Origin of the sequence: Mucilaginibacter kameinonensis (genome assembly GCF_003675385.1) — a bacterium.
In the GTDB taxonomy this organism is placed as follows: Bacteria; Bacteroidota; Bacteroidia; order Sphingobacteriales; family Sphingobacteriaceae; genus Mucilaginibacter; species Mucilaginibacter kameinonensis.
The window spans coordinates 115,343-346,028 of record NZ_RCWZ01000004.1; the positions used below are offsets into that span (position 1 = coordinate 115,343).

At 42.7% G+C, this 230,686-nt stretch carries 180 protein-coding genes, 2 tRNA genes and 1 riboswitch (2 of these 183 cut by a window edge); of the genes, 70 read left to right on the forward strand and 112 right to left on the reverse strand.

The window, feature by feature from the left end; genetic code table 11:
• Positions 1–1,089: the 5' portion of a hypothetical protein gene (locus EAH55_RS18880; RefSeq protein ID WP_162996955.1), read on the reverse strand. The gene continues 159 nt to the left of window position 1, outside the view; the window shows 1,089 of its 1,248 coding nt (coding positions 1–1,089); its start codon is at positions 1,087–1,089; its stop codon lies off the left edge, out of view.
• A 47-nt stretch (positions 1,090–1,136) separates the two neighbouring features.
• Between EAH55_RS18880 and EAH55_RS18885 the strand changes: the two genes are divergently transcribed.
• The gene (locus tag EAH55_RS18885) at positions 1,137–1,481 is read left to right on the forward strand and encodes a hypothetical protein (RefSeq protein WP_121811020.1); all 345 of its coding nucleotides are present in this window, start codon (positions 1,137–1,139) and stop codon (positions 1,479–1,481) included.
• Here the strand turns inward: EAH55_RS18885 and EAH55_RS18890 are convergent.
• The 4 genes from EAH55_RS18890 to EAH55_RS18905 form a co-directional block, all read right to left on the reverse strand.
• Positions 1,468–2,121: a hypothetical protein gene (locus tag EAH55_RS18890; RefSeq protein WP_162996956.1), complete on the reverse strand. Its 654-nt coding sequence runs from the start codon at positions 2,119–2,121 to the stop codon at positions 1,468–1,470. The genes EAH55_RS18885 and EAH55_RS18890 overlap by 14 nt on opposite strands.
• A gap of 213 nt (positions 2,122–2,334) precedes the next feature.
• Complete coding sequence (locus tag EAH55_RS18895) at positions 2,335–2,907, reverse strand: hypothetical protein (protein WP_121811022.1); 573 nt, start codon at positions 2,905–2,907, stop codon at positions 2,335–2,337.
• 79 nt (positions 2,908–2,986) lie between these two features.
• The gene (locus EAH55_RS18900; protein ID WP_262707306.1) at positions 2,987–4,219 is read right to left on the reverse strand and encodes a terminase large subunit domain-containing protein; all 1,233 of its coding nucleotides are present in this window, start codon (positions 4,217–4,219) and stop codon (positions 2,987–2,989) included.
• A 22-nt stretch (positions 4,220–4,241) separates the two neighbouring features.
• Positions 4,242–4,583, reverse strand: a complete 342-nt coding sequence (locus EAH55_RS18905) for a DUF5681 domain-containing protein (RefSeq protein ID WP_121811024.1) — start codon at positions 4,581–4,583, stop codon at positions 4,242–4,244.
• 252 nt (positions 4,584–4,835) lie between these two features.
• Here EAH55_RS18905 and EAH55_RS18910 point away from each other — a divergent pair, with 252 nt between their 5' ends.
• Both EAH55_RS18910 and EAH55_RS18925 read left to right on the forward strand, forming a co-directional pair.
• Positions 4,836–6,164: a hypothetical protein gene (locus EAH55_RS18910; RefSeq protein ID WP_121811025.1), complete on the forward strand. Its 1,329-nt coding sequence runs from the start codon at positions 4,836–4,838 to the stop codon at positions 6,162–6,164.
• Between the two features lie 1,411 nt (positions 6,165–7,575).
• Complete coding sequence (locus EAH55_RS18925) at positions 7,576–7,812, forward strand: hypothetical protein (RefSeq protein ID WP_121811028.1); 237 nt, start codon at positions 7,576–7,578, stop codon at positions 7,810–7,812.
• Between the two features lie 246 nt (positions 7,813–8,058).
• On the opposite strand, the gene EAH55_RS18935 is transcribed toward EAH55_RS18925, so the two are convergent.
• The 3 genes from EAH55_RS18935 to EAH55_RS18950 all read right to left on the reverse strand — a co-directional run bounded on the left by EAH55_RS18935 (position 8,059) and on the right by EAH55_RS18950 (position 9,770).
• A complete protein-coding gene (locus EAH55_RS18935; protein WP_121811030.1) occupies positions 8,059–8,292 on the reverse strand; it encodes a hypothetical protein in 234 nt (77 codons plus the stop codon).
• Positions 8,285–8,959 carry a hypothetical protein gene (locus EAH55_RS18940; RefSeq protein WP_121811031.1) on the reverse strand — a complete coding sequence of 225 codons (675 nt, stop codon included), beginning with the start codon at positions 8,957–8,959 and terminating at the stop codon, positions 8,285–8,287. The genes EAH55_RS18935 and EAH55_RS18940 overlap by 8 nt, the downstream gene beginning before the upstream one ends.
• A gap of 343 nt (positions 8,960–9,302) precedes the next feature.
• A complete protein-coding gene (locus EAH55_RS18950; RefSeq protein ID WP_121811033.1) occupies positions 9,303–9,770 on the reverse strand; it encodes a hypothetical protein in 468 nt (155 codons plus the stop codon).
• A 374-nt stretch (positions 9,771–10,144) separates the two neighbouring features.
• Between EAH55_RS18950 and EAH55_RS18955 the strand changes: the two genes are divergently transcribed.
• Positions 10,145–10,606 carry a hypothetical protein gene (locus EAH55_RS18955; protein WP_121811034.1) on the forward strand — a complete coding sequence of 154 codons (462 nt, stop codon included), beginning with the start codon at positions 10,145–10,147 and terminating at the stop codon, positions 10,604–10,606.
• Positions 10,607–10,714: 108 nt separating this feature from the next.
• Here EAH55_RS18955 and EAH55_RS31005 read toward each other — a convergent pair whose 3' ends face one another.
• The gene (locus tag EAH55_RS31005; RefSeq protein ID WP_162996957.1) at positions 10,715–10,885 is read right to left on the reverse strand and encodes a hypothetical protein; all 171 of its coding nucleotides are present in this window, start codon (positions 10,883–10,885) and stop codon (positions 10,715–10,717) included.
• A gap of 226 nt (positions 10,886–11,111) precedes the next feature.
• Between EAH55_RS31005 and EAH55_RS18960 the strand changes: the two genes are divergently transcribed.
• On the forward strand, positions 11,112–11,375 hold the full coding sequence (locus tag EAH55_RS18960; protein ID WP_121811035.1) for a helix-turn-helix domain-containing protein: 264 nt from the start codon (positions 11,112–11,114) through the stop codon (positions 11,373–11,375).
• On the opposite strand, the gene EAH55_RS18965 is transcribed toward EAH55_RS18960, so the two are convergent.
• A complete protein-coding gene (locus EAH55_RS18965) occupies positions 11,372–12,937 on the reverse strand; it encodes a BT4734/BF3469 family protein (protein ID WP_121811036.1) in 1,566 nt (521 codons plus the stop codon). The genes EAH55_RS18960 and EAH55_RS18965 overlap by 4 nt on opposite strands.
• A gap of 824 nt (positions 12,938–13,761) precedes the next feature.
• Here EAH55_RS18965 and EAH55_RS18970 point away from each other — a divergent pair.
• The 4 genes from EAH55_RS18970 (at position 13,762) to EAH55_RS18985 (ending at position 15,171) form a co-directional block, all read left to right on the forward strand.
• Positions 13,762–14,112, forward strand: coding sequence for a hypothetical protein (locus EAH55_RS18970; RefSeq protein ID WP_121811037.1), 351 nt, complete (start codon positions 13,762–13,764; stop codon positions 14,110–14,112).
• A gap of 43 nt (positions 14,113–14,155) precedes the next feature.
• Complete coding sequence (locus tag EAH55_RS18975) at positions 14,156–14,374, forward strand: hypothetical protein (protein WP_121811038.1); 219 nt, start codon at positions 14,156–14,158, stop codon at positions 14,372–14,374.
• An 85-nt stretch (positions 14,375–14,459) separates the two neighbouring features.
• Entirely contained in the window at positions 14,460–14,804 is a 345-nt protein-coding gene (locus tag EAH55_RS18980) for a hypothetical protein (protein ID WP_121811039.1), read from the forward strand.
• Positions 14,791–15,171 (forward strand): hypothetical protein, encoded by a 381-nt coding sequence (locus EAH55_RS18985; protein WP_121811040.1) that lies wholly within the window; start codon positions 14,791–14,793, stop codon positions 15,169–15,171. Before EAH55_RS18980 ends, EAH55_RS18985 begins: the two co-directional genes overlap by 14 nt.
• Here the strand turns inward: EAH55_RS18985 and EAH55_RS18990 are convergent.
• Positions 15,166–16,443, reverse strand: coding sequence for a tyrosine-type recombinase/integrase (locus EAH55_RS18990; RefSeq protein WP_121811041.1), 1,278 nt, complete (start codon positions 16,441–16,443; stop codon positions 15,166–15,168). The genes EAH55_RS18985 and EAH55_RS18990 overlap by 6 nt on opposite strands.
• Positions 16,444–16,527: 84 nt before the next feature.
• Positions 16,528–18,990, reverse strand: a complete 2,463-nt coding sequence (locus tag EAH55_RS18995) for a bifunctional UDP-N-acetylmuramoyl-tripeptide:D-alanyl-D-alanine ligase/alanine racemase (protein ID WP_121811042.1) — start codon at positions 18,988–18,990, stop codon at positions 16,528–16,530.
• Between the two features lie 60 nt (positions 18,991–19,050).
• Here EAH55_RS18995 and EAH55_RS19000 point away from each other — a divergent pair, with 60 nt between their 5' ends.
• The 6 genes from EAH55_RS19000 (at position 19,051) to EAH55_RS19025 (ending at position 21,183) form a co-directional block, all read left to right on the forward strand.
• Entirely contained in the window at positions 19,051–19,533 is a 483-nt protein-coding gene (locus tag EAH55_RS19000) for a regulatory protein RecX (RefSeq protein ID WP_121811043.1), read from the forward strand.
• A gap of 123 nt (positions 19,534–19,656) precedes the next feature.
• Positions 19,657–19,729 (forward strand) — tRNA-Gly (locus tag EAH55_RS19005).
• Positions 19,730–19,781: 52 nt separating this feature from the next.
• Positions 19,782–19,866: transfer RNA gene (locus EAH55_RS19010), tRNA-Leu, on the forward strand.
• 283 nt (positions 19,867–20,149) lie between these two features.
• Complete coding sequence (locus EAH55_RS31540) at positions 20,150–20,422, forward strand: Arm DNA-binding domain-containing protein (protein ID WP_394339790.1); 273 nt, start codon at positions 20,150–20,152, stop codon at positions 20,420–20,422.
• Positions 20,423–20,497: 75 nt separating this feature from the next.
• Positions 20,498–20,920 carry a helix-turn-helix domain-containing protein gene (locus EAH55_RS19020; protein WP_121811045.1) on the forward strand — a complete coding sequence of 141 codons (423 nt, stop codon included), beginning with the start codon at positions 20,498–20,500 and terminating at the stop codon, positions 20,918–20,920.
• Complete coding sequence (locus EAH55_RS19025; protein ID WP_121811046.1) at positions 20,920–21,183, forward strand: hypothetical protein; 264 nt, start codon at positions 20,920–20,922, stop codon at positions 21,181–21,183. Before EAH55_RS19020 ends, EAH55_RS19025 begins: the two co-directional genes overlap by 1 nt.
• 366 nt (positions 21,184–21,549) lie before the next feature.
• Here EAH55_RS19025 and EAH55_RS19030 read toward each other — a convergent pair whose 3' ends face one another.
• The 21 genes from EAH55_RS19030 to EAH55_RS19130 all read right to left on the reverse strand — a co-directional run bounded on the left by EAH55_RS19030 (position 21,550) and on the right by EAH55_RS19130 (position 49,513).
• A complete protein-coding gene (locus EAH55_RS19030; RefSeq protein WP_121811047.1) occupies positions 21,550–22,524 on the reverse strand; it encodes a DUF5712 family protein in 975 nt (324 codons plus the stop codon).
• A gap of 39 nt (positions 22,525–22,563) precedes the next feature.
• Complete coding sequence (locus EAH55_RS19035) at positions 22,564–23,115, reverse strand: BfmA/BtgA family mobilization protein (RefSeq protein WP_121811048.1); 552 nt, start codon at positions 23,113–23,115, stop codon at positions 22,564–22,566.
• 395 nt (positions 23,116–23,510) lie between these two features.
• Positions 23,511–23,828: a hypothetical protein gene (locus EAH55_RS19040; RefSeq protein WP_121811049.1), complete on the reverse strand. Its 318-nt coding sequence runs from the start codon at positions 23,826–23,828 to the stop codon at positions 23,511–23,513.
• Positions 23,825–24,094, reverse strand: a complete 270-nt coding sequence (locus EAH55_RS19045; RefSeq protein ID WP_121811050.1) for a helix-turn-helix domain-containing protein — start codon at positions 24,092–24,094, stop codon at positions 23,825–23,827. The genes EAH55_RS19040 and EAH55_RS19045 overlap by 4 nt, the downstream gene beginning before the upstream one ends.
• Before the next feature lie 211 nt (positions 24,095–24,305).
• Positions 24,306–25,067 carry a hypothetical protein gene (locus tag EAH55_RS19050; RefSeq protein ID WP_162996958.1) on the reverse strand — a complete coding sequence of 254 codons (762 nt, stop codon included), beginning with the start codon at positions 25,065–25,067 and terminating at the stop codon, positions 24,306–24,308.
• A gap of 559 nt (positions 25,068–25,626) precedes the next feature.
• Complete coding sequence (locus EAH55_RS19055; RefSeq protein ID WP_121811052.1) at positions 25,627–26,070, reverse strand: hypothetical protein; 444 nt, start codon at positions 26,068–26,070, stop codon at positions 25,627–25,629.
• Complete coding sequence (locus EAH55_RS19060) at positions 26,067–29,771, reverse strand: DUF6443 domain-containing protein (RefSeq protein WP_121811053.1); 3,705 nt, start codon at positions 29,769–29,771, stop codon at positions 26,067–26,069. The genes EAH55_RS19055 and EAH55_RS19060 overlap by 4 nt, the downstream gene beginning before the upstream one ends.
• Positions 29,772–29,794: 23 nt before the next feature.
• Complete coding sequence (locus EAH55_RS19065; protein ID WP_121811054.1) at positions 29,795–30,601, reverse strand: hypothetical protein; 807 nt, start codon at positions 30,599–30,601, stop codon at positions 29,795–29,797.
• Between the two features lie 15 nt (positions 30,602–30,616).
• Positions 30,617–34,366, reverse strand: a complete 3,750-nt coding sequence (locus tag EAH55_RS19070) for an RHS repeat domain-containing protein (protein ID WP_121811055.1) — start codon at positions 34,364–34,366, stop codon at positions 30,617–30,619.
• Between the two features lie 1,253 nt (positions 34,367–35,619).
• A complete protein-coding gene (locus tag EAH55_RS19075; protein ID WP_121811717.1) occupies positions 35,620–36,471 on the reverse strand; it encodes an SDR family oxidoreductase in 852 nt (283 codons plus the stop codon).
• A 66-nt stretch (positions 36,472–36,537) separates the two neighbouring features.
• The gene (locus EAH55_RS19080) at positions 36,538–37,314 is read right to left on the reverse strand and encodes an enoyl-CoA hydratase/isomerase family protein (RefSeq protein ID WP_121811056.1); all 777 of its coding nucleotides are present in this window, start codon (positions 37,312–37,314) and stop codon (positions 36,538–36,540) included.
• An 8-nt stretch (positions 37,315–37,322) separates the two neighbouring features.
• Positions 37,323–39,137: an AMP-dependent synthetase/ligase gene (locus EAH55_RS19085; protein WP_121811057.1), complete on the reverse strand. Its 1,815-nt coding sequence runs from the start codon at positions 39,135–39,137 to the stop codon at positions 37,323–37,325.
• Between the two features lie 33 nt (positions 39,138–39,170).
• Positions 39,171–40,346, reverse strand: a complete 1,176-nt coding sequence (locus EAH55_RS19090) for an acetyl-CoA C-acyltransferase (RefSeq protein WP_121811058.1) — start codon at positions 40,344–40,346, stop codon at positions 39,171–39,173.
• A 28-nt stretch (positions 40,347–40,374) separates the two neighbouring features.
• Entirely contained in the window at positions 40,375–42,756 is a 2,382-nt protein-coding gene (locus EAH55_RS19095; RefSeq protein WP_121811059.1) for a 3-hydroxyacyl-CoA dehydrogenase/enoyl-CoA hydratase family protein, read from the reverse strand.
• A 31-nt stretch (positions 42,757–42,787) separates the two neighbouring features.
• Positions 42,788–43,240, reverse strand: coding sequence for a DUF2147 domain-containing protein (locus EAH55_RS19100; RefSeq protein ID WP_121811060.1), 453 nt, complete (start codon positions 43,238–43,240; stop codon positions 42,788–42,790).
• Positions 43,241–43,489: 249 nt separating this feature from the next.
• Positions 43,490–43,759, reverse strand: a complete 270-nt coding sequence (locus EAH55_RS19105; protein WP_121811061.1) for an acyl-CoA-binding protein — start codon at positions 43,757–43,759, stop codon at positions 43,490–43,492.
• 93 nt (positions 43,760–43,852) lie between these two features.
• Complete coding sequence (locus EAH55_RS19110; RefSeq protein ID WP_121811062.1) at positions 43,853–44,296, reverse strand: acyl-CoA thioesterase; 444 nt, start codon at positions 44,294–44,296, stop codon at positions 43,853–43,855.
• Between the two features lie 13 nt (positions 44,297–44,309).
• On the reverse strand, positions 44,310–45,287 hold the full coding sequence (locus EAH55_RS19115) for an electron transfer flavoprotein subunit alpha/FixB family protein (RefSeq protein WP_121811063.1): 978 nt from the start codon (positions 45,285–45,287) through the stop codon (positions 44,310–44,312).
• A gap of 247 nt (positions 45,288–45,534) precedes the next feature.
• The gene (locus EAH55_RS19120) at positions 45,535–46,278 is read right to left on the reverse strand and encodes an electron transfer flavoprotein subunit beta/FixA family protein (RefSeq protein WP_121811718.1); all 744 of its coding nucleotides are present in this window, start codon (positions 46,276–46,278) and stop codon (positions 45,535–45,537) included.
• Between the two features lie 216 nt (positions 46,279–46,494).
• Positions 46,495–48,291: an acyl-CoA dehydrogenase family protein gene (locus EAH55_RS19125; protein ID WP_121811064.1), complete on the reverse strand. Its 1,797-nt coding sequence runs from the start codon at positions 48,289–48,291 to the stop codon at positions 46,495–46,497.
• 334 nt (positions 48,292–48,625) lie between these two features.
• Complete coding sequence (locus tag EAH55_RS19130) at positions 48,626–49,513, reverse strand: helix-turn-helix domain-containing protein (RefSeq protein WP_121811065.1); 888 nt, start codon at positions 49,511–49,513, stop codon at positions 48,626–48,628.
• A gap of 219 nt (positions 49,514–49,732) precedes the next feature.
• Here EAH55_RS19130 and EAH55_RS19135 point away from each other — a divergent pair, with 219 nt between their 5' ends.
• On the forward strand, positions 49,733–50,956 hold the full coding sequence (locus tag EAH55_RS19135) for an OmpP1/FadL family transporter (RefSeq protein ID WP_121811066.1): 1,224 nt from the start codon (positions 49,733–49,735) through the stop codon (positions 50,954–50,956).
• A 20-nt stretch (positions 50,957–50,976) separates the two neighbouring features.
• Positions 50,977–52,296 (forward strand): SGNH/GDSL hydrolase family protein, encoded by a 1,320-nt coding sequence (locus EAH55_RS19140; RefSeq protein ID WP_121811067.1) that lies wholly within the window; start codon positions 50,977–50,979, stop codon positions 52,294–52,296.
• Positions 52,297–52,409: 113 nt separating this feature from the next.
• Here EAH55_RS19140 and EAH55_RS19145 read toward each other — a convergent pair whose 3' ends face one another.
• Complete coding sequence (locus tag EAH55_RS19145) at positions 52,410–53,249, reverse strand: patatin-like phospholipase family protein (RefSeq protein WP_121811068.1); 840 nt, start codon at positions 53,247–53,249, stop codon at positions 52,410–52,412.
• Positions 53,250–53,605: 356 nt separating this feature from the next.
• Between EAH55_RS19145 and EAH55_RS19155 the strand changes: the two genes are divergently transcribed.
• The 3 genes from EAH55_RS19155 (at position 53,606) to EAH55_RS19165 (ending at position 57,242) form a co-directional block, all read left to right on the forward strand.
• Positions 53,606–54,721: a WD40/YVTN/BNR-like repeat-containing protein gene (locus EAH55_RS19155; protein ID WP_121811070.1), complete on the forward strand. Its 1,116-nt coding sequence runs from the start codon at positions 53,606–53,608 to the stop codon at positions 54,719–54,721.
• Between the two features lie 406 nt (positions 54,722–55,127).
• Positions 55,128–56,174, forward strand: coding sequence for a DUF7638 domain-containing protein (locus tag EAH55_RS19160; protein WP_121811071.1), 1,047 nt, complete (start codon positions 55,128–55,130; stop codon positions 56,172–56,174).
• 171 nt (positions 56,175–56,345) lie between these two features.
• Entirely contained in the window at positions 56,346–57,242 is an 897-nt protein-coding gene (locus EAH55_RS19165) for an alpha/beta hydrolase (RefSeq protein ID WP_121811072.1), read from the forward strand.
• 109 nt (positions 57,243–57,351) lie between these two features.
• Here the strand turns inward: EAH55_RS19165 and EAH55_RS19170 are convergent, their stop codons facing one another.
• Positions 57,352–58,233 (reverse strand): inositol oxygenase family protein, encoded by an 882-nt coding sequence (locus tag EAH55_RS19170; protein ID WP_121811073.1) that lies wholly within the window; start codon positions 58,231–58,233, stop codon positions 57,352–57,354.
• Positions 58,234–58,439: 206 nt separating this feature from the next.
• Between EAH55_RS19170 and EAH55_RS19175 the strand changes: the two genes are divergently transcribed.
• On the forward strand, positions 58,440–59,471 hold the full coding sequence (locus EAH55_RS19175) for a LacI family DNA-binding transcriptional regulator (RefSeq protein ID WP_121811074.1): 1,032 nt from the start codon (positions 58,440–58,442) through the stop codon (positions 59,469–59,471).
• Here the strand turns inward: EAH55_RS19175 and EAH55_RS19180 are convergent.
• The 8 genes from EAH55_RS19180 to EAH55_RS19215 form a co-directional block, all read right to left on the reverse strand.
• Positions 59,468–61,762 carry a GH92 family glycosyl hydrolase gene (locus tag EAH55_RS19180; protein WP_208644888.1) on the reverse strand — a complete coding sequence of 765 codons (2,295 nt, stop codon included), beginning with the start codon at positions 61,760–61,762 and terminating at the stop codon, positions 59,468–59,470. The genes EAH55_RS19175 and EAH55_RS19180 overlap by 4 nt on opposite strands.
• Before the next feature lie 97 nt (positions 61,763–61,859).
• Positions 61,860–65,114, reverse strand: coding sequence for a GH92 family glycosyl hydrolase (locus tag EAH55_RS19185; protein WP_162996960.1), 3,255 nt, complete (start codon positions 65,112–65,114; stop codon positions 61,860–61,862).
• Positions 65,115–65,243: 129 nt separating this feature from the next.
• The gene (locus EAH55_RS19190) at positions 65,244–66,371 is read right to left on the reverse strand and encodes an acyltransferase family protein (RefSeq protein WP_121811077.1); all 1,128 of its coding nucleotides are present in this window, start codon (positions 66,369–66,371) and stop codon (positions 65,244–65,246) included.
• A gap of 9 nt (positions 66,372–66,380) precedes the next feature.
• Positions 66,381–69,338 (reverse strand): beta-galactosidase, encoded by a 2,958-nt coding sequence (locus tag EAH55_RS19195; protein ID WP_121811078.1) that lies wholly within the window; start codon positions 69,336–69,338, stop codon positions 66,381–66,383.
• 161 nt (positions 69,339–69,499) lie between these two features.
• On the reverse strand, positions 69,500–71,698 hold the full coding sequence (locus EAH55_RS19200; protein ID WP_121811079.1) for an alpha-N-acetylglucosaminidase: 2,199 nt from the start codon (positions 71,696–71,698) through the stop codon (positions 69,500–69,502).
• Positions 71,699–71,782: 84 nt separating this feature from the next.
• Positions 71,783–73,261 carry a RagB/SusD family nutrient uptake outer membrane protein gene (locus EAH55_RS19205; RefSeq protein ID WP_121811080.1) on the reverse strand — a complete coding sequence of 493 codons (1,479 nt, stop codon included), beginning with the start codon at positions 73,259–73,261 and terminating at the stop codon, positions 71,783–71,785.
• A gap of 7 nt (positions 73,262–73,268) precedes the next feature.
• A complete protein-coding gene (locus tag EAH55_RS19210) occupies positions 73,269–76,640 on the reverse strand; it encodes a SusC/RagA family TonB-linked outer membrane protein (protein WP_121811081.1) in 3,372 nt (1,123 codons plus the stop codon).
• A 193-nt stretch (positions 76,641–76,833) separates the two neighbouring features.
• Complete coding sequence (locus tag EAH55_RS19215; RefSeq protein ID WP_121811082.1) at positions 76,834–77,901, reverse strand: FecR family protein; 1,068 nt, start codon at positions 77,899–77,901, stop codon at positions 76,834–76,836.
• A gap of 212 nt (positions 77,902–78,113) precedes the next feature.
• On the opposite strand from EAH55_RS19215, the gene EAH55_RS19220 reads away from it, so the two are divergent.
• Entirely contained in the window at positions 78,114–79,403 is a 1,290-nt protein-coding gene (locus tag EAH55_RS19220) for a serine hydrolase domain-containing protein (protein ID WP_121811083.1), read from the forward strand.
• A gap of 32 nt (positions 79,404–79,435) precedes the next feature.
• Here EAH55_RS19220 and EAH55_RS19225 read toward each other — a convergent pair whose 3' ends face one another.
• The gene (locus tag EAH55_RS19225) at positions 79,436–79,975 is read right to left on the reverse strand and encodes an RNA polymerase sigma-70 factor (protein ID WP_121811084.1); all 540 of its coding nucleotides are present in this window, start codon (positions 79,973–79,975) and stop codon (positions 79,436–79,438) included.
• Between the two features lie 401 nt (positions 79,976–80,376).
• On the opposite strand from EAH55_RS19225, the gene EAH55_RS19230 reads away from it, so the two are divergent.
• From EAH55_RS19230 to EAH55_RS19250, 6 genes are all read left to right on the forward strand, one after another.
• Complete coding sequence (locus EAH55_RS19230) at positions 80,377–81,399, forward strand: sensor histidine kinase (RefSeq protein WP_121811085.1); 1,023 nt, start codon at positions 80,377–80,379, stop codon at positions 81,397–81,399.
• Complete coding sequence (locus EAH55_RS19235) at positions 81,380–82,141, forward strand: LytR/AlgR family response regulator transcription factor (RefSeq protein WP_121811086.1); 762 nt, start codon at positions 81,380–81,382, stop codon at positions 82,139–82,141. The genes EAH55_RS19230 and EAH55_RS19235 overlap by 20 nt, the downstream gene beginning before the upstream one ends.
• Before the next feature lie 329 nt (positions 82,142–82,470).
• Positions 82,471–83,271: a DUF1223 domain-containing protein gene (locus tag EAH55_RS19240; protein WP_121811087.1), complete on the forward strand. Its 801-nt coding sequence runs from the start codon at positions 82,471–82,473 to the stop codon at positions 83,269–83,271.
• Positions 83,272–83,290: 19 nt separating this feature from the next.
• Complete coding sequence (locus tag EAH55_RS31010) at positions 83,291–83,443, forward strand: hypothetical protein (protein ID WP_162996961.1); 153 nt, start codon at positions 83,291–83,293, stop codon at positions 83,441–83,443.
• A 61-nt stretch (positions 83,444–83,504) separates the two neighbouring features.
• Positions 83,505–83,927: a hypothetical protein gene (locus EAH55_RS19245; protein ID WP_121811088.1), complete on the forward strand. Its 423-nt coding sequence runs from the start codon at positions 83,505–83,507 to the stop codon at positions 83,925–83,927.
• Between the two features lie 27 nt (positions 83,928–83,954).
• Positions 83,955–84,635, forward strand: a complete 681-nt coding sequence (locus EAH55_RS19250) for a metal-dependent hydrolase (RefSeq protein ID WP_121811089.1) — start codon at positions 83,955–83,957, stop codon at positions 84,633–84,635.
• A 92-nt stretch (positions 84,636–84,727) separates the two neighbouring features.
• Here the strand turns inward: EAH55_RS19250 and EAH55_RS19255 are convergent, their stop codons facing one another.
• Positions 84,728–85,204 carry an organic hydroperoxide resistance protein gene (locus EAH55_RS19255; protein WP_121811090.1) on the reverse strand — a complete coding sequence of 159 codons (477 nt, stop codon included), beginning with the start codon at positions 85,202–85,204 and terminating at the stop codon, positions 84,728–84,730.
• A gap of 281 nt (positions 85,205–85,485) precedes the next feature.
• On the opposite strand from EAH55_RS19255, the gene EAH55_RS19260 reads away from it, so the two are divergent.
• The 7 genes from EAH55_RS19260 (at position 85,486) to EAH55_RS19290 (ending at position 93,585) form a co-directional block, all read left to right on the forward strand.
• Positions 85,486–86,034 carry a hypothetical protein gene (locus tag EAH55_RS19260; protein ID WP_121811091.1) on the forward strand — a complete coding sequence of 183 codons (549 nt, stop codon included), beginning with the start codon at positions 85,486–85,488 and terminating at the stop codon, positions 86,032–86,034.
• Between the two features lie 185 nt (positions 86,035–86,219).
• Positions 86,220–86,780 carry a carboxymuconolactone decarboxylase family protein gene (locus EAH55_RS19265; RefSeq protein WP_121811092.1) on the forward strand — a complete coding sequence of 187 codons (561 nt, stop codon included), beginning with the start codon at positions 86,220–86,222 and terminating at the stop codon, positions 86,778–86,780.
• Positions 86,781–86,811: 31 nt separating this feature from the next.
• Positions 86,812–89,580, forward strand: coding sequence for a TonB-dependent receptor (locus tag EAH55_RS19270; RefSeq protein WP_121811093.1), 2,769 nt, complete (start codon positions 86,812–86,814; stop codon positions 89,578–89,580).
• A 6-nt stretch (positions 89,581–89,586) separates the two neighbouring features.
• Positions 89,587–90,855 (forward strand): MFS transporter, encoded by a 1,269-nt coding sequence (locus EAH55_RS19275; protein WP_121811094.1) that lies wholly within the window; start codon positions 89,587–89,589, stop codon positions 90,853–90,855.
• Between the two features lie 53 nt (positions 90,856–90,908).
• Positions 90,909–91,454, forward strand: a complete 546-nt coding sequence (locus EAH55_RS19280) for a carboxymuconolactone decarboxylase family protein (protein ID WP_121811095.1) — start codon at positions 90,909–90,911, stop codon at positions 91,452–91,454.
• A gap of 17 nt (positions 91,455–91,471) precedes the next feature.
• A complete protein-coding gene (locus EAH55_RS19285; protein ID WP_121811096.1) occupies positions 91,472–92,026 on the forward strand; it encodes a carboxymuconolactone decarboxylase family protein in 555 nt (184 codons plus the stop codon).
• Positions 92,027–92,244: 218 nt separating this feature from the next.
• Entirely contained in the window at positions 92,245–93,585 is a 1,341-nt protein-coding gene (locus EAH55_RS19290) for a polysaccharide deacetylase family protein (RefSeq protein ID WP_121811097.1), read from the forward strand.
• Positions 93,586–93,662: 77 nt separating this feature from the next.
• On the opposite strand, the gene hmpA is transcribed toward EAH55_RS19290, so the two are convergent.
• From hmpA to EAH55_RS19360, 14 genes are all read right to left on the reverse strand, one after another.
• The gene (hmpA, locus tag EAH55_RS19295; RefSeq protein WP_244228254.1) at positions 93,663–94,874 is read right to left on the reverse strand and encodes an NO-inducible flavohemoprotein; all 1,212 of its coding nucleotides are present in this window, start codon (positions 94,872–94,874) and stop codon (positions 93,663–93,665) included.
• Between the two features lie 40 nt (positions 94,875–94,914).
• Positions 94,915–95,211 (reverse strand): cupin domain-containing protein, encoded by a 297-nt coding sequence (locus EAH55_RS19300; RefSeq protein WP_121811098.1) that lies wholly within the window; start codon positions 95,209–95,211, stop codon positions 94,915–94,917.
• Between the two features lies 1 nt (position 95,212).
• Positions 95,213–95,506, reverse strand: a complete 294-nt coding sequence (locus EAH55_RS19305; protein ID WP_162996962.1) for a cupin domain-containing protein — start codon at positions 95,504–95,506, stop codon at positions 95,213–95,215.
• A 30-nt stretch (positions 95,507–95,536) separates the two neighbouring features.
• Positions 95,537–95,923, reverse strand: coding sequence for a group III truncated hemoglobin (locus EAH55_RS19310; protein ID WP_121811100.1), 387 nt, complete (start codon positions 95,921–95,923; stop codon positions 95,537–95,539).
• A gap of 375 nt (positions 95,924–96,298) precedes the next feature.
• Positions 96,299–96,706, reverse strand: a complete 408-nt coding sequence (locus EAH55_RS19315) for a cytochrome C (RefSeq protein ID WP_121811101.1) — start codon at positions 96,704–96,706, stop codon at positions 96,299–96,301.
• On the reverse strand, positions 96,703–96,969 hold the full coding sequence (locus EAH55_RS19320; RefSeq protein WP_121811102.1) for a hypothetical protein: 267 nt from the start codon (positions 96,967–96,969) through the stop codon (positions 96,703–96,705). Before EAH55_RS19320 ends, EAH55_RS19315 begins: the two co-directional genes overlap by 4 nt.
• An 18-nt stretch (positions 96,970–96,987) precedes the next feature.
• A complete protein-coding gene (locus EAH55_RS31590; RefSeq protein ID WP_121811103.1) occupies positions 96,988–98,028 on the reverse strand; it encodes a cbb3-type cytochrome c oxidase subunit II in 1,041 nt (346 codons plus the stop codon).
• A gap of 5 nt (positions 98,029–98,033) precedes the next feature.
• Positions 98,034–100,184 carry a cbb3-type cytochrome c oxidase subunit I gene (locus tag EAH55_RS19330; protein ID WP_244228256.1) on the reverse strand — a complete coding sequence of 717 codons (2,151 nt, stop codon included), beginning with the start codon at positions 100,182–100,184 and terminating at the stop codon, positions 98,034–98,036.
• A 120-nt stretch (positions 100,185–100,304) separates the two neighbouring features.
• Positions 100,305–100,742, reverse strand: coding sequence for an RrF2 family transcriptional regulator (locus tag EAH55_RS19335; RefSeq protein ID WP_190295304.1), 438 nt, complete (start codon positions 100,740–100,742; stop codon positions 100,305–100,307).
• 85 nt (positions 100,743–100,827) lie between these two features.
• Complete coding sequence (locus EAH55_RS19340) at positions 100,828–101,946, reverse strand: PAS domain-containing sensor histidine kinase (RefSeq protein WP_114938724.1); 1,119 nt, start codon at positions 101,944–101,946, stop codon at positions 100,828–100,830.
• A gap of 22 nt (positions 101,947–101,968) precedes the next feature.
• Positions 101,969–102,301, reverse strand: a complete 333-nt coding sequence (locus tag EAH55_RS19345) for a hypothetical protein (protein ID WP_121811104.1) — start codon at positions 102,299–102,301, stop codon at positions 101,969–101,971.
• 8 nt (positions 102,302–102,309) lie between these two features.
• Positions 102,310–102,723 (reverse strand): hypothetical protein, encoded by a 414-nt coding sequence (locus EAH55_RS19350; protein ID WP_121811105.1) that lies wholly within the window; start codon positions 102,721–102,723, stop codon positions 102,310–102,312.
• Between the two features lie 177 nt (positions 102,724–102,900).
• Positions 102,901–103,845, reverse strand: a complete 945-nt coding sequence (locus tag EAH55_RS19355) for a sensor histidine kinase (RefSeq protein ID WP_162996963.1) — start codon at positions 103,843–103,845, stop codon at positions 102,901–102,903.
• A gap of 219 nt (positions 103,846–104,064) precedes the next feature.
• Positions 104,065–106,176 (reverse strand): sigma 54-interacting transcriptional regulator, encoded by a 2,112-nt coding sequence (locus EAH55_RS19360; protein ID WP_162996964.1) that lies wholly within the window; start codon positions 106,174–106,176, stop codon positions 104,065–104,067.
• Between the two features lie 233 nt (positions 106,177–106,409).
• Between EAH55_RS19360 and EAH55_RS19365 the strand changes: the two genes are divergently transcribed.
• From EAH55_RS19365 to EAH55_RS19375, 3 genes are read left to right on the forward strand one after another with little or no spacing between them, the layout of a single operon-like run.
• Positions 106,410–107,282, forward strand: a complete 873-nt coding sequence (locus tag EAH55_RS19365) for an AraC family transcriptional regulator (RefSeq protein ID WP_121811108.1) — start codon at positions 106,410–106,412, stop codon at positions 107,280–107,282.
• Positions 107,283–107,321: 39 nt separating this feature from the next.
• A complete protein-coding gene (locus EAH55_RS19370; protein ID WP_121811109.1) occupies positions 107,322–107,561 on the forward strand; it encodes a hexameric tyrosine-coordinated heme protein in 240 nt (79 codons plus the stop codon).
• Positions 107,562–107,621: 60 nt separating this feature from the next.
• Positions 107,622–109,169 carry an FAD-dependent monooxygenase gene (locus EAH55_RS19375; protein ID WP_121811110.1) on the forward strand — a complete coding sequence of 516 codons (1,548 nt, stop codon included), beginning with the start codon at positions 107,622–107,624 and terminating at the stop codon, positions 109,167–109,169.
• Between the two features lie 24 nt (positions 109,170–109,193).
• Here the strand turns inward: EAH55_RS19375 and EAH55_RS19380 are convergent, their stop codons facing one another.
• Complete coding sequence (locus EAH55_RS19380) at positions 109,194–109,634, reverse strand: DoxX family protein (protein ID WP_114938731.1); 441 nt, start codon at positions 109,632–109,634, stop codon at positions 109,194–109,196.
• Between the two features lie 167 nt (positions 109,635–109,801).
• Between EAH55_RS19380 and EAH55_RS19385 the strand changes: the two genes are divergently transcribed.
• Positions 109,802–110,392: an HD domain-containing protein gene (locus EAH55_RS19385; RefSeq protein WP_121811111.1), complete on the forward strand. Its 591-nt coding sequence runs from the start codon at positions 109,802–109,804 to the stop codon at positions 110,390–110,392.
• 222 nt (positions 110,393–110,614) lie between these two features.
• Here EAH55_RS19385 and EAH55_RS19390 read toward each other — a convergent pair whose 3' ends face one another.
• The 5 genes from EAH55_RS19390 to EAH55_RS19410 all read right to left on the reverse strand — a co-directional run bounded on the left by EAH55_RS19390 (position 110,615) and on the right by EAH55_RS19410 (position 115,913).
• Positions 110,615–111,664: a glycoside hydrolase family 43 protein gene (locus EAH55_RS19390; protein ID WP_121811112.1), complete on the reverse strand. Its 1,050-nt coding sequence runs from the start codon at positions 111,662–111,664 to the stop codon at positions 110,615–110,617.
• Between the two features lie 111 nt (positions 111,665–111,775).
• Positions 111,776–112,810, reverse strand: a complete 1,035-nt coding sequence (locus tag EAH55_RS19395) for a LacI family DNA-binding transcriptional regulator (RefSeq protein WP_121811113.1) — start codon at positions 112,808–112,810, stop codon at positions 111,776–111,778.
• 318 nt (positions 112,811–113,128) lie between these two features.
• Positions 113,129–113,794, reverse strand: coding sequence for an O-methyltransferase (locus EAH55_RS19400; RefSeq protein WP_121811114.1), 666 nt, complete (start codon positions 113,792–113,794; stop codon positions 113,129–113,131).
• A 31-nt stretch (positions 113,795–113,825) separates the two neighbouring features.
• Positions 113,826–115,499 (reverse strand): amidohydrolase, encoded by a 1,674-nt coding sequence (locus EAH55_RS19405; RefSeq protein WP_121811115.1) that lies wholly within the window; start codon positions 115,497–115,499, stop codon positions 113,826–113,828.
• 18 nt (positions 115,500–115,517) lie between these two features.
• Complete coding sequence (locus tag EAH55_RS19410) at positions 115,518–115,913, reverse strand: hypothetical protein (RefSeq protein ID WP_121811116.1); 396 nt, start codon at positions 115,911–115,913, stop codon at positions 115,518–115,520.
• Positions 115,914–116,187: 274 nt separating this feature from the next.
• Between EAH55_RS19410 and EAH55_RS19415 the strand changes: the two genes are divergently transcribed.
• Positions 116,188–116,985 carry an endonuclease/exonuclease/phosphatase family protein gene (locus EAH55_RS19415; RefSeq protein ID WP_121811117.1) on the forward strand — a complete coding sequence of 266 codons (798 nt, stop codon included), beginning with the start codon at positions 116,188–116,190 and terminating at the stop codon, positions 116,983–116,985.
• Positions 116,986–117,138: 153 nt separating this feature from the next.
• A complete protein-coding gene (phnN, locus tag EAH55_RS19420; protein WP_121811118.1) occupies positions 117,139–117,696 on the forward strand; it encodes a phosphonate metabolism protein/1,5-bisphosphokinase (PRPP-forming) PhnN in 558 nt (185 codons plus the stop codon).
• A 290-nt stretch (positions 117,697–117,986) separates the two neighbouring features.
• Here phnN and EAH55_RS19425 read toward each other — a convergent pair whose 3' ends face one another.
• From EAH55_RS19425 to EAH55_RS19435, 3 genes are all read right to left on the reverse strand, one after another.
• The gene (locus tag EAH55_RS19425) at positions 117,987–119,411 is read right to left on the reverse strand and encodes a COG3014 family protein (RefSeq protein ID WP_121811119.1); all 1,425 of its coding nucleotides are present in this window, start codon (positions 119,409–119,411) and stop codon (positions 117,987–117,989) included.
• 63 nt (positions 119,412–119,474) lie between these two features.
• Positions 119,475–120,068, reverse strand: a complete 594-nt coding sequence (locus tag EAH55_RS19430; RefSeq protein WP_121811120.1) for a penicillin-binding protein activator LpoB — start codon at positions 120,066–120,068, stop codon at positions 119,475–119,477.
• A 53-nt stretch (positions 120,069–120,121) separates the two neighbouring features.
• Positions 120,122–120,538, reverse strand: a complete 417-nt coding sequence (locus EAH55_RS19435; RefSeq protein ID WP_121811121.1) for a hypothetical protein — start codon at positions 120,536–120,538, stop codon at positions 120,122–120,124.
• 219 nt (positions 120,539–120,757) lie between these two features.
• Between EAH55_RS19435 and EAH55_RS19440 the strand changes: the two genes are divergently transcribed.
• The gene (locus tag EAH55_RS19440; RefSeq protein ID WP_162996965.1) at positions 120,758–121,243 is read left to right on the forward strand and encodes a nuclear transport factor 2 family protein; all 486 of its coding nucleotides are present in this window, start codon (positions 120,758–120,760) and stop codon (positions 121,241–121,243) included.
• Positions 121,244–121,387: 144 nt separating this feature from the next.
• Here the strand turns inward: EAH55_RS19440 and EAH55_RS19445 are convergent, their stop codons facing one another.
• Entirely contained in the window at positions 121,388–122,239 is an 852-nt protein-coding gene (locus EAH55_RS19445; RefSeq protein WP_121811123.1) for a methylated-DNA--[protein]-cysteine S-methyltransferase, read from the reverse strand.
• Between the two features lie 98 nt (positions 122,240–122,337).
• Positions 122,338–122,691: a DUF488 domain-containing protein gene (locus tag EAH55_RS19450; protein WP_121811124.1), complete on the reverse strand. Its 354-nt coding sequence runs from the start codon at positions 122,689–122,691 to the stop codon at positions 122,338–122,340.
• Between the two features lie 113 nt (positions 122,692–122,804).
• Between EAH55_RS19450 and EAH55_RS19455 the strand changes: the two genes are divergently transcribed.
• Together EAH55_RS19455 and EAH55_RS19460 are read left to right on the forward strand one after the other, a co-directional pair.
• Positions 122,805–123,524, forward strand: coding sequence for a 2OG-Fe(II) oxygenase (locus tag EAH55_RS19455; protein WP_121811125.1), 720 nt, complete (start codon positions 122,805–122,807; stop codon positions 123,522–123,524).
• A gap of 44 nt (positions 123,525–123,568) precedes the next feature.
• Entirely contained in the window at positions 123,569–124,180 is a 612-nt protein-coding gene (locus EAH55_RS19460; protein ID WP_121811126.1) for a hypothetical protein, read from the forward strand.
• 24 nt (positions 124,181–124,204) lie between these two features.
• Here EAH55_RS19460 and EAH55_RS19465 read toward each other — a convergent pair whose 3' ends face one another.
• Entirely contained in the window at positions 124,205–124,870 is a 666-nt protein-coding gene (locus EAH55_RS19465; RefSeq protein ID WP_121811127.1) for a Type 1 glutamine amidotransferase-like domain-containing protein, read from the reverse strand.
• A gap of 104 nt (positions 124,871–124,974) precedes the next feature.
• Between EAH55_RS19465 and EAH55_RS19470 the strand changes: the two genes are divergently transcribed.
• The 11 genes from EAH55_RS19470 (at position 124,975) to EAH55_RS19520 (ending at position 136,147) form a co-directional block, all read left to right on the forward strand.
• On the forward strand, positions 124,975–125,499 hold the full coding sequence (locus tag EAH55_RS19470; RefSeq protein ID WP_121811128.1) for a hypothetical protein: 525 nt from the start codon (positions 124,975–124,977) through the stop codon (positions 125,497–125,499).
• Positions 125,500–126,027: 528 nt separating this feature from the next.
• On the forward strand, positions 126,028–127,221 hold the full coding sequence (locus EAH55_RS19475) for a sensor histidine kinase (protein WP_121811129.1): 1,194 nt from the start codon (positions 126,028–126,030) through the stop codon (positions 127,219–127,221).
• 11 nt (positions 127,222–127,232) lie between these two features.
• Positions 127,233–127,928: a LytR/AlgR family response regulator transcription factor gene (locus EAH55_RS19480; protein ID WP_114938771.1), complete on the forward strand. Its 696-nt coding sequence runs from the start codon at positions 127,233–127,235 to the stop codon at positions 127,926–127,928.
• 102 nt (positions 127,929–128,030) lie between these two features.
• Complete coding sequence (locus EAH55_RS19485) at positions 128,031–128,408, forward strand: response regulator (RefSeq protein ID WP_112569450.1); 378 nt, start codon at positions 128,031–128,033, stop codon at positions 128,406–128,408.
• Positions 128,409–128,479: 71 nt separating this feature from the next.
• Entirely contained in the window at positions 128,480–128,722 is a 243-nt protein-coding gene (locus EAH55_RS19490) for a PqqD family protein (RefSeq protein ID WP_121811130.1), read from the forward strand.
• Positions 128,723–128,727: 5 nt separating this feature from the next.
• The gene (locus tag EAH55_RS19495) at positions 128,728–129,780 is read left to right on the forward strand and encodes an ATP-grasp domain-containing protein (protein ID WP_121811131.1); all 1,053 of its coding nucleotides are present in this window, start codon (positions 128,728–128,730) and stop codon (positions 129,778–129,780) included.
• Between the two features lie 9 nt (positions 129,781–129,789).
• The gene (locus EAH55_RS19500; RefSeq protein ID WP_121811132.1) at positions 129,790–131,145 is read left to right on the forward strand and encodes an alanine racemase; all 1,356 of its coding nucleotides are present in this window, start codon (positions 129,790–129,792) and stop codon (positions 131,143–131,145) included.
• Complete coding sequence (locus tag EAH55_RS19505; RefSeq protein ID WP_121811133.1) at positions 131,142–133,298, forward strand: urea transporter; 2,157 nt, start codon at positions 131,142–131,144, stop codon at positions 133,296–133,298. Before EAH55_RS19500 ends, EAH55_RS19505 begins: the two co-directional genes overlap by 4 nt.
• The gene (locus EAH55_RS19510) at positions 133,280–134,458 is read left to right on the forward strand and encodes a tetratricopeptide repeat protein (protein ID WP_121811134.1); all 1,179 of its coding nucleotides are present in this window, start codon (positions 133,280–133,282) and stop codon (positions 134,456–134,458) included. Before EAH55_RS19505 ends, EAH55_RS19510 begins: the two co-directional genes overlap by 19 nt.
• Positions 134,446–135,066 carry a tetratricopeptide repeat protein gene (locus tag EAH55_RS19515; RefSeq protein WP_121811135.1) on the forward strand — a complete coding sequence of 207 codons (621 nt, stop codon included), beginning with the start codon at positions 134,446–134,448 and terminating at the stop codon, positions 135,064–135,066. Before EAH55_RS19510 ends, EAH55_RS19515 begins: the two co-directional genes overlap by 13 nt.
• 187 nt (positions 135,067–135,253) lie before the next feature.
• Entirely contained in the window at positions 135,254–136,147 is an 894-nt protein-coding gene (locus EAH55_RS19520; RefSeq protein WP_121811136.1) for a PepSY-like domain-containing protein, read from the forward strand.
• Between the two features lie 190 nt (positions 136,148–136,337).
• Here EAH55_RS19520 and porM read toward each other — a convergent pair whose 3' ends face one another.
• From porM to EAH55_RS19610, 18 genes are all read right to left on the reverse strand, one after another.
• Entirely contained in the window at positions 136,338–137,873 is a 1,536-nt protein-coding gene (porM, locus tag EAH55_RS19525) for a type IX secretion system motor protein PorM/GldM (RefSeq protein ID WP_208644889.1), read from the reverse strand.
• A gap of 49 nt (positions 137,874–137,922) precedes the next feature.
• On the reverse strand, positions 137,923–138,720 hold the full coding sequence (gene porL / locus EAH55_RS19530) for a type IX secretion system motor protein PorL/GldL (protein WP_121811137.1): 798 nt from the start codon (positions 138,718–138,720) through the stop codon (positions 137,923–137,925).
• Positions 138,721–138,746: 26 nt separating this feature from the next.
• Positions 138,747–139,373 carry a hypothetical protein gene (locus EAH55_RS19535; RefSeq protein WP_162996966.1) on the reverse strand — a complete coding sequence of 209 codons (627 nt, stop codon included), beginning with the start codon at positions 139,371–139,373 and terminating at the stop codon, positions 138,747–138,749.
• Entirely contained in the window at positions 139,370–140,278 is a 909-nt protein-coding gene (gene porN, locus EAH55_RS19540; protein WP_112569427.1) for a type IX secretion system ring subunit PorN/GldN, read from the reverse strand. Before porN ends, EAH55_RS19535 begins: the two co-directional genes overlap by 4 nt.
• Positions 140,279–140,283: 5 nt before the next feature.
• A complete protein-coding gene (gene porK / locus EAH55_RS19545) occupies positions 140,284–141,573 on the reverse strand; it encodes a T9SS ring complex lipoprotein PorK/GldK (protein ID WP_121811139.1) in 1,290 nt (429 codons plus the stop codon).
• 159 nt (positions 141,574–141,732) lie between these two features.
• Entirely contained in the window at positions 141,733–145,293 is a 3,561-nt protein-coding gene (locus EAH55_RS19550) for a family 43 glycosylhydrolase (RefSeq protein WP_121811140.1), read from the reverse strand.
• Between the two features lie 21 nt (positions 145,294–145,314).
• Positions 145,315–147,615 (reverse strand): S9 family peptidase, encoded by a 2,301-nt coding sequence (locus EAH55_RS19555; RefSeq protein WP_121811141.1) that lies wholly within the window; start codon positions 147,613–147,615, stop codon positions 145,315–145,317.
• A 279-nt stretch (positions 147,616–147,894) separates the two neighbouring features.
• Complete coding sequence (locus EAH55_RS19560) at positions 147,895–149,295, reverse strand: aminopeptidase P family protein (RefSeq protein WP_121811142.1); 1,401 nt, start codon at positions 149,293–149,295, stop codon at positions 147,895–147,897.
• 90 nt (positions 149,296–149,385) lie between these two features.
• Positions 149,386–150,870, reverse strand: a complete 1,485-nt coding sequence (locus tag EAH55_RS19565; RefSeq protein ID WP_121811143.1) for an aldehyde dehydrogenase (NADP(+)) — start codon at positions 150,868–150,870, stop codon at positions 149,386–149,388.
• Positions 150,871–151,065: 195 nt separating this feature from the next.
• Positions 151,066–153,288, reverse strand: a complete 2,223-nt coding sequence (locus tag EAH55_RS19570) for a putative Ig domain-containing protein (RefSeq protein WP_121811144.1) — start codon at positions 153,286–153,288, stop codon at positions 151,066–151,068.
• Between the two features lie 28 nt (positions 153,289–153,316).
• The gene (locus tag EAH55_RS19575; RefSeq protein ID WP_121811145.1) at positions 153,317–154,750 is read right to left on the reverse strand and encodes an APC family permease; all 1,434 of its coding nucleotides are present in this window, start codon (positions 154,748–154,750) and stop codon (positions 153,317–153,319) included.
• Positions 154,751–154,822: 72 nt separating this feature from the next.
• On the reverse strand, positions 154,823–156,622 hold the full coding sequence (locus tag EAH55_RS19580) for a DUF885 family protein (protein WP_208644890.1): 1,800 nt from the start codon (positions 156,620–156,622) through the stop codon (positions 154,823–154,825).
• Positions 156,623–156,660: 38 nt separating this feature from the next.
• On the reverse strand, positions 156,661–157,563 hold the full coding sequence (locus EAH55_RS19585; RefSeq protein ID WP_112569410.1) for an AraC family transcriptional regulator: 903 nt from the start codon (positions 157,561–157,563) through the stop codon (positions 156,661–156,663).
• Between the two features lie 426 nt (positions 157,564–157,989).
• Positions 157,990–159,234 carry an NAD(P)/FAD-dependent oxidoreductase gene (locus EAH55_RS19590; protein WP_121811146.1) on the reverse strand — a complete coding sequence of 415 codons (1,245 nt, stop codon included), beginning with the start codon at positions 159,232–159,234 and terminating at the stop codon, positions 157,990–157,992.
• A gap of 169 nt (positions 159,235–159,403) precedes the next feature.
• Positions 159,404–160,405 carry a 4-hydroxyproline epimerase gene (locus EAH55_RS19595; protein ID WP_112569406.1) on the reverse strand — a complete coding sequence of 334 codons (1,002 nt, stop codon included), beginning with the start codon at positions 160,403–160,405 and terminating at the stop codon, positions 159,404–159,406.
• A gap of 6 nt (positions 160,406–160,411) precedes the next feature.
• Positions 160,412–161,350, reverse strand: a complete 939-nt coding sequence (locus EAH55_RS19600) for a dihydrodipicolinate synthase family protein (protein ID WP_121811147.1) — start codon at positions 161,348–161,350, stop codon at positions 160,412–160,414.
• A 121-nt stretch (positions 161,351–161,471) separates the two neighbouring features.
• Positions 161,472–162,869: a SusD/RagB family nutrient-binding outer membrane lipoprotein gene (locus tag EAH55_RS19605; protein WP_121811148.1), complete on the reverse strand. Its 1,398-nt coding sequence runs from the start codon at positions 162,867–162,869 to the stop codon at positions 161,472–161,474.
• 27 nt (positions 162,870–162,896) lie between these two features.
• The gene (locus tag EAH55_RS19610; protein ID WP_121811149.1) at positions 162,897–165,923 is read right to left on the reverse strand and encodes a SusC/RagA family TonB-linked outer membrane protein; all 3,027 of its coding nucleotides are present in this window, start codon (positions 165,921–165,923) and stop codon (positions 162,897–162,899) included.
• 346 nt (positions 165,924–166,269) lie between these two features.
• Between EAH55_RS19610 and EAH55_RS19615 the strand changes: the two genes are divergently transcribed.
• From EAH55_RS19615 to EAH55_RS19645, 7 genes are all read left to right on the forward strand, one after another.
• Positions 166,270–168,639, forward strand: coding sequence for a glycoside hydrolase family 127 protein (locus EAH55_RS19615; RefSeq protein ID WP_162996967.1), 2,370 nt, complete (start codon positions 166,270–166,272; stop codon positions 168,637–168,639).
• A 26-nt stretch (positions 168,640–168,665) separates the two neighbouring features.
• The gene (locus tag EAH55_RS19620; RefSeq protein WP_162996968.1) at positions 168,666–171,068 is read left to right on the forward strand and encodes a glycoside hydrolase family 127 protein; all 2,403 of its coding nucleotides are present in this window, start codon (positions 168,666–168,668) and stop codon (positions 171,066–171,068) included.
• Positions 171,069–171,229: 161 nt separating this feature from the next.
• Positions 171,230–171,409 (forward strand): histone H1, encoded by a 180-nt coding sequence (locus EAH55_RS19625; protein WP_112569396.1) that lies wholly within the window; start codon positions 171,230–171,232, stop codon positions 171,407–171,409.
• A 224-nt stretch (positions 171,410–171,633) separates the two neighbouring features.
• Positions 171,634–174,579 carry a response regulator gene (locus EAH55_RS19630; protein WP_121811150.1) on the forward strand — a complete coding sequence of 982 codons (2,946 nt, stop codon included), beginning with the start codon at positions 171,634–171,636 and terminating at the stop codon, positions 174,577–174,579.
• A gap of 217 nt (positions 174,580–174,796) precedes the next feature.
• The gene (locus EAH55_RS19635; protein WP_162996969.1) at positions 174,797–175,702 is read left to right on the forward strand and encodes a hypothetical protein; all 906 of its coding nucleotides are present in this window, start codon (positions 174,797–174,799) and stop codon (positions 175,700–175,702) included.
• Between the two features lie 72 nt (positions 175,703–175,774).
• Positions 175,775–176,614, forward strand: a complete 840-nt coding sequence (locus EAH55_RS19640; protein ID WP_121811152.1) for a hypothetical protein — start codon at positions 175,775–175,777, stop codon at positions 176,612–176,614.
• Between the two features lie 125 nt (positions 176,615–176,739).
• On the forward strand, positions 176,740–178,230 hold the full coding sequence (locus tag EAH55_RS19645; protein WP_121811153.1) for a glycoside hydrolase family 30 protein: 1,491 nt from the start codon (positions 176,740–176,742) through the stop codon (positions 178,228–178,230).
• Positions 178,231–178,374: 144 nt separating this feature from the next.
• Here EAH55_RS19645 and EAH55_RS19650 read toward each other — a convergent pair whose 3' ends face one another.
• The 17 genes from EAH55_RS19650 to EAH55_RS19730 form a co-directional block, all read right to left on the reverse strand.
• Positions 178,375–180,213 (reverse strand): glycoside hydrolase family 35 protein, encoded by a 1,839-nt coding sequence (locus EAH55_RS19650; RefSeq protein ID WP_121811154.1) that lies wholly within the window; start codon positions 180,211–180,213, stop codon positions 178,375–178,377.
• Between the two features lie 48 nt (positions 180,214–180,261).
• A complete protein-coding gene (locus EAH55_RS19655; RefSeq protein WP_121811155.1) occupies positions 180,262–182,694 on the reverse strand; it encodes a sugar-binding domain-containing protein in 2,433 nt (810 codons plus the stop codon).
• 20 nt (positions 182,695–182,714) lie between these two features.
• Positions 182,715–184,250: a glycoside hydrolase gene (locus EAH55_RS19660; protein WP_121811156.1), complete on the reverse strand. Its 1,536-nt coding sequence runs from the start codon at positions 184,248–184,250 to the stop codon at positions 182,715–182,717.
• Between the two features lie 54 nt (positions 184,251–184,304).
• Positions 184,305–185,807, reverse strand: coding sequence for an RICIN domain-containing protein (locus EAH55_RS19665; RefSeq protein WP_121811157.1), 1,503 nt, complete (start codon positions 185,805–185,807; stop codon positions 184,305–184,307).
• Positions 185,808–185,880: 73 nt separating this feature from the next.
• Positions 185,881–187,581: a RagB/SusD family nutrient uptake outer membrane protein gene (locus EAH55_RS19670; protein ID WP_121811158.1), complete on the reverse strand. Its 1,701-nt coding sequence runs from the start codon at positions 187,579–187,581 to the stop codon at positions 185,881–185,883.
• 10 nt (positions 187,582–187,591) lie between these two features.
• Entirely contained in the window at positions 187,592–190,774 is a 3,183-nt protein-coding gene (locus EAH55_RS19675) for a SusC/RagA family TonB-linked outer membrane protein (RefSeq protein ID WP_208644891.1), read from the reverse strand.
• A gap of 481 nt (positions 190,775–191,255) precedes the next feature.
• Positions 191,256–195,446 (reverse strand): hybrid sensor histidine kinase/response regulator transcription factor, encoded by a 4,191-nt coding sequence (locus tag EAH55_RS19680; protein ID WP_121811159.1) that lies wholly within the window; start codon positions 195,444–195,446, stop codon positions 191,256–191,258.
• A 271-nt stretch (positions 195,447–195,717) separates the two neighbouring features.
• Complete coding sequence (idi, locus tag EAH55_RS19685) at positions 195,718–196,260, reverse strand: isopentenyl-diphosphate Delta-isomerase (RefSeq protein ID WP_244228259.1); 543 nt, start codon at positions 196,258–196,260, stop codon at positions 195,718–195,720.
• 79 nt (positions 196,261–196,339) lie between these two features.
• Positions 196,340–197,284 (reverse strand): bestrophin family protein, encoded by a 945-nt coding sequence (locus EAH55_RS19690; RefSeq protein ID WP_208644892.1) that lies wholly within the window; start codon positions 197,282–197,284, stop codon positions 196,340–196,342.
• 64 nt (positions 197,285–197,348) lie between these two features.
• A complete protein-coding gene (locus tag EAH55_RS19695) occupies positions 197,349–198,785 on the reverse strand; it encodes a SusD/RagB family nutrient-binding outer membrane lipoprotein (RefSeq protein ID WP_121811160.1) in 1,437 nt (478 codons plus the stop codon).
• Positions 198,786–198,791: 6 nt separating this feature from the next.
• Entirely contained in the window at positions 198,792–201,974 is a 3,183-nt protein-coding gene (locus tag EAH55_RS19700; protein WP_121811161.1) for a SusC/RagA family TonB-linked outer membrane protein, read from the reverse strand.
• A gap of 370 nt (positions 201,975–202,344) precedes the next feature.
• Positions 202,345–202,911 (reverse strand): TlpA family protein disulfide reductase, encoded by a 567-nt coding sequence (locus EAH55_RS19705; protein ID WP_121811162.1) that lies wholly within the window; start codon positions 202,909–202,911, stop codon positions 202,345–202,347.
• A 111-nt stretch (positions 202,912–203,022) separates the two neighbouring features.
• A riboswitch (SAM riboswitch) is annotated at positions 203,023–203,136 on the reverse strand.
• 339 nt (positions 203,137–203,475) lie between these two features.
• Positions 203,476–204,252, reverse strand: coding sequence for an isocitrate lyase/PEP mutase family protein (locus tag EAH55_RS19710; protein WP_121811163.1), 777 nt, complete (start codon positions 204,250–204,252; stop codon positions 203,476–203,478).
• Between the two features lie 203 nt (positions 204,253–204,455).
• Positions 204,456–204,836 (reverse strand): YybH family protein, encoded by a 381-nt coding sequence (locus EAH55_RS19715; protein ID WP_121811164.1) that lies wholly within the window; start codon positions 204,834–204,836, stop codon positions 204,456–204,458.
• 71 nt (positions 204,837–204,907) lie between these two features.
• Positions 204,908–205,723, reverse strand: a complete 816-nt coding sequence (locus EAH55_RS19720) for a helix-turn-helix domain-containing protein (protein WP_121811165.1) — start codon at positions 205,721–205,723, stop codon at positions 204,908–204,910.
• A gap of 137 nt (positions 205,724–205,860) precedes the next feature.
• A complete protein-coding gene (locus EAH55_RS19725) occupies positions 205,861–207,408 on the reverse strand; it encodes a RagB/SusD family nutrient uptake outer membrane protein (RefSeq protein WP_121811166.1) in 1,548 nt (515 codons plus the stop codon).
• 24 nt (positions 207,409–207,432) lie between these two features.
• Positions 207,433–210,516 (reverse strand): SusC/RagA family TonB-linked outer membrane protein, encoded by a 3,084-nt coding sequence (locus EAH55_RS19730; protein WP_208644893.1) that lies wholly within the window; start codon positions 210,514–210,516, stop codon positions 207,433–207,435.
• Positions 210,517–211,065: 549 nt separating this feature from the next.
• On the opposite strand from EAH55_RS19730, the gene EAH55_RS19735 reads away from it, so the two are divergent.
• Genes EAH55_RS19735 through EAH55_RS19745 form a run of 3 tightly spaced genes read left to right on the forward strand, consistent with a single transcriptional unit; the run spans position 211,066 to position 215,249 of the window.
• Positions 211,066–211,881: a phytanoyl-CoA dioxygenase family protein gene (locus tag EAH55_RS19735; protein WP_121811168.1), complete on the forward strand. Its 816-nt coding sequence runs from the start codon at positions 211,066–211,068 to the stop codon at positions 211,879–211,881.
• 49 nt (positions 211,882–211,930) lie between these two features.
• Positions 211,931–214,441, forward strand: coding sequence for an alpha-L-rhamnosidase-related protein (locus EAH55_RS19740; RefSeq protein ID WP_121811169.1), 2,511 nt, complete (start codon positions 211,931–211,933; stop codon positions 214,439–214,441).
• On the forward strand, positions 214,431–215,249 hold the full coding sequence (locus tag EAH55_RS19745) for a sugar phosphate isomerase/epimerase family protein (protein WP_121811170.1): 819 nt from the start codon (positions 214,431–214,433) through the stop codon (positions 215,247–215,249). Before EAH55_RS19740 ends, EAH55_RS19745 begins: the two co-directional genes overlap by 11 nt.
• Here the strand turns inward: EAH55_RS19745 and EAH55_RS19750 are convergent.
• From EAH55_RS19750 to fbp, 6 genes are all read right to left on the reverse strand, one after another.
• Entirely contained in the window at positions 215,234–216,121 is an 888-nt protein-coding gene (locus EAH55_RS19750) for a helix-turn-helix domain-containing protein (RefSeq protein ID WP_121811171.1), read from the reverse strand. The two genes, EAH55_RS19745 and EAH55_RS19750, sit on opposite strands and share 16 nt — an antisense overlap.
• 204 nt (positions 216,122–216,325) lie before the next feature.
• Positions 216,326–218,467 carry a family 43 glycosylhydrolase gene (locus EAH55_RS19755; protein WP_121811172.1) on the reverse strand — a complete coding sequence of 714 codons (2,142 nt, stop codon included), beginning with the start codon at positions 218,465–218,467 and terminating at the stop codon, positions 216,326–216,328.
• Between the two features lie 28 nt (positions 218,468–218,495).
• On the reverse strand, positions 218,496–220,451 hold the full coding sequence (locus EAH55_RS19760; RefSeq protein ID WP_121811173.1) for an alpha-L-arabinofuranosidase C-terminal domain-containing protein: 1,956 nt from the start codon (positions 220,449–220,451) through the stop codon (positions 218,496–218,498).
• Positions 220,452–220,466: 15 nt separating this feature from the next.
• Positions 220,467–221,426, reverse strand: coding sequence for a family 43 glycosylhydrolase (locus tag EAH55_RS19765; protein ID WP_121811174.1), 960 nt, complete (start codon positions 221,424–221,426; stop codon positions 220,467–220,469).
• Between the two features lie 189 nt (positions 221,427–221,615).
• Positions 221,616–224,081: a TonB-dependent receptor gene (locus EAH55_RS19770; RefSeq protein ID WP_121811175.1), complete on the reverse strand. Its 2,466-nt coding sequence runs from the start codon at positions 224,079–224,081 to the stop codon at positions 221,616–221,618.
• 138 nt (positions 224,082–224,219) lie between these two features.
• A complete protein-coding gene (fbp, locus tag EAH55_RS19775; protein ID WP_121811176.1) occupies positions 224,220–225,263 on the reverse strand; it encodes a class 1 fructose-bisphosphatase in 1,044 nt (347 codons plus the stop codon).
• A gap of 419 nt (positions 225,264–225,682) precedes the next feature.
• Between fbp and EAH55_RS19780 the strand changes: the two genes are divergently transcribed.
• The 5 genes in view from EAH55_RS19780 to EAH55_RS19800 are tightly spaced (at most 10 nt apart) and all read left to right on the forward strand, a layout consistent with a single transcriptional unit that may run on beyond the window.
• Positions 225,683–226,849, forward strand: coding sequence for an iron-containing alcohol dehydrogenase (locus tag EAH55_RS19780; protein ID WP_121811177.1), 1,167 nt, complete (start codon positions 225,683–225,685; stop codon positions 226,847–226,849).
• 10 nt (positions 226,850–226,859) lie between these two features.
• Positions 226,860–227,792 carry a dihydrodipicolinate synthase family protein gene (locus EAH55_RS19785; RefSeq protein ID WP_121811178.1) on the forward strand — a complete coding sequence of 311 codons (933 nt, stop codon included), beginning with the start codon at positions 226,860–226,862 and terminating at the stop codon, positions 227,790–227,792.
• Positions 227,789–228,829: a 4-hydroxythreonine-4-phosphate dehydrogenase PdxA gene (pdxA, locus tag EAH55_RS19790; protein WP_244228261.1), complete on the forward strand. Its 1,041-nt coding sequence runs from the start codon at positions 227,789–227,791 to the stop codon at positions 228,827–228,829. The genes EAH55_RS19785 and pdxA overlap by 4 nt, the downstream gene beginning before the upstream one ends.
• 3 nt (positions 228,830–228,832) lie before the next feature.
• Entirely contained in the window at positions 228,833–229,999 is a 1,167-nt protein-coding gene (locus EAH55_RS19795; RefSeq protein WP_121811179.1) for a four-carbon acid sugar kinase family protein, read from the forward strand.
• A protein-coding gene (locus EAH55_RS19800) for a sodium:solute symporter (RefSeq protein WP_121811180.1) crosses the window boundary here: on the forward strand, positions 229,996–230,686 show its start. 875 nt of this gene lie beyond the right edge of the window; the window shows 691 of its 1,566 coding nt (coding positions 1–691); its start codon is at positions 229,996–229,998; the stop codon falls past the right edge of the window. Before EAH55_RS19795 ends, EAH55_RS19800 begins: the two co-directional genes overlap by 4 nt.

Sequence of the window (230,686 nt, forward strand, 5' to 3'; positions counted from 1 at the left end):
GATACTACGTAACCACTTAGCTGAATCATCGCTTAAAACGTCTGTAATCGCTGTGTATTGACTGGTATTTGTGATGTTAATTACCGTTGAAGTTTCATTATAGATTCCATTATTTATATCTGAATATACCCCGGATGAGTTTAGTTGAAAGGGATATTTTCCAATAGTAGTTTTTTCTGAACTTATTTGCTCCTGCGGGTTAAACAAGCTTAAGCTATCAAAGCCACCCAACGGATTACTAAACATTAATTGAAATGATTTCCGGCATTTAGAGGCATCTTTCAACACGTATGTTCTCTTTTCGGAAAGGGTATTTCCTGATGAATCTGTTAGTTGAACTGTATAGTAATAAGAGTTTAAAAGCTTAAGAGAATCACCGAATTGAAGCGCAAATTGGATTTGGAATTGGTGACCAAACAAACCTGAAAAGTCTGTACCAAAGTAATTTGTTAAAGTATTGGGACTAACATTTAATCTACCTGCATTTTGTGTAACACCTGTAATGTATTGTGTACTTACCAATTGGTTATTTTGGCCGTAAAAATCAAACTTAGCTTTTGCTACCTGACCATCATTTAAATAGTACAGGTATTCAGTTGAATCTTTATAGATAGCATTTACAGTTGGCTTATGGGTTAAGAAATGAATTGTTCCGGTATAGCCTGATGATAATGTGTAATGTTTATAGTTGAAATCCGTAAAATGAGTTCTATCAATTTCTCCGTTCCAAACATCATATAAGCCGGTGCTTAAAGTATCACCTTGAGTTAAAACCCCAATACTTAAGTAGTATTCCGTAATCTGTAATTTGTAGGCTAATGATAAAGCCGGGGTTTCCTCAACTATATTTTCGGTATTGACCAACTGGTAATCGACGTAGTTTGATAAGATAGAAGACAAATCAAAGTATGTTCCCAGAGGTATAGGAGGAACTGTATAATACTTTTGAGTTGAAATGATGCTGTTATCTGAGGCTAAAACTTTAACTATAAAGTATAGAATAGAACTTCTATCACTTCTCAGTTGAAAAATGACAGGGTTGTTCATGACAGGTGTATACTTTTGAGGTTGTGAGGTAATTGTAATCATCTCTTTTAGGATAAATATTAATACCTTCGATACTTAACCTTTAGAAGATGACACCCAAATACGGCATTGAAGTTTTTGAAATTTTGGATAATGGTAATTTGCTCAATGCTGTGTACACGAATACAGGATTATTCAATGGTAATGTTTACAGCATTGATAATGAAATAGCCGTAAAGATATATCCGGATAGTACAGGAATTGAAGGCCAATACGATTGCAGATTTATCGAAAAGAATAACGCATCAGTATGTCATTGTATTCTTACTATCACAAAACAGGGGGCTGCTTTTAAATTTGTTTGGGAATCTGACACTGAACTATTTGAAGGTATTGGTCTTGTGGCAGGGAAAAATCACATAGCTGTATCTTACGTTGAAATCAATCTGTTGTAGCCCTTTTAAATACATCGCCGGAGGCTCCGCCCTTAATACCTGACTTTATCCAATCAGCCGAAAAGCCTTTAATAGTCTTTTGCAGATCTTCTACTAATTGCGGTATTTCAGGAGTAAAAATATTCCGGGGTTTAAAGCCTTTTTTGTAAACCTTTCGAGCCATCAAAAATGCAGCAGTCTTGATAGCCTTTTCATCTCCTTCCAAGTCTTCGTGCGGGGATGGTTTACCGTGTAAAAATTCTTCATTACGAAGCTGAATGTTTTTAGTATTGATATAGTTGATAAAAGCTGAATAAGGGGGCATTTTCTCTTTATAGGCAAACGGTGAATCCGGTGCCAATTCGGAACTTTCAGCACCCCGGACACCTTTATCCTGAAACAGCAAATAGGCCGGGGCTAAAATTTTTATACCAGATTCAGATGTTTCCATCTTGATATTTTCAATCTCCCCGGTCACAACCATATCAGCCGATTGAATCCGCTCTTTAACTCTTTCTATAAAACTGGCTACATCGTTTTCAGCAGTGCTGAACATGTCAGCCGTGGTAAATTCACTCCGGGCAGTTCCTAATTGGGAGATTTGAGATAATGCGGAGGCTCTGGCTGCTCTGCTTGCTGCTGCTCTTGATTGGATTGCCATTTTTCAGGGGTTAAAATTTTGCTGCTGTTTAGGCTTTTTTGTATTTAGATTCTAAGATTTTTACTTTAGCTATGAGGTATGAGGCTAATGTTAACACGTATAAGGCCGGTAATTCAATACATTGTAAGTAGGGTGTACCAATTTCTTTGGAAACATTCATAGCTAAATCAGTCCACCCCCATAAACGGTTAAACTCTTTTTGGGCATCTTGATTTATTTGTGCCAAAACATTTTGATTATCTTCTGAATTTTCTCCCTCACTATCTGTTTCAATATCTTCCAAGCCAAACAAACCCGGAAACGATTCAAAGATTTCAGCGTTGATCTGGTTAGCGCAAAAAAAAACTGCATCACATCGTAAATTGATAGATTAGCTATCTCCTGATCTGATTTGTTCTTAATTAATAGCCTTAAGATTTGGGGCATATTCTCCCACTGCTGACCATCTGCGTTAAGCTTGTTAAAGGCAACCCATTCATCATAGGTGATTTCCTCAATCATTTTTATATCGAGATCACACCGTGTCTTTTGTATGGGTGTATTCATGAAGTTGATTGCTGTTAACAGGGATATGATTGTAGTTGCCGGGAGTTGTGTTAACTCTGTTATTGATACATCTAACAGGATAGATAACATAGCATACTGGACATATGCGTTATATTCTTCAACATCATAATTTGCTTCATCCGGCTCTGTTGGAATCTGCATTATCTGAATATATTTCAGGTAATTTACCTCTTTATAATTGCGGGGTATTCTTTTCAATAAATCCTCTGATTTGCTCATAAACACTTTCAGATAAATATTATCCTACCCGGAGGTTTAAGCCCAGTTTATTAACTCCGGGGCAAATAGGTTTAAGCTTTTAGGCAAAACCAAATGTGTTTAAGAAATTGGTATTTGGTATGGTACGTTGAAGATACTTGTAGGCCATACCCAAAGCTGCTATGCAGTCATCATGATAACCCTGTTGAGCCTGTAGTTTAACTACATTGGATTTATCAGAATATTTCATCTCAAACACTTTCATCTCATCGGCCACAGCTTCTATAAACTTCAATTCGTTCCTTTCTACCCCATTAACAAGATTGAAGATCATCGGGGCTTTGCTCTTATTGGTAAACTCAAACCCAATAACATTATGTCCTTCATTTCTGATTCTCTCATATATAACACCACCCGCTGTAAAGCTACTGCTGTCAATTACTTTTAGGGCTTTAGGGTATGGCAGATTTAAAATCTTTTGATACTGTAGTTCATAATCATTTAGCCTGAACCTATCAAAGTATGTCATCTGGCCCGTAGCTGATAACCCGATAATCACTGTAGCATCTGATTGCTCTGTACTACCCTTCGCTATATCTATACCGTACACTACTGTAGGTTCATTACTTAACTCTTTAATGATATTACGGTTGATATCAGCCTCTTTGAACGGGTTGCTTTGATTGGCCTGCGGGTCTGATTCAAACTCCTGTGCAAAGGTTATTGATGGTGTACTGGCTTTAATTTGCTCATACTCTGCTTTAGGAAAGAAAGGGTTATCAAGAGATTTAAATTTGAATGACTCCCACCCATCAATACCCTGTTTGCCTTTTAGATATGCCTGATAGAAAAAGTTACCAGTACCTTTGAAAGTAGATATCAGGAATACCCTTCCCGCTGTCATAGCTACCAGAGGACGAACGATATCGTAAAAGACATAGTTCTGATTGCTGATATTACAAAACTCGTCTATCAGGACTAAATCAGCCTCATAACCCCTCATACGTTCTACTGCATCAGGTTCACCTGAAAAGAACTTAACCACAGCTCCATTAACAAACTCAATAGTTAAATCTAATTTGTTAGTACTGGCTACCAGTTCACCGGGGATTAATTGTAATATGTTTTTAAACCAATCCCGGCACTGTTTATAAGTCGGGCATATAAAGAATACCCTTTTGCCTTTAGCTGCTGTTAGACACGCAAGTGTCATCATGCAATCTGTTTTACCAAATCGTCTACCTGCTGCGATACAAACATATCGGGCGGTACTTTTGAGAATCTTTAACTGGTTTAGGTGGGGCTGTTTAAACTTGAATTTTACGGTACTCACTAATCATCTTCACTATCCGATCTTAGATAAGATTGATGATATCCTGCATATCATTATCTATCCGTTTATCACCAAAACCAAAGTCAATTTTGATTACTCCGTTCTGGTTCACATTAATATCACTATCGATTTGAAGATGTGCCATAGGCGCAAGAAAGTACTTCAAATACTTCTCCATCAACTGTAAACGCATTCCCGGCTTTAGCTTTTTTAAATCTTCTGCAAAGCTGTTATCACCCGTACCAGTAAAGTATTCTGTAGCTTTTCCCCTTAGAAATTCTCTTATTGCTACATCGCTTTCGTTATGTTTTGTGCCCTTCGGTTTTCCTGCCGGATTACCGCTAACACCCTTTTGAAATGGCATTTTGTCCCTGTGTTTTTGTCCCCTTCTGCGTTTCCTGCATCCAAATGCAGTTTCAGTAAAAAGACACTACTTTAACCAACTATGTAAGCCAGTTAATTATGCCCCTTATACCGGGGCAACTTTCTGATTTCTATTGCTTTTAAGAATAAATATTAGATGGTAATAGATATTACCGTATGTGAGGGTGGAAATGACGACTGAATAGCTTTTAAGAATATTATTATTAAATTTAGAAGACCTAAATGTTTCAAAATGAAAACTGTTCTTGCAATAATCTCGATGTTACTGCTTCTCCCATTCTATACTTATTCTCAAGGTTCTTTTAAATTAATTAAAGTCCCACAAGATATATCTAAAAAAAATCATTCCTCTGACAGCTATAAGTTACTGATTAAAAACAATGATCGTTTATTATTGCAATTAGATGTTAATAATGAATTCCAATATTTAACAGGCAAGACTAAACATACATTTCCAAGAAATCACGAAATGATGGATTCAATAAAAATTAACAGAGAAGATACCATTCAAATTACAAAACCTCTTGATACAATTTTTGCAACACAAGGCAAGTTTTTAGAAATATTTGGCGACTTTAATACGAAATGCGTTACTATGTTAACCAAGGTAGATACATCCAATTTCTTTGATGTCAGCGGAGATGATTTGGCATTACACGGCATATATAATGATTTAGAACCTACGTTCTCAACGACCAAATTTACTAATAACAACGTCAAACGACTTAGTATCAATTCACTACATTTTAGTTCATTAAAATTACTCTATTCATACTTTCAAAAGATAGATTTCCATCTTGTATCAATTTCAAATACTCTTGTGATAAAAGACACGAAAATTGATAGTGCTATTCTACATAATGTATTTTTACCGGATACAGTCAAGTTGATAAATTTAGATTTAACAGATATAAAGGGATATATTGATTTTACCAATTTGCCATACAATAGAGAAAAAAATTATGTATTAATATTAGGCAATGTTGATATAGAAAAACTAAATATACCATATGATAGATTTACAGTCTTGGTAGATGATAGCATCAGTTATGAACAACAATCAATGCTTTATCAAACCGTTCTAAATAAATTAAAGGAACGAGGTTTAAACGAAAAATTTGAAACCTTAGATAAACGATACCAAGCACTTAAAATGAACACTAACGGTCATTGGCTAATAAATTTCATTGAGTGTATTTGGTGGGATTACGGATACGATAAGGGCAGAATTATAAAGATTTCTTTTATCTTCTTCTTAGCTTTTCTCATATTAAATCTTTGCATTTTCAGACAACTAACTATTGCTTACCTACCAGAAAATATTGAAAATTATTACACCTATACCATCCGAAAGATATTTGTTGTAGGAACTAAACGCCAACAATTTTTGGTCTACCTTTATAAAGTGGGTATTTATACCGGATTTATTTTTTGGGGGCTTAAACTGGATTTAAAGGATTTAAAACTAACATTATGGTGGGCATTGTTGATAATAATATTTGAGTACAGCGTAGGCATTATATGTTTAGCGTACATTGCTAATTATATAATCACCAAATAATATATTTCTATTATTAATTAGCGCATATTATTTATATTTGTAGAATGACAGCAACAATAGTACATTCATACAATGACCTAATTAAAAAAATAAAATGGAGTGAATTTAACAGACTAATAGAAATATCCAATAATAAATTAATAAAAAGATATTATCAAATCGGAGTTATAACAAAAGACCTATCATCTGAACCTATAACTATCATTGATGAAGGAGAACATTACAAGGTTAAAATAAAAGGCTTATTAGATTGTTTTATCGTATATAAATAAATTCACTTTAAAAATTATCTTTTACAAAAGTTAAGACTATTTATCTATAAACAGATAAATGTAAGCAATTTACAATTAGAGTTTAACATAGGCGTGGATACCTCAATTTACAAAAATGATTGAAAAGGTGTCAGTCCTATTTGCGAAATTGTAACCTTAGATTTTACTATATTTGATTAAGGTAGCGGTGAAAGGCATTAGTTTAATCTTAAATTTTAATTAATGACAAGTAAACAATTCACTGCCATTACGAAAGCTGTATCTGGATTACTTTATAGAATCTATTTACTGTTGCATCTATTTTTATAATAGTTTCGTGCCTTATAACCGCTTAGCTTGACTAAGCGAGGGCACCGTGCGAAAGTCGTATGGGCTGAGTAACCGCTATCCTTATTTAAATCCCTAATGTGCAGGGTCTATAAATGGCATTGGTTCTCCCCCCGGAGGTAATTTCCCCGGTGGTGAAGGCGTAAGGAATATCAGCGATAATATTATGACTATCACTAAAACCGTTGCAAATGCAGCCCACGCAATGAATATATCTTTATAAGGCTGTTCCATAGCCCAAATTACCAATTTTTAATTGTTTTCTTGGAGATTAATAAACAATAATTTACTTTTCGGTATTCATCTTTTTTGGCCTAACTAATCTGCACTCTGTATGAGAATTTTCCATTTCTAAGGAATTGTCAGGCTGATTTTATTCTATATTTCTCCGTATTAAATTAAGAATAATTCAAGTAGACAGTTTCCATTTGTTTACTTTGAACCCGTGTCTATGCAGACATTTTATGCACTTTGGACTCCGAAAGAGATTCGGATGATGTTTGTTTTATTAATTTTCGCCTATGTTATATATAAGGGCATAGTATTAATATTTACTCAAACGAAAGCTAAGAGCACAATTGAGATTAATACCCCAATAGGTTCATTTAAAATTGATTCCCCAAGTGCAGGGCTGATTCTTTGCTTTTTAGGATTAGTACTACTTTTTCTGATATCTAAATAAATCCTCAATTAAAACAAATGTCGCAAAAGAAGTATATCGCAAAGGCATATAATTCGTATATATAACAAATATTTTTATTTAAATTCGTTAATTATTCATACATAACCTTTATTAAAATTTAAAAAGTCCAATGTCACAAATTATCCTATTCACAGTTAAAATTGAAAGCATAAGCTATGATGTCAAATCAAACTATCAAAATGTTCAATTTGAAAAAAACGATGTGTTAGAAAAAGTAAAATCTGAATTAATTAAAGATAATTTGATATGTGAAGAAGAAACTATAACCTATGAATTGAAGGATGGATACCTTCATGTAAGTGGTCAGGCTCATAAAGAAAGTGGCTTTGGATTTGCATTCATTTAAATAGTTAATCAGATATTTTATGGTTAAGTTTTAAAAGCAACGAGCACTTTTCATAATACTCTTTTGATTCACAGAATTTGATTAACAGAGCTATATAATTTTTCAGGGCGGTACAGTCATCAACATCACTATAGATCATATGCTCATACAGATCATTGATTACTGATTCATCATCTGGATACATCGTTATCAATAACCCCGTTTCTTGATTTATTAACCGAAAAATGTATTTATATATCTTATCTGTCATTCTTTGAAATAAAAGCTTATATAATAGCTTAAAACCTGCTTTACACAACTGCTGCACCCTGTATTAAAAACAGCAGGTAATTGTCCCCCGGTTAAAATGTTATAGTGCGGGTACGCATCTATCATTAATTTGATTTCGTCATGCTTAAGCATGACTGATGCAGTTTCAGCGTACTGCTTCATTTTATTTTCCAGAGGTTTTAAAGCCTCTATAATTTCTTCTTTACTCATTTCTCAATTTGTCTTTAATTGATTTTAACTTATTGAACAGATCTTCCTTATTGGCCTGTACCTGCTTTGAAGGTTTGCCCCGCTTTTGCTTTTTATCGATTAAATCATAAAAGCTTTGCTGATCTTCTGCTGATAGCTTTGAAACTAATTCCTCAATTGTAAAATCGTATTTGGTAACAAAACCTTCTTCTTCGCAATCATCATCATAGATAATTACCTGTTCATCCCCGGCATTTGAATCATTAAATATTTCTGACGTTGGAATAATCACCCCGCCGTAGGCTGATGCATTTAGTATGTTAAAGATTAGCCCTGATGATTTCGGATTAGGCTTTTTGGAGAAACATTGTCTGCTTATTATAAATGCTGCTGTAGCAGTTAATTTAGCCCCATTGGGGGCATCCTCTAATATCTGAACTATCTTTTCGGCAGGTTTAGCCCATAGGTGACTAAAAACGTGTTGATAACATTCATCACAGAAATCGTTATCATCCTCCGCCAATCCGTTAACCTTCAAAAAACGTTGTATGTAAGCTTTTAGGGGATTAACCTTTGATTTAGCAGATACCCCCATATAAAGGTTATTGAACCTGCCTGTAAGGTATAAAGAAGTTAAAACCTCGGATTTGATTTGTTCTTTTGTATAGCCTGAATATTGGGGTAACAAATAATTTATAGGTTTACGGGTAGCGCATCAATTATGCGCTTTAATAGAACCGTTACAACAGGAGAAGTAACGGCTACTATTAAAAATGAGGCGTTCCAAAACGCTATTGCCAAAATGATATTCAGCCAGAATGTTAGGCAATATTCACATTTAAAAGGCTTATCAGGTAGTTTTAGCTTATAAACCATATTTTGATAAGCCGGGAGCATGAGCAACCAGATTATAAATAAGGTTGATAGAATAATTTTAATTGTCATTCTTCTTAGTCTTAACAATCAAATTAAGTATTATCAGAACTGACAGTACTGTGTCACTGACTAAATGAATTACTTGCAACATAATTTTAATTTTTGATTTTAACTTTTTTTGCTTTAGTCATCGGCAATTCGATGAACAATTTATTTTCGTATACAACTACATCAGTACAGGTTTCTTTTGGAACTCTTTTGTCCGTTATGATTATATCCTGTAATTTAATTTCTCTCAGATTCCAAACGTATATTAAACCATCATTGAAAATATTTATATAAAACATATCTGCATTATTGTTATCATCTGCTACAAATTTCATTAGATACAATTTAGTATATTCTAAAAACGCCGTTTCTTCTTTTGTACTTTTAAAATCTCTCGTTTTGATTTCAATAAAGAAGTTTTTGTCGCCTTTATCTATATTATGGGTTGTTCCTGACAAGTCCCAACTATCATATTTATTAGGGGATTCTACAAACTGATATTTGTTACCAAATGTGTTTATGACTATATCCCTGCCCTCTTTTTCTTTTGCCTCAACTAATTCTGCATTTGCCATTGTTATAATTCTTTAACATCCCCGTAGATTTCCGCTAAGAGGTCTATGATGCTGTACTGTATTTTTGTTATGTACTGCATCTTTTTATTTGTTATATCTATTTTGATAAATAGATCACTTTTTTCATCACTTATATAATAGTGATTATAGAAACTGATTGCTTTAATCCCTCTCATATAATTATAAATACTTTGGATTTTTTGAAAATGACCAAAAACTTGAAAATATATTTATCAATCCCCCGGATTTAGTTTCGGGGCTTTAATAGTTGGTGTCATGGCGTACCGCCATGTTAAACCCTAATCTTTGAAATTGCCTGAGAAGATGTGAGAAATAATTTTTATCTTAAAAAGCGCAATTAATGCCATAATTTTATGGAGAAGAGTCCGATACAACAAATCGATATAGTTTTACATTTTTTTAAAAAAGATAGAGGACATATAAATTTCGATAATCTGCGTACAAGACTATGGGATGGTGATAAAAAAATAACGATAGATGGTGATGTCCTGCTTAGAATACTCGAAAAATTAGTCAGGGATAAATATGTATACGAAAAAAAGAGGGATATGGGCGGTGTCGATTACGCCATTACCTTCGAAGGTTCTCTGTTTATAGGTTATGAAAAACAACAAAAATTAGACACCGAAAAAATTGTTTTAAGTGATAATCTTAAAGTCGCAGAAAACAGATATAAGAATCGGCTGTTATGGGCAACTTGGTGTGCAGGTGTTGCAGCCAGTCTTGTTTTGCTATGGCAAGTTTGGATTTGGTTTTACCCGGTTCATGCTAACTACCCATATTGGATATGGGAAACAATTCCCAAGCATAAATAATTACATTTTCTCTGTGCAACTTAAACACCGGGGCTAAAAAGCTTTTTACATAAAAAATCCCGTACCAAATGAATGGTACAGGTCACTTTGTTAAATATAATTAGGGGCTTATCGGCCTATAAGTTGCGTATACGATGTATCAGGCTTTGATAGGTTGCTCACCGGAGGCAACGGCTTTTTTGCCGGGGTTGGTACTGCTTCATTTCCTTTAGTACAAGCGGTAATTAGTGCTGTAACAGCAATTACTACCAACAACGTTAATTTTTTAAACTTTTCCATTTCTTCTTTTGTTTAGTTTCTGTTTATCAATGAGATAATAGTAATACAGCACACCCAACATTACCCCAATCACAGTAATAAATATTACACTATCCCTGACGTTATCAAACCATAAGTGTTTAGGCATCAGCAAATAATAAAAACAACGTAGGCTAATTATCCTACAAACGCAAATGTAGGCTAATCTGCCTACAATAACAAAATTTTTTATAACAATTTTTGTTAAATGGGTATCAAGCAGGATTCTAAAGGTATTTTACTTGTTGGGACAAACGTCCGCAAGTACCGAACACTGCTTAATTTAAGTGTCCGAGATTTGGCCAATCTGTTGGAAACCGATCATTCCCAGATCAATCGTATTGAATTAGGCAAGGTCAATACTTCAATCGGAATCATTTTTGCAATTGCTGAAGCACTCAAAGTAGAACCCTTTAAATTATTTCTTGAAGACAAACCCGCAAAAGACACTAAAGCCCTCAAGAAGATTTAAGCTATTGCCTTAAACTCAATCATATTGATCTGTGGGTACAAGTTGAAAGTAAAGCTGTAATCACCTGCCTCAAAGGATTTTTCGCCTTGAACTCCTGCTGCCATCAAATGTCTTACTTCCCGAATCATCATCACCTTGGGTGTAACTGAAATTATATTCAAAGCCCTCCTATAACGGTCTGAATTAGCTACATAAAAGTCTTCTATGCGATCTATTTCGACGTTATTGAAGTCTGCCCTGCGCAATTCTTTTTTTGGCTCTGAGGGCTTTATTTCGGGTTGTTCATGATTAATATCTTCAATTGATTTCACTTCCCCGGTTACCTTTGGTAACGCTTTCAAAAATCCATTATTTGTGTTCTGAGTGGCAACATAATCTTTAAACTCAAACCAATATTTTTCAACCGTTTTCTTTGAAATTTCAAAATTTCTATGAATGACGGTCTGACCTATTTTACCATATTTCTCAAAATCCCAATTTTCAATTATCTGGTATAATTTGTTTTGGCTTTCTGCTGATCTGTGTTCGGCCAGTAACTCCCTACACTTTGCAAATTTTTCTTCCGGGGTAAATGTTGAATGAGGTGCAAAAACTATTTTCCTGTTTTTAGTATTATAAATTGGATTTAAAGAACCTGCGTTTTTCTGTTTAAAAATTGAAGACACTATACTCTTAATTTGAAACCCTTTGACGGGAACTTCGCACATCTGAATATTTACTTTACTCATTATCTTTTCTGCCCCCGCCGGGGTCAAATGTGGGTTCAACCAAACCAAATTATTACAATAACTTAATAAGCTGCTATTACGCTTACCTTCAATAACTTTAACTTTTGGTATCCAACAATCCACATATTTCCATCCTTCGGTTAAGTTGTGTACACAATCGAAATCTTCAAATTGGATTTGTTCATGAAGATTACTAAACCTAATTACCTTTTCATTTACGGGAATTAATTCCCCCCCTTCGGCGGTATATGTCTTCTCTCTTTTATTACTACTGACAGGGGGGAAATTTTCAATAACATTAACTGAATCAAAAACAAAAGAATTATAATTAATAAAAATATCAGGATCAAATGATAAAACATTAAACTGTGTTTTCTTTTTAGCATTCTTATCATAAGAATAAACTAAACCTAAATCCTTACATATAGCTGCATAGGTTGAATCATAATTATCTACTGTCAAACCTTCAACCTGTACCAGTATAGCATAACCAGAACCGCCGAAAGATTTATAATAGGCAAAGATTTTAGATTTATCTAATGAATTAATATCAACCTTAACTTCTTTATTATCTACATCTATATATAGTAAACCTGTAGCCCCGGAAATATTTTGATTGTTTTTATGAGTATGAAAATTGAAATTATAGGTAATACAAGGCAGAGTTGCTTTCAAGCTATCATACATTAGTGAACCTTTTTTAAATTTTCTCGCTTCTTTTATTATACCTGAATATGTAGAATCATTTATCAGGTTAAACCATTCTTCAATGGTAGTGTAGTCTTTTACTTTTGGTGTATAGATGTTATCATACACATTAATTTGTTTTGTCATTTTATTTTACCTTTTCCCTTGTCATCGTTTCATCCTTCTGTGACAAAGGAAAGGGGGAGGCAAGCTAAAGTCTAACAATGACAAACTACTTTAACAAGTCACATCCTCCCCCGTGTATATATTTATAAATACTTTGTTTTTGAAAAATTTTCATTTTTATTGAAAATATATTTTAAAAAAGTACAGTATCAGTCTTATATATAACAAACATAGTCCACTATTCTAATTTGTCAAGCGGTAAAAACAATTATATTTTTGGAGATTTTCGATATATCGAAATTATTCTGATGATCTGGATACCCGCCGGTAGCTAATTCGTGACAAACTTTCAAACCGAACCATAAAAAATCCGACGTTTTTTAGTTAATACCAACAGTTTCTCAGATTTAAACACATTATCAAATTTTCAACTATTTCTTTATAGTTAAATATAGAAAATGGCTAAATTTTGACCTATCAAAATAAATTTTACCGGTAAACTTTATTTTATATGAAACTATAAAAAATTATTAATAACCTAATTTAAAGCAAGTTACATTTTATTCTAAGGGCAAAAATAAATTTAGATTTAGATTTTTCACTAAAAATAAATTTAGATTTAGATTTTGCCTTGAAATAAACCCATACGACTTTCTTTAAACTATAAATTAAAAAATATTTGGATTTAAATTATAGATAAGATATATTTGCAATGTAGATTTTTGAAAAGATTTGCGTGATTGAAACAATAATAATATACAAGTCATAATAAAGAAAGTTAAAGGTTAATCTATAGCTTTCTACTTTGAAACTATCTATATAAATAATCATAAAACAAAACGAAAATGAAAACGAAAGAACAGGAAATGCCAGTAAACAATTTGGAAAATCGGGAATTATCTCACCTGCTTAATTTATTAAATGGATTTGATTTTCTAAATGCAGTTTGGCAATGTGATTGCCATTGTGAATTAGTAATAAATCATCAAGGGGCACAAACAACCTTATGGTTGAAGCATGATGAAGAACACGGTTTTTATAAACTTTATTGCAGCTTACCAGAAGAAAGTTTTCGGGGTGAAGCACATAAATTTAAATGCTTATCAGAGATAGCGAACTACATAAGCCTTTCAAATCAAGAGTACCCAGAATTTGCAATACATCTACAAATTATGGCTGATGACATTAAAGTATAACAAACCCCGGATTTTAAATCATTTAAACACTTAAAATAAACATATGACAAAAACCCTTACTATTCCACAAGTAGCCTATGACAAGGCTTTAAAAGAGATCGTTGAAAAATACCCAACAGAGGTAATTAAAGTATCCGAGACCGCAGGTTACACCTACTCCGTTACTGCTGATGAATCAATCTTCAACGAGATAATCGGTACAATAGGTACAAAGATTCATTACCTACACAAGGTGCAGGGTCTAATCGCAGAATCGAATTAAACGAATTCAAAAATGGCGGTACGCCATGCAAACAACTATTTAAACTCCCCGGTGTAAATGGCCGGGGTAAAAAAAGCTAAAAACTATGAACTTAAGATCAACATTCAATTTCAGCAGAGAAAATTTTAATACCTCAATCAACGAACCAGTAGAATTTTCTTTTAAACAAGAAGATTTTAAAATACAATCAGAAATATACAAACCCTACAATTGTGAAGGTTATGCTACTGTCTGGATACAGGTAAATGACCTCAGCTATCAACGAACATTTGAACACCAAACCCCGGATATCAGGATTGTGAATTTCGTATCAAAATTCATAAACGATAAAGACTACCGGGAGCGGTTCAATGTGGAACGCAACAGACACACAAGTTCAAATGTTACTGATGAATGTGAAAGTGAAAGGTTGAATCATGAAAACAACTGATTCATCCTATATAACTGATTTCATCTTAAACAGTGTGTTACCGTTTTACACTCCTACTGAACATGAAATAGTATATGTTCAAGCGCCGGGGGAAAATAAAGCTGTGAGAGGCTTTAATGCCGATACACAAATTATTATTACCAAAGAGGAATTTGACGTTATAGCGGGGATGGTAAGTGAGGTAATGAATCAGGTTAAAGAAATTCACGCTGTGCAAGTGGGTAAGCTTTTAACTGAGGTAGAAAAAAAACAAAAACCTAAAAAGCTTACCCCTAAACAACAGCGTGAACTTGAAGAAGAAGAACGTAAATTAGAAGTACAGGCATTACGTAATAACGCCGACCGCAAAATATTAAACGGTTTATAAGTGCTTAAAGCTATCAAAAGTATCAAGTTGAAATCCTAATCTCTTCCAATATACTTGTGTATCTTGAAATGATTCGTGGCGACACTGAGATTGCACAAATTGAAGCAATTCCGTTGATGAATAGTTATCCTTCTGGTCTTGAATAAAGTGAGTTACACCCGTATGTTTCATACAGTATAAGGTTAAATTTTCCCTGTCAAACTTGCCGGGATGTTCTTTGGCTAATTCTTGCACACAGGTGGTAAAATCTTCGTACCAACCTTTTCCGATTTCAAACTGAGAAGGCCGTTTTCCTTTACCAAACATCAACCAGTTAGGTTTATGCTCATATTTATCAAGGTATTCGGTTAAAGCTTCGTGTAGAGGTAAAAACATCATTACATACCTGTCTAAGCCATCTTTTTGTGTTTTGGCAATATCAGCCTCAACCCTGATTTTTCTGTTGGTCATATCAAACGCTTCAACCCTCAAACGGGTTGCTTCGCTACTCCTGATGAACGAATGATAAATGAGTTTAGACATAACATAAAGGAGGTAATTATTTTCTTTTAGATAGTCCCAAAGAATTACTAATTCCTCTTTAGTGAAAATTCCAAATCGTTGGGTTTTATCTTTCTTTTTTGATTTCACTAATAATACCGGATTGACAGTAATAATTTCTTCGTCTAAAAGCAATGAGAAAAAAGAACCCAGATAAGACCTCTTGTTATTAAACGTGTTATTACTCCACTTCAAATCAGGGTCTTTGTGTAACCAATAAGAATTCATAAAGTCTTGAAGATGGGATTTATTGATTTCACGAATATCTTTTAAAAGCTTATTAGTTTCCAGATATGGCCTGAACTGGTTTCTAAGAAACATCTTGATAGTTTGTGCGCTCTGTTTCTTTTTGGCTACAGGGTTGATGTACCCTTTATGTTGAAGGTAGAGATTAAGGCAGGTATCAAAATGATGTTTATCTGTTTTCTTGGCTTCCGATTCTTTGGCAACTTTGATTTTGGTTTCAACGTGTTGTTTTACACTTTGAATATTTCGTCTATCAACACCTTCTTTCAGGTCTTCGTGAATCGCAACTTCCAGAGCAATGAATTTTTTCTCCCTTGCTTTCAAATCAGAAATTGTGTTAAGGGACATATTGTAATAAAGTCTACCATACTCTTTCAAGTAAGTAAACTTTGACTCCCCTTCGTACTTGATTGCGTACCGTACACACCACTTTTTGTTGGCGGGGTCTTTGTAAATTTTGGGTTCTTTAAACGTAAAATTTGCCATATGTTTTTTTTACAAACATAGGCAAATTACTTGTCCCTTTTGTCCCTTTTTATAAAAAATGTGGCTTATTTAACTCAAAAAGAACTATTCGTAAAAGTACACTCTTTTTACCCTTTGTGAAATATTGGTTAATATTTCATAGGGAATAGTGCCTATCTGTTTTGCCAGTTCCTCAATCCGCTGGTGCTCATCGAATATGATTACTTCGTCGCCTTCGTGTACATCCAGTCCGCTTACGTCAAGCATGCACATGTCCATGGTAATGTTGCCTACCGTGGGTACTAACTTACCTTTTACCAGCATTTTGCCAACACCTTTACCAAAAGCGCGTAGGTAACCATCGGCATAACCAATGCGAATAGTGGCTATTTTACCGTCTTTAGCTAAGCTACCACTACGGCTATAGCTGATGGTTTCCCCTGCCCCGATCTTTTTAACCTGGGCAACGCTTGTTTTTAAACTCGCGATGGGCTGCAAGCCTGCATCAGAGGCCGGCACTGACGAATCAATCCCATAAAGGCCTATACCAAGCCTTACCATATCATAATGTGCCGACGGCCAGCGGATAATGCCCGCCGTATTGCAAATATGTTTGATCACCTTGTATCCCAGCGTACGTTCTATCTCTTTAAAAGCTTTCTCAAACCGTTTGATCTGTTTTTTTGTAAACTCGTCATGCTCCGGTGCTTCACTTGCCGCCAGGTGTGAAAATACCGACTGTACCCGGATGTACCGGTTTGCCTCCAGCATGTCGCACAAGGTTTCTATCTCGTAGTTTTCAAAACCAAGGCGGTGCATACCTGTATCTATTTTAAGGTGTACCGGGTAATTGGAAATACCCTGTGCCGAGGCATAACCCACAAAATCGTCCAGCAAACCGAAACTATAAATTACCGGCTCAAGCTTGTATTCGATAAGCTTATCAAATGCTGATGCTTCGGGGTTAAGCACTTTTATGGGCAGGATGATGCCTGCCTGACGCAGGGCCACTCCTTCATCAATATAAGCAACCGCCAGGTAATCAACCTTATTGTATTGCAGCATATTGGCCACCTCAAACGTACCGCTGCCATAGCTAAAAGCCTTAACCATGGCCATAACCTTTACGCCTGGCTTAAGCTTTGATTTATAAAAATTAAGATTGTTGAGTAAGGAGTTCAGGTTAATTTCCATTACCGTTTCGTGCGCCTTTTGGGCTAAAGCGCGACTTACCTGCTCAAACTCAAAACTGCGCGAACCTTTGATCAGGATGGTTTCTTCTTTAAAACTAAGCGCTTTTAATTGCTGAAGCAGCGTGGTGGTATCGGCAAAAAAATGCTGCTCAACAACATCAAAATATTGCTGATGGTTAAGCAATGCTTCACCTACGCCAACAAACTTATCTATCTTTTTAGCCCTGATCAATTCGGCCACCTGCTTGTACAGTATATCCTGCTGCAGGCCCGACTGGTAAATATCTGATAGGATGAGTGTCTTTTTTTGATGCTGATTTTGCTGTGATAAAAAGTTAAGCGCTATTTCAAGCGATTGCAGATCTGAATTATAGGAGTCATCAATAACAGAGCAGTTGTTTACCCCATTTTTTAACTCCAACCGCATGCTTACCGGAGCAAGGCGTTCAATACGCTTATCGGCCTCTACCGGACTGTAACCTAAAGCCAGCATGGTTGCCCAACAGGTAATCGCGTTTTCAACCGATGCCTGATCGATAAACGGGACAAGGCACTCTATCTCCTTACCCTGGTAGCGGCCACGGAAGTAATAATTTTTAGAGATCACCGTCTCGCTGAAAACATAAAGATCTGCCTCGCGAAATTTACGGCTCCAGGTAAAAGTTTCCTGGGCAGCGATATCATTTTCGTAACCGATTAGCTGGTCATAATTATGAATAAGCAGTTTGCTATTCTTAAACAGTCCCAACTTTTCGAGCAATTTTTGCTTTGGCGATTCAAACCCCTCATCATGTGCCGGGCCCATATGGGTAAGCACCCCTATTTCGGGCTTGATGATGGCTTCCAGTTTATCCATTTCATTTATGGTAGAAATGCCCGCTTCAAAAATGCCCAGGTCGTTCCGGTCGTTGATTTGCCATACCGATAAGGGCACGCCAATTTGCGAGTTATAACTTTTAGGGTTACGTACTATATTTTTATCGGCCGAAAGCAGCTGGTAAAGCCATTCCTTAACTATTGTTTTACCATTACTACCAGTAATGCCAATAACCTGCAGTGTGAACCTGCTCCGATGATATGCGGCCAATGCCTGCAGCGCAACAAGCGGATCGGGTACTATCAAAAAGTTAGCGCCGGGCAGGTTAAACTCCGGACCATACTCCACCACAAAATTGCGCACACCACCTGCATAGGCCTCGGCAACAAACTCGTGCCCGTTGCGCCTGCCGCTCAGGGCAAAAAATAAGCCCTCGGCAGGATTGTTGATCCGGCGGCTATCAGTAAAAAGCGCGCTGATGGTATATTCTTCAACGATGTTACCATCGGCTTTAATGATCTTCTTTATAGTGGAGATAGAGTACGTGTTATTGGGCATGCTGCTAATTTGGAGATATTAAAACAAATAGAATAATTTTTAACGAATTTTGATTTTTAAATGGATAAGCCCAAATCAATTAAAATTACTGACGAGAAAGTTGCCCTTGCCAAAGCCGAGCATTTTTGTGCCTACCAGGAACGTGCCCAGCAGGAAGTTAGGGATAAACTTTATGATTGGGGATTATGGCCCGATGCTGTTGAACACATTATAAGTCAGTTAATAGAAGGTAATTTCCTGAATGAGGAACGTTTTGCAAGAATTTATGCCAAAAGTAAATTCAATCAAAAAGCCTGGGGACGTATTAAGATAAAACAAGGACTTAAGCTGAAGCGGATCCCTGATGTATTGATTAAAAAGGCGCTCCTGAACATTGACCTTGACGATTATTTGGCCGCGTTAACCCATCTTTTACAAAAAAAAGCAGCCACCCTAACCGAAAAAAATCAGTTAAAGCGCCGCTACAAACTCCAACAGTACGCAATGGGCCGCGGATTTGAGGCCGAGCTAATATTAGATATTTTGAAAGACAGCGAGTTATAAACTATTTTCAAAAAAATGAAAATTTTCCTTGCAGACTATTCATTTCTGCCTATATTTGCACTCCCGCAAACGAGATAAGCAAACGGTAAAACGAAAGCCAACTCCAAACGAGGAAATACCAACGCGAAAGTAGCTCAGTTGGTAGAGCACGACCTTGCCAAGGTCGGGGTCGCGAGTTCGAATCTCGTCTTTCGCTCAAAGCCCTTCTGATTGAAAGAAGGGTTTTATTTTTAAAAGGTTAGACACCTGCTCAGATGGTGGAACTGGTAGACACGCAGGACTTAAAATCCTGTTCCCGTAAACGGAGTGCGGGTTCGATTCCCGCTCTGAGTACAAAAGCAGAGTAAAATCGCTTCAAAAGCCCTTAAATCAAATGATTTAGGGGCTTTTTCTTTTAAAACCCCTCCAAAAGATTCATTCAACCGCATGTTTTAGTTGAACGATTCGTTGAACTCGCAAGAGCATTCAAAATCGTTCAACGAAAAGCTAACAACACACTGTATATCAACATGTTCTACAGATGAACATCTTGTAAAAAAGGCCATCAAAATCGACATTTGTTTAACTTTTTTATTGAATGATTATGTTGGAAAAAAGCTTCGGGTTAATGTTCTTCATGCGCAAACCCAAAAACAGCCCAAATGGTATTTATCCTATCTACCTGAGAATTACAGTCGATGGTAAATCCAGTGAGCTATCTACCAAAAGAAAATGCCACACTTCTACCTGGAGTGCAAAGACCGGACGGTCAATCGGTGGCAAAGAAACTACGAGGGAATTAAACTCCTTTCTGGATACGCTTACACAGCAGGTCTACCAGGCAAAGCGGCGACTGATGGAAGCTGATAAAGAACTTAGCCATCAAAAAGAATATGACAGGTGCCGATGAAGATAAAAAGACAATCATTGAAGTATTCAATAAGCATAACCAACAACTCAAAGCACTCGACCAAAACAACATCCTATGAGCACTACCAGCGAAAAACCAACCCAGATTCATCACGGCCGTAATATTAAACGTTTCAGGGAAATGCTGGGCATCAAACAAGAACCGTTGGCTTTGGAGTTAGGAGATGACTGGAGCCAAAGACGTGTTTCGTTGTTGGAAGCCAAAGACGCCATAGAAGATGATATTCTAGTGCAGATAGCCACCATCCTCAAAGTACCGGTTGAAGCGATAAAGAATTTTGATGAGGAAAAAGCAATAAACAATATTCAGAACAATTACGATAATTCAGTAATACATGCAGGCCCAGCAATCAACTTTCAATGCACTTTCAATCCTATTGACAAATGGCTTGAAGTTATCGAAGAAAATAAAAAGCTTTATGAGCGCCTCTTGCAAAGCGAACGTGAAAAAGTAGAAATTTTAAAGAACAAGAGTTAATGAATGATCTTGCTGGTGAAAGCAATTACCAGGATAGGTTATTTGCATTTATCAACGATAAAGAATTTGCTGTTATTGGTCAACGCTTTAAACCTTACTTCGAACTTCATAAGATTGAAGGAATTTTTGATTCGTTTGATGTTGTTCAATCCGCTTCCAGCGATATTAATACAGCTAAACTCATTTGGAAAACACAACGAGATTTACCGATTGAACTTAAGAAAGCTGTTATCGACGTTTACAACAGATATTTCCAGAATTAGATTTACCTCTACATCTTAGCCGACTGGCCATATAATCACAAACACACCCAGTCATATCACCGCTTAAACAACCGGAGCTGTTAGCAGGAAAACTGTCAAGGCCCGGCGATAGCCGGTTTATATAGCCTTGACTGTTTTCCTGCGTAGCTAATTTTGTGACTGCGGTGCTGTGACTACCGATATTCGCGGGCGGGGAAGGCAGGTGTTTATGAGGAACGAATACACTCCTGCACGAGCGGCGGCGAGGCTGGCAGCGTAATGAAACCCGGAGCGAAGCGCGTGGTGTAATGCAGCTGCCTGCCGCAGCCGCATGGCCATTCTTTTCTATGAGAAACAAGAAATATCCATTTATAATAGCACACTGCTTCAACGTGATATCTGCTGGCTCTGAGATTTTCTCTTTCGCCTTTTCTTTTCCTCTATTTCACTTTCCGGGACAATATTAGCACCTCCCGTATACATCGGTTCCAGCATTACTTCCAGGAAGCTCGCAGCTGTCTTACTCGCTGCCGATAGCATATTGGCCGTTGTTGTAAAAAGACCATTAGCAACCCCCTGGGCCAATTCGTTAGCCACCGACCTGCTTTCATAATTCTGCGAAGCACCTTCTAACAAAACACCCAGCTGTTCCCGTTGTAATAGTTCTCCGTTCTTCTGCACATTGGCGTATGCCATTGTATCTTTAAGCTGCCTGTCAAATTCAAAAAGGCTGTCGAAAAGAGATTCCCCGCTCTGTTTAAATGCTACCCGGTCAAACTGGCCCATCTTTTTGGAATGTTCCGCATTCTTTCCCCTCGAAGTATTCATCGGACTAAGCTTGATCTTATTGGTTACATCCTTACGGCTTACAATAACCTGCACATGCATCTGCTCGCCCTCTTTACGTTCGCCCCGTTGTTTCAGGCCTTGTTTTACTTCCGGGTCGTTATAATTGTAGTAACGGTAGTTTTCCAGCTTGGCAAACCATAACAGGTTTTCGTTACTATTCACACCATCCCGGTTGAAGTTCCTGGCATAGGCGTCCATCACCCTTACCGCAAAACCTTTCATTTGTTCTTTAACACCTTCCTCGCCATACTGTTCTTTTAAAAACCTGATCTCCTTCTGGCTCGGGCTGATATTGACCAAGAAAAATTTAGCATCGTCTTTGCCCAGTTTGGCAACATTATTATCAATGCTGCGCATTACTTCATAAGGCTCGATCCTGATCTGCTGTCCGTTAAACCAGTATTCTAGTTCCGGCTTATTGTCTATCCGGTTTTCTTTTTCCAAGTAATTTACCAGCCCCGCACTGCTGCCTTTGTTTGCCGCTTCTTTACTATCTGTAATATTGATAAACATAATGCCCCCTACCTCCTGAAAGGAAAGTTAAATACATAATTAAAGCAAACCGACCTGCGATCTGGTAACAGCGATCAGTTCATCTTTTTCCCGGCCCGAGGTCATCATCCCAAAAGCATCCCTGGATTTAATATAACCATCAAGAATTAACAGGAACTGTTTTTTCAGGTTATCCTTGCTCTTTTGGCTTTTCGAAATCGTTTCCATCAGCGCATCTATGCCGGTTAACTTCTGCGCCAAAGCATGCTGATTATTCAGCAAGTCCGTATTTGCCTTGAGCACTTGCGTATTGAAACTCTCGATGATCTTGACCTGTGATACAATCATCCTGTCCATTTCCGTTTTGATCGGAATGAGCAGCATATTCTCCTGGTTTCGGATAAAACCAATATACTGCTGATGATTTTTCATCAGCGCATTTTTTAACAACTCATCATTCAGGTCCAGCGGGTCTTTTTTGCTTTTATAAAAGTAATCGACCATCTGAATAAACACCTGCCGCTTCGTCCTGCCCAGTTTAAGGGCGATCTTTTCAAACTTCTGATCTACCGCAACCGGGTATCTCACTGATCTTACATTGATATCTTCCATACTCATATTCTCAAACCGACCAAATAGCTGTCTATACAACTATGCCTTTATTTCTATATGCAGGATACCGCAGAGTATCCTGTTTTCTTTAATTCCATAGGCGGAAACGCCCTAAAGTATCCCCGGAGGATACGTAAAACCCCCGTAGCGAAGCGTAGGGCAAGCAAAGTAGGGCTCTGCCCAACTTCGGCTTGCTCCCTCCGCTTTCGCGAAGCGACGCCGCTTTTCTTTCTGATTTGCGAAGCAAATCATTACCGGTGCAGCCTTTGGCTGCACCGGATTTATATATTGTATAGCTAAATATCTGACTATGCCTATATCGGAATAACCAGTTATTCCGATATGCGGTTATCCGTATAGCCCAGTATACAGCTATGCCGATATAAAATATCGGGTTACACTTCCCAACCGGCAGGCCAGTAAACTTGGCTGCCGAGTTTGGGGTGATAGGATGGCTCATAGCGGATGTAACCATATTCATCGAGTTCTTTGATACACTTGTGATACATTGCAATCGACGCTATTCGGCTAAAAGCCATTAGCGTCTTTCTGGTACCAGAAAACGGGTTTTTGAAACCACCGCGCTGCCATTGGACGAATACAGCACTGAACAGGCCGATATGGGTCGTGTTTAGTCGATCGTCCATGCTCATTCGTTTGAGCAATTTACTGTAACCGGCAAGTTCACTTACCGCAATTTTATGAGTATTCATTGCATACCCCCTTCCAGTAGCTTGTTGATATCTTCGAGCTTGTAATAAATGATGCTGCCGATACGGATAAAACTCAATGTACCGTTGATGCGCAGGTTCTGTAAGGTGCCTGGCGATATTTTGAGCAGCTTTCTTACTTCGTTACTTTTAAGCCACTTTTTAGACTGCCCCTGGCCGTCCAGTTGAACCAGCCTTTTGATTTCTGTTAACAGTTCACTTTTAAATTCATTCAGATCCCCTTTAGTGATCAGTTCACTTGCTTGCATAATCGCCTCCTTCGTTAAATCATTATTTAATACTTGTACCGCCCATACCGGGTACGAAGCAAAGGTGTGGGCAAAGCGCTATTTTTCATTACCACAAGCCAAGCTATGGTAATGGCAGCCAAAGCATGGTGCTGAAAAAGAGCGCAATGAATAGTTTCGAGTTAATTGTTAACGTTTGCCTGCAAAAGAAAAACAAACCTAAAATCCGATATTAAACTGCTCTGCGTTTTGCCGGAGAGATATTAAAATACTGGTTTTCGGAGGGGATAGCGGATGACCTGCCACTCGGATTGCTTGCGTCACGCGGGTAGTAGCGCCGTACACGGTCTAATTTTATCGGTTCACCGTCTTCCTGAAAGTATCGGCAAATCAGTTTGGCCCAGGTGATGGGCATCTGCGAAAATACCAATTCCTTATCGCCTATTTTTAGTGCCTCGATCTTCTTAAAAAGGTCAACTACCGTGAGGAAATGACCGCTGGCAATATTGATGGGGTAGTCGGTATCCAATTTCTCAGCCTCCCTGCGCTCATCCATCAGGCGTTGCAGCTGTTCTTTAAGTATTTTGATCTGGCCTTCCTTTTCTGCAATGATCTCAGCCTGGGTACGGCCAAGGTTCCACTCATCGATACTTTGAAGATATTCTGCAAAACGGTTAAGGTGAAATTTATTCCGGAAGTTGCCTGCATGACTGGAGGTATATCTGTCTTTATGTCTTAATTGAGCAATTGCATCCTGTATGACTTCCCATACATATCTAAAGAACTCCTGCTCGGTTGCATCATTGTACATGGAAAGGAAAAATTGCAGGTGATATTTATACAGTTCATCAAATTCTTGTTCACTCTTTCGATAAAGGACGTTGAGAAAATGATTGTCTTCAACTTTTTTGTTCCAAAATAATGGGCGGCCTATATCATTAGAGTCATTACTAAAATCGAACGGTTCTCGATGTTTGAAGTATTGTTCTCGCATAGGTTGGATTTTAACCTAAAATTAATGACTTTATTGAGTATTTGCATTTATAAAGGCTAATAACATTGCAATATCTCTCGTATTAGGATCGATGACGGTTATAGCAATTATATTCAATGTTTTACGAAAATAGTATCGCGAAAGCGAACAGAACTTTCATGCTTAACGTAGAAAGCCAGGCATCAACGGAATATGAGTTCAAGCCTATAAAAGTCGGAAATCAGTTTATTTGAATTTGAGAGCCTACTTAACAAAAGCCTCTAGGGATACAATATATTCAATAAATCAATACGAAACCTTCACGATCAGCAGTATGTTGAATCCGCCGATCATTATTTTTATTTTCGCGTATATATATTATCAAGAAAATTATCTGCACTCCAACGAAAATAGTTTACAGTAATACCTTGAAGCAAATCAATACTGCCAAAACCAGGTATTAAGATATCCAACTTCGATATTTCTTTGCAACACGTCAGCGCTCTCCAGCATTCAGATTACCAATTCATGAATCTCGCAACCAATCGAAATGTTATGCTAAAAACAGCCTGGAACATTATTATTTTTTATTTTCACCAATAAATTTGATATTATAGGGGTCTGCAATAATGCTTAAAAAACCTTCGTGCCGTTCTTTTTGTTTTTTATAATAATAAGTAACCGTAGCTTTATTTGAATTAACAGATACAATGTCGCCGGGACTAATGCCATCTGGAATAGAAGTATACAATTCAGCATCGACTCCGGAAATTCTGTAAGGATATTCCTCTGTCGGGTTGGCCTTGGAAAAATTAGATAAATTCGCTTTTTTTAGTTTCAGGAAAATAATTCCAAAAGAATGATTATTTGAAGTTCGAATACTTACGACCTCACCGCTAAATTCGACACCATTATGTAGTTTTTTCTCTTCTTCCTTGTTAAGTTTATCATCATCTTTGTGTAAAAACAAAACTATTCCGATAAATAAAACTAAAAGGAATATATATCTAATGTACCTCATCATTTTAATAATTTATTATATGTCGCTGTAGCTACCGAAGATGGTATAGGGGCAGCAAGATTACTTATTCTATCCAAAAGGCCACGCTGATTTGTTGGTATAATATCATTTAAAAGTATACTATTGGACAGTGAAACGTTTGCCGAGCCTATATTCACGGCAGCCCCCACTCCTACGCTCAAACCAATCGAAATACCATGCCAAGTCTTATCACCGAGATCAAACTTACCTCCGGAAAATTCGCTGATACTGATGCCGCCCCCAACTATCCCTTTTATATCTGCAGATGCGCCTCTGGACATAAACATTCCAGACCAGCTACTAGGATTAATAGGCTGTTTATCATTATTATATGCTAAGAAAACACTTATACTAGCACTAGCAGAAATATCCGCTTGAACTCCTCCTGAAATTGTTTCATGTCCACCAGCATACACATAATTATATCCACTATATTTTTTATCGGTAAAATTCACCACTGAAACATCACCTCCTCCATGTATGCCAATCGCAGCGGACGCTCCAACATCTCCGGAAATGGTATAACCAAAAGCAAATCGTCCAGGATCAACTTTTCCTAACCCTATATCAATCGAACGATTTGACTTAAGCGCAATTGGTACATTAAATACCTTATCTTCTCCTGCAGTTTTAATTCGAAGTTCTTTTTTATCAACTCCACGAAATATTATATCCAATGGGCCCATTCCATCAGGATCGGTGAACCGGACAGGAGCATCGAAAGCATAATTATACGGAGAATGTCTCGTCATTTTCTCTGCTAACGGGTCATTGCTTGTAAATCTGCCTATTACGGGGTCATAGAATCTTGCGCCATAATCGTATTGATCTGTCAGATCTGTCTGTATCTCTTTGCCATTGTAAAGATAACGGTTACCATTGGAATAGTTATATCCTCCAGGTGTTCGCAAACCGAAGCAGTAGTATTCATCCTCCTGGATCCTTCTCGCTGTACTTGAAGAGGGATCTTTATCAAACGACAAGCGTACGTCACCCAGGTGGTCTGTTAGGTTATAGTTATAATTCCATGAACTGCCATTCGGTACCGCACGCCCTTCCTCCGTTTGGATGAAAGCTATCGTCTCTGTCGCAGTGGAGGTCCCGTTGTAGATGATACCGTTAATATAATCCCATCTGTCATTGCTTCCCGCATTGCTCAGTTTCTGTCCTGTATAGTCATAAACATAGCTGGCCAGCGTTGTGCCGCCCTGCATTACTGTTTGCGGAAGGTTGAGCAAGTTGTAGGCAATCGTTTTACTCCCACCATCGCTCGTTGCGTTCCCGTTTGGATCATACGTATAGCTTCGGAATGCAGCCCCCCCGTTGGTTACCGTTTGCAGTTGGTTGCTGGCATTGCTATTATAGTAACTGTATGTCAGTGTCGCAGGGCTAAGACCCGTACGTGCAAGTGTTAGTATATTGCCCATCTGGTCATAGCTCAGTTGCTCCCCCATAGTACTTCCTCCTGTCGAGGCCCCGCTCAATAATCTGTTCAACTGATCATAACCATATTTGAACACCACATTCGGATTAAGTGATTTCGTGTAGGTCATTTCCGAGATATTACCGTTATACTGATTGCTGAACGTGTTGTCTGTAGGCTTATTATAATACAGGTTTTCACTGAATAACCCTGCCTCGGAGGACTGCAGCCAGCCCCGCTCATTATACCGATAACTTATCGTCTGGAGGAAGGAGTTTCCGCCGTTTTCGCTGTGCAACCCCTTGCTCTTTAACTGACCGATCTCGTTGTAGTCCAGCTTGCTCAATATCACATAAGCAGGCGAAGTGTTGCTTCCATTCCAGATCGATTCCTGTGTTTGTATTTTACGGTTCATGTGGTCATATAGAAACGTATCTCTCACAGTTACTGATGGAATTGTTGTGTTAGCAAGGGTGAAATGCTGTCGCGTTGTTTTAGTCACGTTATTGTCGAAGTCATACTTATTCTCGATCACGTCGTAATTATTAAAATTTGCAACAGCGGTGGTGCCGCCCAAATAATGTTCCGTATAGGTGCGAAGCGAACGTCCAAGGTCATCATAATAAAACACCTTATACAATACCGCAGCGCTACCTGTCACCCATGTCTTGGTGCAGGTCAGCAATCCGTTCGTCCTGGCGCTTGCCGATGCCCGGTAGTCATAAGCTACAGGCAGGGAAGTGAAATCTCCAAAGGTATAATCATCATAGTAATTCACTGTCAAGGTGCCCTGAAAACCGGTTATCGGCCAGGCTGTATTTGTTGGGTAACCACCCGATGGCCGGCTCTCCCATAATGCACCGCTAAAGCCGGTCACCACCGCCTGAACCCCGCTACGGGTTATCGTCGTACCACCGTTGTTCCAGGTCCCCGTCCACAACACACGTCCAAGCGCATCGTACTTCATAAAAGTCCATTGATTCGTCAAGCGCTGGTTGCCATCCTGGGTAGCTACAACCTGGTCAAGTTTGTTATATACGGTATATTCCCAATCCTTTCCCGGCAGTCTTTTCTGTACGAGCCGGTTACGGTCGTCATACTGGTACTGATAGCACAGGTTGTTCAGGCTGCTTAAATTACCCGCGCTGGTAATACCCGCGTCGGCACCGCTCTTCGGCGGCAGCACAAAGGCAAGGTTCCCAAGATCATCATATACATAATAAGTGGATAATTGCTGTAATGCTCCGCCACTGAACAGGAACTTCCGTTTCAGCACCACATGGCCGGTCTTATCTTTGTATTCCTCGGTAGTACCGCCCCGGCCGCTTTTCCAGTTCTCATCCTTGTTGACCGTTATATACAGTTGCCCTGCCTGATAATAATTACCTGCTGTATTCCCATAGGTCAGACTGCGGCTTTGGTCTCCGTTGATATCTGCCTTATAAAAGATCACCTTTCTGCTCAACGCGGTATCGGTTCCGCTAAAATCATTAAGATTGTTCGTTGTATATTCCAGCTTAGCCGTATGCCCGGCTGATGGCTGCCAGTCCACACCTGGCGCACCTTGTTCTGTTACCCGGTTCAACGGCGAAGGCTCGAAATTCGTTAATGACCAAGGAGCCGGATTATAAACTACACCATTGGTTTGCTGGCTTCCGGATGCAGCGGTACCACCTGGATAATAGAAATTAGTCGGTCCCGTTGTTACCCCATCAGTCTTATAACTTCCGTCAGCTGTAGTAGCCGAATAGGGCAGGTATTTCTGCGCTTCACGTCCATAGCCATCATAAGCAAAAGGCTGAACAACATCCCTCGCTGAAGGAGAGCCTTTTACCTGCACCGTTTGTAGCGGCCTTCCCAGCCCGTCAAAATACTGCACCGTTTGCATCAGCTCACAGGTACCCCGGCCCGCAAAATCTCCGGTGTTTGCCCCGTTACCTGTGTTTTTGAAGCCGCTTATTCGTGGAACTGATGTCAGGATATAGTTCTGATTTGCATTGAATGACGAGTTCAGCGATTGGCAATCGGGATTAGCTATATACAGGTTCAGGGAGCTGCCAGAGGCTGCCGTAAAGCTGAAGGTTGGGCTTAAGGTAATGCTGCTGTAACTGTAATAGGAGCCAGCTGCCGGCGTTCCGGTCATTGGGGACGTTACCAGCGTTTGCGCGTTTGAGAGAATGGTGGAAACTAAAAGAAACAATGATAAAAACATCCGTAAAATTATTGTACGGCAGCGATAAGTCTGGCTATCTATCAGCATAAGTTGATGCAATAAAGGTTTGGTTATTTTTTCCGCGGGCGATGAATTTGCTTACCCTTCAGATCGTTGATCTGTTGCTGCAATGAGGCCAGCAGCTTGTCTTTTTCCTTGTCCTTCCGTTCGTTCTCTATAGCATACAAGGTAAGTTCTTCTACTTTTTTCATCAACAATTTGTTCATCTCGCTGACATCAAGCCCATTCTTTACCATTTCCTTCTCAGAGGGGATCTCAGGTAAATGTTGGTTTTGATCGATATAGGTTTTGACCTCCGATAATAACGGCAGTCGGTAATCTTTTTTAAACACATAATCACCCCAGCCATTGAGGTCTATCAATACAGATTTGGAATGAATAGTGCCGTTAACATCGAGTCTATTCTGAGGATGCGATATGCCTATACCCACATTCCCATTATATAGGATACGCATCGCTTCGGTATTATTATTGGTATTGAAGCCGATACTTCCTCCCGTTGTGCTCCCGCCCCTAAAAAAATTAATGGAGCTGTTGACTTGTGCGTAAAAGCTATGCTCTATAGCAAAACTTTTGACATCTATCGTATTGGTGATCGTGCCGCTAAGCTGTGTATTGTAGCCCCTAACCCCGAGAAAAGTCCCACCGCCTCCTTCTGCCAAACGGGCCATAATTATGGACAAATCGCCCGAATTCAATATTTTCCCAATATCTACCAGCGCCTGAGGATTGCTCGTCCCAATTCCGATACTGCCGGTATTGCTATTATAAATATTCGCGCCATTGCTAGCCCATTGCGCAAAAAGGGAATTCGCAGTAAAAACAAAAAAAATTGTGATTAAAGTCAGTTTTTTCATATATATTTTATTGAATTATTGTCCCTGATAATGGTAGTCGAAATGTTTAACGATATTACCATCCTTGTCTTTGATGTTTTTCAAGCGCAGCAATCCATCATACTCATAATAGGAAGTCAGGTTTTTCGCATCTGTTACACTGGTCATCCCGATCAGCGGATCATAAGTATAAGAATTCATCTGAGCGTCGGCCGGGTAAATTCTGATATCGTCATAAGCACTGCCTCCTGTGAGTGCATATGAACTGCCCGAATAAGGAACAGCATCCTTGAGCAGCCATAGACCGTTGCTGTAATACCAGTAGCTGATCACATAGTTCCTGCTGTTTGGCCTTGTCCAGTTTACCGTATAACTACCGTTATAAAATCGCCTGCCAGTGTGCCCGGTACCGATAATTACGTTCGTTACCATGCTCTCCTCGAAACCTTCGTAGTAAAACTCTGCGCTGGTGGCGTTCTTTATCTCCGCTATTGGATACAAATTATTATACCCCCAATGATAGCTTAGTTTAACCCCGTTCGACCTTGAAAGAGTGAGGAAATTCCCTTTACTATCATAAGCATCAAATACCGTTGCTGCGTAGGCAGTTCCGCTGCCCACTTTGACCATTTGCCTTACTGGCAGAACTACTGCAGTATCTGCCCATTGCTGGTAGTTTGATCCCTTTAATTCTAAGAATGACGAATTTTTAAACTCTGATTGCTCTATAACAGGGCTAAGAATGTGCCGCAGAAGCATATGGTTATATGCATTGGCAGAACTTGAATCGACCGGATATTTGTAAGTTGTCAGTAAAATATCATTCGAACTATTGAAACGTTGGGTCGTCGTTTTTTGATAGAGGTTCGGTGTTTTTTCATACAAGTAGTTTTCGGTTTCTGTCACACCTGTTCCGCCATCATACAAGGTAGTTGTTAGGCTTTTTAATTTATCAAATCCCGTATAATGATAAAAATGGGGAACCTGAGTATATGGGTGACTTCCACAGGGCTGTCGGTATGGAGGCCCCATATAATTGTAATTAGGAGAGGTATAATCATCTACACCGTAGTACCATACAAGATCGCACGGCGGCTGAAGATTATTACTATCCCATGGAAATAAGCCGTTCGAAATATAATCACTGTTATAATCCACAAAATCCGGTGCAATATTGTTTGTCACGGCAGTGTTTCTGGGATATTGCAAATATTGGGAACTGACCAGGTTTGTATTTACTTCATCAACCGCATCTTCTACACCAAAATCGCCAAGATGCGGCGACTTTTCGTAGTATGTGTAATTTTCAGATTTTAGCACGTTCGAACCTTTGTAAATCTGCCTGGATAGCAGCTTTCCCCGGGTCCAGTCTGTTGCTTCGTAGATACCTTGGTAAAGAAATGCATAATATTGGCTAAATGAGGGGTCTCCAAAGGAGAAATGTGATATAGTTTTTAAGTTGTTCTGTGAATTGTTTATATCCACCAGCGATTCGGTTACATATTCATAACCGGCATATGAGCCAAGTGTTGTTTCCAGGGGCTGCGATGATTGTGATCCTAATAAAATGGAGTACTTATTAGTTATGGTGCTGGTTTGACTTCCGGAAGTCCCTTTAACACCTCCATATCTTTGATATCTGATCTGGCGATAGTTTGGTAATGACACTGTTCTTCCGGATGTGAGGTTTGGTATGGTTGCTTGAGTCGGATCAACATAATCGTAATGCTTCACGGTAGCGAGAGTACCGTCGGCTAAGTAACTGTTGATGTCTTTTACACGTAAGCCCCCTACATTAATCATCATTTTTGTTGTATCAATTTCACGATAGTTAATCTTGAAATTGAGCGTGTAGGGCTGGTTTAGTTGAGCTGCCTGAAAAGTTCCTGTATAAGTCAACATTACTTTTAGTCTGTAATTCGGGCCGAGGTTCACGCCACTGCCCAGCTTGAGGAAATCATTATTTGACAGTGTAAAAACACCATCAGAGGGATGTGAGTTGTATTGTTGAATTGTTACCCATTGCGTCCCGTTAAATGTTTCCAGTGCGCATATCGCATTATCGTTTGCCGCAGTTAGCTGCTGTTCATTCGCGGCTGCCCCAAAATTGGTCGAACAATTCCAACCGTAACCATCAAACAAGAAACCTGCATTCTTTATAGTAAAATACTTATAATAGTATCTCGTTCCCGTCGGGCTGATCGAATCCGTATTTAGATTAGATTGTAAACGGGTGTTGCCATTCAAATTGATCTCAATGCTTTTGTTTACAATATTGTCATCCTGATAGTAATTTAATAGTCCTTTTGGAAGACCGGCAGCTTTAGCAGTATTGTTTTCATACACTAATTCTGTTTTTCCACCTTCGGGATAAGTTATACTTTTAAGCGTGAATGCGTTGCTGACATTTGGATTTATTCTTCTGTCCCCGCCTTTGAAGGTCTGGGGGAATGTCGGAATGAATTTCGGTATTAAGCCATAATATGCACCATCGTTTGCGATGCCATTGTAAAAACCATAATGATCTTGCGAAGTACTTAGTTTAGAGGGCATTGTTGAAGCAGTGTAATAGTCAAACTTATAGTTTTGAACTACCGAGCCATCGCTGTCAAGAACGGCAACACTGGTAAGTTTCAACCGCTTGTAACGCTGTGCATCGGGAATCATCTGCGCAGCGCCCGTGGCGCCCCATTGCTGTACAAGAATATCATTTGCATCGCCATAAAAATAATCGTAGCTCAAACGGATGTTTTTAACCACTTTTCCTTGATTATCAATAACCTGAATTGCCGTAAGTGGCCCCATGCTTCCGGCAGGAAGGTCATCCCGGGTCCCTGTGGTAAAATTGATCGTTCCACCAGGAAAATTGATGCTTGATAACTGCGAATCATAATAACCGTATTGTGTTAGTCGTGCCGTCGGATCATTACTATTATCCGGTTGAAAAGCATATGCCCCGTTAACGTCGCTGGTCAACTGGTTGATATTATAAACTACACTTTGATCTTTAAATTTATTAGCATAGTATTGCTTTTGTTGATAATTATAAGTGATACTATCGTTAAAAACATTCTTAATCGTTTTAATAAGCCAAGCTCCTGTGGCGTAACTGCTATAATTACCAGGCATAAGTTCCGTTGTAGTTCCATCCCTGCCAAAATCGATAGATGTCCCATCCGGCAGCTTCATATTCCATGAATAAAACCGATTGACAACGCCGAGGTTGTTGGGACTGCTTTCAAAATTCTTTACGCTGATGTCTTCCTTGGGAAATAAAACAAATTTGCGGTTCTGCTGATTAAACAAAAACTTCCCCGAATAGGATAAGGCTGAATAATAAAAAATATCGGGCATATAGTCATTTCCACCATTCTTGGCCGAATTCAGCGATTCCGCCCTATTCTGACTCGTATTATTTGACGTAAAAAAATCATTTATTGAAGTTGATACCATAAATGATCTTTCGTCGGGAAGCCCTCGGACAACCCTTGAAATTTGTCCTCCGTAGCTCAAAGACCATCCCAATCCTACCCAGGTAGCCTCCTGGTCAACACGGATTCCCCCAGCATGATAATTTAAGCTGATGGGAACAGAAACACCATTCATGGCAATAGTATAAAGTGGGATATTTATATCAGGTACACCTGAGTATAACGATACCGGTGTTTCCAAATTCCTGTTGAAAGCGGTTAATTCCGGTGTATGAATAGATACTCCTGTTGGCAGGGTTTGCGCAGATATTTTGATTGAATAAAGAAGTATGGAAAAAAATATAATTTTCTTCATAAAAAATGTGAATAGGGACAGGAATTTATTTTGAAGCAAATTCTTGTTTTGTTAATAACGCCTTATAGGATTGCTTCTGATAGTTATATCTACTAATGATGCTGGGCTGTAAACGTAAATTTAAAGTTGGATAATATCTCCTTGGTCGAAATGATATGATTCCGGTTTTCCGCTCAAATGCGACTAATAAAAACCAACCATATTAGAGTTTAGTAGTTGTGGATACGACCCCAACTTTACCGATGTTAACGAAGTATTTTGCATGTGATAAGCTAAGTTTATTTCTGCTTCAAAGTAATAGAATATTTTTTATCCATCAAAATATCTGAATATTAAATTTATTTAGTGATTGAGAATTAAGCATCGTGCATATTAATATGGTTAAATACTTGTGGTCTTAACGAAGCACTTCAGTCGGAACTTATTAACTTTTGCTACCAGAATTCGCCTTATCGTATTTCAGCAAAATCCTCTCTGCAACCATCTTTAGCTTTTCTAAATATTGATATTTATGTCTTTCGCCTTGTGTAGACTCAAACTTTTCAAGGTTAGATTTACTACAGAAGCACCCTTTGGCGTGAGGAATCACTTGTACTTGCATTCAAATTGAGTCTCAATCAACTCATTGGATATTTTATCATCATATAATAAGTGTTTAGATAAAGTTAGCTCTGCTCTGCAAAATATTTACATTTGACTATAAAAAAATAATTAGCCACTTTGACGGACGTTTCGACTACCTGTTTAGTTAGAAAAGTCTGCTTCATATATTAATTTGATATCACAGATTGATTTTAGTAAATTTGAACATAGCATTTGCAGCTAATCTTTAAAATATAAAAGTGGTGAGTAAATCGGTGAGCGGAAGATGAAAACCCTTTAAATATCGAATTAAAGCAGAAAATAGGTAGTGATACCAATCATTAACTTTTTACCTAAATATTAAAACTAATATTGTATATCCATCATTAGATTTTTAATAAAATCGCTTTCGTTTTTTTTGAAAACAGAAGTTTCGTATATTTGAAGTACAACGATTTATGGCCAAATACACTCTTGTACAAATCGTTGAATGATCTTTTAAAAGCTTATAACATACTATAATTTAAGAACTTACAAGAGAAGCTCGATTCCCGTTCTGAGTACAAAAGCCCTGATACATGCCTGTATCGGGGCTTTTTATTTTTAATACTTCTGCGATAATTGTGGAGCAAACTCCGTCGCGATAATTAAGACGAACATCAAGTTCACTCCTATGCCGACCGCGTAGCTTTTTCAATATTATCCCACATTTCGTCCGGTATAGCTTCAAGGCCGCTAAACTGACCGGCCCCCTGCAGCCACTCCCCGCCATCGATAGTAATTACTTCTCCGTTGATATATCCTGAAAAATCAGATATTAAAAAGGCGGCCAGGTTTGCCAGCTCCTGGTGTTCCCCTACCCGTTTAAGCGGAACCCTGTTTTTAAAATCGAACTTCTGGGCCATATCTCCGGGCAATAATCTTTCCCAGGCCCCTTTGGTAGGAAACGGCCCCGGCGCAATGGCGTTGGCTCGGATACCATGCCTGCCCCATTCAACTGCTAAAGACCTTGTCATGGCCAGTACACCACCCTTAGCGCAAGCCGAGGGCACAACATAAGCCGAACCTGTAAAGGCATAAGTGGTAATAATATTCAATATAGTACCGGGCATTTTCTCCCTAATCCAATATTTACCCAAGGCCAGCGAACAATTGGCCGAACCTTTTAAAACGATATCAATGATGGCTGAAAATGCATTTGCTGATAAACGCTCAGTGGGCGAAATGAAATTACCTGCTGCATTATTCAACAGTGCGTCAACCTGTCCAAACTCTTCAACGGCTTGTTGCAGCATCTTTTCAACTTCATCATATTTCCGCACATCGCAGGCTATTGGCAGTACCTTACCACCGGTTTCTGCCTTCATTTCAGAAGCTGTTTGCTGCAGTACTTCTAATTTACGGCTTGTGATTACCAGGTTAGCGCCTAAATGCAAAAAGTAAGTCCCCATTGCCTTGCCCAAACCTGTTCCTCCCCCGGTTACAATAATGGTTTTACCTTTCAGGGCATCGTCCCTTAACATTCCGCTGTTTTTTGCAGGATTATGGTTTGCTGAATCATTTAAAGTTGTAGGATCGGTCATCGTCAATTATTTAACAGCTGTATTTTTTGATTTTAAATTCTGGATCATCATCTGCAAGCCTTGCCGGGTTTCAGTCGCCCACCATTGCTTCAGCATTTTATTTAGTGTCTCGGTTTGGTCGGCCTCTAATTTACCTGTCAACTCCTTTCGTAAATTTAATTTGCTTTCAGTCCAGGTAACAGGGTTCAGTTTCATATAAGCCGTTACCTTCTCTGTTGCCGCGTTCATTAACTTATCCGGTGAAACAACTGCGTCGATAAGCCCGGCTTCCAAAGCTTCATTTACCTGGAGCAGCTTACCCTCCATCAAATATTGATAAGCCTTACGCTGACCAAGCCAAAAGGCATATAAATTAAAAACACTATCAGGAACGATAATTCCAACCGGTACCTCATTTAACCCTATGATAAATGCACCCTCTGCCATTATCCGGTAATCGCAGCAAATAGCTAATACACAGCCCCCGGCAGGACTGTGCCCGCTTATGGCGGCCACTATTGGCTTCCTGAAAGTTGCTAACGTATTTTGCAGGGCTAAAAAGTCTATCCAGAATTGGCGACTTTGCTCTTCGTTGTAATCATAAGCCTCAATCAGATCAATCCCTGATGAGAAAAAGCCTTCCTTTCCGGTTAAAATAACACCGCCCACGTTGTCATCACTCTCCAGTGTTTTTATACAGGCATCAAGCTCTTTAACCATTTCATGATTAATGGCATTTGACCGGCCCCGGTTTAGCAAAATTGTAACCAGCCTACCCTGTATTATTGTTTGAAATGTATTCATCCAGTTAATCAGTTTACAAGAGTGGGATCCTCGCTCACTTCGCAGGGATACATTTTATCTATTTCGGCTTTGTATTTTTCGGTGATCACCTTCCGTTTCATTTTCCCGGTTGGTGTAAGTTCTCCGCTGTCTATCGACCATTCGTTGGGAAGTAAGGATATCTTCTTCACCTGTTCAACATGGTTAAATTCGGGATTATAGTTATCGATAATTGATTGATACAGTTTGATCACCCTTGCATCTTTAACCAATTCATTTTTGGATGAAAAAGTGATGCCATTTTCCTTACACCAGGGGTTTAAGTGCGTGTAAGACGGTACGATCAATGCTGCAACAAATTTCCTTTCTGATCCAACAATCATCATCTGCTCAATAAAATAGTTTTCCTTCATTTTATTTTCGATGGGTAACGGGGCTACATATTTACCGCCCGAGGTTTTAAAGATCTCTTTTTTACGGTCAGTTATTTTCAGGAATGAATCTTTATCCAGCTCACCTATATCGCCGGTGTGGAACCATCCGTCTTCCAATACATCTGCAGTAAGTTCAGGATTTTTATAATACCCCAACATAACATTGGGGCCTTTACAAAGGATCTCGCCATCAGGCGCTATCTTCACCTGCACACCACTCAGCAAGCGGCCTACGGTGCCAAATTTTCTGTCACTTTTCTGATAGCAGTTAACAGCAATTACCGGCGAGGTTTCGGTAAGCCCGTAACCTTCCATGATAACAATATTGGCGGCAGTAAAAATTTTCTCGAGCTTAATGGGGCAGGCTGAACTGCCAACCACTATGGCATTTATATTTCCGCCAATGGCATCGCGCCATTTACTGTAAACCAATTTATCAGCTATGGCCAGTTTGATCTTATACCACAGGCTGGTATTATGAATTTCATACGCTTCGGCCACTCTTACCGACCAGAAAAAGATCTTCCTTTTAATACCGGTCAGCTTTTGGCCCTGCACCATAATTTTCTCAAACACCTTTTCGAGCAAGCGGGGCACAGCGGTAAAAAGGGAAGGTTTTACCTCTTTCATATTTGCGCCTATGGTATCCATGCTTTCTGCATAGTAAATAGAAAAACCGTAGTAGAGATAAACGTATGTACACATCTTTTCAAAAATGTGGTTGAGCGGTAAAAAGCTCAAAACACGTTTTTCTTTCAGCGGGATGCGGGTAAGAATATCGCCGGATGCCATTGCATTGGTCATGATATTTTTATGCGTAAGCATTACCCCTTTAGGCCGGCCGGTGGTACCCGATGTATAAATGATAGTTGCCACATCATCCTCGATGATCTGATCGGTTATTTGCTGTATTTTTTGCAGAGCGCCATCTTTTAAGGGCTTAAGCAATGTTACCCAATGATTACAACCCTCAATGCTATCGAAAGTAAAAATGGCTTTTAGTGAGGGGATATTTAAATCTACCTCTTTAACCTTATCGCATAAATCTTTACTGCTTACAAATACATATTTAACCTCAGCTTCGTTCAGGATCTGTTCAATTTCCTTAGTACCGGTATTAGGGTAAAGCGGCACTAATATGGCACCCGTTTGCTGCACTGCCAGATCGGTTATTATCCATTCGGGCCGGCCGTTGCTTATCAGCCCTATTTTATCACGACCTTCGGTAGTGCCGTCACCACCCGAAACTCCCAGATCCAGCAAAACCGCCGTTAGCTGGTTAATCATCGTATGCACTTCTTCGGTGCTGTAAGATCTCCATGAACCACTCTCCTTTGCATTCAAAAAATCCGCCTTAGGCTCTTTAGCCTGAGCAGTCATGCAATCAAACAATCTTGTCGCCTTTTCCATGTTTGCAGCAATTATTTAGATAATGGTAATTTCCTATAACAGTTCAAATACACCTGCAGCGCCCTGCCCGGTGCCCACGCACATGGTAACCATACCATACTTTTTTTCCCGTCTTTTCAATTCGTTAAAAAGCTGAACAGAAAGTTTGGCCCCGGTGCAGCCAAGCGGGTGACCAAGCGATATTGCGCCGCCGTTTACATTTACAATTTCGGGGTTAAGCTCCAATCCCTTTATTATTGCCAACGATTGTGAAGCAAAGGCTTCATTCAGTTCTATCAGCTCAATATCCTGCTGCTTCATCCCGGCCATTTTTAACACTTTGGGGATTGCTACAAGCGGACCAATCCCCATGATCCGGGGCGGCACACCTGCAACGGCATAATTAATTAGCCGGGCAATGGGTTTAAGGTTATTCTGTTTCAGAAAGCGTTCGCTAACCACCATCACAAAGGCAGCCCCATCACTGGTTTGCGACGAGTTGCCCGCAGTTACCACACCTTTTGCATCAAACACAGGTTTAAGCTTAGCCAATGCGTCAATTGAGGTATCGCTGCGCGGACCTTCATCTGTATCTACCTTAAATTCTCGTTTCTTTTTTTTGCCGCTCTCATCTACATAGGTTTCCACAATGTTTACCGGTGCTATTTCATCTTTAAATTTGCCTTCCTTAATGGCAATGATGGCTTTTTGGTGGGAATTATAAGCGAACTGGTCCTGCTCTTCGCGACTGATGTGATATTCCCTCGCAACAGCTTCGGCGGTGAGGCCCATGCCCCAATAATAATCAGGATGGGCAAGGGCAATATCGGCGTTTGGAACAATGCGCCAGCCCCCCATTGGGATCAGGCTCATGCTTTCCACACCGCCGGCAATAATGCAATCGGCAATGCCGCTGTGTATTTTTGCTGATGCGATGGCAATTGTTTCCAAACCCGACGAACAATAGCGGTTTACCGTCATGCCGGGTACTTTATCGGTATCAAGTGCCATTAATGAAATCAGGCGGGCAACATTCAATCCCTGTTCAGCTTCCGGTGTAGCATTGCCTACTATCACATCGTCTATCTGTTCTTTATCCACGTTAGGCACTGATGCCAGCAGATGCCTGATTACATCCGCTGCAAGCGTATCCGGACGGGTAAACCTGAACCCGCCCCGGGTAGCTTTTCCAACAGCACTGCGGCTGGCTGCCACTATATATGCGTTCATTTTATTGAGATTTTATACTTATTGAAATTTAGTTCCTTAATACTTTTCCGCCAGTTAAAATGGATTGGATCCGCTCGAGCGTTTTCTTTTCAGTGCAAAGCGAAAGAAATGCTTCACGCTCCAATCCGAGCAAATATTCTTCGCTCACCATTGAAGGTTGGGACAGATCGCCCCCGGAAAGTACATAGGCCAGTTTCTGCGAGATCTTCACATCATGCTCGCTGATGTAATTGCCGCTATACATAGAATTGGCACCCACGTAGCCCAGGCCCAGGGCCTGTTTGCCCAGTACCCTGATATCGCCACGCGGAATAGGCTGCACGTACCCTTCGTTAGCCATCTGCAGGCATTGTTGTTTGGCTTCGGCAAGTAACCTTTCTCGTGATACCACGACAACGTCCCTTCCCTTTTTGAGGTAGCCAAACTCAAAAGCCTCATAAGCCGAAGTAGATACTTTAGCCTGGCCGATGGTTAAAAAACGATCACGGAAATTATTGAGCTCTACATCTCCTTCCTGGAGTTCGTCTGACAGACGCAGGGCAAATTCCTTCGTCCCTCCGCCTCCCGGTATCAAGCCAACGCCAAACTCAACAAGGCCCATATACAGTTCGGCATGTGCTACCACCTTATCGGCATGCAGGCACATTTCGCAGCCACCACCCAGGGCCATTTGATGAGGCGCTATTACAACCGGTACAGATGAATAACGGATCCGCATCATCGTATTCTGAAAGGCTTTGATCACCATATTCAACTCGTCAAACTCCTGCTCAACGGCCATCATGAATATCATGCCTACGTTAGCCCCCGCACTAAAATTTGCCCCCTCGTTTGATATAACGAGACCCCGGTAATTTGCTTCGGCAAGGGTAATTGCTTTATTTATACCTTCAATCACCTCGCCGCCTATCGTATTCATTTTGGTATGAAATTCAAGGTTCAGGATGCCATCGCCGATATCGGTAATGGTAGTACCGCTGTTTTTCCAAACTGTATTGGTTTCACGGATATTATTGAGCAGAATAAGTCCTTCCGTACCAGGAATTATCTTGTAGCTTTTCGATGGGATATCATAGTACAATCGTTTGCCATCCTCTACTTTATAGAAGCTTCTTGCACCGGCCGTTAGCATATCATATACCCATTGAGCGGGTTTATGCCCTGCAACTTCCATAGCTTTTACCGTATCCTCAAGGCCAAGCGCATCCCATTTTTCAAAGGGGCCCAGTTCCCAGCCAAAGCCTGCATTGGTAGCAGCATCTATTTTATAAAGTTCGTCGGCTATTTCAGGGATGCGGTTACTGGCATAGGCAAATAACTGGTAAAAGGTGGCCCGGTAAAAATCGCCGGCCTTGTCTTTTGCGGCAACCAGGATTTTAAGCCTATCCCGGAGATTATCAACCGCTTTTGTAGTTTCAAGCGAAGGAAATTTTACTTTTTGGGAAGGTTTGTACTCAAGCGATTTCAGGTCAAGCGCGTAAAACTGGTTTCCTCCTTCACCTTTTTCTTTTTTGTAGAACCCCTGACCTGTTTTACTGCCCAGCCAGTTATTTTTCACCATTCCATCTACAAATTCAGGAACCTTGAATAACTCCCTGGCCTCATCGCCGGGCGCGTTTTTGTAAAGGCCGTTGGCAACGTGCACCATGGTATCCAAACCCACCACATCATTGGTACGGAATGTGGCCGATTTAGGGTGGCCTATTACCGGCCCTGTGAGCTTATCAACCTCTTCAACGGTCATACCAGTCTGCTCCACATAATGCAAAACACTCATAATGCTGAAAACCCCGATGCGGTTGCCGATAAATGCCGGCGTATCTTTTGCTAATACGGTGGTTTTTCCAAGGTATTTTGCTCCGTACTCCATCAAAAAGTCAACAACACTTGCCAGCGTATCTTTTGTTGGAATGATTTCCAGTAGTTTTAAATACCGCGGCGGATTAAAGAAATGGCTGCCGCAAAAATGTTTTTTAAAATCATCGCTCCTGCCCTCGGCCATTAAATGTATCGGGATGCCGGATGTATTTGAAGTGATCAGCGTTCCGGGCTTGCGGTATTTTTCTACCGTTTCAAACACCTGCTGTTTTATATCCAACCGTTCAACCACCACTTCTATCACCCAATCACAATCAGCAATTTTGGGCATATCACCTTCAAAATTTCCGGTTGTGATACGCTTTGCGAATGATTTAAGGTAGATGGGTGAAGGGTTTGATTTTAAAGCAAAGTCAAGCGCATCGTTCACAATTTTGTTCCGCGCTTTCTTATCTGCCGGAGGGGCATCCTTAGGTACAATATCAAGCAACAGTACTTGTACGCCGATATTTGCAAAATGGCAGGCGATGCGACTGCCCATTACTCCCGACCCTAATACTGCAACCTTTTTTATAATTCGTTTAGCATCCATTAGTATCTGCTTGTTTTATTAATTATTTAATTTATTCTGCCCGCGACCAGGTAGTTGTACGCCCGAAAAGTGAAATGCCGATGTATCCGCGGATATCAAGAGTTTCGCCTTTGTAGGTCATTTTGCAGGAATATGTTTTACCGTTATTGGGATCGTAGATTGTTCCGCCAGAATATTTATTATCACCATCTTTTACAAAATCGGCCAATACAGGCAGGCCTAACCTCGGTCTTGAGCGCAGCTTTTCATCGGTATTCATTTCATCAACCTTAGGCTTCCCGTTTTTTAAGGGCTCCTTAAGCCATACCACTTTGCCGTAAAACTTGCCGTTGCTTTCTTTAGTGATCTGGATTTTGGCACTTTTTACATCATTGTACCATAAGCCTTCAATTTTATCGGTTTGCGCTTTTGCGTTGATACTTACAGCTACAATAGTTAGCAGGATTAATGCAAAACGGACGAAATGTTTTTTTGATGCTGACATTGCCTTAGGTGTTTTTTATAATTAAAACAGCTCTTTTACGGGCGTATAAATGCGTTTTAAGTTTTACCAGGAGTGATACCCGGCATTAACTAAAACCCATTTAAAAAAGAGACAGAGTAGAATTATAAAATGGTTTAATAATTTTAGTCCCGGTAATTGCCGGTTGGTTTATAATAACAAATATCTATTTCTGCGGCGCTTTATAAAGGTCTAAACGGCGGAAACATTTGTCAATATTTCGGATTAAAGCTAATTGGTTTTATTTGATAACTGCGCTACCAGATTGATATATTGCTGCATGGCATCATCTGCTGAAGTTCCTTGCAATTTTAACCATGCATCATACTTTGCTTTAGCCACAAAATCAAACATACCGGGAGGGTTTCCTGTATTTATATCACCTTCCGTTGCTTGTTTATATAAACTGTACAGGCGTAATAATGTTTCATTATCTGGCTTTGAGGGCAGTTCTCTACTCTCTTTAACAGCACTTTGAAAGGCGTCTTTCAGGTTGGTCATACTTAAATTATTAGAAAGTTAAAAGCGGAAGGCATAAAGCTTAAAGCTGCTGAGCTACTAATCGTTTCAGTTGATTATTACAGGTAAATCTCATCAGGCAGGATTGCCCTCTTCAACATAATCGCTGCTGCGGGGTGCTTTCATAAACATCTCGCTTAACTCCGCAGGTAATATGGCGAGTTTACGCTTTTCCATATCTATCCATGAACCCTCGGCATTTACGATAGCAGCTTTAACACCATCGCTCCGGTATAGTTCATGCCTGATTGCCCAGCGCGAACCATCAGGCCGGGACCTGATGAGTTCGCAGGTTACCCTGATCTGCTCGTTGATCCCTATTTCTCGCAGGTAAATCATCTCTTCCCTGAATAATACCGGCCCTATTTTGTATTCATAAAGAGTGGGCAGTTTTAAACCCAGTCTTTCCAGCATAATTATGCGGGCCTGAGCTGCAAAATCTGCATAAGCAGAATGCCGCATATGCTGGTTCGAGTCTATCTGTGACCATAGCACCTGTCCTTCATAAAAAAACTCCATAGCTCTGATTATTTTATTGATGATGTTCCTTAAACTTTTTAACAGCTGCTGTTAGCCGTGGCAAAATTTCCAATGCGTCGCCAACTACGCCATAATTGGCAGCTTTAAAAAATGGGGCCTCCGGGTCTTTGTTGATCACAACAATAGTTTTTGAACCATTTACTCCTGCCAGATGCTGTATAGCTCCCGAGATCCCAACGGCGATATACAAATTAGGGCGAATGGTGCCGCCTGTTTGGCCCACATGTTCGTGATGCGGTCGCCAATGAGAATCGGCCACCGGGCGCGAACATGCTGTGGCAGCACCCAGTTCTTTTGCCAGGTCCTCCAGAATACCCCAGTTTTCGGGGCCTTTTAATCCACGACCACCCGAAACAACCAGTTCGGCATCAGCAAGCGGAACCTCGCCGGTTACTTTGTTTACCGATTTAATTTTTACACTAAAATTCTTTTCGCTAAAGCTTACCTCCAGTTGTTCAACAACCGCCTTACCCTCCAGCTTTTCAACCGGGAAGGTATTAGGCATCAGCATAATTACCTTTACCTCACTTAAAATATTTACATACGCAAATGCTTTACCCGAAAACACTGCTTTTTTAATCACAAAGCCTTTTTCTGTATCAGGGTACGAGAGCGCACCGGCTACAAGGCCTGCTTTTAGTTTTACAGCTACCCGAGGTGCCACCGCCCTACCCTTAATGTCATGAAGAGTCACAATCACTTTGCTATCCTCCTTTTGTGCTGCGGCTATCAATGCACCGGCATACGCACCGGAATGCAGGTCGTTCAAACGGCTATCGGCAACGTGCAGCACCTTTTGGGCGCCATACTGGCCAAGGCCTTCCATTTCTGTAGCGGCCACACTGCCTAAAGCAAGGGCAGTTACTGTGGTACCCATTTTTTTGGCTATCTGCGCGGCATATTGCACTGCTTCAAAGCTTTGTTTTTTTATAATTCCGCCGGTATGTTCTACTAATACTATTACAGACATTTTTTATTTTTTTTAGTTGAGACGCTCCAGTGTGCACACCATAGGTGTTCGGAAGATGCAGATCAATTGTAAATGTTAAAAAGCTATGTCATTGCGAGGAGGAACGACGAAGCAATCTCGTAGCTATGCAGATCGGACATGCATTGGCTACGAGATTGCCGCGCTACGCTCGCAATGACATATTTTTTAGAGGCAATTTCATTTTTCGAACATCTGTGGTGCGCACACCGGATAATAAATATGATCATTAAATAACTTTGGCCTCCGTATGCAACAGCTCTACCAATTCATCCAGATTGTCGGGGCTTACCAGTTTAATACCTGTCTTGGCCGGCGGCAATTCATAAGAAAGCATTTCGGTTACTGCCGTTATTGTTGATGGTGTGATAACTTTTAACGGACGGGTGCGGGCAGCCATTATACCGCGCATATTGGGAATCCGGGCTTCGGCCACACCTTTTTGGCAGGAAATAACCAAGGGCAAATTACAGGCGTCTGTTTCTTCACCACCTTCTATTTCACGCGTTACCACAGCAGTGTCAGCCTCGACCTGGATACCGGTTGCAAAACCAATGTAATCGATGTCCAGCAATTCGGCCAGCATAGCGCCTGTAGTACCGTTATTGTAATCGATAGATTCTTTGCCGCATAAGATAAGGTCATAACCCGCTCCGGCAGCATACTCTGCTATATAATGCGCTATTTCATAGGGGTCGTTACTATCTGCATCGATGCGAATGGCTTCATCACCACCCAACGCCAATGCTTTCCTGATCACGGGCTCCACATCGGCTTTACCCACAGTTACGAGGTGGACATCGGTGGCTATGCCGCTTTCTTTTAATTCGATAGCCCTGATCAATGCATACCATTCATCGTACGGGTTGATTACCCAGGTAACGCCATCACTACTGACCGAGGTATTATTATTTTTCAATACAATTTTAGTGCTCGTATCGGGCACCTGGCTTATGCACACTAATATTCTCATTATCAGCTTTTCGTTTTTTAGGTTGATATTATTTAAGGGAAATGAAAGTCCCATGCCCATTACCGTTAACATGAGGAGTAAAAGCGCGGGCTTGTGCGATTCCCCTCTTGAGAGGGGTGGAGGGGTGTGTTTCTGCTTTGATAAACTTGTTGGAGAAACACACCCCTGCTGCCGCTCGTTCCTTCGCACCCCCTCTCAAGAGGGGATTTTAAAAAACTAAAAGCAATATTTATTTTCAACAATCAGTTTTGCTGCAATATTTCTGCGTGCCTGGGTGGTATTAATATCCTCTGTTTTGGTGAAGCGCTTAAGTCCCATCAACATCATCCGTTTTTCATCGCCCTCGGCAAATGAGTTTAGCGCTTCCCTGCCCATTTTTGCAATGCGTTCTGCGGCATCATTGATATATACGCGCATCATATCCAGTTGCTCTTTGCAGGCATCTTCGCCCCTCAAACCAACCAATTTCTCCACCCTCAATTGAAGCGATTCGCTTACATAAAGTTCTATCAGCATATCGGCCAGGTTCATCAATACTTCCTGCTCTTTACCCAATTGCGTCATCAATTTTTGAACAGCCGCTCCGGCAACCAGCAATATGGCCTTTTTAAAATTGGCTATATATTTCTTTTCTTTAGTAAACAAGCCATCTTCTTCAGCAGCGCCAAAATCAGGAATGCTTACCAGTTCGCCGGCTACCTTCTGGGCCGGTCCCATAAGGTCAAGCTCACCTTTCATGGCGCGTTTCAGCATCATATCAACGGTTAACAACCGGTTGATTTCATTGGTGCCTTCAAAGATGCGGTTGATCCTTGAATCGCGGTATGACCTATCCATTGGAGCCTCTGCACTATAGCCCATACCACCGTAAATCTGTACACCTTCATCAGTTACATAATCCAAAACCTCTGAAGCATGTACTTTAAGTATTGCGGCTTCTATGGCAAATTGCTCAGTCCCCTTCAACTTTGCTTTGTTTTCATCAAGGCCCGATGCGATTAACATTTCTGTAGCCTCTTCCATATTTTGGCTGGCCCTGTACACCGCCGATTCGGCAGCGTAAGTACGGATGGCCTGTTCGGCCAGTTTATATTTTATAGCCCCATATTTGGAAATAGCCCGCCCAAACTGTTCCCGTTCGTTGGCATAGCGTACAGATGAGGTGATCACATCCTTACTTGCGCCAACGGTTCCGCCGCCTAATTTGATACGACCGAGGTTTAGAATATTAACGGCAATCTTAAATCCGTTCTGACGCTCGGAAAGCAGGTTTTCAACCGGCACCTTGCAATCATTAAAAAACACCTGTCGGGTTGAGCTTCCCTTAATACCCATTTTATGTTCTTCCGTATTTAACGAAAGTCCCTCAAAATCTTTTTCGACAATAAACGCGCTTAGGTTTTCATCATCATCAATTTTGGCAAAAACGGTAAACACATCAGCAAAACCCGCATTGGTGATCCACATTTTTTGACCTGTAATAAGATAATGTTTACCATCGGCAGAGAGCTTTGCCCTGGTTTTACCCGAATTGGCATCCGAGCCTGCGGCTGGTTCTGTAAGGCAATATGCCCCCTTCCACTCGCCACTTGCCAGTTTGGGGATATATTTTTGTTTTTGAGCATCGTTGCCATAGTATAATATTGGCATAGTGCCTATACCCGTATGTGCCGAAAAAGCAACGGAAAATGAGTGACCGGCCCCTAATTTTTCCGTAACCAGCATGGCCGTTTTAAAATCCTTACCGAAACCACCATATTCTTCAGGTACGGATATGCCTAACAATCCCAATGCGCCGGCCTCATCCATTAAATGACGCATTAATCCCTCCTCCTGCTCATCAATACGCTGCAAATTTGGTGTCACCTGCTGTGCAAGAAAATTGGTACATGTTTCAGCGATCATCAACTGTTCTTCATTCCATTCTTCAGGAATAAAAATGCTGTCCGCGGAAGTTTCCCTGATCAAAAACTCGCCTCCTTTTATGGCTTTCATCGGTTCTGTGGCATTCATAAAGTTTTATTGGTTTATAATCAGGAGTAAAATTAGAGGCATTATTAAACCAAAGAAAGGGCAGCAATGCGGAGATATTAGTCAAAAAGTCGGAAATGATTGAGGGGAAGGATGGGGTGTGGGGATATTGGTAGAAGTATTTGGGGAAAACAAAAAAGAGCGGGGGAAATGTGCGATTCCCTCCCTCGGGAGGGGTTTGTTCGTTTGAAATGCTGCATAAACCCCTCCCTGCAACTACACAATCCCAACGCTCCCCCCAAGGAGGGAATTAAAAACTCCTTCGTACGCCTATGGTGATTAAACAGACCACAGGATGAACCTCGTAACTACCAGATCAATGCGCAGATATTGCCCTGTAATCGGATGGCGACATACCAGTGTGTTTCTTAAAATATTTGCCAAACGAAGATTGATCGGGGAAATGGATACTCTCGGCAGCCCGGGCAATGCTTATTTCATGATTTCTCAGCAATACCTTGGCTTCCAGAATCACGGCATCATCTATCCATTCGCCGGCAGTTCTTCCGGTTACGTCCTTAATGGTTTCTGTTAAATGCTTTGAGGAGACGTAAAGCGCATCGGCATAATACTGCACGTTGCGGTGTTCTTTATAATGATGGAAAACCAGGGCCTGGAAAAGTACATTCAGCTCTTGTTTCCTGGTTTGCTTGCCTTTTATGATGATATGCTGCTTTTCGTAAATAGCCTGGATCTCATAAAGCAACGTCATTAAAATACTCCTTGATATTTCAACATGATATGGATGTCCTTCACGTGTCAGTTTTTGCCTGATCAATAAATAGATCTCCAGTATCATTTTGGCATCGGCATTATCCGGATAGATCACTGGGATAGATGCACTGTTAAAATAACTGAACGATTCAAGAAAATGACTATTAACGCTGTTTTCGATCAAAAAAGCTTTACTGAATACAACAAACCGGCATAAAAAATCGGGGCTGCTATTGTATATTCTTAAAACATGAAAAGGGGTTGCCAGCAGCATGGCATCCGGGTGAGCATCGTAAATTTGCAGGTTTACTTCAACCTTGGCAGTTCCCCGTGTACAAATGCCGATGATATAACCATCCGAACGATAGGGATATTCGCTCAGGCTTAATAGCTGCTTTTCATCAACAACAAAAAAATCGGCACCGGCCAGCTTATCTGCATATAGATCTGCAAATTTCGACAGGCTTAACTGTCCAACCTTATTATTCATATAGTGTAGATATTATAATTCAGTTACTGCATTTATTAAAAAAGACGGTTATAAGGCAATTTTTCTTATCTGATATTAAAAATAAGTTTTATCCGACTTTTTGACTAATATCTCCGCATTATAGCCCTTTTTTTCTTTTCAATCCAAACTAATTTTATCCCTGATAGTTTCAAATTGTAACCTAAAAGCAATTTCCTGTCGCCAACCAATTATAATCTTATGAGAAAAATTCTACTCCTGGTGCTTACCATAGCACCGCTATTAGCTTATTCCCAGGGTTTCCAGGTTAACCTGGAAGGGCAAAAGCAAATAGGTATGGGCCATACCGGTACGGGCATTGTACAGGATGGCGCTTCCGTATTTTTTAACCCAGGTGCAGTGGCTATGCTCCCCGAAAATTACATACAGGGAGGAATAAGCCCTCTATTATTCAAATCTGTTTTCAACCCGGCCGGAACATCAATTCAAAACCACACTTCAAATAAAGTGGCAACTCCATTTCAAGCTTATGCAGTATGGGGGCCAAAATCTTCATTCTGGAAACTGGGTATTGGTGTTTATACTCCCTTTGGCGGTTTAACCGACTGGGGAAACACCTGGCAGGGTAAATACGTGCTGGAAAGCCTTAATCTGAAAGCCATTTATATTCAGCCTACGCTGAGTGTAAAATTGGCCGATTGGATGAGTATTGGCGGAGGATTTGTTTACAACCGCGGCAGTGTTGACCTGACACGGGCCATCCCGCTGGCAAATAGCAATGGCGATGTTGGCCAGGCCCGGTTAAAGGGTAGCGGCAAAGGTTACGGATGGAATGCGGGCGTTTACTTTAAAACGGAAGCGGGTATCACCATTGGAATCACGCACCGCTCGCAGGTAAATACTACGATTCCGGCCGGCGATGCCATTTTTACTGTACCTGCATCATTACAAAGCAGTTTTCCGCAGCCCAATACTTTTAGATCAACCATACCATTGCCTGCTACTAATTCTATCGGCTTCGGATTTTATCCGGGCAGTAAATGGATTTTGGCGCTGGATGTTAACCTCGTAAACTGGGATAGCTATAAAACATTATCATTTGATTATAAAACCAACACAGCAGTATTACAGGATACTAAGTCTGCCCGAAATTACCAGCAGGCGTATAGTTTACGCGGAGGCGCTCAGTACAAGGCAAATGATAAACTTGCCCTACGTTTTGGCGGCGGCTATGCCAGCACCGCCGTTTTGGATGGCTATGTAACTCCCGAAGCTCCAGATGCCAACCGGGTTTACGGCACCCTTGGTTTAGGTTATACCGTTGCTAAACACCTTGATATAGATATTTCCTTTGAGTATGAGCACCTGATGCAGCGTACCCAAACTAATTTCGAATCGCAGTTATCCGGAACATTTAAAACCGATGTATATATACCAGGTATCTCATTAGCCTATCATTGGTAATCTTTTAAAGAAATCAATTCATGAAAACGTTGAAACTACATATTTATATTATTGCAGGTTTATTTCTATTAGGTGCCTGCAAACCCGAGATACATACCCCAAAACCATCTGCAGGTTCTGTGGATTTTTCAAGATACATCGCGTTGGGCAATTCACTCACAGCCGGGTATGCCGACGGAGGCTTGTATCTTGCAGGCCAGCAGGTATCTTATCCCAGCATTATAGGTAAACAAATGCAGTCGGTGGGTGGTGGCACATTTTCGCAGCCATTATTCAGTACCGCCCAGGCAAACGGATCGGGCTATTTATCGCTCACCGGGTTTAATGCCGATGGTACTCCTATTACAACTCCGGTAACTACCAACCTGGCAATACGCGGGGTATTGCCTGTCCCCGGCTTTGGAAACGTTACTTTATATACCAAATACACCGGCGATATCAACAATTATGGCGTACCTGGCATTAAACTGATGCATATTACTTACGCGCCATACGGCAACCTTAACGGCTATTTTGAACGCCTGTTACCCGGTAATGCGCCAACAAACTCTACTACGTATCTTGATTTTGTTATGTCTAAACCATTCACTTTCTTCTCCAACTGGTTAGGGAATAATGATGCTTTGGCATACGCCACATCGGGCGGTGCAGGCGACGTACTAACCGATAAAAGCACTTTTGCTGCTTTATACAATGTATTGATAAACACCCTTACTGCCAAAGGACAAAAAGGCGTAGTTGCAACCGTACCTGATGTAACTTCGATACCTTACTTTAATACTGTTACCGTTGCTGCTATACTCGCCGGTGTACAGAAAGCTAATCCGGGTGTAAAGGCTTTATATATTAATGCGCTGGTTTCGGGTAGTACTTATGCGCCACGTGCGGCAACAACCAATGATCTTGTCATACTTACCTTTCCTACAAGCAAAATCGGGCAACCGGTTGCAACGCCTGTTGGCAACCTTCCTTATGGTTTAACACCATATACACCTATCGACAACCAGTATGTACTTGACGAAAAAGAGGTTGCCCTTACCGAGGATTATGTTACTTCTTATAATACCACCATAAAATCAGTAGCAGCATCAAAAGGGCTGGCGGTATTTGATGCCTATACTTTTTTACAAAATATAAAACAGAACGGCCTTGTGGTAAACGGTGTAAGCGTTAATTCTAATTACATCAGCGGCGGCCTGTTTTCATTGGATGGCGTACACCTAACACCGCGTGGATATGCTATTGTGGCCAATGAATTTATTAAGGCTATTAATGACAAATACAACTCATCAATACCTCAGGTAAACATATCAGATTATAATGGGGTTAAGTTTCCCTGATAGTCTTTAGTGAGAAAAGTCGAAAGTCTTAAGTTCTAAGTCAGAACAGGGTTTTATTGTCCCTTATTAACTTAGAACTTAAGACTTTCAACTTATGACTGAAATTACCCAAGCTACACATTTGTATTGTCTGCAGATAGGCCTTTACCCTTTTGTCCCTGGATAACCTCTCTTAACTTTTCGTTACTATTGATAGTTTTCAAACCCTCTTCATAACCTATCATATAAATTTCCTCGGCGGCATCTACATCAAAAATACCATAGCCGCCTAAACCATGCGGTTCAATAACTATATCGCATAACATTTTATGCGCATTAAGACTCGAATTAATTGTTATCATGGCAGCCCTGTCAACCAAGTGTCCAAAGGATTTAATTGTTGAAACAACAGGCAAATGATTACAGCATGAACCTATGATCAGATCGCAATTGCCTACCAATGGCTCAACAGGGAAATTATTGAGTATGCCCCCATCAACAAACATATGATCGTTAATGTTAATGGGCCTGAAAATACCGGGCAAACAGCAGGAGGCTAAAATAGCTATATCCAGCTCACCCTCGGTAAAGTAAACCAGTTTTGCTTCTCCAATGTCAACCGCCGGAATGGTAACACGTGTTTTGAGGTTTTGAAAGGAGTTATGCGAAATGTATTTATTGATCAATACCCTGGTATGTAATATAGAGATCAATCCGTTGCTACCAAATGCAGGGCGTAACAACTTAAGCAGGCTGTTTTCCTTGATGAGCCTTAAAATTTCTTTTGGTGCATACCCCTCTGCAAAAAAAGCCGCAGCTATTGCGCCCGCGCTTGTACCCGATATATGCGAGAATTTGATACCATAATCGGTAAGAGCCTGCATAACCCCCAGGTGCGACACGCCTCTGACCCCACCTCCAGACAACACTAATCCTATCTTTTTAGAGCCATTTTGATCGATGTTTGTATTCATTGTGTATAGGTTATCATTAGCCGCCAACTATGACAAGTTACCGGAGCGCTGAGGTCAATATATGACTTTATTCAAATAAGATAAATTTTTCCGTCAAATCATTTTTCTGTGCTAAACAATGCCCCTCCGTCTTCAAAACAACATAGTCACAGCACTGCCCCAGGGCCCTTTTAGTCAATACGTCCCCATCTTCATACAGGCTCTCTAAAATCGAAAATTTCTTTACAGCAGAGGAGGTTTCGACCATAATACATTCTATTTACTATTTATTTACAAAGTTTACATTTTAATTTACAATCCTGATTACTTAAGCCCCAAAACACCAAAGTAGATTTGTTTCATCAAATTAACAGGTTATGAAAAATCAAAAAGTGAAAAAATTATTTGTGTTTGTTCCGGCTATCCTCCTGGTTTTATTTCTGCTGAATTCTTTTGCACTAAAAGAAAAGGATGCTGGAAAAAAAACAACAGAAGGGACAAAATCAGGGCTTTTGAACATCATTTTCAGATCTACTGATGGCGGAGAAACATGGCAGAACATTAGCGAAGGACTGCCTGAAAATTTGCAGAGAGAGGGTGTGTGGATTAATGGTTTATTTGCAAATGACCGTGGGCTCTATTTACGTGCGGGTAACGGAGTTTATCACAGTGAACCAAATTCCACAACTCCTTTTTGGACAAAAGATATTCTCCGTGGTGAACAACGCAATATTGCCCCTGGCAAGAACGGGATACTTGCATATAATTTCAGGGGGCAATTTTTACAAAAAATAAACGGCACGAGTGATTGGAAGCCCATGTACACGAATTTTCAGGAGCAAGCTGTACGCATAGACAAAACGATAGATTGGATGTACAATAATTATAAAGAGCGGGAAGTACGCAGCGTTTTTGAAACCGCCGGGGGCACAGTTTTCATTAGCTCCAACAACATGCTTTTCAGATCAACTAACAGTGGAAAAACCTGGGAACAAGTGCATGTTGGAGACGGTTCAATGAAATTGGCCGAGTCAAACGGTGTAATCCTGGCCACCAACAAGGATGGAATATTAAGATCGACAGATAATGGTCAAAACTGGGATCAGGTGCTTAGTGAAGGGGGCGCTGGTATAACTGTGGAACGTATTGATGGTGGATTTGCTGCTATAATAAACAACACAATAACCAATACAAACAGTTTACACATTTCACTGGATAGCGGAAAAACCTGGAATGCCATTGGCGAAGAACTTCAACCTTCCTGGAATAGTTTATTAATGAAAAAAATAGGCCTACTTCAATCTTCATCGAATATTTTGTCTATCAAACAAATGGGTAAATATTTAATATGTGGTCGTTCAGATGGTATATTCAGGTCATCAGACATGGGCAAAACATGGAAACAGCTGGTACTTCCTTCGGTAGAAAACAGGGGCTTCAATTTATCTGTTTCAGGCAACGTAATTTATATCATGCCAAATAAAGGATGTTGAAAAATCCCAAAGCCCTATAATACTACTTATAAAAAAAGCCCGTCAGCGGTATAAGCTTTATATTCAATAATGTTGGATATTCTTCCCGCCGCCTTATTCAAAAATTATAGTTTCGAACACTTAAATACATAAAACTTTCAAATTCTCAATAAAATATTTGAAAACCTTTATCGCCAAGCGTACTTAAAAATGAAGCGATTAGGTGAAAGACACTAATCGCTTTTTTGTTATCCAAATTTTCGGGAGAAACATTTTCCATTTATGACGGTCATAGCATCGTCTTCAAATTGAGAAATCGCCAAAACCTCTAAATTTTCTTTTGCACACGAATATGACTATCATCCTTTTTCCCCATTATGATTAAATCTAATAACTTAACTTAGGATAATTCAAAAATGTTGTTTCAATGAAGTTATTTGATAAAATATTTAATACTAACACAGTTTCTCCGCAACCTGAAATAACTAAGATTACCCGAACAGAAATCATTGAAGGATTTTCCCTTCCCGGTATTATCCATAATATTCAGTATCATTTTACCGGTTTACAGGTTTATAGCGATGGGTTGATTTCTTGTTGGGAAATGGTTGATCTAACTATGCTTAAAGAAAAAATAGAAAGAGGCTGGTTGGTTACTTCTATTCCCGAAGGAGAAGCGATCTCTATCCATAATTTAGGACATTGGTATATTAAACATGGAGAATGGGAACACTCTAAAGAAAGCTTATATAATCTTATTCATACTTTAGTAAAGCAATTAAATCCTACTCTCGAAAACCTTCATAATTATAACGGCAATAACTCAAAAAAAATTGGCAAAGCCAACATCGCTAAACATTTTATACCTAATCCAAAGCCATATTACTACGAAGATCCAAACTCTTTCGTACCACGAAAAATAAGTGGTGAAAAGTTTCATTTCTTTTTTAGAAACGATGATGAAAAAACTTATTTGGCTGAATTATCGATATACAAAAACGGCCATGTCGAAATAACTAACCTGCCAGTAAAAAAAACGCTAAAATTTGAAGAGTTAAATGATCACATTAATCGTGGAATTATAACCACTAAATTAAAAACAGGTGAAACCGTCACTATTTTAAACTTGGGCTCTTTCAAAGTGAAATCAGGTAACGGAGTGGACATTAAACATAAAATGAATGAGTTAGCTGACAAACTCAGTGAATTAAATGGCCGTGAGAATAGCATTGCAAAATGTGCGAGAATTTTTGCTGAATATAAAGCGGCTCCCTCTGTAAAATTAAGATATATGCTCAGAGATGCCTATGAGTCGGTGCCAGAACATCAAAGAATTTTTGTTGGGACGATGGACACAAAAGATTATGAAGTTCGTCAGGTTATTTATGGCAATAAAGTAAAAAAAGAGTTTGAAGCAGAAAATGGCTATGATTATCCGTACGATGATATGCCCCAACCAATTGATGAAGAATAATCAATTTAATTTATCGTTTGGAAAACTGCCCTATTCTATTATTCCATAACCTTTATTACAGCACACACAAGATCCTCTTCGGAATATCACCCCCTAATCAATTTATTAACAAAATGTTGTTTCAGGCGTAATTTCATAGCAGGTACATTGGTTTTCAAAAATGTCCCCGCTATGAAATTTAAACTACTCGCTTATCTGTTGCTTTTTACAGCATACTTCGCAAACGCACAACAAAAGGTTATTCAGCTTTATAAAGGCACTGCGCCCGGATCTGAAAACTGGACATGGCAGGAAGCGGTGAGCGAACATAATGCTGCTAATACCCGTAAGGTATATAATGTGGTGCATCCATCACTTGGCGTTTTCTTACCTGATCCGGCGATAGCTACCGGTACGGCGGTTGTTATCTGTCCCGGGGGAAGCTTTCAGACCTTATCCATCGATAATGAGGGAAACGAAGAAGCTAAATGGCTCAATGAACATGGCGTAGCTGCCTTTGTGCTTAAATATCGCGTAATCCATAGTCTCACCAACGACCCTGTGAGTGAGGTAACCGCCAACTACAAAACCCAAAGTTACCACGACAATGCGGTAAAGCTATTCCCATTGGCGCTTGCGGATGCCCGGTTGGCCATAAGTTATGTGCGTGAGCATGCAGCGGAATATAATTTGTCACCTTCAAAAATAGGCATTATGGGCTTTTCGGCGGGGGGCACCCTTGCAGCGGCATCTGCTTATAAATATACCCCGGCAAACAAACCCGACTTTGTCGCGCTTCTGTACCCCTTCTTCCCTGCGGAGTTACAATCGGAAATATTACCCGATGCTCCACCAATGTTTGTAACCGCCGCCGCCGATGACGAACTGGGCCTTGCACCGCACAGCGTTGATATCTATCAAAAATGGGTAGCCTCAAAACAGATTGCCGAACTGCATATGTACACCAAAGGAGGCCATGGTTTTGGTATGCGTAAACAAAATTTACCTACTGATAAATGGATTGAACGCTTTGGCGAATGGATGGGCCTTGAAGGTTTCTTAAAACCTAACCCAATTGCAGTTAAATAGCACCCAGGCTGCTATCCCGTTATTAGGTGAACTGGCAATTTCCGTTTAGAACAAAACAAACGCTGCAGATTATTGATCTGCAGCGGTTGTTTGCATATTTTGCTTTCTCTTAAAACTTCAATGTCGATGGCAAATACTTCGCCACAAGATCCTCGTAATATGGCCTTAACTCTTTCCAGTTTGGAGGTACCGGGCTTTTTGAATAAAGATCATAAGGGTTAAACTGATTAACCGCCTTAAACAGCTGATGATCATGTGGGGTCATCAGATGGCTATATGCGTTTTCGCGATGTTGAGGGTAAAACGAATGGTAACGCAGCATGTACAAAGCCGGCTCAGGCAAGTATGGCTTCAGCATGTGATAAACATATTCATCGTGGCCCCAGGTCATGTGTACGTTATCTAAACCGCAATTGGGCTCATAAATACCGTATTTGGTATTATAACGCGGATCATGATGATCTTTGTTAAGATCAAAGTATTCGGAGAAAATGATCTTATCTGAGAACGCGCAGCCTACCGGATAGCTATCACCTACCACAGCCCATTGTGGTTCGCCGAAAAGGCATAATACTTTGCCCATATCATGGAACAAACCGGTTAACACCATCCAATCCGGACGGCCATCGGCACGGATAGCTTCAGAGGTTTGCAACAGGTGTTGAAGCTGATCAAGATCTGTATCCGGATCTGAGTCGTCAACCAGTTGGTTCAGGAAATCAAACGCATCCCAAACAGACATTTCTTTTTTATCAAACTTCAGGTATTGCTCCTTCTTTTCCAGTACAAAATCATAAGTTTGGTTAATATGCTGTAAGCGATAAAACTCCCTTACGCTATCTTTTAAATTATTTTCATAATCGCGGTAAGCTTCGGTGTCCCTGCCTGCGGCAATGGTATCGGCATCAGGATAACGGACTAACAGATCGTCTTCCCATTCATCTATTGAATTTAACGGACCTTGATTTTGTGTGTTGCTAATCTGGCTCATAATTTGGTTGGTTTAAAGCAGCATTGTTGGACAATTCTGCTTATGTCTTCTCTCAAATTTCCTGATTCCAAACATCAATTTTACCAAATTTGGGATATTTATTTACTTAATCGATTAAGCCTCTGCGTGTTAAAACAAGATCTCAAATAATAGCCAAAGGCCTTTTTTCGTTATATTGCCGGGCTCAATTTAAATATCTCTTTACAATGACTTCCGGTAACAAAAGCGACAAGGTGAATATGAAAACACTGGCGGCAGAGCTTAAACTCTCCACCGCTACTATTTCAAAAGCCCTGCGCGATAGTTATGACATTGGCCAGGAAACCAAACAAAGAGTTATGGAGGCGGCGCGCCGTTTAAATTATGTACCTAATGTTTACGCGAGCAGTCTCCGCAGGCAGAGCAGTAATACTATAGCTATCATCATTCCCGAAATTGCCGATAGTTTTTTTAGCCAGGCTATTAATGGTATTGAAAGTATCATTGCTCCCGAAAAATATCATTCCCTGATCTACCTTACACACGACGATTCCCAACGCGAAGCATCCATGCTTGGGGATCTGGCCAGCGGTCGTGTAGATGGCGTGATCATGTCTGTTGCCAGTAACACGGAAGATACCTCTCACATAAAAACCTTACAGGAAACGGGGATCCCAATCGTTTTTTTCGACAGGGTATGTGAGGATGTAAACGCGGATAAAATTATAACTGACGATTTTAATAGCGCCTATATAGCTACCAACCACTTATTGCAGTCAGGATGTAAAAACATCTCATTAATCACCATCAGCGGCTTTCCGAGCATTTTATCAGCCCGTGAGCAGGGTTACCGGAAAGCCTTGGCCGATAACGGAATCACGATTGAAGAAACAGGGATTGTAACCTGCTCAAATAAATATAATACTGAAAATGTTGGGATCATTAAAGAACATCTAAGCACCGCAATGCCCGATGGTATAGTAGCAACGGTTGAGCATTTAACCACCTCAACCTACCTGGCCTGCGACGAGCTCAAGCTGAAGATCCCGGATGATGTTAAAGTGATCTGTTTCACCAACCAGATTACAGCAGCTATACTTAATCCGCCGCTAACCACCATTTTGCAACCGGCCTATGATATGGGAAAACAAGCGGCCGAAATACTTTTCGGCCGCTTGTCGGGAAGGATTATTACGGCAGAACAAGAGCTGGTAATGCCTTCACAACTGATTGCAAGGGCATCTACAGCGTCCAATTAATCTTTTTGAGGGATATTGGTCATGGTGAATGCTAAAGTCCCCCCATGGCTTATCTGCTCATGTGATATGATATGGTCTTTTATAGCTACTCCGTTAAAAGTAACTGACTTTACATATTTGTTTTGGGCTGAAAGGCCGGTAGCTTTAATCACCAGCTTATTTCCGTTTTGCAGGTTCATAGCTATGTACGGAAACTGAGGGGCGCCAATACTGTACAAGCCTGAAGCCGGCGTTACCGGGTAAAAACCCATAGTACTGAAAATATACCAGGCAGATGTTTGCCCGCAATCATCGTTACCGTTTATACCGATAGGCGCATTTCTGAAATTTTGCCACGAAGTATGTTGCCTTACCAGTTCCTGCGCTTTCCATGGCATGCCACAATAGTTAAACAGGTAAATGTAATGATGGCCCGGCTCGTTATCAGCCCTGTAATGTCCGTCATTAAAGTTGTGAGTTAGCTTGTCGGCAAAAGCTTTTTCGCCACCCATGAGAGCGATCATTCCCGGTACATCCTGCATAGCTCCAAAAGTATATGTCCATTTCGTACCTTCGGTAAAGCCACTATCAGGTTGGGCCGACCAGCTTCCATCGGCATTTCGTGGAGCCATAAAGCCGGTTGAGCTGTTGTAAACATTCTTATAGTTTTTGCTCCAGCCCATTAACTGGTTATAATCGCTTGTTTTACCTAAGGCTTTTGCAAGCTGGGCAACGCAGTAATCATCAATGCCATACTCAATGGTACGGGACACCGACTCTTTAGTTTTATCTACAGGGATGTAGCCTAATTTATGATAATTAGTCAGTCCTCCCCTTGCTTCAAAGCTTGTCCACAAGTCACGGTCTCCCCATTTTTTTTGAACATCGCCATCAGGTGCTGTAAACGCGTCTTTGTGTAACGCTTCGTAAGCTAACGCTGCACTGTAACCTCTAAAACCTTTAACATAAGCATCAGCAATTACAGCATCGGCATGAGTGCCTATCATGATATTGGTATAGGTTGGATTTGGCCACATTGGCATCCATCCACCCTCCTGGTACATTTGCAGGAGCGATTTCACCATGTCGTTTACACGCTCGGGCTGAGTGAGGGTCAATAGCGGATGCAAGGCCCTGAAAGTATCCCATAGTGAATAATCATTGTAAGAAACGCCGTTGTGGATCTTATCATCAAAAGCGCTGTAATACCTGCCGTACTCTGAAAACTCCCTTGGGAAAAGCAAAGTATGGAATAAAGCCGTATAAAAAATTGTTTTCTGTCCATCAGTAATATCAGCTACCTGCACTTTCTTCAGTTGTTGCTGCCAGTTATCGCGGGTGCTTTTCACCACTTTCTCAAAGTCCCAGTCGGGGATTTCCCGCTTAAGGTTGTGACGTGCTTGATCGATACTGATAAACGATGTAGCTACAGTAACTTTTACTACAGTACTACCCGTTGTTTTAAATGACACATAAGCGCCCATGCGGGTACCAAACTGTTCTTTGCTTCTTTTTTTGATGGTTTGATTATCCCAGGTGCCGTAGTTGCGAATAGGCTTATCAAACTTGATAATAAAATAACCTTTAAAGTTTTTCAATGGCGGGCCAAGTTGCGCCGATTGCCTGTCGGGATTATAACCGGTGATCTCGTTATTTACAGTATCAACGTGTACATATCCACGCATCTCCTTCATCCTCACCTTAAAATCATTGGCCCAATCGGTAAGTGCAGGGTTTAGGTTTATTCCCTGTATTATCAAATGCGCTTGATCTGTCTTCGGGAAGGTAAAACGAAACATGCCGCAGGTATTGGCCCCGGCTATCTCAGCCTTGATACTTGTGTTGGCAGCTGCTTTTAGCTTTACAGAATAATAATAAGGTTTTGCCACTTCATCCTTATGGTCAAACATCAGCTTGCGTTCTTCGGGCAGCACGCGCAGGTTGCCAATCTGAGGCATTACAGATACATAACCATAATCGCCCATCCAAACGGTTGGTTGGTGCGAGGCCATCAGGCCTATTACCGAGTTATCCTCATAGGTATAACTCATTTTGCTCATTTTATTCTCGCCGGTTTGGGCAACAAAATTGGTCATGGCAAACGGCACGTTAACGCAGGGCATGGTACCACCGCCGTCAAGTCCTTTAGCAAACCCGGTTGATGCCGTGCCGATGAGCGGGTTAACAAAGTCAACCTCGTCCTTTTTTACTTTAGTAGTTTTTTGCTGGGCATTTGTTGCGACAGCGGCAAACGAAAGCAGCATCAAGGGGTATACCTTCCGTTTTAATTTCGGACAAATGTTTAAGATCATTTCAGATAGATTTTTAGGCTTGTTTAAACAGGCTTGGCAAATCTCTAATTTTTCAGATCATATTTGTGATATGCCCGATATTTTTTTCAGCGTTATTTTATTGTTGAAAAATTGACGCCTTTTCTGAAGACACAATACTCTTTATATCATCTGCCGATAAAGCATTCTTAAACACTTTCACCTTGTTGATATAACCATGAAACACCCGCTCAGACGGAAACTCCTCGTTTCGGCCCAGGGTCCATTTATTATTTACCGACAGATCTGCGGTTACATCTAATTCAGAAGTGCCGACTAAAACACCATCAATATAAACATACAGCGTTTTGCCCGTACATACACCGGCTATATGATGCCAGTGCTGCTGCCAGTCGGCAGGCAGGTTTACCGTGCAATCGCCCCTGCCCCATCCTCCTGCAAAAAAGGTGAGCGTTTTGCTATCGGTCATTTGCAAAACGTGATTATCACCCTTGGTGATGATATCTGTTAAGCCTTTCTCTTTTTCCATTGGGTATACCCAGCCCATCATACTAATAGTTTCGCCCATCCTATCTAAAACCGGGGCATTAGGTACCTCTACATAAGTATTATCGCCAAACAGAAGTTTATCCTTACTATCGGGCGTAGCTGAAATAATGTGCCCATCATTATGAAAACCTGAGCTATCGGCGACCATTTTTCCGGAGGATATTGATGCAAAATCCAGCAGTAGCGATTCCATAGCGTTTTCATAAACCTTATACCTAACCTGCGGATGATCATAAACTACCAGGCGATTAAAGCCTTTTGTCAATGCCTTGATATTATGAGCGATAGTTTTGACTTCGCCTGCTTTAAGTTTAATGCTATCGGTAAAAACGATAAGGTCATTCAATTTGACCGGGATTTTGAAACCGCGTTCAAGTCCGCCGATATTTTTTACCGTATATTTTACTTCCTGAATGTCATTTAGTTTAATCATCGGTTTTACGTCCAGTGCGAGTACTTTGCACAAAGCTTCCTGTGGCTTCACAGGCAGCTTTACATTAACCGTAAATGGCGCCATGTTATCCAGTTTCAACGTTGTTTTTCCAGCCGGATAAAGCCTGAAGTTGATAGAATCCTGAACAGTTTGCCCCGTTTCAACCAGGCAATTTTTGTAAGCGTAAGGCGCTCCGTTAACCAATAACTTTACCGTCTTAATTCCCCTGCTGCCTGTATTCTTGAGCTTAAAACTTACAACAAGTGGCTCATCAGGGGTTACAGTCTTTTTATTCACCGAATAGCAAACGATGCTGAAAGCCGTATTTTTTTGCGTGGCCGGTAGCTCAACTGGATCTTTATCTGCCGGCCAGTTCGCGGGCTCCTTACTCATATCAAAATTCATTGATCCCCCATTTGCCAGTACCGAATGCGGCAGGATTAATTGTTGCCATGCTTTATCATTCACCTGCAGCGATTGCACATAGTTATTTTTCGCTGATGAATTATTGTTATTAATGACAAATTGTTTACCGTTTGGTAAATGAATTATTACAGACTTGAACAATGGAGCGCCGATAGCATAAAGAGGTCTTCCCGGGCATACCGGATAAATACCTATTGCACTAAAAACATACCAGCTGGATGTTGACCCAAGGTCATCGTTGCCAGGTAAACCGCCGGGTGTAGCGCTGAACCTGTTTAGCATGATGTCCCTTACCCATTTTTGGGTTAGCGGTGGCTTACCGGCCTGGTTAAACAGGTAAGGCAGATGAAACACCGTTTCGTTATCAAACAGGATAACGTTATTGCTCAGAGCAGAATCAAGCCGCGCAGCAAACTGTACATTACCGCCCATCACATTGATGAGGTCTTTTCCGTTTTGCGGAACAAAGTATGAATACACCCATTTATCGCCCTCTTTATACCCCGATGTACCCGGCTGGAGTTTAAACTCGCCGCCATTGCGCGGAAGCATAAACAATTCATCTTTATTTAAAAGGGTGCGATAATTAAAACCCCGGTTTGATGATAATTGAAATGTATGTTTATCCCCAATCACTTTGTCCGCAAATTGCGACAAGGCCCAATCATCATAAGCATACTCAACCGTACGGGTAACGGATTCCGGCTTGGTAAAGGGTACATAACCCTTTTCGTGATATACTTCCATATCCGATTGAACGAATGGCCCATCCACCAGGTCTTTTTTCATCGCCTGATAAGCAAGTGCTTTATCAAAACCGGTGATACCTTTCAAATAGGAATCAACAATAATTGGGGTGGCGTGATTGCCCGTCATACTTTCGGTTGGCAGGTGGCCGCTTTGTTTATAAACATCCAGCATGGACAGGATCACATCCTGTTGTTTTTGAGGATAAAGCAAGGTAAGCAAAGGATGCAGCGATCGGAATGTATCCCAGGGAGAAAATCCTCCGTATTGGTTTTGCCCTGCCTTTTGATGGATCTCACCATCATTACCACGATAGTTACCATCAGCGTCATCAATTACCCATGGCAATAACAGCGAATGATACAACGCTGTATAAAACACCGTTTTATGTTGTTCACTATCATCAGCTATATCAACGACGGATAATAGTTTAGCCCATTCCTTAGCAGTTTTCGCCCATAGCTCGTCAAAACTGAGCCCGCCGATTTCCTGATCGATATTGTGCTGCGCGCCGGAATAACCAACCGATGATTTACTCAACTGTAAAGTGATTACTGCTGCACGCCCCTGGGCTTTAGAAAAGCCAAATAACCAGCCGCCTTTAACTTCCTTTTTGTAGATGTATGCTTCGTTAAAGTTTATAACAACATTAGCCCCCGAAATATGGAGTACTTTATTTGATACCGACTGAATTTCGCCTGCGTTCCCGATAAAAACTTGCGGGCTATCATTACCTTTAAAAGTAAAACGAAACATCCCCGCTCTTACAGTAGCCGTTGCTTCTACGGTGATTGGCTGACCATCAAAACTTACCTTATAATAACCCGGCCCAGCAGCTTCATTTTTATGAGAAAAGCGCATGCTTGATTTACCGGACTCGAAGGTTGTTGCGCTATTCCAGGGCATGATAAAAAGATGCCCCGATGATCCTTCGGGAAAGCCGCTCATATGTCCCAGGCAACTGAAATAATAAATTGAACTGTCGGTATAATTATATCCCCTTGCTCCTGTAACCCTCGTTTCCGGACTTAGTTGTACGCTACCTGACGGCGCAACCGCACCGGGATAACAGCCGCCATTGTTGCCCCATTTGGTGAGCACATTGCTTACCGTTGTGCCAATAAATGGATCAACATAACGCAGGTGGTTTGTTTGCTGGGCATGGAGGTTGGTGCCCAACGATATAATGACTGAAACGAAATAGATTATCTTCTTCAATTGTGCAATCAATAATTTAAAACATTAATGTAGAGACGCATAATTGCGTCTCCCGCTTGCCGGGCATTAAAATAGCATGCCGCCTCTGTACAGTTAGAGACGCAATTATGCGTCTCTACAATTATCAGGTTATATCTTTATATAAATCTTCTTTTTATCAAGCGCCCAGGCTACCAACCAGCAAAGCATCATATAACAAAGTGCAAATACCAGTGTGCCAAAAGCACCGGGGAATATCTTTTGATAAAATACCTGGTTTATCCAATCGTAAAAGCTTAGCTGTGGTTTTACCCAAATGGTTTGAAAAACGGTAAGCAACAACTCCGATAACAGGTATATGGCTAATGAATTTCGTCCAAAAACCAGGAAGAAGTTTGTGCTGCTTTTGATCTTTTTTATTTCGATGGCAAATACCATGAAACCTAACAGTAAAAGGTCGATACCGATTGTCAACAGCGTGAACGAGCTTGTCCATAGTTTTTTGGCTACAGGGAAAAACTGCGCCCAGAATAAGGAAACGGCAATCAGCAAAACTCCGCACATGAATAAGCGTGCTACTGACTCGTAATTTTTCCCTTTACGCTGAATGAACGCTCCGGCCAGGAAGCCGCCTATTACGTTCACAATGGCTGTCATAGTGCTGAGTAAGCCTTCAGGGTCAAAAGCTATCGGGCCGCCCTTGTCGTGATACAAATGATCATTACCTAAAATCGATATATCCAAGCGTGTGCCGGCGTTGCCCAGCATGGTATACTCTTTGCCCGGTTCGCCGCAAAATATCAGGAAAGCCCAATAACCCAATAAAAGCGCAATGGATATAATAATAGCAGTTCGTTGTGAGCAATAATGAACTATCAAAGCACCAAAAAAGTAACACAACGCTATACGTTGTAACACCCCCATGATACGGGTATGATTTAAAGGATTAAACACCCAGCTACCTGCCTCACGATGGAAAAACGGGAACCAATACATCAGGTAGCCCAGCAGGAAAATAATGACTGTGCGTTTAAATATCTTGCCTATAAAAGCAGCATCAGTTTCAAACTTCTTTTTAGAAAAACTAAGCGCGTTACCTACAGCGAATAGGAACGACGGGAAAACCAGATCGGTAGGTGTAAAACCAATCCAGGGTGCATGATCAAGCGGCGACCATACGTTTGCCCCCGAACCGGGGGCATTAACGATGATCATGAAGCAAATGGTCATACCACGGAAAACATCAAGTGCGGTAAATCTTTCGGTTGTTGTAGCCATGTGCTGTTATTAATTAAGGGGTATTGAATATTCTTTAATTGACCGGCCCGCGGCTTCTTCGGCCACGATCCGTGTTTTATTGATACTATCACCATCTTCGTCATAAACCACAACCTGGTTTAAGCCCGGTTTAAGCCAGCATTCGGGGATGTAAAGGCTTTTCATATCCAGTTTTTCAGGGTACCGGCCCAGGTTATGATCGTTAACCCAAACAGAGCCATGGCCTAAACCTTCAGGGTCAAAACGCCAGATGAAGGTGTCTCCATTTGATGGTGGTAAACTGAATGTTGTACGATAAAAGAGCGGCGCGTTTTTCATTTGTTTGGCAGCATCGGGCTTTGTCCAGCCCTGAGCAGCCAGCGCGTCGCCGGGGCCACCCTTCAGTTGCCAGTTGGTTACCGCTGTGGCATCACCGATAGCGTTGATTTTTACAGGCTGATCGATACCACCTTCGTTTGAATAATTCTCGATAAAGACCGTAAGATCAACCGGATGTTTTAATATTTCGGCATCGGTAATATTAACTTCAAAAGGCTGGTTCCATCCATCGTGATGTATAACCTGTTTCCCATTGATAAATACAGTAGCGTTTTCATCAACACTTTTAAACAGCACCTGTATTTTAGCGGTACCTGCAGGTTGTTGCGGAATGGTTGTATGGAACCAGGCATAACCTTCTTTCAGGTTAAAAACGTCATTACCTATTTTATACTTTTTGTATACCGATGTATCAAATGCTGGCGGACCTTGTTTTACATCGTCCTTTTTGCTGGCCTTAGCAAAATACCAATCACCAAGTTCCGAAATAAACGGCCCGCCCTTTTTGATCAATGCCTTGCCGAAAAGCCCTTTGCTATCCACCTCATCTATCGGACCAAGGTAGGCAGCCAGTTTATCGCGTCCGTCATGTGCCGCGAAAACGGCTAACGTATGTTTCCCTTTTGTTAGATTAAGGGTTAGCTCATTATCATTCAGCTTCCACTTAGCGGCGGGCTTGCCATCAATAAAAGCCTGTCCCCTGCCACCGCCTTTTACTTGTAAAGTATATTTTCCGTTAGATGGGATATTTAGCGTAGTCCTGTACCAGGCATCAGCGGTCACATCAGCGTCCGCACCCATAGGTTGCGGATCGGTTGATTTGAGCCAGCCGCTTGTATTAACATTGGTTGCAGCGTTTGCAGCCGCGTTTTTATATTGCCAGTTAGATAAACTGATAGTCTGTGGTTGACCACCTTTTTGCGCATTAACACTAAATGCTATCTCTTTACTATCAGTATAAAGCATCCCTTTCTGAACCGCGCTTTGGGTTAAAGGTGTTTCTGCAGTTATTTTAAACTGTCCATTTTTAACAGATGCATCACCAACATAATTCAGCCCCGTGATAATGTAGTTTTTGCCGTCCGTTTCGGTGATCCAAGTTTTATCAGTCAATGCCCGGTTCATGGCTAAAACCCGAATGGTTTGTGAACTAACGTTAAAACTATATTCAAGTGGTTTATCGGGAGTAGTTGACATTTGCTCATCAATCAACACGCTGTTATTATCCACTTTTACAGAACCCGATGCTGATGACGCTTTAACTTTAGTATCGAAACGAAGCAGCAACGGATCGCCGGCTTCAGCATCAACAACTATCGTTGTGGTATTAGCCTGTTTAACAATAGCAAATACACGGGTGAGCGCCCAATCGAGGGTTGCATCCTCATTAAGTTTATAATTATGTACTAAAGGATAAATTTCTTTAGGCTGCAGGTTGATCTTTTTACCAGCAAACAGATCTTCGCTGCCTTTGATATTTAATGATGTGCTTACTTTAGCTATCCCCGAATTATCCAGGAATATCAAATCACCTGCCGGGCTTGTGCGGGCGGATACTTTTATAGCAGTATCAGCCGCGATGCCTTTATAATTGTCCGACGCATTGGTACTATTCTCCAATACATCCTGAAAACTACGCGAAAACCAGGCGGCACGTTTAAAGGTATAATAGATAGGCCGTAAATCACCCGCCTGACCGATACCTGTGCCATAATCGTACGAAGCGGCATCCTCATCATTATTGGTATAACCAAAGTTTGAACCGCCGTGTGCCATGTAGTAATTATAACCGTTACCTCCATGAGCGATAATTTTCCAGGTACGCCTGTCATAAAGTTCAGCATCACCCGGCTTAGCACCGTATTGCGAATACCAAACAGCCCAAAACTCGGTAGAGAACCATGGGTTTGGACGTTTATCATCATCAAGTTTTCCATCGCCGGCCGGGTCGCTGGCATGATGTAAGCCGCTGAAAAAATATGGCACCTGCATACCCATATCCAAAGCTTTTGCCTGCAGGTGTTTAAAATAGCCATCGGGCATTACGGTTCCCCAGCCGTTGGGATGCTCATTCTCCAACTGAACCAATATCACGGCGCCGCCTTTATTGATTTGTCTTTGGAATACTACCGGCAAAAGATGATCAAAAAAGCGGTCGACATATTGCTCAAAAGGCTTATTGTCCTCCCGTACCCTCAGGCCTTTTTTAAACTTAAGCCATATAGGGTAGCCGCCGTTATCCCACTCGGCACAGTAATATGGGCCAACACGAACAATGGCGTATAAGCCAAGCTGCTTTACGATATCCAGGAATTTACCCAAATCACGGTCGCCACTGAAGTTGAATTTGCCTTCCTGCTCTTCATGAAAATTCCAGATGGTATAGATCTCGATACAATTAAAACCTGCCCGTTTGATCTTTAACAGCCTATCGTACCAAAGTTCATGCGGGATACGCGCATATTCCAGCCCGGCCGACGCTATGAACGTACGTTTACCGTTTACCAAAAAGCCTTTACTGTCAAAATCAATAAAAGGTTTGGCAATTGCAGAAGCCGGGAAAATATGATCGTTAGATTCCTGGCTGTGCGCTGCGGTAAAACCGGTTAGCAATAAGATGGATGTTAATATAGTGTAGCGTAGTCTCATGATTTTTTACAATCCTGTAGTTCAGTAAAATTAAAAAAGGCGTCATTGCGAGGAACGAAGCAATCCCCGATTAGCCGGGCCGTTCTGTACAGTTCGCGATTGCTTCGTTCCTCGCAATGACGATTTTTATTATACTCTTATGTGATTTTTTAACATGTTTCTTAGCGTGCCCCCAAAATCACCGCATTATACTTTGCAAACAGTTGTTTCGCTTTTTCAATCGGATCGCCTTTAGCAGCGTCAGTATAGGCATTGTCATGCTTATTTACCCATTGCCATTCCCAGTCTTTTACCTGTTTATCAAAAGCTTCGGCATTAAAGTCGGTTTTGGCAACTAATGATTTATCAAGCTGACCAAAGTACAATGCCCAACGTGGTTTGTAATAGCCTTTGATTAAGCCTGCCCATTGGCGGTTTGAGTATTCCCTTAAACCGCTTTCCTTATCGCCCCAAAGGGTAACAAGGTCGCGGGCATTAAACTCGTACAGGTTTTTCTCTTTATCAGTTACGCCATTAGCCCTTGCTTCATTGATCCATTTACCTAACAGGAAATCTTTACGGGTACTTAGCAGGGCATCCATGTCATCCATCAGTTCCAGGAACTGGCTGCTGTATAGTTTAAATTGCTGCTGATCTTTATTTTGATAAGCCTGTGCCATTTTCTGCTGCAGCGGACTTGCATAATTGGCCAATACCTGGCGGGTTACATCAACCAGATCATACTGAAATCCATCACTTTGTTTCAGGCTGTCGGCAGCATTTATAAGTAATGTCCAGGCTTTAACCAGTTGCATCGGGTGATAATCCAATTTGGTAAGTACCCTGTCTATATATTTTTTCAATGTCGGCCTTGCTACGATGATCGATTCTGGTCCGCCTTCAGTTAAACCACCCGAATACACCGAATTTAGGAGGATATGCCATGCTTCACCGGCCTGGGTATTAACCTGCCCGTAGCGGCGCTGGGAATAATTAGCAACCCAGGCATCGGCATCAATTGGCGTATCCCGCCATACGTTTTCCAGCATCAAGGCAAATAAGGCTGGGTTTTGCTCAATGCCCTCGGGTGTAACACCAATACCGCGCATATTTTTTGATTCGGGATCGTGCAGGGCTATAGCCGGATCGGCGGCAACATGGCGCATACGGCCAAACAGGCTGATGTTACCACCAAAGTTTTGCAGCATACTCCAGATCCATGGCTTACCATAATAAGCCTCGGTACGGTTCCAAACCGGATGGGCATCGCTGTACAGGTCAAGCACAATCATTTGTTCATTTGGCACCGCGTTAAGCAAGGCCTTGATCTGTTGCGGTTGCCAGAATTTGTTGTTGTAGTGGAACATCCAGCCTTGCATTACCCATATTGCTTTGGGATCGGCGGCAGCCATGGAGTTGAACACCTTTTTGCTCATGCCATCCAGATAGGTGGAATCATTAGTCGGTGGCACGTTTTCATTAAAAGTATCGGCCGAGTACAGATGATCGGTACCAAACTCTTTGGTTTGTGCTTCTATATATTTTTTACCGATGGTTTCAAACATCGGATCGTCGGGGTCAAGTATAAATACATCGGGAAAACCGGCATCCCAGTTGGTTCTTTTAACCTTAGCACCGGGGAATTTATCTTTAAATGATGGTGGCACGTGGCCGGTAAATGACGACAGAACAGGCGTCATCCCAAAAGAGCGTTCACGCTCCAGGATCTTTTTTTGTAATGCTTTGTGCGAGTCCATCCAATGTTGCGGCAGCGGGCCACCCCAGGCGTCAATGTTTCCCATCCAAAACCATGAAAAGTAAGCAGGGCCGCTAAAAAACTCATCCAGTTGTTTATCGGTAAAGCCCATGTCTTTGTAAACGGTTTGCCAAACGGCTTCTTCGCCGGTTATAGCCAGCGGCATATTAATGCCATTAAGAGCCATCCAGTCAATTTCTTTTTGCCAGCGGGCCCAGTCCCACCAGGCCATGGTATAATTAAAAGTGCAATAATTTAAATAGTAGCGGTATTGATAAGGCGTAGTTTTATGGATAAAGCCCTTAACTGCTGGTAAGGTAGCAGGCAAATTAAGGTTAGTGCCATTCCAGCCGATATCGCAAAAGCAATAATTTTTAAGATAGTAGTTTAATGCCGATGCTATTGACAGGCCATTGTTACCTCTTAGCACAATTTTACCATTACGGCTTTCCAGCTCAAATACATCTTTACCGTTCTGTTGCGGGATAGCCTCAACAGTAAACAAATTACTCTTGCCGGGGATTACCCTTTCAATAAAATCATAAGAGGCTTTCTGATCAACCTGGGCATTAGCTTTAAAGCCTAATGCAATAATAGCAGCTACAACAAGTAAACACTTTCTCATTCAATACATAAATTAAACGCCGACGATTTGCCGAAATAAATACCGGCAACAGGGGGTATCCCTATCGCCGGTATGAGGATATTATTAATTAAAATTAGGGTTCTGTACTAATACGCCTTTACTCTTATCAATCTCAACCTGAGGGATTGGGAAGTAATAGTTTTTAGGGCGAACAAAGGTTACCGTTTTGTTTTGATCAAGCGGAGCTTTAGATACAGCAAGGTTATAAATGGCCGCTATATCTACAATTTTAGCTTTGTCCCAACGCATCAGATCCTGGTGACGCTGATCTTCGCCGGCCAATTCAACACGGCGCTCGTGGATCAACTCTTTCATGCCAGCTCCTGAAACCGGTTTCAATGAAGCCGACGCACGGCGCCTGATCTGGTTGATCAGCGCGTCACCTGCTCCAGCGCCTTGCGTACGGATCAAAGCTTCGGCTACCAACAAATAGATATCGGCAGAGCGCATTAACGGAACAGCATAGCTATGATCAACACCGCCACCGGCAGCAGCAGTATTGAACACTGCATACTTCTTAAATGCAAAACCGGTAGCAGAAAGATCGGCCGTAAAGGTTGTTAAACCGTTGCCATCGCCCAAATCAACTTTGTCGCCAACACTTAATAAAGTAGCTTCTTTACGCGGATCGCCTGCCTCAAACTCATTGGCAAGGCCTTGCAATGGCTGACTAAAGCCGTAACCGCCCCACGGACGCGGGATGTAGTAAACGGTAAAGTCGTTTTGTACCACGTTTTGTACAGCCTCAATTGAGAAAAGTAACTCAGTACTGTTTTCATTTGCACGGGTAAAATTATCAGTATAATTTGCAGCAAGCGCATAAGCAGGGTTCGAGATCACTTTTTGACCGGTTGCGATAGCTTCAGGAAGTTTCTCCCAATACATATAAAGCTTGGTTAATAAACCCAATGCAGTTCCTCTGCTTACACGACCACGATCTGCAGCGCCATAGCTTTCGGGCAACAAGTCAACCGCCTTTAATAAATCGGCTTCAATTTGTTTACGCACATCTTCAATAGGCGATTTAGGCACGTTGAAATTCAGTGATGTATAGTCGGCTTCAGTGATAATAGGTACATCACCGTGAATGATCATTAAACGCCAGTAACCAAAAGCCCTTAAAAAATAAGCCTCGCCCATGCTGCGGTTTTTTACATCGGCAGATATAGCGGTTATTTTAGGAATGTTAATGATACAGTTGGTAGCACGGTTAATTTCCTCATAACGCCATTTCCACGGATAGCGGATAGCTGCGTTTGAAGCATCATAGGTCAGGTTTTCGATAGCCTCGTCTTCGCCGTGGTCACCAGAGCGCCAGTAATCATCAGATGGCGTATCAAATGTTGATTCGGCATGGCCTATATAATCTTCTTCAGGTAAAATACTGTAGATACCGGTTACCGCATTAACAGCGTCAACTTCATTACGGAAATAATTGGTTGAGCTGTAAACACCTTGTTGCTTTAAATCAAGCGCTTTTTTACAGCCGCTGCCCATCAAGGCCAGTGACACAAGCGTATATATTAGTTTGTTTGATTTCATGATGATGTTATAATTTAACTGTTACACCAAATGTTATTGTCCTCACCGATGGGTATTGAGCTACGTCAACACCTCTTTGCAAATTGCCGTTGGTATAACCCAGCTCAGGTGTATAACCTTTATAGCCGGTTATAAAAAACAGGTTTTGACCGGAAGCATATAACCTTACACTTTTTAAAGTGGCCTTTTTAGCCCAGCTAACAGGAAGCGTATAACCTAATGTGGCATTTTTAAGGCTTACATAGCTTCCGCTTTCAACAAACAGATCAGATGTGCGGTAGTTATCATTAGCACGGTCAAGCGATAAACGAGGAATGGTATTGCTGGTACCCGGACCTGTCCAACGGCCTAAGCTTTCGGCATACAGGTTAAACGGATAAGTTGGGTCGATACCCTGCATCCTATCGGCATTGTAAAGGCTCACACCAAATACACCGGTAAAGTTTGCCGAAAAATCAAAGCCTTTGTATGATATACTACCCTGTAAACCTGCAGTAACTTTAGGATTTGGATTACCCAGGTTTGTACGGTCGTTACCATCAATCAAACCATCACCATTCAGGTCAAGAAAACGCACATCACCAGGCCTGATGCTTGCTTTACGCGGATCATTTTTTAGGGCCGGATCATTATCAATGTCGGCTTGTGTCTGGTATAAACCGTTGGTTTTCCAACCGTAAAAAGAAGCTATTGGCTGGCCTTCATAGGTACGGGAAATTTCCTGGCTTGAACGACCGTAAACAGTTGAACCTACAAATGTACCTTCGCCATTTAACTTAGTTACCTTGTTTTTGATATATGAAGCGTTAGCGCCAACCGAGTATTTTACTTTATCGCTACCTCCGTGGTAGTTAACTTCAAACTCAATACCCTTGTTGTTCATGGTGCCAATGTTTTGGTTAGGGATATTTACCGAACCGGCCGCACCCACAACAGGAGGTGACAGAAGCATATCCTTGGTATTTTTATTGAACCAGGTTAAAGTTGTTGTTAACTGGTTATTTAAAAAACCTGCATCTAAGCTAATGTTAGTCATAGCAGTACGTTCCCAGGTAATATCCGGGTTGGCAAGGCTATAAACTGCCGCGCCTGTATAACCTGTACCACCAAAGGTATAACCGTTATTTTCATAAGTACTGCCTAACCTGATTAAGCTGGTATATTGGAATGTACCAATGTTTTGATTACCAAGCTCACCATAACCACCCGATAATTTCAGGTTGCTTATCCAGGTTATGTTTTTGATAAATTGCTCGTTAGATAGCCTCCAGCCCAAAGAGAATGCCGGGAAATATCCCCACCTTTTTGATGGTGCAAATTTAGACGATCCGTCTGCACGGAAAGTTAAAGTAGCCAGGAAACGACTGTCGTAATCATAAAACAACCTGCCGAAACCTGATTGTAATGATGATTCATCCGGCACTACGCTTGAGTTAAACTGGCTGTTACCAAGGCTAAGCACACGCTGATCTTGTGAAGTATCATCATATCCAATCCGCCATGCATTAAAACCATATGTTTTGAAGTTTTGGTATGAGTAACCGCCGGTAAATGTTACGTGGCTTTTTCCAAACACCTTATCATAGCTCAGGAATGACTCAATTAATTGTGATGACAGTTCACCCTCATTTTGAGTTAATTGCGAGGTGGTATTTTGCCTGGCCTGGTTAACATCGGCTATACTGAAGTTGTAAGCACGGTTTAAAGTACCATCATATGCGTAGTTTACGCGCAATTTTAATTCTTTTAAAAATGAAATCTCGGCAAAGGCATTAGCCAGCGCACGGTATTTTTTATTAAACCTGTCTGCCTCCTGTATAGTAGCATAAGGGCTGTTGATATCCCCTAACTGATTGGCAAACGCTTTTGATGTACCATATGTTCCATCAGGATTAACCAACGGAATGGCAGGATTAAAACGTAAAGCCGAGAAAATCAAACCTGTTTGCGAGTTGTTATTATCAAACCCAACATTGTTGGCATAGCTTAACTGGATATTCTCGCCCAATTTTAACCATTCGGTTACTTTATGCTCCGAGTTGAAACGTGTGCTGAAACGTTTGAAGTTGGTTTTATCGATTATACCATCTTCATTATAAACCGAGGTAGACCAATAGTAGTTAGATACCTCATTACCTCCCTGCAGGTTAACATCGCCATTAATTACGTGGCCGGTTTTCATGATAGCCCGTTGCCAGTCGGTTCTTTGAGTGGCGTAGTACTCATCGTTCCATGGCGCGTCGATAGCAACGCCATCATTGGTATAACGCTCTCTTTTTAACTGATAAAGCTGCGGAGCAGTTAACAGGTTAAGGTATTTGGTGGTGTTAGAGAAACCGTTATAAAAATTGATATTGGTGGCTAATTTCTGATTGTAAGTACCTTTTTTTGTGGTAACCAATACAACGCCGTTAGCTGCACGCGTACCATAAATAGCTGCTGCCGATGCATCCTTCAATATATCAACCGAAGCAATATCGTTAGGGTTGATATCGCTTAACGCGTCGGGATTGCTGGTAGGCACACCATCAACAACAATAAGCGGGTTGGCGTCATTAAGCGTACCGGTACCACGGATCCTGATACTTGAGGCCGCACCCGGCGAACCATCATTACGCACAATGTTTACACCAGCCGCACGGCCGTCTAAAGCCTGAGTTGCTGACGCTACGGGTAGATTTTGAATATCGCTACCCTTTACGCTGGCTACCGCGCCGGTAACATCAATCTTTTTAGTAGTACCGTAACCAACAACAACAACCTCGGTTAATGCAGATGGCAAAGCGGCCAGGGTTATATTTAAAGTTTGGCTTCCGGTTATGGTAACCACCTTTTTCTCAAACCCGATATAAGATATTTCCAACACGCCGTTAACCGGTGCATCAATGCTGAAATTACCATTTATATCGGTAGTAGTACCCTGGTTAGTGCCCTGTAAGCGAATGTTTACACCAATAAGCGGCTCACCTTTGGCATCAACAACCTTTCCTTTTACAATAGCCAGGCTTTTGGCCTCCTCATGATTGGCAATGATCACCACATGATCTTCATTCATCTTGTAAGCAAGCTTATCATCAATGATAACGGCAAGTAGCTCGTCAATTGTCGCGTCTTTCACATCAAGGTCAACCTTACCCAACTTTTTGATGGAGGCGTAGTTGTAAAAGAAGCGGTAATCGCTTTGTTTTTGAATTTTAGTAAGGATACTGCTTACTTCAGCCTGCTTCAGGCTAAGCGTAAATTTCTGCTGTGAGTATACTTTTGCAGAAACTTGCACACAGGTAACCAGGACCAATAAAAATACTGCTTTCATCAGCAAAATAACTTTGAGACATACGGGCGCGCCACGAAGCGGGAACACCCTTCTTGTTTTTTTCATTACATTTGTTTTGAAAATAAATGGATGGAGTAAGCGCTGTATTACAATAGCTTACTCCGTTAATAAAATCCTATTTGTTTGCGGGGAGGAGTGGCAGCTCTTCCCTTTTTGTTTGAGGATATTTTAGGAATCTGATAAGTAAGTTTTCAATATCATAAGCTGTTGGTTAGTGGTTAGTTAGTTTATTTGATTTCTATTTTTCTTTTTTTGACAGGTAAACCGTTTGCCCTTCTATCCTGAATTTAAAGGGCGTTGTCATTTCAATAATGCCCAAAGCTTCCTGTAACGACTCTTTATCAAGCAAACCGCTTATCTGCTCGGTACGCAGCTTTTGATTTTCAAATACAACCTGCACGTTGTATTTGCGCTCAATTTGTACAGCCACATCTTCAAAGGCCTCATTGGTGAACAGGATCCTGTTATCAACCCATGCGGTTTCTTTTACCTCATCGGGTTTAACATCCGGTAACTCGGTTACCTGGTATTCAATTTTACTCTCTTTAGGCTTCGCGCTTTTAGGCTCCCTGTTATTAACAACAATCAGCTTTTCATTAGGCAACAGGATTATCCTTTTTTCGGGATTGTTTTTTAGTTCAACCTGCACCTTACCTTTTAACAGCGTAGTTTCAACCGTTTTATCGTTGTTATAGGCCTTAACATTAAACACCGTTCCCAAAACCTTTACAACAAGCTTAGCCGTATGTACCAGAAAAGGTTTCTTCGCATTTTTAGTTACCTCAAAAAAGCCTTCGCCGGTAAGGCTTACATCCCGGCTATTTTTTTCAAAAGCTTCGGGATATGAAAAAGTGCTCCCGGCGTTCAGCGTTACCTGTGTTCCGTCCGGCAGTTTCAACTTCTCAGTTTTACCGTAAGGCACATGAATTTCATGTAATATATTTTCGGCGGTCAGGCTATCCTGCTGCTCTGTTTTCTTGTAAAACAAAGCTCCTGCTGCAACAAATACCAATACGGCTGCGGCAACCCATTGCCACCTGAACATTGGTTTTACTTTAGTATCATTCGCCGTATTTTTATTTGAGCTTTTAATCCGGTTCCAGATCTCCTCCAGGTTGCTGTTAACCTCTTCTGGTTTTGTTTCTGCCGACCCGGCACCATTTCCTTTTAATGCATTGGTAACCTGGTACGTTTTTTTATAGTCGGGAAATTGTTCAAGAAACATGTCGAGTTCGGCCAACTCCTCAGCATTGGCAGTTTTGCCCATACTTTTGGCCATTAACTCAATAAACCTGGATTTGCTCATAGTAATACGGTATTCTGCACTAAGGACACTGCACGCCCAGGTTTTTCCTAAAAGAAATTAAAATATTTTTTTGAGGGGGATGACTGTTATGAAGTGGTGCAATGATAACACAGATCATAGGTCAATTTGCATCTACCCAAAAGCCCCTTTTTACCTTATCTTTTTTGTAACTTGTTGAACCGATCTCTCGCCACACAACTAAATCTCAGCGCATGAAATATTTTCTTTTGCTTGCAAGCTTCTTACTGATGCCTTTTTTAAGCGATGCCCAGATTGACCGCGCACGACTTGATAGCCTGTTTCTTTATCTTACAGCCAATGACCTTGCTATTGGAAGTGTGTCAATTAGTCAAAATGGGCAATTGATTTATCAACACTCTTTTGGCAAAGATCAAAATCCGACTACAGAATATAGGATTGGTTCCATCACTAAGATGTTTACCGCTGTACTTATATATCAATTGATTGATGAACACCGATTAGCCCTAACAGATTCATTGAGCCGCTTCTTCCCGGATCTGCCAAATGCTGGCCACATCACGGTTGCCGAACTTTTGGGACACCGTAGCGGGCTGGCCAACTTTACAAACAACACCGGTTTTGATACATGGAAAGACCAGCCACACACACAAGCAGAATTGCTTGCGATGATCAAAAAACAAAAGCCGGATTTTGAACCGGATGCGAAGGCAGATTACAACAATTCCAATTATTTACTTTTAGGCTATATAGTTGAAAAAATTTACAGCAAGCCCTATAAAACGGTAGTAACCGAAAAAATCATCCATCCTCTTAAATTAAAACAAACATATTACGGAGAAAAGGCAGGGTTTGCCAGGTGCGAGGCTATTTCTTACAAATATTTCGATAGCGCCTGGAAGCAGGATCGTGCAGTTTACCTCGATAATTTTGCCGGAGCCGGCGCACTTATTTCCACACCTCAAGACCTATGCACCTTCATCAACGCATTGTTTAAAGGCAAACTGATTACTGCCGGTAGCCTGAATTTGATGAAAACAATGCACGACGGTTACGGAAAGGGCATGTTTCCATATGGCTCTACAGCACATCCAGGGTTTGGCCATAACGGAAAAACGGAAGGATTTGGCAGTTCTGTTCAGTATTACCCGGCATCGCACCTGGCTATCGCTTACTGCACCAACGGTGAAGTATTCCCCAAAGCCCGGATCCTCGACCATATTTTTAAAGCTTGTTTCCGTATTGCAGATACGCTGGAAACTTTTAAGCCTATTAAGGCAGATAGCATTCACTTGGCAAACTTTACAGGAAAGTACAGCGCACCTTCGGGGATAGAGATAGCTAACAGGTTGACAAACGGCACATTGGTCAGTTCTGTAAAAGGCAAAGACTTCGAACTCACTCCAATCTCAACTAATGAATTTTGGAACAAACCGTTTGGTTTTTTCTTTTATTTTGACAACAACGGCAAGCGACTATTACTACAGGATGTGGACGATACGTATGAACTGAAACGTCGGTAACGAGGCATCGGAACGGTATCGAAAACCTGATGTTAACTATTCCCAAGCGCTTCATCCAATTTCTTTAAAGCAATGGCCAGCTGCGCGAATACCGTTTTGTTAGAGAGGCCAAGAATATCGGCTACTTCGTTACAGGATAGGTCATCTTCCTTAACCATTTTAAAGATGAGTTTGCAACGCGGGGGTAAACTATTTACAGCGTTTAAAACTCCGGCTTGCAGCTCTTTACTAATGAGCAATTGCGACGGATCAACCGACAGGTGAAAATAATAGGTCTCAGCAAGCTGGGCGTCGCGATTTTTTTTTGAGGTATTGCTGCGGATATGGTTAAGGCAGGCGTTTTTTATCGCCACATAAAAATACACTTTGGGGTTCGTGACCCTATCCAACTTATGCCGTCCTGTCCAAACGTTTACAAAAAGGTCGTTGATGATTTCCTCGCAAGCTTCCTTATCGCCCAGAAACGAATATGCAAACTGATTAAGACCATTGATCAGCAGCTTGTACAGTTCATTAAAGGCAGATTCATCATTATTATAATGGATAGAATCTATAAGTTCTTTAATCTCCAATGTTGAGCGGCTTGCTTTTACGAGAACAGTTAACTGAAATAATGTACAATTTTAAGTAAAAAAATCTTCACCAAAAGTATTTTAGGTGGATTTAAGAAGCCGGGTTTGTTTATCAGACCAAATCGTAGTTTGCAATTTCCCGGCTCTATACCCATCAGGAATATTCGCGGTTTAAAATGTCTGATTCAGGCGATAAAATGTCCGCTTGTACCATAAACCCATATTTTCATCTTGAAACCTGTTATATTTTAGCAGTAAACGGAAATAATTGGGGTGTTTAGTCAAAACAGATTAAAGTTTGACACTGCTTTGGTAACACAACAGCAGATTTGGCCTACAGGCCATAATTAACTTTATATTTGCCCTGCAACCATTTTACTTCCGCAAACCCGTTGCAATAAATGAAAGACACAACATTTAAAATCTCTCCCGGAATTATATGGAGCAGTTCAATTTTCCTTGGTCTGCTGGCTTCTGTTCCTCAAATAGCCGAACGCCATTTTAAACCTGCCGAAGCTGCGGTAAACTCGGCGGTAACAGCCGCGTTTTCGCTGTTTGTATGGTATTACAATATCTATACGCTTCCAAAGCCATCAAACAATAAACAAATAAATAAAAGCATCTCCTACTCCCGGCTGCTTACCACATTGGTAATAGGTATGGGTGTAATGCTGGCTTTAGCTTATATCCAGCAGCTGATATTAACGCACATGAATTTTGGCCCGGTAATGCTGATGATTGAGGTTAGGGGCATACTCATTAACCTTGTGTTTTACATGCTGATAAACCTGTTATACCAAAACTACCAAAACCAGCAGGTTACCGTAGAGCTCGAGCGCATAAAAGCCGATAATCTTGGCGCTCAATATGAGCTGCTTAAACAACAGATCAACCCGCACTTCCTGTTCAACAGCCTTAATACCCTGAAAGCCATGGTTGAAACCGGCGATCAGCACTCGGTGGATTTCATCCTTAAGCTTTCCAACTTTTATCGTTTTACACTGGAGAGTCGTAAGTTAGATCTCATTCATTTATCAGAAGAACTGGATATTGTAGACGCGTACAACTTTCTGCTGAAAGCACGTTTTGAAGACGGCTTTATCTTTACCAACACCATCGATGATCAATACCGCGGAACCCTGATCCCTCCTTTTACATTGCAATTGCTCATCGAAAACTGTATTAAACACAATGTGGTATCGCTTGATCATCCGCTGCATATCAAGCTGTATACCGAGGGGGATACCATTGTTATGGAAAACGAGATTAAACCCAAGCGCTTTGAAGAACCATCAACAGGCGTTGGGCTTAAGAATATTAACCTGCGTTACGATCACCTGCTTGATAAACAAATAGAGATCATTGCTGAAGACAAAATATTCAAAGTTAAACTACCTATTATACATGAACATTATCATCATTGAAGACGAGCTAAAGGCAGCCCGTTCGCTTGAAAGCATCATATTAGAGTTAAGGCCGCACTCAAAAATTGTCACCAAGCTGCAAAGCGTTGAAAGTTCGGTTGCCTATCTTTCTGAGAACAGGCAACCCGATCTTATTTTTATGGATATCCAGCTTTCGGATGGTTTGTGTTTTGAGATCTTTAAATCGGTAAAAGTATCCTGCCCTATTATTTTCTGCACCGCTTTTGACGAATATTCGTTAGAGGCTTTTAAAGCCAACAGCGTTGACTACGTGCTTAAACCTTTCTCCAAAACCGATATTGCTGATGCCTTTAAAAAGGTAGATGAACTGCGGAATTTCTTCCAGCAGGGCTCAACGCCCGATATCAGCAGCCTGCTATCGCAAATTACTCCCCCGGCAGGTAAAAAAAGCTTCCTGGTATTTAAAAACAATAAATACATCACCATAGCTACCAATGATATCGCTTTCTTTTACATCCGTAACGAGTTGTCAACCATCATGACCTTCGATCAGCAGGAATATGTTGTTAACCAGTCGCTCGATCAGATCAGTGTACAACTCTCGCAAGATCAGTTTTTCAGGCTGAACAGGCAGTACATCGTAAACTTTAGCGCGATAAAAGAGGTGGAGCATTATTTTATGCGTAAGCTGTTTGTGAAACTAACCATTCCAACTCCGGAGAAATTACTTATCAACAAAGAAAAAGCACCTGTATTTTTAAGCTGGTTGGAGAATAGGTAGTACTAAGTCAGAAGTCTTGAGTTTAAAAACGGTTAAACAAACTGTTATATCCCGCTCGTCATTGCGAGGTACGAAGCAATCCCCTACTTTACAGGGCAGACTTGTATAGCCCCTATGCCTATTGGGGATTGCTTCGTACCTCGCAATGACGGCTTCTATATGTTTTAAAATAGCTTCTTCATATAAAAGAATACCTCAAGATTCCCGACTCAGAAATTTCGACTCAAACAATGCCCAACTGAACTCACAATATGTCCGGTTGGGCTTTTTTATGCTGTTCTGGCGGCCATTTCAAGGCTAATTTTGATATAAATTAAAAATCGAAAGATATGAAAACGCTAAAAATTTTAAGCTTTTGCGTTGGTGCTGCAGCACTGGCGCTTGCTACCGCCGCATATGCCGCCCGTAAAATAGATTCTGTTAAAACTGTAAGCCCCGCTGCTCCGGGTAAAGGTTTTGCTTTGGTTGAATTGTTTACTTCAGAGGGATGTTCAAGCTGCCCGCCGGCTGATGAGCTGTTGGCAAGGATCCAGAAGGAAACACAGGATAAACCGGTTTATATACTGGCCTACCATGTTGATTACTGGAATAACCTTGGCTGGAAAGATGCTTTCAGCAATGCTACGTTTTCAAAACGCCAGCGGGAATATAGCGCTTACTTAAATGCACAGGTTTATACACCACAGGTTGTTGTTAATGGTAAAACAGAATTGGTAGGTTCAGATGAGCCTGTACTTCGCGAGGCTATTTCCAATGCTTTAAAGACCGCCCAAACCGCCCAGGTTAGTTTAAAAGCGCAACAAACAGGCGATAAGCTTGCTGTAAATTACGAGCTTTCCGGAAATACCGATAACCAGCAGTTGCTGATAGCTATCGTACAAAAATCGGCCATTAGCAAGGTTGCCAAAGGCGAAAATGAAGGCCGAACTTTATCCCATGCCCAGATAGTACGCGACTTAAAAGCAGTTGCCTTAAACCAGGTAAAAAAAGGTGAAACCACCATTAACCTGCCTAAAGATTTTAATCAGCAAGGTTGGGAAGTGGTAGGCTTTATACAAAACAAAGCCAACGGCGAGATTTTAACCGCCACTAAAGCCACGTTGACAAACAACGCTGTAGCTAAAATATAATAACATAAATTTTAACATCATGAGCAAGTTGAAACAAGGCCGGTTATTAATGGGCTTCCTGTCACTGTTCTCATTGTCATTTCTAACCAGGGCATCATTCGAGCGCAACCCTCAGGATTGTGAATTGATCTGCGTTCCGGAAAAGAGAAAAAAACCGGCAGAAAATAATTAAATCTCACATAAACAGCATCGGCCCTAAAAATGGGCCGATGCTGTTTTAAATAAATACTATCATGAAAACATTACTGCTAATTGCCATAACAACATTTTTAAGCATTGGTGCTTATTCCCAAGCCAATGAACTAAACTGTACCGAACAAGCATTCACTTTTAAAATAAATCTGCCTGCTGGCGGGCATAACTATTCATCTAAAATTGGGCGCTTTGCCCCTGCTCAGTTATCATCTGATTTCAGGCTGCCGGACGGTTATACCAGTAAGCAAAATCAGGCGGAAACTATCCTTCTGTTAGGCTTTGCGAAAAAAACCAGTACTTATATGGATTATTCTCCTGCTGACACAATCATGCTTAAAAAGATGACATTTCTATATCCTAAAATAAACAATGTAACGGGTAAATTTACCTACACAGCCTACGATCATTTTAAGCTATTACCAATGCCTGTTTTAAATGCTTTAACTCCGCTTTTAAACTAATCATCATTAACATAAAAAACCAAACCAATGAAACTCAACTATTACGGACACTCATGCTTCTCGGTAGTTGCCGGGGGTAAACACATTTTGTTTGATCCCTTTATTTCGGGCAACGAACTGGCTAAAGACATCAACATTGATGAAATTAAAGCCGATTACATTTTTGTTTCGCACGGTCACTATGATCATATTTTAGATGTGGTAACTATAGCCAATAATACAGGTGCCATGGTTGTGGGCATTTACGAAGTATATGATTATATCAGTAAAAAGGGCGTTAAAAATGTGCATCCACTAAACCCTGGTGGCAAAGTGACCTTTGATTTTGGTACCGCGAAATCATTCATCGCCCAGCACTCGGCCAGCTTTCCGGATGGCAGTTATGCTGGTGTAGCTTGTGGTTACGCTTTAAAAACCGACGACGGTAATCTTTATTACAGCGGAGATACCGGCCTTACCCTGGATATGGAACTGGTAGCTAAATGGGTTGATCTTGATTTCGCGGTTTTCCCGATTGGAGATGTGTTAACCATGGGCGTTGATGATGCTATTGAAGCAGCAAAGCTTGTAAAGGCAGATAAAGTTTTAGGCGTTCATTACGATACCTTCGGCTTTATTAAAATAGATAAAGACGAAGCGGTAAAACAATTTGAACAGGCCGGCCTAAAGCTGTTTTTACCGAGCATAGGCGAGAGCATAGATATCTAAGAATACTGATTTTCTATATACAAAAAATGCCTGCCTCGATAATCAAGGCAGGCATTTTTTATAACTCCCCTTTAGGGGACGGGGGGCGAGGCTTACACCAGGTTAATTTCAACATTGATGTTACCGTAAGTTAATTTAGAATACGGACAGGTCCTGTGCGCTTCTTCAATCAATGCTTTGGCTACTTCCACATCCAGGCCCGGCAAGCTTACATTTAAACGGGCTTGTAAAAAGTAAGCGCCTGTAGTGATACCCAAATCCACTTCGGCATCAATAGCCAGTTCGGCAGGAAGTTCAATTCTTTTTTTAGCGGCTGCCAAACCGATAGCACCTTCAAAACATGCTGACCAGCCGGCTGCAAATAATTGTTCGGGGTTAGTACCAGGTTTTGGAGTTCCGGGAGTTGAATGTTTAATATCCAACTGACCATCAGTACTAATAGATGATCCACCGTCGCGACCACCCACGGTGCGTACTTTACCGGTATATAATACTTTATCTATTTTATTAGCTGAGATATCTTCGATAACCTTGATCTTATTGATAGCTGATTCTTGAATAGTTTCCATTGTGTTATTTATTTAAATAGTTTTTGTTTTTTGTATGCTCAAAGATATCCTGATATCGGCCCGGCGCCTATCAGTAACTATGCGAGCCGGACATTCCATATCACGAACCGGACATTCATTAAGCCGAAAATTCAACCGACAAAAAGCACTATTGAAACTTTTAATTACAATCGATAACGAATGAAGAAAATGGGCTATGCTTTACGCATAATTATTCTAAATAAATTTGGATACTACGTTTATAAACAGCATTTTTAGATAAACCTTTGTTTGTAAACCGATTGAAAAAATTTATTGCCCTGATGTTGCTTAGCTTTCACCTGCTTAATATAGGCGGGCAGTTGGCATTGCATCAGTTTATGGTTTATAAAAGCAATAAATACTTTGCCGAACAAACGGCCAAAGGCTTCTACAATGTCAAAGACCTTACCGAGGTAGTTATTCCTGTTGACATGCCCGGCATTCGCGAATGGCAACATTATGAGAATATTCACGGGCAGATCCAGTTTGGGAATAACAGCTACAATTATCAAAAGATGCGCGTAACCAGTCATGCCATTTATTTGATGTGTACCCCTAACTATGAAACCACCCGCCTGGCCGATAAAAACATCATTAACGCAAAGGATGTAAAAGAGAACCCGGTACCGCAAAAAGAGCATGTACCTTTTGGTAAAATAACAATGCAGGACAACCTCAATTTCACTTTTGTACATTTTGAGTTTAGTTGCCCTATAAAATATACTCAACAAATTGTTGCTCACCCTGTTCAACAATTAATTCCTGCTCACCAGGATATTCCGGAGCAACCGCCAAAAGCCGTTTGCTAATCTTCTCGTTGTTTTAATTCATTCTTTGGGGTAGCGGTTGTACCGTTACTGTTGCATTATTTATTTTCTGCCGATAGTTTATTCATGGCTCAATAGCTATGAAAATAACGCTGTGCCGGTTACTGTAAATAATCCTCAGAAAGGTATACCATTCCCCCAACCTACAAACATTCAATTCATTATTTATGCCTTATATTACCCTTGAAAGCCATTTGCCGGGCATTACCGGCTTGTTGGAGTATGCCAAAGAACCGGCACAACCTATCCGTAACCTTACCCAGTTTTTATTGCGCGGGCCATCAATCTTATCCGAGGCCGACCGTGAACTGATTGCTACCGTGGTATCACACAACAACCAGTGCACTTTTTGCACAACGGCACACACCGCCGCTGCCGATCTGCTGGCCGGCGAAGCCGAAACGGCGCAAAGAGTAAAAGAAAATATTGAAACCGCCCCGGTTACCGAAAAAATGAAAGCCCTGCTTACCATTGCTAAACTAACCGCTCAAAACGGCCGAAACGTTACAACTGAAGCCATTGACCGGGCTAAAGCCGCCGGAGCTACCGACATTGAGATACATGATACGGTATTGATAGCTGCCTTGTTTTGCTATTACAACCGTTATGTTGACGGATTGGCTACCGCACTACCCGCCGATGCTGCTTACTACGATGTACTGGCCGACCGACTGGTTAACCATGGCTATACCCGCCTGCCCCAAGGCTATGATCATTTAAAAAAATAACCCTAACCCTATTAAAGTAAACCCAATCACGATGAAAAAACTTTTATTCTTTATATTACTGTTCGCCTCAATAAATCTGTTTGCGCAGGACATTAAAATAACGGGGAACATTACCGATGCAGCTACAGGTAAACCGGTTTCCGGCGCAAGCATTACTGTCAAAGGAAAGCTTACCGGTACCACTACCGATTCAAAAGGTAACTACACATTAAATGCAAACAAATTAAAGCTGCCTTTCACCATATCTGTATCGGCAGTAGGTTTTGAAGTACAGGAAAGCCAGATAACATCTGCAGAAAACCACATCAGCATAAAGCTAACCCAACAGGCTATTGTGCTTAACGAGGTAGTATCATCTGCAACGCGTATCAACCAAAGCATTTTACAATCGCCGGTAAGTATCGAAAAAATGAGCCTTAAGGCTATTAAAGATAACCCTTCATTTACTTTTTACGATGGTTTGCAAAGCGTAAAGGGTATTGAATCGGTTACCAGCAGTTTAACCTACAAACAAATCAACACCCGTGGCTTTAACAGCACAGGTAACAGTCGTTTTTTACAACTGGTTGATGGTGTGGATAACCAAACGCCCGGCTTAAACTTTTCGGTTGGTAACCTTTTTGGTGCTTCGGATATTGATATCGAAAGCGTAGAAGTTATCCCCGGCGCGGCTTCGGCTTTGTATGGTCCGGTGGCTTTTAACGGCCTGCTTTCACTTAAAACCAAAGATCCGTTCAAATACCAGGGCTTAACCTTACAGGTAAAAAGCGGTCTTAACCATTTTGGCGAATCGGTTGTTAAGCCACAGGGCTTGTATGATTTTGCAGCCCGCTATGCCAAAGCATTCAACGATAAATTCGCGTTTAAAATCAACGCTTCATACCTGACCGGCCGCGATTGGTATGCTGACAATTATACCGACGTAAGCGCCTCAACCCCGGCTGCCCAACGTGGCCCTAACAACCCCGGCCGCGACGCACTTAATATTTATGGTGATGAGGTTACCAAAACCCTACCCGGCATTGGCTTGGTATCCAGAACAGGTTATGAAGAAAAAGACCTGATGAACTATAATGTGTACAGCCTGAAACTGAACGGTGCTTTACAATACCGTTTCAGCAATAACCTGGAGGCTATTTACCAGTACAATTACGGTCGCGGTACCGCAAGCTATACAGGCAGCAGCCGTTTTGACCTTAACAACTTTGTGTTGCAAACGCACAGGATTGAATTAAAAGGCAGCAATTTCTTTATCCGTGGCTATTCGGTTGAAGAAAACTCGCACGACTCATACAACACCCGCTCATTGGCCCAATTCATTAACCGCGACTGGGTGAAAGACCTGAACGGTAATACCGTAACGCCCGATAAAGCCGATGATACCTGGTTTACCCGTTATGCCGCTGCATTTAATGGCTCGGTAAGTGGTGTAACTCCCAACAGTAATTCGGCAGCAAGGGCTTTTGCCGATCAGGGTCGCTTTTTACCGGGAACAGCTGAATTTAACGCAGCTAAAGATGCATCTATCCACAACTATGGTTTAAGCGGCGCCGGTGTTTTCAGTAATAGTAAGTTTTATCATGCCGAAGGCCAGTATGACTTTACCAGCGCAATTAAAGTATTTGAACTTTTAGCAGGTGGCAGTTTCCGCGATTACCGCATGTTTACCAACGGCAGCTTGTTTGATGACAAAGACAAACGTGTAACCATTAAAGAATACGGTTCATTTGTACAGGCAGCAAAAAAACTGTTTGACGACAACCTGAAACTGACAGCCTCTATCCGTTACGATAAAAACGAGAACTTTAAAGGCAGCTTTACCCCCCGCTTTTCGGCAGTTTATACCGTTGATAAAACCTCAAACTTCAGGGCATCATACCAAACCGGCTTCCGAAACCCAACCCCTGTTGATCAGTTTATCCACCTTAACGTAGGCCCTATCACCATCTTGGGTGGTGCGCCTAATAACAGCAAAGGTTTAAATGTTTATGAAAACTCGTTCACCTCATCATCGGTAAGTGCCTTTGGAGCGGCGTTTGGTAAGGCGGTACAAAGTGGTACGCCTTTCCCTCAGGCAATTGAACAAAACAAAGGTCTGCTTCAAAAAGCAAGTGTGGCCTATATTAAACCCGAGCAGCAAAAAGCGTTTGAAGTGGGTTACAAAGGTTTAATGATGGATAAATTACTGGTTGATGTAAACTACTATTACAGCAGCTATACCAATTTTATCCTGAACACGGTTGTCATCCAGCCCAGCAATCCAATTCTTGGTTCTGACGGTCAGATTACTACAGCATCGGCAAGCGATATTCCTAACGGAAAGGTTCACGCGTTCCAATTATATACCAATGCGCCCGATAAAGTATCGGCACAGGGAGCAACCGCAGGTTTAACCTACCTGCTTGATGGTGGTTATGCGCTGGGCGGCAACGCAACCCTGTCGGTATTTAACCTTCGCAATGCTAACCCTAACAACATTGCTGCCTTTAACACACCAAAATGGAGCACCAACGCCACATTTGGTAACAGCAACGTGATCAATGATTTTGGCTTTAACGCCGCATGGCACTGGCAAACCGCGTACGATTGGTACGGAACCTTTAACGGTACCCGTCCGGGCCGTGTAGATGCCTACTCTTTGGTTGATCTTCAGTTCAGCAAAAAACTGCCAAAACTCAAGTCAACAATCAAATTGGGCGGCAGCAATATCTTCAATAATAAAGTATACCAATCGTACGGTTCGCCGGCAATTGGCGCCATTTATTATGTATCAATAGTATTTGATGACCTTTTAAAATAAAACAACATGAGCACTTTAGCAATTGATGAGCAGGTTGTAAAACCTCAAACAAACCTCAGCGCCGCATACAGGGCGGCGCTGTTTGTGATCTGTTTTTTTAGTACTGCCCTTGGCGGTTCGGTTTCAACGCTGATGTCGGTTTACCTGCCTGTTGTGGTAAAAGACCTTCAGGGTGCCGTTCCTGCCGATGAGATTAACGCCATAAGCGGATACATCAACGCCATTTTCATTTTTGGATGGGCTTTTGGTGGCTTTACATGGGGTGTTATCAGCGATAAAATGGGCCGCAAAAAAGCCCTGCTGCTGGCCATTGGCAGTTATGGCGTGTTCACCATTTTAACCGGATTGATGCCAACCTGGTGGGGTGTACTGCTTTGCCGCTTCTTCAGCGGTTTTGGCGTTGGTGGGGTTTTGGTAACTTCCATAACTTTGGTAAGTGAAGTTTGGCCTGCCAAAAGCAAAGCCGTGGTAATCGGGATCCTTTCTATCGCGTTCCCTGTAGGTATTTTCTCGGCTGGGGTAATTAACCTTATCGTATCATCGTGGCGGTCGGGATTTTTGGTTGGGGTAATTCCACTTACACTGGCTATCATAGGAGCAATGATTTTGAACGAATCTGAAAACTGGCTCAACTATCGCAATGATATCGCCAACCGCGAAAACCCTTTGAATAAACTGCTCTCCAAAAGCCATCGTCGCGAACTCATAGTGGGTTCGTTAACCTTTGGTACCATGCTGATAGGTTTATGGGCCATATTTTCATGGCTGCCAACCTGGGTACAAAGCCTTATTACCGACCATGATGCAGCCAAAGAACGCGGACTAAGCATGATGTGTTTAGGTATGGGTGGATTAACCGGCGGCTTCTTTTCCGGCTGGCTGGTTAACCTGCTATCCATCAGGCGTTCTATGGTGATCTGCTTTGCGGTTTGCGCAGGTATGTCGTTCGTCCTGTTTAAAACAAACAGTACATTCAGTCCGGCCATTTATATCGAGATAGCTATACTGGCCTTGTTCTTCGGCGCAAGCCAGGGTGTATTATCAGCCTATATACCGCAATTATTCTCAACCGGTATTAAAGCCACAGCCACAGGTTTTTGCTTTAACATAGGTCGCATATTCACGGCTACAGCTGTATTATTCGTGGGTGTACTGGTATCGTCACTGGGTGGCTACGGCAACGCGCTCTTCATCTTCTCACTGGTATTTATCATAGGCTTACTGGTAGTATTATTTGTACGGGAAAAAGCTGAAGGCTTAAAGCCGAAAGTTTAGAAAATTAAAAAAAATCAACAATTCATTAAATCAATAATTCATTAATTAAAAATATGGCACACATCAATGTACCCGAAGGCGTTCCGGGCATCCGTTCGCTGGTAATGTTCAGACCCGAAACCGGTCAGTATTTGTATGAACTGGCCGAAGTATTATTACGCGGCGAATCAACCTTAAGTCCGGCCGACCGTGAGCTGATAGCCACCTACGTATCATACCGTAACAATTGCACATTTTGTTACAGTAGCCACGCCGCTGCCGCCCGTTGTCTGTATGAGGATGACGCCCTTATTGTTGACGAAGTATTACGCGACATGACCGAAGCCCCGATCAGCGCCAAACTAAAAGCCCTGCTAAACATTGCAGGCAAAGTGCAGATATTGGGTAAAGAAGTAAAGCAGGAAGATGTTGACGCTGCACGTGCAGAAGGAGCAACTGACCGTGAGATCCACGACACCGTGTTAATAGCCGCCGCGTTCAGCATGTTTAACCGATACGTTGACGGCCTGGCCAGCCTTACACCTACCGATCCGGAAGCTTATGCCGAAATGGGCAAGCGCATGGCAAAAGGTTATGTATTACCACAACCGCAACACTAATTTTTAACCAGACAGCTATGGCACATATAGAATTAAATAACGATCTGCCCGGCATTCGTGGGTTAATGTTTTACAGTCCGGAAACAGAAGCCCCGCTAAACGCCCTTGCCGAGCAATTGCTTCGCGATGATAACAATTCCTTATCGCGCGGAGAACGTGAGCTGATAGCCACTTACGTATCCTACCTTAACGATTGTTTCTTTTGTCAAAACGTGCATGGCGCAGTAGCCGGGCATTATCTCGGCTGTAATATTGACGAAATAGACGCTATCAAAGCCAATTTCTCCGCAGCCGACCTATCGCCAAAGATCAAAGCGCTGTTGGCCATTGCCGGTAGCGTACAAAAAGGCGGTAAACATGTAACCACAGATCAAATTGAAGCCGCCCGCGCGGAAGGCGCCGATGATAAAGAGATCCACGACACGGTGCTAATTGCAGCCGCATTTTGCATGTTCAACCGTTACGTTGACGGCTTAGGCACATGGGCACCACAAGACCGACAAATTTACATAGACCGGGCGCCCGAACGCGCCGAAGTTGGCTATATATCAAGCATTTTTAAGAAAGTTTAATACCTAACGCTTTATTCACATCTACGGCCCAGAGTTAAAAGCTCCGGGCTTTTTTTGTTAAACGCTGTTCGAAGTTTCTCGTTTTGTTGCTGTGGTGCTGTTCGAAGTCGGAGAATTCGGATAGCGAATTTTCCATAAACCTATTTTAACTCTTGACATCCAGCCAATTGAAACAGCAATATTACTTTGTAAATTAATTTAAAAAGTTAATTTTAGTTATGCTTACCACCAATTATAAACCAGTTAAAACCCTGCTGCTTACAGCACTTATTGCCTTGCAAGGTTTGCAAAGCAATGCCCAAACCAAACCGGGCACCACCGAAATAACCAAATGGCAATACGGCAAAACCGGGGCTGTTTCCCTTACTTATGATGATGGTTCCATGAACCAGTTCAGAAAAGCCCTGCCGGTAATGGAACGCCTTAAAATGCCCGCCACATTTTTCATTATCACAGGTTCCATTCCCGGGTCTAAATACCATGGGAAATTTATAGGTCGCCCGGTAAAGGATATTATTAAGGAATCGGCAACAGTGCCTACCAATGACCAGAACTTTTTTGAGCGATGCTCTGCCGCCGGATATCTGGGTTACATGGGCACCATAGCCTCGCATACACAGGCCGGAAGTTTGTACGATAGCGGTAAAAAGGAAAAAGCTTTTAAAGTTCTGGATGATATTTATGCCAAAGCCCGCAACGGAGAATTGAAACCGGGTTATGAACCTAACGACGAGTTTAAACAATCCATCGGTTCAACCTGGGATGATTTCAGGAAAGACGCGGCCAAAGGTTATGAGTTTGCCAGCCATTCCATTACCCACCCCAGCATGCCCGGTCTTGACGAGCCAAACCTGCTTTGGGAACTGGAAAAAAGCAAGGCCGATATCCTGGCACAGCTTGGCCCTAAACATACCTTTTCGGCAGAGTGCCCCTACGGTTTTGAAAACGACCGTGTGATGAGCTACGCGCTCAAAATTTACCCAGCACTGCGTAACCGCATGCCCGAACCATGGCTGAAGGAAATTGACCGCGCCAGTAAACAATCACCTGGCTCAACCGATAAGGATTATATCCAATGGCAGCGCGGCGCTACTACTAAAACCCCGCTGCCCATGATGAAGCTTTGGGTTGATACTACGCTTAACCATACCAATACCTGGTTGGTACTGGTATTTCATGGTATTGACGGCATGGGTTACGAAGCCTTGCCAAGCACCCTGCTTGATGAATATTTTCAATACATCAAAAGCAAAAACGATAAGCTTTGGATAGCGACTTTCGGTGACGTAACCCGATACATCCGCGAGCGCGAACACGGTAAAACCGTAGCTTCGGCAGTAGGCAACAGCATTCAGGTTAAAGTAAGTCATGATCTGGACGGCAAAATGTACTATCTGCCGGTAACACTTAAAACTTATGTGTCATCCAAATGGGCAAACGCGACCGTTACCCAAGGCTCAAAAAGTAAAAAGATCAATACAGCCAAAGATGCGCAAGGCACTTATGTACTGTACCAGGCACAACCAAACGGAAGCATAGTGACGCTGAAAAAAGGATAATTATATTAGAAAATTATTTCATGCTGAAGCAGATTTGGATAAAACCGTTTGCTTCAGCATGAAATAACAATTGCGTTTTAGTTCAATTGCAAAGTTTGCGGGCCGAACTCTTCAAAATGGATCAGTTGTTTATCGATACCTTTTTTAACCAGCTCGCGGTAATGCAGTTCAATAAACCCGGCCGGGCCGCAAATGTAATATTCGGTGTTGGGTTCAAATATCTCGTCGCTTAATTGATTAAGATCCACCCATCCGGAGTATAAATCATCAGCAACTCCTTCTTCAACCTCGCTGTAGAAAATGTGTTTTTTTACTTCCTCGTTTTTGCCTTCCCAATGCTCAACAACTTCTTTAAAGGCATGTACATTTTTATCGCGGCAACCATGGATCCAGGTTTTTGGCCGTTTACTGCCGCTTTTGATCAGGCTTTCCAGCATACTCATCAATGGGGTTTGACCAACGCCACCACTTATAAAAACTATCGGATGATCGCCATCGCCATTTAGCACAAAGCCGCCTGCCGGTGCCGATACCTCGACAATATCTCCTTCGTTAACAAAATTATGCAAACGGTTACTGATCATACCATCGGCAAGCAATTTGGTACCGGCCTCACGTTTTACCGAAATACGGTAATACTCACCGTTTGGCGCACTTGAAATACTGTATTGACGCGGCTGCAGCAAATTAAGCTCAGGCAAAAACAAACGCACACTTAAAAACTGACCAGGAGTAAAATCCGGCACCACCCCACCGTGAGTAGGAAACAGGTAAAAAGAAGTGATCTCGGCCGATTCTTTTACTTTCTGTTTTACTACAAATGGCCTCCAGCCAGTCCAGCCGCCTTTTTTTGCTACTTGTTTGCTATAAAGGTTTTGCTCATGTCCCGACATAATGGCCGCCAGCTGATTATAGGCGACAGTCCATGCTTCTAATAATTCCGGAGTGGCCGCATCACCCAATACTTCGCTAATAGACGCAATCAGGTGCCCGCCAACAATGGCATAGTGCTCGGGCCTGATATCAAGACTGGTATGTTTTTGACCAATACCATCAAGCACAGGCATTAATACTCCCGGATTTTCGATATGCTCGGCGTAGGCCAATACGGCCATGGCAAGGGCAGTTTGTTGTTTGCTGTTTTGTTGGTTACCCATGTTAAATACATTTTTAAGCTCGGGATTATGGGTAAACATCCGGTTGTAAAAATGTGTAGTTAACAATACTCCATGTTCCTTCAATACAGGTACTGTGGCCTTAACCAACTCTTTTTGTTCTTTAGTAATCATCGTTTTAACAGTATATATTTATCATTAATTGCCGCGCCTGTTAGCCTTGTATTAAAAGGCAAATACTATCCTCAAGGGCCAGCAGGCTGTGCGGCACGTTTACAGGTATTTCAAAATCAGCGTCGCGTTTCAAATCAACCGCGCGTTCATGCTCGTTGTAGGTTACATGACCTTCAGTAATTATGAGCCTGGCCGGTACTGCGGTTTTGTGTTCCTTCAAAACAGAACCTTTTTTCAGGCCGATGACCATCATTTTATAGTTATCGCTTTGCTTTAATATTTTAACCACAGGCCCTTTGGCCAATGGCATCTGCTCCCGCACTTGTTCAATTATCATGTTAGTTAATGTTAGTAGTATCAGGCTCGAAGTATCTGATCTGCGCACCCTTGGCCAGTACAATCCATGCTTTAAAATCATCAATTATTTTAAGCATGTGCTGCTCATTGGCCGGTATCAGGAAAGTTTCGCCTTTGCTGAGCTCATAAGTTTCGCCCTCGTAAATGAGCAGGGCATTTCCGTCTTCCACAATCAAGTAAGCGTCAGATGTAGCTATGTGCCTTTTCATATTGGCACCGGCGGTTAGCTCAATTTTAACCACCTGGAAATATTCGTTTGTTTGAAGCTGTTTCATAATTTGGTTTTTAATATCCCAAAGCATTTGCTACATGATCACCCTGCCGGGCCCGCCTTTCATATTGGCCAGCTTACTCATGAACATCACCGCCATTATGCCAGCCCTGTTTTTAGCGTCATCGGCCATGGGGCCTGCGAAGTACGCGTCGACGGTTTCGGTAAACAGTTCCAGCCAGCGGTCAAAATGAGCATTACCGATAGGCAGCGGCGCATGCCTGGCAAAGGGATTACCTTTAAACCCCGGAACACCAAATAAAGCGGCATTCCAGAAAGCGTACATTTTATCAAGGTGCGGCTGCCAATCGTCTTTAATCACGTCGGCAAAAACGGGCCCCAATAACCCGTCAAGCCGCACCCTGGTATAAAATTCATCAACCATTAACTTAATTGATGTTATGTCTTCTATGTCGTTCATTCGTTTTTGTTATTTCATTATTACCCCACGTCATGCCGAACTTGTTTCGGCACCCCACCTGCTAAGCACACCTTGTGAGCGTCGCTTGTATGATGGGATCCCGAAACAAGTTCGGGATGACGTCGTGTTCATTATTTACATTTCAAGTACCGCTGGTTCGAGCCAATCAGGAAAAAATCCTAAATCGAACATCCGAAATCCGAAATCATCAGTGCGTTACCTCCGGCCCGGGCTATCCGCTCATACGCCTGCAGGCATTACGCTCATGGCCGGTATCCGCTGCTATCCCTAACGCGGGGGTAGTGATCAGAGATTAGTTTACTGCTAACACCTATCCCGCCTAACCTCTAACCTCCTATCACTAATCTCCAAACGCTACAACTTTACCGCCAGCGATGTGATAATGAAATAACCCGTCCATGCCACAAATAACACAATGCCTACAATCAGCCACCAGGGGATACTTTGTGGTGTTTCACTACCCTGCAGCATAAATGCCTTCTGATCTCCTTTGCCATAGGCGTTGATCATGAGAGGTAGTACCCCCTCCACAATCTCGTCCTTTTTTAAACCTTCAATCGCTATCGCAGGGCCGTTACGCACTACAAATGGTATCAGCTTGATGCCTTCCTTGCCCTGATGGTCTTTACTTACTACTTTCAGTACATGGTTGCCATCCGTCAGTTTTCGGGTATCCAGATCAAAGGTTACCGGTGCCGGGAACTCTCCTATCGGCTTCGGGTCTTCATCAATAAACAGGGTTACAAAACTTTGGTCTCTCATGGCTTCAGGTCGTTTAAAATCATCCGTTTAATGTGTTCCTCGTTCTTTTCACCAGGTTTTATAAAACATTTGATGGTTGCCACCAGCACGTACAGTGTAATGACTACCATTACAAATACAATAAGATAGTCCCAGTTACTATCCGGACCGGCGCCGTGGGTTATCCCTCCAAAACCGGCTGGTTGTTGTTTCTTGCAGGCGTCGCAGGCCATGGCATCCAGTTTAAGGATGAGCATGAGCAGCAGTATGATATATCTTTTCATTTTGAGCTTCTGATTGGTTTACTTTTTAGCGGCTATTGTTTCGGGTTTACCAAACGAGGCGATGATCTTTTTCACCTCATCAACCGTTACTTGTTTAGAATTGTTACCCCAGTTGCTGCGTTCATGATTTACAATGGCAGCCACTTCTTCGGGCTTAAGATTGTTATTGGTGCCCACGGCAGGCATTACACCATAACCTTCACTAACACGGCCATTATAGCCTTTCATGATAATGGTTACCTGCACTTCAGGATTATCATCCAACACTACCTTGCTGCCTTTCAGCGATGGAAAGGCACCCACCAATCCCTCGCCGTTTCCCTGGTGGCATGACTGGCAATTGCTTGCATAAAGTGCCGCGCCATCAAACTCCGGTTTAGCGGCAGGGCCTTTGCTTGGAGCAGCCGCAGCTTTTTCAGCGTCGCTTTTCCCATATAGGAATATCGGTACGGGTTTACCATCGGGCAGGGTAATTTCTTTTAACGACCGCAGGTACGCTACCAGCGCCACAGCTTTATGCGTAGCTACTATTTTGCCTGTTATGCCTTTTTTAAAATCATCGGGTACATTCACTACCTCGTCATTTGGCCATGCGTAGTCCTTTATATCAAACAGCCACTCGTACGAAGGCATAACCGATTCGGCCACTACCGACCGTGGGTTAAACAAATGCAGGTAATGCCAGTCGTTACTTGGCTGCCGGGTCCCCACGTTGGTTAAATCAGGCCCGGTACGTTCCGAACCCATGAGGGTTGCGGTGTTACGCCAAACATCGGTACGAGTAATGTTGGCATAATCGGCAGCTATGTTCGGACGTTTGCCCCAAACTTTGTCCATATCCACATTACGTACCTGCTGAGTATGGCAGGCCACACATCCTTCGGCAATAAAAACAGCTTTACCTTCGGTTTCAAGCGCATTCAGCGGCTTACTGCCCGGCAAAGGGGCATTATGGTTCTGACTGGTAAACGCAGGCCCTATCGCCACAAAAAATGTGAGCAGCACAAAGAAGCATAACGCGGCAGTAAAAAGTTTTTTATGGTTGTTATAAATTTCCATGGCTATCAGATTTCAGCGTTAACGGGTACGTTCTTTAATTCATCAAAAACTTCCTTCCTGATATCGGGATCACTTTTATGCCCCGAAAACATCACATAAATGTTCCAGGCAAACACCAGGTGCGATGCCCACATCAGCGAGCCACCAATGGCACGCCACAACCAGTAAGGGGCCATGAGCACCACACTGTCAATAAATGGTTTTCCCTCGCGCCAGGCTATACCTTTCAGGGTACCGCCTACCATAAGCGGAATGGTATAGAACAATAAACCAATAAAAGCCATCCAGAAATGCGCGCCTACCAGGCCCTGTTTCGGTTCGTTACCGGTAAGTCTTGGTACTATGGTATAAATACTTGCCCAAAGAAAAAAGGCAATGATACCGTACATGGTAAGGTGCGAATGGGCGGTAGTAAAATCGGTAAAGTGCCAGATGAGGTTGGTTTCCCGGAACGCTTCGGCAGTTCCTTGCGTTGAACCTGTGAAATAAAACAGGATCCCAACGATATAGAATGGCAATGTATAGCTTCGTCCTATCTTATTAAAATTCCCCCTGAAGGTCATGATAAAATTAGTAGTGCCCGAAAATACCGGGATCAGCATTCCCATACTGCCTACTATAGCTACCGTTTGCAGCCACCAGGGTATGGAGCTGAAAATGAAGTGATGCGTACCTATCAGCGTATAAAACAAAATCTGCGACCAGAAAGCCAGGATGCCCAGACTATAGGAGTAAATTGGTGTATTCAGTTGCTGCGGCAAAAAGTAGTAAACCAGCCCAAGGTTAAAGAACATGAACCACATGCCCACGGCCTGGTGCATATAATAGCCTTGAATAATGGTTTCACCAAGGCCGTTCTGGTAAAAGGGCAGATAGCCAACCGTTACTATCACTGTTAAAAACATCATGGCCGAAACGATGTACCAATTAGAGATATAAATTTCTTTGGTTTTACGCTGCGCTATGGTTTGGATATAATTGGCGAGGCTTACCACAATACCTGCAGCAAAAAGCGCCATCACCGGCCATATATATTCACGGTATTCGCCGCCACCGTTGTTGATACCGGCCATGAGCATACCGCTACCCAAAACAATGGCCGCATTCATGAGTATGAGCGAGTAATATCCCCGTTTTATGCTGTAAACCGCTGTATTACTTACCGTGCTCACCACATAGTAACCCAACCCCAGCATAGCCATTGACGACCATCCCCAGAAAACCATATTGGTATGTACCGGCCTTAAGCGGCCAAAACTCAGCCAGCTGATATGATCGGCATCCGGCGATACGAACTTGATACCTAAGTACTCGCCAATTGTTGTACCCAGCACCAGCCACAGCGCGGCGCTGCCCAGGTACCACATAATCAGCTTTACAAGTTTGGGATCTGTTTGGTGCTTATGCGCCGCTTTACGCTTGGAAGCAAAAAACCGCGGACCATGAACTTCATCAATATTAAGCAGGATACCTTTTGAATCTTCGGGCGCTATTGTTCCGGCAAGTTCATTATTGGTTAAACGGTAGTCAAGCGCGTGTTTACGTTTGATAATTTCATCATAAATAGCATCGTCATGATCAACGGCATCGGCCAGCTGGCGGGTTTCTTTTTTTACACGGCGATAGCGGGTTTTAGCCGCCAGGTTACGAACTTTCAAAGCCACCAGAAAAACGGTTACCACCAGCGGAATAAAGATCAGCGTAAGCATAATGATCATACCGGGGCTGGTTAATATGTTTTTATTTTCGCCTGGTGCCTGCGCATGTACTGCTAATGACGAAAGCACAAGCAGCAGCACCATAACAGCCGTAAAACCGTTGTTACCGCCTTTGGCTTTGCTGATAGCCTTTTTACGGCTGTTGCGGCGGCTTATCAGCTGATCAAGCTGACGGCTATCCAGTCGGTTTATCTGGCTGAATACCCATTTGTCTCCGTATTTTTCATAGATGGCCTCATCTTCTCTCAGACCACGTGCCAGGCGGATAAGCCAGAGTAGCAGCAATAACAAAAAGAAAATGGTAATTCCAATAAGGATGCAGGCACCGGTATTAAAGGCGGGATCGGGCTTCAATACATCGGATGCATAGGTAGCCGCGCCGGCGATCAACAGCAGCATACCTATCAGGATAATGGTTAAGTAGATTTTGAGTTTCATATAAAATATATTAATACCTTTTTATCTTTTAAATTGATCGTTTTAATACATCTATAATTTTATTTGTTAAAAAAATTCAAATGATTTTGACCTCGCCTGTAACCTTTTGGGCGAGTTAGGTTATTTTTTTAATACTACTATTCCCAGGTTCAGATCTTCGTTGAACTGGCCTATGGTGATAGATTCAAGCATGTTTTGTAAACGGTTCCTTACGTCTAAAAAATCATGGTGCAAAGGGCAGGGATTTTTTGATGAACACTCCTTTAATCCTAAACCGCAATCTCTGAATATGCCCCCGCCATCAACCGCTTCTATAACATCTGATAGCGGGCGGGACAGATTTTGCGCATCAAGATAAAAACCGCCGTTAGGCCCCTTTACCGATTGAATGATGCCTCTTTTGCTCAGATCCTGAAGAATCTTGGCCAGGAAATGTTCGGGAGAATCAATATTTACGGCTATTTCCTTTATACCTACCCTACTGCCATCGGCGGTTTGCTGGGCTATAAAAAATACCGCCCTTACCGCATACTCACATGTTTTCGAAAATATTCCCATTGCTTTATAAAGCAAAAGTAGTTATTTCAATCAATAATAAAAGACATTTTTATCTTTTATTATTTCCTTACTTAAACATGACTGTTCAAGCCATCAATTTCACGGCCTCCTGCCCGGTAGTATTAAATTTACTTTGCTGACTAAGCGGCAGGCTAAAAGAGAACACAGCACCTCCGTTTTTTCCGTTCTCGGCCTTCACCGTACCACCGTGTTTTTGAATAATGTTTTTCACAATATATAAACCCAGGCCCTTACTGTTTTTTTGTCTTACCGACTTTTGATTGCACTGGTAAAATTTCTGGAACAATACCTGGCCATTCTCTTCATTAATGCCTACACCCTGATCGTGAATGGATACTTCAACATCGTTCTCATTACGATCGATATTGACGTTGATGTGCGAACATGGCGGCGAAAATTTAGCAGCATTTGTTAAATAATTGATAAGTACCTGGGTGATCTTGTATTTATCGCCCCTGATAAAAATACTGTCGGCTGTAGGGTATTTACAAAAACGATGACCGGGATAAAGGATCTTCATTTCGCCAAGTACGGTATCAACCAGATCATTAATATCAAACAAACTAAAATTGAGCTGTGCCGACCTGTCATCACTTGTTGATGGCGACAGGTACTCGTCAATCAGTTTTGTCATCCCATTAATATGCTGATCAACCATGTTCAGCAACTTTACCGGTTGTTTATTGATATTGTGCGCAAGGTGATTGATCAGAAACTGGGTATTGAGCTTAATAATAGTTAAAGGCGCACGCAGTTCATGGTTTACAATGGCCATGCTCAGGCACTCTTCGTTAACTTTTTGGGTAACATCTTCAATGGTGCCAATCATTTGTTCGGCAGTGCCCCACCTGCGTGAGTATAATACTCCTGAAAGCTGTACCCATTTTTCGGTACCGTATGGAGTTATAATTTGTATCTGCTTTTCAAACTTTGTTCCGTTAAAGCAGGCTACCTTAAACTCATGGATCAGCCCGCTCAATTGCCCGGGTTTTATCAGTTCAAAAAGCTCATCAATATGTTCGTCATATCCTTTTGATAGTTCAAGGATCTTGCGCATCCGCGGGCAAAAGGATACCTTGTTTGATTTGAGTTGAATTTTCCAGTTGCCAACGTAAGCCCCTCCTATGGTTTGGTCAGGTATTACACCCGTCCGGTTTTCCATATTTTTGATTTCCCTGTTCATGTGGATATGTTTTTCTTATCTTTTATTTTATTACTGATAGATTTAACCTGATTACATTATTAAATTTTGACCACAACCGCAACGACATCCCTTTAATGTACGAGCGGTAATCGCTCATCAATATCCCTTTCATATCGTAGTTAGTTAACCTGATAGCATACACCAAACTGCAGTTATCATTTGCGTTTGAGGCTCTGCGATGATAGGTTTCCAGGATCTCAAAATCATCGGGCGAGATCAGTTCATTATATTGCAGGCACCTGATGTGCTCATTCTCGATAATAAAATCGTGATTGAAGCCCCGCTCCTGCAGATCAATAATGAGATTTACCAATTGTTCATCATCGTAGCGCATATCATCAATTAAATAGGTGAAGCTATCAGTTCATTTTCGATGGTATTACTTATTGTATTGCTTTTATAAAGCCATAGGCGGCCTTGTAAAGTCATGTAGAATAGCAGAAGTGATGCTTGCGCTAAAACAAGCGATACAGGAATGCCTGTGGTTACGTTGGCATTGTTGTTAAACATTAGTAACGCCACGTCGGCCAAAATAAAACCAATACTCATTTGCTTAAGCACAGGCTTATCGGGTACAAGCATAATGATTAGTAAAGCGAATTTTAATGCGCAGATAGCGTACAATGCTACAGTGAAAAGTTTGGTAGGCAATAAAGGTTCCATCATACCTGTACTAAGTTTAATAAACAAACCCGTTACCATAAACATGAGCACACTTACAAGGAAGGTTACCACGAAGCAAATAAACTTTTTCATAGGCGAACATTACAGGTTATCAAAAACAGTTTAACCAATGATTAATTATTAACTGTTGATTTAACAATGTAAAGTTCGGACTGGAGTTGTCCTAAATCAATGTATTAATTATGGTTTCAGTAGTACAAATTACGTATAGCCTAAGACGATTAAGTGTTGATATTACACGCGATAGTTTTAAGCGTCGATGTTCCCGAATTTCTTTTCGGCCGGGAAAACAAACGTGATCACTACGCCATCGTTGTCTTCTATTTTTAAATTTCCGTCGAGCTGCTTACTCAGGGCCTTCATCATTTCCATACCTAACGATGAAGCATCTTTAATATCAAAATCCTCCGGCAGGCCTATCCCATCATCGGCTATATTAAGCATCATGTTATTATCATCAATTGTACCGAGAGAGATGTTTATAAACCCGCGCCTGTTCGGAAAAGCATACTTAATGGAATTGGTTATAGCTTCATTCAGCATCAAGCCAATAGGTATAGCCTGGGTAACGTCCATTTTTGCGGGTTCGATCTGCTGCTCAAACCTGATACCGCGATCATGCGCGTTATAACTATCTGCAAGATAATTAACCAGTTCGTTGATATAAACCGCTATATCGATATACGCTACGTTTGAACTACTGTATAGCTTTTGATGGATGAGCGCTATAGCCTGTACCCGGTTCTGGCTTTCGCGGATGGCGGCAAGCGCCGCGTTGTTTTTTAAAAATGCTGATTGTGTATTGAGCAGGCTCATCACTATTTGCAGGTTATTTTTAACCCGGTGATGCACCTCCTGTAATAACCAGTCTTTTTCATCCAGCAACCGGTCTTTATCTGCAATTAAATGTTGTAATGCCTGATTTTGTACATTAATTTCATTCTGTTTCAACTGCAGTTGATTGTTGCTGAATTGCCTTTGCCTGTACCCCATATAAGCAATGATCAAAATGATAATCATGGCAACAATGCTTATAGTGATAGTATCCCACTTAATAACGTGCGGGGCACTGTTTACCCATAGCGCGTTGAGACGTCCGGAATACTGCGCCGGTAAGTTTGTGGATATCAAAAGCAACAAACTTGTAAGTATCAGCTTACAATAAAACCGGGGCGAGCTTATATTGATATTCACTTGATATTATTTTTATGACCAGCCTAAACCAAACAGATCCTGCTTGAAAAGCGTGCATATTCACACATAAACCTGCACTCAAATTCAACTTATAAAAATAATATGCTAACTAAAGCCCACCAATGTATTAATCAGGGATTTTGATGTATAAATTACATATTGTTCCGCCATCCGCACAACTAAACAGCGTATTAATTTATATCATTAACAATCAGAATATCAGATATCAGCTTTTTCTATTTTAAGCTTTTTCATTCGCGAGTGTAATGTGGTTGATGGCAGTCCCAGGATTTCGGCAGCTCCACCCGGCCCTTTAACCCTGCCTGCTGTATGCTTAAGTACATGAATAATGTGTTGGCGCTCGCATTCATCAAGCAATGTTACCTCAGTTGCGGGTACTTTATCAACAGGCGGCGATACGGTAATTGCTTTGGGTAAAAACACTTCTTTTAAGGTATTTCCTGGTGTCATGAGCACACTGCGTTCAATCAGGTGTTCCAGTTCGCGTACATTGCCCGGCCATGAATAAGCGGTCATTTGCTTTAAAACACTATCAGCAATTTTATCTATCCGTTTACCGAATTTTTGTGCAAACTTATTGATGTAATGCGTAATAAGCAGCGGAATATCCTCCGCACGTTCCCTCAAAGGCGGCAGGTTTATCGGGAAAACATTAAGGCGGTAAAACAAATCGATACGGAAGCCACCGCTATCAACCTCGGTAAGTAAATTGCGGTTTGTGGCCGTTATAATGCGTACATCCGTTTTAATGGTTTGATGCCCGCCAATCCGTTCTATCTCCTTTTCCTGTATCACCCTTAACAATTTAACCTGCAGGTCGGGAGGCAGTTCTCCTATCTCATCTAAAAAAATAGTGCCTTTATGAGCCAATTCAAATTTACCTATCCTACGCTCGTTGGCACCGGTAAAGCTTCCCTTTTCATGACCAAACAGTTCACTTTCAATTAAACTTGCAGGCAGGGCGGCACAGTTTACCTTTACCAGCATTTTATCCTTACGTGGCGATGCGTTATGAATAGCCCTCGCAATTAACTCTTTCCCTGTACCCGATTCACCCAATATCATTACGGTACTATCCGTTACGGCTACGCGCGATATCAGGTTAAAAACATCCTTTAACCCACCATTTTGGCCAATAATTTCACCATGATTGTAGGCAGTATCTATCTGCTGCTGCAGGTAAAGCTTTTCTTCTTCAAGCTGGGCTTTAAATTGATCTATTTGCTTTAGCTGACTTTCAATTTTTTCATAGGCCCGTATATTGGCAACGGCTATTGATATCTGAGAGCAAAACGCCGTGAGCAAATTAAGCTGCGATGGTGTAAAGGTATTTTTCTGCCCCATCCATATAAACACGCCGCCAATGCATCTGTCATTTTCACGCAAAGGCACCGTCACTAATTCGCGCGAGCCGTTTTCATAAAAAAAGTTAATATAAGGAGGTACAAAATCGCGGAGCAGCAACGCTTCAAGATCATAAACAAGTGGTATTTCCGAATTTAAGAGCGCATCATAAATGCCGTCTTCCAGCATATACTTTTCGGCAGCCCTTTCTTGATAATCCTGGTGGTTTCTGGATTCTTCTGTTAAGTTATACAGGTAAGCGCTGTGTGTATTGCCATCTTCGTTCAGCAACGATATCACCATCTCCCTGTAAGGAAAAAGAGCGCCCATTTTTTCATGCACAACATCTAAAAACTCATTCTTATTGCGGCAGGCCACAAAATCATGGCTTACCGATAACAGGAAAGTTTTTTCCTTCTCGCTTTCCTGGATCTGCTCATTAGCAATGATATTAGCTGTAGCTATTGAAAGCTGGTCACTGATACCTTTTAAAATATCAAAATACTGACCCGGGAAACTATTTGCAGCATCCGAAAAAAGTGATAAAACCCCAGTAAGGTGGGCGTTGATATTAAAAGCTACCATGAGTACTTCCTTTATCCCCAACTGCAGGTTTTTCTTGAATATGGCAGGTAAGCGACCTGTTTTCTCTTCGGCCTCAAGATTAAAAACCAGGGGTACATCCGCGGCGGTTACCTGATTAATGATATTATCAGCACGGATATCAAAATCATCGAATAGTCCCGCATAACCGGTATCATATGATGCTTTGGAATCAGGGTCGATCAAAAACGGACTTGTTTCGCCTGTTACTGTATTAACAATACCAATACCACAATGCGTGCAATTAAACAGGATCTTTAACCGAGCATTAATAACATTCAGCAGATCGGCACGCCCCCTTACCTTCGCCATATCGCCGCTTACAGACAACAAAAAAGCAATATTACTTTCCTGCTTTTTCATAATACCTTTTAACAACTCGCTTTCGGCTAACATAGGATACTTACAAGGCTTGGTAGGGTTGAAAATACAATTATAAAGATACGATATTTCGCTCCCCAATCAGGGATATCATGATATTTCGTTACAAATGCCACATTAGCATAATAACAAAATACTGATTATCAAATAAATACAAATAACGGCACGAATTTAGTGCTGCACTACATGCCTTACAAGCTTTAAACTAAGCCACCATGAAACAGTTAAACGATTTTGCGCCGCGCCATTTTGAGAAAACTTCAAGTTGCCTCCCTTTTAAAATCCATACCATTGACTGGATTAAGGAGAATGGCATCGATCTTCCAAATGATTATTTCATGTTGATATGGGTTGTAGCCGGTACCGGTTACTACAGGCTTAATTTACAAAAAGAAACGGTGCACACCAACCAGCTGCTGCTGATAAAACCCGGTCAGGTGCATGACCTTAAATTCGGCGATGGCTTGCAGGGCTATGTTATATCTTTCACCGATTCGTTTCTGGACATGGAGGATTATAGTCGCAAACCCGTTTACAGTCCTATCTACCAAATGTTTAACCAAACCAATAACATTACTATAGACAATGAACTGGCCGATGACATGCGTGATATCACCGAAATAATGATGAAAGAGTACAGCAGGCATAATCTTTACCGTTCTGAAATATTAAAACGTTATTTCAAGATATTCCTGATCTACCTTTCCCGTCAGTTGGAGTCGATAGCGCAGGCACCAAAGCAATCACGAAATACCGCTATTCTGCAAAATTTCATGGCACTGCTTGATAAAAACTTCAGAGAATATAAAATGGTTGCCGATTATGCTGAAAAACTATCGGTAACCCCTAATTACCTTAACGAAGTAGTAAAAAAATTAACAGGCCAGCCGGCCGGATATCATATCAGGCAACGTATAGCTGTCGAGGCCAAACGTCAGGCCATACATCCGGATAACTGCATGAAAAAAATAGCTTACGAGCTGGGCTTTTGCGACATGGCGCACTTTAGCAAATTTTTCAAAAATGCCACAGGGGTTAGCTTTTCTGATTTTAAAAAAAGAGGAACAGTATTGCAACCCGTTTTTTAGCGATAACCCTTTTAATTATTTAATCAAACAATCAACGTCATGTCAGAATCAGTACAATTAATCCCGGGCAATTCCTTAATAACTGCAACACCACAGGAAGGACGCGAGCTTGCCATTAAAATGGCCCGACTTACTATCAGAGTAACTCAGCCAGATGATGAAATTCGCGGCAAGCTCCGCGGTATATACGCCGAAGATGCCGCTATGCTTATAGCCGTTGGTCAAACTGTGGCAACCGAATTTGCTACGATAGCGGCAGCTAACAATTATTGGAGATAAAAGTACAATATCTTTCTGCTGCAAATTGAGAATATCTATTTTTAAGCCTGGTAACAAATTGTGCATACACAGGTAATTATTATCGGCGCCGGCCCAACCGGCTTAATGGCTGCCTGCCAACTGGCGCGCTTCAATATTGATTTTATTATTATTGATACCAAACCTGCGCCTACGCACGAGTCGCGAGCCATGCTGGTTACTGCCCGCAGCATGGAAATTTATCAGCAAATGGGTATTGTTGATACGGTTCAGGAACAGGGAAATGTGATCAGCAAATTTGCTATTTACATGAAAGGCCGCGAAAAAGCGATACTCCAAACCGCCGAAGCAGGTTACGGCCTTACCGATTTCCCCAATCTACAGGCCTTTGAACAGTTTAAGAACGAAGAATTGCTTTATGAACAGCTTAAAGCAACAGGCCACGATGTTTTATGGCGGACCAGCCTGGTAAGTTTTGAACAAGACGAAGATCTGGTTTTTGCTAATATTTACGATAAAAGCGATCCGTTCCGAAAAATAGTGGTCAAAGCCTCATATCTATTGGCTTGCGATGGTGCTTCCAGCGTAGTGAGGCAACACCTTGGATTGGATTTTGCAGGCGGCACTTATCAAAACAAATTTTTTGTTGCCGATGTACAGCTCAACTGGCAGCAACCATTAAACAAGCTCATCGCATCCCTGTCGCGCTCCAATTTCTGTGCTTTTTTCCCGATGTATGGTGATAACAATTACCGCATATTGGGCACCTTGCCCGAAAGTTTTGCGGGTATTGATGATGTTAGCTTTGATGATTTAAAAGACGTGATCGCCGAAAACATCAAACTACCGCTTAATATCAAAAAGTTAAACTGGTTTTCGGTATACAAGCTACACCATCGTTGTGTTGACAGGTTCAGGGTAAACCGTTGTTTTTTATTGGGTGATGCCGCGCATATCCATAGTCCGGCAGGTGGGCAGGGCATGAATACAGGTTTGCAAGATGCGCACAACCTGGCCTGGAAACTGGCATTTGTAATACAGGGTATTGCCGGCGAAAAGCTTACCGACACCTACCATACCGAACGATATCCTTTTGCCCAATGGCTCCTGAAGTTTACGGATAACATATTCGCCTTTATGACAGGCCGTAATTGGCTTATATACCTGGTGCGTACTTATATCATGCCCCACGTTTTACGACTGGTATTGTCAAAAAAATGGATAACCCGGCGCATGTTCAGGGTACTTTCGCAAATTTGGTATTCGTACAGAAAAAGCCCTTTATCACGACAATTTATCAAGCAAAACCTAAAGTTCAGCGCAGGTGACAGATGTCCCTATGTTATGACGGAGATTGAGGGCAAATCGCAAAGCATTTATCATTTACTCACCGAAGCAAAATTTCACCTGCTGTGTATTGGTACTAAATCTGATGACAGTCAGGTACCAGATCACTTATTACCCTTTATCAAAATAGTTAATTTGCCCATTAATGAAGACTGGCAAAAACTTGGCGTAAAAACCGGTTTATATCTTTTAGTAAGACCTGATAATTACATAGGCTTGCTTAGCGATGAAATGAGCCCGGCCTTAATAAGCGGTTATTTTGAAACATTTAAAGGTAACTGATCAACCCTAAAGGCTTAACCGGCATCAGGCTTCATCGTATATAAAATCGATGCTCCAGCGATATGTGGCTATACTTGCCAGCAATAAACTACCTGCGCTATCGGCCCAAACCGAGTAAGTAAATGGCGCCTTGATTCCCGAAAATATGGCCATGCAAAGGGCAAAGGTAAGCGTAAGGGCAAAACTTGCATAAGCTGCAGTACGGATCTTAAAACCCACTATAAACATGATGGCTATAGAAACTTCGGCGACGGTTGCTAAAAATCCCATGACGCCAGCCATCGACCGGCTCAGATATGGCATCAGCGTATTGGTATAAACCACAAAATTATCCCAACTACCCCAGTTTACCTGATTTTGTCCCGCCGGGCCTAAAAAGCCTAAACGGTCGGCCACAGGTAGTAAGAAACCTATAGCCAAAGCAAAGCGGAGATAAAGTTGTGCTATTTGCAGGGTATTTTTCATCGATGAATATTTATGCAACTAAAATACAGGTTTAAAACCCCGCTTAAAAACGCAAAATCCATGTTTACACAAATAAGATAAAAGTGTCATCTTTTTGTTGAGAGACGGAATTTTGGACATTTATCCAGATTTTCTACAGAATATGGGGGTAGTATCGCATCATTCACATGCCTGCGATAAGTATAGTAAAAAGGGCCGCTGCCTATGTTACCTCATTGATGGAAGAAAACCTTCCGGCAAACATGTATTTCCATAATTTGGGACATACGCAAAGGGTTGTAGATGCAGCAATTGAAATTGCCGGGCACAGCAAACTAAAAAAACCGGAGCTAACTATTCTAACCATAGCCGCCTGGTTTCATGATACCGGCTACCTTTACCATTACAAGGGCCACGAAGATACCAGCATGATCATTGCAGGTACATTTTTAATGCAGCACCATTACAATAATGATTTTATACAACAGGTATGGGACTGTATTGAGGCTACAAAAATTCCGCAGGCACCTAAAAACCTGATGCAACAAATCATCTGCGATGCAGATATGCGGCACTTCGCTTCATCCGATTATTTTAAATGTGCCCAAAATTTAAAACAGGAATGGGAAATGCATTTAGATAAGCATTTCAGTGATGAAGAATGGCGCAGTTTAAACCTTAGGGTTTTACAACATCATCAGTACTTTACTGATTACGGTAAAACAGTATTGCAATTTGAAAAAGACAGCAATATTGTTTTGTTGAAGAAGCAAGTCTAATATTTTTTTACCGTTTCTTTTCGTACACCGCTTAGGTTTTCCGGAGTAATACCTTTACCAAGAGATCGTGGTATTTACGAACAAAATCAAAATATTTTTGCCCGGTAATAAATCATACACCATGCTTACAGGCCATTGCATGCATGGTGTATAAGATTTCTCTTTCGCCCCGGCGCGTATTCCCGTCACGGCCCTTTTCGATGACAAAGCAGGTTATGGCTCTTACTTCGTTCCCGACGGTACAGCCAGGGGTTGCCTATCTTTCAGCGGTACGCCAAAATTTGGCGAGCCATCTTTATTCCAGGTAAACTTCTGAGCGCGTGGCGAGCGTTTATTGCCGCAACCCTCGTTAGGATTTGAATTAGCATGATACAGGATCCAATCTTCCCTTCCATCAGGCGACTTAAAGAATGAGTTATGCCCCGGCGCATATACGCTGTTTTCCGGTGATTGCTTAAATACCGGCTCCTCTGTTTTTATCCATGACGCAGGATTTAACAGGTCACTATTTTTAGAAGCCGTAAGCATACCTAAAGCATAAAAGTCGGTCCAACAGCCGCTGGCCGAGTAGATCAGGAATAGCTTATTGCCATGTTTTAAAATCTCAGGGCCTTCATTTACACTTACATGTGCAGGGTTGCCGGAATCGTGTAAGTCGCCATTAGTTTCCCATTGATAAGCAGGGCTTGATATTTTTACGCGTTCGCTGCCAATGGTCAGGGCATCCTTCATTTTAGCGATATAAATATTTTGCTGACCGTTATGGTCACCTTCCCAACCCGACCAGATCATGTACCAGCTACCATTGTTTTCAAATACCGAAGCATCAATAGCCCATTTATCAGTACTGTCGGCTATTTTCCCTTTAAACTCCCATGTGCCTTCAGTTGGATCGGCAAACTTGTTTTCCAGTACGTAAATGCGGTGGTTGTTGTTATTGCCATTGTCGGCGGCAAAATAAACATACCATTTGCCTTTTATAAAATGGAGCTCAGGCGCCCAAAGCTCTTTTGAATACGCCAGTCCTTGCGGAGGCGACCAAATCGCTTTTTTAGGAGCAGTACTCAATTTGGTTACATCCTTAGTTTTCCAGATAACGATATTTCCCCCGGTTGAGTTAGTATAGTAGTAAAATCCATCTTTATAAATCACCCATGGGTCGGCGCCTGATGGCAATAGCGGATTGGTAAAAGTTTTATCGGCAGTGTTTTGTGCAACAGCAGCACCGCAAAACATAAGTAGTAGCAAACAGGTATTGAAAATCTTTTTCATGAGGCTGAAAGGTTTTAGCTTGGTTTATAACGCGCTAAAAGTCTGCAAAAGATTTTACAAAAACAACAAATGTTAATAATACATTTATTATTAAACCTACCTTATCAAAACTTATGCTTTTACCGGTTGGGATGAGCTACGGATAAAAACCTGGGTAGGCAATACAGTAGTTTCAAACTCGGTGACAGGCCGTTTGCTTTCAATAATACTGATGAGCATTTCTGTCGCTTTCTTCCCCATTTCAAAACCGGGCTGATAAACGGCACTTAGCGGCGGGTTCAACACTTCGGCCAATTGGGTATTGGTAAAACCAAGCAAGGCAATATCGGCAGGGATGCGGTAACCTAATTTATGCAGCAGCGATAAGGTGGTCGTGGTGATCCTGTCGGACGCAGTAAAGATAGCGTCAGGTTTACTTTCAGAGAATAGTTCGCTAAGCGCATTTTCTATCTCCGCAAGGTCTTTACCCCCATGCGGGCAGTATTTGATCAGCTTTTCATCAGATGTTATGCCGTGTTGTTCAAGCGCCTGCCGGTAGCCTCTCAAACGCTCTGCAGTAATAGATACATTTACCGAACTGGTGATATGGGCTATTTTGCGATAGCCTGCGTTAATTAGTTGCGTTGTGGCATCATAAGCACCTGCAAAATTATCGGCAACTACCTTGTGCGTGTCAATTTCATCGCTCACCCTATCGAAGAAAACTATAGGCAAGCCTTTTTTATGGAGTTCCTTAAGATGATCTATATTATTGGTTTCGGTTGAGAGGGAGATCAGCAAACCATCAATAGAGCGAAACGTTAAGTGGCGCACATTCTGTAATTCCAGGTCGTACGATTCATGGGTTTGCGTAATGAACACATTATACCCTTTACTGTGCGCAACCGATTCGATGCCATTGATCACCTGCGAAAAAAACTGGTTATCAATAGTTGAAACTACAATACCGAGGGATTTGCTGTTGCCCTGCTTCAGGCTTTGCGCGTTAAGATTGGGCTGATAGTTAAGTCTTTTGGCACACTCTAATACAAGTGCTTTTGTTTTTTCGCCAATTTCGTGACTGTCTTTAAGTGCCTTGGAAACCGCCGAAGGCGAGATTCCCAACTCTTTAGCAATATCCTTTATAGTAACTCCGCCAAAATTCATTTCGTCCCCTTGCTTATGATCTTAAAATTAACAATCCAATTTATATACCGGATAGTAAACATAAGAAAAATAAGTACTACAGGACATAAGTACGCATTATTACATTGATAGCCATATAATTAAATTCAGGGCTTATTATGTAACATTAACTCCCTCCCTCGGGAGGGGTGCGTTGGCAATGTGCAGTGGAAGGGAGGGGTTTATGCAGCATTTAAAAAATAAGTCTATAGGTGAAACCCTTCCCTACACCCTCCCAGGGGAGGGAATCGCACATGGCCTCGTTTCTTTCGGCAATGAAATCAGCGAAATAATACTTCGCTATTTCACAACCACTATAGCCATACCATCGTGCTCCTTGGTACCTACTGTTTGGATAATGGTGGCTGTTACCTGTTTATTATCGGCAAGGGCTTTATTAAAACGTTGCACTCCGCTAACCCGTTCATCATCGCAATTATCATCAAGTACTTTGCCTTCGCGGATTACATTATCAGCAACAATAAGGGTACCAGGCCTTGAAAGTTTAAGCGCCCATTCAAAATACTCGGTGTAGGGTGGTTTATCGGCATCAATAAAAATCATATCAAACGGGCCTGAATCTTCGGCATCAAGAGCCGCAAGACTATCCATCGCCCGGCCCACTTTAATATCAACAACCGGATCTAAACCTGCCTTAATAATATTCTGACGGGCAACATCGGCATAAGCCTGCTCCAGTTCAAGGGTAATGAGCTGACCATCGGCAGGCAACGCACGTGCAAGCCAGATAGTACTGTAACCGCCAAGTGTACCTATCTCCAAAATCTTTTTAGCGTTACATAACTTAGCCAGTAACTGTAAAAACTTACCCTGGTTAGCGGAAACATTGATACCCGGAATACCGGCGTCCTTCATTGATTTTAGCGTACCTTTCAGCACCGCGTCCTCATCGCCAAGCAGGTTACCTATATACTGATCAACCGATTCAAAAAGTGAAGTATCCATAACGTTATTTTATTTATGATAAAATTAAACACTATTTACCAAAAACCACTTTCCCGCCTGCTACCGTCATTGTTACTTTAATATCGTAAATATTATCAGAGTCGATGGTAGTCGGATCCTGATCAAGCACTATCAAATCTGCCAGCTGACCGGCTATCAACCTGCCCTTTTTACCTTCCTCAAACGTGGTATAGGCGCCGCCGTAGGTGTAAGCTTTGATAGCGTCCTCGGCATCAATGCGTTGGTTTGCACCTATAACAATGCCGCCATCCTTAGTTTTACGGTTAACGGCGCTGCCCAGCCTGATCATTGCCGGATATGGCGAAATAGGCGCATCGGAATGCAGCCCGTAAACAATGCCCATATCCATTGCTGTTTTAGTAGGATGCAGCATGGCCATGCGTTTTTCGCCGTATACCTGCATTTTTTCGCCCAGCTCATACATATAGCAATGAAATACAGGAATGATACCGTCAGCCTTGATCTTATCCAGGATGCCCTGGTTAGTGATACTGCAATGCTCAATACGATGACGGGCATCGCCACGAGGGACTGCCTTTTGCGCTTTTTCAATGGCCGAGATCACCATATCTATCTCGCGGTCGCCATTGGAGTGACAGGCAATTTGTAACCCGGCCTTGTGAATAGCCAGAAAAAGACTGTCGAGCGATGCCTGGCTCCTTGCGGGCGGAATACCGTAATAATCCTTTTTTCCCGTAACCGGGTTAATCATATCATAAGGTTCATAAAGCCAGCAGGTTTTGCCGCTTAACGAGTTACCATGTATTACCTTTACGCCCTGAATACGCAAATGATCGGTATTACTGCGTTGTATTTTACCACTAATCAAATCGGCAGCATAAGGCGTGCCCATAAGTATATTAAACCGCATCGGGAAACCTTCGGCAACCAGTTTACGATAGATAACCACCTTTTCGGGCGTTGTCCATGCATCGCCGATACTGGTTACGCCGCTGGCCAGTACGTTCTTAAAATATTTACGATAACCCTCCATCTCCTCATCGGCAGTTGGTTGAGGCGGATATTTAATTTGTGTTGATTTACGCAGGTAAGAAGCTGCTACTTCCTTACAAATACCATCGGGGCGCTTACTGTTTGGGTAGCGTTCAAAAGCGCCACCGGCTGGGTCGGCAGTCTTTTCGTCAATTCCGTTCATTTCCATTAGCATAGAGTTGGCTGCGGAAAGGTGCCCGCTTACATGCGAAATAATGATAGGATGATCTGCAGATGCTTCGTCCAGGCTATCGCGGATAGGCTGCCCACCCAGTTTAGTTTCATTATATCCTACCCCCCTGATCAACATCCCTTTAGGAGTAATGGCAGCTTTACGTTTAAGCAAAGCGATCAGGTTTTTCATGGATGTTACCGTGTCCAGTTCAAGCGTGGCATAGGGCTTATCAAAAGTATAAAGCGGAGCCGGGTGTTGATGCACATCGTTAAAACCGGGCAGTACGGTTTTCCCTTTCAGGTCGATAACCTTTGTGTTTTTATCGATGTACTTGCTGATTTCTTGAACCGAACCTTCGGCCATGATCTTATCACCAGCTACAGCAACGGCCTGGGCACGGTCGCCTTTTTGTTTCAGGGTAACAATATTACCATTGGTTAAAACCAGGTCGGCTTTTTGCGCGAAAGCAGCTATGGAAAAGACTAATAAAAATGCGGAAAGGCAGATATATTTCATGTTGATGTGTAAACTATTTTAAACAAAAAGCAGCGGAATAGCTTCGATAGTAAAATGTTCGGGGTCAAGCACCATTACGCCGTTGTTGAACATGGAGCGCGCCACACAAGGGCCATAAAGCCATTGTATTTGATCGGATAGCTTGTATTTACCAAAAGGATTGCGCTCAATGTGTTCTTCATTGCAAATACTAACCCCTTCAAAATGCATGTGCCCGCTAAAACCGGTATGGTAACCGTTTTCCTCTATAAAGCTCAAGTGCTCATGGTAGGCATCCGCTTCCTGCGGGAAACAGGCTTTTACCTCATGCAGATCCGGGTTGGCAAAATGCGAGAAGAACACTTTATGCCCGTTAAAATCGCGCACTGCAAAGTCAGGAACTGTTTCCTGCCAGGCTTTATCTTCCCTGGTCATAACCTTCCTGCGCCATATTATATTTCAGGATTTCGAGGATATCATAATGATCATCAATAATTACCAGCCTGTGTTTCTTCATACCGCCGTTTTGCTACACGATATTACTCAACACAGGTGAAGAAAAGATTAGTCCATTGTTAAATCTTAATAATAAAAGATTAATTTACTCTTAAACTAAACCCCAGACAACACAATACAAACCAACAACTAACTATTTGCTAATTAATTAACGAATGTTGATTGTACAATTTAGATTGCTGATATTGCTGATGTGGAAAATGTTAAAATTATCACCATAAATACTTGGAAATGTGATGGTGAATACCGGGTGCGCATGGGCATACTTGCCAAACAACTTAAACAATTAAAACCCCATGTTATAGCCTGCCAGGAATGCTTTTACAGCGAAGAAGCTAATGCCGATACCCTGAAGTTTTTGGCTAAAGAATTAAATATGAATTACAGCTTTTTATCCGGAAGATCGAAAAAGCGTCTGTTTGAGGGCAGGATGGTTAACAGCACATCCGGGCTGGGTATATTATCTGTTTATCCGCTTACCGAAACCGGCGGTTTTGATTTGCCTGTAGTACCGGAGGATAACGACCGCAAGGCTTTCCACGTAATTGCAAACCTGCCATCAGGAAAAAACGTTGCTATTACCACAACGCATCTTACCCATTTAGGCAACAATAAAGGTTTGAGAAAAGCCCAGGCCGAAGCGCTTGCCGGTTTTGTTAATACCAACACAGTACATCCATATCATATTATTTGCGGTGATTTTAACGCTACGCCTGATTCGGAGGCGGTTATGGCATTCAGAACATTATCAAACGCTGCCGACTGTTATACCGAAGGTAATGGCGCTGAACCAAGATACAGCCTTACTGATGCCTACTATAAAGCCAACAAACAGGTATGCGTAGATCTGATTTTTGCCCTGCCACTGCCCGGAAGTGATAAATGTCCACAGTTTATCGACTCGGCAGTTGTATTAAATGTTCCTGATGAAGCAACCGGCCTGTACCCAAGCGATCATTTTGGCATCACCACTACACTTGTAATACCCTGACTGTGAAAACACCACATGTATTAGTTATTAATAGTTTCGTTATGCTCACAATATTAAAACGGTGATGAATGTTATAATTATGAGCACAATGTATTATGGACGTACAGGTGATACATTTTAGCAACGTTTATATTGAACCATTATACCCTAACCATGAGTAAGTTATTTTATGTTATTGGCGCATCCGGAGCAGGCAAGGATACCCTGATTAATTATGCCCGCAAACAGATCAACGGATCCGAAAATGTGGCGTTTGCACACCGATACATCACCCGTCCGCCGTTTTCGGGCAACGAGAACCATGTTAGTTTAACCAATGAGGAATTCGCGTTAAGGAGCAAAGCCGGCATGTTTGCTTTAAGTTGGGGAAGCCATGACAAATACTATGGTATTGGGCAGGAAATAAACAGCTGGCTTAACAAAGGTTTTAATGTGATAGTTAATGGCTCGCGTGAATACCTGCCCGTTGCACAGCGGCTTTATCCCGATCTGAAAGTAGTATTAATAACGGCCAGGCCTGAAATTATTGCCAGTCGTTTGGCAGTACGCGGCCGTGAAGACGCTGAAGAAATTGCCAGGCGCATAGCCCGCACTACTGAGCTCAACACCAATCTTGAAAACTGCATCGAGATACAAAATAACAGTGCTGTTGAAGTGGCAGGAAACGAACTTGTAAACCTGATATCGGTAACGGAAAAGCAGCTGGCTTAAACCTACTTTACAAACGGATCTAATGTGGCGGTAAAAGCGACATAGCTAACAAAACTCTGTTTTAAATATTTGCCGTTTATTAGCAAGCTGTAAGAAATAAACCGGGTTACAACGATAAAATATACCTACAAAGGGGTATTTCGGGACGAGAATTTTAAACCTATTTTTATAAAAAAATCACAAAGAAACTTTTACAGGCAAAAATATAGCCTAAACCTCATCACATAAATCAGCCATCTGCCTATAAGCAGTGGCTTTTTTATTATATAAAAGTTTTGATGATCAATCGCCTATCTCAACGTGGCATAATTATAAAACTGCAACCTGCCTGTGCCCTGCACATTAATGGTTTTAGTTTCTGTAGCACCCTGGGCGTTTTTGAGGGTAATGCGCACCTGATTATCCCCTTTTTGTAGCGGAACACGTGTATAGGATATATAAGCCGGTAGGCTTTGCCAGTTGCGTGTGTCGGCCTTTTCGGATAGTAGGCTATATAGCTGAATGCCATAGCCAAGCCCTTCAAGCAGCCCGTTGGTTTTGCCATCGCTTTTGGCAGCTGCACGTAATGAATATTCGGCTATCTTTTTCACCGCCAACCGTGATAAGATGCCACTCATTTCTTTTAGTGCACGTTGCTGCAACGTTTTAAATGCCAGTTCGTTGATATCCTCGGCTTTTACAAGCTGCGCATCCTGATTATTAACGGAGATACTCGCGCTTGAATAATAAGGTGTTTGGGCAACGTATTTTGGGAACGCGACACGAAGGCTTTCAACTGATTTGGTATTTACCCTGTTCCGGTCGCCATCATAATTAAAGGGAACTACTATACCTCCGGCAGCGTCGGTAAAAAACAGATCACCATTACTGTTGCGAATGAGGCTGAAAAATAAATCAACCTGCGTTTTTACCGGCGCAAGACCGTTTTCCCAAAAAAAGATCAACTCCCCGCCATCCGATGGCTTTACGGGTTCATATTTGATACCAAAGGTTGTTTCAAACTGATCGGCTTCGGTTGTAAAGCCATTCAGCTTTGCCGTGCGGATCACGTCCTCTTCCAACTCAACAGGCATTGTGGTACCGTAATAAGTTTTATCAGGACTTTTCAGATAAATTTCGGCCGCGTTCCTGTACGATATAAAGGCGTTGTTTACATCGTTGTTGCTTTCATATAACATACCCTGCAGCGTAAGCGCAAAGGCATCGTTTGAATAACGGTTGTCTTTGTTATTATACTTATCGCCTTGCTCCTGGGCCTGCAAAGTGATGCGGCGGGCCTCAACTATAGCGTCCTCCGTTTTATTAAGGTATAAATAATTAAGCGCTTTATAATAATGGATCATGAACTTCTCAAAATCCTCGCCTTTATATTTTTGCGACGCCGAGTTAAGCAAAACACCAACGGCAGCGTCTGAGGCACTGGTTAAACCTTCGTCAAGCAGTTGATCGGCCTGGTTAAAGTAGTTGTTGCTGTTTTCGTACTCGCCTTTTAAATGGCAAATCCTCCCCTTCTCCATCAGGTACAGGAGTTTATTACGGGGTGCCTGGATCAGGCCATTTTTATCAAGCTCTTTCTCGGCCTGGGGATAGTTACCGGCCGAAACGTTTTTATAATAAGGCGCAACGCTTTGATTATAGGTTGAACACGCCGATAAAAAAAGCATCAGCCCGACAAAAGAAAATACCCGGAGAATATGCGTACGTAAGTTGACCATTATTAAATGCAAACTGCCCCGAACATGGGCATACCATGTTCAGGGCAATAATGTATACGGGCTTTAGTTTTTAACGTATTTGGCAATTTTCTTTTCGCCTATCCAAACTACTTCATTGGTCTGGATATTGGTAAGCTCCAGGTTTACCTGATAGTAAACAATTTTTTGGCGTTTGTGCGCATCAACAATGGAGTTGATTGAACCTTGCAGTATGTAATCGGCACCGTTTTCCAAACCAAATTTTTTCATGGTTGATACAGATGCATTTGTTTGCTGATCTGCTTTTTCGGCGCGCAGCTCTTCACGTTTTTTACCGCCTTGCACCAAACGTACTTTTTGCGATTGGATAAATGAACTTTCGATATCAGTTAAGAATGTTTCGGCATCGATATGCTCATGGCTTTTATTTTGCACAAACCCAACTATAACAACCGGGCGTTTACCCTGGTGCTCGCTAACGTGCGTATCAATCCAGTTAGCACCTAAAATTTTGCCGGTGAGCTCATCGGCAGCCATACGTGCATCACTGTTATTCCAGTTGCCGCTAACATCAATAGTTTGATCGGTGCTAACGCGTGTAACCTGCCTTGAACATGAGGCTATAAAAATTCCTGAAACTGCTATCGCAGCAACTGTTAAGATCCTGTTAAATTTCATCTGTAGTATATATTATAAATTATGATATGTTAGATTGAATGCTGCCCTATTTGTTACCAGCCAAAGCCGATACCAATGCTTGTACGGCCACCCCATCGGCCTCCGTAATTTCCGCCCCAACGGTTGCCCCAGCCGTAGTTTAAAAATGGAGAGTAAGAGTAGCCGCCATATAAACCCCAGGAAGGCGAATAATCATAGTATCCGTTCATGCGTTCCTCATGCCGCCATTCGCGGTTTTGACGGCGACGTTCCAGTTTGGCTTCGTACCAGTCGTACGCTTTATACGTATTCTGTATGGTTGTACCGTGCAAACTGTTCAGGGTATCTGCACTCCTGATATACTTTGCCTGGCTTTCCATATAACGCGGGTTTTGATCGGCTATTAACGATGCAGTTTGCTGGGCTTTTACTGTGCCGCTAAACAAACCGCCTAAAAGCATCAAGGCTATAATGAAGATATTCTTTTTCATCGCGCTTTATTTAATAAGTAAAGTTACGTAAAATGGTGTCCAAATATTACACCAGTGCTAAGCATAAACCGTTAAAATATGTTAATCGGAAGATTTTTGACTTAATTATGAATTGCGGTGGTGGTTCAAACCATTTTCAGCTATAAAAACAGCTGATAATACTGTCACAATACGTCAATACGGCACGTCATAACAGTATATTTGAATACAATGAATATCATGAAAAAATCAACCTTTATCCTATTTGCTACAGGCATTGTTATGACGCTGTTGGCAGCTAATACCAATGCACAAACCACAGCTTTTAAACCAAAAGATCAGCAATTATTTAACATTATTGCACATATGGACAGCGTTATGTTCAACGCGTTTAATAACCGCAACCTGGATGTGATGAAAACGCTGTTTACCCCCGATGTTGAGTTTTATAATGATGGCAAGGGCGTAACCGGCTACGATGCAACCATGGCAGGCTTCAAAGGTATCTTTGAAAACAAACAGGCGGCAGACTTACGCCGCGATCTGCTTAAGGAAACGCTTGAAGTTTATCCCATGCCCGGCTTTGGCGCTATTGAAATGGGTACACACAAGTTTACCCATACCGAAAATGGAAAGCAAATTGTAGGTGTCATGAAGTTTGTACACGTTTGGCAATACCAGGATGGGCAGTGGAAGGTGAAGCGGGTGGTGAGTGTGGGGCATTGAATGGCTTCTTTCGTTTGAAAGAAGAGGATAAGAAACTATGTCATTGCGAGCGCAGCGTGGCAACCGCATGCTATACAAGGCGGATTTGCTTCCGTGCGGTTGCCACGCTGCGCTCGCAATGACATGACTTTTTAATTTCCCCTCTCACTCCACTCTTTCCTTCAACGCCGCTTCCCATCCTATGATGGCATTTTTACGGCTACTACCCCAGTGGTATTGGCCAATTTCGCCGGTTGATTTAATTACACGGTGACATGGGATCAGGAAGGCTACCGGATTGCTGCCTACCGCTGTTCCTACAGCGCGGTAAGCATTTTCGCTTCCCGCTTTTTTGGCAAGTGAGGCGTATGTGGTTAACCCTCCTGCCGGAACTTTCAATAATGTTTCCCAAACTTTGATCTGGAAATCAGTTCCCTTTAAATGCAGTTTGATCTCGTCCAGTCGGCTCCAATCCTGCGTAAAAATAAACAGGGCGTTCTGCTGTATCCTGTCGACTAACTGATTGTATACCGCGTTCGGGAAACTTGTTTTCAATTGCTCCAACGCTTTTTCTTCGCCCTCATCAACAAAAGCCATGTGGCAAATGCCCTTAGATGTTGATGCTACGATCACTTTCCCAAAAGGCGTATCAGCGAAAGAATAATTGATCTGCAGCAGGGCACCGCCATTACGGTATTCGCCGGGAGTCATACCTTCTACTTTAATAAACAAGTCGTGTAAGCGGCCGCCTCCCGAAAGACCGGTTTCCAATGCAGTATTGAACACATTGGCATCCTCCTGTTTCAATATTTCCTTGGCATGTTCCACACTTAAATATTGCAGAAACTGTTTAGGGGTTACCCCTGCCCAATCTTTAAACATACGCTGGAAATGGAAAGGACTTAAATTAACATGTTCTGCCACTTCATCCAGTTTAGGCTGAGCCTTAAAATTCTCTTTGAAAAAACCTATCGCGTCGGCAATACGGGTATAATCTATCTCTTGCTGGGTTTTCATAATGTCTTATTATTAAATAATTTCAATCGAGCTCTTATTTTTATAACACAAAATTACAGGCCCCAACAGCTCTGAACAATCCGATTCTTGCTGAGTTTTCAAACGATACGATCATCAATTATACTTTTCAATACTACCGCGTTATTCAATTTCAGCTCTTTTGACGAAAACACCAGTGTCACCGTTTTATGCGCTTTAATATAGTCAACCAATTCATCCAATGCCTTTGTATCATCTATTTCGGCGTGATACTTTTTATTGAAAGCCTCAAACTTTTCAGGGTCGTGGTTATACCATTTCCTTAAATTGTTAGATGGCGCAATCTCCTTAAACCATTTATCAATATGCGCATCTTCTTTTTTGATTCCGCGCGGCCAGAGGCGGTCTACCAAAATTCTTACCCCATCAGTTTTACCGTAAGGTTCATAAACCCGTTTTACTTTAATATCCATGGTATAAACTCCTTATAATTTATAATCGATTGATTGAAAGCAAAACACCGCAAGAATCGGATTGCCCGCGCATTCCCCTCGCGATAGCTTTGACATTATTCAAAATAACAAAAATGAAATTGGAACAAACACTTAAAGATCGGATCAAAAATCTTGATTGGGATCAGATCAATCATACGTTACATGATAAAGGCTTTGTAATTGTTAAACAGGTATTGGATGAAAAAAGCTGCGATATATTAATTGGTGACTATGAGGCTGATGCTTACCGTAAAACCGTTAACATGGAACGTTATAGATTTGGCTACGGCGAATACAAATATTATAAATACCCCTTGCCCGCCGTGATAACCGATTTGCGGGAAAGCGTTTACCCTCACATTGTTCCTGTTGCAAATGCATGGATGCGAGAACTTGGGATAGATAAGCAATTTCCGGAAACGCACGAAGAAATGAAGCAATTAAGCCATGAAGCGGGGCAAATTAAACCAACGGCTTTAATATTACAATATGCAACCGGCGGCTTCAATACCCTGCACCAGGACCTATATGGCGAAGTTTACTTCCCGATCCAGATGGTGTTTACGCTCGATCAGCATAACAGCGATTACACAGGCGGCGAGTTCGTGCTCACAGAACAGATTCCGCGGGCGCAATCAAAAGCCAATGTGCTTACTCCCGATATGGGCGATATGGTTTTATTTACCACCAACTTCCGACCGGTAAAAGGAAGCAAGGGCTACTACCGGGTGAACATGAAGCATGGCGTAAGTCCGGTTCATAGCGGTAAGCGTCATAGCCTGGGCATTATATTTCACGATGCGCTTTCTTAAACATAATCATGTAGCTTTAAGCGTTATCATCAGAGATTAAAACAATGCTGCAAAACCGCGTAAACCCATTTGGACAACTCATTAAAACACCCGAACGCGGTGCATGGCTTGGCAACCGGGGGATAATACATAATGAGCATAAAGAAATTGTGCGTGCCTTTAAAATTAAGGCATGGATAACCTGCGTTCTGGAGTTTAGGGGCCGTCATCGTGAAATTATGCAGCCTGACCGATGGACAGAACTTTTCTTTTTGGATGAAGCTACCACATTTTCGGCCGGTCACCGCCCCTGCTTTCAATGCCGGTATCAGGACCATCAAAGGTTTAAAGAGTTTTGGCTGAAAGGAAACCCACAATATGGATTTAATATGAAAACGCCGGTATCTAAAATAGATGAAATCTTACAAACCGAGCGGATTGCCGCCGATAAATCAAAGGTCACCTACGAGGAAAATATAAAAGCACTTCCTAACGGTACTTTTGTGATTTATAACGATCAATCCTATTTGTTAAAAGACGATCACCTATACTTATGGAGCCCCGCCGGATATGAAAAAGGGATAGCACTGCCTGATGCAAACAAACTACAGGTATTAACTCCACGGTCGTTTGTTAATATGTTTAAAGCAGGGTATATACCGCAAATGAGTGTATAGTTGCAGGTGGTATTAAAACCGATATCACGGGTTAAATAACTTCCAATGCCCTTCAGTGATTACCTCAATGCCCACGTCAGTAACTTTAATCGCTGTTTGATCATCAATTGCATACGAAGGTACCGGTATGGTAGCCGCCAGTTTTTCGATACTGGCCAGGGAATTATCCGGAAACCATTCGTGATCTAAATGCGGATGAATCGCAAAGTCAACAACCCCCAGCGATTTATTGTAGTCCGCCGGTAACGTATGGTGTCCGTAGGTTGTTCCATAGCGGGTCATGATCATGCTGCCGGCACTTAGACCTACGTATACCATTTTGTGCAATAACGATGGTAATAACTCCGTCAGGCCAGATTGCTGCACCCAATAGGTTAGGTATTGGCAATCGCCGCCACCTACAAGTAAAGCATCGGTCTCCTGAAGCATATCAACCCATAACTTTCTCTTGATACTGGGCAAAGCGGTAAGTTCCAGTAAGCCCAGCGATTTCCAACCTAATTCGCAAAAAGGGTCACCTAATGTGCCATTGATCACCCTCCGTACAATATCGCCACCATTCGGGATGCCATATATGGCGGTTGGTACAAAAAGGGCGTTTGCTTCAGCAACTGGTTTGCCCAGCAACTCAATCAAAGCATTTCGGATACTTGCGTTACTGATTCCCGCGGATGTTAAGAGAAGCTTCATTATCTTTTTGTATTTTATTAATGTCCTGGCGGGACTATTTTAGGCTTAATTAATAGCAAAGCTAAATTTAAAATTGTGAATTATATTTACCCAACGCATTAACCATGACCAATAACGAACTTGCCAATATCAAGGCATCAGGCAGATGGCCAGTAAAGTTTTCTGACTTTTACCGCCATTATTTTTTTGCAACTATTCCGTTAGGATGCATATTTGTGGCTATTACAATGCTTTATAACGCCTTTGAATTCCATAACAATGAGTTGAAAATGCCAGGAACCATCGGGTTATCTATTTTCATTCTGTTTTTTATTTTTGTTATAAAACGTTTGTATCAAAACCAGGTGTTTGAAAAATATCAGGTGACGGATGAGGTATTAAACAATCTTAAAAAAGTACTAAAATCACTTCATTTTCATAATGTGAGATATTATGAGCGCGGCTATTTCAAATGTACCTCTGGCGTGTCATGGTTTTCCTGGGGCGAAGAGATAACGATAATTATTGACGACAACTACCTTTTAATCAACAGTAGGCCCAATCAACCCATTACCCTGTACGAAGACAGAAAAAACGTCAAGTCAATCATAAAATCCTTACAATCAATACATAACAACGCAAACATCTAAAATCGTAAAAACTCCATCCACCTCCTCTTGAATACACCAGCACGCTATCTCCGGCTAATGCCGTTTTACATTTCATTATCTTTTGCTCTATACAAAAACACCCGCTAAACTTACTCCGTCCATTCAATCCCTTTATTCGTCGGTACAAAATTTCATGTCACGGCCTCGCGACTACCTTTACAACATCAAATAATAATTTGATCAGTGATAAGGTTTAGGTTAGAGCTTCCAAGCAGCGAGTGCAAGGAAGCTTTTTTTATTTACACCCGTGCCTTCCTCTTTCTTATAAAACCAACGTTATCCGGTTCATCTATACAATTTCCCGGTTCACCGACACATGATTGTTAAAACAATGCTCCATCTGCACCTTTGATTTATAATTCAGGAGCAGGGACACTGAATTATAGGTTTTTTTCATAAAGATGAAGCACCTGTGCAATTGTACAGGTGCTTTTTTTTAAACCCACACTATTAATGTGAACCGGCCATGCTAAACCGGCGCAGACAAGTAAAAGAATCCAAAATCAAATGATCCGCTCAAAAGCAACTACTTTTTTTATTCATGCTGCAGGCTGGCTTGTATTTTTAGGGTTCCCGCTATTGTTCATGAACCGTACGCAGCAAAGCAGCGCCGGTTCTTTTGCGGTATTGTTCTCGCCATATTACTGGCTGTTCTGTCTCACTTATATTTTCATGTTTTACCTGAATGCGTGGTACCTGGTGCCAAAGTTTGTATTCAGCAAAAAATATATCTGGTATGGCTTTATTGTATTGGTGCTTTCGGGCTGCGTTTACTTTTTACAGCCTTTTGATAACCTGCTGCTGCATAACCTTATTAAAGGCAACAAACCGGCAACGGCAGCCGTTCCTAACCCGCAACCTATAGGTCCGCAAATTACGCCTACAGGTATCGATACCTCGGCGCCCGATCAGCAAAATATGCCATTCGGCCCATTGCCGCATGAGGACCTGCGGATGCAGGACCCGAGCCTTAAACCCACTAACAAGGTTATTTTCATCCATCAGTCGGGCAATATTGATATGGTCGGGCTGTTTATTTTCATTATTGTAATGGGCTTGAGCGTGGCCATAGCCACAGTTCAGAAATGGCAGCTTACCGAGCAAATGGTTACGCGTGCCGAAGCCGAAAAAGCCCATGCCGAGCTTTCTTTTCTAAAAGCGCAGATCAATCCGCATTTCCTGTTCAATACGCTGAATAATATTTATGCCCTATCGGTCACCAATAGCGAACATACATCCGAAAGCATCATGAAACTCTCGAATATCATGCGTTATGTAACCGATGAGGTAACCGAAGATTTTGTGTTGCTGCAAAATGAAATTGATTGTATTAACGATTATATCGATCTGCAACGCCTGCGTCTCGGCAAAAAAACAACTTTAAATTTTGAGGTATCAGGCGAGATCACGTATCAAAAAATCCCACCTCTTGTTTTGATGACCTTTATTGAAAACGTATTCAAGTACGGGGTAAGCAAGCATCAGCCATCGGTTATCAATATTTGCCTGAGGGTAAGCGGCAATCAAATGCTGTTTATCTGCAAGAACACCATTTTTGAAAAACGTCCCGACACTGAGCGCAAGGGCATAGGCATTGCCAATAACCGCCAGCGCCTGCAGCATATTTATCCTAACAAACACCGGCTCGACATTAACTCGGTAGATGGCAATTTCATTGTCGAACTGGAGATTAACGCTTAAAACTATTTATTATGCAACTGAAATGTGTAGCTATTGATGATGAGCCATTGGCCCTTCAGATCATTGAAAAATATGTAGCCGAATACCCGGCGTTAACACTCGTTAATACTTTTGAAGATGCCATATCGGGCGGCGAATACCTGAAACGCAATAAGGTGGATGTGCTGTTCATAGACATCAACATGCCCGATATTACCGGTATCGACCTGGTAAAATCACTGGAAGATAAGCCTATGATCATTTTCACCACAGCTTATAAAAACTATGCGTACGAGGGTTATGAACTGGAAGCAGTTGATTACCTGCTGAAGCCAATCAATAACCTGCGCTTTGGCGCGGCTGTTCAAAAAGCTATAGGCTATTACCAGTACAAGCATACAGATACCTCCAGCGAAGGTGATTTCCTGTATGTACATTCAGAATACAGGCTCATCAAAATCAATGTTAAAGACATTGAATACATTGAAAGCATGCAGGATTACATCAAGATCCATACACTGGGTGCATCCAAACCTATACTTACGCTTATGCCCTTGAAAAGCGCTATTGAAAAGCTGCCGGCGGCAAAGTTTATCCGTATTCACCGCAGCTTTGTAGTAGCGCGCGACCAGATCAGATCAATCCATAACCGCAAGGTTAAACTAACTGAGGTTGAGCTGCCTGTGGGTACAAACTATACCGATTTTATTAAGGACTGGCATAAATAATCAATTCATCGGCACATTGAAGGCATTGAGCGACACATTATTTAAAAGCCTCATAATTAGCCTCAACTTTATAATAATTAATTGACACTAATCCTTACAGTCATGAAAACGGCAGGCAACAAAAAAACCATTTTAGTACTTGATAAAAACAGCAGGATGTTATCGGTAATTGATGATATTATGTATTATGGTGATTTTAATGTGCACTTAACTTATGATCCTAACGCGATATATGACAAGGCAAAGGTGATTAACCCCGACCTGATCATCCTGGATTATTTGCTGCTGGATACCGACTGCGAGCTGGTGTGCCAGGATTTTAAAGATGACGAAAAACTGTGTAATGTGCCTATCATCATTGTTACCGCCTTTAAAACAAAAAAAGCACAGGCCGATTCCTATAAATGCGATGCCTTATTTGTAAAGCCGCTGGATATGGAAGTACTTGCCTCAAGGATAGAATACCTGATGGCATCATAAGGGCCGTTTTGTAAAACTCATATAAACCTGCTAAGTTTAGCCTTTATTACTTAACCAACCTGCAACTGTAAATGAAACTCAAGAGCAATATTGCCACCAGCGAGAATGGGTTTATTTTTAACCCGGCCACCGGCGATTCGTTTTCCGGAAACGGAATGGCGGCTCAATTGCTCGCGGCCATGAAAAGTGGCAAAACCAACGCTGAGATCAAACAGGATATCCTTAACAGGTACGATGTGAGCGAAAACCAGCTGGACAGGGATTGGGACGATTGGATGCTGCAGCTAAAAGAAGCAAACCTGCTGGAAATTTAAGGACGATGGCAAACAAGTACACTAATTTATGTATTGCCGTTACCGGGCTTAATGCCAATGATAATCCGGGTCCGGGGATGGCGGTTATTCGTTCTTTAAAAGAATGTTTCGGGGATGATTTGCGCATAATAGGCTTGTCGTATGAATCGCTGGAACCGGGGATTTATTTGAAGGAACTGGTAAATAAAACCTACCAGATCCCCTATCCAACCGAAGGTACGGCTGCCCTCATTGAACGGCTAACCTATATCAACCAGCAGGAAAACCTTGATCTCGTGATCCCCAACTTTGATTCGGAGCTATTTAATTTTATAAAGATAGCGCCACAGTTAAAGCAAATGGGCATAGCAAGCTATCTCCCTACACAGCAGCAGCTGGCATTAAGGGATAAGGTACACTTAAAGGATTTTGGTACAAGGCACAGCTTTTATGTACCTGCCGATCATAAACTGTACACTGCCGACGATCTGCAAAAAGCCGCTACTGAGTTTAGTTTTCCCATGGTAATAAAAGGAAAGTTTTACGAAGCCTATATAGTTTACACCATGGATCAGGCTTTAAAGGCCTTTCATCAGCTTAATGCCACATGGGGTACACCGGTAATAGCGCAACAGTACATTAAGGGTAACGAGATCAATATCGCGGCGCTGGGCGATGGGCAGGGGAACAACATTAGCATAGTCGCCATGCGTAAACTCTATATTACCGATAAAGGCAAGGCTTGGGCCGGCGTTACCATTAAAGATGATAACCTAACCCAACTGGCCAACAATTTTGCCCTTGCCACCAACTGGAAAGGCGGTTACGAAATGGAGATCATGAGCACAGCCGAGGGGCATTTATATATACTGGAAATTAACCCTCGGTTTCCGGCATGGGTTTATTTAACGGCTGCTGCCGGGCAAAATCAGCCTGCTGCTCTTGCCAAAATGGCTTTGGGCGAAGCTTTTGAACCCTATACCGATTACCAGGCCGGCAAGTTATTTATCCGGTACTCGTGGGATCATATTGCCGATATCGCCGATTTCCAACAGATCTCGGCCTTTGGCGAATTATAATTTATAACAATGGAAAAGCTGCCATACCAAAAACCATATATAAAAAAACTACATGCCGGTGCCATGAACAAATTTGGTACCCGCACCGGTGTGCAGCCCGTTAAAAGCATCGACGGCGTTTCGGTTAAAAGTTTAATTGAAAACTATGGCTCGCCGGTGTTTGTACTATCCGAAAAACAGATCCGCAGAAATTACCGTGCAGCTTACCGCGCTTTCAGCACGCGCTACCCTAAGGTACAATTTGCATGGAGCTATAAAACCAATTACCTCAATGCTGTTTGCCAGATTTTTCACCAGGAAGGCAGCTGGGCCGAGGTAGTTTCGGGCTTTGAATATCGTAAGGCATTAGACAACGGCGTACCCGGTAACAAGATCATCTTTAACGGCCCCGGCAAATCGGCAGATGACCTACAATTGGCTATTGAGCACGATTCCATGATCCACATTGATCATTTTGATGAGCTTACCCAGTTGCTAAACCTGAGTAAAAACCTCAGCAATAAACCACGTGTAGCTATCCGCGTAAATATGGATACCGGCGTTTACCCTCTTTGGGACCGCTTTGGTTTTAACTATGAAAATGGTGAAGCCTGGTCGGCAATTAACAAGATCATTACTTCCGGGAGTCTACAACTGGTAGGATTACATTGCCATATAGGCACCTATATGCTCTCCACTGATGCTTACGGAATTGCCGCCAATAAACTGGCCCAACTTGCGGTAAGTTGTCAAACCCAGTTAAATCATAAAATAGAATACCTTGACCTGGGTGGCGGTTTTCCATCAACCAATACCCTAAAAGGTGCGTACCTGCCGGGAAATGATACCGTACCAACGGTTGATGATTTCGCGGAAGTGATTACCTCTGCCCTGCTCAATTTTGGTTTTGCCAATGATGATCTGCCCCTGCTGATACTGGAAAGCGGCCGTGTATTGATAGATGATGCCGGTTACCTGTTGGGCACAGTTATAGCCAACAAACGTTTGGCTAACGGCAAGGCCGCTACAATTGTTGATTTTGGGGTGAATATCCTGTTTACCTCCTTCTGGTATGAACACCAGGTAAGCCCTGCTCAGGATTTTGTGGCACATAACGACAACATGGTGATTTACGGCCCGCTTTGTATGAATATCGACGTTGTCAGGGAAAGTATCAATCTCCCTGCGCTCAATCCCGGCGACCAGTTGGTGGTTCATAAAGTAGGCGCTTACAACATGACCCAATGGATGCAGTTTATCACTTTACGGCCCGCGGTTGTATTGATAGATGAAAAATTGCGCACCCATCTCATCCGCAAAAACGAAACACTTGAATATACTGCCGAACCGGAGTTGGTGCCCGCTCATTTAAACAATAGCAAGTGAAGCAAATTTCAGCATTTATAAAACCGGTCCTCAATTCCTATTCGGTACTGTTTTTTTCGCAGAACCGGGTATTGGGGGGCATTTTATTGCTGGTTTCTTTCTTTAACCCGGTATCCGGCTTTGCCGGACTCGGCTGTGTTTTGCTTTCCTTACTAATCACAAAACTATTAAAACTCACAGGCGAAGATCACCGCACGGGAATCTACAGCTTTAATAGTTTGTTGCTGGGTATTGCATTCGGGGCATTTTTCCAGGTTAACCTGATGTTTATAATCTGGACTGTTGTTGCCTGCTGCATGGTGGTTATTGCATCCATCATCATATCGCAACGCTTGAGCAAACAAAACTTGCCGATGCTTTCATTGCCTTTTATCCTGGTATTTTGGCTGGTATTACTCACATCCAACAGTATTTTTAATACCGGACTATTGCAAAAAAGCAGCTCCCTACTTCAGGAAATTTATACTGGTCCGGGTAACCTTGCCGGGGCTGAAGGGTATCTTGCAGCAGCATTACCCAGACTATTAAGCCTCTTCTTTCGCTCATTGAGTGCGGTGCTGTTTCAGCACCATATCATAGCCGGGATGCTTATCGCCATTGGGATACTGGTTCATTCGCGCATTGCTTTTAGTTTACTGGTAATTAGTTTCCTGGCAGCATGCGGCTTTAACAGCATCTCCCATACCTACCCTGAAGGTATCAGCTATTACCATTTGGGTGCCAATTTAATGATGGCATCAATGGCTATCGGGAGTTTTTTTACTATCCCCTCGCTACGCTCTTACCTGCTGGCTGTACTTTGCATTCCTTTTGGATTTGTGGTCATCAACGCGCTTACTACACTTATGGCCGTCCATGTGCTGCCTATTTTCTCCTTGCCGTTTTGCGTAATCAATATCAGCCTGCTTTATTTCTTAACGCTGATTGGTCATCGTTCAACGTTGCTATTAACCAAAGTGCAGCACTACTCGCCGGAGAGAAATCTTTATCATGTTTTAAACCTGCAAAACAGGCTAAACGATCTGAAATATATTAAACTCAGCCTGCCATTTATGGGTTACTGGACGGTATCCCAAGGCTATAATGGTGCTATTACCCACAAAGGCGAATGGGGCCAGGCGCTTGATTTTGTGATCACCGATGATGAGCAGAAAACGTATCAATTCCCGGGTACACTTCCCGAACATTTTTATTGTTTTAACAAACCAGTATTAGCTTGTGCCGATGGCGTTGTGGAACAAGTGGTAAACCACATTGAAGACAATGACATTGGCGAGGAAAACCTCAAGGAAAACTGGGGGAATACAGTTGTAATTAACCATGCTCCGGGCCTTTACTCCAAATTATCACACCTTAAAAAAAACTCTATAAAAGTTAAACCTGGCGATAGCGTAAAACAAGGCGATCTGTTGGGATTTTGTGGTAATTCGGGCCGCTCACCGGAGCCGCATCTGCATTTCCAGTTGCAGGCGACCCCGTATATCGGTTCCAAAACATTGTCCTACCCGTTTGCCTATTATTTCAACAAAAAGGGGCATCAAAACAGTCTTGAGAGCTATGCTATTCCTAATGAAAATGATGTGCTCTGCAATTTTGAAGTTAACGCATCACTCAAAAAAGCTTTTGACCTGCAACCAGGTTTTGTTGCTAAATTAAGTACCGAAACCGGCGTTACCGAAGATTGGGAAGTTTTTAAGGACGCGGCAAACCAATCATACATCTACAGCAAAACCACAGACGCGGCAGCCTATTTTATCAATAACGGCACCATGTTTTACTTCACCAGCTTTTATGGCGATAAAACATCATTGCTTTACTATTTTTATCTGGCGGCTTATAAAGTTATTTTTAATGATGCCGGGTATGTCCAGGCTGGTGATGATCTGCCGGTGCCACTTACCAATAATAAAATATTGCTTTGGTTACAGGATTTTGCGGCACCTTTTTACAGGTTTATCAGCATAAAATATAAAAGTGGCATCCAGGTAAAAAAAACAGGATTGAACGTTGTATCCAGGCAATACCAGGAAATTGCAGGCAAAACCAGGCCGCTTAGCGAGGCGACGATTTTTGTTGAGCATGGCAACCTGCAAGCCTTCATTATAAACATAAACAACCGGCATATTGAAGCACAATGGAGTACAGAAAATTAACCATCATTTTTGTCCTGCTATTCGCTGTTCTTGTTGCTCATGCGCAAGACATTGGCGTAGTTGTGCCCGATAGCACCGTCGATCAGCTATACAACGCCGGTAACTGGAAACAACTCATCAACTTTGTAAATAAAACAGTTACAGACAGCACGGACTCGCCGGCTTTGCACTTTAAAGTTGGATATGCCTACATGCTTACCGGAAACTACAAAGCGGCTATCAGCCAGTTTAACCGGGTCTTAGTAAAAGAACCGCAAAACACAACTGCCCGCCTGTATAATTATTATTGCAATACTTACATCAACAATAACGGCGCAGCATTTTACAGCGCATCGCGTTTAGACCAGGAAACCTTACGAGGCATTAAGTTATCTCCCTACGGCTTAACCGACGCTACGCTGGAAAGCGGCATAAAACTCCCCGCCAATAACGAGCGGGATAATGGTTTTTTTGAGCGTGCGGGTATTGGGGCGAGGCTGTTCTGGCGTTTACAGCTTGATCAGTCGTTCATATTTTTTAAGCAGAATATTTTCCGGTCGGGGTTTATTGATTATAAAAACCAGGTTGGCCGAACCGACAAACAAACCGAATATTATGTTAGGGCGAAGTATTCACTGGCAAAAAACATCAGCCTGATTGGGGCATATCATTACCTGCATACCAGTTACCGCAGCAATATCAATCAAAGCAATCTCGGTTTATTTGGTATAAAATACGATACCCGCTATATTGATTTGCAGGGCGATATTAACTGGGGAAAGCTGATTGACAAAACTTTAAAACAATATGATGCCAAAGTGGATTTTTATCCATTAGGAAACCTCAATTTATACACCATGAGCAGGGCATCAATACTAAATTTAAGCGGGGTTCATACTTTTATTTATAGCCAGTCGGTTGGGTTTAAGGTACTGGATAAAACCTGGCTGGAATCGGCTGCTACCTTTGGCAACCAGGATGATTACCTTGATGCCGATGGTTTGTATGTTTACAATTCTATCGACCCTACAAAATTTAAATGCGGGGAAAGCGTTTTTTACCAGATAGGTAACCATGCCTTACTGAATTTAAATTACTTTTACGAAAAGAAAACAGACATTTACCGCGCTGTTAAGTACAACCAAAACTCTGTCACGTTAGGCATAACATGGAAATTTTAAAGAAAACGTTTACAGCTATACTTTTACTTGCTTTTGCAGCACAACTGCAGGCGCAAACAAACGCGGTGCTGCAAAAGGCTTTTCACAACAGTTATACTAACGAATTAAACAAAAACTACGTAGCCGCCATTGCCGATATCTATCCATACTATTCGGAAAATAATTATGAAATAACCATCAGGCTGGGCTGGCTCAATTACCTTAATAAAAACTACACGGCTTCGCAAAGCTATTATCAAAAAGCCATAACACTGAAACCCAGCTCGGTTGAGGCTAAATTTGGCTATGTAAAACCCCTCTCCTTTTTGCAAAGCTGGGATAAGGTTCTGGAGCAATATCTTGCCATATTGAAAATAGATCCGCAAAATACCCAGGCCAATTATTGGGGCGGCGTAATTTATTATAACCGCAAACAATACGAACCGGCCATTAAACTTTTCAGGACAGTGGTAACGCTTTACCCTTTTGATTATGACGGCAATCACATGCTGGGTTGGTCTATGCTGATGGCCGGCAAAAAAGCCGAAGCAAAGCCTTTTTTTGAAAAAGCCCTGATCATTAAACCCGCCGATGCTTCAAGTACCGATGGTTTAGCCCGGTGTAATTAATAGCGTTAACATTTTTTATTGTAGAGACGAAAATCTTTTCAACAGCCTCCACCAACCTCTTCATACATCGATTTAAATCCTGCATTCATCGATACATCTCCCTACGGGCCAATTTTCCAATTTAATTTTAATTAAACCTGTCCACAAAAAGGCAGCGCTAATTATCAATTTAAATTAAATCAAGAAAATGAAATCCTTTTACGCTACACTAATGGTGTTGGGTACAGTTATCTGCCTGGCATCATGCAAAAAGGAGAACGCCTCAAAATCAGGTTCAACCGGCGTTTCTTCATCAGCCATTAGCTCAACGGGTGCTATTGCTATCAGCCTTGCATCCGGAAGTACCGATAGTGTTTATATGGTTGGCTGCTATGGCAGGCATAATCAAATAGATACCGTTGCTTCAAGTGCCTTACCAACCGCTATAGGCACCTACCTTACAGCCAATTACAGCGGCTACACTTTTAAAAAGGCATATGCCATTGATAGCGCAAGCACCGTTGTTAACTACGTTGTAGTTATAAAATACAACAGTGCCCTTGTTGGCCTTAAATTTACAGCTGCCGGCACCTTTGTAAACATCCTTGAACAACGCGAAGGCATGGACCTTAAAGGACAAGGCTGGCATATGGGAGGCCCTTTTGACAACCGCGACGGCAAACACCGCGACACTGTTGCAATTTCGGCATTGCCTGCTGCTGTGAGCAGTTACTTTTCGGCAACCTATCCAACAGATACCTTGCTGCATGCTTCTGTAGCCCCCGACAATGTTTATATCTTGATCAGCAAAAACGGCGTACTTTATTCAACCGCTGTAACTGCCGCAGGCAAACTGGTTAAACGTGTTCAAATTGAAAAACACGATTTAAGACATGCCGCTGTTACCGAAGCAAACCTTCCGGCAGCTATTGCTACATACCTAACCACTACCTATCCCGGTTATGTATTTGACAAAGCATTTTCTGAAACATCCAACGGTACCTTACAAGGTTACGTTGTGTTCATTACATCAAACAGTACCAGGTACGCGATAATTTTTAACGCTTCGGGTACATTTGTTAAAGCCCTGCCTATCCACTAAACAAAAGATCATAGCGCTGTTGGTAAGCCATGTTTTTAACTAAACATGGCTTACTTGCTTTTATATAAAATAAAGCTAAAAGCTACCCGATCATTTAACCTCCATAGTTTTGCACTCAGCAATCAACAAATTTGATAGTCGGACTATTGGCGATTTAACCTTTGACCTTTCGCCTTTAACCTTAAAAGCCCTAATTGGCTGTCAAAGCCACGGGGGCCAATTGTCTCGGCGCTCCATCCGGGCCAACCGCTATAATGTTATCAAAAATTACGTGCGAGCCCGGTTTGATACTACTGAGCGAGGCCTGCATTTCATTGCTTAGGGCATTTCCAGAGGTAACCTGTACCGATGCACTCTCGCGCGGATTGGCAATGATCAAACTGAAACGGGTGATCTTAAACCGGGCATCAAAATCAAAATTATCCAGCGTAGCATAAATGGCATCCTGCGCCTTTAACGCTACGGTTGGAACGCCACCGCCCGATCTGCCCGAAAATTTAGCGATAGGGTCCGGGATTCTTTTGGCCCGGAACTGTGTGCGGCTCAACACTTCCGTTTTACCGGGAAAAATCTCTGCCGATACCGTTACCGTTACCATGCCGGGAGTGTTTACCCTGGCTACATATTTACCCGAAGTACCACTTAATGTACCTGCCGAAATACCTATCCTGATATTTTTTGAAGGGATGCCAGGCACAGATACCGACACAGGATTATCCACGCCGATATAAAAAACATTCATCTTATCCGGCGATACCACTGCCGACGGCCGGGCAACCATATACTGCTGCTCCGGCGTGGTATAGGTTTTTATGCTGCCATCGGTTTGTTTTACCTTGATAGTTCCTTTCCAGCTGAAAACACCTTCCTTACTTGTTGAAGCATTATATACGCCCCGGCCATCGGTAACGTTGATCGGACTGCCGCCAACCTCCATTTGCGGGGTCGACCGGGAATCATAGGCAGTTAAAAAAACCTGGGCCTTGTAAGGTTGTCCCTGAATAAGGTATGAAGTTGGCGCTACGGCCACCGCCTCAAACTTATCCAGGTTAACAATGGCCCTGTCCATCTTGCCCAGGATCTTTTTCACCACTTCCGACTCGGCATTTTTATTATCGGCCTGTATTTTTGAAAGTATAGTAAAATCTGCCGTTAAGGGTACGCCCTCGCCAAAATTCAGTTCCTCCCAGGTTTTGGCGTTTCCGTTATGCTTAACAGGATCATTGGCGCTCAGCGTAAATGATACCGCGCTGCTATCGTCCTTGCCCAGCAGCAGCTTAAGCTTTTCGCGGGTATCGTTGATCTTTTCTTTGAGCGCTTTTGCCCTTTTTTTGTTAATCATCACATTATAACCTATATCCAGGTTATCCCGCTCCTTTAAATCGCCGGTAAGTTCATCATAGCCCGAACTTTGCTTAACAAGCTCGTTCTTGATCTGGGTAATGAGATCATTTAACTCGGCACTTACCCTTTGGGCCGCTTTTGCCTTTTGGTAGATGGGCGCTGCCCTTTCGGGCGATTCTTTAAGCCGGGTTTGTTCAAAAGCCGTAAACAATTGCTGCACCGAATTACCAACGTTAGCCGCCGATGCGGTTAAGCTATCGTTGATGGTTTTAAAGGCATCTAAAATAGAGGAAGACACATTTAGCGCCAGCATTGCCAACAGCACCAGGTACATGATATTGATCATCTTTTGCCTGGTGGTTTCTTTTCCTGCAATAGCCATTTCTTTTTCTGATAAAAATTTAAACTAAACCATTAATACCAGTCTGCAATTACATGCGGGGCTGGTTCATAGCCGAAAGCATATTGGCATAAAAAACATTTAATGCCGATATATTTTTGGCCAGCTTGTTAACCTCGTCCTTAAACTGCCTGCTGTCATCTGCTGATTCATTAAGGTTTTGCAGGGTTTTGCTTAGTCCATGATAGAAGTTATTTACCTGTTTCAGGTTTTCATCAGCACCCTTCAGTTCCGACTCATACAGGGCATTAAGTTGTACCAGGTTGCCTGTAAGCTTTGCCACCTGGTGCTGATAAGCATTGGTATCGGCCCGGCTATCGACAATGGCCGAAAGGCCTGATGTGGCCCGCTCAAAAGCAATCCCAAATAAGTCAAATTTGGATGCGGCCTGCTTTAGCTTTACCGAAAACTCATCGGTACCCAATGATACATCAGCAATAGTATTGATGCGGTCAACCTTTTCGGCAAAAACTTTCAGGCCTTCGCCAAGCCTGCTTATGCTTAGCTCGTTCAAATCAGCATCGGTTAAAAGCTTATCAAGCGCTGCTGTTTGACCACCCGCCACAGGCATCATTCGTGATTTATTTACCGGCCCTCCATCATAATCAACAGCCAGTTCGGGGTATACCCTTTCCCATTCAGGTTCCTGCGCCGGTGGGAAAAATCCGAGGGTAAAAAACAGCATGGCCTCTACCGTAAGTCCCAGGCCTATCATATAGGTACCCGCCTGGCCACCCCAGTGGTTAATTTTAAACATAGCACCAAGAATTACGATACTGGCACCCCATGATATGGCTACGTGAAGCCAGTTAATTTTGCTCTTTTTCATGTTCTTAATATTTAAAGGTTAATCAATTAAAATCTGTAGTAGAGTGTAAGCCCTGCGTTCATACCCGGTAATAAACCACGCAAACCGCTGCTTACTTTTTGGGCCCTATCATCATAGGTTGATGTAGGTGAGCTGGTAGGAATAAAAAAACCGAAATCTGTACGGAGCCCTATACTGTGGCTCAGCCGCATATTGCCCAACCCTGTGCCTATGTACGGCCGCAGTTTCGACATGTAGATGTAGTAATTGGGTACTGTGCCTATCCCCTCCCGGTACAGCGTATTGTTAAAATAATAGCTGATACCGGCCGATACATACCATTTGCGCGAAAGCCAATCGGCATTACCGTACAGCGGTTGCCAGTCAACAATACCATAAACAGATGTGCGGTTAAGGCCAAGGTCGCGGCCATTATATTGTACCGTAATATCGGGCACGGTATTGAAACCTATGCGGGCGTTAAACACCCTGCCAAAGGCGGATGATCCCTGCAGGCCTATACACTGTGTGCCCAATTGCAGGCCTATCGAGTTTTTTGGGAAGGCGCTGTATTCGGGTAACACCTGCGCGCTCGCCCTGCCACAATAGCCCAGGAAGCCCACAAAAAGCATCCACCACATAAAGTCTTTCAGTAATCTGATTTGCGTTGTCATGGCTTTTCCTCCTTATTATTTTGAGTTTGATTAACCAGGTTTTTATCATTAATTCCCCGTGGATTTTTCCAGATATTTTTCTTCAGATCGGCTATCTTTTGCTGCAGCTTAAGCGCCTCGGGGCTACCCGGATCCAGCTGCCCGCTTTCGGCATTACCGGGCGAAAATTGCCTGATGAGATATGCCGAAAACTTTTGCTGCATAAAAACATCATCAAGCGTTACGTCGAAGATCCCCTTATCGGGTTCGCTCACGTCCTCCTGTACCAACGCGAAACGCAACTGCGGGAAGTAGAGCCAGAATGCCGGGGCCGATGCCATATTTCCCGGCAGATCGGCCGTGCCGGTGATGTTCATCATTGGGGCAAGGCCGATAATGCGGGTATCCACCTTACCCCGCTGCCTGTCGAAATAAACATCTTCCTCAATCCTGAAGCGGGTTATCCTGTCGGGATTAAAATCGTTGAGCACCATTTTTGATGAAATCTGGTTGCCATCCTTATCAAACTTTGGCACCAGTACCGAGTCGGTAAAGCGCATGGAACCCTGTTTGGCGGTCAGCTTCTTTTTAAAATCATCTTTTTCATAGGGCGTAAGCTTTCCGGTAGTTAAGCCCTTCATAATGGCTTCCATTAATGAATGACCGGGAATGGCCAATATAGCGTTCGAACTATCGGCCAGATCAATAACCCGCCATATCCTGGCATACATCCTGATATTTGCCGGATTGGTTTTAGGATAAGGAAATGGCCTGGCCTGGCTCAGATCGGCCTTTTGCAGGTAGCTATCAAACGATGGCAGCGTATCCGTTACCGTACTATCCGGCGCCGACTGCGCGAAATTTTTATGAATGCAGGTCCCCATAAGCAGTAGGATTACTGCAGTTACTTTTTTCAGCATGTTCATGATTGTTACTTTTTGGTGTATTTCCTGGTTTTAACCTGTTCGCCGGTGAGTTCAAAGGCGGCCATCACACAGCGGAAACCGATATAGGAATGTGCGGCTTCCTGGTCATCAAAACTGCGGGTATCGGTGTTCAGCATTTCGCCATTATCTTTCCATGAGCCCCCGCGCACAACCTTACGCCGCATAAGCATGGCATCCTTACTTGTAGCATCGTACAGCAAAGCCGGGTTCAGGTCATTCACCAGCTGAGATGAGGAGGGGCTGTAAGCGTCAAGCGTCCATTCAGATACGTTGCCGGCCATGTTATAAATTCCAAAAGCGTTTGGCGTGTATGAGGTTACGGGTAGCGTAAAGGTGGATCCGTCGCTGGCATAACTGCCCTCGCCCTGTTTAAAGTTAAGCGAAAGCTGCTCTTTACCGGTAGCCTTATCAACCGTGGTTTTTACCGTATGATCGGTAGTATCGTTGGGACTAAGCTTTGCTTCGGCAGCAAATTGCCATTGCGCCTCGGTAGGTAAACTAAAGCTAAGTTTAAAGTTGCGCAGGTTAGGATTGTTCCTGATCATAAGCCTGAGCTGTGTACCGCGCCAGTCGGCATAAGCCCGGGCCTGTTTCCAGGTTACCCCAACAACCGGGTTGTATTCGTAAATTTTGTTGGTGAAGTAATTGGCATCCATCACAGTCATCTGGGCATTAGGAAAATCTGCCGACCAAACCGATTCATGCGGATAAACACTTACGGTATCCATCATGTACTCATTATTTTTTACGCCATCCATCCTGATGTAGTAAAACCGGTAAACAACAAGCTCCGGATTGGGCACCCGCACGCCGTTAATCATCGTCATCATCGGTGCCAGTTTCTCTTTAACTTCGAGCGGGGCCTTTTTCCAGAGGGGGGAAATCTTGTTAACCTTGCTCCAGTCTATCAGCCGTTGTTCCTTATTTGCGCTGCCAACGGTTGCGCCGGTTGCGGGCATAAAAAAGGAGTCGTCGTGGAGATAGTCGGTAATAGCTACAGAATCGGCAACCCAGTTTACAAAAGCCTGGTACTGCTTATTGGTTACTTCGGTTTTGTCAATAAAGAATGCGCTAACGCTTACCTTTCGCTGTTCGGCTTTGTCATCGTTCAGCATTTTGTACATGAACGTTCCCGACGGAATGTAAACCATCCCCTGCGGCGGGATAAGCCGTTTTACTGAAACAGCGCGTGTTTTGGGCGTATTATAAATACTTGGCTGGCAGGCGCTGAGCATCAGCAGCAGCAATCCTGTTATTGGAACAGACGATCTCATTCGACAATTAATTAAAGATTAGTTAAGTCAGAATGATTTCATATGTGCTTATTGATTGTGTGGTTAAACAATAATCAAATATGAATGAAGGTGCTGTTAAGAAGTGTTATGTGTCGATAAAGTATTTAATGTTATCGATGAACAGTCATTTTGTATGGTTTATTTCCTGCTGATAAGTTTAAAATTAGAGAATTTCACATACGATCGATGCGGACCATAGGTACTGTGGTAAAGTCCGATCTGTAAATCGCTACTGCTCAGATCAGGCCTTGATACCGGGCTTCCGGGCAGCTCTGTCCAGTGTGTACCGTCAGCGCTGCTCCTGATATAAAACACGTCCCCTGATTTCTGGATCTGTAAATAGCGGTTGTACTTCCAGCCGGTTTGGGTATTGGTTTGCATACGGTCGCCGCCTTTAAAATTGGTAAACATGTTGCCACAGTTCCAGGCCGGAAAAATACTGTTCTGGATGAGGTTTTCGCTGCCTTCCGACCCTGGCTGTTTTACCTTACGTACCATTAAGCCCATATCGCTGTTGCCCGCCACCTTTTTTTCTTTCAAACCGCTTACATCGGCAACTTCTACTTCGGCCACAAAATCGCCCGATACGTTGCGATATAAAAAGGGGCCATAAGGCAGGTTGCCGTCCCAGTTTGAGCCTTTTGATTCCAGCATCAGTACGCTGTCACCGCTTATTACTTTGCGCTCCAGTTTATCTTCGGCACCAATTAAGCCATTCCATACAGTACCGGTTGTACCATCGGCTACAAAATCCTTATTTACTGTAAAACCATCCGTAACTACATTAAACAATGCCGAAGATGTGCTTACCGGCAAAGACGCTGTTTTTGTACTTACATTGCCATAATTATCTTTTACTTTAAATGAATAGCTATAGTTTTTATCGGAGGTAAGCCCATAGCTGATATAATAGGGATTAGCCTGCCAGCCACTTGATTTGCTGCTATCTGCCTTGTTAATAAAATCATACTCTATATTTGACTTAACCGAAGCATATTCTGGTGCCTGCATTTCAACCATACCCGGCGTTATGGATTTAGGAGCAATTTTAAAAACCAACGATTCGGTCACAGGCGGATGATAGTTCTGCTTCCAGCTGCTGCTTAATTGCTTTATTTCTGTTGATGATAAGCTATGCTTATATATCACCAAACTATTGACAGCTCCCTTAAAACCATCTCCCAGCAATAGTTCGCCGGTTAAACCATTGGCTTTTGAAGTGCTTAAAACCAACGCGCCATCCACGTATAGCTTGCTGATATTTCCGCTAACAGTTTTAATGATATAGTGCCAGTTCCCTTCGCTTAAATATTTTCCGGCATTGATTAAAGGTTCTGTGGAAGACCTTGATTTCAGTATTGAGCCGCTTTGGGCAGATGTACTTTGATAAACACTTAAAGCTATGCTGTATTCTTTGCCCGAAACTCTATTATTAAGAACCAATGCGCTTTTGCCATTAAAATTAACTGCGATCTTCCCCGCAACATCGGTTACTTCTGCCTTACTTTCATTTGCCGGTTGAAATGCTCCACCAGCCTCGCCGTTGTTTGCCCATTTTTGAAGCGGCCCGTAATTTAGTTTGGAAGCATCAAGATAAACTGCGATATCTGACTTTGCGGGATGTAAAGCCCATTGCTTAATGACGCTATCGGCCGTCGGCTTGTTGTAAACTTTAAGCGATGATATAGCACCCGAAAAATAGGCAGAGCGGTTTGTTTTAGTACCGACGATGAACTTATCAGCAAGCTGCAAAAACAGCATCTTGTTTTCTGTATTGTTCAGCTCGCCATCAACAAATAGTTTTTCAAATGAGCCATCAAAAGTAACCACTACCTGGTGCCATTTACCGGCAGCAGGCATCGTTTTGTATTGAAAGTCGGAAACGCCAAAATGCTGTACCGCACCGGCCGTTTTATTGCTTCCGAAGCCAAAAGTAGCTCCGCGATGATCCGATTCGCCGCTTGTCCAGCTCAGTATCGGATTCTCATCCTTGATCTGGTCGGTATAAACCTCATATGCTACTGTATAGCTGTTATTACCTGCAAGCGACTGCGGTACCGCGACCGTTGATTCAAGCGCCTGTGTACCATTAAACACCAAAGCCTTTTTACCCGCGATGATATCAATAACGGGAGGTTTACCTGATGCCGTAAAACTGCCGCCCAATGCGCCCTTATTAGCCCATTGAGTTACGGCTTCGCCTGCCTGAAAATTAGCCGCATCAAGGTTTACCAACAAACCCTCTTTTTCTTTTGTGGATACTGTTTTTGCTACGTCTTTTTTATCAGAAAAAGCATCCCCGGTTACCACTCGCTCATCATAAACTTTCACATTCCATATGGCTTTGTATAAACCCGGATATTCCGTTCCGGTGATAGTTAAGCGTATAAAGCGGGCCTTAGCATCTCCTGAATCTATCATTGGCGAGCCATGTTGCTTATTCTCTCTTCTATCAGCAAACAGCTTCCAGTTTTTGCCATCTGCTGATGATTCTACCAGGTATTGGTAGTACCAGGTTGCATATTCAAACTGGGTTAATACCTGTTGTACCGTTTTTACCGAACCCAGATCAATAGTGATCCAGGCCGGGGCACTGCTGTTATCAGCCGGTTTCCATAAGCTGCCATTATTGTTATCAACCGCGAAAGAGGGCTTATAATTTTCGTTATAGTAAGATGAAGCGGTTACCTTTTTCTGATAAGCCTCATCGGGAGCATTAATGGTACTTTTTCCTAATAACCCAACGCCAAGGTGCGTGGGAACAATTTTTTCAATATTACCATCTGCATCAAAAACTATCTTATCCGCGCAAACCTGCCGGTGATAGCCCCCATTAGAGTGCGGGTTGTTATGTCGGTGATACACCATATAAAAATCATCTCCCACCTGCACTACCGACTCGTGGCCCGGCCCATGAATAGAGCCATCACTATTGGTACTTAACACCGGGTTATTTTTGCCGAATTCAAACGGCCCCATAGGCCCGGTTTTACTGATAGCGTATTGCACCCGATAGGTAGAATCTTCACAAAAACCGGATGAGTAAGTGAAATAATAAATACCTTTCCGTTTAAACATAAAAGGGGCCTCGAAAAAATCTTTAGCTATGGTATTGGGAATCTTCGCTGTTTTAGCAAATGTGTGCATATCCGGGTTTAACAAGCCTACACCACAGCCATGATCAGGGTAAATACCCCAGGTACCCCAGAACATGTAGATCTTACCATCATCATCTTTAAAAGTTTGCCCATCCAGCGTAATCACTCCGGGGATAAAGTAATTGGGGATCATTGATTTGCCATCGGGCAGCAAGGGTGTCCACGGTCCGGTAGGGCTTGTTGACGACGCACCATAAATATCAACCGGCTGACAATAGTACATGTAATACTTGCCATCGTTTCCGTTAATTACGTCGGGAGCCCAATAGTAATTAGAAGTTGGCCAGTTCATATCGTGCATGGTCCAGTTCACAAAATCTTTGGATGTCCACACCTGCGACGGGCCATGCCCGCCACCATTACCATCGGTGGTAGCATAAACGTAGTAGGTATCGCCAAACTTGCGTACGGTTGGGTCGGCAAAGTAACCGGGAATAATAGGGTTACCATTACCCGGTACTGTCGCTGACTGTTGCTGTGCAGAACTGTTTAAAACAGCCAGACACAAGGAAAAGAAAACTATTAACTGAAATTTCCGCATTGTGATACCTACCCGGCAAAATTAATTATGCGCCAACTCATCGGTGTTTCTTGCCGGCGGCTCTGCATTAAGCAGGTGCTTTACAAAAAAGTCGCGTTTCTTTTTACGACCATAAGGGCCGCCATCGCTATGGCCCATACCCGGCACAACCAGCAGATCAAACATTTTATTGCTCTTGATCAGCGCATCCGCAAAACGGAAAGTTGATTCGGGCGGAACATTGTTGTCAGCCTCTCCTACTATCAGCATCAGATCGCCCTGTAATTTACCGGCGTTGGTAATATTTGACTGTTGCTCATAATGCGGCCCAACAGGGTAGCCCATCCATTGCTCGTTCCACCATTGCTTATCAATCCTATTATCATGACAACCACAGGCAGAAACCGCAGCTTTATAAAACTCAGGATGAAACAATAAAGCACCTGCCGAATTTTGCCCGCCTGCTGATGTTCCGTAAACGCCTACCCGGCTGATATCAACCTGCGGATACTTGGCGGCAAGCGCCTGCATCCACAGGATCCGGTCGGCAAAACCTGCATCGGCAAGGTTATGCCAGCATACATCATGAAAGGCTTTTGAACGGTTTGCCGTTCCCATGCCGTCCATCTGTACCACAATAAAACCCAATTGGGCAATGCTTTGCATCTCGTTAACAGCCGAAAAACTTTTAGGCACAAATGAATCCTGCGGACCAGCATAAATATTTTCAATCACGGGATAGCTTTTGTTAGGATCCATATTGGCCGGCCGATAAACTACACCCCAGATATCGGTTTTGCCATCCCTTGCTTTAGCGACAAAAACTTCGGGGAGTTTAATACCGGTCGATAAAAGCGCACTCAGATCAGCATGCTCCAGTTCCATTACTGTTTTTAGGTCGGCAGTATTTTTAATAACAATTCGCGGGGCGACATTAACTTCCGAATAGGTATCGATATAGTATTTTCTATCGGCCGAAAATATTACGCTGTGATTGCCTTTTTCGGGCGTAAGGTCAACAAGGTTTTTACCATCAAAACCAATACGGTAGTAATGTATAAAGTAAGGGTCTTCGCCGGCATTTTTACCGCTTCCCTTAAACCAGATCTGCCTTTTCTTAACATCGACGCTGTCAATATCACGCACTACCCAATCACCTTTAGCTACCAGTTTTTCTTTACCGGTAAGCTCATCAACCAGGTAAATATGACGCCATCCGTCTTTCTCCGTGATCCAAACTATCTCGTGTGTTTTGGCTGCGTAGTAAGTATAAATTCGTTGTTCATAAATAAACGTATTTGTTTTTTCATCAATAATATCACGGGTTTTACCATTGGTAACATCTACCTCAATAACCCTGAAACGCTGGTGACCACGATCAGCCTTTTCATAGGTAAAATAGCGACTGTTAGCATCGCGCCAGTGCAACCGCGGCGCGCCAAAAAAGTCTATCTTTTCGGCATCGGTTTTTATCGCGCTTTTATCGGTGATGTTGAATATATACTGCTGATAAGATGTAAATTCATCGCCCGGCTGATCATATTCATGCGATTTCAAAACCGCACGCGTAGTGCCCGGCACCGAGCTTAGGAGATAAAAAACCTCTTTTGTTTTTTTAGGATCAATGCGATAACCTACTATATGCTTGCTATCCGGAGCCCAGCTCAGTTCGCCATAAGGCTTGTCTAAATTGCCATCGGTAGTTAACTTGATCTCGGTCGCGTTTTTTAATGATTTAACAATGATGTTTCCACCCTTTACAAAGGCCGCCCATTGTTTATCGGGCGATACAGAATCGGTAGCAGCATTTTCCCAACGATAATGGCGTTCCTGCAGCGGTTTATCATTATCATAACTTTGGTGTACGGTGTCGGCAGTTTTGCTGCATTGCAGTGTACCCAGATCACACTTAAGCCAGGTATTATTTGTTTTAAAAGTGGCCTGCTTTTTATCGGCGCTAAAAAACATGTCATCAATTTTAAAGCCGCCGTCTTTTATGGTTTTGCCTGTTATTTTGCTTACTTCTGGACTTAGCTGATTGCTTTCAAAGATGGTTTTCTTAGTCCCTTTTTCGGGATCAACCAAAACATAAGCTGTTTGGTTACCGGCTATCCTTTTACTATACCAGAACTGATTGCCGCCCGTTTGCCAGTTAGGTTTAACATTGGTGACATAAGGAATCTTTTTTAAAGCAGAATCAAGCACGTCGGCTGCTTTGTAGTTTTGCAGCATTTCTGCATGGGTGGGATAATATGGAGTAGCTTTAGTTTGCTGAGCTTCGGCTGATTTGCCTGCAGCTGCTAAAAAAACGGTTAACAGTAAATATTGGTGGTACCTTGCCATAAGTTATAGTGTTGCGTAAAGTTACCTAACACCCACCAGCTTATATTTACGTAAATTAACACATCATAGCAGGCATTTAGCAAATCGGCCCGCGATCTTTTAGATGCGGGCCGATTTGCTTTATTAATTCATTTTGCTTTTGATTCCCCTCTTGAGAGGGGGTGCGATGGGATAAGTGGTAGCAGGGGTGTGTTTCTCCAACAAGTTTATCAAAGCAGAAACACACCCCTCCGCCCCTCTCAAGAGGGGAATCGCACTTAACCCCCGCCTTTATTTATTTTATCCTCTCAGAGCCTCAATTTCCTGCCTTGTTTTAGGCAGATATTTACCTAATAACTGGCTCCCGGAATCGGTTATTAAAAAGTTGTCCTCAATACGGATACCACCGAAATCACGATAGGCATTTAGCACATCGTAGTTAATAAATTCAGCGAACTTTTTCTCGGCCTGCCAGCGATCTATCAGTTCCGGAATGATATAAATGCCCGGTTCAACAGTAAGCACATATCCTGCTTCCAGCTCGCGGCCTAACCTTAATGATTTTAAGCCGAATACGGTTTCCGTTTTCAAGGTATCGGTATAGCCAACATATTGCTCGCCCAGGTCTTCCATATCATGCGTATCCATGCCCAGCATGTGGCCTAAACCGCATTGAAAAAACATGGCATGGGCACCGGCTGCAACAGCCTCGGCAGGGTCACCTTTCATCAGGTTTACCGCTTTAAGGCCTTCAGCCAGTTTCTGGCAGGCCTGTATATGCACGTCTTTGTAACGTACGCCCGGTTTTAACATGCTAATGGCATGATCCATCGAATTTAAAACCACATCATATAACTCCCGTTGGCGGGTGTTGAACTGCTTGCCTACCGGGAAGGTACGGGTAAGATCGCCGCCATAGTGCATGGCGTTCTCTGCACCAATATCGCTTAGTACAATGTCACCTTCTTCCAGGATATTGCCGTAATAATGCGTGTGCAGGGTTTGACCATGTTTGGTGATGATGGCTGGATAACCTAAGCGGGAATCATTGGCGATGGCTACTTCATGCGCTTTGGCTACCAGTTCATATTCCCTGATACCCGGGCGGGCATATTTCATTACCGCCAGTTCCATATCAACACTGATGGATACGGCTTTCTCTATTTCAGCAACCTCCAGCGGAGTTTTGATCACCCTTTGGGCTATTACCGCTTTTACTAATTGCAATGAAACGCGGCCGGCCACATCTTCCAGACTGGTATTTAACCAATCGGCCAGCTTGATCTTATTTTCGGGGCGATAAGGCGGCAGGATATGAACCGGGCGACTGCTGGTAACCGCCTTATGAATATAATGCTTTACATCGGCATAAGGCCTGGTTTGCGAAACACCAACCAGCGCGGCCATTTCGCTAACAGACGGCAGGGTACCAGTCCAGATAATATCATCGATGGTAAGGTCATTACCGAAGATCACTTCCTCACCTGTATCGGTATCAATAATAGCCGCTAAACCCGCTACATCAAGCCCAAAGTAATATAAAAAGCTGCTATCCTGCCTAAACAGGTAGGTATTGTCTTTATAGTTCATGCTGCTGTCCTCGTTTCCTAATAAAACGATGATGCCATTGGCGCCCATGCTTTGTTTTAAAACATTACGGCGTTGCTCATAAACCTGCTTATCAAAAAGTTGAAGTTTCATAATACAAAATTAAACATGCCGGCTCTGTTGAGGAACCGGCATGTGCAAGTATAATTTAAATTTGATTATCTGATGATGTTTAACATCGCACTATTTCTTCCATTCACCATCAAACAAACGCCAGATGTTGGTTGGATTGGCCTGTTGTAATGCCAATGGCAACAGCGCATCCGGGCAGTTTTGGTAGCAAACCGGGCGTACCCAGCGTTTAGCAGCATTGATACCTACCGCGGTAAAACGGCTATCGGTAGTGGCCGGGAACGGGCCGCCATGCACCATACTGGCACAAACCTCAACACCGGTTGGTACGCCATTAAACAATACCCTGCCTGCAATTGAAGGCAATAATTGTAACAGGCTTGAATGACCCGCGAAATCATCATCGGTACCCATAACAGTAGTAGTGAGCTGACCAGATACTGATTTTAACACTTTGATCAGCTCCTGCTCGTTTTTGCAAGATACCATTAACGAGTACGGGCCAAATACCTCTTCGTGCAATAAATGATTTTCAAGAAAAGTTTCGGCACTTACGAGGGCGATGGTTGGCTGAGCTTCGATATCGACAGCTTCTGTAGCCGACTTAACAACGCTGGTTACACCGCTCTGCTCCAAAGCAGCATGGCTCTTTTTCTCATAAGCCGAATGGATGCCGGCGTGCAGCATTTTGGCTGGTTTGATATCTTCAATACCGTTGCCTAACAGCCTATAAAAATTATCCAGTCCTTCACCTTCAATAGCCAGCATTAAGCCGGGATTGGTACAAAACTGACCAACACCTAAAGTAATGGAGCCTGCATATTGCGCAGCCAGATCGGCGGCGTTTTTGTTCAACGTATCCGGTAAAAATATTACGGGGTTTATGCTGCCCATTTCTGAAAATACAGGAATAGGCTTTTTGCGTTCTGAAGAATACTGAAGCAAGGCTAAACCACCAACAGTTGAGCCTGTAAAGCCAACAGCAGCGGTATCATCTGCCTTAACCAATGCTTTACCACTTTCAAACGAGGTACCGTGTACGTGCTGGAAAACATGCTCTGGCATATTGCTGCTCGCTATCGCTTTTTTGATAGCTTGGTAAACCATTTCAGAAGTTTCGGCATGAGCAGGGTGTGCTTTTACTACTACAGAGCAGCCAGCGCCCAGTGCGCTTGCAGTATCACCACCTGCGGTTGAATAGGCAAACGGGAAGTTACTTGCGCCAAAAACAACTACAGGGCCAAGCGGAACAAGCATCTTGCGTAGATCCGGGCGTGGCAATGGTTTCCTATCAGGTAAAGCAGTATCGATACTGGCCTCAACCCAGCTACCTTCGCGCAGCATTTCTGCAAACATGCGCAGCTGACCAGTGGTACGGGCGCGCTCGCCGGTTAAACGGGGTAACGGAAGGTTAGTTTCTTCAGCTGCTTTTTGCAGCAGGGCATCGCCTATTGCTTCTATTTCATTAGCAATAGCCTCCAAAAACAGGGCCTTTTGTTCGGCGCTTGTTTTTTGATAAGCCTCAAACGCGCTTTGCGATTGCTGCATGATGATATTTATTTCTTCGATGCTTTCTTCTTTAAAGTTGTTAGCCATGGCAGATATTTTAGTAAAAACGAAGGGCTTACGCCACTGATATGCGAGAGCAAATATATTTAACCTTTCATGATGCGCACTGAAGATTCCTAACCAGTTATAGCAGGATTTTATCTTATTTCCGCAACACAATTTCAAAACAGATTAAAAAACGGGCAAGCAATAGAATGTCCAACAGGCAGACAAGCGTCTTGTTTACATCAATTTATAAAACCTTACCCCATGCGGCGGGATATTACAGGACACAGCAGCAACATTTTTAGCGATATCTTTTTGCTGCCAGAGATCCCGCACTATTTTAACCTTGCCCATATGGATATTCTTAAAATCAAGCGTATACTTCGAGTATTTTTCACCAAGATTAAAAATACCTATTGCCTTGCTGCCATCTGCCAGTTGTTTAACCCAAACCTGGATCTGTTTACTATTAATTACCCTTTCGGCTTGTTTGCCTGCTACGTCCTGATCAATAGCTATAACCTCCCGATTTTTTAACAAATTAAGAGTAAATTCATCAAGCTTATCCATATCACAGCCAATAAGCAGCGGGGCCGATAAAAGGCTCCATAGGCTCATGTGTGTATACTGCTCATAAGGCGTCAGATTAGTTTGGTGCAGATTTTCGCCCCAGCCTACCCTGCCTAAAATGAGCATATCTGGATCGTTCCAACCTCCCGGCCCGGCGTAGGCCGCGTTATTGGTCTGACTAAAACCAATACCGTACAAACTTTCCCAGGTATCAGTAATATCTTCGGTAGTGCGCCACAGGTTACCGTTCATTTGCGTGCCCCATTTCCAAACATCTTTTATACCGTACTGGCAAATGCTGTAAATAATATCCCGGGGCTGTTTTGCCAGTTCATCGCGCATTACCATGTATGGCTTCTGTTGGGCAAACAGCGTTGTATCACCGGCCGTTTGGTCAGAATAGCTGCATAGGTCGTATTTCAAATAATCAACGCCCCAGTTAAAATAAGTGCCCGCATCCTGGCCCTCATGGCCTAACGAACCCAGGTAACCGCCACAGGTTTTTGCTCCCGGCGACGAGTAAATGCCAAACTTTAATCCCTGTTGATGCAGGTGTGTTCCAAGAGCTTTCATGTCCGGAAATTTCTCATTCGCGGCTATTGCTCCATCCTGTTGCCTTGCAGGTGCCTGCCAGCCATCATCTACGTTAATAGAGTTCCAGCCGTAATCGGTGAGCCCTTTATCAACCATTGCTTTAGCTGATAGCCGAACCTTTTCATCGCTCACATTCAGTCCCCAGCAATTCCAGCTGTTCCAACCCATGGGCGGGGTAAGGGCTAATAATTTGCCCGATTTGATAGTAAGGATTCGTTCGCTTCTTCCTAATTTATTACTTACCGAAACAGATACTTTGTAATCTCCTGCTTTAGGGGCTACCCCTGTTATAATTCCGGTTTTATTATCAAGCATTAAGCCTTGCGGCAAATTTTTAACCGAATAGCTTAGAGGCTTTTGCCCGCTTGCCGCTACTTTGTAAAGTACCGGTGAGCCGGGATGTATGCCTAAAACCGCAGCACCATTAATCATCGGTTTTAACGATGCTTTGGGAGTAAGCAAATAAGGTGCTATCTCGGCAAAGCTCTTGGTCTTGCCTGATGCAGTTTCAGTAAACTCATAAAACAATTTAATGCCTTCGCGATGGGGGAAATTGAGTGTGTAGGTTTCCTTGCCCAGGGGTGACAGGTTAGCATTTACCGTTTTCTCGGCAATTGTTTTTTCGGTAACCTCGTCTACGATCCGGTAGTGAAACTTGCCCGTGATAATGGTTTTAAAGCTATTGCTGATGGTTAATTTGCGTACCGATTGCGCATTGGGTAAAAAGCTGATATCTGTTTGGGTAAAAACGATGCCGTCAAATTTTTCCAGCATATCAATATAAGGGCTTCCCATAAAAATGCCACCCGAGCCGCCACCGTCGTACACTTTTATGGCGATGACATTGTCCGCGTCCCATTTAATGGCCGGATCATTTGCCCCAATGCAATAATTGCGTACAGCAGGCCACTTGCTTATATAGCCTCCCTTATCTTCGGGAAACGCACCGGTTTTACCAATCAGTTTGCCATTAAAATAGGTTTCATCAACATCATTGACATGTGCAAGAAACACTCTCAAACTATCGCCCCAAATCGCCTGTTTTTTTAATGACGACGGAATAACCACATGAATCCGGTACCAGGCAAAGCCATGATAATCGGGGTAGCCTTGTTCCTGCCAGACGTCGCCAACTTTGATATTTTTCCATTGCGAATCGTTAAAATCGGCATTTTGCCAGGCTGCATCATTTCCGGTAGAAAACTTTGCTGTGCTTAGTTTAATAAAATTTCCGTTTTGAGCGGAAACTGCTGCGAACGCGGAGATAAAACCGAGCAGCAATAATATCTTTTTCATGAATTGCGATAAATAGAATTTCCCCGGTCTATAGACTTTCAACCGGGAGTTCGGCGGCTTTACGTTTTTTGCTACCACCTATCAGGTAATAAACCGGGATGCCTGTCAACGTAATGATCAAGCCAGGATAAGTATAAGCCGGTTTGTATTTGATGAGTAAAAGGCAAAAAGCAATACCCATTACAATATAAATTATCGGCAGCACCGGGTAGCCAAAAGCCTTGTAAGGCCGCTCGGCATTGGGCATTTTTTTGCGGAGGATAAAAATCCCGATAATGGTAAGCACATAAAAAACTACCACCACAAACGAGATCATATCCAGCAGATCGCCGTATTTACCGCTCAGGCTCCAAAGGCAGGCAAACACGCACTGCAACCATAAGCCAAAACCCGGCACCGAGTTTTTATTCAGCGTTCCTACTTTTTTAAAGAAAAGCCCATCCTTAGCCATTGAATAATAAACCCTCGCGCCCGACATGATAAGCCCGTTATTGCAGCCAAAGGTTGATACCATGATGAGCAAAGCGATGATCACCGTACCCGAACTGCCAAAAATATGCTGTGAAGCAACCACACCTACCCTATCTTTATCAGCAACGGCAATATCATGCAATGAAAGTACACCAGTATACATGATATTGGTTAAAATGTAGATCACTGTTACTATCAGCGTACCCAGCGCCAAACTTAAACCGATATTCCTTTTCGGGTTTTTGATCTCTCCGGCGATAAAAGTCACGTTGTTCCATGAATCACTGCTGAATATAGAACCCACCATAGCCGAAGCAATAGCCCCTAAAGCAGCAATGGTAGTATAGGAGGCAATAGAACCGTCACCGTTGAGATGATGCATATCCCATGCATTTTTCCAGTTATCGCTCCACACCGAAGCTTTTAAGGAAAACAGGCCAAACACAATTAACCCCAGCAAGCTCAGCAGCTTGGCCATGGTGAAAATGGTTTGTACAATTTTACCGCTATTTACCCCACGGGTATTGATATAGGTTAAAAATACGATCACCAGGATGGAGAGCAATTGTGCTGGTGATATGGTGATAAAACCCAGATCAACAGCAACCAGGTCTTCACTTAGCTGCGGGATCAGGTAGGCCGTAAATTTGGCGAAAGCAACCCCTACCGCGGCAATAGTAGCTGTTTGGATCACGGTAAAAAAGCTCCACCCGTATAAAAAGCCAACCAAAGGGCGATACGCCTCTTTCAGGTAAACGTACTGCCCACCTGCTCTGGGGAACATGGCACTAAGCTCGCCGTAGCTCAGGGCCGCGGTGAGGGTCATAAAACCGGTGATGAGCCATACAAATAGCAGCCAGCCGGCACTGCCCACATTGCGGGTAATATCCGCGCTCACAATAAAAATACCGGAGCCAATCATACTGCCTGCCACCAGCATGGTGGCATCCATCAACCGCAACGAAGGCTTAAAAGAAGTACTGTTCTCCATAAAAATGTTTTTTGAAAGCTAAAAGCTGAATGCATAAAGCTTAAAGCTTTATCATCGATGCCATTTAATTATTTATTTACCTCCGAAATCGTAAAATTTCCAGCTTGTTGTAAAATCTTTGCTTAAGGCCTGGTTGGTTAACGTGGCGCGAAGCATCTCAACCGGGATCAGGTTTTCTTTGATAGCGGCATCATGGAATTGTTTAAAAGTCATTTTGCCACTATCAACCAACTCTTTCCTCAATTCGGTCAATTGTAAACCGCCCAACAAATAAGCTACCTGGTAAAGCGGACTATAGCCACCTTCAAACGAGCGCCTTACTTCACCTTCGGCATTGGCACGTTCATGACCAACACGGTCAACCAAAAAGTCGATACATTGCTGCGGTGTCCAGTTGCCTAAATGGTAGTTGAGCGAAAAGATGATCCTTGCACAGCGGTGCATGCGCCAGAACAGCATACCAACACGCTCTTCAGGTGTTTTAGCAAAGCCTTTATCGTACAACAACAATTCCCAGTATAAAGCCCAGCCCTCAACCGCGAACGGTGTCCCAAAATCCTGGCGGTAGGCTTTGTAACGGCTGTTCATGAAATACTGCAGGTTATGACCGGGGATTAGTTCATGCTGTACCGTTCCCCTCGAAAAGTAAGGGTTATTTCCACGCATACTCATCAACCTGTCATCATATTGCATAGTATTGGTTGGGTACGAGATGCTGATCTCCTTGCCACCGGTAAAAAATGGGTTAACCAATTGCCTCTGCGGCGACATCATCACCATACCCCAGGTTTCTTCGGCCAGTGGCGGTATCGTGATCAGGTCCCGCTCTTTGATAAAGCTGATGGCATCATTGTATAGCTTAACAATTAGTTCGGGCTGATGACCTACCGGTACATAACTGTTTTTTACTTTCTCAAGCGCTTTTTTCCAATCGCTGCCAAAACCCATTTCCTGCGATGCTTTCAGCATCTCCTTATCGCACCAGGCAAACTCCTTGTTAGCAAGCTTGATTAGCTCTTCGGGCGTATAAGGGATCATCTCGGCCTGTAACTGGCTAATCAACTCTTCCCTGCCAATCGGCACGCCTTTGATACCGCTGCTATCGCTTTTCTGGCTGGTGTTCAGCTTTCCTTTGCTAATAGCTAACTCGCTGTATCTTTCCAGCGCATTGTCAACAGCCTTATAAGGCTCAGGCACCCACCATGTAAACGATGGATCGTACTTATTATAAAAGCCAAAAAAATCTTTTAAACGCCCTTTCAAACCAAGCAAAGCGGCCTTAGTTACTTTAGCCACCGGCATATCCACAGATGGAAGTTTACGATACGCTGTAGTATCCGCCTTGAGTTCTTTCAGGATCTTATTCAGATCGCCTGCAACCTTTTCACCATCCACGAATGTTCCGCGGCGGCGTTTTTGTTCAAGTGCGTAGATCTCATCGGCAAATGAAATGTATTTTGCAGCCTGCCTGTACAGGCCTTCTTCTTTCTTCAGGTCTTTCAGATCAAAGTTGATCCGTTTTTTCAGCAGGATATAATCAACCTTGCCGTATATACTCAGGGTGTTAAAGTCTGTTTGCTCCAGTTGTTTCAGATAGTCGTTATCAACCTCAATAAGGCGCTTGCGTTGTTCGGGAGAGTTAATAACATCCTGTTTATACTGATCTTCGCCGCGCTCATTAACGTTGTAGGGCGAGTAAAAATCGCGGATTGCATTCATATCCTGCCCATACCTGATAATGGTACCGGCAATTTCGCTGGTTTGCTCGTATAAATTACCGGTTGGCTTTGTTTGCGCCTTTACAGTAAGCACGCCAAGAGTAAGGGCATAAAGGGTTAAACCTTTTATGGCTGTTTTAGTATTTATTAGCACGATAAATTAATGGTTTGAGGTAAAAAGAAAAAGCCGTATTAGCTGGCAGCCCTGTTAAGGCTGATAAGATTGTTGTTGTATGAGTCGAGATAGCCGCGCGGCGAGTTGCCAATTACACATTTAAATACGCGGTTAAAGTTGGTAATACTTTTGAAGCCACATTTGTAAGCTACCGTATTAATACTTTCAAATTTATGGGCGATGAGTTTCTTGCAAGCCTCATTGATCCTGATCTCGTTCAGGAATGAAATAAACGTATGACCTGTATGCTTTTTGAAATATCTGCAAAACGACTCGGGGGTCATGTAGGCTACCTTAGCAACATCCTCAAGCGTTATAGGCTCACTGTAATGCTGCATAATATAGTTGTAGATATTACCTATCCTGATCCCCTCGTTTTCGGTTATGCCCGGCAGGTTGCCATAGGTTGATAAAGGATCAAGCTTGGTTTTGATGTTGGTAAGCCCTTTCAACAAATGGAAAAACTGAATGAGCTGATCGGGGCCGGATGCCTTTTGCAGGGCGATCATGATCTGCGATACTTTGTCAACAACAGAATGCGGCACTTTAAACCCTTGCTGATGTTGTTGCATAAATATCAGGCTGGGCTTAAGCTCAGGTAGTGAGAACAGCGGAGCCAGCGCACCTTCCGGGTTAAAAAATATAGTAAGCGCCTCAATTTGCTTGTTGGAGTTAGGCACAAAGTATTCAGGGTTGCTTTTAAATACATGCGGCAGATTGGCGCCAATTAAAAACAGGTCGCCGGCCGAGTAATCATGCATGTTATTCCCTGCAATCAAAGTCCCCTCGCCCTGCTGGATCCAGGTGAGCTGAATTTCCTTATGACGGTGCAGGTATGGGTAATGATAAGGCAAACAGACCTTTTCTGCTATCACACTTTTATCGTGCGGAACCGGGATAGTAAATTGTAAAACTTTCATCTGCTACTTTGATTATACTTGTTGAATTTACAATTACTTAACTTAATTTGCTAATAAATGAAGTTAAAAGGATAAAATACGGGCAATATCTGGTAATTTATGGTTGATAGCGCTATCAAAATTGGCCTAAAAACCCATTTTTATCCAACAGATAAAAAGTAAATTAAATGTTATATAAACAATTAAAATCGAAATTATAGCTACTACAGCCATTATTTAACCGAATAAAATATTTTTAATTGTACAGAATACAACTAATGTACATTTTACACTAACCACCTTTTTTAGGCAGAAAAACCATTTTTTAACCTGTTTTCTATGATTCAGGTAATAAAACGTACTCCTGTTAAAGCAAAAAACCGCTCATCAGGGATCGATGAACGGTTCCGTTTTCCGGCAAGCCGGAAGGGTAATCAATTGTTTAAATTAAGATCTTTCAGGAGCAAATTCTTTAATATCGATAGAGGTTGGTTTGCCCGAAATAATTTCACTGGCCAGTAAACCGGTTGCCGCGCCAAGGCTCAAGCCCATCATACCATGCCCTGTTGCTACTGTAAGGTTGCTGTATTGTTTACTCTTACCGATATAAGGCAATCCATCGGCAGATGAAGGGCGGAAACCAAACCAAATATCTTTTTGATCAGGAACAGCAGGTTTTAAACCAGGGAAATACTTCGGCACCGATTCAACTATACCTTTTACACGGTTCATGTTAATGCGGTCGTTGATTTTATCAAGTTCCATAGTACCACCATAGCGTAAGCCTCCGTTCATTGGAGTAATGGCAACCCTTGCCTCAGCCAGCAACGCAGGGATGTGCATGGTTTCACTTTCATCCTTCACATTAAATGAATATCCTTTACCCGGCATCAGTAAGATCTTTAAGCCCAGCAGCTTTCCAATAGCCGGTGACCATGAGCCGCCCGCAATGACATACTCATCGGCGATAAATTCCTCATTCCCTGATAATACCCTGCTTACCTTACCACCTTTGCTTTCTATTTTGGTAACCTCTTTATTAGCCACCAATTTTACAGCAACGGCTTTCAGGTGCTTGATTAAAGCAGCCATCAGTTTATTGGGCGACAGGTGAGCATCACAACGGTAATGCACCGCACCCAACACATCAAGCTCAAGCTTGGGTTGCAGCTTCTTACAATCATCAACACTAAGCACGGCCATATCCAAACCTAATTCCCTGCCTTTTTCGGCCATGTGCGCTTCTTCTTCGCCGGCCTTTTCGGTTTTATAAAACATCAGGATGCCCTTTTCAACCAAATCAAAATCAAAGCCGGGCTCTTTGCTCAAATCCTCGTAAAGCTTTTTGCTGAGCAACGACAGTTCGGTTAAAGGCGTGGCCGACCTTTCAACATGCTCCGTATTGGCTTTCTTTAAAAATTTTAATCCCCATGAAATCAATTCGGGGTTTAAGGATGGCTTTACATAGAACGGGCTTTTGCTGTTGAACATCCATTTAATACCCTGCGATACCATACCCGGTGTTGCCAAAGGAATAAAATGACTTGGCACTATCATGCCCGCGTTTCCATATGAGCAACTGTCGGTCATATCGCCCTTATCCAGCACAGTAACCTCATGCCCGGCCTTTTGTAAATAATAAGCCGAACTAAGTCCTACTATCCCACCTCCAATTATCAGCACTTTTGCCATTCTTGTTTTAAAGCTTAAAGCTTAAGGCGGAGAGCCGAAAGCTTGTTAATATTTTCTAAATATGTTAAATAAGAACGTCATTGCGAGAAACGAAGCAATCCCCGGTTAGCAGGTTCGCCCTGTATAGTTTGGGATTGCTTCGTTCCTTGCAATGACGTTTGGTGATATGTTATATCACCTGGAAACCGTGAGCATAAGGATCGTCATCATCTATTTTGATGGTATTGTAGCCATAAACTTTGGCCCAACCTTCAACACTTGGAATAATGGCGTCGATATCATTGATCTTAACCACATCCTCAACCTTGCCAATAAATTTACTGCCGATGATACTTTCATGAACAAAAGACTCACCCACTTTCAATTTACCTTTGGCAAACCATTGCGCCATACGGGCCGAAGTGCCGGTTCCACAAGGAGAACGGTCGATGGCTTTATCGCCATAAAATACCGCGTTACGTGCAGTTGAATCTGCCGATAAAGTGGCACCTGCCCAAAGGATATGGGTACAGGTATTTATGGTAGGGTCCTGCGGATGCACAAACTGGTATTTTTCGTTGATCCGCTTGCGCAGCACCTGGCTCCAGGCTATCAACTGACCGGCCGTATAATTCTCAATGCCTTTAAAGTTAGGCTGAGGATCAACAATGGCGTAGTAGTTACCACCATACGAAACGTCGATAGTAAGCGTGCCAAGATCAGGGCATTCCACTTCTAAATCAGTCGCGGCAAGATATGCAGCCACGTTTCTGAGTTTTACCGAAGTTACCTTTTTACCCTCCTGCTTGTACTCAATTAATACAAGGCCGGCAGGCGCTTCCATACGTACAATACCTGGAGTTTTAGGTTGGATCAATCCTTCCTCAATGGCTATGGTGATGGTGCCGATAGTTCCGTGACCGCACATTGGCAAACAACCGCTGGTTTCGATGAACAAAACCGCAACATCGTTTTCCGGATCATGAGGCGGATACAGGATACTTCCCGACATCATATCATGACCACGTGGTTCAAACATCAGGCCTGTCCTGATCCAGTCGTACTCCTTTAAAAAGTGCTGACGTTTCTGGCTCATGTTATCGCCTTTTAGTGTGGGACCACCACCGGCCACCAACCTTACGGGATTACCGCAGGTATGGGCATCAACACAAAAGAAAGTTTTACTTGCCATATATTATTATAACGCTACCTCGGTTAATTTACCCCAGCTTCCAACAGGCAATTCCGGCCTTGCAGCAAGCGCGTCATTGATAATTTTCTGAACTTTTTCGCGCTCGGCACCAATTAACGGCAAACGTGGCGCACGTACGTTTTCGGTACCTATGCCCGTTGCAACCTCGGCCAGTTTAATGTATTGTACCAGTTTAGGGTGGATATCCAGTTCAAGCACCGGTAAAAACCAACGGTAAATAGCCAGGGCCTCATCATACCTTTTAGCTTTTACCAAACGGTAAATGGCAACAGTTTCTTTAGGGAAAGCGTCAACCAAACCGGCAACCCAGCCATCGGCACCCATTACAAGGCTTTCCATAGCCAGCGGATCAACGCCAGTGAAGATCTTAAACCTGTCGCCAAACTTGTTAATCATACGGGTAACGTTTGATACATCACGGGTTGACTCTTTTACCGCCTGAATATTATCATATGCTGCAAGTTCTGCAAACATATCTAAAGTAACCTCAATCTTATAATCAACAGGGTTATTGTAGATCATGATCGGCAGTTCGGTACTTTTAGCGATAGAAGTTAAATAAGCAATGGTTTCACGGGCTTCGCTGTTGTAACGCATAGGTGGCAACAGCATTAAGCCATCAGCACCCTTATCAAATGCTTTTTGTGCATAAGCAACAGCCGCTTTGGTAGTTTGCTCAGCAATATTTAATATAACAGGTACTTTACCTTGAACAAATTCAACAGTGTGAGCAAGCAGCGCGAATTTTTCATCATCGCTTAATACGCTTGCTTCGCCCAATGAGCCACCTAATATAAAACCATCAACACCAGCCTCAAGCTGCGCATTCAGGTTTATATCAAAAGCTTCAAAATCAAGTTCGTCGTTATCTGTAAATTTAGTAGTTACTGCAGGGAGTACGCCTTTCCAATCAAAAGTTATCATTGTATATTATTTTTCACAAAATTAAAATAGTACTTATTACGAATATTTAACAATTTAGCAGACATTGACCGTATTTTAACATACAATGCCATATACAGACAACTTGCCTGCTAAATAATGCCTATTGCACATCCCACCAAAGCCTGTCAGTAAGCTTGGCGCTTTGCTGCGGCTGCGGGTTCGAGGTCATTTCCGACTGTGGATATAATACCCTCCGCGGAATATCCGACAAAGCATTTTTCACCTTGGTTAAGGCCGGATAGCCTGTACGTCTCCAATCAACATAATTCTCCATCGACAGGAAGTTGGCCACAACCTTTTCCTCAATAATCAGCTGCATGGCATTAGCACTGGTTAATGTACCTCTTGAAGCCAGGTAAGTATTTACATCAGCATCGGCAATACCCAGTTTTGACATATGCGATTTAACCGCCAGCAAATAAACCGGTTGCGCTGCCGTAGCACCTGATAATACAAATGTAGCTTCGGCTTTTAAGAATAATGCTTCCGAGTAAGTAACAATGTAGTTATTTGAGCTTGTACTTGCATAAAAAGAGCCGCCCAATGAGTATGATTCCAAACTACCGATATCTTCCAAACCTATCTGACGGCCGGTATATAAACCTGTTTCAATTGCAGGAGCAACCATTTTTGACAAACGTGGGTCTTTCCTGGTTTTAAAACCATCAACAAAAGTTGAAGCCAACACCAATGTTGAACCCGGTAAAAAGTTCTGTTGCCAAGGGTTTTCAGCACCTGCGGCACCGCTGAAAGGCATTTTCATATCATCATCATTACTTACCATACCGTTTTCAAGAGCGGTAAGCGCCAGCTGGGCCTGTGCAGCCGCGGTATGTCCCGGAGCTTTGGTAAGGTGCATGTAATAACGCGCTTTTAGCGTGTAGGCAGCCTTTTTCCATTTGGTCATATCGCCGGTGTAATAGTAATCATCACCCGATGGCACCGTAGTGCTGTTTTTGGCAATATCGGCAATGGCATTATCAAGCAGGGTTTGTACCTGCGTATAAACGGCTTCCTGGCTATCATAAGTTGGGGTAAGGTTATCAGTACCGCCAAAACCTTTTGAGTATGGCACATCGCCCCAGGCATCAGTAGCCGAACCAAGGGTGTAAGCAAGCAAAATCTTTGAAATGGCTGCATAATTGGCATTGCCATCGGCCTCTGCTTTTTTATCGAGCAATACAAGGTTGTTCATAACCTGTACATAAAAATTGTACCAGTCGCCATCCATATCCTGATGGTACATGAGGTAAGTGCCAAAGTTTGGAGGTACCTGGTTTAGGGCTATTACCTGCAGGTATTGTTGCAATACTATAGCAAGGTTACCTCCGCCGGCGGCAGTAATATTTTGTGATATGGCAGCTTCAACCGGAGCCAGGATCAATGACTCCTTAACATCGATAGGCCTGTTGGGGTCCTGGTTTACATCAATATATTTTTTACAGCCCGTAAAGCTTACCAACGCGCATGTTACTAACGTGATATATTTATTTTTCATGACAATTTCTCTGATTAATGATTTAAATTATAGGGTAACTTTCAAGCTAAAATCAACTGATTTTGAAGTTGGGGTTGAGAATGAATAAATACCCTGCGAACCGTTTGATGAGCCAAATGAACTAACTTCCGGGTCGCCGCCGGTAAAGTGCGGCGCATGGATCCAAAGGTTACGGCCGGTTACGCTAAATGTTGCCGATTTGAAAGGGCTTTTGCTTAACCACGATGGTTTTAAAGTATAGCCTAAACTAACATTACGCAGTTTAACATAGCTGCCATCCTGAATAACAGACTCAAGCACACTGTTTGCGCGTTGGTAATAAGCCTGACCGTTAACCGCTATGGTATTTGGCTGACCGGTAGTGGCATTTACACCATCAACTACCCGCGGACCACGGTTTTCGGTAACTTTTGGAGTACCATAAAAATAGCCGTAACCATCAACGTTGTTTTGGATGTCGCCGCCGCGTTTAATATCAAAGAAGAAACTGAAGTTGAATTGTTTATACCTGAAGTTGTTGTTGATACCGCCAAGCCAGTTAGGATTAATATTACCTACTATACCCTGGTTATCATCGGCATATGGAAGGCCCGAATCATCAATCAACAATTTACCTGCCGCGTTACGGGCATAACGGGTGCCGTAAATAACACCGTAAGGCTGTCCAACAATGATATTGGTAAAGCCGTTACCCAATTGCTGCTGATCTTTATAAATAGATAATACCTTGTTACGGTTGCGGGTAAAGTTTAAAGTAAGGTCCCAGCTAAAGTCGCGGCTTTTTACAGGCGACGCGTTTAACAACACCTCGATACCCCTGTTACGCATCACAGCAGAGTTTACGCTTGTTGCCGCATAACCTGTTGACGGAGCGATAGACACTGACGGGATAATACCATCAATTGTTTTTTTGCTGTAGAACGAAGCTTCCAGGCTGATTCGGTTGTTGAAGAAACCAGCTTCAAAGCCTGCTTCAAACTCGTTAATACGCTCGCTTTTCAGGTTGGCGTTACCCAATACATCTGATATTAAAAAGCCCGACTGGCCTGCGTAAGGAAATGTAAGGTTACGGATAGTTGCACTGTTATAAGCTGTTAACAAGCTGTAAGGGCTTATGCTGCCATCATTACCTACCGTACCATATGATACCCTTAACTTACCCAGGTTCATAACCTTTGAAAACTCGGGGCTAAAAAACTCTGAAAATATAAAGCTGGTTGCAGCCGATCCGTAAGGATAAAAATTATGATCGGTTGACAGTACCGAGTTACCATCGTACCTGCCTGTTAGTGATAACACCAGGAAGCGTTTGTACTCGATATTTGATTGCAGGTAAAAACCAACCTTACGCTGCAGGTATGAGGCCTCTTTGTAAGTAACTGTTGACGCCGAAGCCATGTTATACAAGCCAGGTACGGTTAAGCCAACACCATTAGCGTATGTATTTTCTGAATAGCTGGAGAAAATATTGTTACCTAATAAAACATCAAGGTTAAAGTCGCCAAACTGCTTGTTTGCACTCACCATGAAATCGTTATTGTACTGGCGGAAGGTAGTGTTGTTATCAACCAAACGACCATTAGGGTTTGAAACCGATTGGGTTGATTCATGATACCTGTCCATCTCAGTATAAACATCAGCACCAAAACGCTCGGTAACAGTTAACCATGGTAAAGGCTTGTAATCGGCAGTAAAAGTTGGTAAAAACCTGTTAACACCCGAATGATTTTTGATATTATCTAACACCCAGTACGGGTTATTACGCGAGAAACGATATAAACGCTGGGTACCATCGGCATTTAAGTAAGGCTGCAGATTGTACGAAACCGGAGCTGTAAAAATTGTCCATACCGGGCTTTCCAAAGCATAACCTTCAGGCAACCTGTCGTTTTGCGAATTGGTATAGTTTAACTGAAATGTAGTATTCAGATTTTTCAATACCTGTGCGCTGTATTTAGCAAAGAAAGTATTACGTAAAAACTTAGTTGTTGGAACTGTACCCTGCTGATTAAGGTTTGAGTATGAAACAAGGTAAGTAGAGGCTGTGCCACCACCACCTATGTTAATGGTGTTATTGTAAGTATGCCCGGTTTTAAAAAACAGATCGGACTGGTTATAAACTTTGGCAGGCTGCCCGTTTATTTTAAGGGTATCCATGCGGGCACCCCATGATGTACTGGTTTTTTGCGTTACACCATCATAGTAATTACCATTGGTACCCAATGAATACTTATTTTGGATTTGTGGCAATAAAGGTTTTTCGGCAGAAAAATCTGATGAAAAGGTGATTAGTGGCTTTTTATTTAAAGCGCCATTTTTTGTGGTGATAATAATAACACCGTTTGCACCCTTTGAACCGTAAAGCGCGGTAGCTGCTGCGCCTTTGAGCACGTTGATATTTGAAATGATAGATGGATCGATATCGGCAATACGGTTAGTACCGGGCCCAGAGTTAAGGTTACCTGTTTCGGAGTTATCAACCGGCACACCGTCAACTACCATTAACGCCTGGTTATCACCAAAAAATGATGAACCGCCACGGACTACGATACGTGATGAACTACCTGGCGTACCTGATGAACTGGTTACCTGTACGCCTGCGGCTTTACCGGCAATGGCATTTACAAGGTTGGGCTCTTTTGATTGCGTGAGCGATTCGCCCTTAATTTCCTGGGTACTGTAAGTCAGGATCTTTTTATCGCGTTTTATACCAAGGGCGGTAACAACCACTTCATTAAGTACTTTGTTGTCATCGGCTAAGGTCACATTAACCTGCGCCTGGCCTGTCAATTTAACTTCATGAGCGGTAAAACCAATGGCAGTTACAATTAATGTGCCCTGCCCATTATAATTAAGGCTGAACAAACCGCCGGTGTTGGTAACAGAACCAGCGTTTGTACCTTTTATTTTAACGGAAGCGCCGGCTATGGGCTCGCCCTTCTCGTCGGTTACCTTTCCTTTTAGTGTTACTGTTTGCGCGTATGTGCTGTAACAAAACACAAACACACTTAGTAAAGGCAAAATGAACCTCTTTAGTAATTGTTTAAACTTCATAAATTAAATTTTGGGGTTAATGACTATGTATTACACACTGTATTTCAGACACGTAAAACTATCGGCGTACCGCCCCTTATTTTATTATGAATTTTGCCAATACTGCCCATATATTAACATTCCTGTTACAATAGCATTAATTTGTTATTATTTTTATATAAAACTTTTAAATACGTTAATATTTTGCCATTAGGCTGTGAAAAGCACTAAGAAACTTACTATAAACGGCCAATGCGTTAAAAAAACGGGTAAAATCCTGCTATCAACTGCAAAATACCAATGAAAATAATTGTGAAAAGCACAATAATTTAGAGGATAATTATTATTACAATTACAAAAACGGATCATGCTTATAAAAAAGTGGTTTAAATTGAACTTATGCCTCGCTGCCTGCTTAGCGGGGGCACAAACAATACATGCGCAATCATATGTGCCTGAGTGGAACGATACCCGGGTAAAAGTAAAACCGGTGGTTCCGGTTAAGGCCTATTCATTTAACTTAAAGGATGTTCAATTATTAGAGAGCCCTTTTAAAAAAGCGATGGATGCTGATGTTAAATATTTGCTATCCATAGAGCCCGACAGGTTGCTCTCGGCCTTCCGCTCACATTCGGGCCTTAAACCTAAGGATAAAATGTATGAAGGCTGGGAATCATCAGGTTTGGCAGGGCATACACTTGGCCACTACCTATCGGCGATATCCATGCATTATGCATCAACCCGCGATCCTGAGTTTTTAAAACGTGTAAACTATATAGTTAAAGAGCTTGACGAATGCCAGGTAGCCCGTAAAACCGGTTACGTAGGCGCTATTCCTAAAGAAGATACTATTTGGGCTGAGGTTGCCAAAGGCGATATCCGTTCACGCGGCTTCGACCTGAATGGCGGCTGGTCGCCATGGTATACAGTACACAAGATCATGGGCGGTTTACTTGATGCCTATTTATATTGTAATAATGCCGAAGCACTGAAAGTATGTAAAGGCATGGCCGACTGGACAGGCGAAACCATCAAAAACCTTGATGACGAAAAACTGCAAAAAATGCTCCTATGCGAATATGGCGGCATGGCCGAAACGCTTGCTAACCTGTACGCTATCAACGGTGATAAAAAGTACCTTGAACTATCATACAAGTTTTACGATAAAAAGATCCTTGATCCGCTATCCCAACAGCAGGATATTTTGCCGGGTAAACACTCCAACACCCAGATCCCTAAGATCATAGCCAGCGCACGCAGGTATGAGATCACCGGCGATAAAAAGGATAAAGCCATTGCCGATTTCTTCTGGACAACCATTGTTAACCACCACTCATACGCTACGGGTGGCAACAGCAATTATGAATATCTGAGTGATGCAGATAAACTAAACGATAAGCTTACCGAAAACACAACCGAAACCTGCAACACTTATAATATGCTGAAACTAACCCGGCATTTATTCGCGGTTGAGCCTTCGGCCATGCTGATGGATTATTATGAAAAGGCATTGTATAACCACATCCTTGCCTCCCAAAATCACTCGGATGGCATGATGTGCTATTTTGTCCCCCTGCGCATGGGTGGTACTAAACATTACAGTACCCCGTTTGATGATTTTACCTGTTGCGTTGGCTCTGGTATGGAAAACCACGTTAAGTACAACGAAAGCATTTACTTCAGAGGGGCCGATGGTAGTTTATACGTAAACCTGTTCATCCCATCGGTACTAAACTGGGCATCAAAAGGTTTATCGGTAAAGCAGGAAAGCAGTTTCCCTAATGACGATCATATCTCATTTACGATAAATACCAAAAAGCCGCTTACTATGGCTATCCGCATCCGCAAACCAAAATGGAGCAGCGATGCTACCATCAGCATTAACGGTAAGTCGCAAACCGCTACTACTGATGACCAAGGATATATTGTTTTAAACCGCAAATGGAATAACAACGATAAGATTGAGTTTACTACTCCTGAAAAGCTTTACACCGAAGCCATGCCGGATAATGCAAACAGACGCGCTGTATTTTATGGCCCGGTGTTACTTGCAGGTAATTTGGGTAATACCGAACCTGATCCGCTGAAAGGCGTACCGGTTTTTGTAACCAGCGAAACCGATCCTAACCAATGGCTGCAACTGGTTGATAAAAAACAACTAAGCTTCCGCACGGTGAACATTTCAAAGCCTGAGGAAGTTACATTGATCCCATTCAATCAAACCAAAAATGAATACTATTCGGTTTATTGGGATGTATTTACACCGCAAACCTGGGCTGTACAGCAAAAGGCTTACGAAGAGCAACGCAAAAAGCAACAGGAACTGGAAGCCCGCACCATGGATATTGTACGCTTAGGCGAGATGCAGCCCGAGCGCGACCACAACTTCACCAGCGAAAACGCCACTACCGGCGAAGATCACCAAAAGAAATGGCGGTCGACAGAAAATGGTGGTTACCTGCAATATGAAATGAAGGTGGATGCCAACGCTCAAAATACCCTCATCAATACTTATTGGGGCATGGATAACCGCGGTCGCCGATTTGATATTTTGATTGATGGCGTTAAACTGGCTTCTGAAGATCTGAACCAATATAAGGAAAGCCGTTTTTACGATATCAGCTACACCCTGCCTATCGAGCTAACTAAAGGCAAGCAAAAGGTAACTGTAAAACTGCTGCCACAAAAAGAAAACAGCGCAGGGCCGGTTTATGGCACCCGCATGGTTAAAAACTAATTTTAAATTAAACGAACTTTAATATCATGATCAATAAACAAAAAGTCGCCGGTGTACTTGCTGTGTCTTTAACGGCACTTGTAAGTCCGCTTTTGGCACAGCAAAAGGATTACCCTATCCAGCCGGTTGCCTTTACCAGTGTGCATGTAAATGACAATTTCTGGCAGCCAAAAATGGAGGTAAACGCTAAGGTTACTATCCCATATGTATTGGCGCAATGTAAAGCCAATGGCCGTGTAGACAACTTTTTACGTGCCGCAAAAAAACTGGATGGCGATAAATTAAGTGAATTTCCGTTTGATGATACCGATGTTTACAAGGCCATTGAGGGTGCTTCTTATTCCATGCAGAATAAAAGAAACCCGGAACTGGATAAATCAATTGATAGCCTTATTTCGATTATCGGTGCCGCCCAGGAGCCTGATGGTTACCTGTACACCTTCAGAACGGTTAACGCTAAAAAACCGCACGAATGGATTGGTGACAAACGCTGGGTGAATGAAGAAATATTGAGCCATGAGCTGTACAACGCAGGCCACCTTTACGAGGCTGCTGTTGCACATTACCAGGCTACGGGCAAGCGCACGCTACTCAACATCGCCATAAAAAATGCCGATTTGTTGGTAAAAACTTTTGGGCCGGGCAAAATTGAAGAATATCCGGGCCATCAGATCGTGGAGATCGGTCTTTCAAAAATGTACCGTGTTACCGGCAATAAGCAATATCTTGACCTGGCTAAGTTTTTCTTAGATGTTCGCGGCCCTAAAGGCGATGCTTATAACCAGGCCGATAAAAAGGTAGTTGATCAGCACGAGGCCGAAGGCCACGCGGTGAGGGCTGCATATATGTATACCGGCATGGCCGATATCGCGGCCTTAACAGGCAATACAAGCTATTTGACAGCCATAGATGATATCTGGAGCGATGTGGTAACTAAAAAGCTTTATATAACAGGCGGCATCGGCGCAACCGGGGCTGGCGAGGCTTTTGGCGATGCATACCAATTGCCAAACATGTCGGCTTATGCTGAAACTTGTGCTGCCATTGGCAACGTTTACTGGAACAACAGGATGTTCCTGCTGCATGGCGATTCAAAATACATCGACGTACTTGAACGTACGCTGTATAACGGCCTGCTGTCGGGCGTATCGTTGAGTGGTAACAGGTTCTTCTATCCTAACCCGCTGGCTTCTATGTTCCAGCACCAACGCAGCGCATGGATCAGCTGTGCCTGCTGTATCAGCAACATGACCCGTTTCCTGCCATCATTACCGGGTTATGTTTACGCTAAAAACAAAAACGACCTTTACGTTAACCTGTTCATGAGCAACTCAAGCAATATCAAGCTTACTGAGGGCAACGTGAATATTGTGCAGCAAACCGATTACCCCTGGAAAGGCCGGGTTGATATTACTGTTAACCCCGATAAAGCAGGCGAGTTCACTTTAAGGGTGCGCATACCGGGCTGGGCAAAACAACAACCTGTACCGGGCGACCTGTACACCTTTATGGATAAAAAATCCTTCCCGCTTACGCTGATGATTAACGGGCAGGCAAAATCATTTGAAACAGAAAAAGGTTACGCCGTATTAAAACGCACCTGGAAAAAAGGCGACAAGGTTTCGCTTTTGTTGCCGATGGAAACCGAAAAGGTATTGGCCAATAACCAGGTTAAGGATGACAGGGGCAGATTTGCCTTTGAGCGCGGCCCTATTGTTTATTGCCTTGAAGGCCCGGACAATAAAGACAGCCTGGTGCAAAATATATTGATCAATAAAAACGCTATCGCCAACGCCAACTATCAGGCCGACCTGTTAAACGGTGTTGACGTAATTACCGCAGAAGGAAAAAGCGCTAAACGCCAGCTGAAAACCGACAGCCTTTTACAAACCGATCAGATGGTAAAGGCCATCCCCTACTACGCCTGGGCTAACCGCGGACCAAGCGAAATGACCGTTTGGATCCCTTATGAAGCTTCGGCAGTGCGGCCAAAACCGGCTCCAACTATCGCAAGTACAAGTAAGGTAAGCGCTTCGTTAAAAAATACGAGAATGTTTGCGGCCATCAAAGACCAGTATGAGCCTGCCGACTCAAAAGACACCAATTACCCATACCTGCACTGGTGGCCTGCTAAAAACACCAGCGAGTTTGTGCAGTATGATTTTGATGCCGAGCATACTGTAAGCGAATCAAAAGTATATTGGTATGATGATGGCCCGTGGGGCGGTTGCCGTATCCCGGCGTCATACAAAATCCTGTATAAGAAAGACGGTCAATGGGTTCCGGTTAAAAACACTACGCCTTACACCGTAAGTAAAGACGGCTTTAACGTGGTTACTTTTGAACCGGTGGCTACTACGGCCCTGCGTATGGAAATCCAATTACCGGTTGATAATTCAAGCGGCATCCATGAATGGGCAGTTAAATAAGCTGTTGTTAAGTTAGAGATCAGAAGCCGTTTTTTCTTTTTTCTCTGCTTAGAACTTATAACTTTGGACTAAACACTAACCTCAATTTGTAGAAGAGACCGTATTACACTATTGCCTATACAGTTATATTCTATACATTTGCGGCCTTAAAAAATAAAAAAATGGTAAATTTTGAAAAAGTGAAAGAAGTTATCGCAGCGGCAGAAGCTGACGCGGCAAGCTTTTATGAAAAAGGTAACAAAGCAGCTGGTACAAGGTTGCGTAACGCTATGCAACAATTAAAAGTATTAGCTACGGATATCCGTAAAGAAGTTACTGAACTTAAAAACACTGAAAAATAACAGTTAAAAATCTTTTGAATAAAGCGGGTCTGGTTTTTCCATGTACCCGCTTTTTCTGTTTTAAAAAGTCCCGTCGACATCAGCGTATCGCCTCCTCTTCCCCGTTTAATTTTTTCTCAATAGTTATACTAATTATCAAAACCATAAGTACTTAATAGTGTTCATGATTGGTAACCATAAGTCAAAACATTACTTTTGACTATCACAGATTGAGTTGTTAATTCATGTATCGCGGAAATATCTTTTTTAATATATCCATCCGTTGGTATGCGCTTTTATGGTGCATAGCGCTTTCGTGCGCTGTCAAAAGTACCTACGCCCAGGATACCTCCGTGATACGCTCCCGCAATTTTGGGATACAAAACGAAATATACTTTAACGATTCGCTTTGGTATTTTCATGCAGGCGATTTAACCAGGGCTCAACAAAGTGAAGCCAGTACAACGGGCTGGGATACCCTGCATTACACAGCATTTGGAAAAGAAAATGCGCCGCGCGGCTGGCGGGGTGTTGGCTGGTTCGGCTCATGGATCAGGGTTGATACCGATCTGGTCAATAAAAAACTATCGCTCCGTATCAATCATGATGGTGCTTCGGAGATCTTTTTGGATGGTAAACCTATTGGTGGTTACGGTAAGGTTGGCAATTCGGCCCGGGAAATGGTAGCCATGAGCGCCAGACGGGAACTGATCCCGATTTGGCTCCCCGACACCCGCCCGCACCTGATCACTATCCATTATTCTAATTTCTTTGAGGTTTACGCTAATTTTTACGGCTTTCAAACCTGGATAGGCGACTACAACCAGCTTGCGCCTAAGATACAAACCGCCAATCAGCGTTTTAATTATATGTTGATGTGCGCCGCGGCACAACTCATTTTAGGGCTTTTACACCTCTTGCTATTCCTCTTTTACCCCAGGCAAAAACTTAATTTGTATTACGCGCTTTTTGTACTGCTCGTTGGCATTAACGGCATTGGGATATACTTGTTTTACCGTACAAACACACCTGTAGTACAATATTTTTCACAATCGTTAATTGATGAAGGTAAAGTTATCATGATGTGGGCAGCAGTAATGTTGCTTTATATACTTGATTACCGCAAGCCTCCTCTTTGGCGAAGAATAGCCTTAACTACCGTATGCGCGCTATATTTCATAGCCTATATCTATAAGTTTTTAAATCATATTGAATACTGGGTAGATTACTTCGCCCTGGTTTTTCTTATCTGTATGATGGATGGTTTTTGGTCGGTATTTCATCTCATCAAAAAAAAGCAAAAGGGCGCATGGTTAATAAGCGCGGGGGTAGTAGTAGTTATATTACTGTATTATTTTACCTGGGACGATGTGTTTCACCTGTGGCCATACCAGCTTAACTCCATGCGTTTATTGGTAATGGCTGTTGGCGAATTGATGTTACCCCTTTGTTTATCGCTTTACCTGGCACTCAACTTTGCCCGGACTAACGAAAACCTCACCGCAAAACTATTTGAGGTAGAAACGCTATCGGCCCTGGCACTTGCCCAGGAAACCGAAAAAAGGGAATTAATAGCAGGCGAAGCTAAACGCCTCGAAGAACTTGTGAGGCAGCGCACTACCGAGCTCAGGGAGCAAGCCGATAAACTACGCGAGATGGACCTGGTAAAATCGCGCTTTTTCACCAATATCACCCACGAGTTTAAAACACCATTAACACTCATCATTAATCCGGCAAAAGAGCTAATAACCGAAACTGACGATGAGCATGTTCAACGATATAGCCGCCTTATCCTTAACAACGCATCGCGCCTGTTGCAACTCATTAACCAATTGCTGGATCTGAGCAGGCTTGAAAATGGATCGATGGAAGTGAACCTCGCTCCTCTTGACCTGGTAGCACTCATCAGGATGCATATTCTTTCGTACGAGTCGCTAATAAAACAAAAGGAGATCTCCCTACACTTTACATCATACTGGGACAAGCTTTGGATACTTGGCGACCGGGACAAGCTTGATGCCATTGTTATCAACTTAATATCAAATGCATTAAAGTTTACAGATAAGGGTAAGGTAGATATTGTTTTGCAACAGGACGATGAACTACCGGGAGCGAGCTTCTCATTCACTATAAAGGATACAGGGCAAGGCATACCGTCAGGAAAACTACCTTATGTTTTTGACCGCTTTTACCAGGCCGATCCTTCTGATACCCGCTCTGCCGAAGGAACAGGTATAGGCCTGGCTGTGACAAAAGAACTGGTGGAGTTGATGGGCGGGCAAATCCGGATAGAAAGCGAGGCAGGGTTATTTACTGAAGTGCTTATCACCATGCCATATCAATCCGCAAATGCAGTATCAGAACCTATATTGGAGATCCTGCCTGCCGGAGTTAGCCCCTCTGTTACCGTTCATGAACCGATAACAAATATCGGCGAGGATAAACCACTGGTATTACTAATAGAAGATCACCAGGAACTCCGGGATTTCATCCAGCAATCCTTAAAAGATAATTACCGGATATTAACCGCCACGGATGGTAAGGAAGGGATAGCTTTTGCCATGGAGCATATCCCCAACCTCATTATTACCGACTTGATGATGCCGCATGTAGATGGTTATGAAGTTAGCTCAACCCTCAAAAAGGATGTAAAAACCAGCCATATTCCTATCATCATCCTTACGGCAAAGGCCGATATAGACAGCAGGATTCAGGGGATTGAAACAGGTGCGGACGCGTATCTGGCCAAGCCCTTTGAAAAACGGGAACTGTTTGCCCTGATGGAAAACCTGATCAGTGTACGAAACCAATTACGGGAACACTACAGCAAACAGGACCTCTGGTTCAGCAATGCGCTTTCTATGCCATCGATAGAACGGGATTTTATAACCCGTGTCCGCAGCGCTGTCGAAAGCCATTTAAACGAAGAAGGCTACAGTGCAGATCAGCTTGCCCGGGATATGGGATTAAGCCGCACCCAACTGCATCGTAAATTAAAAGACCTCATCAATCAGTCGCCCGGCGAGTTGATTCGTATTGTAAGGCTGCAATATGCCCATGACCTGCTCCAGCGACGCGTTGCTACTATAGCCGAAGTTGCTTATATGGTTGGTTTCGGTAGCCCCGCAAGTTTCTCGGCAAGCTTTTCCCGTCATTTTGGCTTTGCACCCAAAACAGTATCAGCTATATAACTTCAACTATTAATTGAAATTATATAGCTTTTATTCCAGCAGTTTGACGTGTAGTTTAAAAAATGCAACAAACTCGAAAGCATTTGCAACAAACTCAAAAGTGATTACCGGCTGTCAGGCGTTTATTTGCGATTGCATTTCCCCTTGGTGCACAGTTATCCGGTCATTTTAAATATGATCGGTAAAATCGTAAATAAATAACAAACCGATAGCCTATATGAAACAAATCAAACCAGGAATTTATTTCCTCGCGGCATGTGCCGTACTAATTTTCAGTAATTGCCGCAAGCCTCACGACATAAAAACGCCCACCGTCGATCCCAATATTGTGAATGCTATGTACCCGGCCAGGATGTCTTTTTACGATGGCAGCCAATCGGCCTATCCACGGGTTTACACGTATACTTACGATAAAGACAATCACCTTACCAGGTACGGAAAAGATAGTCTCGTAGTATGGGATATTAACGCCCACCAGGTTAGCTCAACTGTTTTTGATTACCCTAACAGTATATCAGCCTTTACCTATTCTTACGGACTTGTAGCCATAGACAAAACTCCTGGCGCTGTAGATATTTATACTGGTTTACCTACACAAGTATCAATAGATTTTTTTTACAAAGATCTGCATTTCGGTACTACGCGCAGTAATGCATCAGGTTTGTGGCAATTTGAGCTCGCCGGTGGCCATATCATGAAAGCGCTTACATCAGATGGAGGAGGAAGGAATTATAACTATTCATATGATAAGGATGGCAACCTGTCGGGTATGACATTTGTATCGCTCACAGGGCCGCGTGCCGGCGCGGAGTATTACAGGTTTACTGTTAAATCACTCGACGATAAATCATCACCATTTTCATCAGTAAAGGGCTATGGTACAATCTCCTATCCGCAATCCTATTTTATTGATTATGCACAAGCATTCTGCAAAAAAAATCCGATACAAATTGTAGGCGAACGCTATGATGAAACTAAAAATGCTTTTGTAATTGATGAACAGGATGATTTCACTTATCAATACAATGATAAGGGCTACCCTACACAAATTGTTGTAAGTATGACTTATTTTGAAGCCACCACAACACATTATACCCGCACTTACAACTATACTTATAAATAACAGGAACACGACAACTCCCCCACCAGTCAACACGCTGATATGCGATATGACCTTATAACAATTTCAATAGTCATGAATCCACTCTCTTTTAAACAGAAACTCGGGCTGGTTTACCTGTACCTCGTACCTTTAATTGTTGTTGCCATCGGTTTTGGGGTAGGCCACGTGAGCTATAAAATTTATTTGCCGGTTTGGATTTTTAACGCCTGTTTAATGATAACAGCAGCCTGGAACCTTGGCGGCCACCAATTTAAAAGTAGTAACCGGGGCATAAAACAACAGGCCGCAGCGGCTTTGTTATTGTTTATACCATGGCTGCTATTTTCCATTTTTGCGGGTATGGGGCCGCCGCCGCCTACATTGCAAGGTTGGGTTAATACTGCTGCCGAGCAGCAGATACGATTTACTATTCTTATTGCAGGTGGTATTTTATTGGTACTTGGCTACGCCCTATTAAAAGTAAAACTACAAGCCGCAGGTGAAAACCTGTATTCGGTAATGGCCGCGGCTGCTATAAACCTTGCCGTGCCGCTCTTTATCATCAACATGGCATTTTGGGGCTATTACCTGACCGATGCCTTCCGGGTTTTCGTGCAATTAAATGTTTCAAAACGCCCCGATTTATACGGGCCTACAAAAAGTTTATTTTACGTTATCAGTATAGCAGAAGTGTTATTGCTGTACCTCGGCACAGTATTTTTTGCTGTTTCGCTTAAAGTTACCGGGCTTTTTAATCCGGTAGCGTGCCGGTATTATGTTTTCTTCGGTTTAGCCGGCATGGTGTTGGTTGTGTTACCACCCACCTGGCCCGAGCCATTCGGCACCGCCGGGTATCTTGTTGCTATACCTGCCATCTCTTTCATAATGCCTTACCTTATTGGAGTAAATTTATTGAAAAAGATAAAAAATTAGCCTACATATTTTATTTACGCAATCGATTGCTAAAATGTCATATATTGTTTATTTTTAGATCGAAAACAACCGGTAATCTCATGCAGGTTATTTTCTTTCAACCAATTACAATTTAAACTTAATATATGGGCAATAAACTAAACTCATTGTGCCAAGTTCTGCTGTTACCCGGTGTTCTTTTGGCTACAACATCTTCTGTACTCGCCCAAAACGGCGAATGGGTTTCAACCACAAGCACATCAAACTGGAACGTAAAGCATCAAATACCCGCCGCACAAAACGGTAAAATCGCGGATGCTGAAGTATTCACAGATAAAGCACTGCAAAAGGTTGAGGGCTTTGGAGGCTGCTTTAACGAGCTTGGCTACACATCGTTGCAACTGTTGAGTAAAAAAGACAGGCAAACGATCATGAAGGAATTGTTTGCCCCCGGTTTTGGCGCAAACTTTACCATTTGCCGCATGCCTGTTGGCGCCAACGACTTTTCGCTCGATTGGTATTCATATGACGAAACCGATGGCGATTTCGACCTGAAAAACTTTAGTATTGATCGTGACCTTAAAACACTAATCCCGTTTATAAAGGAAGCGCAAAAGTACAATCCCAAGCTTGCTTTATGGGCATCACCATGGAGCCCGCCGCAATGGCTTAAACGCAATAAACATTATGCCGCAGCCATGGTACCATCAAAAGAGGTGATCAAAAAATATGAAGCCAGCGGCCACAAACTTACCGGTATGGATTTTAGCAACGTAACCAACGGACTTGAACCCAACCAGGTGGGTAAGGAAGGTACCGATATGTTTGTGCAGGATGATAAATATTTCACCACCTATGCCAATTACTTCGGCAAGTTTATTGATGCTTATAAAAAGCAGGGAATCAGCATTGGTATGGTAATGCCTCAAAACGAATTTAACTCGGCCCAGATCTTCCCAAGCTGCACCTGGACTGCTCACGGCCTGGCTAAGTTTGTAAGTTATCTTGGTCCGCAAATGCAACAAAGGGGCGTAAAAGTATTTTTCGGCACCGATGAGCGCCCTAATGAAAAACTGGCAGATACTGTATTGACCAGTCCGGAAAGCAGCAAATTTGTAACGGGTATGGGCTTTCAGTGGGCGGGCAAAGGTGCCATAGCAGGCATTCACAATCGCTACCCTAACCTTACCCTATATCAAAGCGAACAGGAATGTGGTGACGGACAAAACGACTGGAAATACTGTCGCTACACCTGGGACCTCATGAAGCATTATTTTAACAGTGGTGCAAACGCCTATATGTACTGGAATATTTCGCTGAACGAAGGTGGTATCAGTCACTGGGGATGGCACCAAAATTCATTGGTTAGCGTTGATACAACAGCCCGCACTTATAAATTTAATCACGAGTACTACCTGTTTAAACACCTGAGCCATTACGTAAAACCCGGCGCGGTCATGTTAAATACAAGTGGCGCATTCAACAATATGCTTGCTTTTAAAAACCCGGATAACAGTGTTATATTAGTTGTGCAGAATGAAACAGAGACCGAAAAACAAGTTACTATCAAAGTAGGGAATAAAACCATCAGCCCGGTTTTAGAAGCTGATTCGTTTAATACACTTGTTATAAATTAAACATCTGTCGCAGGTTTAGCGACAGCGTAACCTGTAACCCGGCATAACTGAAGCTTTCAGCTTCAGTCTTCAATCAAAATAAAAAAGGATGCCGTTTTTTTGAAGCGACATCCTTTTTTATTGGCTTAACAATTACGCACAAACCTATTTTGCTAAAACATCCAAAATAGGATGATCAATAGCATTTAACGTATTTTGTGATGGTTTGATCAGTTCAAGTACAGTAATTTCGTTATCGCCTTTCTTTAACCATTCAACAGGCACATACACGGTTTGCTGCGGACCGTAATACCAGTAGCGGCCCAAGTTATGACCGTTGATCCAAACAATCCCTTTGCCCCATTTGCTCATATCAAGGTAAGTATCCGCCAATTTATCGACCTTGAAAACAGCTTTTTTCAACTGAGGTGCGCTATTGGCCGTAACCTTTTTGACGGCCGGACTTGTATTCACTTTATTGATGTCATCAAACGGCAGCGAATACATTTTCCAGTTTTTAACTTCTGTTCCTGCAAAAAGTACTTTCTCTGTAATACCTTTTTTGTTTTTAAGCAGATAAGGGCCAAAATTGATACGACCAAGGTTTTCAACTAAAATATCCAGCGTTACTTTTCCTTTAGGCAGGGTAACCATCAGGCTATCCTGATATTTGCGCCTGTCAACAATACCTACACGTTTGCCATTTACATAAACGATACCATAATCGCGCAGGTCTTTCAATTTAAGCAGGCCCGATTTGCCGCCGTTAAGGGTTGTGCGGTACAATACAAAACCATAAGCCTGGTTCAGGTCTTCGAAAGTAAGCGGAGTACTGTTGATCTTTGCAGCTGGTAATACATCAAACAAACTGGTTGATTTAGTAAAGTTAATTGCAGGAAGGCTCATGGCCGGTTTAGCCGCCGGAACTTCGGGCAGGGTTACTCCTGCGGGCAGGTGTTTACTGATCACCGCCCTGAATTTCATAAATTTATCAGTAGCATTACCCGCCTCATCAAGCGGCGCATCGTAGTCATAGCTGCTGATCTGCGGCTCATACGGGTTCTGATCGTTATAGTTTGCACCGTTCATGAAAGCACGTGTAGTACCGCCATGAAACATATACATGTTGATAGAAATACCGGCTGCCAATACCGAATCAAGTTTCGGAACGTATTTATCAGCCGGGATGGTATGGTGTGCGGTTCCCCACCAGTCAAACCAGGCCGGGTACCATTCGGCGATAAAGTAAGGGCCTTTGCCATTATAATTTTCACCAATCAGCCTTTTAACTTTTGCAACATCATCAACACCGTTGATGGCGGGTAGCAAGCCCGGTAAATGGCCATCTTTAATAGCGGGCTCAGGGTCACAGGTATAAAGCTGGCAATCAAAGCCGGCATCAATGAACATTTTGCGGTTAAGGGCCAGATAATCTTTATCGCTACCGTATGAGCCGTACTCGTTCTCTATCTGCACCATCAAAATATTGCCGCCATGGTTCACCAATAACGGAGAGAGTTGCTTGCCAACCTCTGTAAGATATTTTTTGTAAGCCTCCAGGTATTTAGGTTCCTTGCTGCGTACTACCAAGCCTTGCTCTTTCTCGAGCCAGTAAGGATAGCCGCCAAACTCCCATTCGGCACATACATAAGGGCTGGGACGTAATATTACCCAAAGGCCTTCTTCCTTGGCTATCTTCACAAACTCGGCTATATCATGGTTGCCCGTAAAATCATAGTGCCCTTTTTGTGGTTCGTGAACATTCCAGAATACATAGGTGCCAATGGTATTTAACCCCATAGCCTTAGCCATTTTCATCCGCTGACGCCAGGCCTCGCGCGGAACACGGGTATAATGCATTTCGCCCGAGATGATCTGCAAAGGCTTACTATCCAACAAAAATGTAGTATCGCCAAGGGCAAAAGTGTGTTTAGTAGTTTGCGCCTGCAACCTTGAGGATGCAAACAGAATAACAAAGAGGAATAATAATTTTATAATCTTCATAAATTGAAAAATGCAGGAACTTTAGTTTTTATCGATGATTTTGTGTGATTACTTTACGGTTAATATTACTGTTGATAACTTAAGGCTACCCGCCCTTACTTGTACCTGCACCTTACCCGGCTTACCGGTAGTTTGCACATAGGCCAACAAGCGACCGTGTAATGCTTTACGTTGGTTAGACTGATAATTTTCATGACTGCTGGCGCTGCCGCTCTCTAATCCCAGCAACTTCGCCGGCCCGGTTACGGATATGGTTATCTCATCGGTGGCATTAAATACAGCGTTTCCATCCTTATCGGTAATGTAAACCTCAATTTGGCTCAAGCCTTTTGTGTTAGCCTTAAATGAGGTATTGTCGGCTACAGTTTTAAGCTGCCAGGCGTCACCGGCTGTTTTGATGTTGTTGGTTGATACTTCAATACCGTTGTTGTAACCTTTCACAACCAATTCGCCGGGTTCATAATCAACCTGCCATGATGGTACCTGTCCCTTTGCAGCGCCACGGGATTGTTTCCCAAGCGATTTACCATTCAGGAACAACTCGACTTCCTGGCAATTGGTGAAGCAATCAACTTTTATTTTATTGCCCGGCTGCCAGTTCCAAACCGGTTCGGCAGTACGATGGCTCCAGATGCCTTTATCCTCGGTACTGGTTATTGCACGCGCGCCTACGTAAACCATTGGCTTGGCCGACCATAAACTTTGCCTGAAGAAATACTCCGGCTTTTTAAAGCCCGCCAAATCAACCAAACCAGCACCATTACTACGCTGCGGCCACTTACCGGCCTCGCCCAGGTAGTCGATACCAGTCCATAGGTATTGGGCCGAGATATATTCATTACTGTCAACAGCGTTCCAGGCTTGTTGAGCCATGCCGTTTTCGCTGCCGTAAATAATACGATCAGGGTATTTTTTATGATCTTCCGGATAACGGTATTCCTGGTAATTATAACCAACCACGTCAAGCGCTTCGGGATACCCTACCTCATTTGACATTACCACACCGGCCAACGCGGCTGTTACGGGGCGTGTAGTGTCAACAGCTTTTACAGCTTTAACCAGCTGCTTAGCTATTGGTGTTAAGCCGCTTGCCGAAGGATGATCGGGCAGATAACCTTTTCCATAGATCTGCGGATTACGGCCAGTATTCAACACCTCATGAGTATAAGGATCATTAGGATAATCAATCTCATTACCAATGCTCCACATAATGATTGAAGGGTGGTTACGTGAGCGCAGCACCATATCCGCAACGTCACGATCTGCCCATTCCTTAAAATATTCGTGGTAGCCATTTTTTGATGGAGTACCTAAATTCCAGCCTGCAACCCATTTATTTTTACCAACTTCCCATTCATCAAAGGCTTCGTCCATTACCAAAAAGCCCATCTTATCGCATAAATCGTACAGATAATCGGCATGGGGGTTATGGCTTAACCGGAGCGAGTTTACCCCGGCATCTTTCAATATTTTCAATCTGCGTACCCAAACTTCTTCGGGAACGGCTACACCTAAGGCCCCGGCGTCGTCATGGATACAAACGCCTTTAAGCTTGGTGCTTTTATCATTTAAAAAGAACCCCTTATCCTTGTCAAAACGGATACTGCGGATCCCTACAGCTTGCGTTACTTCATCAAATGATTTGCCATTGCGGTTAAGTGATACCTGAAGTTTATAAAGGTTAGCTTTTTCGGTATCCCATAATTGGGGCGATGAAAGCTGCTGCTCAAACTCAACATCATGAACACCGGGTTTTACTTTTATCTGTTTCTGCAGGGCAGCAGCCGATTTTCCTTTTCCGTCGAACAGGTTTACCTTTACCAGCACAGCGGCATTTGTAGCATTGCTGTTGGTTACGCTCACCTTAACTTTCACGGTAGCTTTGTCGACCGAAACATCAGGGGTAGTAAATGCTACATCCCATGGGGCAATGTGTACCGGATCTTTAACGAGGAGGTATACATTACGATAGATACCCGAGCCTGTGTACCACCTTGAATCGGCAAATTCGCTGTGGTCTACCCTTACAGCTATCGTATTCTTTCCAGTTAAATTTAGATACTTGCTCAGCTCATACTGAAACGAGATAAAACCATTCGGACGCTTACCTAACGAATGCCCATTGATCCATACCTCGCTATTTTTATATACCCCATCAAAATAAACATATACCTGCTTTCCTTTCCAGGCGGCATTACCGTTGAAGGTTTTCTTATACCAGCCAATCCCACCAGGCAAATAGCCGGTAGCGCTTGCCCATTCATCGCTGAAAGGCCCTTCAATGCTCCAGTCATGCGGCAGGTCTAAGGTTTTCCATTCCGTTTCGGCAGCGATGCCGCTGATACCGGTGCTGATATCGCCTTTATGGAATCCCCAGGCCGAGTTAAACAAAGCCGGTTTGCCGTTACCCTGCGCCCTTACCAGACTGGGGAACAATAACATGCCGATTAAAAGAAGAAGCAGATAGTTTTTATTTTTCATATTATGATAGGAATAAGAAGCTACTTGATGACACCTGTAAGCGTGACGATGGAACGGGCTGGTATCACATTTTTACCACCGGTTATTTTACCAGGTTTAAGCTCATCTGTTTGTGATGTTAAATACGATGTTGTAAACTGAACTTGAGCATTATTAGCGTTAAGCACAGTAGTTACATCAGTAGTACCGGGATTGATCACAACCACAGTTACATTTTTCCCATTTTTAAATGCCGATACCAATAATGATTTGTCCTCTGCGGATGCCGAAACCGTGGCATCAACCCGTACAGCGCCGGGATTAACAAACCTGCTGTAGTTGCCCATAACCCAAAGCATTTTGCTGGTATAGAAATTACCGTCGGTTTTATTTTTATCAATGTAGATGAGGCCATCCTTATAATCATAGGCAGAAATAGACGTCCACCATTGCCAGGCCGATGCATTGGCCACTGCAAGATCAGTATGGATCACCGATGCTAAATATAAGGCCGCGTTAATACCCAGATCACGCTTGTTGCCATCAATTTCGCCGGCATTATCGCCCAAAATACAATATTCCGATTGCCAGAAATTAAGTCCGTTAACAGCCGCCACACTATCTGCAAGCGCAGTACGGGCTTTTACCGATGATGCCATTGGCGATGTAGAAAAATAGCTATGTGCCGAAATAGTTTTGGCTACCGATGGCAGGTCGCCTATATAATTAACAGATCCCGGTTTAAAAAAATCCGAAATCTGGCTGCCCTTCCCCGACTTATCACCTTTGGTAAATAAATAGTTGATGCTTCCAGCTTCACCAACCAAAATCTTTGAACCTATTTTATTCTTAATGAATTCTTTATCGATAGCTTTTATCACACCTGCAATCTCGGTGTTGTTATAAGGTGCACCTTCTTGTCCCCCATCACTCCAATCCCACTGCGGCTCGTTTATCGGGCTTATATAATCAAATTTTACTTTGCTTACCTGCTCAACACCTTTAATTACTTTAGCCAGGAAAGTTGCATAGGCATCATATTTATCAGGAGCTATATTTACTTTACCGCCATTGGCGTATGATTTACCGTTGATGGTAAATTGTACCGGCGGACTATTATTAAAACCTAAAAACTGTTTAACCCCGCGTTGTTTGGCGGCTTTCAGAAACCAAACCTGCGCGGCCTGGTTTTGCCAGTTGTAACTGCCATCGTTATTTAAAAATGATTCGGCCCGACGCCACTCGTCTTTGATACCGCTGTCATCTCCCTGCTGGGTACTGCCTGCACCAATATTAAACCGCCACAGCGATAAACCAATCCCTTTTGGCGAACCATCTGTATTGTTCTCCCTGCTAAAAAGCAAGTCGGCTATTTTGTTGCGCTTATCATCCGGCCAGTTGCCCACAAACTGGCATGACCAGGCATCAGAAGCGCCAAAATTGCTAATGGTTTGATACGTTTTTGAAAGGTTGATATCAATGGTAACCTCTTTTGTCTGGCTGCTTGCCAAAGGGATATTAAGCCCTAAAACAGAAGCTGCCAGTAATACTTTTTTTATGGTAGTTTTTATTATCATCTCATTTAAATCAACAAATAAAACAGCACTAAACCGTGCTGTTTTATTGCAATATTATTGTTGCACTATTTGCCATTGCTGGTTAGTAGCGCCACTATATGGCCACTGAATGATGCCTGCACCATTTGTGGTTGAAGCCCCGTTAACATCAAGCGCAAGGCTGCTGTTACGGTTAATTACTTTATAAATGCCATCGCTGGTAGCGGTAAGCTGCCATTGCTGGTTGTTGCCACCATTCCACGGCCATTGAATAATGCCCGCGCCGTTGGCTGTTGAGCTCATGTTAACATCAAGCGCTTGTGTACTGTTACGGTTAGTTATCTTATAGTAACCGCCGCCGTTATTTGCAATAACCCATTGCTGGTTGTTACCGCCGTTTTGAGGCCATTGAATTATGCCGGCACCATTGGTTGTTGAAGCACCATTAACATCAAGCGCCTGGCCGCTGTTCACATTCAGGAACCTGTAATAGGCACCCGTGTAAAATGTATCGGTACCGCCTGCCCCTACGCCCCAGGCATATTTAATGCGGCTTAAGCCCGACGGGTTTGTTGTTGAAACGGTAAGGCTGGTGCCTGTTCCGTTCAACTGCTGAATGGCATAGCTATCGCCGGTACGTACGCCCGGCCAGTAAACTGCACCCATTCCGTAAGCACGTGCCTGGTTGGTTAAACCTTGCAGGTAGGCTATTTCCTGGTCGCCGCCAATAGCTCCGGTATAGTTTTTACCTCCCGTCATCGGGATACCAAACTCGGTAAGCACCGCACGACTGCTGTAAGCGCCGATATTGCCTTTCAAGCGGTTTTCCCATTGCAGCGCCGTTGTAAGTGTGCCATTGCTGAAAAAGGTGTAATCATGTATAGATAAAAGACAGCCCGAGAAACGGCTATCGGCCCCCACACCTGTAATATCCTGCGAATAAGAGGTACCGCTGATCAGGATCCTGCCTTGCGGAACTGATGGATAGTTACTTAACCATTGGGCGCAAATGGTTGTCCAATCGGTTAATGAATAACCGTGGGGTTCGTTAAAAATTTCAAAGTACACGTGTGAATTGCTGCCGTATTTGGTAACTATGGTTTGCCACATTGACCAAAACTCGGTGGTGTTATCTATCTTACCGTCCTCAGATGATTTGGCTTCCCAGTAACCCAGTATCACATTCATCCCTTTGCTCAGGGCTTTATCAATAACACCTGTATATGAGTTCCACCAGGTTTGCGAAACGGTTGAATAATTTACAGGCAGCCTCACCGTATTGGCCCCTGTATTGGTTTGTATGCCCGATAAAACGGCATCTGCTTTAGCCGATACTGTGGCATAGCTATCTGCAGATGTTAAGCCGCTTAATACCAGTATCCCATCGCTAAAATTGTCGCCGTCGGCTGCCCAGTTAACGCCTTTGAGCGCGCTCGCCGGGGTTGAATCTGTTGTGACGATCTTATCTCCTGTTTTTATTTCATCCGGAGTTGATGATTGCTTTACAGCTACGATATCCTTTTTACACCCGGCCACCAAACAACACATCGCTAATAATAAAACACCTGCGTTCTTCATAATTTGCTATATAAGTTATAATTGGGGAGAAAAAAGGGGGAAGAAAGAAGATCTTCCCCCGGAATATTGGTTGTTAGTAACCGGCGTTTTGTTGTAACTGACCACCTGATGCCTGGATCTCAGATCTTGGTATAGGTAACCAGTAATGCTTGGTTGCAAACGAGCGACCATCTAAAGCCACTTTTGATGTGTAAACAAAGTTGCCGCTTGCATCTTTGGTAATAATTACGCCACCTGCCGGTTTATTTTCGGTAACATCGGCAATTTTCCAGCGACGTACGTCATAAAAACGATGCTCCTCAAAAGCAAGCTCAACACGACGCTCATAACGTACAGCATCACGCATTTGCGATTGTGAAAGCCCTACAGCCAAAGCCGGCATATTAACACTTGGGCGAGCCCTCACTAAATTAATAGCAGTACGCGCAGATAATGTTGAACCCGAAGGAATCACATCTGGCCCGTAAGCTTCGTTAGCTGCCTCAGCAAAGTTCAGCAGGATTTCCGCATAACGGAAATAGATCCAGGGCTGGAAACCTGCGTTACCCCAAGGGTTTTGCAACGGATACGCGTCGTTCATGTATTTTTTTAGATAGTAACCTGTTTTGGTAGTATTCCAGTTATCAGGTCCATCTTTGCTATCCTTACCGCCCGGGATATAAGAATCAACAGTTTGCCCACGGTAAAGAGAGCCATTGTATAACACAGTAGCAGCAAACCTTGGGTCACGGTGATCATAAGGGTGCGTTGCGTCATAACCAGATGTTGGGTCGGTAATAGCTTTACCGTTGTCCATTTCATAATCGTCAACCAAATTTTGCAACGGTGTATTACCGGCCCAACCACCATAACCGTTTGGCCCGTTGGCTATTTCCAGGTGGGTATGGTTAGCATTTTTAGTATATAAACGTTCAAAAATGGTCTCGTTGGTTTCATTGGTTAAAAACAGATTACCGTAACCGCCTGTGTAAATACCATATTTATTCAAACTGATAACAGCCTGTGCAGCGGTAACAGCATCGGCCCAGGTACCTGCAGCATACAACGGGCTTGCAGCATATAATTTTAATCTTGATTTTAAAGCCAGTGCTGCACCTTTTGTGGCACGGCCCAAAAGCCAGCTACCATCATTATTTAACGGTAGTTTTGAAGCGGCGTCATCAAGCTGAGCAGTAGCGTAATCGATACTCTCTTTGATTGAAGCGCGCTTAAACAACGAAGGATCCTGCAAATTATCGGTAAGCTGTGTTACTTTATCGCCCACTAAAACAACACCGCCGTAATTACGGATCAAGTCCTGATAACGGAAGGCCCTGATAAATTTCAACTCACCTTCAATAAGTGTTTTATGTCCGGCACTCATTGTTAATTTGGGCAAGATGCTCAAAGCGTAGTTACATTCCCTGATACTGCGGTAACTGCGCGCCCAAAGTACACCTGCGCCACCTAAGTTTTCTGGTGCCAGTTGCCCTCTTTGGATAAGCCAGGTAGCATCGTCATTATTATAGATCGATTCGTCGGTTAAAGAGCTCCACATGCTGTATTCAAAGCCGCGGCCAAAACCAGGGTTTGAACCGTCGCCCTCCTTATCCTGAAGTTTGGCACCAATGTAACGGTTGGTTACATAAGCCTCAAACACTGCTGTATCCGATTCAATCGCCGATGTAGCAATCCTATCTGTAGGCTGCACATCTAAAAGGCTCTTTTTACATGCCGTAAAGCCCATCATGCCGCATATCATTAAATATAGCGGGGTTTTATATTGTAATTTCATTGTCGTCTGATTAAAATTTCACGTTAACACCTAAGTTCAAAATTCTCTGCTGCGGATAAAATTGTCCGCTGCCACTGGTTCCTTCAGGATCATAATCCTTCACTTTGGTAATGGTGAACAGGTTGAACGCACTTGCATAAACCCTTAAGCCTCCTATTTTAAGTTTCGACAGGAAAGGTGCATTGAAATTGTAGCCTAACTGCACATTCTTTAACCTCAGGAAAGAGGCATCATTAAGCCAGAAAGTATTATTATATAAACCACCGCTGATAGCGTTTGATGCACGGTCGGTTACGCGTGGATAGGTGCCGTTAGTGTTTGAAGCGCTAAACCTATTATCGGCCCAGCTGCTGTAGAAGTTACCTACGCTACCTGCTTCGGGTAATACATATTGGCTAACCTGGGCCTGGCCTGCAAACAGAACTGATAGGTCAAATCCTTTATATGCAGCATTAACGCTAAAGCCGTAAGTGATCTGCGGTATGTTACCGTATTTGGTACGGGTTTGGTCGTCGGCAGTTATTTGCCCGTCTTTGTTGTAATCAAGATATTTCAGGTCGCCTACTTTAGCTCCGGTTACGTGAGGATAAGCATCAAGCTCGGCCTGGGTGCGGAAGATGCCAATAGCATCATAAAGCAGTGACGTACCTAATGGCAAGCCGGTTTGGCGCTGATAACTTAAAGTACCGCTGGCTTCATCGATAAAGATGATCTTGCTTTTTGCATAAGTAATGTTACCACTCACACCCCAGCTAAATTCATGGCCAGTATGGTTATAACCCAATGTAGCTTCAAAACCATTGCTATTTACTTTACCAATGTTTTCAGATGGCACCAATGGATCGGAACCGTAAGGGTTTACGATACCTGATGTACCTGGCAATGACGCGTTTCTGGCAGCAAGGATATCCGACCTTTTTTGCTGGAAATAGATAGCCTCAATTGTGAAATTATGTAAAAAGGTAGCATTGATACCGATATCCAGTTTTTTTGCAACTTCCCAAGTGATGTTAGGGTTGGCAAGTTTCACCAGGTTTACGTTTGGCTGAATTGTATTTGAGCCGCTGCCCGGTGCACTGGCTACAAAGCCATTGTTAACCAACACGTAGTTATCAAAATATTGGAAACCATTCACGTTATCATTACCCAGGGAACCGTAAGAGGCCCTCAGTTTCAAATCATCGATAAAGGTAACGCTGTTTTTGAAAAAGTCTTCTTTCGAAATTCTCCAGCCTACTGAAGCTGACGGGAAGTAGCCCCATTGTTTTCCAGATGGAAATATCGAGCTACCATCTGCACGTAACTGACCTTCAAATAAATATTTTTCGTCATAAGCATAAGCTAAACGGCTAATCACGCTGCGACGGTTATAGTTTGAGCTGTAACCCGAGTTAAGGTAATCAGTAGCCGCGCTGCCACCCTGCGAAAGTTCGGGCAGCTGTGATGAAAGATAATTGTAACGAGTAGCATCAAAATACTCAAGGTGATTTTTACTTTGCTCATAACCAACAAAGGCATTGATATCGTGCAAACCAAATTTTCTCACATAATTCAACTTTATGTTTGAGGTGATAAGCGATTGATTGTTTTGCGATTCGAACAATGTTGGCTTGCTATTATTACCACCAACAACCACAGGAGTATATACTTTTGTAGTTGAGTTGTAACTGTAAAGGTTATATGGCTTGCTGAAGTTTTTATCAAAGGCATTAGATTTATCAACTGAAAAGAACCCATCTAATGAAAGGCCTTCTATACCCGGAATAGCGTAACTGCCTCTTAAAATACCATTGAAAACCTGTGTTGGGTTATTGTTGATACCGCCAATATCGGTTACCTGTACAGCAGGGTTATTGTTTTCGATACCTGTTGTTGGTAAGCCGTTAGGGTAATATGCAGCAACAATAGGTTTAGCCCTGTACACAGAACGGAAAAGATCGCCGGCACCTGTTACCGGGAACTGCCTGTCTTCCTGACGGCCAGATAATGATAAACCTACTTTTAAGCGTTTGGTAACATTTGCATCAATGTTTGAGCGGAAATTGTATTGATGATATTTAGTAACACCGCTTTTGTAAATACCGTCCTGGTACAACGTACCTAATGACACGAAGTATTTTACATCTTCAGAACCGCCGTTTACTGATAAGCTATGCTGATTTTGCAGCGCAGTGCCTTTAAGCGTTTGCTTTTCCCAATCAGTATTTGGGTAGTTCAACGGATCCGATCCATCTTTAAATTTCTGGATCTGATCGGCAGTGTAAGCCTGATTAGGGCCGCCGTTCGGATTTGAATCAAGATTGATCTCATTCATGATCTGGGCATAAGTTGCTGCATCAGCCATTTTTGGCAGGCGGGTTGGTGAAGCAAAGCCCTGGTTAAAGCTGTAATTGATAGTTGGCTTACCTGTTTTACCACGTTTGGTGGTGATGAGGATAACACCGTTTGCAGCACGGTTACCGTAAATAGCAGCCGAAGCATCCTTCAATACCGACATGCTTTCGATATCGTTAGGGTCAAGCCTTTCTAAACCGCCTATCTGGCCGGGGATACCATCAACTACGATAAGCACGTTATTGCTGCCCGTTGTAGCCAAACCACGTACGGTAATGTTTGAACCGTCATAACCAGGTTCGCCGCTACGGTTGTTAACAATAACGCCCGAAAAACGACCGGCGATAGAATTTGATAAATTGGGCTGAGGGCTTTTTACAAGTTCGGCACCTTTTACCTGCGAAATGGAGCCTGTTAAGGTTGCTTTTTTCTGGGTGCCGTAACCTACAACTACTACCTCATTCAGTGATTTTGAATCGGCAGTTAATTGTACATTGATGGTGGTTTGTCCGTTAAGAGCTACTTCTTGAGACGTGTAACCGATGTAACTAAACACCAGTGTGCCCGATGAAGCATTGGGAACGTTAAGGCTAAACTTACCGTTAATGTCGGTAACTACGCCGGTTGATGTACCTTTAAGCGCCACGCTCACACCTGGTAGTGTTTCGCCTTTTTCGTCGGTAACTTTACCGGTAATCCTGGCATCGGGTAAGCGTTGCTCCTTAACGGTACCCGCAAAAGCCATTACAGGCATTTGCACCGTAGCGAAACAAGCCACAGCCATGCTGGCCGCAACGACGAAAAAGCGGGGTGATCTTTTCCAATGAGGAGAATCCTTTTCGAGTAAATTTGGTTTCATATGGTTTTAAAAAATTGGTTTTTTAATCGGTAAAAACCTTGCTAAGCGAAGCGCACAAAACCGGAATGCAGATTAGGTACTGATTAATTACCGCCTCTTTTTCCATGGTGACTTTCATGCACAGTACAAAAGTTTGGTTTAAACCTTGGTTATTGGTAGGGCTAAATTGCGTTTTAAAGCCAAAAAGAGTGAGGGGTAAATTCTGATTATGAGAGGGGGTATTTCATCAAAAAGCCTCAAAAACGAGTGATTTTGAGGCTTTTTGAACAGGGGGTAAATCAATACAACAAGGGGGACAAAAATATAACACCATATTTACCCCCCGCCTTCGCTTTATTTGCCACCCATCCCTCCACTTAGCGGAAAGAAAGCATTTTTAAGAAAAAGCTTATTAACCTTTTTGCATGATCATGGCAAAGCCGAACATTGGTCATGCAACGAAGTGCAGACTGGGAGAGTAAAACAATTATATAACGCTTGATCAGTTTTCTCTGATCACATCACGGTTCACGTTATAGTTATTATGAAAGGGTTTGCGATATTTCTTGATATAGTCGGATGGGTTGATGCCAAACAATTTATTAAACTGCTCCCTGAAGTATTTCAAATCATTTAGGCCAACCTTATATGCCGTTTCATAAACCGTACTATCGGTGGTAAGCAAAATCTCCGCAGCCTTACGTAAACGGATGAAACGGATAAAACTGTTTGCAGATTGTCCGGAGATTGATTTGATCCGTTTGTATAAATTGGAATGGCTCATACCTATTTCGGCAGCCAGGGTTTTGATGCTGAAATCAGGATCGGTTAAATGCTGCTCAACTATCTGCAGGCATTTTTCCAGAAACTCTTTGTATTCCTGGGAGATCTTCAGGTCGTTGGACTTATTAAGCGTTATCTCATTATAAAAATACTTCTGCAGGTTGTTCCGGCTTTTCAGGATACCATTAACCCGTGCAACAAGGATCTCCTTTTCAAACGGCTTGCTGATATAATCATCGGCACCGCCCTCAATACCTTTAAGCTTTATTTCGGGCGATGAACTGGCGGTAAGCAATATCACCGGGATGTGGTTCAAAACAGCATCTTCCTTAATGCGGCTGCACACCTCAATACCGCTTAATCCCTGCATCATTACATCGCTTATCACAATATCAGGCACCAGGTGGTAAACCAATTCCAGACCATCGGTGCCGTTGTCGGCCTCAAAAATTTCAAATTCGCCGCTAAAGATCTGTTTAAGATAAGTTCGGATCTGCTGGTTATCATCAATAAGCAGCATAGTTTTAGTATCGGAGCTTAAAGCCTCAGAGTTTTTTGCTGCTACTGCTGTGTTTTCAGCCTCAACCGTAACCAGTTCGCCTTTATTTTCCATCAGCTCATCCAGGAATACCGAAGTTTCGGCAACGTCCTCAAAAATAAACTGCTGACCAAAGTGTTCCTTCCCTTTTAATAAGGACACGTGGAATGTTGTGCCCTGGTCTTGTTTGCTGGTATAAGTAATGGAGCCTTTATGATGCTCTATGAACGCCTTAACCAGGTAAAGCCCAATACCAAAACCACCGGCCAAAGGCGCCGAGTTTTGAAGCTGGTAAAACTTACCGAACAGCTCATCGCCTGTCCCTTCGGCAATACCACAGCCGCTATCTTTAATATCGATAGTAACACCATTGCCAGTATCATTTATGGTACATGTTACCAGGCCAAAATCAGGCGTAAATTTCAAGGCGTTCGAGATCAGGTTAAACAATGCTATCTCCATCTTTTCCCGATCGGCGTAGATCTCTATCGTATCCTTTTCGCTTATAAAGTCAAACTGGATATGTTTGGTGCGCGCCTGGTGGTTAAAACATAAAAACACTTCATGGCACAGCGATACGATGTTAAGCCGCACAATTTTAAGCTTATCGGTATCACTTTCGGCCTTTCTGAACAACAACAATTGATCAACCAGGCTCAGTAAGCGACGTGCGTTTTTATAAATGATGTGCAGGTTACCTGCATCATCAGTAGCTTCGCTTTTGCCAAAAAGCATATCCTTTACCGGATTAATGATAAGCGTTAAAGGCGTACGGAACTCATGCGATATATTGGTAAAAAACGAAAGCTTACGCTCGTTAAGTTCCTTATCCTTCTCGGCCGAAAGCTGGGCCACTTTAACTTCGTATTTAAGCCTGGTTTGGCGGCTTTTGTATAAGATGTAGTAATAGGTAACAAGGCCTGCGGCGGCTATGTAAATTAAATAAGCCCACCATGTTTTGTACCATGGCGGCAGAATTTTAACCTGCAAAGTAGCATAATTATCAAACCATAAACCGTCCTGGTTAGATGCCTTTACCCTAAACGTATAAACGCCGGGCTCAAGATAACGGTAGGTAGCCAAACGCTGATCGCCAACGTAGTTCCAGGTTTTATCCAAACCGTCCAGTTTATAGGCAAAACCGCCCTTGTCCGGGTAAGTATAATTCAATGAAGCATATTGAATGGAAAATACCGATTGATCAGGCCCCAGGGTGATCTGCTGGGTTTCGTTAATGGCCTGGGTTAACACGGTGCGGTTTTTATCCTGCTCACCAACTTCAACCTGCTTGCCAAATATCTGCAATCCGGTTATAATAACCTTAGGCTGATAATTGCTTTTGTTCACCTTGCCGGGATCAAAGAAGTTTAGCCCTTCCGTTCCGCCGAAATATACGAGGCTGTTATCGGCATCAAACAAAACAGAACCGGCGTTAAACTGGCCGGCCTGTAAACCATCGGACTGGTCGTAATTTAGGATTTTCCCGGTTGCCGGGTTTAAATTTGACAAGCCTTTGTTGGTGCTCATCCACAAGGTACCATCAGCCACTTCTTTAAACGCAGAAACCGTATTATTGGCAAGGCCGTTTGTTTCATTAAACTTCTTGAATACACGCTTTTTCAGATCGTAAGCTATCAGCCCATCACCTTCGGTAGCTATCCACAGGCGGCGATATTTATCTACGTAAAGCGAAAATATCACCTGTCCCGGCAGGTTATTCCTTTCATCAATTGGTGTAAAATACCTGCTGAACTTTTTTTGCCGGATGTCATAAAAATCCAGCCCACCCCCGTAAGTACCTATCCACAGGTTGCCTTGTTCATCTTCGGTAATTGCCCGCACATCATAGGCTGTGAGCCCACTGTTTGCAGGAGTAAAATTGCTGAAGGTTTTGCTAACCGGATCAAACAAGCTTAAACCACCGCCATTGGTGCCAATCCAGATATTTTTACGGCTATCCTGGTAAATTACTCTTACATCGTTGCCTCCAAGGCTTTTACTGTCGCTTGCATTATGGGCGTATGAGGTAAACGAATCGGTGTTTTTGTTATAAAGCAGTAAGCCCTTAGCATAGGTACCAAACCAAACATTTCCGTCCTTATCAGTATAACCGTATAAAATGGCATTGTCTGTAATGCTCCCTGCCCGGCCATCGGCTTTGTATTGCTTGATAAGTGTGCCGTTCCTGCTGGTTTTAAAAAGGCCTTCACCATCAGTTCCGAGCCATAAAAAGCCATCGCGGTCCTGGCACATCCCATAAAACCTGATCGGGCTTTCGCCACTTGTTTCATATTTCTTTTTGGTGATCAGCGAAAACTTTTCTTTAATGCTACTGATCATGTAGATACCATCGCCGTAGGTACCTACCCAAACGTTCTTATCCTTATCAATAAAAAGCGTTTGTACCGAGCGTTGGGTAAGATAAAAACCATCATCGCCGGTTACGGGCTGCAAAAAGTAATTGGCAGTGTTAAAGTTTGGATTTGAACCTATATTGAGTTTAAAAAGTCCCCCATCCTGCAGGCCAACAAGCAGTTGGTTATCATTATCTTCATTAACTGAGATATATCTTTTACTTTTAATACCAGGCTGATTGGCTTGCAGCAAGGTAAACTTGTTAGTCTGGCGATTATAATAAATAAGTCCGCTGCCGGTAGCTATCCAGATGTTATGAAAATGGTCTTCAAAAATATCATTGATCCGGGTAGTGGGCAGATTAGCAATTTGAGGTGTTAAACCATCGGCTTTGCTAATCAGGCCGCCTTTATGCCTGAATATGTTAATATTACCTTCCTGCGTTCCCACCCATAACAAACCTTTAGAATCTTCAAACAAGCAAATTACACGGTTACTTGCTAAGCGGGGTAAATTGATCTGGGTGTAGTTAATGAAGCTGGCGGTTTTGATATCAAAATAAGAAAAGCCCAGGTTATACGACGTGATCCACAGGTTACCGTCATGACTTTGGGTGATATTACCGATATCACTCTTTACCGCTCTGCTAAGCTTCAATTTATAGTGCACAAACTTTTCGGTACGGGTATCCAGTTTGCTCAAGCCGTTGCGTGATGACGCCCAGATATTACCATGCACATCACACAAAACTTTTTGCACATAATTACTGGCCAGGGCGGTTGAATCGCCTGCACGCGATTTAAAAACCTTAAAGGTAGTACCATCAAAACGATTAAGCCCATCGTTGGTGGCAAACCACATAAAGCCCTTATCATCCTGGGTAATGCTGTTTACAATGCCAAAAGAAAGACCATTTTTTAAAGAATAGTTGAGGATCTTGTTTTTGATGGGCGACTGGGCATGAGCCAATGAAATGATCAAAAAAAGAACAATACACAATAAGGATCCCTTTTTCATGAACGCGTTGCAGGCTGTAATTACACAATAATTGGTATTTTAAAGCTACTTAATTAATTGTTGAAAGTACAATAATATTATCAACATGTAAAATACCCGTTACAAAAAAAGATCAATTCATCCTGATTATAAGAAAATTGGCGTGTTGATTAAAGCCTGCTGCTCCAGGTAGCACCTACCGCGCAAAAGACTGCTACTATGCTTTTTCTACAAATAGGTAGCGCCTACGGCGCGTATCTTCAAAATGTGTGTATGGTGGTTAGGAGTTGGATTATTTCTCCTCGGATACCGCTAAGTGCTTATAATGTGTCATAACCTCATCAAAACAGATTGCCAGCCAACGGGTATAATCGTCGGGGTTATTTTGGAGTTCAGCTGCCAGTTGGGGCATGGTTATGTATTTAAATGAAGATACCTCATCGGGATTAGGTACCGGCAATTCATCTGTAACACCGAAGAAAACATGATCATATTCGTTTTCAATGATATCATCCTGAATGGTAGTGCAGTATATAAAAGAGAAAACAAAGCTGAGCTCACTTGTCATTCCCATCTCTTCCTGTAACCTTCTGTGTGCCGCATCAATGTTGGTTTCACCGGGCTTTGGGTGACTGCAGCAGGTATTTGTCCATTTGCCGCCTGAGTGATATTTATCATCGGCACGCTTTTGTAATAACAGCTCGCCTTTTTTATTGAATATAAAAACAGAAAACGCACGGTGCAGCTTGCCCTGAATATGCGCCTCCATTTTTCCCATAGTACCTGTTTCCTGATCATCGCGATCAACCAAAATCACAGTTTCTTCTATTTTCACTCGCTATTATTTGATGTTGCCTTATTTACGAGAAACGTTCATCTCCGGCTTTTTGTTATTTTATTTTTGTTAGATGGCTTTAGTCGATGATTCTTTGTTCGGCTTCCTTAACATCTGGCAATGGTTGTCCGGCTATTTCAAGCAATGTGGTTTCTATCATCCGGCACATGGCATTTAAGGCAAGGTCGTTAGCCTCCGTTCCGAAAGGTTCTTCAATTTCATCGGCAATTGCCTCAAAGGCTACAAAGGTATAGGCTATAAACACCACAATCAGCGGCGTAAGCCAGCCCAGGCTATCAACCAAACCAAAGGGCAGCATAAAACAGTAAAGATAAACCGTACGGTGCAGCAATACCCTGTAACTGTACGGGATAGGTGTTGAAGCTATCCGTTCGCAACCGCCAACAATATCTGAAAGCTTATTAAAACTTTCTTCAAATGAAACCTGGATAATGGAGTCGATTTTCCCTTCTGCTTTAACTGTACGCACCCAGCTACCCATTTCGCTCAATAGCATGATGGGTTTATATTTAGTTTGGCCTATTTGCAAAGCCAATTCGGCAGGTAACATTTGTTCAAGATCAGCTTTGGCATCGGTGCCTCGTAACTGATGCTTAAGGCTGTATGTTAAAGCAATGAGCAGTTTAACAAAGGCCTGCGGTTCCTGGTCGGCTGTTTGATAGCCTGTGGTAGAAAAAGCCTGCCTTGCAAGCGAACGGGTATCATTTAATAAGGCTCCCCATAATTTTCGCCCCTCCCAGAAACGTTCATAGCTGGCACTGTTCCGGAATCCTAAAAACAGGGCAAGCGCCAAACCGAATAAGGTAAACGGTGCGGGGTTTAAAGGTACCTTGAACGAAAACAGGGAACCGTGCAGGTATACTATAATTACCGATAATACTAACAATAAACCCAGGCGGGGCAACAATCGGGGCAGTACAGAACCATGCCAGATAAACAGCATCCTGAACCAATGCTCTTTCTTCCTGATAATCATGCTGCAAATTTCAGCTTTATTTTCCATAAAAAAACGGATTTCCCGTTAAGGAAACCCGTTTTTCAGTTTATTTAGTAAAACTATGTTTTGCTTAGTTCACATCAAACCAAAGCTTGGTGGTAAGCGCATCTGCCCCTTGCGCAGCAACTGCCGACTGATAACTGGTTTTGTTCAGTGATTGCTCGGTTCCCGGATAGATAAACCTTACCGGTATTTTACCATTCAGTGTGCCCGCTACTGCCGGTTGCAATTGCGGGTAATCAAGCCTGCGCCATTCGGTCCAGCCTTCCAGGCCCTGGCCAAACAAGGCTATCCATTTTTGCTCGCCAATTGATTTTTTGTAGTTAGATGCATCATATTTAACGGCAGCCTGTGCTACATAAGTGGCAATATCCGCAGAAGCGATGCCGTATTGCGCCAGCGCCGCGGTAACTGCCTGATTATATAAAGAAGTAGCATCCTCAGTAGTAAAACCACGGGCAGCAGCCTCTGCCCTGTCAAATAAGCTTTCGGCATAGCTTAATATTACAGCCGGAGCGTGCGGCGCACGGAAGTAAGTGCCCGGTTTTGAAGTTTTGGTAAAACCATAGTTGCTGGCATCGCCCACTAATAAACCATTTGGCAAACCAACATAGGTTTGTGGTGTAGCATCCTGCGTTGGAGCAGCATAAATAGGTAAGCGCGGATCTTTGAGTGCAAACAGCTTGTCAACTATAGTTTTGCTGATACGGTAATCGTCGCGGGTATCAAACAGGTTGCTCACCGGGTTTTGGTTTGGCGAATCAAGGTAAACCAGCTGCGCGGTTTCAGCATTTGAGCTGATATACGAGCCTCCTTCTGCTTTGATATCATCCAGTACCTGTTTAGCTTTGGCAGGTTCCCTATCGGCAATGCGTAAAGCAATACGAAGCCTTAAAGAGTTGGCGAACTTTTTCCATGATGCAATATTATTGCTGTAGATCACATCGCCTGCTATGGCTTTGCCTGAAGGATCAAGTGCAGCCTGAGCAGCTTTCAGGTCGTCCAACAAAGCAAAATAAACATCTTTTTGAGCATCGTAAGCAGGGGTAAGATACTGATCGATATTGGCTGCCTGTTTATAGGGAATATTGCCGTAAGCCTCGGTTAATAAACTAAATGTCCACGAGCGTAATATCAAGGCAACACCTTTATAGTTGGTATTACCCTGGGCATCGGCAAGTTTGATGATCTGGTTAAGGTTTACAATACTTTTAGCATAACCTGTACTCCAGAGTTCTTCAAACGCGCTGCTGGCATAAATATACCTGTCGGGATCAGTGTATTGAATTTTAGACCAGTACTGCACAAAAAGCAAGCTGGCATCCATGTTATTGGCTACGCCCCAATAGGTATCGGCCGTTGCTTTGGTAGCGGCGGTCAACAGGTAATCGGGCTGTGCTGTTTGCGAACCGTTGGGGTTTTGGTTGATCTTTAACAGATCCTTTTTGCACGATGTTACCGATAATAAAACCGCGGCGGATAATATGCTGATATATTTAAGATTCATGATGTTTTAGAATTTAAGGTTTACGTTAAAACCGATGTTACGCACAGTAGGCAGGGTAAGATCTTCCAATCCCTGGCCGTTGCCTGCGTTAAAGGCAGTTTCCGGATCGATATTCGGCGCGTTTTTATGGATGATCCAAAGGTTACGGCCTACTACCGAAAATGTAGCACCCTGGAAACCAATTTTATTTACCCATTTAGCTGGTAAAGAATAGCCCAGTTTCACTTCGCGAAGCTTGATATACGAGGCATCGTAAACAAATGCTTCATCAATATTGGTAAAGCCTTTATAGTAGGATTGTGCAGGGATGATAGTGGTATTTGGCGAACCATCGGCTTTTACGCCTTTAAATATCATACCATCATTATATACAGTAACACCCGCCGGGGCTGCACCGGTAACCTGTACCGCCGCTGCCGAAGTGTTATTACCCGGATAGTAGTAGCTTAAGCCACCATTAGCAGCGCCGCGGCCCGGCAAAGTTGAAGCCAATACGCCGGTATAAGTACCTGTACGGTTTGTGTTTGAATAAATTGATCCGCCGAAACGCGCGTCAACCAAAAAGCTCAGGTTAATGCCTTTGTAGGTAAAGCTGTTATTGATGCTTCCTAACCAATTAGGGGTAAACTTACCTAAATAGCGTTTGGTAGTGTTAAATACAGGTGTGCCATTGGCATCAATTACGATATTGCCGGAAGCATCACGTGTGTAAGCAGTGCCATAGAGTGAGCCATAAGGCTGACCAAGGGCAGCTAAAACCTGTACTGTACGATCTGTACCCAAAACTACGCTTTGCAGGCGGCCGTCAGCGTCAAGTGAAGCTACCTTACTGCGGTTTAGCGAGTAATTGGTGGTTATATCCCATGTAAAGGCTTTTGATTTAATTGGCGTAATACCCAATTGAACCTCAACTCCTTTGTTGTTGATGCGGCCACCGTTTATTACTTTTTGGCTATAACCCGTTGATGAACTTACCTGTACAGTAAGGATCTGGTTAGTACTGTTGGTGTTATATCCACTTACATCTAAATGTACACGATCATGGAAAAAGCCTAATTCAAAACCGGCCTCTGCCGATGTAGTGGTTTCAGGCTTAAGGTGATCATTCAGATCGATAGTTGGTGAGCTTTGCTGCGGGTTTGATCCGAAAAGCGTTGAAGAAGTGAAAACATTAAGCAACTGATAAGGATCAGTAGCCTTACCCACTTTAGACCAGCCACCTCTTAGTTTGGCATAAGTCAACACATCGCTTTTAATATCCAGGGCTTCTGACAACACCAAACTTCCGTTTACTGATGGATAGAAGTAAGACAATGCATCTGAAGGTAAAGATGAAGACCAATCGTTACGGGCAGTAAAGTTTAAGAATGCATAATTCCTGAAACCAACCTGGGCCGAACCAAAATAGCTATAGGTTTTAAGCTTACCATAATAGTTTGTCGAAACCAATGGATCACGGGAATTGCTTAGTGTGTACAGGCCTGCAACTGCAAGTTTCGGAGCCAACTGATCATTATTCTCGGTTGTTCTTACAGCAATGTTGCCACCGCCAAACACATCAAGCGTGAAATCATTATTCAGCTTTTTAGTGTATTGTAACCTGGCTTCGGTATTATTTTCGTTCACGCTGTAAGCATCTTCCTCGTATGATCCAAACGGCGTTCCGTTGGTACCGTAAGCTACTTTGATCTTGCGGCGGTCGTTATAATAATCTGTTCCGGTACGGAAGTTTGCAGACAGGCCGTCAATGATCTTATAATTCAATTCGATACTGCCTATCAGGTGGTTTTTGTGTTGGCCAACCGTGTTTTCATAAGCCAGCCAGTATGGGTTGCTATAGTAACTGTTGTTCCAGTTAAAGGTATTACCATTAGCATCTTTATAATTTTTAAGCCTGTTGATATCAACCTGCCGACCAAACCACGTAAACTGCAGCATTGTACTGGTTGCACGTTTTCCGTAAGCACCCGGAAGGTTGTCTGCATCATCTTTGCTATAATCAACAATAGTATTTACTGTTAATTTATTATTGATCCGATAGCTTGAGTTTAAAGCGAAAGAATTGCGGCCTTGTGAAGTATTAGGTACAATACCGGTTTGGTGCAGGTTGTTATATGATAACCTGAAATCACTTTTATCGCTGCTGCTTGCTATCGCGATGCCATTATTCAATGTAACACCGGTTTTAAAAAAGTCTTTTACGTTATCAGGATGGGCAACAAAAGGCACAGCCTGCCCATTTGAGTAAAACTGCGGAATCAGCGAGCCATCTAATGCAGGGCCCCAGCTTTCGTCAACACCATCGTTAACGCCGCCGCCCTTACCATCTACATAGCTGAATTTGCCATTTGAACCCTGCCCGTATTGGTTCTGATAATCAGGCAGGATCTGCACGTTTGAAAAACTGGTGTTCGAGTTTATGGTAACACCTAAGCCTTTTGCGCCCTTACCGGTCTTAGTCCTGATGAGGATAACGCCTGCTGCCGCGCGTGAACCGTAAAGCGCCGCCGCGTTAGGGCCTTTCAGCACGCTTACCGATTCGATATCTTCAGAGTTAAGATCTGAAATAGCATTGGCAAAATCCCTTGAGCCGTTATTTCCTAAAAACTGGCTGTTGTCAACTATAACACCGTCAACCACAAATAAGGGCTGGTTATTACCCGAGATAGAAGTTTCTCCACGGATAACAATACGCGACGAACCCATATCGCCCTGGCTATTGGTAACCTGCACACCGGCAATTTTACCCGCCAGCGCATTTACAAAGTTGGTTTCCTTAGCCTCGGAGATATCTTTCGATTTTAAACCCTGCACTGCATAACCCAATGATTTTTTATCTTTTGAGATATTGAGGGCCGTTATAACTACCTCATTAAGCGAGTTTGGCGCTTCAACCAAAACTATATTTAAGGTTGATGAATTTTGTGTAACCGTAACGTCCTGGCTGGTAAAGCCTATGTAGCTAACCCGCAGTACATCGTTTACTTTGGCGTTAATGGTAAACTTACCGTCAACATTGGTTTGTGCGCCCGTTGTAGTGCCTTTAACTGATATGCTTACACCAGGCAGCGGCAGCCCGTCGGACTTGGCGGTTACCACACCGCTTATTTTAACGGATTGCCCCGCAACCGTCTGGACGAGAATGAAAGGCAACAAAATTGCCAGAAATAGCTTGTAAATTTTTAACATGATAATTAATAATTGAGAATTAATTTTTTGATGTCTTTACCGGTACAAAAAGCATGGCTATCGCGTTAGCAGGCATAAATTGCCCAACTCATAACCTGTTATAACAGTAAAGAATTGATTAGGGGATGGTATTATTAAGCTACGGCAAGCTGCAGCAAGTCCGTATTTAAATACCATGCATGCTGTAAAGAATTAGCAGCAACAACGCATGCTTTGCATATATGGATAGATGGATTTGCAGGCCGATTGGCTTACCGGAACGAAGGTGTTTTTGTGTAAGGGGGTAGTCTTTGTTTTCATAAAAACGGGTATTAATAAGTACGGATAGATTCTTTCTTTATCGATAGCCAGCAGGGTGGCCGTCATTCATTTAGTTGATAGATGCTGTTTTGTTGTTCACCAAAGCGTCGACAGCTTTTAGCATGGATGCAAATTCCTGTTTATCGTACAAGCGGGTGAGGTAAACAATTTTCCCATCGCGGTCGATAACTACATTACGCGTGACGCCACTTTTTTTGTTGGCGAACCGTCCGAAGATATCTGCACCGGGATCAAGGGCCAGCGGGTAGCTAATGTTCATGACCTGGTGAAAACCTTTCACCTTTTCAAGCGGTTCATCGCGGTCAACACCTATTAAAACCAGGCCTTTATCTTTATAAGCCTGCCAGATCTCTTTTTCAAGATGAGGCATTTCCTCACGACACACGCTGCACCAGCTTGCAGTAAATTGCAGGATAACTACTTTACCACGTAATTGCTTTAATGATGTTTTAGTGCCATCGGTAAGCACAAGCTCAAAATCTGCAGGAGCGATATCGCCTGTTTTCACGATGTAACCACGATCTGTGTTCGGATCAGCAGCCGCGTTTGTTTGCGCTGAGGCAAATAGCGCTGTTATGGAAAGCAGGCAGGTAATAAGTAAAAGTTTAATCTTCATTGCTAAACACTTTAAATTGTGATATCAACTCAGTAATATTTTTTAGCAAGAAAAGTGAAGGGAGAAAAAGAATTGTACTTATAGCCTGAAAATACAAGGCAATAGCTTATTACATTATCTTTTCCACCCCTATTTGGGCAGACAGGAATTAGCACCTTTATAACAGTGGGCTTACAGGTTGCTAAGACATCACAGGGCCTTTCCCTCAGTCTTTCTTGATAATAAAATTCTCAAAGAACCGATTTGATGGTGCAAATATATACATATTCCACTAAAACCATAGACTTTATATAATTATTGCAATAAAATGAATTAAACCGGGTAAAAATTGCAGCGCCAATATGCTTCGATAATACCATCTTTAAAGCAAAAAGCGCCTCCATTTTATGGAAACGCATTTTTTATATTGATTGATCAATTCTTTATAAATAAAAAGTCCCTAACGCTCGCCGCCGGGACTTTTAACCTAAACTTATTTGTAGATTAAATCTACATCCACAATAACCCTAAGCTTTGCAAAAAGTTTGTTAACTCCTTACAACGTATGATTGGAATCTGGATGCCTCAATTAAACAGGCTCGCGAAACTGTTTTCGGAAATTATCTTTTCAACTTTGTTTTCCAGCTCCTGGTAAATAATGCTATTCAAAAAATTACCTGAACTGATCCGTTTTACTCCGGCACTCTGCAGCGCTTTAAAATCAGGTAGATTAGGCATACACATTACACTTACCGGAAGGCTGGATAAGGCTGTTATTTTTTCAATATCAACTATTTGCGTAATGCAAGGAAAAAACAAACCATGTACGCCTGTATCCTGGTAAAGTTTAGTACGTGTAAGGGCATCTTCAAGCGCGTTGGGCAAACCAAGCAAAAATGAATCTGAACGTAAGTTTATAAACACCTCCACGCCTGCTTTGGCCAGCAACCTGGTAACCTGTTTAAGTTTTGCGGCAAATTCATTCGCATCAACAATGCTGCGCTGACCGTTGATTACTATCGAATCTTCGATGTTAATACCTGCCACACCAAGACTATGCAAGCGGATGATATTATCACTAATTTCCTCGGGCGTGTTACCATAGCCAGCTTCAAGATCAACCGATAATATGGCTGTTGCCGATGTAGCTATCCATTTGATCACAAAAAGATAATCGTCAAAACTCATTTCTTCGCCATCGGCAAAACCTAATGTAGCTGCAACGGCCGCGCTTGACGTGCCTATGGCTTTAAAATTCAGTTTATCATAAACCTGCGCGCTTTGCACATTCCATACGTTACCAATTTGCAAAAGTTCTGTATTATGATGCAGGGCTAAAAATTCTTTAAATCTGTTTTTCATTTCCTTATTTTTTATTGATGCTCAAAATTAGCCCGCTTGCTTTTCTGAAAATTGTATAAAACGGAACAAAATGAGGTGAAAGGTGAAAGGTGAAAGGTGAAAGGTGAAAGGTGAAAGGTGAAAGGTGAAAGGTGAAAGGTGAAAGGTGAAACAACAATGACCGGGTAAACCCGGCCATTGTTGTTTCAATCAGGCTGAATTAATCAGGCTACAAGGTTAGCTTCGGCTCCGAAAGCGTGATCGATGATAATTTTCCAGCTGCCATCGGGTTGTTGCTTCATAAGTTCGATGCCTTTTGCTGCAACCTGGGTTTTACCTTTGTCTGTAATACTCCACTCCGATCGGCCTACGGCTACATCGCCCGATTGTAGACAGTAAACGGTTTTAATTTCCATTACTCCCGGAACAGCGCAAATGCTTTTTACTGCTTCTACAAACTGGGACTGCCCTGATACTTCTTTTCCGGGTTCAGGGAAAATGATGCCGTTAGCATCGTACACATTCATAATTACATCTAAATTTTTGGTGTTGAAAGCTGCGGCTAATACCGCGTGTACATCCTGTGGTGTTTTTGCTGTTTTCATTGTGTTGTGTTTTTATTGTCAGCAAAACTATGCGGCTTTAACAGACCAAAATTGTATAAAACGGAAGTGTATTAACTACCTGCCAATACCTGGTTTATTGGCGATGCCTGAGCAGCAAAGGCATTGGGTGTAAGTCCTGTAAAAAGCTTAAACTCCTTTATAAAATGGGCCTGGTCAAAATAGCCGGCGCTGTAAGCTACGTTAGTCAGCTTTTCTTCGGCAGCGTTTACGAGGTTAAGGCTATGTTGAAAGCGGTTTATTTTATAAAATAATTTGGGAGGTATGCCAGTATACTGCGAAAAAAGGGTATTTAAATGCCGTGAAGAAATATTATGCCGGTTGGAAATAGACAGGATATTATCATCGCTGTAGCTCTTTTTAAGATTGCCTATGATGTCACCTATGAATTTGATCTTCGAGTGCTTCTTTTCAGTTACAGATAAACGGATCCAAAGGTAATCCTCAATCATGGCCACCTTCGCGTTCAGATCGGGAGTCTCTAATAACCTTGAATAAAGCGTTTGCAATTTAGGGCCGAATACATGCCTGGCATCTACAATTTCATTATTGAATTCGGATACGCTTTCTTCAAAAAAATAAGCGGCCGAATGTGGGTAGAAACGGAAGCCCAGCATGATATTTCGCCCTACTGATTGTATGGCCAACGGCTTGGTGATCTGTCCCCAAAGTTCAACAGGTGGCGTGGTGTAAAATGTATCCTCTTTTTTTGATTTCCAGTTTCCGGCACCCAAGTTAAAGATCACCTCCATGGTGCCGCTCGGAAACACGATATCATCATAGCTCCTGTCCGAATCAGATTCGTAAAAGTAGAAGCATTTGATGTACGGCTGCAGCCTTTGGCCCGGAAGAATCTCTTTAAAAACCATTATCACAAATATAAGGTCCAAGCCAATGATCTGAATTGTAAAAAACGGAACATTCTTAACCTTAAAGTCATAAAAAAAGCCGCACGACCAATAATGATCGTACGGCTGATTTATGATAACATTTAGATGGGGATAAATTAATAACCCGGATTTTGAGTCAGTTTGCTGTTGATCTGGATCTCCCGGAAAGGAATAGCGTAAATCAACCTGTTCTGATCAATCAGGAAAGTAGATGGCAATAAAAATCCGTACAATGCTTTCAAACGCACACCCTTGGCTGTGATAGCATCAATAGCCTGACCATTTCGGATCAGGTCTGTCCACCGGTGATTTTCAAATGCCAGCTCGTGGCGCATTTCGTTAGAAACATTAAGCTTGGTGGCCTGTGCAAGGGCAGGTAAACCGGCCCTTAACCTTACCTGGTTTAAATATGGTAAAGCCTCACTATTTTTATTCTCGGCAACTAAACACTCTGCCAAAAGCAATAATGCGCCCGAGTAACGGTATATAGGCCAGTTATCATCAGTATTGTATTCAACCTGGTATGGCGGGTGCAGGTACTTTTTGATGAAATAGTAATAACCAAGACCAGCAGTTGGTTTATAATCAACAGGACTTTTAACGGCGGTTGTGGTCAACACCTCGTTATTTACCGTGCCTTCGGCCACGGCTATTGAGACAGGTAGCCTCAGGTCACCTTTCTCGTAAGAGTCAACCATTTCCTGTGTTGGCACATTCCATCCGCCGCTGGCAAGACTCCCACGGGCATTAGTACCATGTAGACCAAGAATTGCTTCGGTGTTGGTAGTTTTAGGAATAAAGCGCCAGATAAAATCGCTTTGCTGCCCATCATTCCCTGCTTTGTACTGTACTTCAAAAATTGATTCGGAATTGTTCTTGTTGGTAGGATCGAAAACATTGGCATAGTTAGGCAAAAGCGAGTAACTCATTTTGGTGATATCCAGTAACGCGGCTTCGGCCTTGGCATAATCAGGGCTTGGTTTTGACATGTACGCATACCCCAGTAACATTTTAGCCGCGCCCTGAGTAGCCCTGCCCGATTGCGGAAATGTTTTAACAACCGGTAAAAGCGGTATGGCTTTGTTCAGGTCGGCTATGATCTGGGTATAAACCTCATCTACCGAATTACGTGGCAAAAAGGCTCCGTTCACATCAGTTACTTCTTCTACCTGCAGCGGAACTCCGCCAAAATGCTGAACCAGGTCATAGTAATAAAAGGCGCGTAAAAACAGGGCTTCCCCTCCTATCTGGTCTTTATCAGTTTGTGCAAGAGATGATTTATCAAGCCTGGTCAAAATCGTGTTTAACTTAGCTATTCCTTCATAGTCATTTCCGTATCGGTTACCCGGCGAGTTTGGCGCCTGGCTTGAGGTAGAGTTATCTATAAACTCGGCATAAGCTTCGGCACTGGTCGATGTGCCCCTATCGGCAGAATAGAAAGTGAAGAAGGTATTGTCTGAACGCATTTCGTCCATATAAATACCCATAAAGGCCACGCCCCTAAGGTTTGTATATGCACCGGTAAGTGCCTGGTTAAACTGGTCGGCATTTTTAAAAAATGAAGCCGAACTAAGCGCGGTTTGCGGAACAAGGTCAAGCGTTCCCTTTTTGCAGGACGCCATGCAAACCACTGCTGTTAGTAATATATAGGTTATCTTTTTCATTGTGTGTCTTATTAATGTTTGCAATTAAAAACCCGCGTTTAAACCCACAGAAAGGATACGTGGAATAGGGTATCCTGTGAAATCACGTCCCTGGTTCAGGCCGTTCAAGCCTGCAAGCCCGGCTTCGGGGTTCATACCCGGATATTTGGTGAAAATGAAAGCATTTTGCGCACTCACATAAGCGCGCAGGTTTCTAAAATACTTGAGCTTTTTAACCGGGACGGTATAGCCTAAGGTGATATTTTTTACAGCAAGGTAAGTAGCTTTAAATACCTGACGGCTGGTGAAATTACGGAAGTCTTCGGTAGTGCCGGTTCTTGTACGGGGATAGATACCATCACCAGGATCTTCCGGCGATCTCCAACGGTTTGCCACACCTTTACGCACGTTAAATACACCGTCGAGGTTTTCGGTAGATTGGAAAGCATCGTCCGCGATATCGTTACCAACCGAACCGGCCATAACAATACTAAGATCAACGTTTTTATAACTAAAGCTGTTGGTGATACCATATGTAAATGTAGGGTTCGGGTTGCCGATAAAAGTACGGTCGTAGCTGTCAATTTTCCCGTCGGGCTTACCATCCGGACCACTTACATCTTTAAAACGGGCAGTACCAACCATAGCAGTGGCATCGTGCGGTTGGGTATCAAACTCCTGCTGTGTCATGTACACGCCAGTGTTGATATAGCCGTAAAACAAGCCTATCGGGTGGCCAACGGCAGTCCGGTTATCGTCCCAATATTCACCGTAGCCGCCAATCGGCGCATCGTTAGTTCCTAACTTCTTCACCAAATTCCTGTCGAACGAGATATTGAAGCCTGTATTCCATTTAAAATCGCCAACCAGGTTTTTTGAGTTAATGGTAAACTCATGTCCCCAGAAATCAAACCTGCCGATATTGGATGTAATGGTTGAGAAACCCGATTGTACCGGGATATCGATGCCATACAACAAGCCGTCAGTCTTTTTCCAGTAATAGTCATAAGTAAAGGCAATGCGGCTATTAAAAAGCTCCAGGTCCAAACCGGCATCATAACTAACGGTAGTTTCCCAGGTGAGATTGTTGTTCCCGATACCGTTCAGCGCCTTGCCGGGCGTTACACTGTTGCCAAAAACATAGTTATTGCTGTTTACATTAGCTAAGTAGCTGTAATCGCCAATGTTGTAGTTACCCGTTTTACCGGCGCTCACCCTGAATTTCAGGAAGCTGATAGGTTTAACTTTCTTTAAGAAATCCTCTTCCGAAGCAACCCAGCCAACTGAGCCCGAAGGAAAATTACCGTATTTGGTGTTAGCCCCAAAGCGCGATGAACCGTCACGCCTGAAGTTTAACGAGATCAGGTATTTACTGTCGAAGTTATAGTTCAATCGACCAAAAAGGGAAATTAATGCCGACTGGCTGGCATCCGCGTTGCCGATACGGGTAGTAGCAGCGTTTATCCATTGAATGTTATCATCCGGAAACTGGCTGGCAGCAATAGAGCTATTCTCGGTAGAGTATTTTTGGTAACTGTAACCCGCCAGGAAATCAATATGATGTTTGTTAAATGCCTTCTGGTAGTTTAAGGTATTTTCGCTAAGCCAGGTTAAAAAATTGCTGGTATTGTAACTACCGCTCGCAGGTTGTGGTGGCGCGCTGCCTAAACCGCCCTGCGCTGTTGAAGGTGTAAACTGGCGGTTAACCGTATTATCGGTATTAACGTTGATGGTAGTTTTGAATTTAAGGCCATCTATCAATTTAACTTCAGCAAAACCATTAGCCAGTACCCTTGCAGCCTTTGTTTTATTGGTGATTTGCGTTAACACCAAATAATAGTTAGGATTTGGGAACATGCCCGGTTGCGAAAATGATACTGGGTAGCTGCCGTCGGCATTTTTATATTTAACCGTTGGATCCATTAAAAAGGCATTTTCAATGATATTACGACCGTTATCTAACCCAGGCACCACCTGGTTGTTACCATAAGATAACTCCAGATTGACGCCAAGCGTAAGCCTGTCCGATGCATTGTAGATATTGTTTGATCTTGCCGTAAAGCGCTCATCATAGGAGTTGAGCATTACCCCCTCCTGCTTGTTATAGTTTAAGTTTACCGCGGTTTTCAAATCTTTGGTACCCGAACTGAAAGCGAGGTTATAATTTTGCGATACCGCATTGCGCAGCAACACATCAAACCAGTTGGTGCCCGCGTTTCCTGCATATTGTTCAGGGTTTTGATATACAGATGGCACGCCGCCGGTATAACCTTCATAGCGGGCTTTATCCTCGTAAAACTCCTTTTTGAATTGAGCAAATTCCTGCGCGTTCATCAAATCGGGTTTACCGCGATCAGGTACAGATTGTACACCAGTGTAAGCGCTGAAATCAAGCGTTTTAATACCGGCTTTACCCTGCTTGGTTGTTACCAAAACAACGCCGTTAGCAGCGCGTGAGCCGTATAGTGATGAAGCGGAAGCATCCTTCAATACAGAGATAGATTCGATCTCATCAGGGCTTAAAGTTTGCAAGCCGCTTTGCGACGGGAAACCATCGATAACGATAAGCGGGTTGTTACCGGCATTGATAGATGCCGCCCCCCTGATCCTGAAGGTCATTTCAGCACCCGGCGTTCCGGAGTTTTGGTTAATCTGTACACCGGCGAGTTTACCCTGTAGTTTCTGCCCGATATTGGCTACCGGCATATCCTTTACCTCTTTTGTGTTGATTGAGCTAACAGCGCCGGTAATTTCGCGCCGGGCTTGGGTACCGTAGCTCACTACAACAACTTCCTTTAGTCCCTGCGAAATGGATGCCAAGCGTACATCTAAAACAGCACCAGCCGGAACCGTTAATTGCTGCTCTTTATAGCCGATATACCTAAATATCAATACGCCGCCAACCGGCGCGTTGATCCTGAATTTACCGTTAACATCGGTTTGCGCACCGGTTGAAGTGCCTTTTAACATAACAGAAACGCCCACTACCGGCTCGGAGCTAAGGGAATCTTTTACAGTACCGGTTACTGCTACCTGCGCACCGGCATTAAAAGGAAGGTACATCAGCAGCCCGATGATGACTGCCAGCATGTGCTTCCAGGGGTCAAAAAGTAGAATTTTTCTTTTCATAAAATTTACATGAATTGGTTAATGATGGATAGAATAAGGCATAGCACAGCCAGGCCAGTTTGAATTAGCTTTTTTTTCCGCCTTAGGCAATTGTTATTTAATGCTTCAGGACTTTTGAATTAAGAAAACGAATAATCGGCAGGCCGCTAAGGGCTTTGCGATTGGCTGCAGACTTTGGGTATAAAACGTTTTACCAAACAATCGAAAATTCGGCTGTCTGTAATAGTCTGTACCCGGTCAATAATGTTTACTTTCATAGAGCAGGGTGGTTAAAGATGATAGCAACCATTTACAGAATAGTTATCAAAATTCGTATCTGGCTGGTTGGCTTATAATTGTAACATCAAAAGTATTTCATAGATCAAAAATCGAAATACACATTCCGCACTTTAATTTGTACTTTTTGATATTTTTTACTTGTGTTTTTTGGCAGGCCGAAAAGTAAAAGCGATATATCAAAAAGTACAAAAAATAGGCGCTCTTGTGCTAACTGTCAAATTTTCATTTGAAATACTTTTGAAACCGTAAACCATAAAATACAAGACCTAAATGAAAAATGAGCTTTCGCAACAACAGGTTGCGCAATACCGCCATGACGGTTTCCTGGTGATAGAAGATTTTTTAAGTACCGATGAACTTTCCCTTTGGCGGGAGGCATTGGATGCGGCGGTTGCCAAAAGAAACGGCAATAAAATGCCCGACAGAAAAGAAGTATATGGCAAAGGCGACGATGCCGACAAAGCCTATTACGATAACGTTTTTGACCAGCTGATAAACCTGTGGCAGGATAATGAGGGCATAAAACAGATCATGCTTGATGAGCGCCTTGGTAAAATGGCAGCCCAACTGGCAGATATTGATGGTATCAGGATCTGGCATGATCAGGCCCTGATCAAAAAGCCATGGGCCAACCCTACATCATGGCATTTGGATACCCCCTACTGGTCATTCAGCGACCGGCGGGCTTTATCTATCTGGGTAGCTTTGGATGATGCTACTTACGAAAACGGTTGCCTGTTCTTCATTCCAGGCTCTTATCATCAAACTACATTTGAAAACCCGGGCATAGGCAAAAACATGGGCGCTATTTTCACCACCTACCCGGAGTTTAAAGGAAGCAAATCGGTAGCCGCGCCCATGAAAGCGGGCAGCTGCTCGTTTCATAACGGTCTTACCATACACGGCGCGCACGCTAATATGACACCCGGATACCGGCGCGCCATGACCTGCGCCTACATGCCCGACGGTAATACCTACAACGGCATACAAAATATTATAAGCGATGCGGATGTCGCCAACATAAAGGTTGGTGACCTGTTAAATAACGACAGGCTCAACCCTTTGATATATAGCCGTACAAAGTAACTTAGCCAATTAAAGCCACATATCCAGTTTTTACCTCATAAGCCAACCTATGTTCACCAAAAAGCCCATCACCCCATTGCTGCTGACGCTGCTTTTGCTTTTCTCATTTATAGGCAGCAAAGCCGATACCATTGCCGACGATAAAAGCATTTCCATCAGCACACCTAAAATTGCCATAAGGCTTGCTTATGGTGGTAAAGCGCAAATCACATCGCTGAGTGTAAACGGGCAAAAGGTGGTAAGCAATGCTGATGGTGTTTTTACATCCGTTAAGGTGGATGGAAAAGTTTATTCGAGCCTGCATTTAAACGCAAAGCCGGTGCTGCAGCAATCGGCAGGAAAGACAACGCTCAACGGCATCAAGTATGGTGATAAAGATTTAACCATTACCGAAAACTGGATCTTTACAAAAAAAGGCAGCGATATTACCTGGCAGGTAGAGCGGACTTTTTCCAAAGCAGCCAAAATTGAGGAGGCCGCTATGCCTGTCATCAATTTTGATAATATCAATACCTGGGAGGGTGCTTATCAGGGTTATGGCGGCCTGGCCTGGTTTTATTTGTTTAACGAGAAGCTTTGCACTTATGGTGTACATACCCGCTCAACCAATTTCTGGAACAGCAAAACGGGCAATGGGCTAAACATTACTGTTAATGCTCCGGGTAAAGCGGTTGCCATGAAATATACCCGTACTAATGATGATAAACTTGCTTATTCCGTAACGGTTTCGGATAAACAGATGATCCCCAAATCAGACAGCGGCACCAATCGCCGGTTATTTCTCCGGAAACGAACCGATGTATGGGCACCATTTCAGGCACCGGCCCTTAAAAACAACCAGAGCATAACCTTCAGCTATTTTGATTATAACGATAAATATGGCCGTGGTAAACTGGCAGGATTAAACGGCGCGCAGGTTAACGCCGTTTTAGGTACCATTGCCCGCATTGGCGTTATTGATTCCCTGCATTTTGGCGGCAACAGCTGGGCTACGCCTTACGGGCCGATATGCCTGCATGAACAATATATCGGGCAATTGGGCTTGGGTATTAATGATCCGGCTTATCTGAAAGGTTACGAAAGCTGTCTGGATTTTTACCGCGACCATGCTATTCAACCCGACGGAAGGGTTTATTCGCGCTGGGCTTACACCAATGAGGATGCTGCTCCGGGCCAGTTTAATAAAGATGGATTTTATGAAGCCCAATGGGGCATTCTGATGGACTCCAACCCGGACATTGTAACCAACGTAGCCGAGCTTTATAACATGACCGGAGATAAAGCATGGGTTAAAACGCATCAGGCATCCTGTGAAAAAGCCCTGGCCTGGATCATGAAGCGTGACGGCAACAACAATGGTTTGGTTGAAATGATGACCGATTCGCAAAATCAAAAGAAAAGCAGCGATTGGATTGATATCATCTGGGCATCCTACGAAAACGCTTTTGTAAACGCCAAACTTTATCACGCGCTTGTGGAATGGGCCGTTGTAGAACGCCAGCTCAACAACCCTGAAAAAGCCCGCTATTACGAAAACTTTGCAGCCAAGCTTAAAGCCAGCTTCAATAAACCAACAAGCGAGGGTGGCTTATGGGATGAGGAAAAACAATGCTATGTGCACTGGCGCGACAAGGACAACAGCATACATGGCCGCAATATGATTACCCCGGTTAATTTCATGGCAATAGCCTATGGCATCTGCGATGATAAAAACCGTACAAAATTGATTTTGGACAATATAGAAGCCCAGATGCAGCGCGAGAAACTGTTTTTCTGGCCTTTAGCCATGACCTCGTATGAACCTGCTGAAGGAAAAGAATACCAGTTCCCCTTCCCTGAATATGAAAATGGCGACTTGTTTTTATCATGGGGATCAGTGGCTGTTGCCGCTTATGCAAGCTATGATCCAACGTTGGCAGTTAAATATGTAAAAAACGTATTGGAGCAATACAGCAAAGATGGTCTCGCCTATCAACGCTATGGTCGTCAGAAACAGGATGGCCGGGGAGATGATATTTTATCGGGCAATAGTTTAAGCATAGTAGGTTTGTACCAGGCCATTTACGGTATAAACCCGCTTTATAACCGCTTTTATCTTGATCCACATATTACGCCCGAGCTGGCGGGTACCGAGCTCAAATATAATTACCAGGGACAGCGTTTAACCATCGGGCTTGATATTGACAGCTATACCGTATCAAACCATAAATTTAAGGTGATAAGTCCTAAAAGTTTTGGCTTTAACGCCACCGCAAATCAGTTATCTTATTTTAACGGAAATGAAGACAAGGCGGCTCTGACGGTAACCTCAAATAAGTCGCTAACAATCAAAATTAACAATTGGAGCGATGGCAAAATAGAATGGGTACAAAGCAAAAGCACATCTTCAGCGGCACCACTCACCTATCGCGTTAGCAAACTAAAACCCAATGAAGATTATACTGTGGCTGTAGCCGGAAAGATCATAGCGACGAAAAAAAGCGATACCAAGGGAGAACTTTCTTTTAACCGTATCGCTTCAGCAGCTTCTGAAAACATCAGTATCAGCCATGCAAATTAAGATCTTAAGTCCACTATGGGGGCATGAGCACCTGCCACTGAAAACTTTTTTGGACAAGATCAGGATTGCGGGCTATGATGGCGTAGATACCTGGATACCTACCGACAAGGCAGATCAGAGTATTTTGTATGATTACCTGCAAGAGCACCAATTGGCTATCGTAACGCATCAGCACGAGGCAGAAGGCAGTACATTCAAAAAATTCAGGGAATCATTTATCAAAAACCTGTACCAATGCGCTGAGCCTGGCCCTATCCTCATTAATTCGCATACAGGGCGGGACTATTTTTCAATCCGGGAAAACCTCGACTTGATCAACGCGGCACAGGAATTTTCTGCCAAAACAGGCATCACAGTGGCCCATGAAACCCATCGCGGTCGGTCGGGCTACTCACCACAGATGGCAGCCGAGTTATTTAGCCTGCAAGATGAGTTTGCCATCACTGCTGATTTTTCGCATTGGGTATGCGTTACCGAAAGTATGCTGCAAAATTTTGGCGGAATAATGGACGAGGCCATCAAACGCAGCCGTCATATTCATTCAAGAGTGGGTTTTGAAGAAGGGCCGCAAGTACCCGATCCAGCAGCGCCCGAATGGCAATACGCCCTTGATCATTTCCTGGGTTGGTGGGACAGGATAATAGCACACAATAAACTAATAGGTACGCCAATACTGCCCATAACAACCGAGTTTGGCCCACAACCCTACATGCCATCCATACCATTCAGTAACAAACCCGTTGCCGATCAGTTCGGTGTTAATTGCTTCATGAAAGATCTGCTACGAAAACGTTATTGTACTGCCTGAGCGTTTTTGCGAAATTCGGTAGGCGAAACGCCATTCTTCTTTTTAAACAAGCGCGAAAAATAGAACACCGATTCAAAGCCGGTTTGGTCGGCTATTTCGCTGGTATTTAGTACGGTGGTCATGAGCAGGCTTTTTGCCCGTTCCAGCCTGATGTTAAGATGGTACTGGTTCGGCGAAACGCCTGTTATACGCCGGAAAGCTTTACGAAATGATGAATACCCCATAGGCAAGGCCTTTGCCAGCTCTTCCATATCCAGCGTATCCTCAAATGATTCCTGTATGATGAACCTCGCCTTTGAGATCAACTTACCTACCGGATCATCATTATACTCATGGTGCTGAATGATATTGCTGATCAAGCCTAACAATTGTAAGGTCATGGCTGATATTTGCTGAGGATAGCCCGGTAATGATGAACGCACACTTTCAACCAAATTATGAAACAGCGCCAGGATATCCTTATTCAAACAGGAAGGCACAAGCGGGTTCTTCCTATCAAAAAAGCCATTGTTCATCAGCTGTTCCACATAAAAACCATTGAAGCCCACCCAAAACTCTTCCCAACCAGAGCCCGGATCGGGTTTGTACCGGTGCCATACGCCCGGGTACAGGAAAAAGCAAGTACCTTCAACAACTTCAGCCGGCTTGGTCAGCGCTGAACCATAAACGCCTTTACCTCTTGAAATGAATACGATATAATAATCATTAAGTATACGGCCCCGGTTCCAGGTTAGTTGATGGCTTTCGGGATGAACCTGGTTGGGGTAATTATCGTTAGGCTCAATTTTAGAATAACCTACCGTAGTTACATAAATCCCCCATCGCTCTTCAAGCTCACTTACGTTAAGATATTTAAAATAATTCTTCAACATTAGTACAGATTCACATTGGTTAGCGGTTCCTTTTGGTCAGCCTTGAGTTTTGACCAAAACGATAGCGATTTTATAAAAATACGAATAAGCCACATACCAAAACTCACAATTGTTTGCACTTTTTGATATTTTATAAAACCAAACCGGCCCGGAGTGATCATCTCCGGGCCGGTTAATTATTTACGCTACAGTAAATCTGTCGGCTTATTTTTTTACGTGTACAGGCTGGATACCTTCATGGGTAGGCGTCACCTGTTTAATCATCCCTTTATCGTCAAACTCCATTTTATCGATGCATACCTCGCGGTTATATCCGGCGGCATCGCCCATGGTAATGCCTTTAGGATAATTAAAGCGATGGTAAACGATATACCATTCATCAGTACCCGGTATTTGTATCACCGAATTATGACCGGTACCGTAAATGCCCTTGGCTGCATCTTTAGTAATCACGATGTTGTTTTCGGGAATTTCGATTGGGCCATAAGGCGATTTTGCAGTGCCATAATGTACGCTGTAATCCGGGCTACGGGTATCATTTTCAGACCACATGAAGTAGTAAGTCCCCTTACGATAAAATACATAAGTCCCCTCGTTATAATGCGAATAAGGTGTCAGGATTTTGGTAGTACCTTGTTTTAACGAAACCATATCGTCATTTAATTCGGCCACGGCCATATAGCCGTTGCCCCAGTACAAATAATTTTTGCCGGTTTGCGGATCGGAAAACACATCGGCGTCAATTTGCTGCCCGCCTTTAACACCTTCGGGCAATTGAGCCAATAATGGTTTGCCAGAATCAGTAAACGGCCCTGTAGGATCATTCGCGACAGCTACACCTATCTTTTGCGCGGCAGCGAAATAGTAGAAATATTTATACTCGCCTCCAACTTTTTTCTCGATGATGCAAGGTGCCCAGGCATTCTTTTTTGCCCAGCTTACATCTTTTGGCAAATCAAGGATCTTACCTTCATCTTTCCAGTTAACCATATCATCCGAAGAGAAAGCCTTGAAATAAGTGCCCGACCAGCCATCAAAACCATCGCTGGTTGGGTAGATGTAAAACTTACCTGTTTTCTCGGCATATAATATCTCTGGATCGGCGTAGTAACCGGCTATAGCTGTGTTATGGAGTTCCTGCGCGGTAACTTCAAAAACCTGCACCTTTTTACCAGTTATAGTTACCGAATATTTAACCGGCCCTTTGGTAAAATCCTGCGGTTTTGACGGACTAATAGTAACGCCGGGGAATAACGTAAACTGCGGATCAAATGATTTCAGATCGGTGCCAGGTTTCACTGGCAGATGAACCTTGTAATTTGCAGAATCAACCACGATATTGATAGTTTTTATCTGCTTGTTAACAGCCGAGAGCATCACATCTTCGGCGGTTTCCCATTTAGCGGTTAAGGCAGCGGCTTCTTTTGCAGTAATTGGCATTACGGTACCGTGACGAGGGTGGAAATTCATGGAAACCTCGTCATCAATCAGTTTAAAGTTTTCGAGGTCTGTGGTGCGGGTAAATTGGTATTTGCCCTGCGTGTACATATCGTACATCAAAATATAGCCAGTGCCGTTGTTTAATTTAAATGTACCGGCACCTTCTACCGGGTCTTTGGTTTGTTGTACATATTTATCACGCAATACATAACCCGATGTCAGTTTATCCGAAACGGCTATTTTTATACCGGCACCAGATCCTTCGGTTTTGAAAAACAGGTAATATTTCTTGTCTTTATAAACAATATCACCATCAATACAGGCTCCGCCATCAGGTTTGAAAAAGAGCTGTTTAGGCTCAGCTTCCAAACCTGTAAAATCCTTATTGGCATAAGCGTAATAAATTTTATCAGCCTCGTTCCCAAAACGCATAGACCAGTAGATCATGTATTTTTGGGTTTCGGGATCATAAATAGTTTGCGGGGCCCATACCCTGTTTACCCTGGCAAATTTTTCATAGGTTTTAGTAATATCAATTGACTTTGATGACCAGTGCACCAAATCGGTTGATTTTAATAACACCATCGAATAGTCTGGGCCCCAACCGTATTTTTCGGTGTTCATATCGGTAGCCACCATGTAAAAAGTTTTCCCATCAGCAGCGCGCATAATGTGCGGATCGCGCACGCCACCTGTAACGCTGATATAGGCCGAATTTAAAACAGGGTGATTATTATTCAACGCACGAAAGTGATAACCATCATTGCTCAAAGCAAAACGAATGGCTTCGCCGCTTTTATTACCTGTGAAATAAGTAAAGAGATAGGCACTGAATTTTTGCTGCGGCTGCGCGATTACCGCCGTATAAAAGCTGAATAAAACGCCCAGTAAAACTATTTTTTTCATGTATATATTGGTTGGATTTTTTAGATGATTATTTCTGCTTTCTTATTGTTCCGACACTTATCCTGACAACCGTTAGTGAATAAGCAGGCACCGTGAAAGCCCATTTCTTTTGCAATTTTATGGTTGATGATTGAGGAAGAACAGCCTGAGGATTATCGGCACTGTTTTTTGCCTCCGGGTTACCGGAAACTACAGTTAACGTAGCCGATTCGGGTAACTTACCAATTGCCGACAGATCAGCCTGCCCCGAAATTTGGGTGCTTCCAGCGTTAGCTATCTTCAGTATAATATCACCAGTAGCGCTGTCTTTTACAAATGAAGCTCCAGCAGTTGTATCAAGCGTAGCCTTTTCGCCTTTGAGCTTTATCATACCCGGCAAATACACATCGCCCGCGTTTGCGGCAAATTGCTGCTGAACATAGTAGTTTACCGTTGGGAAAACCTTGGTACCATTAAAATATATCAGGTTGGGATTCCATGATGTGTGACCAATTCTCGCTATTAGCGGCGCGTATGATGCCATCCTTACCACATCTCCATTGCGTTCTAAATGGGTCATGTATACAGCCTCGGCCAGGGCGTTATAAAGCGTATTGCCCCATGAAGCATATTCACCAATGTAAACTTTTGACCTTCGCCTGTTGTAGCTATCATAGCGGGCAGTATTTTTCAAAAACCACTGCGGCTTTTCATAGTAATGCTCGTCAACAATACCAACTGACAGTTGATAGGCCAGCTTCCAGCCTTTCTCAAAGTCTTCGCCGTTGGGGCTTGGGCCTACTGTACCAATGATCTTAATTTCGGGATGAGCCTTGTGAACCGCGTCATAGATCATCCGGAAACGTTCTTCAAATACACCGGTGATCTTATCTTCATTACCTATACCAAGATATTCTAAATTGAATGGAGCCGGGTGCCCCGCCGCGGCGCGTTTAGCGCCCCAGGTAGATGTGGCAGGCCCATTGGCGTATTCAATCAGGTCAAGCACATCCTGCACATAAGCTTTCATCTCATCCATCGGGATACCCTTTTGCCCTGTCGAGCCTATTCTCCAGGTACCGCCTGAATTTTGGCAACTCACACCCGCCGCAAGTACCGGCACCGACTTAGCGCCAATATCCTCACAGAACTGAAAATATTCAAAATACCCCAACCCTACCGACTGATGGTAATTCCAGATGTTACGTTGTTCTACCCGTTGCTCAACCGGACCGATGGTGTTTTTCCAGCGATAGATATTGGCAACGCCATCACCATGGGTAAGACAGCCGCCGGGGAAACGCATAAACTTTGGTTTTATATCGGCAATAACCTGTGCCAGATCTGCCCGCAACCCGTTCTTATGATTTTTAAAAGTTTCTTCGGGGAACAGGGACACCATATCAATCCCAACTTTCCCCTTCGCTTTAATTAACAGTACCAGTTTAGCACTGTCATTATCAAAATTTACGTGGATCTGCTCGGCATATTTTTTCCAGCCTTTATCTGCCGCTGTAAATGACGATGAACCCAACTCCTTTCCATTCTTATCCACAAGCGCAACCTTTACCGGTAATGATTCACCGGATATTACGTTCAGGAAAACCGAAAAATCGTAGTTTTTACCGGCTTTTACAGGTATGCCGTCAAAGCCGGAATTTTCAAGCCCCACGCCTTTTTGTCCTTCATCCTGAATATCAAGTAAGATATAGTGCGGGTTATTGGGATGGATTGGAGCAGCCGTTTCTACAGAAATAGTTCCATAACCAAAACCATCGGTCTGATACTTCCAGGCGGTCAGTGAGTTCCAGTCCCGGTTATCGGCAGGACTATATTCAAATGAGCGGTTTTGAATCAGTTCGGCATAAAGGCCACCATCAGCCGCATAGCTTAAATCTTCAAAAAAGATCCCAAAAAGGTCGGGGCTTATCTTTTTAGGTTTATTTTGAGCATTAGCCGCAAAACCAAACAATAACAAAGCGGTGAGAACGAAGCCGTAGCGCATAAATTTATATCTGGTTTAGTTAAACTTTTGAACACCTTTAGTACTCACTTTTTTGATATTTCCGTTTGAATCAAAATTCAAACTATCCAGGCAAAGCTGCCTTAATACAAAAGATTCCTTTTGAGGAAAAATGCGGTGATATAAAATATAGCGCTGCCCTTTTTCAATAAAAGTGGTGTGGTGACCGGGGCCAATCACAGTACTATCAGCAGAGGTGCTGAGTATGACCCGGTGTTCGTCTTCCTGAAACGGGCCAAGCGGACTGTTTCCTTTGGCATAACCAACCTGGTAACTGGCATCAATAGCTTTACCTTCCGAAAACATGAGGTAATAGGTTTTATTACGTTTCACCAAATGCGCACCTTCAAAAAAATGAGGTGTAGTAATATCCTTAGGGGCTCCATCAAACGAAACCATATCATCTTTCAGCTTTACAGCCATACAATGTCCGTTGATCCATTTATATCCCGAACCCCAGTAAAGATAAATACTGCCATCACTGTCAATAAAACAATCCGGATCGATGTTATGCACATTTGGATAGTCCGTTGATTTCACCATTGGGGTGTTATCTTTCTTCAGGTTTTTCCAGGGACCAAACGGTGTATTGCCTACCCCTCCCCATATTTCGCCACCTACGGCTACATACATATAAAACTTATTGTCTTTACCTTTTACTACTGATGGCGCCCAAACCATTTCATCGAGCGAAGTGGGGCTGGTGCAAGCTTCCTTTGTAGGCCAGTTGATATGATGACGTGTAAATTTAGTAAAGTCGGTAGTTTCCAATACGGCTAACTCTTTAGCACCCCAGGGATCAATGGTAGCGTAAATGAAATAATGGCCTTTATCTTTCACTATGGTTGGATCGGCAAAGTATCCTCCTGTTATCGGGTTCGGGATCATTTGCTTTTGAGCAAGCGCGGCCACACCAAGCAACATGAAGGTAAAAAAGAAAGATACACGCTTCATCATAATTAAAAGGTTAAAAAAGGAAACCCAATATTAAGTGTTATTTTAACAATTAACTAATTTTTAGCAGGATTTTATCCATTTATTTTGGAGAATTGGTTTTCAGTTAGAATCGAGAGCCGTAAAACCAGATTTACGAAGTTTTAAAAACTTCGTAAATCTTCTCGCTTCGAGATTCTTAACACAGATTCATTAAAACGGAAAAACCACTTTAAAACTAACATTCCGCCCGATGTTATAAATACCGAGGTGCCCGTTTGGCGATGACTGGTAGTATTCAAAATATTTTAAGCGGTTAAGGTTTGATTGGTAAGCCTTATCAAGAAGGTTATCAACCTGTAAAAAAAGCTCACAGATGGTTTTGTCCGATTTATTTTTGATGGTAGCTCCCGCGCCCAAATTAAACAACGCGTAGCCTGGTGTGGCGGTTTCGGTGTTATCCAGGGCATAGTAGCGGTTTTGTGTGGTGTATGCATCCATTTCTGCTTTGAAGTAGATCTTTGAAAAAGCACCGTAAGCCTTTTGTAAACTCACTTTAAACTCCGACCGGATATGCAGCGGTGGGATAAAAGGCAGGTATTTAGCTGCACCGTTAGATTCATCAATGAGTTGTTTGTTGCCGTTGATACCCGTTACATAAGCCAGGCTATTATTAAAAGCCAGCCACTTGATATTCTGCGGATGCATATTAAGCGTAAATTCCGCCCCGTATAATCGGGCACTGCTTTGCTGGTATTGATAGGTACTGTTACCCGGAACAATCACCACAGGATTGCCGTCGGCATCAGTGAGTTTGGCCTGGTAAATATAATTGTTGATATGGTTGTTAAACAGTTCGGCAATCAGGTCCACGTCCTTCAGGTAAGCAATAAAGCCCAAATCTTCCTGCAGGCTAAATTCGGGGTTAAAACTACGATTGCCTAAGTATACGATATGCGCGCCGGGATCGAGTCCGTTGGAGCCGATTTCGGTAATATTGGGCGCACGGTATCCTCTGGCGATATTCGCCTTAAACAGCAGGCGTTCGCTGATATTATAGGTTATACCCAAACTGCCCGATACGCCCTGGTATACATGCTTAAAAGCAGGGAACTGCAAATGAGCGCCTGCTGTATCCGGTAATATCACATGCTGTTCAAACCCATTTTTAGGATTCGGCCCAACGTAAAAATCATGCCAGCTAATGTGCCTGTTATCATACCTGATGCCGCCTGAAATATCAACTTTCCCGATAGTTTTTTTGGCGAAAAAGAAAGTCCCCGCATCAAAAAGATTATAATCCGGGATGGGAAAATCTGTTGCAGCCTTGCTGCGGTTGGTTTGATACATGCCGTTCAACCCGAGGGTACTTTCAATACCTGCTATAGTCGGCAGATTGTATTTTACATCGTAATTAAGTGTATTAAGCACAACATATAAACCCGGCTGGTTTGTCTGTGTAGGGTGGTTATATTCCCTGCGGATACTCTGCTGTAAACCAAGCGAAGCATTGATACTGCTGCTTTCGCCCAATTTAAACTCATTGTTTGCGTATACACGGTAATGTTGAATACGCTGATGCAGCGGGGTTATGCTGTATGATCTTAACTCATCATTACTTACAATTGGCCTGTTCCTGATATTATCGTTACTGCTTTCGGCTATTTGTTTGGTAAACTGCCGGGTAAGCGAGTCACGGCTGCCATCGGGTATTTCCTGGCGGTTATCGTAAACTGTCGCCGCTATTTGCGAGTAGCCCCATTTTTTATCAACCCTGGTCATTCCCGACAGGTTAAACTCACGAAAGCCGGTGTTATACACATAGCCATCAATACTGTTTTGATAATCATGTGCAGCTTTCGCGGTTGCCCGGAAAGCATACCGCCAATCATCTTTTCTGTAGGATAAGCCAAGCGAAGTGCCTATCATGCCGTTATTGGTATGGTAATCGGCAGTGTAATCGCCTTTTAAAACCCGGTTTTCGCCTGCAGTCAGGTAAGGGATCATATTGATCACCCCCGCCAGGGCATCCGAGCCATAGGTTAAACTTGCCGGCCCCTTCACTACCTCCGCGCGACCAATACCGTATTGATCTATCTCAATGCCATGTTCATCGCCCCATTGCTGCCCTTCCTGCCGTACGCCGTCATACAAGGTTAAAACACGGTTATAGCCTAATCCCCTGATAAACGGTTTGGAAATATTGGGCCCGGTGGTAACCGCGTTTACGCCAGGCACGCCTTTTACAATAGCATCAATAATGTTGTTGTTCACATTTTGATCCATCTCTTTCCGGGTCATTACCGCTATGGGTATGGGGTTACTCCTTAATTCGGTTTTACGTGATACCCCGGTTACGGTCACCTCATTCAGTTTAGAGCTGCTTTCTTTCAGATTGCCGTTCAATAAGGCAACCTCATCAGGCTTTATGTTCACATTATAGCGTTCGGTAACATATCCTATGTTCGAAAAAACAATGGTATATGTACCTGCCGGAACATTTTTTAAATGATAATAACCTTTATCATTTGTGGTGCCCCCAATAGCGGTTCCGGAAAGCGCGACAGTAGCGAAGGAAAGCGGCTCGCTACCGGTGGTTAATCTCCCTTTAAGGGAGCCATGCTGCGCAGAAACCAAACTTGGGATCAACAAAAGGCATAGTATAGATAATATTTTCATTCGCTTTAGCATATCTTAAATAATATACAAAACAAATAAAAAAAATTAGTCTTACCTAATTTTTAAATTAGAGAAAATAAAATTATAGCATATGTCACTACAAATGATCCAAGCCTGCAAACCGAAACTATTTATTAATCAGATAACTTTCTTTTGCGGAGCTATAGATGGTTGCTGCGGAGAAAAGGCCAGCATAAACTCTTCTGCCCGTTTAATCATATTTTCGGAGCCTATAAAAATAGACGAACGCTGATGAAGTTCATTCACATCTAAATCGAGGATCCGGTCATAGCCTGTAGATGCCAGGCCACCGGCCTGTTCCACAATAAAGGCCATCGGGTTGCACTCATAAACCAGTCGCAATTTTCCGTTTGGATACTGGGCTGTAGTTGGATAAAGGAAGATACCGCCTTTAATCAGGTTACGGTGAATATCGGCTATCATTGATCCGGTGTAGCGTGAGGTGTAAGGGCGGCTGGTGGCCTCGTCCTCAACCTGGCAGTACTTGATGTATTTTTTTACGCCTAAGGGGAAATGCGTATAGTATCCTTCATTGATCGAATACAGATTACCATCTTTCGGCATTTTTATATCAGGGTGCGACAAGCAAAACTCCCCAATTGAAGGATCAAGCGTAAAGCCGTTAACCCCTTTACCTGTAGTATAAACCAGCATGGTTGATGATCCGTAGATCACGTAACCGGCGGCTACCTGCTCAGTACCTTTCTGCAGTACATCCTGCAAAGTAGCTTTACCGTCTACAGATTTACGGCGGTAAATGGAAAATATAGTGCCCACACTCACATTTACGTCAATATTTGATGAACCATCCAACGGATCGATGGCTACAATATATTTGGCATGTTTGGAGATTTCCGATTCTATCAGGATATGCTCGTCATTCTCCTCCGAAGCTACTACACAGCACTCGCCCCCGCTTCGTAATGCCGAAATAAATTGCTCATTGGCATAAACATCCATTTTTTTTTGACGCTCGCCATGAGAGTTTACCGAATCAGTTTCGCCAATAATATCTATAAGCCCGGCTTTGCTGATCTCGCGGTTTACAATTTTAGCAGCGATGCCGATATCGCGTAAAAGCCTTGATAACTCGCCTTTGGCAAAAGGGAAATCAGCCTGTTTCTCTATAATAAATTGTCCTAACGTTATTACTCTTTTCATGAGGATGTGTATTTAATCGGTTAACAGAAATATTAAAAAATGCCGGCCGTAGACCGGGTTGTTTATAATTAGGATGCGGCGTTGTCATTAGCGACAAATAGGAATAACAATATTGACCCGGCAGGATCAAACTGCGTCCTATTCTCTCATAATCAACTTTTTTGCTAAGTTACCGGCCTTAAGCCCCCTAACTGTCATGCCCCGTCCCCCGCTATTTTAGCGCACGTTTACCTCTGTCCAGGCTTGTAAATACCGATTACAGGCAGATAATATCATAACCGGTAACAAGCGCGTATTCCTTTTGATAATATCGTACAATAATTGGATAACGGTTGGATGAAAATGGGAGACGGCAGTATCCATCTTTGTTTTATATCAAAACCAATTAATTAAGGCCTGCTATTATAATTTATAAGTATATGCCGCAAACTTTACATCCTTATCGCGACATCACTATCCGGTTTCCAGGCCAGGTAATTGTTGGCAAAAACTCGCTTTTAAAACTAACCGATGAGGTTGTTGGCCAGGGTTATAAATCAACTTTGATAGTTACCATCAGCCCGCTTTTAGATAAACTTGAGCCGCTTTTAGCTCTGCTCAAGGGAGCCGGAGTTACCGTTCATGTTGATACATCGATAGTAAGGGAGCCATCTTTTAAAGATTTTGAAGATCTGCTTGCAAATGTTAAAAACACTCATGCAGATGTGATCATAGGCATTGGCGGCGGCAGTGTGCTTGACGTAGCTAAACTGATAGCCGCGCAGATTGATAATGATCAGACACTGGCTGAGATCACGGGCATGGGCCTGCTTAAAAATCGTAATAAAAAACTCATCTGCGTACCTACAACAGCCGGTACAGGCAGCGAAGCTTCACCTAACGCCATATTGATAGACGATGCGGACAATCAGAAAAAAGGGATCATAAGCCCATACCTGGTTCCGGATGTGGTGATCATTGACCCGGCATTGATGATCAGTCTCCCGCCAGAGGTTACCGCGGCTACCGGTCTTGATGCTTTAACCCATTGCCTTGAAGCTTATACCAATCTATACGCGCATCCATTCATTGATATGTACGCCCTTGAAGGTATTAGATTGATAGCCGGCAACCTGGTTAAAGCGGTAAACGATGGTACCGATGAAGATGCCCGAACCCAATTGGCCATTGGCAGTTTAATGGGTGGTTTTTGCTTGGGCCCGGTTAATACGGCGGGTGTTCACGCGCTCTCCTATCCGCTGGGCAGCATGTATCATATCGCTCACGGCTTATCAAATGCCTTACTGCTGCCTTTTGTAATGGAATACAATATCCCTGCAGCGCCGGAAAGATATGCAGCAATTGCACGCGCGTTGGGTTGTAACAGTAGCATCAACGATTTTGAAACGGCTCATGCAGGTGTAGAAAAGATCCGCCAATTAATTAAGGATTGCGGCATCCCTGCAACCCTGAAAGAAATAGATATAGATAAAAACACCATACCGCAAATGGCCGCCGACGCCATGAAAATTACGCGCTTGCTCAAAAACAACCCGCGACCGATAACCATAGATGACGCTGTAACCATTTACGAGGCTGCTTATTAATACATCATAAATGAAACTAAAAAAGAAATATAATGGCCTGGTAGTGCCATCAATTACGCCACTGACCGATAGCTACAAACTTGATCACGAAGCGGTTGAAAAGATATTCGACAATATTTTCAACTACGGCGGCGTACCTTTTATACTGGGAACCACCGGCGAATCGGCCTCCTTACCAAACGATCTTAAACTTGATTTTGTTAAGCTGGCAACATCGGTAAGGCAGCCCGGCAGATTGCTTTATGCGGGCATTTCCTCAAATTGCCTGGCCGATTCAATTGAGCTGGCCAAACGTTGTGCCGATGAAGGTATTGACGTTGCTGTAGCCCATCTACCTGCCTATTTCACTTTAACTGAATACGAAATTAAAACATACTTTGAAACGCTGGCTAACGAGGTACCTATCCCGCTGATAGTTTACAATATACCGGCTACAACCAATGTATCTATAAACCTAAATCTTCTCGATGAATTAAGCCATCACGATAATATTGTTGGTACCAAAGATTCGGAACGTAACCACGACCGTTTGAAGGATTCGCTTAAATTATGGGCCGGCCGGGCCGATTTCAGTCACTTCCTGGGCTGGGGCGCACAATCTGCCCATGCCCTGTTTACAGGCAGCGACGGCCTGGTACCAAGTACCGGAAACCTTTTCCCCGATATTTATTACAAAATGATAGTGGCGGCCGACAATAATGATGAAGCGGCAGCATTGCTATTGCAAAGGCACTCCAACCTGGTTGGCGACATTTACCAGGGCAAACGCCTGCTGGGCGAATCATTAGCGGCACTAAAATCATTAATGCAAAGTGCCGGCTTGTGCCGCTCGTACATGATGCCGCCGCTGTTAAAAGTGAGCGAGGCTGAAGCCACCGAGTTGCAAAACAAATTGCAAAGCATGCTTAATGTTGAAAACCTTAGCTTACCGATATACCAATGATAGCCGAGAAACCCATCATAGCGATAACTATGGGCGATCCGGCAAGCATTGGCCCAGAAATTGCCGTTAAAGCCCTGCTTACCGAAAGGTTGTTTGAGATCTGCCGTCCATTGATTATAGGTGATACCGGGGTATTTTTTGATATCATAAAACGATTAGGTTTAGAGGCACGCATCAGCTCCATAAAAGATATCCGCAAGGCCAACTTTGAGTTTGGCAAACCCGATGTTTATGATCTGCAAAATGTAGATATGGAACAGCTGCGCTTTGGCGAGATCTCGGCTATGGCAGGTAATGCCTCGTTTGAAGCGGTTAAAAAAGCTATTGAACTGGCACTTAGCGGTGAAGTTGACGCTACGGTAACAGGCCCTATCAACAAAAAATCAATTAATGAAGCCGGGCATCATTTTGCCGGGCATACAGAAATCTACGCGCATTACACCGGCACAAAAAAATATGCCATGTTGCTGGTTGAGCATAACATGAAGGTGATCCACGTATCAACCCATGTTTCATTAAGACAGGCTTGTGACCTGGTAAAAAAAGACCGCATTATTGAAGTGATTGAACTATTGCAGGATGGTTTAATTTCATTGGGCGAGAAGAACCTGAAGATAGGTGTAGCCGGACTTAACCCTCATGCCGGTGATTCGGGTTTGTTTGGTACAGAAGATGAATTTGAGATCCTTCCGGCTGTGCAGGAGGCTCTAAAATTAGGTTATGATGTGGATGGCCCGGTACCTGCCGATACCTTGTTTTCCAAAGCATCAACCGGGTATTATGGTGGTATCGTGGCTATGTACCATGATCAGGGGCACATCCCCTTCAAGCTTACCGGCTTTAAATGGAATGCCGAAAAACAGCAGATGGACAGCGTAAAAGGCGTTAACATAACTATGGGCCTGCCTATCATCCGTACCTCGGTGGACCACGGTACCGCTTTTGAAATTGCCGGAAAAGGGATTGCCAGCAGCGACGCCATGATACTGGCTATCGAGTCGGCAGTGCAATTGAGCAAAAATAGAGTAAAAGTATAAGCTATGATCGCTGTAATTGCAGATGATTTAACGGGAGCCGCCGAACTGGCGGGCATAGGCCTCAACCACGGGTTAAGAGCCGAGGTGAGCACCACTGTTGATGAATACTGCGATGCAGATCTGCTGATCATAGCTACCGATACCCGTTCAGTTACTGAAGCCCGGGCAAAGGAGATTGTTCATGATCTTACCGTTCAGTTACAGCGATTGAAACCCCGATTTATTTTTAAAAAGATAGATTCGGTTTTACGGGGCCATATTATTGAGGAATTGCAAAGCCAGCTTGCAGCATCAGGTTTAAAAAGGGCTTTGATTATACCCGGCAATCCTCATCATTCCAAAAAACTTATCGGCGAAACGTTCCACTACAACAGCGCACCTATCCACCTCAGTGATTTCGCCAACGATCCAACTTTCCCGGCCTTAAGCTCAAATATTATTGAATTATTAAGAGCCGATGAAAAGATCCGGTTGATTAAAAAAGATGACAAGCTACCAGCGACAGGAATCATTATAGGAGCAGCCAATGACGAAGATGATCTTAAATATTGGGTAAGTAAAACGGATAGCGATACCGTTTTGGCAGGCTCAGCAAATTTGTTTACCTCACTGCTCGAATCTTTAACCGCTCCGCAAGAGGTTGAAACTATTGATCCCGAAACTACCGGCAGACGGCTGTTTGTATTCGGCAGTACGTTTTATCAGGGTAAGTTAAACCTAAGTGATGGCCGGCACAACAATATCCCCGTACATTATGTCCCCGCGGCAACCATCTGCGCCGAAACCAGCGGTGATAATGTGCATGCCCTTTTTGCCAGTCACGTGGCATCAAGCATTGTAGCAGGCAACAATGCCATCATAGCCATAAACCCCGATTTTATTAAGCATATTAAAGTAGACCCGGTATTACTAAGCCACAAAATGGCGGATATAGTAAAACAGGTTATTGACCACACTTCGCTCCACGAATTGTTGATTGAGGGTGGCGCAACCGCTTGGGCCATACTTGAGCGTTTAAACATCAAAAAATTATATCCCTCAAAACTAATAGCTCCCGGAGTTATTCATATGCGCATAGCAGGCAATAACCAATTATGTTTAACTTTAAAACCGGGCAGCTACCCCTGGCCTGCTCCCGTTTGGGAAACCAACAATTATACCTGCATATGAAACATGAAACCCTGCACCTGGCAGATTATATTATCATCGCCCTGGCACTGGCCATTTCATTAACCATCGGTCTCAAATTTTCAAAAGGACAAAACTCCACCAAAAAATATTTTGTATCGCGCGGCTCTATCCCGGCCTGGGCCATAGGCATGTCGTTAATGGCTACCCTCATCAGCAGTGTAACTTTCCTGGCCTATCCCGGCGAGGGTTTTGCATCCAATTGGATCTTGTTGGTTCAGGGCTTAATGGTTCCGGTAGTTTTATTGCTGATGGTTTGGTTCATAGTCCCCCTTTACCGCGAGGTGATAGGCGTAAGCACCTACGAGTATTTTGAAAAACGCTTCGGCCTGTTTGCCCGCTTTTATAGCTCTATCAGTTTTGTGCTCACCCACTTTTCAAAAATGGGGACCGTGTTTTTCCTGCTGGCGCTGGCACTCTCCAACATGACCAATACCAATACTTTTGCCATTATCTGGGTTATAGGATTTGTGATCATTGTCATTACACTTATTGGCGGTATTGAGGCCGTAATTTGGGCTGATGTGGTACAAGGTTTTCTGCTGATAGGCGGCGGCATAGCATCGTTCATCATTCTTATTTGTTCGATAAAAGGGGGCTTTCCAGAGCTTTGGCATATTGCCAGCGTTAACCACAAAAATAACTTCGGCCCCTACTCCTGGAATTTCA

Excerpts from the sequence above, each read along its gene's own strand:
- EAH55_RS18885 (WP_121811020.1), top strand. The coding sequence starts at position 1,137 with ATGACACCCAAATACGGCATTGAAGTTTTTGAAATTTTGGATAATGGT.
- EAH55_RS18890 (WP_162996956.1), bottom strand. The coding sequence starts at position 2,121 with ATGGCAATCCAATCAAGAGCAGCAGCAAGCAGAGCAGCCAGAGCCTCC.
- EAH55_RS18895 (WP_121811022.1), bottom strand. The coding sequence starts at position 2,907 with ATGAGCAAATCAGAGGATTTATTGAAAAGAATACCCCGCAATTATAAA.
- EAH55_RS18905 (WP_121811024.1), bottom strand. The coding sequence starts at position 4,583 with ATGCCATTTCAAAAGGGTGTTAGCGGTAATCCGGCAGGAAAACCGAAG.
- EAH55_RS18910 (WP_121811025.1), top strand. The coding sequence starts at position 4,836 with ATGAAAACTGTTCTTGCAATAATCTCGATGTTACTGCTTCTCCCATTC.
- EAH55_RS18925 (WP_121811028.1), top strand. The coding sequence starts at position 7,576 with ATGTCACAAATTATCCTATTCACAGTTAAAATTGAAAGCATAAGCTAT.
- EAH55_RS18935 (WP_121811030.1), bottom strand. The coding sequence starts at position 8,292 with ATGAGTAAAGAAGAAATTATAGAGGCTTTAAAACCTCTGGAAAATAAA.
- EAH55_RS18950 (WP_121811033.1), bottom strand. The coding sequence starts at position 9,770 with ATGGCAAATGCAGAATTAGTTGAGGCAAAAGAAAAAGAGGGCAGGGAT.
- EAH55_RS18955 (WP_121811034.1), top strand. The coding sequence starts at position 10,145 with ATGGAGAAGAGTCCGATACAACAAATCGATATAGTTTTACATTTTTTT.
- EAH55_RS31005 (WP_162996957.1), bottom strand. The coding sequence starts at position 10,885 with ATGGAAAAGTTTAAAAAATTAACGTTGTTGGTAGTAATTGCTGTTACA.
- EAH55_RS18960 (WP_121811035.1), top strand. The coding sequence starts at position 11,112 with ATGGGTATCAAGCAGGATTCTAAAGGTATTTTACTTGTTGGGACAAAC.
- EAH55_RS18965 (WP_121811036.1), bottom strand. The coding sequence starts at position 12,937 with ATGACAAAACAAATTAATGTGTATGATAACATCTATACACCAAAAGTA.
- EAH55_RS18970 (WP_121811037.1), top strand. The coding sequence starts at position 13,762 with ATGAAAACGAAAGAACAGGAAATGCCAGTAAACAATTTGGAAAATCGG.
- EAH55_RS18975 (WP_121811038.1), top strand. The coding sequence starts at position 14,156 with ATGACAAAAACCCTTACTATTCCACAAGTAGCCTATGACAAGGCTTTA.
- EAH55_RS18980 (WP_121811039.1), top strand. The coding sequence starts at position 14,460 with ATGAACTTAAGATCAACATTCAATTTCAGCAGAGAAAATTTTAATACC.
- EAH55_RS18985 (WP_121811040.1), top strand. The coding sequence starts at position 14,791 with ATGAAAACAACTGATTCATCCTATATAACTGATTTCATCTTAAACAGT.
- EAH55_RS18990 (WP_121811041.1), bottom strand. The coding sequence starts at position 16,443 with ATGGCAAATTTTACGTTTAAAGAACCCAAAATTTACAAAGACCCCGCC.
- EAH55_RS18995 (WP_121811042.1), bottom strand. The coding sequence starts at position 18,990 with ATGCCCAATAACACGTACTCTATCTCCACTATAAAGAAGATCATTAAA.
- EAH55_RS19000 (WP_121811043.1), top strand. The coding sequence starts at position 19,051 with ATGGATAAGCCCAAATCAATTAAAATTACTGACGAGAAAGTTGCCCTT.
- EAH55_RS31540 (WP_394339790.1), top strand. The coding sequence starts at position 20,150 with ATGCGCAAACCCAAAAACAGCCCAAATGGTATTTATCCTATCTACCTG.
- EAH55_RS19020 (WP_121811045.1), top strand. The coding sequence starts at position 20,498 with ATGAGCACTACCAGCGAAAAACCAACCCAGATTCATCACGGCCGTAAT.
- EAH55_RS19025 (WP_121811046.1), top strand. The coding sequence starts at position 20,920 with ATGAATGATCTTGCTGGTGAAAGCAATTACCAGGATAGGTTATTTGCA.
- EAH55_RS19030 (WP_121811047.1), bottom strand. The coding sequence starts at position 22,524 with ATGTTTATCAATATTACAGATAGTAAAGAAGCGGCAAACAAAGGCAGC.
- EAH55_RS19035 (WP_121811048.1), bottom strand. The coding sequence starts at position 23,115 with ATGGAAGATATCAATGTAAGATCAGTGAGATACCCGGTTGCGGTAGAT.
- EAH55_RS19040 (WP_121811049.1), bottom strand. The coding sequence starts at position 23,828 with ATGAATACTCATAAAATTGCGGTAAGTGAACTTGCCGGTTACAGTAAA.
- EAH55_RS19045 (WP_121811050.1), bottom strand. The coding sequence starts at position 24,094 with ATGCAAGCAAGTGAACTGATCACTAAAGGGGATCTGAATGAATTTAAA.
- EAH55_RS19050 (WP_162996958.1), bottom strand. The coding sequence starts at position 25,067 with ATGCGAGAACAATACTTCAAACATCGAGAACCGTTCGATTTTAGTAAT.
- EAH55_RS19055 (WP_121811052.1), bottom strand. The coding sequence starts at position 26,070 with ATGATGAGGTACATTAGATATATATTCCTTTTAGTTTTATTTATCGGA.
- EAH55_RS19060 (WP_121811053.1), bottom strand. The coding sequence starts at position 29,771 with ATGCTGATAGATAGCCAGACTTATCGCTGCCGTACAATAATTTTACGG.
- EAH55_RS19065 (WP_121811054.1), bottom strand. The coding sequence starts at position 30,601 with ATGAAAAAACTGACTTTAATCACAATTTTTTTTGTTTTTACTGCGAAT.
- EAH55_RS19070 (WP_121811055.1), bottom strand. The coding sequence starts at position 34,366 with ATGAAGAAAATTATATTTTTTTCCATACTTCTTTATTCAATCAAAATA.
- EAH55_RS19075 (WP_121811717.1), bottom strand. The coding sequence starts at position 36,471 with ATGTTAAGGGACGATGCCCTGAAAGGTAAAACCATTATTGTAACCGGG.
- EAH55_RS19080 (WP_121811056.1), bottom strand. The coding sequence starts at position 37,314 with ATGAATACATTTCAAACAATAATACAGGGTAGGCTGGTTACAATTTTG.
- EAH55_RS19085 (WP_121811057.1), bottom strand. The coding sequence starts at position 39,137 with ATGGAAAAGGCGACAAGATTGTTTGATTGCATGACTGCTCAGGCTAAA.
- EAH55_RS19090 (WP_121811058.1), bottom strand. The coding sequence starts at position 40,346 with ATGAACGCATATATAGTGGCAGCCAGCCGCAGTGCTGTTGGAAAAGCT.
- EAH55_RS19095 (WP_121811059.1), bottom strand. The coding sequence starts at position 42,756 with ATGGATGCTAAACGAATTATAAAAAAGGTTGCAGTATTAGGGTCGGGA.
- EAH55_RS19100 (WP_121811060.1), bottom strand. The coding sequence starts at position 43,240 with ATGTCAGCATCAAAAAAACATTTCGTCCGTTTTGCATTAATCCTGCTA.
- EAH55_RS19105 (WP_121811061.1), bottom strand. The coding sequence starts at position 43,759 with ATGACCAACCTGAAAGACGCCTTTCAAAGTGCTGTTAAAGAGAGTAGA.
- EAH55_RS19110 (WP_121811062.1), bottom strand. The coding sequence starts at position 44,296 with ATGGAGTTTTTTTATGAAGGACAGGTGCTATGGTCACAGATAGACTCG.
- EAH55_RS19115 (WP_121811063.1), bottom strand. The coding sequence starts at position 45,287 with ATGTCTGTAATAGTATTAGTAGAACATACCGGCGGAATTATAAAAAAA.
- EAH55_RS19120 (WP_121811718.1), bottom strand. The coding sequence starts at position 46,278 with ATGAGAATATTAGTGTGCATAAGCCAGGTGCCCGATACGAGCACTAAA.
- EAH55_RS19125 (WP_121811064.1), bottom strand. The coding sequence starts at position 48,291 with ATGAATGCCACAGAACCGATGAAAGCCATAAAAGGAGGCGAGTTTTTG.
- EAH55_RS19130 (WP_121811065.1), bottom strand. The coding sequence starts at position 49,513 with ATGAATAATAAGGTTGGACAGTTAAGCCTGTCGAAATTTGCAGATCTA.
- EAH55_RS19135 (WP_121811066.1), top strand. The coding sequence starts at position 49,733 with ATGAGAAAAATTCTACTCCTGGTGCTTACCATAGCACCGCTATTAGCT.
- EAH55_RS19140 (WP_121811067.1), top strand. The coding sequence starts at position 50,977 with ATGAAAACGTTGAAACTACATATTTATATTATTGCAGGTTTATTTCTA.
- EAH55_RS19145 (WP_121811068.1), bottom strand. The coding sequence starts at position 53,249 with ATGAATACAAACATCGATCAAAATGGCTCTAAAAAGATAGGATTAGTG.
- EAH55_RS19155 (WP_121811070.1), top strand. The coding sequence starts at position 53,606 with ATGAAAAATCAAAAAGTGAAAAAATTATTTGTGTTTGTTCCGGCTATC.
- EAH55_RS19160 (WP_121811071.1), top strand. The coding sequence starts at position 55,128 with ATGAAGTTATTTGATAAAATATTTAATACTAACACAGTTTCTCCGCAA.
- EAH55_RS19165 (WP_121811072.1), top strand. The coding sequence starts at position 56,346 with ATGAAATTTAAACTACTCGCTTATCTGTTGCTTTTTACAGCATACTTC.
- EAH55_RS19170 (WP_121811073.1), bottom strand. The coding sequence starts at position 58,233 with ATGAGCCAGATTAGCAACACACAAAATCAAGGTCCGTTAAATTCAATA.
- EAH55_RS19175 (WP_121811074.1), top strand. The coding sequence starts at position 58,440 with ATGACTTCCGGTAACAAAAGCGACAAGGTGAATATGAAAACACTGGCG.
- EAH55_RS19180 (WP_208644888.1), bottom strand. The coding sequence starts at position 61,762 with ATGATCTTAAACATTTGTCCGAAATTAAAACGGAAGGTATACCCCTTG.
- EAH55_RS19190 (WP_121811077.1), bottom strand. The coding sequence starts at position 66,371 with ATGGCTACAACAACCGAAAGATTTACCGCACTTGATGTTTTCCGTGGT.
- EAH55_RS19195 (WP_121811078.1), bottom strand. The coding sequence starts at position 69,338 with ATGAGACTACGCTACACTATATTAACATCCATCTTATTGCTAACCGGT.
- EAH55_RS19200 (WP_121811079.1), bottom strand. The coding sequence starts at position 71,698 with ATGAGAAAGTGTTTACTTGTTGTAGCTGCTATTATTGCATTAGGCTTT.
- EAH55_RS19205 (WP_121811080.1), bottom strand. The coding sequence starts at position 73,261 with ATGAAATCAAACAAACTAATATATACGCTTGTGTCACTGGCCTTGATG.
- EAH55_RS19210 (WP_121811081.1), bottom strand. The coding sequence starts at position 76,640 with ATGAAAAAAACAAGAAGGGTGTTCCCGCTTCGTGGCGCGCCCGTATGT.
- EAH55_RS19215 (WP_121811082.1), bottom strand. The coding sequence starts at position 77,901 with ATGAGCAAATCCAGGTTTATTGAGTTAATGGCCAAAAGTATGGGCAAA.
- EAH55_RS19220 (WP_121811083.1), top strand. The coding sequence starts at position 78,114 with ATGAAATATTTTCTTTTGCTTGCAAGCTTCTTACTGATGCCTTTTTTA.
- EAH55_RS19230 (WP_121811085.1), top strand. The coding sequence starts at position 80,377 with ATGAAAGACACAACATTTAAAATCTCTCCCGGAATTATATGGAGCAGT.
- EAH55_RS19235 (WP_121811086.1), top strand. The coding sequence starts at position 81,380 with ATGAACATTATCATCATTGAAGACGAGCTAAAGGCAGCCCGTTCGCTT.
- EAH55_RS19240 (WP_121811087.1), top strand. The coding sequence starts at position 82,471 with ATGAAAACGCTAAAAATTTTAAGCTTTTGCGTTGGTGCTGCAGCACTG.
- EAH55_RS31010 (WP_162996961.1), top strand. The coding sequence starts at position 83,291 with ATGAGCAAGTTGAAACAAGGCCGGTTATTAATGGGCTTCCTGTCACTG.
- EAH55_RS19245 (WP_121811088.1), top strand. The coding sequence starts at position 83,505 with ATGAAAACATTACTGCTAATTGCCATAACAACATTTTTAAGCATTGGT.
- EAH55_RS19250 (WP_121811089.1), top strand. The coding sequence starts at position 83,955 with ATGAAACTCAACTATTACGGACACTCATGCTTCTCGGTAGTTGCCGGG.
- EAH55_RS19255 (WP_121811090.1), bottom strand. The coding sequence starts at position 85,204 with ATGGAAACTATTCAAGAATCAGCTATCAATAAGATCAAGGTTATCGAA.
- EAH55_RS19265 (WP_121811092.1), top strand. The coding sequence starts at position 86,220 with ATGCCTTATATTACCCTTGAAAGCCATTTGCCGGGCATTACCGGCTTG.
- EAH55_RS19270 (WP_121811093.1), top strand. The coding sequence starts at position 86,812 with ATGAAAAAACTTTTATTCTTTATATTACTGTTCGCCTCAATAAATCTG.
- EAH55_RS19275 (WP_121811094.1), top strand. The coding sequence starts at position 89,587 with ATGAGCACTTTAGCAATTGATGAGCAGGTTGTAAAACCTCAAACAAAC.
- EAH55_RS19280 (WP_121811095.1), top strand. The coding sequence starts at position 90,909 with ATGGCACACATCAATGTACCCGAAGGCGTTCCGGGCATCCGTTCGCTG.
- EAH55_RS19285 (WP_121811096.1), top strand. The coding sequence starts at position 91,472 with ATGGCACATATAGAATTAAATAACGATCTGCCCGGCATTCGTGGGTTA.
- EAH55_RS19290 (WP_121811097.1), top strand. The coding sequence starts at position 92,245 with ATGCTTACCACCAATTATAAACCAGTTAAAACCCTGCTGCTTACAGCA.
- hmpA (WP_244228254.1), bottom strand. The coding sequence starts at position 94,874 with ATGATTACTAAAGAACAAAAAGAGTTGGTTAAGGCCACAGTACCTGTA.
- EAH55_RS19300 (WP_121811098.1), bottom strand. The coding sequence starts at position 95,211 with ATGATAATTGAACAAGTGCGGGAGCAGATGCCATTGGCCAAAGGGCCT.
- EAH55_RS19305 (WP_162996962.1), bottom strand. The coding sequence starts at position 95,506 with ATGAAACAGCTTCAAACAAACGAATATTTCCAGGTGGTTAAAATTGAG.
- EAH55_RS19310 (WP_121811100.1), bottom strand. The coding sequence starts at position 95,923 with ATGAACGACATAGAAGACATAACATCAATTAAGTTAATGGTTGATGAA.
- EAH55_RS19315 (WP_121811101.1), bottom strand. The coding sequence starts at position 96,706 with ATGAGAGACCAAAGTTTTGTAACCCTGTTTATTGATGAAGACCCGAAG.
- EAH55_RS19320 (WP_121811102.1), bottom strand. The coding sequence starts at position 96,969 with ATGAAAAGATATATCATACTGCTGCTCATGCTCATCCTTAAACTGGAT.
- EAH55_RS31590 (WP_121811103.1), bottom strand. The coding sequence starts at position 98,028 with ATGGAAATTTATAACAACCATAAAAAACTTTTTACTGCCGCGTTATGC.
- EAH55_RS19330 (WP_244228256.1), bottom strand. The coding sequence starts at position 100,184 with ATGAAACTCAAAATCTACTTAACCATTATCCTGATAGGTATGCTGCTG.
- EAH55_RS19335 (WP_190295304.1), bottom strand. The coding sequence starts at position 100,742 with ATGGGAATATTTTCGAAAACATGTGAGTATGCGGTAAGGGCGGTATTT.
- EAH55_RS19340 (WP_114938724.1), bottom strand. The coding sequence starts at position 101,946 with ATGAACAGGGAAATCAAAAATATGGAAAACCGGACGGGTGTAATACCT.
- EAH55_RS19345 (WP_121811104.1), bottom strand. The coding sequence starts at position 102,301 with ATGCGCTACGATGATGAACAATTGGTAAATCTCATTATTGATCTGCAG.
- EAH55_RS19350 (WP_121811105.1), bottom strand. The coding sequence starts at position 102,723 with ATGAAAAAGTTTATTTGCTTCGTGGTAACCTTCCTTGTAAGTGTGCTC.
- EAH55_RS19360 (WP_162996964.1), bottom strand. The coding sequence starts at position 106,176 with ATGAAAAAGCAGGAAAGTAATATTGCTTTTTTGTTGTCTGTAAGCGGC.
- EAH55_RS19365 (WP_121811108.1), top strand. The coding sequence starts at position 106,410 with ATGAAACAGTTAAACGATTTTGCGCCGCGCCATTTTGAGAAAACTTCA.
- EAH55_RS19370 (WP_121811109.1), top strand. The coding sequence starts at position 107,322 with ATGTCAGAATCAGTACAATTAATCCCGGGCAATTCCTTAATAACTGCA.
- EAH55_RS19380 (WP_114938731.1), bottom strand. The coding sequence starts at position 109,634 with ATGAAAAATACCCTGCAAATAGCACAACTTTATCTCCGCTTTGCTTTG.
- EAH55_RS19385 (WP_121811111.1), top strand. The coding sequence starts at position 109,802 with ATGCCTGCGATAAGTATAGTAAAAAGGGCCGCTGCCTATGTTACCTCA.
- EAH55_RS19390 (WP_121811112.1), bottom strand. The coding sequence starts at position 111,664 with ATGAAAAAGATTTTCAATACCTGTTTGCTACTACTTATGTTTTGCGGT.
- EAH55_RS19395 (WP_121811113.1), bottom strand. The coding sequence starts at position 112,810 with ATGAATTTTGGCGGAGTTACTATAAAGGATATTGCTAAAGAGTTGGGA.
- EAH55_RS19400 (WP_121811114.1), bottom strand. The coding sequence starts at position 113,794 with ATGGATACTTCACTTTTTGAATCGGTTGATCAGTATATAGGTAACCTG.
- EAH55_RS19405 (WP_121811115.1), bottom strand. The coding sequence starts at position 115,499 with ATGAAATATATCTGCCTTTCCGCATTTTTATTAGTCTTTTCCATAGCT.
- EAH55_RS19410 (WP_121811116.1), bottom strand. The coding sequence starts at position 115,913 with ATGACCAGGGAAGATAAAGCCTGGCAGGAAACAGTTCCTGACTTTGCA.
- phnN (WP_121811118.1), top strand. The coding sequence starts at position 117,139 with ATGAGTAAGTTATTTTATGTTATTGGCGCATCCGGAGCAGGCAAGGAT.
- EAH55_RS19425 (WP_121811119.1), bottom strand. The coding sequence starts at position 119,411 with ATGGTCAACTTACGTACGCATATTCTCCGGGTATTTTCTTTTGTCGGG.
- EAH55_RS19430 (WP_121811120.1), bottom strand. The coding sequence starts at position 120,068 with ATGAAATTTAACAGGATCTTAACAGTTGCTGCGATAGCAGTTTCAGGA.
- EAH55_RS19435 (WP_121811121.1), bottom strand. The coding sequence starts at position 120,538 with ATGAAAAAGAATATCTTCATTATAGCCTTGATGCTTTTAGGCGGTTTG.
- EAH55_RS19440 (WP_162996965.1), top strand. The coding sequence starts at position 120,758 with ATGAAAAAATCAACCTTTATCCTATTTGCTACAGGCATTGTTATGACG.
- EAH55_RS19445 (WP_121811123.1), bottom strand. The coding sequence starts at position 122,239 with ATGAAAACCCAGCAAGAGATAGATTATACCCGTATTGCCGACGCGATA.
- EAH55_RS19450 (WP_121811124.1), bottom strand. The coding sequence starts at position 122,691 with ATGGATATTAAAGTAAAACGGGTTTATGAACCTTACGGTAAAACTGAT.
- EAH55_RS19455 (WP_121811125.1), top strand. The coding sequence starts at position 122,805 with ATGAAATTGGAACAAACACTTAAAGATCGGATCAAAAATCTTGATTGG.
- EAH55_RS19460 (WP_121811126.1), top strand. The coding sequence starts at position 123,569 with ATGCTGCAAAACCGCGTAAACCCATTTGGACAACTCATTAAAACACCC.
- EAH55_RS19465 (WP_121811127.1), bottom strand. The coding sequence starts at position 124,870 with ATGAAGCTTCTCTTAACATCCGCGGGAATCAGTAACGCAAGTATCCGA.
- EAH55_RS19470 (WP_121811128.1), top strand. The coding sequence starts at position 124,975 with ATGACCAATAACGAACTTGCCAATATCAAGGCATCAGGCAGATGGCCA.
- EAH55_RS19475 (WP_121811129.1), top strand. The coding sequence starts at position 126,028 with ATGATCCGCTCAAAAGCAACTACTTTTTTTATTCATGCTGCAGGCTGG.
- EAH55_RS19480 (WP_114938771.1), top strand. The coding sequence starts at position 127,233 with ATGCAACTGAAATGTGTAGCTATTGATGATGAGCCATTGGCCCTTCAG.
- EAH55_RS19485 (WP_112569450.1), top strand. The coding sequence starts at position 128,031 with ATGAAAACGGCAGGCAACAAAAAAACCATTTTAGTACTTGATAAAAAC.
- EAH55_RS19490 (WP_121811130.1), top strand. The coding sequence starts at position 128,480 with ATGAAACTCAAGAGCAATATTGCCACCAGCGAGAATGGGTTTATTTTT.
- EAH55_RS19495 (WP_121811131.1), top strand. The coding sequence starts at position 128,728 with ATGGCAAACAAGTACACTAATTTATGTATTGCCGTTACCGGGCTTAAT.
- EAH55_RS19500 (WP_121811132.1), top strand. The coding sequence starts at position 129,790 with ATGGAAAAGCTGCCATACCAAAAACCATATATAAAAAAACTACATGCC.
- EAH55_RS19510 (WP_121811134.1), top strand. The coding sequence starts at position 133,280 with ATGGAGTACAGAAAATTAACCATCATTTTTGTCCTGCTATTCGCTGTT.
- EAH55_RS19515 (WP_121811135.1), top strand. The coding sequence starts at position 134,446 with ATGGAAATTTTAAAGAAAACGTTTACAGCTATACTTTTACTTGCTTTT.
- EAH55_RS19520 (WP_121811136.1), top strand. The coding sequence starts at position 135,254 with ATGAAATCCTTTTACGCTACACTAATGGTGTTGGGTACAGTTATCTGC.
- porM (WP_208644889.1), bottom strand. The coding sequence starts at position 137,873 with ATGGCTATTGCAGGAAAAGAAACCACCAGGCAAAAGATGATCAATATC.
- porL (WP_121811137.1), bottom strand. The coding sequence starts at position 138,720 with ATGAAAAAGAGCAAAATTAACTGGCTTCACGTAGCCATATCATGGGGT.
- EAH55_RS19535 (WP_162996966.1), bottom strand. The coding sequence starts at position 139,373 with ATGACAACGCAAATCAGATTACTGAAAGACTTTATGTGGTGGATGCTT.
- porN (WP_112569427.1), bottom strand. The coding sequence starts at position 140,278 with ATGAACATGCTGAAAAAAGTAACTGCAGTAATCCTACTGCTTATGGGG.
- porK (WP_121811139.1), bottom strand. The coding sequence starts at position 141,573 with ATGAGATCGTCTGTTCCAATAACAGGATTGCTGCTGCTGATGCTCAGC.
- EAH55_RS19550 (WP_121811140.1), bottom strand. The coding sequence starts at position 145,293 with ATGCGGAAATTTCAGTTAATAGTTTTCTTTTCCTTGTGTCTGGCTGTT.
- EAH55_RS19555 (WP_121811141.1), bottom strand. The coding sequence starts at position 147,615 with ATGGCAAGGTACCACCAATATTTACTGTTAACCGTTTTTTTAGCAGCT.
- EAH55_RS19560 (WP_121811142.1), bottom strand. The coding sequence starts at position 149,295 with ATGAAACTTCAACTTTTTGATAAGCAGGTTTATGAGCAACGCCGTAAT.
- EAH55_RS19565 (WP_121811143.1), bottom strand. The coding sequence starts at position 150,870 with ATGGCTAACAACTTTAAAGAAGAAAGCATCGAAGAAATAAATATCATC.
- EAH55_RS19570 (WP_121811144.1), bottom strand. The coding sequence starts at position 153,288 with ATGAAAAAGATATTATTGCTGCTCGGTTTTATCTCCGCGTTCGCAGCA.
- EAH55_RS19575 (WP_121811145.1), bottom strand. The coding sequence starts at position 154,750 with ATGGAGAACAGTACTTCTTTTAAGCCTTCGTTGCGGTTGATGGATGCC.
- EAH55_RS19585 (WP_112569410.1), bottom strand. The coding sequence starts at position 157,563 with ATGAAAGTTTTACAATTTACTATCCCGGTTCCGCACGATAAAAGTGTG.
- EAH55_RS19590 (WP_121811146.1), bottom strand. The coding sequence starts at position 159,234 with ATGGCAAAAGTGCTGATAATTGGAGGTGGGATAGTAGGACTTAGTTCG.
- EAH55_RS19595 (WP_112569406.1), bottom strand. The coding sequence starts at position 160,405 with ATGGCAAGTAAAACTTTCTTTTGTGTTGATGCCCATACCTGCGGTAAT.
- EAH55_RS19600 (WP_121811147.1), bottom strand. The coding sequence starts at position 161,350 with ATGATAACTTTTGATTGGAAAGGCGTACTCCCTGCAGTAACTACTAAA.
- EAH55_RS19605 (WP_121811148.1), bottom strand. The coding sequence starts at position 162,869 with ATGAAAAATAAATATATCACGTTAGTAACATGCGCGTTGGTAAGCTTT.
- EAH55_RS19610 (WP_121811149.1), bottom strand. The coding sequence starts at position 165,923 with ATGAAGTTTAAACAATTACTAAAGAGGTTCATTTTGCCTTTACTAAGT.
- EAH55_RS19615 (WP_162996967.1), top strand. The coding sequence starts at position 166,270 with ATGCTTATAAAAAAGTGGTTTAAATTGAACTTATGCCTCGCTGCCTGC.
- EAH55_RS19620 (WP_162996968.1), top strand. The coding sequence starts at position 168,666 with ATGATCAATAAACAAAAAGTCGCCGGTGTACTTGCTGTGTCTTTAACG.
- EAH55_RS19625 (WP_112569396.1), top strand. The coding sequence starts at position 171,230 with ATGGTAAATTTTGAAAAAGTGAAAGAAGTTATCGCAGCGGCAGAAGCT.
- EAH55_RS19630 (WP_121811150.1), top strand. The coding sequence starts at position 171,634 with ATGTATCGCGGAAATATCTTTTTTAATATATCCATCCGTTGGTATGCG.
- EAH55_RS19635 (WP_162996969.1), top strand. The coding sequence starts at position 174,797 with ATGAAACAAATCAAACCAGGAATTTATTTCCTCGCGGCATGTGCCGTA.
- EAH55_RS19640 (WP_121811152.1), top strand. The coding sequence starts at position 175,775 with ATGAATCCACTCTCTTTTAAACAGAAACTCGGGCTGGTTTACCTGTAC.
- EAH55_RS19645 (WP_121811153.1), top strand. The coding sequence starts at position 176,740 with ATGGGCAATAAACTAAACTCATTGTGCCAAGTTCTGCTGTTACCCGGT.
- EAH55_RS19650 (WP_121811154.1), bottom strand. The coding sequence starts at position 180,213 with ATGAAGATTATAAAATTATTATTCCTCTTTGTTATTCTGTTTGCATCC.
- EAH55_RS19655 (WP_121811155.1), bottom strand. The coding sequence starts at position 182,694 with ATGAAAAATAAAAACTATCTGCTTCTTCTTTTAATCGGCATGTTATTG.
- EAH55_RS19660 (WP_121811156.1), bottom strand. The coding sequence starts at position 184,250 with ATGATAATAAAAACTACCATAAAAAAAGTATTACTGGCAGCTTCTGTT.
- EAH55_RS19665 (WP_121811157.1), bottom strand. The coding sequence starts at position 185,807 with ATGAAGAACGCAGGTGTTTTATTATTAGCGATGTGTTGTTTGGTGGCC.
- EAH55_RS19670 (WP_121811158.1), bottom strand. The coding sequence starts at position 187,581 with ATGAAATTACAATATAAAACCCCGCTATATTTAATGATATGCGGCATG.
- EAH55_RS19675 (WP_208644891.1), bottom strand. The coding sequence starts at position 190,774 with ATGAAACCAAATTTACTCGAAAAGGATTCTCCTCATTGGAAAAGATCA.
- EAH55_RS19680 (WP_121811159.1), bottom strand. The coding sequence starts at position 195,446 with ATGAAAAAGGGATCCTTATTGTGTATTGTTCTTTTTTTGATCATTTCA.
- EAH55_RS19690 (WP_208644892.1), bottom strand. The coding sequence starts at position 197,284 with ATGGAAAATAAAGCTGAAATTTGCAGCATGATTATCAGGAAGAAAGAG.
- EAH55_RS19695 (WP_121811160.1), bottom strand. The coding sequence starts at position 198,785 with ATGAATCTTAAATATATCAGCATATTATCCGCCGCGGTTTTATTATCG.
- EAH55_RS19700 (WP_121811161.1), bottom strand. The coding sequence starts at position 201,974 with ATGTTAAAAATTTACAAGCTATTTCTGGCAATTTTGTTGCCTTTCATT.
- EAH55_RS19705 (WP_121811162.1), bottom strand. The coding sequence starts at position 202,911 with ATGAAGATTAAACTTTTACTTATTACCTGCCTGCTTTCCATAACAGCG.
- EAH55_RS19710 (WP_121811163.1), bottom strand. The coding sequence starts at position 204,252 with ATGAAAAACAGATTTAAAGAATTTTTAGCCCTGCATCATAATACAGAA.
- EAH55_RS19715 (WP_121811164.1), bottom strand. The coding sequence starts at position 204,836 with ATGAAAACAGCAAAAACACCACAGGATGTACACGCGGTATTAGCCGCA.
- EAH55_RS19720 (WP_121811165.1), bottom strand. The coding sequence starts at position 205,723 with ATGGTTTTTAAAGAGATTCTTCCGGGCCAAAGGCTGCAGCCGTACATC.
- EAH55_RS19725 (WP_121811166.1), bottom strand. The coding sequence starts at position 207,408 with ATGAAAAAGATAACCTATATATTACTAACAGCAGTGGTTTGCATGGCG.
- EAH55_RS19730 (WP_208644893.1), bottom strand. The coding sequence starts at position 210,516 with ATGAAAAGAAAAATTCTACTTTTTGACCCCTGGAAGCACATGCTGGCA.
- EAH55_RS19735 (WP_121811168.1), top strand. The coding sequence starts at position 211,066 with ATGAAAAATGAGCTTTCGCAACAACAGGTTGCGCAATACCGCCATGAC.
- EAH55_RS19740 (WP_121811169.1), top strand. The coding sequence starts at position 211,931 with ATGTTCACCAAAAAGCCCATCACCCCATTGCTGCTGACGCTGCTTTTG.
- EAH55_RS19745 (WP_121811170.1), top strand. The coding sequence starts at position 214,431 with ATGCAAATTAAGATCTTAAGTCCACTATGGGGGCATGAGCACCTGCCA.
- EAH55_RS19750 (WP_121811171.1), bottom strand. The coding sequence starts at position 216,121 with ATGTTGAAGAATTATTTTAAATATCTTAACGTAAGTGAGCTTGAAGAG.
- EAH55_RS19755 (WP_121811172.1), bottom strand. The coding sequence starts at position 218,467 with ATGAAAAAAATAGTTTTACTGGGCGTTTTATTCAGCTTTTATACGGCG.
- EAH55_RS19760 (WP_121811173.1), bottom strand. The coding sequence starts at position 220,451 with ATGCGCTACGGCTTCGTTCTCACCGCTTTGTTATTGTTTGGTTTTGCG.
- EAH55_RS19765 (WP_121811174.1), bottom strand. The coding sequence starts at position 221,426 with ATGATGAAGCGTGTATCTTTCTTTTTTACCTTCATGTTGCTTGGTGTG.
- EAH55_RS19770 (WP_121811175.1), bottom strand. The coding sequence starts at position 224,081 with ATGAAAATATTATCTATACTATGCCTTTTGTTGATCCCAAGTTTGGTT.
- fbp (WP_121811176.1), bottom strand. The coding sequence starts at position 225,263 with ATGAAAAGAGTAATAACGTTAGGACAATTTATTATAGAGAAACAGGCT.
- EAH55_RS19780 (WP_121811177.1), top strand. The coding sequence starts at position 225,683 with ATGCCGCAAACTTTACATCCTTATCGCGACATCACTATCCGGTTTCCA.
- EAH55_RS19785 (WP_121811178.1), top strand. The coding sequence starts at position 226,860 with ATGAAACTAAAAAAGAAATATAATGGCCTGGTAGTGCCATCAATTACG.
- pdxA (WP_244228261.1), top strand. The coding sequence starts at position 227,789 with ATGATAGCCGAGAAACCCATCATAGCGATAACTATGGGCGATCCGGCA.
- EAH55_RS19795 (WP_121811179.1), top strand. The coding sequence starts at position 228,833 with ATGATCGCTGTAATTGCAGATGATTTAACGGGAGCCGCCGAACTGGCG.